The sequence below is a fragment of the Sphingobacterium sp. Lzh-3 genome (genome assembly GCF_046764375.1).
Lineage (GTDB): Bacteria > Bacteroidota > Bacteroidia > Sphingobacteriales > Sphingobacteriaceae > Sphingobacterium.
The window spans coordinates 3,630,500-3,861,185 of record NZ_CP177226.1; the positions used below are offsets into that span (position 1 = coordinate 3,630,500).

211 protein-coding genes, 4 tRNA genes and 2 riboswitches (2 of these 217 cut by a window edge) are annotated in these 230,686 nt (G+C 39.9%); of the genes, 100 read left to right on the forward strand and 115 right to left on the reverse strand.

Features of this window, described 5'->3' with window-relative positions; all coding sequences use genetic code 11:
• The 4 genes in view from ACLCDV_RS15285 to ACLCDV_RS15300 are tightly spaced (at most 16 nt apart) and all read left to right on the forward strand, a layout consistent with a single transcriptional unit that may run on beyond the window.
• Positions 1-490, forward strand: the end of a protein-coding gene (locus tag ACLCDV_RS15285; protein ID WP_411971555.1) for a methionine ABC transporter ATP-binding protein. Its footprint begins 530 nt before the window's first position; only the last 490 of its 1,020 coding nucleotides appear in the window; its start codon lies beyond the left edge, outside the window; it ends in the stop codon at positions 488-490.
• The gene (metI, locus tag ACLCDV_RS15290) at positions 483-1,136 is read left to right on the forward strand and encodes a methionine ABC transporter permease MetI (protein ID WP_120334095.1); all 654 of its coding nucleotides are present in this window, start codon (positions 483-485) and stop codon (positions 1,134-1,136) included. The genes ACLCDV_RS15285 and metI overlap by 8 nt, the downstream gene beginning before the upstream one ends.
• A 15-nt stretch (positions 1,137-1,151) precedes the next feature.
• Complete coding sequence (gene metQ / locus ACLCDV_RS15295; RefSeq protein WP_317666062.1) at positions 1,152-1,964, forward strand: methionine ABC transporter substrate-binding lipoprotein MetQ; 813 nt, start codon at positions 1,152-1,154, stop codon at positions 1,962-1,964.
• 16 nt (positions 1,965-1,980) lie between these two features.
• Complete coding sequence (locus ACLCDV_RS15300; RefSeq protein WP_411971556.1) at positions 1,981-2,361, forward strand: YchJ family protein; 381 nt, start codon at positions 1,981-1,983, stop codon at positions 2,359-2,361.
• Between the two features lie 303 nt (positions 2,362-2,664).
• Here the strand turns inward: ACLCDV_RS15300 and ACLCDV_RS15305 are convergent, their stop codons facing one another.
• Complete coding sequence (locus ACLCDV_RS15305) at positions 2,665-4,101, reverse strand: dicarboxylate/amino acid:cation symporter (RefSeq protein ID WP_317666059.1); 1,437 nt, start codon at positions 4,099-4,101, stop codon at positions 2,665-2,667.
• Between the two features lie 175 nt (positions 4,102-4,276).
• Entirely contained in the window at positions 4,277-4,627 is a 351-nt protein-coding gene (locus ACLCDV_RS15310) for a 4Fe-4S dicluster domain-containing protein (protein WP_293907453.1), read from the reverse strand.
• Between the two features lie 156 nt (positions 4,628-4,783).
• On the opposite strand from ACLCDV_RS15310, the gene ACLCDV_RS15315 reads away from it, so the two are divergent.
• The 6 genes from ACLCDV_RS15315 to ACLCDV_RS15340 all read left to right on the forward strand — a co-directional run bounded on the left by ACLCDV_RS15315 (position 4,784) and on the right by ACLCDV_RS15340 (position 9,512).
• Positions 4,784-5,797, forward strand: coding sequence for an acyl-CoA reductase (locus ACLCDV_RS15315; RefSeq protein WP_411971557.1), 1,014 nt, complete (start codon positions 4,784-4,786; stop codon positions 5,795-5,797).
• A gap of 55 nt (positions 5,798-5,852) precedes the next feature.
• Entirely contained in the window at positions 5,853-6,056 is a 204-nt protein-coding gene (locus tag ACLCDV_RS15320) for a fructose-6-phosphate aldolase (protein ID WP_070561119.1), read from the forward strand.
• Between the two features lie 5 nt (positions 6,057-6,061).
• The gene (locus ACLCDV_RS15325) at positions 6,062-6,742 is read left to right on the forward strand and encodes a cell division ATP-binding protein FtsE (RefSeq protein ID WP_286848986.1); all 681 of its coding nucleotides are present in this window, start codon (positions 6,062-6,064) and stop codon (positions 6,740-6,742) included.
• A 152-nt stretch (positions 6,743-6,894) separates the two neighbouring features.
• Positions 6,895-7,446 carry a nucleotide exchange factor GrpE gene (locus ACLCDV_RS15330; protein WP_046672893.1) on the forward strand — a complete coding sequence of 184 codons (552 nt, stop codon included), beginning with the start codon at positions 6,895-6,897 and terminating at the stop codon, positions 7,444-7,446.
• A gap of 10 nt (positions 7,447-7,456) precedes the next feature.
• Positions 7,457-8,611, forward strand: coding sequence for a molecular chaperone DnaJ (gene dnaJ / locus ACLCDV_RS15335; protein ID WP_046672894.1), 1,155 nt, complete (start codon positions 7,457-7,459; stop codon positions 8,609-8,611).
• Positions 8,612-8,924: 313 nt separating this feature from the next.
• Positions 8,925-9,512: an outer membrane beta-barrel protein gene (locus tag ACLCDV_RS15340; RefSeq protein WP_317666049.1), complete on the forward strand. Its 588-nt coding sequence runs from the start codon at positions 8,925-8,927 to the stop codon at positions 9,510-9,512.
• Positions 9,513-9,580: 68 nt separating this feature from the next.
• On the opposite strand, the gene ACLCDV_RS15345 is transcribed toward ACLCDV_RS15340, so the two are convergent.
• On the reverse strand, positions 9,581-10,354 hold the full coding sequence (locus tag ACLCDV_RS15345; RefSeq protein ID WP_411971558.1) for an NlpC/P60 family protein: 774 nt from the start codon (positions 10,352-10,354) through the stop codon (positions 9,581-9,583).
• Between the two features lie 73 nt (positions 10,355-10,427).
• On the opposite strand from ACLCDV_RS15345, the gene ACLCDV_RS15350 reads away from it, so the two are divergent.
• A complete protein-coding gene (locus ACLCDV_RS15350) occupies positions 10,428-10,901 on the forward strand; it encodes a universal stress protein (protein WP_286851427.1) in 474 nt (157 codons plus the stop codon).
• Positions 10,902-10,979: 78 nt separating this feature from the next.
• On the opposite strand, the gene ACLCDV_RS15355 is transcribed toward ACLCDV_RS15350, so the two are convergent.
• The 6 genes from ACLCDV_RS15355 to ACLCDV_RS15380 are packed head-to-tail and all read right to left on the reverse strand — an operon-like array spanning position 10,980 to position 17,207.
• Complete coding sequence (locus tag ACLCDV_RS15355) at positions 10,980-12,155, reverse strand: RsmB/NOP family class I SAM-dependent RNA methyltransferase (RefSeq protein WP_333574888.1); 1,176 nt, start codon at positions 12,153-12,155, stop codon at positions 10,980-10,982.
• 7 nt (positions 12,156-12,162) lie between these two features.
• Entirely contained in the window at positions 12,163-13,446 is a 1,284-nt protein-coding gene (locus ACLCDV_RS15360) for an ABC transporter substrate-binding protein (protein WP_411971559.1), read from the reverse strand.
• On the reverse strand, positions 13,403-14,953 hold the full coding sequence (gene guaA / locus ACLCDV_RS15365) for a glutamine-hydrolyzing GMP synthase (RefSeq protein ID WP_201668180.1): 1,551 nt from the start codon (positions 14,951-14,953) through the stop codon (positions 13,403-13,405). Before guaA ends, ACLCDV_RS15360 begins: the two co-directional genes overlap by 44 nt.
• Positions 14,954-14,995: 42 nt before the next feature.
• Positions 14,996-15,832 carry an orotidine-5'-phosphate decarboxylase gene (gene pyrF, locus ACLCDV_RS15370; protein WP_411971560.1) on the reverse strand — a complete coding sequence of 279 codons (837 nt, stop codon included), beginning with the start codon at positions 15,830-15,832 and terminating at the stop codon, positions 14,996-14,998.
• Between the two features lie 23 nt (positions 15,833-15,855).
• Positions 15,856-16,449 carry a redoxin domain-containing protein gene (locus tag ACLCDV_RS15375; protein WP_411971561.1) on the reverse strand — a complete coding sequence of 198 codons (594 nt, stop codon included), beginning with the start codon at positions 16,447-16,449 and terminating at the stop codon, positions 15,856-15,858.
• A 14-nt stretch (positions 16,450-16,463) separates the two neighbouring features.
• Positions 16,464-17,207 (reverse strand): RluA family pseudouridine synthase, encoded by a 744-nt coding sequence (locus ACLCDV_RS15380; RefSeq protein ID WP_411971562.1) that lies wholly within the window; start codon positions 17,205-17,207, stop codon positions 16,464-16,466.
• A gap of 83 nt (positions 17,208-17,290) precedes the next feature.
• Between ACLCDV_RS15380 and panB the strand changes: the two genes are divergently transcribed.
• From panB to ACLCDV_RS15410, 6 genes are all read left to right on the forward strand, one after another.
• Positions 17,291-18,106 (forward strand): 3-methyl-2-oxobutanoate hydroxymethyltransferase, encoded by an 816-nt coding sequence (panB, locus tag ACLCDV_RS15385; RefSeq protein ID WP_411971563.1) that lies wholly within the window; start codon positions 17,291-17,293, stop codon positions 18,104-18,106.
• A gap of 9 nt (positions 18,107-18,115) precedes the next feature.
• On the forward strand, positions 18,116-18,718 hold the full coding sequence (locus ACLCDV_RS15390; protein WP_411971564.1) for a hypothetical protein: 603 nt from the start codon (positions 18,116-18,118) through the stop codon (positions 18,716-18,718).
• A gap of 83 nt (positions 18,719-18,801) precedes the next feature.
• Positions 18,802-18,954, forward strand: a complete 153-nt coding sequence (locus ACLCDV_RS15395) for a 30S ribosomal protein THX (RefSeq protein WP_333574879.1) — start codon at positions 18,802-18,804, stop codon at positions 18,952-18,954.
• Positions 18,955-19,138: 184 nt separating this feature from the next.
• On the forward strand, positions 19,139-20,200 hold the full coding sequence (locus tag ACLCDV_RS15400; RefSeq protein ID WP_411971565.1) for an efflux RND transporter periplasmic adaptor subunit: 1,062 nt from the start codon (positions 19,139-19,141) through the stop codon (positions 20,198-20,200).
• Positions 20,201-20,206: 6 nt separating this feature from the next.
• Positions 20,207-23,290, forward strand: a complete 3,084-nt coding sequence (locus ACLCDV_RS15405) for an efflux RND transporter permease subunit (protein WP_317666036.1) — start codon at positions 20,207-20,209, stop codon at positions 23,288-23,290.
• 7 nt (positions 23,291-23,297) lie between these two features.
• Positions 23,298-24,599: a TolC family protein gene (locus ACLCDV_RS15410; RefSeq protein ID WP_411971566.1), complete on the forward strand. Its 1,302-nt coding sequence runs from the start codon at positions 23,298-23,300 to the stop codon at positions 24,597-24,599.
• Positions 24,600-24,718: 119 nt separating this feature from the next.
• Here the strand turns inward: ACLCDV_RS15410 and ACLCDV_RS15415 are convergent, their stop codons facing one another.
• Entirely contained in the window at positions 24,719-24,985 is a 267-nt protein-coding gene (locus ACLCDV_RS15415) for a hypothetical protein (RefSeq protein ID WP_317666033.1), read from the reverse strand.
• Between the two features lie 322 nt (positions 24,986-25,307).
• Here ACLCDV_RS15415 and ACLCDV_RS15420 point away from each other — a divergent pair, with 322 nt between their 5' ends.
• Complete coding sequence (locus tag ACLCDV_RS15420) at positions 25,308-26,033, forward strand: acyl-[acyl-carrier-protein] thioesterase (RefSeq protein WP_411971567.1); 726 nt, start codon at positions 25,308-25,310, stop codon at positions 26,031-26,033.
• A 45-nt stretch (positions 26,034-26,078) separates the two neighbouring features.
• On the opposite strand, the gene ACLCDV_RS15425 is transcribed toward ACLCDV_RS15420, so the two are convergent.
• The 16 genes from ACLCDV_RS15425 to ACLCDV_RS15500 form a co-directional block, all read right to left on the reverse strand.
• Complete coding sequence (locus ACLCDV_RS15425; RefSeq protein ID WP_411971568.1) at positions 26,079-26,708, reverse strand: gluconate 2-dehydrogenase subunit 3 family protein; 630 nt, start codon at positions 26,706-26,708, stop codon at positions 26,079-26,081.
• Positions 26,709-26,727: 19 nt separating this feature from the next.
• A complete protein-coding gene (locus ACLCDV_RS15430) occupies positions 26,728-28,161 on the reverse strand; it encodes a Gfo/Idh/MocA family protein (RefSeq protein ID WP_070561135.1) in 1,434 nt (477 codons plus the stop codon).
• A gap of 19 nt (positions 28,162-28,180) precedes the next feature.
• Entirely contained in the window at positions 28,181-29,866 is a 1,686-nt protein-coding gene (locus ACLCDV_RS15435; protein ID WP_075992888.1) for a GMC oxidoreductase, read from the reverse strand.
• Between the two features lie 42 nt (positions 29,867-29,908).
• A complete protein-coding gene (locus ACLCDV_RS15440) occupies positions 29,909-31,147 on the reverse strand; it encodes a nucleoside permease (RefSeq protein WP_411973949.1) in 1,239 nt (412 codons plus the stop codon).
• Between the two features lie 96 nt (positions 31,148-31,243).
• Complete coding sequence (locus ACLCDV_RS15445) at positions 31,244-32,167, reverse strand: hydroxypyruvate isomerase family protein (protein WP_075992889.1); 924 nt, start codon at positions 32,165-32,167, stop codon at positions 31,244-31,246.
• Between the two features lie 15 nt (positions 32,168-32,182).
• A complete protein-coding gene (locus ACLCDV_RS15450; protein ID WP_411971569.1) occupies positions 32,183-33,205 on the reverse strand; it encodes an FAD:protein FMN transferase in 1,023 nt (340 codons plus the stop codon).
• A 12-nt stretch (positions 33,206-33,217) separates the two neighbouring features.
• A complete protein-coding gene (locus ACLCDV_RS15455; RefSeq protein WP_411971570.1) occupies positions 33,218-34,531 on the reverse strand; it encodes a Gfo/Idh/MocA family oxidoreductase in 1,314 nt (437 codons plus the stop codon).
• Positions 34,532-34,558: 27 nt separating this feature from the next.
• Positions 34,559-35,527, reverse strand: a complete 969-nt coding sequence (locus ACLCDV_RS15460) for a formylglycine-generating enzyme family protein (RefSeq protein ID WP_317666022.1) — start codon at positions 35,525-35,527, stop codon at positions 34,559-34,561.
• Between the two features lie 236 nt (positions 35,528-35,763).
• Entirely contained in the window at positions 35,764-36,354 is a 591-nt protein-coding gene (locus ACLCDV_RS15465) for a hypothetical protein (RefSeq protein ID WP_075992892.1), read from the reverse strand.
• A 5-nt stretch (positions 36,355-36,359) separates the two neighbouring features.
• On the reverse strand, positions 36,360-37,103 hold the full coding sequence (locus ACLCDV_RS15470) for a hypothetical protein (RefSeq protein WP_411971571.1): 744 nt from the start codon (positions 37,101-37,103) through the stop codon (positions 36,360-36,362).
• A gap of 324 nt (positions 37,104-37,427) precedes the next feature.
• Positions 37,428-37,691, reverse strand: coding sequence for a 50S ribosomal protein L27 (rpmA, locus tag ACLCDV_RS15475; protein ID WP_046672918.1), 264 nt, complete (start codon positions 37,689-37,691; stop codon positions 37,428-37,430).
• 44 nt (positions 37,692-37,735) lie between these two features.
• Entirely contained in the window at positions 37,736-38,047 is a 312-nt protein-coding gene (gene rplU / locus ACLCDV_RS15480; RefSeq protein WP_028068281.1) for a 50S ribosomal protein L21, read from the reverse strand.
• Positions 38,048-38,206: 159 nt separating this feature from the next.
• The gene (locus ACLCDV_RS15485) at positions 38,207-40,249 is read right to left on the reverse strand and encodes a M13 family metallopeptidase (RefSeq protein WP_411971572.1); all 2,043 of its coding nucleotides are present in this window, start codon (positions 40,247-40,249) and stop codon (positions 38,207-38,209) included.
• 29 nt (positions 40,250-40,278) lie between these two features.
• Positions 40,279-41,787, reverse strand: coding sequence for a carbon-nitrogen hydrolase family protein (locus ACLCDV_RS15490; protein WP_120334070.1), 1,509 nt, complete (start codon positions 41,785-41,787; stop codon positions 40,279-40,281).
• Positions 41,788-42,216: 429 nt separating this feature from the next.
• Positions 42,217-42,558 carry a DUF3467 domain-containing protein gene (locus ACLCDV_RS15495; RefSeq protein WP_317666016.1) on the reverse strand — a complete coding sequence of 114 codons (342 nt, stop codon included), beginning with the start codon at positions 42,556-42,558 and terminating at the stop codon, positions 42,217-42,219.
• A 36-nt stretch (positions 42,559-42,594) separates the two neighbouring features.
• Complete coding sequence (locus ACLCDV_RS15500) at positions 42,595-43,713, reverse strand: M42 family metallopeptidase (protein ID WP_088161775.1); 1,119 nt, start codon at positions 43,711-43,713, stop codon at positions 42,595-42,597.
• Between the two features lie 271 nt (positions 43,714-43,984).
• On the opposite strand from ACLCDV_RS15500, the gene lgt reads away from it, so the two are divergent.
• The 3 genes from lgt to ACLCDV_RS15515 all read left to right on the forward strand — a co-directional run bounded on the left by lgt (position 43,985) and on the right by ACLCDV_RS15515 (position 46,783).
• A complete protein-coding gene (lgt, locus tag ACLCDV_RS15505) occupies positions 43,985-44,800 on the forward strand; it encodes a prolipoprotein diacylglyceryl transferase (protein WP_336835804.1) in 816 nt (271 codons plus the stop codon).
• 155 nt (positions 44,801-44,955) lie between these two features.
• Positions 44,956-46,146, forward strand: a complete 1,191-nt coding sequence (gene trpB / locus ACLCDV_RS15510) for a tryptophan synthase subunit beta (RefSeq protein WP_411971573.1) — start codon at positions 44,956-44,958, stop codon at positions 46,144-46,146.
• A 94-nt stretch (positions 46,147-46,240) separates the two neighbouring features.
• Positions 46,241-46,783, forward strand: a complete 543-nt coding sequence (locus tag ACLCDV_RS15515) for a L,D-transpeptidase family protein (RefSeq protein WP_411971574.1) — start codon at positions 46,241-46,243, stop codon at positions 46,781-46,783.
• A gap of 14 nt (positions 46,784-46,797) precedes the next feature.
• Here the strand turns inward: ACLCDV_RS15515 and ACLCDV_RS15520 are convergent, their stop codons facing one another.
• The gene (locus ACLCDV_RS15520) at positions 46,798-46,962 is read right to left on the reverse strand and encodes a hypothetical protein (protein ID WP_411971575.1); all 165 of its coding nucleotides are present in this window, start codon (positions 46,960-46,962) and stop codon (positions 46,798-46,800) included.
• 277 nt (positions 46,963-47,239) lie between these two features.
• Here ACLCDV_RS15520 and ACLCDV_RS15525 point away from each other — a divergent pair, with 277 nt between their 5' ends.
• A complete protein-coding gene (locus tag ACLCDV_RS15525) occupies positions 47,240-47,806 on the forward strand; it encodes a helix-turn-helix domain-containing protein (protein WP_120334066.1) in 567 nt (188 codons plus the stop codon).
• A gap of 166 nt (positions 47,807-47,972) precedes the next feature.
• Here ACLCDV_RS15525 and ACLCDV_RS15530 read toward each other — a convergent pair whose 3' ends face one another.
• From ACLCDV_RS15530 to ACLCDV_RS15560, 7 genes are all read right to left on the reverse strand, one after another.
• The gene (locus tag ACLCDV_RS15530) at positions 47,973-50,153 is read right to left on the reverse strand and encodes a DUF4954 family protein (protein WP_411971576.1); all 2,181 of its coding nucleotides are present in this window, start codon (positions 50,151-50,153) and stop codon (positions 47,973-47,975) included.
• 8 nt (positions 50,154-50,161) lie between these two features.
• Positions 50,162-52,003, reverse strand: coding sequence for a glutamine--fructose-6-phosphate transaminase (isomerizing) (gene glmS, locus ACLCDV_RS15535; RefSeq protein ID WP_201668914.1), 1,842 nt, complete (start codon positions 52,001-52,003; stop codon positions 50,162-50,164).
• Positions 52,004-52,153: 150 nt separating this feature from the next.
• Complete coding sequence (locus ACLCDV_RS15540) at positions 52,154-55,336, reverse strand: efflux RND transporter permease subunit (RefSeq protein WP_411971577.1); 3,183 nt, start codon at positions 55,334-55,336, stop codon at positions 52,154-52,156.
• Positions 55,337-55,400: 64 nt separating this feature from the next.
• Positions 55,401-56,456: an efflux RND transporter periplasmic adaptor subunit gene (locus tag ACLCDV_RS15545; RefSeq protein WP_411971578.1), complete on the reverse strand. Its 1,056-nt coding sequence runs from the start codon at positions 56,454-56,456 to the stop codon at positions 55,401-55,403.
• Between the two features lie 14 nt (positions 56,457-56,470).
• The gene (locus tag ACLCDV_RS15550) at positions 56,471-57,817 is read right to left on the reverse strand and encodes a TolC family protein (RefSeq protein WP_411971579.1); all 1,347 of its coding nucleotides are present in this window, start codon (positions 57,815-57,817) and stop codon (positions 56,471-56,473) included.
• A gap of 28 nt (positions 57,818-57,845) precedes the next feature.
• Positions 57,846-58,445, reverse strand: a complete 600-nt coding sequence (locus tag ACLCDV_RS15555) for a TetR/AcrR family transcriptional regulator (protein ID WP_088161779.1) — start codon at positions 58,443-58,445, stop codon at positions 57,846-57,848.
• Positions 58,446-58,614: 169 nt separating this feature from the next.
• Positions 58,615-59,286 carry an NUDIX hydrolase gene (locus tag ACLCDV_RS15560; RefSeq protein WP_075992906.1) on the reverse strand — a complete coding sequence of 224 codons (672 nt, stop codon included), beginning with the start codon at positions 59,284-59,286 and terminating at the stop codon, positions 58,615-58,617.
• 185 nt (positions 59,287-59,471) lie between these two features.
• On the opposite strand from ACLCDV_RS15560, the gene pfkA reads away from it, so the two are divergent.
• The 13 genes from pfkA (at position 59,472) to ACLCDV_RS15625 (ending at position 70,552) form a co-directional block, all read left to right on the forward strand.
• A complete protein-coding gene (gene pfkA / locus ACLCDV_RS15565) occupies positions 59,472-60,449 on the forward strand; it encodes a 6-phosphofructokinase (RefSeq protein ID WP_411973950.1) in 978 nt (325 codons plus the stop codon).
• 17 nt (positions 60,450-60,466) lie between these two features.
• Entirely contained in the window at positions 60,467-61,318 is an 852-nt protein-coding gene (locus ACLCDV_RS15570; protein ID WP_075992907.1) for a hypothetical protein, read from the forward strand.
• Positions 61,319-61,322: 4 nt separating this feature from the next.
• A complete protein-coding gene (gap, locus tag ACLCDV_RS15575; protein WP_293901653.1) occupies positions 61,323-62,321 on the forward strand; it encodes a type I glyceraldehyde-3-phosphate dehydrogenase in 999 nt (332 codons plus the stop codon).
• A 175-nt stretch (positions 62,322-62,496) separates the two neighbouring features.
• Positions 62,497-62,572 (forward strand) — tRNA-Phe (locus tag ACLCDV_RS15580).
• Between the two features lie 50 nt (positions 62,573-62,622).
• A tRNA-Gly gene (locus ACLCDV_RS15585) sits at positions 62,623-62,695 on the forward strand.
• Between the two features lie 5 nt (positions 62,696-62,700).
• A tRNA-Leu gene (locus tag ACLCDV_RS15590) sits at positions 62,701-62,785 on the forward strand.
• 190 nt (positions 62,786-62,975) lie between these two features.
• Positions 62,976-63,305, forward strand: a complete 330-nt coding sequence (locus tag ACLCDV_RS15595) for an ArsR/SmtB family transcription factor (protein ID WP_075992909.1) — start codon at positions 62,976-62,978, stop codon at positions 63,303-63,305.
• Between the two features lie 39 nt (positions 63,306-63,344).
• The gene (locus ACLCDV_RS15600; protein WP_317665994.1) at positions 63,345-63,914 is read left to right on the forward strand and encodes a DUF6428 family protein; all 570 of its coding nucleotides are present in this window, start codon (positions 63,345-63,347) and stop codon (positions 63,912-63,914) included.
• 15 nt (positions 63,915-63,929) lie between these two features.
• A complete protein-coding gene (locus ACLCDV_RS15605) occupies positions 63,930-64,349 on the forward strand; it encodes an arsenate reductase ArsC (RefSeq protein WP_075992911.1) in 420 nt (139 codons plus the stop codon).
• Between the two features lie 22 nt (positions 64,350-64,371).
• Complete coding sequence (arsB, locus tag ACLCDV_RS15610) at positions 64,372-65,445, forward strand: ACR3 family arsenite efflux transporter (RefSeq protein WP_411971580.1); 1,074 nt, start codon at positions 64,372-64,374, stop codon at positions 65,443-65,445.
• Positions 65,446-65,490: 45 nt separating this feature from the next.
• Positions 65,491-66,399 (forward strand): SMP-30/gluconolactonase/LRE family protein, encoded by a 909-nt coding sequence (locus ACLCDV_RS15615; RefSeq protein ID WP_411971581.1) that lies wholly within the window; start codon positions 65,491-65,493, stop codon positions 66,397-66,399.
• Positions 66,400-66,473: 74 nt separating this feature from the next.
• Positions 66,474-69,155, forward strand: coding sequence for a DUF6493 family protein (locus ACLCDV_RS15620; protein ID WP_411971582.1), 2,682 nt, complete (start codon positions 66,474-66,476; stop codon positions 69,153-69,155).
• Positions 69,152-70,552 (forward strand): SWIM zinc finger family protein, encoded by a 1,401-nt coding sequence (locus tag ACLCDV_RS15625; RefSeq protein ID WP_411971583.1) that lies wholly within the window; start codon positions 69,152-69,154, stop codon positions 70,550-70,552. The genes ACLCDV_RS15620 and ACLCDV_RS15625 overlap by 4 nt, the downstream gene beginning before the upstream one ends.
• Positions 70,553-70,567: 15 nt before the next feature.
• Here ACLCDV_RS15625 and ACLCDV_RS15630 read toward each other — a convergent pair whose 3' ends face one another.
• Positions 70,568-71,023 (reverse strand): hypothetical protein, encoded by a 456-nt coding sequence (locus ACLCDV_RS15630; RefSeq protein ID WP_411971584.1) that lies wholly within the window; start codon positions 71,021-71,023, stop codon positions 70,568-70,570.
• A 10-nt stretch (positions 71,024-71,033) separates the two neighbouring features.
• Positions 71,034-72,212: a C10 family peptidase gene (locus ACLCDV_RS15635; protein ID WP_411971585.1), complete on the reverse strand. Its 1,179-nt coding sequence runs from the start codon at positions 72,210-72,212 to the stop codon at positions 71,034-71,036.
• A 517-nt stretch (positions 72,213-72,729) separates the two neighbouring features.
• Here ACLCDV_RS15635 and ACLCDV_RS15640 point away from each other — a divergent pair.
• Positions 72,730-73,305: a TetR/AcrR family transcriptional regulator gene (locus ACLCDV_RS15640; RefSeq protein WP_411971586.1), complete on the forward strand. Its 576-nt coding sequence runs from the start codon at positions 72,730-72,732 to the stop codon at positions 73,303-73,305.
• Here the strand turns inward: ACLCDV_RS15640 and ACLCDV_RS15645 are convergent.
• The 3 genes from ACLCDV_RS15645 to ACLCDV_RS15655 form a co-directional block, all read right to left on the reverse strand.
• Positions 73,295-73,432, reverse strand: coding sequence for a hypothetical protein (locus ACLCDV_RS15645; RefSeq protein ID WP_411971587.1), 138 nt, complete (start codon positions 73,430-73,432; stop codon positions 73,295-73,297). The two genes, ACLCDV_RS15640 and ACLCDV_RS15645, sit on opposite strands and share 11 nt — an antisense overlap.
• 161 nt (positions 73,433-73,593) lie before the next feature.
• Positions 73,594-73,977, reverse strand: a complete 384-nt coding sequence (locus tag ACLCDV_RS15650; RefSeq protein WP_411971588.1) for an NAD(P)H-dependent oxidoreductase — start codon at positions 73,975-73,977, stop codon at positions 73,594-73,596.
• A 141-nt stretch (positions 73,978-74,118) separates the two neighbouring features.
• Positions 74,119-75,096, reverse strand: a complete 978-nt coding sequence (locus tag ACLCDV_RS15655) for a hypothetical protein (RefSeq protein WP_411971589.1) — start codon at positions 75,094-75,096, stop codon at positions 74,119-74,121.
• Between the two features lie 98 nt (positions 75,097-75,194).
• Between ACLCDV_RS15655 and ACLCDV_RS15660 the strand changes: the two genes are divergently transcribed.
• The 5 genes from ACLCDV_RS15660 to ACLCDV_RS15680 all read left to right on the forward strand — a co-directional run bounded on the left by ACLCDV_RS15660 (position 75,195) and on the right by ACLCDV_RS15680 (position 79,551).
• Positions 75,195-76,316: a hydroxymethylglutaryl-CoA reductase gene (locus tag ACLCDV_RS15660; RefSeq protein ID WP_411971590.1), complete on the forward strand. Its 1,122-nt coding sequence runs from the start codon at positions 75,195-75,197 to the stop codon at positions 76,314-76,316.
• 1 nt (position 76,317) lies between these two features.
• On the forward strand, positions 76,318-76,899 hold the full coding sequence (locus tag ACLCDV_RS15665) for a CDP-alcohol phosphatidyltransferase family protein (RefSeq protein WP_411971591.1): 582 nt from the start codon (positions 76,318-76,320) through the stop codon (positions 76,897-76,899).
• Between the two features lie 2 nt (positions 76,900-76,901).
• The gene (locus ACLCDV_RS15670) at positions 76,902-77,612 is read left to right on the forward strand and encodes a phosphatidate cytidylyltransferase (RefSeq protein ID WP_333574860.1); all 711 of its coding nucleotides are present in this window, start codon (positions 76,902-76,904) and stop codon (positions 77,610-77,612) included.
• A gap of 10 nt (positions 77,613-77,622) precedes the next feature.
• Positions 77,623-78,294 carry a phosphatidate cytidylyltransferase gene (locus tag ACLCDV_RS15675; protein WP_333574859.1) on the forward strand — a complete coding sequence of 224 codons (672 nt, stop codon included), beginning with the start codon at positions 77,623-77,625 and terminating at the stop codon, positions 78,292-78,294.
• A gap of 189 nt (positions 78,295-78,483) precedes the next feature.
• The gene (locus ACLCDV_RS15680) at positions 78,484-79,551 is read left to right on the forward strand and encodes a serine hydrolase domain-containing protein (RefSeq protein ID WP_411971592.1); all 1,068 of its coding nucleotides are present in this window, start codon (positions 78,484-78,486) and stop codon (positions 79,549-79,551) included.
• A gap of 165 nt (positions 79,552-79,716) precedes the next feature.
• Here ACLCDV_RS15680 and ACLCDV_RS15685 read toward each other — a convergent pair whose 3' ends face one another.
• Complete coding sequence (locus tag ACLCDV_RS15685; RefSeq protein ID WP_411971593.1) at positions 79,717-80,478, reverse strand: response regulator transcription factor; 762 nt, start codon at positions 80,476-80,478, stop codon at positions 79,717-79,719.
• Between the two features lie 343 nt (positions 80,479-80,821).
• Between ACLCDV_RS15685 and ACLCDV_RS15690 the strand changes: the two genes are divergently transcribed.
• A complete protein-coding gene (locus tag ACLCDV_RS15690) occupies positions 80,822-82,624 on the forward strand; it encodes an IPT/TIG domain-containing protein (RefSeq protein WP_411971594.1) in 1,803 nt (600 codons plus the stop codon).
• A 152-nt stretch (positions 82,625-82,776) separates the two neighbouring features.
• Positions 82,777-85,104 (forward strand): GAF domain-containing protein, encoded by a 2,328-nt coding sequence (locus ACLCDV_RS15695; RefSeq protein ID WP_317665965.1) that lies wholly within the window; start codon positions 82,777-82,779, stop codon positions 85,102-85,104.
• Between the two features lie 141 nt (positions 85,105-85,245).
• Here ACLCDV_RS15695 and ACLCDV_RS15700 read toward each other — a convergent pair whose 3' ends face one another.
• Positions 85,246-85,797: a dihydrofolate reductase family protein gene (locus ACLCDV_RS15700; RefSeq protein WP_411971595.1), complete on the reverse strand. Its 552-nt coding sequence runs from the start codon at positions 85,795-85,797 to the stop codon at positions 85,246-85,248.
• A gap of 246 nt (positions 85,798-86,043) precedes the next feature.
• On the opposite strand from ACLCDV_RS15700, the gene ACLCDV_RS15705 reads away from it, so the two are divergent.
• On the forward strand, positions 86,044-86,781 hold the full coding sequence (locus tag ACLCDV_RS15705; RefSeq protein WP_411971596.1) for a DUF6597 domain-containing transcriptional factor: 738 nt from the start codon (positions 86,044-86,046) through the stop codon (positions 86,779-86,781).
• Positions 86,782-86,853: 72 nt separating this feature from the next.
• Positions 86,854-87,402, forward strand: coding sequence for a dihydrofolate reductase family protein (locus ACLCDV_RS15710; protein WP_317665960.1), 549 nt, complete (start codon positions 86,854-86,856; stop codon positions 87,400-87,402).
• 160 nt (positions 87,403-87,562) lie between these two features.
• Here the strand turns inward: ACLCDV_RS15710 and ACLCDV_RS15715 are convergent, their stop codons facing one another.
• Together ACLCDV_RS15715 and ACLCDV_RS15720 are read right to left on the reverse strand one after the other, a co-directional pair.
• Entirely contained in the window at positions 87,563-87,769 is a 207-nt protein-coding gene (locus ACLCDV_RS15715; protein WP_317665958.1) for a hypothetical protein, read from the reverse strand.
• Between the two features lie 74 nt (positions 87,770-87,843).
• Positions 87,844-88,425 (reverse strand): hypothetical protein, encoded by a 582-nt coding sequence (locus ACLCDV_RS15720; protein WP_411971597.1) that lies wholly within the window; start codon positions 88,423-88,425, stop codon positions 87,844-87,846.
• Positions 88,426-88,748: 323 nt separating this feature from the next.
• Here ACLCDV_RS15720 and ACLCDV_RS15725 point away from each other — a divergent pair, with 323 nt between their 5' ends.
• A complete protein-coding gene (locus ACLCDV_RS15725; RefSeq protein ID WP_411971598.1) occupies positions 88,749-89,846 on the forward strand; it encodes a serine hydrolase domain-containing protein in 1,098 nt (365 codons plus the stop codon).
• 90 nt (positions 89,847-89,936) lie between these two features.
• Here the strand turns inward: ACLCDV_RS15725 and ACLCDV_RS15730 are convergent, their stop codons facing one another.
• From ACLCDV_RS15730 to ACLCDV_RS15755, 6 genes are all read right to left on the reverse strand, one after another.
• Positions 89,937-90,707: a hypothetical protein gene (locus ACLCDV_RS15730; RefSeq protein ID WP_411971599.1), complete on the reverse strand. Its 771-nt coding sequence runs from the start codon at positions 90,705-90,707 to the stop codon at positions 89,937-89,939.
• Between the two features lie 78 nt (positions 90,708-90,785).
• Positions 90,786-91,250, reverse strand: a complete 465-nt coding sequence (locus tag ACLCDV_RS15735) for an SRPBCC family protein (protein WP_411971600.1) — start codon at positions 91,248-91,250, stop codon at positions 90,786-90,788.
• Between the two features lie 169 nt (positions 91,251-91,419).
• On the reverse strand, positions 91,420-92,058 hold the full coding sequence (locus ACLCDV_RS15740) for a hypothetical protein (protein ID WP_317665950.1): 639 nt from the start codon (positions 92,056-92,058) through the stop codon (positions 91,420-91,422).
• A 288-nt stretch (positions 92,059-92,346) separates the two neighbouring features.
• A complete protein-coding gene (locus ACLCDV_RS15745) occupies positions 92,347-93,201 on the reverse strand; it encodes a GNAT family N-acetyltransferase (protein ID WP_411971601.1) in 855 nt (284 codons plus the stop codon).
• A gap of 124 nt (positions 93,202-93,325) precedes the next feature.
• On the reverse strand, positions 93,326-93,937 hold the full coding sequence (locus ACLCDV_RS15750; RefSeq protein WP_411971602.1) for a GrpB family protein: 612 nt from the start codon (positions 93,935-93,937) through the stop codon (positions 93,326-93,328).
• A 138-nt stretch (positions 93,938-94,075) separates the two neighbouring features.
• On the reverse strand, positions 94,076-94,966 hold the full coding sequence (locus tag ACLCDV_RS15755; RefSeq protein WP_411971603.1) for a DMT family transporter: 891 nt from the start codon (positions 94,964-94,966) through the stop codon (positions 94,076-94,078).
• Positions 94,967-95,077: 111 nt separating this feature from the next.
• Between ACLCDV_RS15755 and ACLCDV_RS15760 the strand changes: the two genes are divergently transcribed.
• Positions 95,078-96,493, forward strand: coding sequence for a PLP-dependent aminotransferase family protein (locus ACLCDV_RS15760; protein ID WP_411971604.1), 1,416 nt, complete (start codon positions 95,078-95,080; stop codon positions 96,491-96,493).
• A 63-nt stretch (positions 96,494-96,556) separates the two neighbouring features.
• On the opposite strand, the gene ACLCDV_RS15765 is transcribed toward ACLCDV_RS15760, so the two are convergent.
• Complete coding sequence (locus tag ACLCDV_RS15765; RefSeq protein ID WP_411971605.1) at positions 96,557-99,193, reverse strand: family 78 glycoside hydrolase catalytic domain; 2,637 nt, start codon at positions 99,191-99,193, stop codon at positions 96,557-96,559.
• A 160-nt stretch (positions 99,194-99,353) separates the two neighbouring features.
• A riboswitch (TPP riboswitch) is annotated at positions 99,354-99,449 on the forward strand.
• A gap of 59 nt (positions 99,450-99,508) precedes the next feature.
• On the opposite strand from ACLCDV_RS15765, the gene thiS reads away from it, so the two are divergent.
• The 8 genes from thiS (at position 99,509) to ACLCDV_RS15805 (ending at position 106,778) form a co-directional block, all read left to right on the forward strand.
• Positions 99,509-99,715 carry a sulfur carrier protein ThiS gene (thiS, locus tag ACLCDV_RS15770; protein ID WP_336838424.1) on the forward strand — a complete coding sequence of 69 codons (207 nt, stop codon included), beginning with the start codon at positions 99,509-99,511 and terminating at the stop codon, positions 99,713-99,715.
• A gap of 51 nt (positions 99,716-99,766) precedes the next feature.
• Positions 99,767-101,581 carry a phosphomethylpyrimidine synthase ThiC gene (gene thiC / locus ACLCDV_RS15775; protein WP_411971606.1) on the forward strand — a complete coding sequence of 605 codons (1,815 nt, stop codon included), beginning with the start codon at positions 99,767-99,769 and terminating at the stop codon, positions 101,579-101,581.
• Positions 101,578-102,195, forward strand: coding sequence for a thiamine phosphate synthase (locus tag ACLCDV_RS15780; protein WP_411971607.1), 618 nt, complete (start codon positions 101,578-101,580; stop codon positions 102,193-102,195). The genes thiC and ACLCDV_RS15780 overlap by 4 nt, the downstream gene beginning before the upstream one ends.
• Entirely contained in the window at positions 102,141-102,773 is a 633-nt protein-coding gene (gene thiE, locus ACLCDV_RS15785; protein ID WP_317665937.1) for a thiamine phosphate synthase, read from the forward strand. Before ACLCDV_RS15780 ends, thiE begins: the two co-directional genes overlap by 55 nt.
• Positions 102,770-103,540 carry a thiazole synthase gene (locus ACLCDV_RS15790; protein ID WP_411971608.1) on the forward strand — a complete coding sequence of 257 codons (771 nt, stop codon included), beginning with the start codon at positions 102,770-102,772 and terminating at the stop codon, positions 103,538-103,540. Before thiE ends, ACLCDV_RS15790 begins: the two co-directional genes overlap by 4 nt.
• A gap of 10 nt (positions 103,541-103,550) precedes the next feature.
• Positions 103,551-104,675, forward strand: coding sequence for a 2-iminoacetate synthase ThiH (gene thiH, locus ACLCDV_RS15795; protein ID WP_411971609.1), 1,125 nt, complete (start codon positions 103,551-103,553; stop codon positions 104,673-104,675).
• Between the two features lie 4 nt (positions 104,676-104,679).
• Positions 104,680-105,390, forward strand: coding sequence for a HesA/MoeB/ThiF family protein (locus ACLCDV_RS15800; protein ID WP_333625363.1), 711 nt, complete (start codon positions 104,680-104,682; stop codon positions 105,388-105,390).
• 146 nt (positions 105,391-105,536) lie between these two features.
• Positions 105,537-106,778, forward strand: a complete 1,242-nt coding sequence (locus tag ACLCDV_RS15805) for a YaiO family outer membrane beta-barrel protein (RefSeq protein ID WP_411971610.1) — start codon at positions 105,537-105,539, stop codon at positions 106,776-106,778.
• Here ACLCDV_RS15805 and ACLCDV_RS15810 read toward each other — a convergent pair.
• The 9 genes from ACLCDV_RS15810 to ACLCDV_RS15850 form a co-directional block, all read right to left on the reverse strand.
• Positions 106,775-110,197, reverse strand: a complete 3,423-nt coding sequence (locus tag ACLCDV_RS15810; RefSeq protein ID WP_411971611.1) for a sulfatase-like hydrolase/transferase — start codon at positions 110,195-110,197, stop codon at positions 106,775-106,777. The two genes, ACLCDV_RS15805 and ACLCDV_RS15810, sit on opposite strands and share 4 nt — an antisense overlap.
• The gene (locus ACLCDV_RS15815) at positions 110,191-111,258 is read right to left on the reverse strand and encodes a hypothetical protein (protein ID WP_411971612.1); all 1,068 of its coding nucleotides are present in this window, start codon (positions 111,256-111,258) and stop codon (positions 110,191-110,193) included. The genes ACLCDV_RS15810 and ACLCDV_RS15815 overlap by 7 nt, the downstream gene beginning before the upstream one ends.
• 9 nt (positions 111,259-111,267) lie before the next feature.
• Entirely contained in the window at positions 111,268-111,624 is a 357-nt protein-coding gene (locus ACLCDV_RS15820) for a response regulator transcription factor (protein ID WP_343566475.1), read from the reverse strand.
• A gap of 4 nt (positions 111,625-111,628) precedes the next feature.
• On the reverse strand, positions 111,629-115,549 hold the full coding sequence (locus ACLCDV_RS15825) for a response regulator (RefSeq protein ID WP_411971613.1): 3,921 nt from the start codon (positions 115,547-115,549) through the stop codon (positions 111,629-111,631).
• A gap of 321 nt (positions 115,550-115,870) precedes the next feature.
• Positions 115,871-117,025: a TIGR03364 family FAD-dependent oxidoreductase gene (locus tag ACLCDV_RS15830; RefSeq protein ID WP_411971614.1), complete on the reverse strand. Its 1,155-nt coding sequence runs from the start codon at positions 117,023-117,025 to the stop codon at positions 115,871-115,873.
• Positions 117,026-117,057: 32 nt separating this feature from the next.
• Entirely contained in the window at positions 117,058-118,398 is a 1,341-nt protein-coding gene (locus tag ACLCDV_RS15835) for a DUF5690 family protein (protein ID WP_317665922.1), read from the reverse strand.
• 184 nt (positions 118,399-118,582) lie between these two features.
• Positions 118,583-119,161 (reverse strand): XRE family transcriptional regulator, encoded by a 579-nt coding sequence (locus tag ACLCDV_RS15840; protein WP_317665920.1) that lies wholly within the window; start codon positions 119,159-119,161, stop codon positions 118,583-118,585.
• 164 nt (positions 119,162-119,325) lie between these two features.
• Entirely contained in the window at positions 119,326-120,150 is an 825-nt protein-coding gene (locus ACLCDV_RS15845; RefSeq protein WP_317665918.1) for a glycoside hydrolase family 16 protein, read from the reverse strand.
• Positions 120,151-120,286: 136 nt separating this feature from the next.
• Positions 120,287-120,772, reverse strand: coding sequence for an ester cyclase (locus ACLCDV_RS15850; protein WP_317665916.1), 486 nt, complete (start codon positions 120,770-120,772; stop codon positions 120,287-120,289).
• 365 nt (positions 120,773-121,137) lie between these two features.
• Here ACLCDV_RS15850 and ACLCDV_RS15855 point away from each other — a divergent pair, with 365 nt between their 5' ends.
• Genes ACLCDV_RS15855 through ACLCDV_RS15865 form a run of 3 tightly spaced genes read left to right on the forward strand, consistent with a single transcriptional unit; the run spans position 121,138 to position 123,058 of the window.
• Positions 121,138-122,064, forward strand: coding sequence for a ring-cleaving dioxygenase (locus tag ACLCDV_RS15855; RefSeq protein WP_411971615.1), 927 nt, complete (start codon positions 121,138-121,140; stop codon positions 122,062-122,064).
• Between the two features lie 5 nt (positions 122,065-122,069).
• On the forward strand, positions 122,070-122,402 hold the full coding sequence (locus ACLCDV_RS15860) for a GNAT family N-acetyltransferase (RefSeq protein ID WP_411973951.1): 333 nt from the start codon (positions 122,070-122,072) through the stop codon (positions 122,400-122,402).
• Between the two features lie 23 nt (positions 122,403-122,425).
• Positions 122,426-123,058 carry an alpha/beta hydrolase gene (locus tag ACLCDV_RS15865; protein ID WP_411971616.1) on the forward strand — a complete coding sequence of 211 codons (633 nt, stop codon included), beginning with the start codon at positions 122,426-122,428 and terminating at the stop codon, positions 123,056-123,058.
• Positions 123,059-123,125: 67 nt separating this feature from the next.
• Here the strand turns inward: ACLCDV_RS15865 and ACLCDV_RS15870 are convergent, their stop codons facing one another.
• Entirely contained in the window at positions 123,126-124,409 is a 1,284-nt protein-coding gene (locus tag ACLCDV_RS15870; protein WP_411971617.1) for a Gfo/Idh/MocA family protein, read from the reverse strand.
• Positions 124,410-124,984: 575 nt separating this feature from the next.
• On the opposite strand from ACLCDV_RS15870, the gene ACLCDV_RS15875 reads away from it, so the two are divergent.
• Together ACLCDV_RS15875 and ACLCDV_RS15880 are read left to right on the forward strand one after the other, a co-directional pair.
• Entirely contained in the window at positions 124,985-125,176 is a 192-nt protein-coding gene (locus ACLCDV_RS15875; RefSeq protein WP_046672944.1) for a cold-shock protein, read from the forward strand.
• Between the two features lie 187 nt (positions 125,177-125,363).
• On the forward strand, positions 125,364-126,488 hold the full coding sequence (locus ACLCDV_RS15880; protein ID WP_317665909.1) for a DEAD/DEAH box helicase: 1,125 nt from the start codon (positions 125,364-125,366) through the stop codon (positions 126,486-126,488).
• A 63-nt stretch (positions 126,489-126,551) separates the two neighbouring features.
• Here ACLCDV_RS15880 and ACLCDV_RS15885 read toward each other — a convergent pair whose 3' ends face one another.
• The 3 genes from ACLCDV_RS15885 to ACLCDV_RS15895 all read right to left on the reverse strand — a co-directional run bounded on the left by ACLCDV_RS15885 (position 126,552) and on the right by ACLCDV_RS15895 (position 130,449).
• The gene (locus ACLCDV_RS15885) at positions 126,552-128,819 is read right to left on the reverse strand and encodes a cation:proton antiporter (protein WP_411971618.1); all 2,268 of its coding nucleotides are present in this window, start codon (positions 128,817-128,819) and stop codon (positions 126,552-126,554) included.
• A 177-nt stretch (positions 128,820-128,996) separates the two neighbouring features.
• Positions 128,997-129,719 carry a LytR/AlgR family response regulator transcription factor gene (locus tag ACLCDV_RS15890; protein WP_411971619.1) on the reverse strand — a complete coding sequence of 241 codons (723 nt, stop codon included), beginning with the start codon at positions 129,717-129,719 and terminating at the stop codon, positions 128,997-128,999.
• Positions 129,709-130,449 carry a histidine kinase gene (locus ACLCDV_RS15895; RefSeq protein WP_317665903.1) on the reverse strand — a complete coding sequence of 247 codons (741 nt, stop codon included), beginning with the start codon at positions 130,447-130,449 and terminating at the stop codon, positions 129,709-129,711. The genes ACLCDV_RS15890 and ACLCDV_RS15895 overlap by 11 nt, the downstream gene beginning before the upstream one ends.
• 302 nt (positions 130,450-130,751) lie before the next feature.
• On the opposite strand from ACLCDV_RS15895, the gene ACLCDV_RS15900 reads away from it, so the two are divergent.
• Positions 130,752-130,970, forward strand: a complete 219-nt coding sequence (locus ACLCDV_RS15900) for a hypothetical protein (protein WP_046672939.1) — start codon at positions 130,752-130,754, stop codon at positions 130,968-130,970.
• Positions 130,971-131,104: 134 nt separating this feature from the next.
• On the opposite strand, the gene ACLCDV_RS15905 is transcribed toward ACLCDV_RS15900, so the two are convergent.
• Entirely contained in the window at positions 131,105-132,283 is a 1,179-nt protein-coding gene (locus ACLCDV_RS15905; RefSeq protein WP_411971620.1) for a thiolase family protein, read from the reverse strand.
• A gap of 321 nt (positions 132,284-132,604) precedes the next feature.
• On the opposite strand from ACLCDV_RS15905, the gene ACLCDV_RS15910 reads away from it, so the two are divergent.
• Together ACLCDV_RS15910 and ACLCDV_RS15915 are read left to right on the forward strand one after the other, a co-directional pair.
• A complete protein-coding gene (locus ACLCDV_RS15910) occupies positions 132,605-133,780 on the forward strand; it encodes an acyl-CoA dehydrogenase family protein (protein ID WP_411971621.1) in 1,176 nt (391 codons plus the stop codon).
• Positions 133,781-133,810: 30 nt separating this feature from the next.
• Complete coding sequence (locus ACLCDV_RS15915; protein WP_411971622.1) at positions 133,811-135,922, forward strand: 3-hydroxyacyl-CoA dehydrogenase NAD-binding domain-containing protein; 2,112 nt, start codon at positions 133,811-133,813, stop codon at positions 135,920-135,922.
• A gap of 189 nt (positions 135,923-136,111) precedes the next feature.
• Here the strand turns inward: ACLCDV_RS15915 and ACLCDV_RS15920 are convergent, their stop codons facing one another.
• The 8 genes from ACLCDV_RS15920 to ACLCDV_RS15955 all read right to left on the reverse strand — a co-directional run bounded on the left by ACLCDV_RS15920 (position 136,112) and on the right by ACLCDV_RS15955 (position 145,422).
• Positions 136,112-137,563 carry a bifunctional 2-methylcitrate dehydratase/aconitate hydratase gene (locus tag ACLCDV_RS15920; RefSeq protein WP_411971623.1) on the reverse strand — a complete coding sequence of 484 codons (1,452 nt, stop codon included), beginning with the start codon at positions 137,561-137,563 and terminating at the stop codon, positions 136,112-136,114.
• Positions 137,564-137,686: 123 nt separating this feature from the next.
• On the reverse strand, positions 137,687-138,838 hold the full coding sequence (gene prpC / locus ACLCDV_RS15925; RefSeq protein ID WP_411971624.1) for a 2-methylcitrate synthase: 1,152 nt from the start codon (positions 138,836-138,838) through the stop codon (positions 137,687-137,689).
• A gap of 10 nt (positions 138,839-138,848) precedes the next feature.
• On the reverse strand, positions 138,849-139,724 hold the full coding sequence (gene prpB, locus ACLCDV_RS15930) for a methylisocitrate lyase (RefSeq protein WP_343566461.1): 876 nt from the start codon (positions 139,722-139,724) through the stop codon (positions 138,849-138,851).
• Between the two features lie 300 nt (positions 139,725-140,024).
• Complete coding sequence (prfH, locus tag ACLCDV_RS15935) at positions 140,025-140,648, reverse strand: peptide chain release factor H (protein WP_411971625.1); 624 nt, start codon at positions 140,646-140,648, stop codon at positions 140,025-140,027.
• A gap of 4 nt (positions 140,649-140,652) precedes the next feature.
• Complete coding sequence (locus ACLCDV_RS15940; RefSeq protein WP_411971626.1) at positions 140,653-142,044, reverse strand: RtcB family protein; 1,392 nt, start codon at positions 142,042-142,044, stop codon at positions 140,653-140,655.
• A gap of 523 nt (positions 142,045-142,567) precedes the next feature.
• On the reverse strand, positions 142,568-143,881 hold the full coding sequence (locus ACLCDV_RS15945; protein WP_411971627.1) for a PDZ domain-containing protein: 1,314 nt from the start codon (positions 143,879-143,881) through the stop codon (positions 142,568-142,570).
• Positions 143,882-144,490: 609 nt separating this feature from the next.
• A tRNA-Leu gene (locus ACLCDV_RS15950) sits at positions 144,491-144,570 on the reverse strand.
• A gap of 114 nt (positions 144,571-144,684) precedes the next feature.
• Complete coding sequence (locus ACLCDV_RS15955; RefSeq protein WP_333574835.1) at positions 144,685-145,422, reverse strand: SIMPL domain-containing protein; 738 nt, start codon at positions 145,420-145,422, stop codon at positions 144,685-144,687.
• 94 nt (positions 145,423-145,516) lie between these two features.
• Between ACLCDV_RS15955 and ACLCDV_RS15960 the strand changes: the two genes are divergently transcribed.
• Positions 145,517-148,336 carry a prolyl oligopeptidase family serine peptidase gene (locus ACLCDV_RS15960; protein ID WP_411971628.1) on the forward strand — a complete coding sequence of 940 codons (2,820 nt, stop codon included), beginning with the start codon at positions 145,517-145,519 and terminating at the stop codon, positions 148,334-148,336.
• A gap of 175 nt (positions 148,337-148,511) precedes the next feature.
• Positions 148,512-150,701: a glutamine synthetase III gene (locus ACLCDV_RS15965; protein ID WP_317665878.1), complete on the forward strand. Its 2,190-nt coding sequence runs from the start codon at positions 148,512-148,514 to the stop codon at positions 150,699-150,701.
• Positions 150,702-150,807: 106 nt separating this feature from the next.
• On the opposite strand, the gene ACLCDV_RS15970 is transcribed toward ACLCDV_RS15965, so the two are convergent.
• Positions 150,808-153,258, reverse strand: a complete 2,451-nt coding sequence (locus ACLCDV_RS15970) for a TonB-dependent receptor domain-containing protein (protein WP_411971629.1) — start codon at positions 153,256-153,258, stop codon at positions 150,808-150,810.
• Between the two features lie 342 nt (positions 153,259-153,600).
• Here ACLCDV_RS15970 and ACLCDV_RS15975 point away from each other — a divergent pair, with 342 nt between their 5' ends.
• The 4 genes from ACLCDV_RS15975 (at position 153,601) to ACLCDV_RS15990 (ending at position 159,783) form a co-directional block, all read left to right on the forward strand.
• Positions 153,601-155,628, forward strand: a complete 2,028-nt coding sequence (locus tag ACLCDV_RS15975; protein WP_411971630.1) for an FUSC family membrane protein — start codon at positions 153,601-153,603, stop codon at positions 155,626-155,628.
• Positions 155,629-155,808: 180 nt separating this feature from the next.
• Positions 155,809-155,921: riboswitch (SAM riboswitch) on the forward strand.
• Positions 155,922-156,176: 255 nt separating this feature from the next.
• The gene (locus ACLCDV_RS15980; RefSeq protein WP_075993185.1) at positions 156,177-157,487 is read left to right on the forward strand and encodes an O-acetylhomoserine aminocarboxypropyltransferase/cysteine synthase family protein; all 1,311 of its coding nucleotides are present in this window, start codon (positions 156,177-156,179) and stop codon (positions 157,485-157,487) included.
• Between the two features lie 33 nt (positions 157,488-157,520).
• Entirely contained in the window at positions 157,521-158,564 is a 1,044-nt protein-coding gene (locus tag ACLCDV_RS15985) for a homoserine O-acetyltransferase family protein (RefSeq protein WP_411971631.1), read from the forward strand.
• Positions 158,565-158,601: 37 nt separating this feature from the next.
• Positions 158,602-159,783: a homoserine dehydrogenase gene (locus ACLCDV_RS15990; RefSeq protein ID WP_317665873.1), complete on the forward strand. Its 1,182-nt coding sequence runs from the start codon at positions 158,602-158,604 to the stop codon at positions 159,781-159,783.
• A gap of 65 nt (positions 159,784-159,848) precedes the next feature.
• On the opposite strand, the gene ACLCDV_RS15995 is transcribed toward ACLCDV_RS15990, so the two are convergent.
• A complete protein-coding gene (locus ACLCDV_RS15995) occupies positions 159,849-162,179 on the reverse strand; it encodes a GH92 family glycosyl hydrolase (RefSeq protein ID WP_411971632.1) in 2,331 nt (776 codons plus the stop codon).
• Positions 162,180-162,632: 453 nt separating this feature from the next.
• Here ACLCDV_RS15995 and ACLCDV_RS16000 point away from each other — a divergent pair, with 453 nt between their 5' ends.
• Positions 162,633-163,865 carry a hypothetical protein gene (locus ACLCDV_RS16000; RefSeq protein ID WP_411971633.1) on the forward strand — a complete coding sequence of 411 codons (1,233 nt, stop codon included), beginning with the start codon at positions 162,633-162,635 and terminating at the stop codon, positions 163,863-163,865.
• A 76-nt stretch (positions 163,866-163,941) separates the two neighbouring features.
• On the opposite strand, the gene ACLCDV_RS16005 is transcribed toward ACLCDV_RS16000, so the two are convergent.
• A complete protein-coding gene (locus tag ACLCDV_RS16005) occupies positions 163,942-164,679 on the reverse strand; it encodes a GntR family transcriptional regulator (RefSeq protein ID WP_232475551.1) in 738 nt (245 codons plus the stop codon).
• Between the two features lie 90 nt (positions 164,680-164,769).
• On the opposite strand from ACLCDV_RS16005, the gene ACLCDV_RS16010 reads away from it, so the two are divergent.
• From ACLCDV_RS16010 to ACLCDV_RS16020, 3 genes are read left to right on the forward strand one after another with little or no spacing between them, the layout of a single operon-like run.
• A complete protein-coding gene (locus tag ACLCDV_RS16010) occupies positions 164,770-166,107 on the forward strand; it encodes a sugar porter family MFS transporter (RefSeq protein WP_411971634.1) in 1,338 nt (445 codons plus the stop codon).
• A 53-nt stretch (positions 166,108-166,160) separates the two neighbouring features.
• The gene (locus tag ACLCDV_RS16015) at positions 166,161-167,915 is read left to right on the forward strand and encodes a class I mannose-6-phosphate isomerase (protein ID WP_411971635.1); all 1,755 of its coding nucleotides are present in this window, start codon (positions 166,161-166,163) and stop codon (positions 167,913-167,915) included.
• Positions 167,916-167,945: 30 nt separating this feature from the next.
• Complete coding sequence (locus tag ACLCDV_RS16020) at positions 167,946-169,244, forward strand: amylo-alpha-1,6-glucosidase (RefSeq protein ID WP_317665862.1); 1,299 nt, start codon at positions 167,946-167,948, stop codon at positions 169,242-169,244.
• Between the two features lie 375 nt (positions 169,245-169,619).
• Here ACLCDV_RS16020 and ACLCDV_RS16025 read toward each other — a convergent pair whose 3' ends face one another.
• The 4 genes from ACLCDV_RS16025 to ACLCDV_RS16040 form a co-directional block, all read right to left on the reverse strand.
• Positions 169,620-171,032 (reverse strand): c-type cytochrome domain-containing protein, encoded by a 1,413-nt coding sequence (locus tag ACLCDV_RS16025; RefSeq protein ID WP_411971636.1) that lies wholly within the window; start codon positions 171,030-171,032, stop codon positions 169,620-169,622.
• Entirely contained in the window at positions 171,029-171,901 is an 873-nt protein-coding gene (locus ACLCDV_RS16030) for a sugar phosphate isomerase/epimerase family protein (RefSeq protein WP_411971637.1), read from the reverse strand. Before ACLCDV_RS16030 ends, ACLCDV_RS16025 begins: the two co-directional genes overlap by 4 nt.
• Positions 171,902-171,905: 4 nt before the next feature.
• Entirely contained in the window at positions 171,906-173,405 is a 1,500-nt protein-coding gene (locus ACLCDV_RS16035) for a DUF1501 domain-containing protein (RefSeq protein WP_411971638.1), read from the reverse strand.
• A 176-nt stretch (positions 173,406-173,581) separates the two neighbouring features.
• Complete coding sequence (locus ACLCDV_RS16040) at positions 173,582-176,338, reverse strand: DUF1553 domain-containing protein (protein WP_411971639.1); 2,757 nt, start codon at positions 176,336-176,338, stop codon at positions 173,582-173,584.
• A gap of 518 nt (positions 176,339-176,856) precedes the next feature.
• Between ACLCDV_RS16040 and ACLCDV_RS16045 the strand changes: the two genes are divergently transcribed.
• Entirely contained in the window at positions 176,857-179,094 is a 2,238-nt protein-coding gene (locus ACLCDV_RS16045; protein WP_411971640.1) for a glycosyl hydrolase family 95 catalytic domain-containing protein, read from the forward strand.
• A 118-nt stretch (positions 179,095-179,212) separates the two neighbouring features.
• Here the strand turns inward: ACLCDV_RS16045 and ACLCDV_RS16050 are convergent, their stop codons facing one another.
• Entirely contained in the window at positions 179,213-179,848 is a 636-nt protein-coding gene (locus ACLCDV_RS16050; RefSeq protein ID WP_317665853.1) for an NAD(P)H-dependent oxidoreductase, read from the reverse strand.
• Between the two features lie 336 nt (positions 179,849-180,184).
• On the opposite strand from ACLCDV_RS16050, the gene map reads away from it, so the two are divergent.
• Entirely contained in the window at positions 180,185-180,946 is a 762-nt protein-coding gene (gene map / locus ACLCDV_RS16055; protein ID WP_088162047.1) for a type I methionyl aminopeptidase, read from the forward strand.
• A 704-nt stretch (positions 180,947-181,650) separates the two neighbouring features.
• On the forward strand, positions 181,651-182,436 hold the full coding sequence (locus ACLCDV_RS16060; RefSeq protein WP_317665850.1) for an alpha/beta fold hydrolase: 786 nt from the start codon (positions 181,651-181,653) through the stop codon (positions 182,434-182,436).
• 76 nt (positions 182,437-182,512) lie between these two features.
• Here ACLCDV_RS16060 and ACLCDV_RS16065 read toward each other — a convergent pair whose 3' ends face one another.
• The 7 genes from ACLCDV_RS16065 to ACLCDV_RS16095 form a co-directional block, all read right to left on the reverse strand.
• On the reverse strand, positions 182,513-183,811 hold the full coding sequence (locus tag ACLCDV_RS16065) for a deoxyribodipyrimidine photo-lyase (RefSeq protein ID WP_336837638.1): 1,299 nt from the start codon (positions 183,809-183,811) through the stop codon (positions 182,513-182,515).
• Positions 183,812-183,972: 161 nt separating this feature from the next.
• A complete protein-coding gene (locus ACLCDV_RS16070; protein WP_411971641.1) occupies positions 183,973-185,028 on the reverse strand; it encodes an NAD(P)-dependent alcohol dehydrogenase in 1,056 nt (351 codons plus the stop codon).
• A 242-nt stretch (positions 185,029-185,270) separates the two neighbouring features.
• Complete coding sequence (locus ACLCDV_RS16075) at positions 185,271-185,501, reverse strand: hypothetical protein (RefSeq protein ID WP_046674596.1); 231 nt, start codon at positions 185,499-185,501, stop codon at positions 185,271-185,273.
• Positions 185,502-185,508: 7 nt separating this feature from the next.
• On the reverse strand, positions 185,509-185,802 hold the full coding sequence (locus tag ACLCDV_RS16080) for a hypothetical protein (RefSeq protein WP_317665843.1): 294 nt from the start codon (positions 185,800-185,802) through the stop codon (positions 185,509-185,511).
• A gap of 153 nt (positions 185,803-185,955) precedes the next feature.
• The gene (locus ACLCDV_RS16085; protein ID WP_411971642.1) at positions 185,956-186,543 is read right to left on the reverse strand and encodes a TetR/AcrR family transcriptional regulator; all 588 of its coding nucleotides are present in this window, start codon (positions 186,541-186,543) and stop codon (positions 185,956-185,958) included.
• Positions 186,544-186,575: 32 nt separating this feature from the next.
• Positions 186,576-187,142, reverse strand: coding sequence for a DUF6624 domain-containing protein (locus tag ACLCDV_RS16090; protein WP_411971643.1), 567 nt, complete (start codon positions 187,140-187,142; stop codon positions 186,576-186,578).
• 118 nt (positions 187,143-187,260) lie between these two features.
• Positions 187,261-188,064: an AraC family transcriptional regulator gene (locus ACLCDV_RS16095; RefSeq protein WP_411971644.1), complete on the reverse strand. Its 804-nt coding sequence runs from the start codon at positions 188,062-188,064 to the stop codon at positions 187,261-187,263.
• Positions 188,065-188,137: 73 nt separating this feature from the next.
• Between ACLCDV_RS16095 and ACLCDV_RS16100 the strand changes: the two genes are divergently transcribed.
• Both ACLCDV_RS16100 and ACLCDV_RS16105 read left to right on the forward strand, forming a co-directional pair.
• Positions 188,138-189,193 (forward strand): SDR family oxidoreductase, encoded by a 1,056-nt coding sequence (locus ACLCDV_RS16100; RefSeq protein WP_336837644.1) that lies wholly within the window; start codon positions 188,138-188,140, stop codon positions 189,191-189,193.
• A gap of 140 nt (positions 189,194-189,333) precedes the next feature.
• The gene (locus tag ACLCDV_RS16105; RefSeq protein ID WP_411971645.1) at positions 189,334-190,017 is read left to right on the forward strand and encodes a dihydrodipicolinate reductase C-terminal domain-containing protein; all 684 of its coding nucleotides are present in this window, start codon (positions 189,334-189,336) and stop codon (positions 190,015-190,017) included.
• 738 nt (positions 190,018-190,755) lie between these two features.
• Here ACLCDV_RS16105 and ACLCDV_RS16110 read toward each other — a convergent pair.
• Together ACLCDV_RS16110 and ACLCDV_RS16115 are read right to left on the reverse strand one after the other, a co-directional pair.
• Positions 190,756-191,895, reverse strand: coding sequence for an acyltransferase family protein (locus tag ACLCDV_RS16110; RefSeq protein WP_411971646.1), 1,140 nt, complete (start codon positions 191,893-191,895; stop codon positions 190,756-190,758).
• A 105-nt stretch (positions 191,896-192,000) separates the two neighbouring features.
• Positions 192,001-192,798, reverse strand: coding sequence for a hypothetical protein (locus tag ACLCDV_RS16115; protein ID WP_317665831.1), 798 nt, complete (start codon positions 192,796-192,798; stop codon positions 192,001-192,003).
• 444 nt (positions 192,799-193,242) lie between these two features.
• Between ACLCDV_RS16115 and ACLCDV_RS16120 the strand changes: the two genes are divergently transcribed.
• Positions 193,243-194,442 (forward strand): transglutaminase-like domain-containing protein, encoded by a 1,200-nt coding sequence (locus tag ACLCDV_RS16120; RefSeq protein ID WP_411971647.1) that lies wholly within the window; start codon positions 193,243-193,245, stop codon positions 194,440-194,442.
• 232 nt (positions 194,443-194,674) lie between these two features.
• Here ACLCDV_RS16120 and ACLCDV_RS16125 read toward each other — a convergent pair whose 3' ends face one another.
• Complete coding sequence (locus tag ACLCDV_RS16125; RefSeq protein WP_333574815.1) at positions 194,675-195,121, reverse strand: GNAT family N-acetyltransferase; 447 nt, start codon at positions 195,119-195,121, stop codon at positions 194,675-194,677.
• 247 nt (positions 195,122-195,368) lie between these two features.
• Between ACLCDV_RS16125 and ACLCDV_RS16130 the strand changes: the two genes are divergently transcribed.
• The gene (locus tag ACLCDV_RS16130; RefSeq protein WP_317665827.1) at positions 195,369-195,914 is read left to right on the forward strand and encodes a hypothetical protein; all 546 of its coding nucleotides are present in this window, start codon (positions 195,369-195,371) and stop codon (positions 195,912-195,914) included.
• 111 nt (positions 195,915-196,025) lie between these two features.
• On the opposite strand, the gene ACLCDV_RS16135 is transcribed toward ACLCDV_RS16130, so the two are convergent.
• The gene (locus ACLCDV_RS16135) at positions 196,026-196,229 is read right to left on the reverse strand and encodes a hypothetical protein (protein WP_317665825.1); all 204 of its coding nucleotides are present in this window, start codon (positions 196,227-196,229) and stop codon (positions 196,026-196,028) included.
• Between the two features lie 286 nt (positions 196,230-196,515).
• Here ACLCDV_RS16135 and ACLCDV_RS16140 point away from each other — a divergent pair, with 286 nt between their 5' ends.
• Entirely contained in the window at positions 196,516-196,716 is a 201-nt protein-coding gene (locus ACLCDV_RS16140) for a YqaE/Pmp3 family membrane protein (RefSeq protein ID WP_075994862.1), read from the forward strand.
• A gap of 34 nt (positions 196,717-196,750) precedes the next feature.
• On the opposite strand, the gene ACLCDV_RS16145 is transcribed toward ACLCDV_RS16140, so the two are convergent.
• Together ACLCDV_RS16145 and ACLCDV_RS16150 are read right to left on the reverse strand one after the other, a co-directional pair.
• Positions 196,751-197,536, reverse strand: coding sequence for an alpha/beta hydrolase (locus tag ACLCDV_RS16145; RefSeq protein WP_333574814.1), 786 nt, complete (start codon positions 197,534-197,536; stop codon positions 196,751-196,753).
• A 45-nt stretch (positions 197,537-197,581) separates the two neighbouring features.
• A complete protein-coding gene (locus tag ACLCDV_RS16150) occupies positions 197,582-198,016 on the reverse strand; it encodes an SRPBCC domain-containing protein (protein WP_411971648.1) in 435 nt (144 codons plus the stop codon).
• Between the two features lie 307 nt (positions 198,017-198,323).
• On the opposite strand from ACLCDV_RS16150, the gene ACLCDV_RS16155 reads away from it, so the two are divergent.
• Positions 198,324-198,770 (forward strand): hypothetical protein, encoded by a 447-nt coding sequence (locus tag ACLCDV_RS16155; RefSeq protein WP_333574812.1) that lies wholly within the window; start codon positions 198,324-198,326, stop codon positions 198,768-198,770.
• Between the two features lie 134 nt (positions 198,771-198,904).
• Here ACLCDV_RS16155 and ACLCDV_RS16160 read toward each other — a convergent pair whose 3' ends face one another.
• From ACLCDV_RS16160 to ACLCDV_RS16185, 6 genes are all read right to left on the reverse strand, one after another.
• Positions 198,905-199,345, reverse strand: coding sequence for a hypothetical protein (locus ACLCDV_RS16160; RefSeq protein WP_333574810.1), 441 nt, complete (start codon positions 199,343-199,345; stop codon positions 198,905-198,907).
• Between the two features lie 112 nt (positions 199,346-199,457).
• Entirely contained in the window at positions 199,458-200,660 is a 1,203-nt protein-coding gene (locus ACLCDV_RS16165) for a hypothetical protein (protein WP_411971649.1), read from the reverse strand.
• 211 nt (positions 200,661-200,871) lie between these two features.
• Positions 200,872-201,366, reverse strand: a complete 495-nt coding sequence (locus ACLCDV_RS16170; RefSeq protein ID WP_411971650.1) for a hypothetical protein — start codon at positions 201,364-201,366, stop codon at positions 200,872-200,874.
• A gap of 17 nt (positions 201,367-201,383) precedes the next feature.
• Positions 201,384-201,551: a hypothetical protein gene (locus ACLCDV_RS16175; RefSeq protein WP_333574807.1), complete on the reverse strand. Its 168-nt coding sequence runs from the start codon at positions 201,549-201,551 to the stop codon at positions 201,384-201,386.
• A 10-nt stretch (positions 201,552-201,561) separates the two neighbouring features.
• The gene (locus tag ACLCDV_RS16180) at positions 201,562-202,320 is read right to left on the reverse strand and encodes a DUF1266 domain-containing protein (RefSeq protein ID WP_411971651.1); all 759 of its coding nucleotides are present in this window, start codon (positions 202,318-202,320) and stop codon (positions 201,562-201,564) included.
• 33 nt (positions 202,321-202,353) lie between these two features.
• Positions 202,354-203,001: a hypothetical protein gene (locus tag ACLCDV_RS16185; RefSeq protein ID WP_411971652.1), complete on the reverse strand. Its 648-nt coding sequence runs from the start codon at positions 202,999-203,001 to the stop codon at positions 202,354-202,356.
• A gap of 224 nt (positions 203,002-203,225) precedes the next feature.
• Here ACLCDV_RS16185 and ACLCDV_RS16190 point away from each other — a divergent pair, with 224 nt between their 5' ends.
• From ACLCDV_RS16190 to ACLCDV_RS16205, 4 genes are all read left to right on the forward strand, one after another.
• Positions 203,226-203,750: a Crp/Fnr family transcriptional regulator gene (locus ACLCDV_RS16190; RefSeq protein WP_411971653.1), complete on the forward strand. Its 525-nt coding sequence runs from the start codon at positions 203,226-203,228 to the stop codon at positions 203,748-203,750.
• Between the two features lie 51 nt (positions 203,751-203,801).
• Complete coding sequence (locus tag ACLCDV_RS16195) at positions 203,802-204,359, forward strand: DinB family protein (RefSeq protein WP_411971654.1); 558 nt, start codon at positions 203,802-203,804, stop codon at positions 204,357-204,359.
• 167 nt (positions 204,360-204,526) lie between these two features.
• Complete coding sequence (locus ACLCDV_RS16200; RefSeq protein ID WP_411971655.1) at positions 204,527-205,153, forward strand: hypothetical protein; 627 nt, start codon at positions 204,527-204,529, stop codon at positions 205,151-205,153.
• Positions 205,154-205,193: 40 nt separating this feature from the next.
• A complete protein-coding gene (locus ACLCDV_RS16205) occupies positions 205,194-205,406 on the forward strand; it encodes a hypothetical protein (RefSeq protein ID WP_411971656.1) in 213 nt (70 codons plus the stop codon).
• A 427-nt stretch (positions 205,407-205,833) separates the two neighbouring features.
• Here the strand turns inward: ACLCDV_RS16205 and arsC are convergent, their stop codons facing one another.
• Entirely contained in the window at positions 205,834-206,184 is a 351-nt protein-coding gene (gene arsC, locus ACLCDV_RS16210) for an arsenate reductase (glutaredoxin) (protein WP_317665801.1), read from the reverse strand.
• Positions 206,185-206,364: 180 nt separating this feature from the next.
• On the opposite strand from arsC, the gene ACLCDV_RS16215 reads away from it, so the two are divergent.
• The 5 genes from ACLCDV_RS16215 to ACLCDV_RS16235 all read left to right on the forward strand — a co-directional run bounded on the left by ACLCDV_RS16215 (position 206,365) and on the right by ACLCDV_RS16235 (position 210,977).
• The gene (locus ACLCDV_RS16215) at positions 206,365-207,273 is read left to right on the forward strand and encodes a helix-turn-helix transcriptional regulator (protein WP_317665799.1); all 909 of its coding nucleotides are present in this window, start codon (positions 206,365-206,367) and stop codon (positions 207,271-207,273) included.
• Positions 207,274-207,355: 82 nt separating this feature from the next.
• Positions 207,356-208,357, forward strand: coding sequence for an aldo/keto reductase (locus ACLCDV_RS16220; RefSeq protein ID WP_411971657.1), 1,002 nt, complete (start codon positions 207,356-207,358; stop codon positions 208,355-208,357).
• Between the two features lie 385 nt (positions 208,358-208,742).
• Positions 208,743-209,474, forward strand: a complete 732-nt coding sequence (locus ACLCDV_RS16225) for a DUF1080 domain-containing protein (protein ID WP_411971658.1) — start codon at positions 208,743-208,745, stop codon at positions 209,472-209,474.
• Between the two features lie 428 nt (positions 209,475-209,902).
• Positions 209,903-210,463: a hypothetical protein gene (locus ACLCDV_RS16230; RefSeq protein WP_411971659.1), complete on the forward strand. Its 561-nt coding sequence runs from the start codon at positions 209,903-209,905 to the stop codon at positions 210,461-210,463.
• 133 nt (positions 210,464-210,596) lie between these two features.
• Positions 210,597-210,977 (forward strand): hypothetical protein, encoded by a 381-nt coding sequence (locus ACLCDV_RS16235; protein WP_317665791.1) that lies wholly within the window; start codon positions 210,597-210,599, stop codon positions 210,975-210,977.
• Between the two features lie 74 nt (positions 210,978-211,051).
• On the opposite strand, the gene ACLCDV_RS16240 is transcribed toward ACLCDV_RS16235, so the two are convergent.
• The 4 genes from ACLCDV_RS16240 to ACLCDV_RS16255 all read right to left on the reverse strand — a co-directional run bounded on the left by ACLCDV_RS16240 (position 211,052) and on the right by ACLCDV_RS16255 (position 213,196).
• The gene (locus ACLCDV_RS16240; RefSeq protein WP_317665789.1) at positions 211,052-211,522 is read right to left on the reverse strand and encodes a hypothetical protein; all 471 of its coding nucleotides are present in this window, start codon (positions 211,520-211,522) and stop codon (positions 211,052-211,054) included.
• 160 nt (positions 211,523-211,682) lie between these two features.
• Positions 211,683-212,000 carry a DMT family transporter gene (locus tag ACLCDV_RS16245; RefSeq protein WP_411971660.1) on the reverse strand — a complete coding sequence of 106 codons (318 nt, stop codon included), beginning with the start codon at positions 211,998-212,000 and terminating at the stop codon, positions 211,683-211,685.
• 78 nt (positions 212,001-212,078) lie between these two features.
• Positions 212,079-212,636 (reverse strand): Crp/Fnr family transcriptional regulator, encoded by a 558-nt coding sequence (locus ACLCDV_RS16250; protein ID WP_317665786.1) that lies wholly within the window; start codon positions 212,634-212,636, stop codon positions 212,079-212,081.
• A 17-nt stretch (positions 212,637-212,653) separates the two neighbouring features.
• Positions 212,654-213,196 (reverse strand): DUF4269 domain-containing protein, encoded by a 543-nt coding sequence (locus ACLCDV_RS16255; RefSeq protein ID WP_411971661.1) that lies wholly within the window; start codon positions 213,194-213,196, stop codon positions 212,654-212,656.
• A gap of 123 nt (positions 213,197-213,319) precedes the next feature.
• On the opposite strand from ACLCDV_RS16255, the gene ACLCDV_RS16260 reads away from it, so the two are divergent.
• Positions 213,320-213,733 (forward strand): DUF1801 domain-containing protein, encoded by a 414-nt coding sequence (locus ACLCDV_RS16260; protein ID WP_411971662.1) that lies wholly within the window; start codon positions 213,320-213,322, stop codon positions 213,731-213,733.
• A gap of 1 nt (position 213,734) precedes the next feature.
• Here ACLCDV_RS16260 and ACLCDV_RS16265 read toward each other — a convergent pair whose 3' ends face one another.
• The 4 genes from ACLCDV_RS16265 to ACLCDV_RS16280 are packed head-to-tail and all read right to left on the reverse strand — an operon-like array spanning position 213,735 to position 217,029.
• Positions 213,735-214,889 carry a S41 family peptidase gene (locus tag ACLCDV_RS16265; RefSeq protein WP_411971663.1) on the reverse strand — a complete coding sequence of 385 codons (1,155 nt, stop codon included), beginning with the start codon at positions 214,887-214,889 and terminating at the stop codon, positions 213,735-213,737.
• Entirely contained in the window at positions 214,886-215,602 is a 717-nt protein-coding gene (locus ACLCDV_RS16270; protein WP_317665782.1) for an outer membrane beta-barrel protein, read from the reverse strand. Before ACLCDV_RS16270 ends, ACLCDV_RS16265 begins: the two co-directional genes overlap by 4 nt.
• A 44-nt stretch (positions 215,603-215,646) precedes the next feature.
• Positions 215,647-216,195, reverse strand: coding sequence for a hypothetical protein (locus tag ACLCDV_RS16275; RefSeq protein WP_411971664.1), 549 nt, complete (start codon positions 216,193-216,195; stop codon positions 215,647-215,649).
• 15 nt (positions 216,196-216,210) lie between these two features.
• Positions 216,211-217,029 (reverse strand): hypothetical protein, encoded by an 819-nt coding sequence (locus tag ACLCDV_RS16280; RefSeq protein WP_411971665.1) that lies wholly within the window; start codon positions 217,027-217,029, stop codon positions 216,211-216,213.
• A gap of 413 nt (positions 217,030-217,442) precedes the next feature.
• On the opposite strand from ACLCDV_RS16280, the gene ACLCDV_RS16285 reads away from it, so the two are divergent.
• Positions 217,443-218,186 (forward strand): hypothetical protein, encoded by a 744-nt coding sequence (locus ACLCDV_RS16285; RefSeq protein ID WP_411971666.1) that lies wholly within the window; start codon positions 217,443-217,445, stop codon positions 218,184-218,186.
• Positions 218,187-218,249: 63 nt separating this feature from the next.
• Positions 218,250-219,194, forward strand: coding sequence for an MBL fold metallo-hydrolase (locus ACLCDV_RS16290; RefSeq protein ID WP_411971667.1), 945 nt, complete (start codon positions 218,250-218,252; stop codon positions 219,192-219,194).
• A 42-nt stretch (positions 219,195-219,236) separates the two neighbouring features.
• Here ACLCDV_RS16290 and ACLCDV_RS16295 read toward each other — a convergent pair whose 3' ends face one another.
• Positions 219,237-219,836, reverse strand: coding sequence for a nitroreductase family protein (locus ACLCDV_RS16295; protein WP_411971668.1), 600 nt, complete (start codon positions 219,834-219,836; stop codon positions 219,237-219,239).
• Positions 219,837-219,978: 142 nt separating this feature from the next.
• Between ACLCDV_RS16295 and ACLCDV_RS16300 the strand changes: the two genes are divergently transcribed.
• The 3 genes from ACLCDV_RS16300 to ACLCDV_RS16310 all read left to right on the forward strand — a co-directional run bounded on the left by ACLCDV_RS16300 (position 219,979) and on the right by ACLCDV_RS16310 (position 222,035).
• Complete coding sequence (locus tag ACLCDV_RS16300; protein WP_333574782.1) at positions 219,979-220,275, forward strand: winged helix-turn-helix transcriptional regulator; 297 nt, start codon at positions 219,979-219,981, stop codon at positions 220,273-220,275.
• 34 nt (positions 220,276-220,309) lie between these two features.
• Entirely contained in the window at positions 220,310-220,876 is a 567-nt protein-coding gene (locus tag ACLCDV_RS16305) for a Crp/Fnr family transcriptional regulator (RefSeq protein ID WP_317665771.1), read from the forward strand.
• 73 nt (positions 220,877-220,949) lie between these two features.
• Positions 220,950-222,035, forward strand: a complete 1,086-nt coding sequence (locus ACLCDV_RS16310) for a DUF418 domain-containing protein (protein ID WP_411971669.1) — start codon at positions 220,950-220,952, stop codon at positions 222,033-222,035.
• 107 nt (positions 222,036-222,142) lie between these two features.
• Here the strand turns inward: ACLCDV_RS16310 and ACLCDV_RS16315 are convergent, their stop codons facing one another.
• Together ACLCDV_RS16315 and ACLCDV_RS16320 are read right to left on the reverse strand one after the other, a co-directional pair.
• Positions 222,143-223,051 carry an NAD(P)/FAD-dependent oxidoreductase gene (locus ACLCDV_RS16315; RefSeq protein ID WP_411971670.1) on the reverse strand — a complete coding sequence of 303 codons (909 nt, stop codon included), beginning with the start codon at positions 223,049-223,051 and terminating at the stop codon, positions 222,143-222,145.
• 10 nt (positions 223,052-223,061) lie between these two features.
• Entirely contained in the window at positions 223,062-223,670 is a 609-nt protein-coding gene (locus ACLCDV_RS16320; RefSeq protein ID WP_411971671.1) for a class I SAM-dependent methyltransferase, read from the reverse strand.
• Positions 223,671-223,934: 264 nt separating this feature from the next.
• Here ACLCDV_RS16320 and ACLCDV_RS16325 point away from each other — a divergent pair, with 264 nt between their 5' ends.
• Positions 223,935-224,591, forward strand: coding sequence for a DUF1349 domain-containing protein (locus tag ACLCDV_RS16325; protein WP_411971672.1), 657 nt, complete (start codon positions 223,935-223,937; stop codon positions 224,589-224,591).
• A gap of 51 nt (positions 224,592-224,642) precedes the next feature.
• On the opposite strand, the gene ACLCDV_RS16330 is transcribed toward ACLCDV_RS16325, so the two are convergent.
• The 4 genes from ACLCDV_RS16330 to ACLCDV_RS16345 all read right to left on the reverse strand — a co-directional run bounded on the left by ACLCDV_RS16330 (position 224,643) and on the right by ACLCDV_RS16345 (position 228,947).
• Positions 224,643-225,422, reverse strand: a complete 780-nt coding sequence (locus ACLCDV_RS16330) for a helix-turn-helix domain-containing protein (protein ID WP_411971673.1) — start codon at positions 225,420-225,422, stop codon at positions 224,643-224,645.
• Between the two features lie 35 nt (positions 225,423-225,457).
• Entirely contained in the window at positions 225,458-228,013 is a 2,556-nt protein-coding gene (locus ACLCDV_RS16335; RefSeq protein ID WP_411971674.1) for a BamA/TamA family outer membrane protein, read from the reverse strand.
• A gap of 90 nt (positions 228,014-228,103) precedes the next feature.
• A complete protein-coding gene (locus tag ACLCDV_RS16340) occupies positions 228,104-228,436 on the reverse strand; it encodes a GNAT family N-acetyltransferase (RefSeq protein ID WP_411971675.1) in 333 nt (110 codons plus the stop codon).
• A 55-nt stretch (positions 228,437-228,491) separates the two neighbouring features.
• A complete protein-coding gene (locus ACLCDV_RS16345) occupies positions 228,492-228,947 on the reverse strand; it encodes a DUF1572 family protein (RefSeq protein WP_317665761.1) in 456 nt (151 codons plus the stop codon).
• A gap of 307 nt (positions 228,948-229,254) precedes the next feature.
• On the opposite strand from ACLCDV_RS16345, the gene ACLCDV_RS16350 reads away from it, so the two are divergent.
• Positions 229,255-230,559, forward strand: coding sequence for an ATP-binding protein (locus tag ACLCDV_RS16350; protein WP_317665759.1), 1,305 nt, complete (start codon positions 229,255-229,257; stop codon positions 230,557-230,559).
• A 99-nt stretch (positions 230,560-230,658) separates the two neighbouring features.
• Positions 230,659-230,686, forward strand: partial view of a TetR/AcrR family transcriptional regulator gene (locus ACLCDV_RS16355; protein WP_046674552.1) — the 5' end (the start) only. The gene runs 572 nt beyond the window's last position; 28 of the gene's 600 nt are visible here — the first part of the coding sequence; it begins with the start codon at positions 230,659-230,661; the stop codon falls past the right edge of the window.

The window sequence follows — 230,686 nt, forward strand, 5'->3', positions numbered from 1 at the left end:
ATCCATCCTTAAACTGCTAAAAAAAATCAATAAACAGCTTGACCTTACGATATTGTTGATTACTCACGAGATGGATGTTATAAAAAGTATTTGCGATCAGGTTGCCGTATTAGACCACGGAGAATTGATTGAAACTGGTCCGGTAGAATCAATATTCGCCAACCCTCGGGAAACAACAACTAAAAACTTTATTCAGTCTTCACTTGAAGTTGAAATTCCACTAAGTTTTCAGGAACGCTTGAAAAGCACTGGAAACCCACTCGTCGAGATCTATCTCACTTCAAATGAAGAATCAATCCCATTTATTCAACATTTGGAACAACAATATCAAGTCAAAACAAATATCATTACCGCACAAATAGATTATATTGGCGAAATGAAATTTGGTGTTATATTGGCCGAACTATCGGGTGAAAAAGAAAATGTAACGCGTAGTGTATCTTTCTTGAAAGAAAAGCATTCACAAACTAAACTATTAGGCTATGTCTGATCAGGTATTTAATCTTCTGCTATCGGGTACATTAGAAACCCTAACCATGACTTTCTTATCCGGCTTCTTTGGTTTTATCCTAGGTCTACCACTCGGGATATACCTGTTCTTGACCCGAAAACATCAACTGCTCGAAAACAAAGCCATGCACCAACTTGTTTCATTGCTGGTGAATGTGTTTAGGTCTATCCCCTTTATCATACTTATTGTATGGATGATTCCGTTTACACGCAACGTGGTCGGAACATCAATCGGTATGGCCGCAGCATTGGTTCCCCTGAGTATAGGCGCTGCCCCATTTATAGCAAGACTTGTGGAAAATAGTCTTCTGGAAATTCCAAATGGCCTGATTGAAGCCTCACGAGCAATGGGTGCAAATGCACAACAGGTAATTTTCAAAGTTTTGCTTCCGGAAGCTCTCCCCTCATTAGTAAACAATGCGACAATTACCTTGATAACACTTGTTGGTTACTCTGCAATGGGCGGTGCTGTAGGTGCCGGTGGACTGGGACAGATTGGCTATCAGTATGGTTATGTCGGATATGATACTTTTATCATGAATTCTGTACTAATTTTATTAATTTTAATCGTATTCCTGCTACAGTATACAGGAGATTATATCTCAAAAAAAGTAAACCATCGTTAACATAAATTATATCATATGAAAAAATTGAACTATGCATTTGCAATCTTAGCCTTCAGTCTCGTATCGATTGTGGCATGCAATAACAGGGAAAAGAAAGAGAATATCCTCAAAGTCGGTGTTGTGTCCGGCCCAGAAAAGGAGCTTGCGGAGACGGCTAAGAAAGTTGCAAAAGAAAAGTTCAATCTTGATGTTGAGTTAGTGGCTTTCAACGACTATGTCGTACCTAACGAAGCCTTAAATCAGGGTGATATTGATGTAAATGTATTTCAACATCAGCCCTATCTCCAAGAGCAATCCAAACAACGCGGTTTCACGAAATTAACCATTGTTGGAAATACGTTTGTATTTCCCATTGTTGCCTATTCAAAGAAAATAAAAACAATTACAGAGTTACAACCCGGAGCCGTTATTGCCATTCCTAATGACCCTACCAATGGTGGACGCTCTCTTTTACTTCTCCAACGCGAGGGAATTATCGGTCTAAAAGAAAATGTTGGCATCCAACCTAAAGTAACAGATATCGTAAGCAATCCTAAACAGATTAAAATCATAGAGATGGAGGCTCCACAGTTACCTCGTGTTCTTGATGATCCACAAGTAACAATTGCCATCATCAACAATAGTTTCGCTTCTCAAGCTGGATTGGATCCCGAAAAACAAGGTTTATTCACAGAAGATAAAGAATCACCTTATGTCAATCTGATTGTCGCCCGCTCAGACAACAAAAACGATGAGAAGGTGCAACAATTCATTCAAGCCTATCAATCTCCGGAAGTAGAAGCAACCGCAAAAAAAGTCTTCAAAAATGGCGCTATTAAGGGCTGGTAAAATTTAGAACATAGAAGTGATAGAATCAGGTCAATTATGCCCTTGTGGCTCTGGCAATATCTATGGGGAATGCTGCCAGCAAATTCATCTTTTCCATGCCAAAGCAATCACCGCAGAAGCATTGATGCGCGCACGCTATAGCGCCTTTGTTCTTCAACAGATCGATTTCCTATACGATACGTTTCATCCCTCAACACGACGGTTCCAAAATAAAAAGGCAATCGGACAATGGGCGCGGGAGAATAAATGGATGCAACTCTCTATCCTTAAATCTACTCTCCACACTGTTGAGTTTGAAGCCCATTACCTGGATCCACAGATGGAAGTTCAAATTCACCATGAAAAGTCTACCTTCAAAAAACAAGATGATTTATGGTACTACGTGGACGGACGTTGATATAACATATTTCGCTTGCAAGCTATTGTAGAAGATCCCAGGTCCCCAACAACAGCTTGCAAGCACTTTTTTTCAAGACCATCACCTCCCATCCTCTCATAAGACTTAAACAAGGCATCTGGTCCTCCATCATTTCCCGCCATGGATTTGCTTTTCAGTTCTATTGGTGTTTACTGTACTAAATATGATAAATAGGCATAGCAAAATCATCAACATGAGCTAAAGACAATAAAAAAGCAGTCTTAACGAGATGTCAAGACTGCTTTTCTTCAACGAATATTCGTCAGTTATTTCTTATTTCTATTAGATTGCCTCTTCAGTATCTTCGCGGTAAGGAGCTTCTTCATCAAACTCGCCCTCCCATTTAGCGACAACAACCGTTGCAAGACAGTTTCCGATCACATTGACTGAAGTACGTGCCATATCCATCAATTCATCAATACCTAAAATTGCGGCAATAACAAATGTCGGCAAGCCGAACTGATCCGCAGTAGCAATCAAAATAATTAATGAGGCTCTCGGAACAGCTGCAACCCCCTTAGACGTAATCATCAAAGTAAAAGCTATCATCAACTGGTGTCCAAAAGACAAATGTATTCCTGCAGCTTGCGCCACAAAAATTGCCGCCAAGGATAGATAAAGGGACGTGCCATCCAAATTAAAGCTATATCCTGTCGGAATTACAAACGAAACAATCTTACGAGGTACACCAAATTTCTCCATCGCGCTCATTGCTTTCGGCAATGCCGCATCTGAGCTTGTAGTGGCAAATGCAATCGAAACAGGTTCCTTAATCGCATTAATAAAACGTTTCACAGGTATTTTTAGATAAAGTGCTACCGGAAGAAGAACCAGACATAAAAAGCACACTAAAGCAAAATACAGCGTCGCCAAAAGCATGAAAAGATTCTTTAGGATATCGACACCGAGATGCCCCACCGTGTAGGCCATAGCAGCGCCGACCCCAATCGGGGCAAAGTACATAATGATGTTCGTAAACTTAAACATCGTCTCAGACATACTCTCGGTGAAATCTACCAAAGGTTTACGCTTTTTCTCATCCACCATAGCCAATCCAATTCCGAATAAAACTGAAAATACAACAATTTGTAAAACCTGGTTATCAGCTACTGATTTGACAATATTTTCAGGAAACAGGTCACGTATAAAAGAAGTGAACTTATATACAGGATGCACATGGTCCGGAAGTGTTTTGAGGATATGTTCATCCATGCTTTCTTTTGGCACAGGGAGCTCTTCATGTGGCATATGTGCAACATCAACTCCCACACCTGCTCGAGTCAGGTTGATAGCTCCTAAACCGATAAAAATAGCACAAGTCGTTGCGCAGAAGAAATAAAGCATAGATTTCCATGCCATACGTCCCACCTGTTTCAAATCAGAATGTCCTGCAATTCCATACACAAGTGTAGCAAAGAGAATAGGGCCGACAATCGTCTTGACCAACTTGATAAAACCTTTACTTAAGGGTTGTAAGGAAATCGCCAGATTTGGAAAATCCAACCCAACAAATATCCCCATAATCATACAGGTCAGAATCCAGGTGGTCAAATTTTTCTTAAAGAGCGCATTTACAACCAAAACGGTAGCAACTATCCAACGGACAGCCATTAGAAATTCATGCGAAAAGCCTACAACATCAAATTCGTATAATACAGCAATGATACAAGCTAATGTAACTGTGATCAGGGTAATCAACCCTATTTTGGTTTTTAACATTTAAAAGATTTTAATGGTCAAAAGAACAAAAATAAAAAAATACTACGCTTTTGCAAATATTATTATTCCAAACAGCCAAGTTTCACAACAAAATATCGATTTCGTCAAAATAGAACGAAACAAAAAAGGCAGGAAAATTTCTTATCCTGCCTTATATTTTAACGGAATACTAATTTTATTCCGCGTGTAACCAAGCTTTTTTCGCTAATAGCTCATCGTTTGACTCGCGTACATCTTCGTCATCCACACAACAATCTACAGGGCATACCGCCGCACATTGAGGTTCATCGTGGAAACCTACACATTCTGTACATTTATCTGAAACAATATAATAGACCTCATTAGAGATTGCTTCCTGAGATTCGTTGGCATCTAGTGTAACACCATCGCCAAAATCAATAATCCCATCCAAAGCCGTCCCATCTGAGAATTTCCAAGTTACACCAGCATCGTATATTGCATTATTTGGGCATTCCGGTTCGCAAGCACCACAGTTAATGCATTCGTCTGTAATTTTAATCGCCATTTATAACCTCACAATTATGATAAATAAACTATTTTTGCATTATCAACATGAAACAACGTCTGATTGAACAATAAGGCTAGTTGATTCACGTTGATTAATGTTAACAGCACAAATATAATACAAATTTGTGTATTCATCTTTTAAAATTTTAATATTTTGACAAAGCAACAACGAATAAATGCATTTGTAAAATTAGGCGAGCAGCTGCAAAAGCGACCTGAAGATTTGATTCAAATCATTCAATTCGCCCAGCATAAAAATCCCTGGTACACCCCACAAAATGTTGAACGCGCACTTCAAGCTATTGCTGCCAATTTGACAATAGAAAAGCTGAATCAATGGTTGGCACCTTATCCAGATCTAAATTCAACGAAAACTGTCGGATTAATTCTTGCGGGTAATATCCCTTTGGTAGGGTTTCATGATATCCTATCTGTACTGATCAGCGGCTTTAGAGCCAAAATCAAAGTTTCATCGGACGATGCAGGTCTGACAAACTATGTGCTCCACCTGCTTACACAAATTGACCCATATTTTGATGATGCCTGTGAAATTGTCGATAAACTAAAGGATTTCGATTTGGTTATTGCAACGGGCTCCAACAATAGCGCCCGTTATTTTGATTACTATTTTGGCACCAAACCACATATTATTCGTCGCAATAGAAATAGTATTGCTGTAATCGGTGGCCAAGAATCTTCTAACCAGCTGGAATCGCTGGGACACGACATCTTTGATTATTTTGGTTTGGGCTGTCGCTCTGTATCAAAGCTATTTATTCCAAAAGATTACGCAATAACACATTTCTTCGAGGGTATTGCCGCATTTAACACCATCACCGAGCATTTTAAATACAATAACAATTACGACTACAACAAATCCATCTATCTGATCAATGGCGACAAGCATTTTGACAATGGATTTTTATTGCTCAAAGAAGATGAGCGAACCGCCTCTCCCCTTGCAGTGGTGTATTACGAAACATACGAAACGCTGGCTGAAGTTGAAAATAAACTCAAACTAGCCCAAGAAAATATCCAATGTATTGTGTCAGAAACAGCATTAAATGTGTCCTCGCCGGTATTTCATTTTGGAGAAAGCCAGTGCCCTTCATTAGATGATTATGCTGATGGAGTGAATACGTTGGACTTTTTATTTGCAAACCAATAAGCTTCCTTTAAATTCATAGTAAATAAATTGCATTAAAAATACTAACTTTGAAATCATGTATATCATTAAAGTAAAAGGTGTCGCCAAAATCCCTGATTATGTTCAATTAAGAGATGATGCCTTCACCTTGCTGGCATATTTTAGAGTCGACCGCCCAGATAAATCACTTGATAAGATTGGATTAGGAGAAAAGGCAGAATATATCATGCAACTGGTTAAAGAAATGCCTTTTGGGCAAATTAAAAAATTAGAATTTTAGCTTCCATGATTGAAAATAAAGTAATTACATTAAAAAACGTTGATATCTTCCAACAAAAACATCTGGTCTTGTCCAATGTCAATTTAAACATTGGTAAAGGAGAGTTTATTTACCTGATCGGCCAGTCCGGCAGTGGAAAAAGTAGTTTACTAAAAATCATTTACGGCGATTTATACATCGGTAATGGTGAAGGAATGATTGCAGGCTTTGACCTTAAAAAGTTGCACGAAAATGATGTCCCCTATTTGCGTAGAAAATTGGGTATTGTGTTCCAGGATTTTCATCTTTTATCCGATAGAAGCATCGAGAAAAATCTCGAATTTGCACTGAAAGCAACAGGTTGGAAAGATAAGAAAATGATCGACAACCGTATATTGGATGTACTGGAGAAAGTTGGGCTTCGTTCGAAACTTAAGAAAATGCCCCATGAACTTTCTGGTGGTGAACAACAGCGCATTGTAATTGCCCGCGCATTATTAAATAACCCCGAAATTATTCTGGCAGATGAGCCTACCGGTAACTTGGATCCTGCTACGTCAGAAGAAATCGTCTTATTATTACGTGACATTGCCAATTCCGGAACAGCTATTTTAATGGCAACACACGATTATACCATTATCCGTAATATGCCGTCACGCATCATCAAGACCGCCGATGGGGTATTACAGGACAATGTCAGTATCTAGACGGAAAACTGACATATAAAAAATGAGATTCCGACAAATTGTTAGGCTTTTTTAATAAAATCTGACAAGCTGTCGGAATTTTATTGTTTGGCAAAAACTTTGACAAACGAAGCATAGAGTAAATTTTTGAATCTAATTTTAGCATTGAAGATATGAATGAGCAAGATAATTATTACGATGAAGGTCAAGACCCAGTAGAAACAAATTCTTCTGAACAACAAGAACAGCCTGCTGATAATATAGCAGAAGAACTGTCTACTGAAGAGAAATTGGCTGCAGAATTGGCAGAGGCAAAGGATAAATACATTCGTCTTTCTGCTGAATTTGACAATTATAGAAAACGCACAAGCAAAGAACGTGTTGAATTGATTCAATCAGCTGGAAAAGATGTCATTAGCAAGCTATTACCTACACTAGATGATTTTGACAGAGCATTAACTGCCATGGAAACAGCAACAGATGTTGAATCTGTTAAAACAGGAATGGATATTGTTAACAACAAATTCAGACAAACGTTGTCGCAATTGGGGTTAAAGGAAATGGAAGCTACAGGCCAAGCCTTCGATCCTGAATTACAAGAAGCTATCACAGCAATTCCTGCACCTACAGCAGAATTAAAGAATAAAGTCGTAGACGTGATCGAAAAGGGGTACTACTTGGGTGACAAAGTGATCCGTCACGCAAAGGTAGTTATAGGTCAATAATATTAAGACGATGTCAAAAAGAGATTATTACGATATACTTGGTGTCTCGCGATCAGCGGACGAGAAGGAGATTAAATCAGCATATCGCAAATTGGCGATAAAATACCATCCGGATAAAAATCCTGGTGATCATGAAGCTGAAGAACAGTTTAAGGAAGCTGCTGAGGCATACGATATCTTGAGCAATCCACAAAAACGTCAACGTTATGACCAATTTGGCCATGCCGGTAATTCGGCAAGTGGTGGCTTTGGCGGTGGCGGCGGCATGAATATGGAAGACATATTCAGCCAATTTGGTGATATCTTTGGAGGAGGACATCCATTTGAAAGTTTCTTTGGCGGCGGTGGTGGCCAGCGTGGCGGCCGTCGGGTAGCTCGTGGAAGCAACTTACGCATAAAAGTTAAATTAACACTCGAAGAAATTGCCAAAGGCGTCGAGAAAAAGGTAAAGGTTAACAAACAAGTGGTCTGTCATTCTTGTGACGGATCTGGTGCTAAAGATAAATCTTCTTTCCATACTTGTAAAACCTGTGGGGGATCTGGATCAGTTAGAAGAGTAACAAATACCATCTTAGGACAAATGCAAACAACAAGCACTTGCCCTACTTGTAATGGCGAAGGTGTTGAAATTACGGCAAAATGTACAACTTGTAGAGGTGAAGGACTCGAACGCGGTGAGGAAACAATCGCAATCAATATTCCTGCAGGAGTAAGTGAAGGCATGCAACTTTCCATGAGTGGCAAAGGAAACGCTGCTCCGCGTGGTGGTGTTCCAGGAGATTTAATTATCCTGATCGAAGAAGTACCACACGAAAGTTTAAAACGTGACGGACTAAATGTAATCTATGATCTATACATTAATTTCGTAGATGCGACCTTAGGCACCAGCGTTGAAGTCCCTACAATAGATGGAAAAGCGAAGATCAAAATTGAGCCCGGTACACAAGGCGGTAAAATTTTACGGTTAAAAGGAAAAGGTATTCCTGAAGTCAACTCTTATCACAAAGGGGACCAACTTGTATACGTTAATATCTGGACACCAAAAGCCGTATCTAACGAAGAAAAAGAATTATTGAACAAACTGAAAGAATCGCCAAACTTTAAACCTCAACCAGGTAAAAGTGAAAAATCATTCTTCGAGCGAATCAAAGAATATTTCGATTAAAACCGGTCTTTCAAATACAAAAAAAAAGCCATTTGTCCGCTGCTGACAAATGGCTTTTTTTTGTCTTCTTACTTGAAATTGACAATTAAAAACAAAAAGTCAGACCAATATCATTATTGTTAAATAGAAACGATAAAAATAAAAATACATTAAATTTTAATCAATTGAACCACTATTATTTACAATAATGACAAAACATCTAGACAATCTAGTGACAAAAAATTAAAATAAGATTTCGATATTTGACTAACAAATTTAAAAAGTCAGGAAGTAATTACTGACACATTAAAACAAACTATTAAATAAAAAAGACATGAAAAAAGTTTTACTAACATTAACTGCCATTGCAGGTTTAACAATAGCAGCACAAGCTCAAACTGAACAAGGAAAAATTATGGTTGGTGGTCAAGTTGGCTTCCAGACTTCAAAAGTTAAAGACACAGACTTCAAAGACAACTCATTCTCTATCAATCCAACAGTTGGTTACTTTGTAAGCGACAACTTGGCAATTGGTACTGGAATTGGTTACAACTGGAGCAAAGATGAGAGTGTTATGGACTTAAGCACAAAAAGAGATGCCTTCCAAGTTTCTCCATTTGTAAGAAAATATTCTGCTAATGGTCCATTAAGATTTTTTGCACAACTATCTGTGCCAATGTCTTGGGGAAAAACTACCGTTGAAACAAATAACGTAAAAGCGGAATCAAAATTTGAGAACTATGGTGTTGAATTAGCTCCGGGTTTAGCATACTTCCCAACAAGCAAAGTTGGTATCGAGTTAAAAGTTAGAGGTTTATACTACAACTACAACAATAATAAAACAGCAGATAGATCAACAAACACATTTGGTTTAGACGCAAATTCATTAGCGCCAACTTTAGGTGTTCAGTTCCACTTCTAGTCAATAAGGCGTGTGACAATAGAAAAGGCTATAATTACTTATAGCCTTTTTTTATATATCCACCTTTATCAATTATACCGTTTAACAATCCGTAGTTTGTGTGTATAACGATTCTGTTCAGCATTAAAAATACCTTCCGTATCCATCCGATCAACACGGACTTTCGCTGAGGCATGAATAATCGTATCGCGATCCAGCATAATCCCTACATGGGTAATCCTTCCTTCGGCATTGTCAAAAAAAGCCAAATCCCCTACTTTTATTTCTGAAATAAAATCTACAGTCTGCCCCATCTCTGCCTGCTGATAAGCATCACGAGGCAAGGAAAGATCAAAACAGCTATAAATCAATTGGGAGAAACCGGAACAATCGATTCCCCATTGTGAACGCCCCCCCCATAGATAAGGAGTGTCCTTATAACTCAAAGCCAATCGCGACACTTCAGTTTCAAATTGATTTCTGGTAAACGGATTGATACTACCTTGATAGGTTAATCCCAATGGAGATAAACTGACAGTATTCTGTGCATTTAGGTAGAGCTTGGTTCCATGACAGAGCTGAAATTGTGCGGTATCCGTAACAAGGACCCCTCCCTCCCTTCCAACGATAATTGGTGTTCCGGTCAGATAATGTTGCATATCTAAGTCGTTTAGTTCCTGAAACTGCCCGTTTTGAATCCAGCCTAAATAGTCCGTTTCCAACAGACGTATTGATGTCCAATCGGCCTGTTCATCAAGGATCTCAAAAAGTTCCCCGAACAATACCTGAGAAACCATCTCACTACGGTGTGCCTGTTCTAAACGTAGCGGAACGAGCGCTAGTGTACAAATACCATATTTCATGTGCTAAACAAAACAAAATCGTCAAAAATGTGATTATATATTATATGACGAAGATAAATTAATTATAGTAGAAATGGAGAATACAAATTCAAAATTCAAAAGGATACTCGTCGCGGTTGACGACGAACCATGCTCAGAAAAGGCGATACTATATGCCAAAGAAATGGCCGCAGTATTTGAAGCTTCCATAGCACTTGTCACGGTTGTTCCCCCTACTTCTCCAGCTAGTTTTGGTGCAGATCCGCTATTAGGTCAGCAACCTATCATCGTTCCAGAAGTATCGGAAATGGAACAGGATAATGCACAAAAGTATCTTGAGAAAATAAGTCGCGAATTTACCGGCGCAGGAGAAGTATATCTTTTTAATCGAATCGGATCCATTAAAGAAGAAATTCTAGCCGCGTCCCATGAGTGGTCTGCAGATCTTATTATTATGGGCACCAATGGACGGACGGGCTTTGACCATTTCATTTCCGGCTCTGTCTCCGAGTCAGTCATTCGTAAATCTACCTGCCCTGTGCTCGTTGTTCCAAGTAAATGTGACTGATATTAAACGGTCCATATGTATAAAAAAAGGCTATTTTTTCAATGAAAAAATAGCCTTTTTGCTTTTAATATATATAAATTATTTTTTAATCAATCGCGCCACAAACATACTATCCGCTTTCTCTTCATAACCTTTCAAATAGTCCATACGTTCTATTTCAAAACCAAAATTATCTACAATGTAATTGACAACATCTTCGTTTTCTGCTTTAAAAATAGAGCAGGTTATATAAATTAAAGGCTTGCCCGCTTTAACATGCCCCACCACATTACTTGCAATATTCTTTTGTAGTGCATTGAATTCGGCAATCTTAGCGGCCCGAAATTGCCTAACCATCTCTGGTGTACGCCCCCAGGTTCCCGATCCAGTACAAGGCGCATCCAATAACACCCCATCAAATCGTTCGCTCCCAAGAATTGAAAAGGTATCCTTCGTAAGATCGAGTATTTTTTTTCGGTAATGTTTTATTCCAGCACGGTCAAAACGTTCATCGAGATTTCGGAGAATACTCATGCGAACATCAGAAACCAAAAGATTAACAGTTGGGCAAGCATCCATCAACAAGAGCGATTTGCCACCCGAAGCCGCACATGCATCCCACCAGGATTCTCTTTCAGCGGGTTCCATATAATCCAAAGTGCGCTGCGAAGACATATCCTGCACTTCTATAATTCCATCCAATGCATCAAATCGCTGCAAGGATGTTCCATTATTCAAGGCGATAGTCTGATCGCCAATCATAGAATACGGAATCTGATTGTTATCCAAAATAGCGCACACGACCTTTGTCTTCCCACGTTTCACCCGAACATATAAGTTGGGCTGGATCAATTGGCTCTCTAAAAATTGCACCAAGTCGACCTCCTTAGAAATATAATCCACGAAAGGAAAGAGGTCATTCCGATTAAAAACACCTTCAGACGTCAGGAATGCAATTTTGTCTTTCAGCGGCAGATGAAGTTTATCGCTATAGGAAGGCTCAAAAAGGGCCACCAAAGGACTTTCCTGTTCACATAGAAATTCCGCAAGCACCAACCTGCGCTGTTGGGACAACTGCGAAGCCGCCATTCCCAGACGAAAATAATTATAACATAAACGGGAGGTAGACTTCCGGTCCGAAGATCCCATTTGCTTGTTCAACTTAAAAAAAGTAGTCAGATAACGCGAAAATGGTTGATCAGCTTCAAAACCATCCATTGCCCGCTCAAAATTACGTATTTGCTGATGAACACGTCTTTCACTGAATTCAGCCATTCAAAGATTATTTTCTTTCAAATTTTTTGTTGTGATAAACCATTATACCCAAAGCTCTATTAGCATAGCCCCATTTTGGATAAAACTCAAATTTGTAATCGCTATTCAATCCCGAAAACTTATCTTGCGTCATTCGGCTAACATAATCCACGCCATATTTATGAATCAATCGACCGAAATACAATGCCGCATCATAACCTTTATATGAAAACTCAGACGGGTCCACTTTATAAGCCGATTTATAATTTCCAATAAATTTGCGGGTATCACTATCACTCTCATTCACTAAGTTGGAAGAAGTAATAGTAAGTCCATAGAAATCCATATTTTCGAAATTCTCAAAAGAAAGCTTAGCCATATTTGGATGTCCATACAACTTAAACTGGTTACCTGGATTCAAAAAGCGTTCGTCCATAGCATCCAAAAGCCCCTTTACCAAATTCTTATTGGCCGTACCAGAAATGACATGATTAGTTCCCGTCAACACAAGGCTATTGTTGAACTCGTTGACGCTCATAACAGTTTTTACTTTTGCCTGTGCATTAGCCTTTGAAATTTCGCTAACAAAATTGACTAGAAACTGTTTACTTTCATCGTCACCGGCATCGTATACCAGAATCTGATCACCCGTATAGTACTGATCAGCAACATATTTTGCCAATGTTTCCGAGTGTGTACGAATAGATGGTGTGATGGAAACCAAATTAGGTAAGCTAAACTCAGAAGCCATAGTCGCCGCCAACGGCGAAACTTGTAACACATTCTTATTTGCAAATGTTTGCCCAAAGCTTTTTATCTCACGCGGATATACCGGACCGACCACAAGTACAGCATCTTTGACATTCGCCGAAGTCCCTAAAGTCGCATTGTAAGCAACATTGTCTCGAGAATCAATTACTTGTAGATCAAATAAAGCACCCTCTTTGGCAATTTTGTCAAGGCCCAACTGAAATCCCTGATAAAAATCAAGTGCCAAGGAAGAACGCTCCACATCTTCTTTTGTAATCGTCCCCGCAATACCACTTAACTCGAATGGTAATAACAAGGCGATGCGATTATTTTTCACAGCATGGCCGTTGACATCCTGGATATCCCCCACTTTGGCAATGGTCTTATTGTTGTCAACTGCTGGTTTAGTCACAGCAGTTTGCTGTTCGCCTTGACCAGAGGAAGGCGAACGCAATACCGTGCTTTTTTTGGTTGTGCAGCTTGCAAGACATAATGCTACAAGTGCCGCAACCCATATTTTATTCCCACTCAATTGTAGCGGGCGGTTTTGAACTGATATCATATACAACTCTGTTTATTCCTTTCACATGGTTGATAATTTCATTTGAAATTTTTGCCAACAGGTCATATGGTAAATGTATCCAATCCGCAGTCATTCCATCAAGAGAACCAACTGCACGTAAGCTAACAACATGCTCGTAAGTACGCTCGTCACCCATTACGCCTACAGAACGCACTGGCAAGAAAATTGTACCAGCTTGCCATACTTTATCGTACCAGCCAGCTTCCTTCAGATTATTGATAAAGATCGCATCAGCTTCTTGTACAATACGTACACGCTCAGGTGTAATATCACCTAAAATACGAATTGCCAAACCTGGTCCAGGGAAGGGATGTCTGCCTAAAATTGCCTGATCCACTTCTAAAGCTTTTCCTACTCTTCTTACTTCATCTTTAAACAACGTTTTAAGTGGCTCTACGACTTTCAATTTCATGAAATCAGGTAAGCCACCAACGTTATGGTGCGATTTGATTGTTGCTGAAGGTCCTTTCACTGAAACCGACTCGATAATATCTGGGTAAATTGTTCCTTGTCCCAACCATTTCGCTTCAATTCCTTCAGGTAATTCCTTTTGGATTTCTTTTGCAGCTTCATCAAAAACATCAATAAATGAATTACCAATGATTTTGCGTTTCTCTTCTGGTTCAGAAACCCCAGCTAATCTACCATAAAATAAATCCTTGGCATTTATTCCTTTAATATTTAGCCCCATATTTTTGTAAGAATCCAATACTTGCTCGTACTCATCTTTACGGAGCAGACCATGATCCACGAAAATACAATGTAAATTTTTTCCGATTGCTTGGTGCAACAATACTGCTGCTACTGTTGAATCTACTCCGCCTGACAAAGCCATGATAACGTGATCGTCACCCAATTGCGCTTTCAAAGAAGATACTGTTGTTTCAACAAATGCGTCTGGTGTCCAATCCTGTGCACAACCACAAATGTTTACAACGAAGTTTTTCAATAAGATAGCCCCATCAGTACTATGTGTTACTTCCGGGTGGAATTGTATACCATAGGTACGGGTGCCTTTTACTTGATAAGCAGCAACGCGAACTTTATCCGTACTTGCTATAATATCAAAATTTGCAGGAACTTCTTTGATCGTGTCTCCATGTGACATCCATACCTGCGATTGAGTTGGTACTCCTGCCAATAATTCATTCTCACTATTGACAAACTGCAGATTTGCACGACCATATTCGCGGATTTCAGAAGGTAACACTTCACCACCTGATTTTTGAGCGATGTATTGTGCTCCGTAACAAACTCCTAAAAGTGGGAAACGATCCTGAATAGCGACAAAATCAATTTGCGGTGCATCTTCTTGTCTAACAGAATATGGACTTCCTGAAAAGATAACACCTTTTACGGAGTCATCAAAATCTGGCAATTTATTGAACGGGTGTATCTCACAATACACATTTAGTTCTCTGACACGTCTAGCGATCAACTGTGTGTATTGAGACCCGAAGTCTAGAATTATAATTTTTTCTGGCATGCTGCAAAGGTAAGTATTACGAATGAATTATTAAATGTCAAATCAGGAAATAATGCCTGCTTTTAACAGTTCTACTTCCATTTCTTTCTGTAGAATTAGGGCTTCCTCCCGTGCTCTTTCAGCGAAATCACGTCCTTTTGAAGCATAGATAATTCCCCTTGTGCTATTAACTAAAAGTCCGCAATCTTTGTTCATACCAAATTTACAGACATCTTCAAGGGAACCTCCTTGCGCCCCCACTCCTGGAACCAATAAAAAATGATCGGGTGCATGTTCCCTAATTTTGATAAATCCCTCTCCGCGTGTTGCTCCGACCACATACATCAAATTGTCAGGTGTACCCCAGGTATTGACTTTATCGATCACCTGTTCGAACAATTGCAGCCCTTCTTTGTTTTCAAAATTTTGAAAGTCCAAGCTACCCTCATTCGATGTCAAAGCAAGTACGATTGCCCATTTATCGTTAAAATCCAAAAATGGAGTCACCGAGTCCTTTCCCATATAAGGTGCGATTGTAATACTATCAAAGCCTAGACCAGACGTCTTTTCATCAAAAAATGCCATTGCATAACGTCCCGACGTATTGCCAATATCCCCCCTTTTTGCGTCAGCAATACTAAAACAATCCTTTGGTAACGCAGCCCAGGTTTTTTGAAGCGATTGCCAGCCTTTAATTCCATAACATTCATAAAATGCAATATTGGGCTTATAAGCAACACATAAATCAGCTGTTGCATCTATAATAGCCTTATTGAAGCTAAAGATCGGATCCTCATCACCTAAAAGATGCTCCGGGATTTTGGTGAGGTCTGTGTCTAATCCGACACATAAAAATGAGCGTTTCGCTTTTATTTGATGAATAAGTTCTGCTCTTGTCATGCTATAATTAGAGATCTTAAAAATTATTTATTGATTAAATCTTGAATAAATTTACCTACATCAGGGCTTGAATAATCCGCCATACCTTCATGCCGTGTTGCTACATCACCCGCTTTGTCCAATATCACCGTTGAAGGAATTGAACCCGAGAGCCATTCTTTTGGAATATCACTGTTTGGGAAACTAATCGGCAAGGTCAGCTGCTGTTCCTTCATAAAAGCCTCGGCCTTTGCTTTGCTGCCTTCTATCTCCACAATCAAAAACACTATATTTGGATTATCTTTATAGCGATCATAGAGTACATTGATCGAAGGCATTTCTGCGCGACAAGGTGCGCACCACGTTGCCCAAAAATTAATAAAAACCACTTTTCCCTTCAGATCTGCCACCTTGACTGTTTCTCCCAGCGAATTGACAAAGGAGACATGATTGAATGCATCCTCAGGAGACACTCTATCGGAATCTTTAGAAGCTGAATTAAACTCCAGTTTAGGTTTGAAAAAACCCATTTTCATTAAAAATTGCTGAAAATAACTTCTACTTGTTGGCCAGATCAAAAAACCGATGAGCAGTACAAATACAACGTTTCCGATTATCTTTTTTGTCTTCGGACTCATAGGCAATCCCGCTATTAAGAATCAAACTTATCCAACAGTTTCAACAAAGTCGCAAAATCCTTTGGATAAGGTGCCTCAAAAGCCATTTTAACTCCGTTCAATTCAAACTCAACATGTTTTGAATGTAACGCAAAACGCTTCATAATGGGCTGTTCCTCTTCATCTTTGGATAATGTATATCCTCTTTTCTTAATTTGGGACAAATACACCGGTTTACCGCGATACATAGCATCCCCCACAATAGCGGCATGTTGTGTCGCTAGGTGAATACGGATTTGGTGCATACGCCCAGTAATAGGTTTACATTCCACTAATGTATAATTCTTGTAGTATTTGATCGAATTGAAGATGGTCTCTGCTGGTTTGCCATTTGCGCGATCAATAGATACATTTTTATTGCCTTGGTTCAAGATGGGCAAATCGACAAGCAAATCCTGAAAAGTATGTGTACCGCCTATGATTGCATGATAAATCTTATTGACTTTTCTCTTTTCAAATGCAATGGAAATTGTACGGTATGTTTCTGGATTTTTTGCAATTAATAAAATACCCGAGGTCTCTTTATCCAGGCGGTGGCACACCTGTGCATCAGGATGATATTTCTTCGCCAAGCGAAGAATATTGACCTCCCCACCCTCACGTTCATCTAAAGAAGCGACAAACGGCGGTTTATTGATAACAATCAAATTTTCATCCTCATGGATGATTAATTCTGAAAATTTGGGGAATTTAAATAGACGAGTCTCATTTTGTATCATTCTGCAAAAATACAAAACACAAGGCAGAATATTGGTCAATGTATGATAAAAAGCTTACTTTTGAACACACAATATAAGTTAAGATGTCTGTAAACAAAGAAATGAAACGAGTAAGCACAGCAATGCTGCAAGCCATGAAAGAACGTCAGGAAAAGATTTCTATGCTTACAAGCTATGATTACTCCATGGCCAAAATGGTAGATCAAGCTGGTGTTGACGTTATTTTGATTGGAGATTCCGCTGCCAACGTATTTGCTGGCTACGAAACTACCTTGCCTATCACCCTTGATAATATGATCTACCATGCCGCTGCCGTTGCTAGGGGTACCGAGCGTGCCATGGTATTAGCAGATTTGCCATTTGGATCTTATCAAGGGTCGGCTAATGAGGCTTACAATGCAGCTGTACGCATGATGAAAGAATCGGGTGCACACGCATTGAAACTAGAGGGAGGACTTGAAATCATCGAAAACATCAAAAAAATCATTGCTGGAGGAATCCCTGTATGTGGACACCTGGGCTTGACTCCCCAATCCATCAATAAATTTGGAAATTTTGGTGTGCGGGCAAAAGAAGAACAGGAAGCCGCTAAATTGATAGAAGATGCACTCGCTTTGCAGGAGGCGGGCTGTTTTGCAATTGTTCTGGAAAAGATACCAGCAAAATTAGCTAAAACAGTAACCGAAAAATTGGTGATTCCAACTGTTGGTATTGGGGCCGGGCCGGATTGCGATGGACAAGTCCTTGTGATTAACGATATGCTTGGTATGAATACCGATTTCAAACCAAAATTTATGCGTCACTTCGCTAACCTGCACGAACAAATAACCACGGCAGTAGCTAACTATGTGGCCGAAGTAAAAGCAGTACAATATCCGAACGAAGACGAACAATACTAGAAGAAAAATATGCGGTTTTTGATCATTGGGCTTATTGTTCTTATTGCTTATCTGATGATACGCAAAAAATTCAGTCTATTTGGGTTTACCGAGGATATGTCCAGAAATTTAAAATCAGGGTTTCAGTTGATTGAAGCTTCAACGCCAGTCATCCAGGCAAATCTAAAGAAGAGTGTTTCCAATGCCGTAATGGGTATTATCCTTATTTTGATCACCGTATTGTTGTTCATGAAAATAAAAATTGTCTTGTTCCTGCTTCCGATTGCTTTTTTCCTGCTGGGCTATCTCTTTCTGTTCAACAACCACTTTAGTAAGCTCAAAAGCCAACAAATATGGTACAATGCAAAAACCAATGCGGTTTTTATTGAGCAGCTTAAAGGAGAAAATTATACTTTTAACATTTTTATGGACATAGAAGCCGTTCAGAAAATCGAATCAATTCAAACGACCAAAGGTTTACTATACGGCTACTACCGTATCAAGTTAAAGAACAAAATATTGGAAATCCCCTATTTAGTCGCTGAAAACAAGCCCGTCAACAATTTATTTTTCGACACGATTGACCAAAACTTCAACGTAACTATTCAAAAGCGTATTTTTCCAATCATTTAGTAATGAAGAGGTTGGACATCCCAAAAGAAAGTGTTATATTTAGGTATTCAATATAATTTGTTAAAACCAAAATATTTTACGCTATGGGAAAAGGTGACATCAAGACCAGAAGAGGAAAAATATCAAATGGCTCTTTTGGAAAAAGAAGACCACATCTATCGAAATCAGACATTAAGCCAAAAGTAAAAAATGAGGCTTCAACAGAAGTGGCACAAAAAACAAAATCAAAAAAATAGTTAACAATAAAGCTGGAAAATTATTTCTGGCTTTTTTTATTTCCAATCGTTCCAATTACCCCCATTTCGATGTCCATTTGCAGCTTTTGTCGTATTGTAAAATCCTTTTGACAACTGATATTGGCATAATATTAAACCTATATTTACCCGTTAAATGTAAAAAGTACATAAGAGACTATACCGTATGAATAAAAAATCGATCATTTACCTTCTTTTGGCTTGTGCTGTGTTTGGAGGTGGATACTTTCTGATAACTGCTAAAAAAGACAAAAATGAAGCTGATAAGCCCAATGGGAAGAAAGATATGCCAGTCCCCGCACAGGCTATCATTGCCAAATCTTCCGTCGCCGATCGATCCATTAATCTCTCGGGAAGCATTGACGCAGAAGAGCAGGTTGAAATCAGAAGTGAAGTAAGTGGTCGAATCACCAAAATCTATTTCTCCGAAGGGCAGCGCATCAAACAGGGCGAACCCTTGATCAAGATTGATGATATTGAACTTCAGGCACAATTAAGACAAGCACAAACAACAAACCAGCTGAATGCCGAAAATGAACGTCGGGCCAAACTGCTGCTGCAAAAAGGAGCAATCAGTCAGGAGGAGTTTGATATAGCCAGTGCAGCTTTAAAAACCTCCTTAGCACAGATCCAGTTGATTCAGGCACAAATATCCAAAACAACCATCCGCGCCCCTTTTAGTGGCATGATTGGACTTCGGAATATTTCCGTAGGTGCCATTGTCTCATCCAGTACCCTGATTACAAATTTAGTGAAGGACAATCTTGTCAAAATTACTTTTGCAGTTCCTGAAAAATACAGCAATATTGTTAAAATAAACATGCCCATTGAGTTCAGCGTTGCCAACGACCCAACCGTCATAAAAGCAAACATTTACGCCGTTGAACCGCAAGTATCACTTAACACCAGAACACTCACCGTCCGCGCCAGAGCAACGAACGATCAGGGCAAATTGAAAGTCGGATCCTTTGTCAATGTGATTGTGCCGATTGAAGTGGAAAACGATGCGATATCCATTCCAACAGAAGCCATTGTTCCCGTACAGGACGGGAAAAAGGTCTTTGTATTACAGCATGGCCTTGCCAAGGAAGTGAAGGTTGAAACAGGTGCGCGTACCGACAAAGACATCGTCATTCTCTCTGGCATCAGTGCCGGTGACACCGTTTTAACCACGGGCGTTCTGTCTTTAAAAGATGGAGCAAAAGTTAAGGTATCATTAGCTAACTAGTTGTACATGAATTTATCTGCAGTTTTTATTAAACGCCCTGTTTTAACTATTGTCGTCAATATTACCATCATATTATTTGGCTATATTGGTTTTAGTTTTCTGGGCGTACGCGAATACCCCTCTATTGACCCAGCGATTGTTTCCGTCAGAACAAACTATGCCGGTGCCAATCCAGATATCATTGAATCTCAGATTACCGAGCCGCTAGAAAAGGCCATAAACTCGATCGATGGTATCCGCAACATCTCTTCTTCGAGCAATCAGGGATCCAGTAATATCACCATTGAGTTTGATTTAAAAAAGAACCTTGAGGAAGCCGCAAATGATGTCCGGGATAAAGTATCCCAAGCCGTGCGAAGCCTGCCACAGGATATTGATGCCCCGCCGGTGGTATCCAAAGCCGATGCGGACTCCGATCCGATTATTACATTGACACTGCAAAGTGAGACGCGCGATAAACTTTCGCTGAGCGACTACGCCGAAAATGTGATTTCCGAAAGGTTGCAAACCATCCCCGGTGTTAGCAGCACACAGATCTATGGTCAAAAACGCTATGCCATGCGTCTGTGGCTCAACCCCGACCGTATGGCCGCCTATGGTATCACCGCTTCGGATATTCGTACGGCATTGAATAATCAAAACGTTGAATTGCCTTCTGGAAAGATTGTCGGCAACACCACTGAGCTTACCGTAAAAACAGTAGGAAATCTTTCCACACCCGAGCAATTCAATGATATCATTCTAAAAGCCGACAGCAGCCGCATCGTTAAATTCATCGACATTGGCCGGGCAGAAATAGATGCTGAAAATCTCGAAACAAAAATGGTCAGTAATGGTAAACAGCTGGTCGGTATTGCCATTATTCCGCAACCGGGAACAAATTACCTCGATATTGCCAACAATTTCTATAAAATGCTCGATCAGATCAAAGAAGATTTGCCCCAGGATATTATACTCAACATCGCTTCTGATAATACGACATTCATTAAAAAATCTGTTGAGGAAGTTGCCGAGACGCTCCTGATTTCGATCATTCTGGTCACCTTGATTATCTATTTTTTCTTCCGCGACTGGGGCATAGCCCTACGACCTCTTCTGGATATTCCCGTGTCTTTGATCGCAACATTCTTTATTATGTATATTTTTGGATTTTCCATCAATGTACTGACGCTACTCGCTATTGTACTCGCGACGGGGCTTGTCGTCGACGACGGTATTGTTGTTACCGAAAATATCTTCAAGAAAGTTGAAGAGGGAATGTCCCCTATTGAGGCTGCTCTGAAAGGATCTAAAGAAATATTCTTTGCCGTTATCTCCATTTCAATTACACTTGCAGCCGTATTCTTACCCGTTATATTTCTTCAGGGATTCGTTGGACGGCTATTCCGGGAGTTTGGTGTCGTCATCGCTTCGGCTGTATTGGTTTCCGCATTTGTTTCCCTTACCCTCACACCGATGCTCAATGCCTATCTAATCAAAGGCGGTGGACATAAGAAGACGAAATTTTACGATTGGACAGAACCCATGTTCGTCAAAATGAATAAAGGTTATGCCAATGCGCTAGAAAAATTCATGAAATTCAAATGGATAAGCTTTCCAATTCTGATCTTGTGTTTTGTGATTATTGGCATCCTTTTCTCCTCCATTAAAAAAGAAACGGCGCCCTATGACGACAGAAGCAGCATTTCTGTCAATGTGACGGGCCCTGAAGGTGCCACTTATGAATACATGGACCGATACATGCAGGAATTGGACAAATTGGTCTACGATTCCATTCCTGAGAACAAAATCAGTTTAAACATTACTTCTCCGGGTTTCGGCGCAAGCTCAGTCAACTCCGGACGTATACGGATGACACTGGTAGATCCCAGTGAACGTAAAAAGTCTCAGGATGATATTGCAAAAGAACTGACCAAATGGACAAAAAAATACGATGGTGTCCGCGTCAATGTTTCGCAAACGCCAACGATATCCATGAATCGCAGAGGTGGATTACCTGTTCAGTACATTATCCAGGCACAAAATTTTGAAAAACTTCAGGAAAAGATACCCGAATTTATGAATGAGGTCAATAGCGATCCGGCATTCTCCACAACGGACATCAACTTGAAGTTCAACAAACCCGAACTGCATGTCGAAATTGATCGTCTGAAAGCCCTCAGTCTGGGCGTTTCCGTACTTGACGTTTCGCAGTCCCTCCAATTATTACTAAGCGGTCAGCGTTTCGCTTATTTTATGCGTGATGGAAAACAATATCAGGTCATAGGCCAGGTTGAAAACGACCGTAGAGCCACACCTACGGACCTTGCGTCAATTTACGTGCGTAATAACCTCGGACAGCTTATTCAGTTAGACAACGTTGTGAGCGTTAAGGAAGAAAGCAGCCCTCCTCAACTCTACCACAATAACCGTTACATGTCGGCTACAGTTTCAGCCGGTTTGGCGCCAGGCATGAGTATGAGCGACGGAATCGCAGCAATGGATCGCATAAAAGAAAAGGTACTCGATCAGAGTTTCACCACCGACCTCAGCGGCGAATCACGTGACTTCGTTGAAAGTAGTTCCAATACACTATTTGCCTTTGGCCTTGCTTTGTTGCTAATCTACCTGATCTTAGCAGCTCAATTTGAAAGCTTCCTCGACCCATTTATCATCATCCTTACAGTACCCATGGCCGTTGCCGGAGCACTGATAAGTCTATGGTTATTTGATCAAACCTGGAATATATTCAGCCAAATTGGAACCATTATGCTTATCGGTCTCGTGACCAAAAACGGTATCTTGATTGTTGAGTTTGCCAACCAGATGCGCGAAGAGGGAATGGAAAAATTTGAGGCCATTATGCACTCTGCCGAATCACGCCTCAGACCGATCTTAATGACAAGTCTAGCCATTGCCTTGGGTGCATTACCGATTGCCATGTCACTTGGAGCTGCTTCAACGAGTAGAATTGGTATGGGGGTTGTAATCGTTGGTGGTACAATATTCTCCCTTATCCTAACCTTGTTCATTATTCCGGCGATCTATTACATGTGGTCAAGACAAAAAAAGCATAGACCTGAATTTGATAACATTAAAAGCTACGAATAATAAAGACATGAAGAGAAATTTCATCCTACTAATATTCCTTTACTCCATCATGTTTCAAGCTCGTGCACAAGAGATACTGACCTTGGAAGATGCGCTAAAAACAACGTTGAGCAATAACTTCAATATTCTTTTGGCTAAAAATGACAACAATATTGATATAGAAAATACCAGCCTAGGAAGCGCTGGTATGCTGCCAGCAGTAACAGGATCGTTCAACAGAAGCAACTCCATCCAGAACTCAAGACAGGTCAGAGCAGACGGTCAAGTACAGCAGATTTCCAATGCAAAAAACGATAACATGTCTTATGGAGTCAACCTAAACTGGACGATATTCGATGGATTGGGCATGTTCGCCCGTCGCGATCGCTTCAAAGAAATACAACGTCAAGGGGAAGCGGAGATTAAATATCAAGTGATTACCCAGCTCAGCGAAGTCATGGCAACCTACTACAATCTGGTGCAGCAAAAGCGTCTGTTAAATGCCCTGGATACAACCATCACCTTATCGAGATACCGTGTCACGCTTGCCGAAAATCGCCTGGAGATCGGAAAAGGCTCCAAGCTTGACCTTCTGAATGCAAAAGTCGATTTAAATACCGATCAGACAAACCTGCTCAGACAGCAGGAAAGCTTCAAAAATACCAAGACTTACCTCAATCAGCTGATGACGCGCGACTTGAGCCTGGATTTTCAAATTGAAGACGAAATGAAACTTGATACGGATCTTAAACTTGGTAATCTGATCGAAATTGCCGATCGACAAAATCCGCAGATTCAGCTTGCCATCATCAACAATCGGGTGGCCGAGCTCAACTTAAAAGCAGTTAAGGCCGAACGTTATCCCAAAATTGGCTTAAATAGTGGGTACAACTGGAATGAATCCCACTCCTCCCTCGGTTTCTCGACAGAAAACAAAAATAGAGGTCTTACCTACGGCGTATCGGCTTCCCTTAATATTTTCAATGGATTTCTGCAAAATAGAAACGAACGGATTGCCAAATTTCAGATTAAAGGCTCAGAGCTGCAGATACAGCAACAAAAACAAGATATCCAGGCTCAGGTCAGAACCCTATTCCAAACCTACATCACCAATATGGAGCTGGCGAATGTAGAACGGAAAAATGAGGAACTGGCAAAAGAAAATTTAAACATCACGATGGATAAATTCCGTATCGGTACCATCACAACCTTAGAAGTAAGAACAGCGCAGTTAAACTACATCAATGTAATGACACGTAGCTATACAGCACAATATGATGCGAAGGTATCTGAGATACGCTTAAAAGAGTTAACAGGCGAAACGTATTAGAAATTTCTTTTTGCAAGAGGTCCTCTTAGAAAGGAACACGATCTGATGCGCTTCTTAACAGCATCTATCATTAAAAGCGAAAGGCTCCTTAACTAAATGAGGAGCCTTTCTTTGTCTATTTAATAGTCAATCGCTATAATAGATTTTAGTGGTATTAAAACGCCACTTTTAATCTGAATATATCTATCGGTTAACGACCATACAGTGGTCTCGATACGCTTTGGTCCGGAATCTGTTTGAAAGGCAATTTCAGTCTTGGATTTAAACTCATTTCCCAACCGAAGTGCCCCTTTCAATTTATCCATAAAAGTCATCGTCTTATCTTCACTCGCCGGGATAAATTTAAATTGAGGAATTTCCTCTTTAGCTATTAGTTCTCCAACCATAATACTAGCATTTAATGTGTAAATAATTGTTTTGCGCTATACTACTCATAACGCTTTAAAGCCAATCTTATTTTATCTCTTTCTGCCATTGGCTTATTTAAATCTACCTATTCCCATGATAATAATCAATTAAATTATTGGAAACTATCATTTATTTTACAATAAAAAAACGATTGTACTTTAGACACACTGTCATGCCTGGAAGGCCGCCAGCAAGTCCGACAGGCATTTATAACGAGATATCTAAATATAGTGTCATTTCATTTTGAATTTAAAGCCCAAATCATTCATATTGCCTATTTTTGTTCAAAATAATATGTAAATGGAAAAATCTGTTTTTGAAAAAGAGTGGGAAATTTATTTCACGCAATGCTATTCAAACGGCCGCATTCGTTTCTCCGATTTATCCAATATCCTGCAGCTTACCGCGGGAGAACATGCCAATGCCGTCGGATTCGGTTTTAAAGAAATGGCCAAACATAACCAAACCTGGGTACTTAGCCGCATCCGCATAGAGATTGCACGGTTGCCCAAATGGATGGACCATGTCAAGGTAAAAACTTGGGTTCAGGAATTAGCGGGCGCACGCTCAACACGGAATTTCGAAATTACAGTGAATGGACAGATCTATGTTACCGCAACCAGTTATTGGGCTGTCATCAACACCGTGAAAAGGAGCTCTGAAGCGCTTGCAATTTCGACCGAAGATTTTACCACCTATCCTGATCGCCCGGCAACACAACAGCCATTTTCAAAATTGGATATTTCCCAGACCGTCAAAAATATTGATGAATATAGCGTCAGGCTTTCCGACCTGGATATTGTCAATCACGCCAACAATGTAAAATACCTGGACTGGTGTATGGACAGATTGCCCATTGAGCTTGTATTGACTAATCAGATTAAATCTTTAGAGATGAATTATCTGCGTGAGTTACGCTATAATGATACCGTTGAAATTAACGGTGATGCAACAAATCAGGGTTACTTTATGACGGTTACAAAACAACAACGAATCCACTTTGCTTTGGCAATAGAAACAAAATAAAAGGGAGGCTTTGGGCCTCCCTTTTATTTTGTATAGAACATCATGTTATGCAAATGCCTTATCGCCTTTTTTGTAAGGAAGGTTACCATCAAATCTTCCTGGGATCTTCACAAAACGCAAAGCTTTGGTACAACCCAGCTCTGAGTTAAAGAAACCAGTCAATGTCAACTGTTTGAACATCGTGAACCAATGTGGTGGATCGTTCTCAACATAATTGTACAATTGATTTTGTTTCTCCTTGTTCTTCTCGATGATATCTTTCTGATCTTCAGCTTGCTTTTTATTAAACTCGTTTGCTTCTTTATCCAAAGCAGCGGCAACAGCTGTTCTGTCTTCAGCAGAAAGCTCCAGGAATGGTTTTCCTTTTACCTCTTTTGCTTTATCATCCAAGCTCCCCAGACCAGTTAAAAATGCTCTTTGTTGCTTCTCCGTATAACAATCGCGAACCATGACCGGAATAAAACTTCCTACCCCTGCTTCTTTCGCACCCGGAGTTGCGGTAGCTGGTAAAATTGCTTCAGCCAAGTCACCTAATAAATCGGTTGTCTTCGCTTCAAACAAGGCTTGTACATCTTTTGTTGCTGAGCGTGTACAACCTTCCAAAAATAAATTAGCGCCGATAACGGTACCTCCTAAAATTAAGGCAACTCGTTGTAATGCTTCTCTTCTATTCATACTACTAAATATCTTAATTTTAGAAATTATATTTCATTTCCCAACCTTGTCTGTAATTACGTTTTACATACTGATTAACGTTATCAAAGTTTGTGACACGCATATTATCGTTATCCCACAACAACTTTAAGTTACGTCCAGGGTATTTGCCATCAATACGTAAATCAGCACCTCTGATCGCTAGGTTAGCCATTAATAAAGCTTCTGTCAACGGACCTGCTATTTCAAAAGGTGAACTCACTTCTTTCTTGCCGTATCCAGCTTGACAAGCTTCAACCCATTGTGCGTAGTGTCCGCCTTCTTGTCCCGGTACACGGGCATATTTCTGAGCCACTTGCTCTTTTCTTGACGTTGGCAATAAACGCGCATTCTGACCGTAGGTATCAGCAAGGATTTTCCCTTTTGTACCAACAAGTAAGATACCGTTACCACCGTCACCAAAAATTTCGTTTGGACCTAATTCATCCGGACGAGCAGGCTGAATACCACCATCCATCCAATGTAAAGTCACCGGACCATTTGTACGCGGAGTTTTAGGGAAAGTTAATGTCGCATGGCTCGATGGAGGGCAACTTTCAGGGAAATATCCGCGTTTGAACTCATCCACATACACCGATCCTACAGTCGCCTGTACATCTTGTACATAAGTCAATCCTAAAGTACTGAAAGGAACTTCCAACAAGTGACAGCCCATATCGCCCAATGCACCTGTACCGTAATCCCACCATCCACGCCAGTTGAAAGGCACCAATTTATCGACATATTCTTTATAAGGCGCTGTACCTAACCAAAGATCCCAATCCAATTCTTTTGGAACTTCAGCCTTGCCTGTAGGCCATGCAATACCTGAAGGCCATACCGGACGATCTGTCCAACAATATACCGTATGTACATCACCGATCAGACCTGCTTCGTACCATTCACGTACAAAACGTGGTCCATCATTTGATGCACCTTGATTTCCCATTTGGGTAACAACCTTATATTTCTTAGCTGCATGCGTCAATGCTCTCGCTTCCCATACATCGTGAGTCAACGGTTTTTGAACGTACACGTGTTTACCCAATTGCATAGCTGCAAGCGCTTGAATCGCATGTTGATGATCTGGAGTTGATACAGAAACGGCTTCTATACGTTTGTGCTCCTTATCCAACATCTCACGGTAGTCTTTGTAATATTTTGCTTTCGGGTAACGTTTCAACGCACCGGCAGCGCGACGATCGTCCACATCACACAAGAAAGCTAAATCTGCTTTTCCTGAATCATGAAATGCGTTGATGTCACTAAAACCTTTACCCCCTACACCAATACCTGCTACTTGTAATTTGTCACTTGGAGCTGTAAAGCCATTTCCGCCCAATACATGGCGAGGGACGATCATAAAAGCCGCAGCAGCTGTTGCCGCGCTCTTTATAAAACCTCTTCTACTCGTCTTATTTGAGTTATTTTCCATTGTTATCAATCTTTAGCTATTAGATGTTACCTTTTTTCAATTCGCTCACTGCGAAATCAACCGCGCGAGCAGTAAGCGCCATATACGTTAATGAAGGGTTGACACAACCCGCAGAAGTCATACAAGCGCCGTCCGTTACGAAAACATTCAACGCATCCCAGACCTGATTGTTACCATTTAAGACAGAAGTTTTTGGATCACGTCCCATACGCGCAGTTCCCATTTCGTGGATACCTTGACCCAGACCATATACGTTATCGTATGTATAGGTATCCTTTACGCCAATGCTTTCCAACATTTCCTTCATTTCATTTTGCATGTCACCACGCATCTTCAATTCATTATCCTTGATCTCAGCGTCAAAAGACAATACAGGTAAGCCCCATTTATCTTTTTTGCTTTTGTCAAGTGTAATTTTATTTTCGTGATATGGCAAGGTTTCCCCAAATGCGGTGAAGCCAACCGTCCAGTCGCCTGGCTCACAGATTGCATCTTTCCAAGCGCCACCTACTTCCATCTCGGCTACTGCACCAGACCAACGTCCACGACCCGCAGCACCTTGGTAGCCAAATCCGCGTACATAGTCGCGTTTTTTGGTATCACCTTCGACGTTCACAAAACGTGGTACATATAAACCTGTTGGTCTACGGCCATATACATAGCTATCCAAATAGCCATCTATTTTACCACCAGCACCACAACGGAAATGGTGATCCATCAAATTGTGGCCCAATTCACCGCTGCTACTACCAAGTCCACCTTCCCAAACATCTGTAGCCGAGTTCATCAATACCCAGGTCGAGTTCAATGCAGATGCACAAACAAAAATCACTTTAGCGAAAAACTCATAAGTTTGGTTTGTTTCAGCATCTACAATCTCAACGCCTTTTGCCTTTTTCGTGTTTTTATCGTAGATAATTTTTGTTACGATGGAAAAAGGACGTAATGTCAAGTTATTTGTCTTTTTTGCCGCAGGAAGAGTCGCCGATTGCGTACTGAAATAAGCACCAAAATTACAGCCCAACCAACATTGATTTTGATATTGACAATTTACACGGTCATGATGCGGAACAGTAATGTTTGCTGTTCTACCCATGATGAAATGACGTTGACCACCGTATTGTTTTTTCAAACGCTCAGCCAGGTCTTTTTCAACAATATTCATCGCCATTGCAGGCATGTAATCTCCATCGGGCAAAGATGGCACACCATCTCTATTTCCAGAGATACCCGCAAATTTTTCAGCATAACTATACCAAGGGGCAATATCCTTATAACGAATCGGCCAATCCACACCGTGGCCATCTTTTAAGTTAGCTTCAAAATCCAAATCGCCCAAACGATAAGATTGTCTTCCCCACATTAAAGAACGTCCACCAACATGATACCCACGGTACCAGTCAAAACGTTTTACTTCGGTATATGGACTCTCTTTTTCATTTACCCAAAAATCCAGGTTCTTCTCATTCAAAGGATAATCTCTACGCAAAACCGGATAATCTTCGATCATTTGTTGCGTACGACCGCCAGCATGAGGCCATTCCCATGGATTTTTATTTGGCGCAGTATAATCCTTGATGTGTTCAATGTTACGACCACGCTCCAGCATAATTGTTTTCAGCCCTTTCTCTGTCAATTCTTTCGCAGCCCATCCACCACTTATCCCCGAACCGATTACAATTGCGTCATAAGTATTTGTTGCCATCTCTCTTCTAATTATTTGTTTTTAAATAGTTATTTTTTCTGTTTAGTGTGCAGCATTTGTACTGTCGATCTTTTCGTCTTTGAAAAAAGCTAAAAAGATAAAAAATACAACAGCTGCGATAATAGCAGGTACAACCCAGGTATGATTCCAAAATCCTGCTAGGTCTGTTGCTTTCATTTCTTTGTATTTGTCTCCTACGTAACCCGCTACCCAAAAACCGATCAACTGTCCAACGCCATAGGTTGCCAGAGTAATCAAACCCTGTGCCGCTGATTTGTATTTAACACCGGCTTTACTATCCGTATAGATCTGTCCCGAAACAAAGAAAAAGTCATAACAGATGCCGTGCAATGCAATACCGATCAACAACATGAACGATAATTCGCCCGCATTGCCATAAGCAAATAATAGGTAACGGATCACCCAAGCCAACATACCGACTAAAATTGTTTTCTTAAAGCCAAATCTTGTAAAGAAAATTGGTAAGGCCAATAAGAACAATACTTCAGACCCCTGACCGATTGTCATTTTACCAGTAGCATTTTCCAGACCTATCTCGGAAAGAAAAGGATTTGCATTCGAATAATAAAATGCCAAAGGAATACAGATCAATACCGAAGAAATGAAAAAGATCAAGAAGTTCTTGTCTTTTAACAATTTAATCGCATCCAGACCAATGATTGATGCAAAGGATGGTTTTTCGTTTTGATCCAATTTAACCGGCGGCGTTTTAGGCAATGCAAAAGAAAATATACCCAATACTAAAGAAGCAACCCCCGATAATAAGAAAGTATTTTTTAATGCTCCTTCTGATGCTTTTGCGTCCCAAAAATAACTGATAACTAAACCAGCTACAATCCAACCAATTGTTCCCCAGATACGTATACCTGAAAACTGTTTTTCCGGATTCGTCAATTGTCGAAAAGAAACTGAACTAGTCAAAGCCAATGTTGGCATATAAAGTATCATATAGGCCAATACATATGGATAAAATGTCGACATGTCTGCAGCACCATACATCTGATACATCAATACCGCACCGACCAAGTGTAAAACACCCAAAATACGCTCCGCATTAAAATAACGGTCCGCAATCATTCCGACAATAAAGGGAGCAATAATAGCACCCAATGATTGTGTTGAAAATACATTAGCCTTTTCAAATTCTGTTGCATTCAAATTCTTGCTCAAAAAAGTACCTAATGTGACAAACCATCCCCCCCAAATAAAAAATTCGAGGAACATCATGAAGGATAGTTTAAATTTTATTGTTGATGAAATCATAAAAAAAAATGGTGTTTTACAATACTACTAATTGGTTTTACCTGCTCAATTTAAGAAATTAAATCTAATTGTCAATAGTACACTATTAAAATATTACAAAAAGCTATCGACCTCGCGATAAGCTGCCACCAAGCGATCCTCACCCTCTTTACCAGGTTTGGAAATACCATGTTCCATCCCCATGATACCTTTATATCCTTTACTATGAATGTGTTTGAATACGTTTTTATAATTGATCTCTCCTGTAGTCGGTTCTTTACGACCTGGATTATCGCCGATTTGAATATAAGCAATTTCATCCCAGCAGCGATTCATATTTGCAATTAAATCTCCCTCGGTACGTTGCATATGATAAATATCATATAAGATTTTACAGGATGGACTGTTCACAGCCTTACATAAAGCATAGGTCTCATGAGTTTGCTGCAAAAATAGATCTGGTGTATCACTTAAGGTTTCCAACACCATCACCAAACCATGTGGTTCAAAGATTTCCGCACCCTTACGCATCGCAGTAAGTATATTGCTGAACTGATTACCCCAAGGTAGTTTTCTTTCATAAAAGCCAGGTACCACAGTCAGCCATTTTGCATTGCAACGCTTGGCAGCTTCTACAGATTTCTTGCATGTTTCTACAAACTTATCTAAATACTCCTGTTTACCTGTCGCTAAAGAAGGCATCCAGTTTTGGCCACCGTCTACCACAAATACACCCATGGTCATGCCTAACTTCGCCAATAAATCACCGATCTTCTTCTGCTCATCCAATGTTCTGCCCAAATAGCCATTATCTTCTATTCCACGAAATCCCAAATCATACATATACCGAATTTCATCGAGGAAATTATCACCTGCATGATTTTTGAACATCCCCTGATGCGGGGCATAATTTAAGTTAAATGTCTTTCCTTTATCCATCGTATTTGCTGTATTTTGAGTGGTTGACGCAAAAGTCTGTCCAGCTAGTCCTGCCCCGGCGGCCAAAAGACTACCTTTAATAAAATCCGATCTCTTCATTTTATTTATAATTGATTAATTTTTAAATAATTTACCAAATCCATCCGAATAAATCGCTTCAATGGACTGATTTTTATTTTTAAAAATGACAAAAACCTCCACACCCTTCAATTTTTTGGTCTTTGTCTTAATTTGTTCGGGTTCCATGCCCATAAAATAATTATCCAGTGCATCCGCTTCCATAGCAGTCTTCGCATAGACGCTGACACTCAAGATATCGGTCATGTATGGAAAACCCGAGACAGGGTCGATATGATGACCCAATTTTTTCCCTTTGTACTTAATAAACTTTTCGAAACTGCCGGCCGTTGTCAGCGCCCCTTCTTTGAGCTGCGCAACAGCGGTCATCAATTCCTCCCCATCCGCATCATCGGGCTGAACAATACCAATAGAAAATCCCTGCCCACCTGGCGGAGTCCCCAAAGCCCTGATTTCGCCACCGACCTCTACCATATAATTGGCAATCCCCTTTCGGCCAAGATAGTCGGCCAAAACATCCACCGTATAGCCCTGGGCAATACCATTGACATCTATTTTAATCCCCTTTTTCTTTTTGATCAGCCGATTGCCGCTAACCTTCAGATAGTGCATTCCCACCAGTTCCTTCGCTTTTAGCACCGTCGCCGAATCTGGAGCGACCGGACTCTTATTCGCACCAAAGCCCCATAGGTTGACTAGTGGGGCAATAGTAATATCGAATTGACCTTTCGATAATTTATGATATTTAAAGGAAGCTTTTATCACCTTGGCCATATGACTATCCATCACGATAGACATTACCGTATCTGTATTGAACTTGGATATTCTCGAGTCCTTCCGATAAATTGACATCGACAAATCGATCGCCGTTAAAATACTGTCAACTTCCGACCGTCTAACAAGACTGTCGGAAGCGAAGTAAGTGATATGGAATTGGGTGCCCTGCGCGGGTCCCTCCAGCCGAATTTTATGGAGTTTCGTTGATGGTATTTGCGCCTGTACATCAATGCAACAAATCGTGACAAAAAATAGAAGACACAAATTCCACCTTAATCCCATCGGCCCAAAAACTTAAATATATAGGTTTGTGTTTTGACCAGGCATCGCTACAGGGTAAAAACCTTCTGCATCCGGAAGTAACTTTGGTTTAGCATCCCAAGCAAGTACGTCTGGCCCCAATTTGATGGTAGATTTCAAGGCTTCATCCCATTTGATCACCTTACCAGTATAACAAGCAATACGCCCGATAATACCGGTCAACGTACTATAAGCACCATATTCTGCATTATCAAATTTATATTCGCCCTTCGAAATTGCTGTAAACAGTTCTTTATGTTCTTGTTGATAAGGATTTGGATTGCCCTTGGCATCATGGCGATAGATCTCTTTACCTTTCCAATCGTACAATACAGCCTGTCCACCTGCAGAAAGATAAGCACGTCCTTTTGTTGCCTGGAATTGCTCGTCTACACGGTTATGTATACCCTCAAAGTGTCTACATTGACTATAAACAACACTGTTGTCAGCATAGGTTAGTTCTAATGCGAAATTATCATAGATTTCACCATACTCTTTGCCGGTACGGTGTGCTCTGCTCCCTGTACCTTGGATCGATACGGGATAAGCACCTTTCACCCAATTGGCGATATCAATATTGTGCACGTGCTGCTCAACGATATGATCGCCACACAACCAATTGAAATAATACCAGTTACGCATTTGGTACTCCATTTCAGTTTGCTCTGGTTTACGTGGGCGTACCCATACACCACCGGAGTTCCAATAAACTTGTCCAGAGGTAACTTCACCGATCGCACCTTCGTGAATACGTTTGATAGCTTCACGGTAATTGGTTTGATAACGACGTTGTAAGCCTACGACAACATTCAGTTTTTTACGTTTAGCTTCCGCAGCTGCACGCAATACCTGTTGTACACCTGGAATATCAACTGCGACAGGTTTCTCCATGAATACATGTTTACCCTGACGGATTGCTTCCTCGAAGTGTGTAGGTCTAAATCCTGGCGGCGTTGCCAAAATAACAACGTCTGCCAATTGGATTGCATCTTTATAAGCGTCAAATCCAACAAATTTGTGATTATCGCTTACATCAATCTTATCTTGCCATTTCTCTTTAAGCGTATTATATGTACTATCTAAATTATCTTTAAAGGCATCAGCCAAAGCGACAACCTTAATATTCATTCCTGAACTCAACGCATCAAAAGTAGCGCCAGTTCCGCGGCCCCCACAGCCCACTAAAGCAACTTTGATAACATCCGAACCAGCAGCATAGGCACCCGATAAAGGTAACGAGCTCAACATTGCACCACCGGCCACTACAGCAGAAGTTTTAATAAAATCTCTTCTTTCTAGATTTTCCATAACAGTTTTATATTGATTATTTTATTTTTAAAAATCTTTAATTGGTTTTTTATCATAATAAGCCATAATTTCTTCATGACTAGGCGGATTAACAGGTCTTACCAACCTCATTCCTACGAACGGTGCTTCCGGAAACCACCAGTTGCTTTTGGGCACTTGCGGATCCAATTGTTTCCATACCGGATCTGAAGCTCCACGAGCCGCCGAACGAAGATCCTCCGAGGAACTATCAAATGCACCACCCCGAACAACATGTGGATACAGGGTCGTTGGAACAACTACAGGGTTGTTCAATACTTTGCCTTTACCTTCATTGTAACTATCGGCCTTATATTGGTCATAAGTCCACTCAGCAACATTGCCATAAATATCATAAAGACCCCAAGGGTTCGGTTTCTTCTGTCCTACAATATGTGTTTTCTGTTCACCATTATCTTTAAACCAGGCATAATCTGCCAGTTGCGTTGCTTGATCGCCGAAAAAATAAGTTGTCTTTGAACCAGCTCGAGCTGCATATTCCCACTCAGCCTCTGTTGGTAAACGATAAAATACACCCGTACGGACATACAACCACTTACAGAATTGGATGGCGTTGTAATGGGTCATCGCCAAGGCCGGGTGTCCTTCTTTTCCAAAACCAAAAGTCATATCCAAATAGGGTTTTGTAGGTCGAGTAACGGCATCAATCTCTTTGGATACTTTACCATCCTTACTCTTTGCGATCTCATAATCTTTATACAGAAACGGCTCAAAGAGATCCCAGGTTACTTCATACTGCCCCATCCAAAATGGGTCCAACTTCACCTCATGTGCAGGTTTTTCATCTTCTTTCCCGCCGCTTGTAGTTCCCATTTTAAAACTACCACCAGGGATTGCTAGCATTTTGAACGTCAGATTGGTTCCTTCAATGGGTTGCTCATACGGTTCGAACGTCTTCTGAGCCATAGCGTGCAGGCCAGCAAATAATAAAACAGGAATAAAGATTCTTTTTAACATATTTAGGTTTGTAATTAGAGACTAAAATATAAAATAAGGTGTATACTTTACACTTTGACACTATAACTTTTTTATTACAGTTTAATTCTTAACATAATAGTCCATTCGTAATAACGATTTAGCACGATGCTGATTAGGATCCTCGGGGAGCTTAATTCGCCTGAAAATCAAGATCAATAAAAAAGGTTTTCCATTTTCATGGAAAACCCCGATATCTTATCACAGCATGCCTGTGTCTAAAGCAGAATCTTACGACTTACCGCTTTATCTATGGTAATATACCCCGGATAGAACACCGACTGCCCTGCGATATTGATAGAAGGTTTAACTTTTAACGTAAATATTCCCTTTTTATTCTCATCGCTTGACATTAAAAAATCCTGCAGGTCCGAATTCTTTAACAAATCATAGATATTGGTCGCTATACGCACATTGGCCACTGTAGATTCTCCGGGCTCTATTTGTAATGATTGATTCACAATCCCTTCCACAAGCTGCTGCCCGCCGTAAAGAATGATATACTGGAACTTATTAATAGAGGCTTTTTTGAGCGTCGGGTTATCAATTTTAAGTCGGATAACTGCATCCAATGGAATATCTTTCCGCAAATAGGCCAATGCCAAGCTCGGCGCGGCACCTAGGTCAATTTGATTATTCCTGATCAGTCGTTGCAATGATGTTCCGGCCAACCGAATACTATCTACCGATTCCACATCGAATTTACATTTCGCCAAATTTTCGATCTGTGCCTTTTGTCGATTCACACCACAGCCGGAAATAAACAAACCCAGCAGAACCAAACATCCAAATAAAATTTTCTTGCTCATAGCCACTATTTTCCTCCAAATTTATATAAAACTCCCAGTGTAAACAATGGGTACCCTGCTTTTAAATAGGTATTACTTTTAAAACCGAATACCATACCGTTCGTATATTGCAGCTTCCATCCTTTCCCTAACCCCATTCTTGTATAAAATACGGGTTCAATAAGCATATTATCTTCTTTCTCTGCCGGAAGACCATCAACAGCAAAATTTTTCATACGCATATTGCTCAGCCGGATGATGGTACCGTAATCGATATCATGCCGGTTGCCAAACAATTTCAGGGCATCCTTTTTCTCCGATGAAAAGTTCACCTGTACGAACACCTTGTCAAAATCCATGTCCTTCGTTTCTACAACGGCCTGTCCCATCGTCGACGAACGCTTATCAACCACACTGGTATTACCCAACCCATAGCCCCCGTAAACCTCAAATACACGATTATTCTTTCTACCAAAGCGTGTAAAATAACCTATCCCCGCCTCGCCCATCTTTTGCGCATAGTCTTTGATATTGGATCTATTATCGACATATGAACCATTGGCAATGACAGCCACATGATCAGTTACAGCTACCCCCAGGTTGGCCGATACATTGGCCTTTGTATTGATATTGCCGGAAACATAGACCTCGCCAGCTTCTGTAAACATCGGCGCTGAAGGTACATTAGGCATGTAAATCGAACTACAGGAATAAAATGAACAGGCAAATAACCCGGCACACAACCCATATCCAAACTTGTTGTATTTCATATGTAAGTATTTATTCAATCGTGCATGCATCCACCGATATTTACGAATGCTTCGCCTATTGTCTTAAAAACACCTATCCTTTATAAAAATTGTACCAAAGCGGTTACATTTAACAGAAAATAACAATTTAAAGAGCTCAAAAAGCTTAAAAAGCTCAGTACCAAGCCCGATAAATTTAGTATAATAGGTAGCAATTCCGCAGAGCCGCCAGCAATGCTGCTCCAGCATCACCTGATAGCAGGCACATCGGAACAGTAGCTACAACTATAAACAACAAAAAAAGGCATCAATTTCTTGATGCCTTTCCTATATTGTTGCAAAACCTTATGCTTGTTCTGTAGGAACTACAGATACATAAGATTTATTGTTAGCTTTTTTACGGAAAACTACTTTACCGTCTACTAAAGCGAACAATGTGTGGTCTTTACCAATACCAACGTTTGTGTCAGGATTGTGTTGTGTACCGCGTTGGCGTACGATGATGTTACCAGCGATTGCTTGTTGACCACCGAAGATTTTGATACCTAAACGCTTGCTATGTGACTCACGGCCGTTCTTAGAACTACCCGCACCTTTTTTGTGTGCCATTTCTTTATCTTAATTTAAGACTATTTGTCTGATTAAAAATTCAATTATAACGTAATACCAGTGATCTGGATTTTAGAAAATTGTTGACGGTGACCGTTTTTCTTTTTGTAGCCTTTACGACGTTTTTTCTTGAAAACGATAACTTTATCGCCTTTTAAATGAGACAAAATTTTAGCCGAAACTTTTGCACCAGCAACGCTAGGTGTACCAATGGTAAATTTACCACCGTCTTCTGCTAACAATACATTGTCAAATTCAATACTAGCGCCTTCATCTCCTTGTAAACGGTGTACAAAAAGGAACTGGTCTTTTGCAACCTTAAATTGCTGTCCTGCTATATTTACTATTGCGTACATTGTTAATTAATTAAATGTGTTATTAAATGAAGGGCAAAAGTAAACAGTTTTTATCATAATTCAAAGACAAATTTACTTTTTCGTTTCCAATTAAACTTATCAGTTGAACAGCATTGTCTTAATCCGTATTGGGACAATGCTGTTCACCCCTGTTTTCGCTTACCAAACCAAAATTCTCTTCTCAGGTGCTACATACATTTTTGCCGTAGGCTGTACATTAAATGCTTTATAGAAGGCCTCCATATTGTATACGGGACCATTTACCCGAAATTGTTCGGGGCTATGTGGATCAACTTTTAAACGTAACCGCATGCGCTCATCGCTGCTCTTTACGCGCCACACTTGGGCAAAACTCAGGAAGAAACGTTGATCTGGTGTAAAGCCATCAATTTTATCCTGCCCCTGCCCCTGTTTGGTTAATTTGAAAGCATCATAGGCAATATTTAAACCGCCGATATCCGCCAGATTTTCACCTAACGTAAGCTCACCGTTTACATGTTGATTGTCCAACAGCGTAAAGCCACCATACAACTTCGCTACCTGATTGGCGCGTTCCGTAAACTGTTTCGCATCCACTGCTGTCCACCAATCGTTCAAGTTACCGTCTTTATCATATTGACGTCCCTGATCATCAAAGCCATGTGTCATCTCGTGTCCGATAACGGCACCGATAGCGCCATAATTGATCGCGTCGTCCGCATTGGCATCAAAGAATGGGAACTGCAAGATGCCGGCCGGGAATACAATTTCATTATAGGGTGGATTGTAATAGGCATTCACCGTAGGAGTTGTCATCAGCCATTCCGCCTTGTCAACCGGTTTGCCGATTTTACCCGCCATTTCTTTATAGGCATGCTTTGCAGCAGACTGTAAATTGGCATAGTAGGTATCATTGGCAACCTCCACGTCACTGTAATCTTTCCACTTCTCCGGGTAGCCGATTTTTTTGGTAAATGCTTCCAATTTTTCAATCGCTTTCTTTTTGGTTTCAGGTGTCATCCAGTCCAATTTCTCGATACGGCTTCTATAGACTTTTTGCAAATTGTCGACCAATTCGAGCATTCGTTTTTTCGCTTCGGGTTTAAAATACTCATCCACATACAACTTTCCGACAATCTCGCCAAGGTTCTCGTCGGCCGAGCTCACCATCAGCTTCCAACGCTCCTTCTCCTGTTTCTGTCCATTTAGGGTTTTTCCGAATAATTCAAACTTTGCATCCCTGAAACCTTTGCTCAGTGCCGTCGCAGAAGCATTCGCTAAATCTGCTTTTAGTTTTGTCTTCCAACTATCTAAAGACTGTGATTTCAACAAATTATTTAGCGCAAGATAAAATTTGGGCTGCTGTACCAAAATGGTATCGGTCTTCACATCCAAACGTTGCAAAATATCTTTCCAATTGAGGTTTGGCGTTTGCTTCTGAAATTCCTGTACCGCAAATTTATGGTAGTTTTTGATGGGATCGCGCAATTCCACCGGTGTAGCATGCGATTTGGCAATTTCCGTTTCCAAGCGCAGTACTTCCTCCGCCGACTTTTGTGCATTTGCCCCTTCGCCGATCAGCCCGAATAATTTTACCAGATATGCAACATAGGCCTCCCGGATTTTCTTCGCTTTGTCATCCTGATCCAAGTAATAACTTGCTTCAGGCAGGTTGAGTCCTCCCTGGAAAAATTGCAATGCATTTTTAGTGCTGATCCGGTCATCTGCGGCCACATAAAATGTAAAAAGATCCCCATCACCCTCCTTAAATCCATCCGCAGCATAAGCGATCAATTCATCAATACTTTTCAGCCCATTGATTTTTTGAATAGCCCCTTCGATCGGTTTCGCGCCCAATTTATCAATCGTCACCGTATCCATACCACTCGCATAGAAATCGCCGGCCTTTTGCTGATCGGAACCTTTTTTGTTGTCAGACTTCGCCGCACCCTCCAAAATAGATTTCAGGTTTGCCAGGTTTTCATCAGCAAGAATATAAAATGAACCCCAGCCAGTTTCAGAAGCCGGGATCTGGGTATTTTTCATCCAGCTTCCATTTGCATATTGGAAGAAATTATCTCCTGGATTCACGGTGGTATCCATGCCTGAGACATCAAAAAAATTTGTGCGGACCTCCCGAGCAGTATCGCTTTTCTTATTTGACTGACATGACATCAGCATTAAGACCATGGATAACGTCCCCCATTTGACTTTTTGTATCATATTTTAAGAGATTAAAAGAGTATTTAAATTTACTTCAAAAGTTTCACTTCATACAAATCCTTCCTTCTATCCTTCTTGACTTTAACGGTACCGTACTCATGCAGGTCTCGCAGGGCATAAAGATCAACGTCGGCAATAAGCACCATCTCGGCATTCGGTGTCGCCTCAGCTTTAATGGCATTATTGGGAAAAGCAAAATCCGAAGGGGTAAAAACAGCGGACTGCGAATATTGTATATCCATATTATTCACACGCGGCAAATTGCCCACGGAGCCTGCAATAGCCACATAACATTCATTTTCTATCGCCCTAGCCTGCGCACAGGTACGCACCCGGATGTATCCGTTTTGGGTATCCGTCATAAAGGGCACAAATAGGATCTGCATCCCCTGATCGGCCAAAATACGGCTCAGTTCAGGAAACTCTACGTCGTAACAGATCAACAGTCCCACTTTACCACAATCGGTGTCAAACACCTTTACCTCACTTCCGCCCACCATACCATAATATTTAAATTCATTAGGGGTGATGTGAATTTTTTTAAACTCATCCAGCTTACCGTTGCGATGACAGAGGTAGGAAACATTATAGAGCTTTTTGTTTTCCATCAAAGGCATCGACCCTGCAATGATATTGACATTGTAGGAAACGGCAAACTGTTGAATGCGATCAATAATCTCTGAAGTATGCTGCGCAAGCCTCTCCATTGCCAAGCGTTCGGGAAGATCATTATACGGACTCATCAACGGCGTATTAAAGAATTCAGGAAACATAATAAAATCTGTTCCATAATCGCTCACTGTATCCACAAAAAACTCGATCTGATCATAAAATGCCTCTAGATTATCAAATAAACGCATCTGCCATTGCACCAGTCCCAAACGGATCGTCTGCTTGGTCGTCGAAATGGAGCGCGTCTCTGACTCATAATAAATATTATTCCATTCCAACAGAGTAGCGAACTCCATCGATTCAGCATCCTCGGGCAGATAGTGCTTAAGTATTTTTTTGACATGAAAATCATTCGAAAGCTGAAAGGTCAGCGTCGGATCATAGATCTCCTTACGTTTGACTTTCTCGATATAAACCCGCGGACTCATTTTATCCGCATAGTTATGGTAATTGGGAATACGCCCCCCGGCAACAATACATTTGAGGTTCATCTGTTCACATAGCTCCTTCCGTGCATCATAGAGACGGCGTCCAAGACGTAAGGCCCGATGTGCCGGATGAACAAACACTTCTATCCCGTACAGCGTATCGCCATCATTACTATGTTTGGTAAATTTACCGTCATCGATAATATCATAATAACTATCGTAAATATTATTTTTCTTTGAATTCAGGATAATCGACAAGGCACAAGCGACCACATGTCCATCAATCTCCACACATAACTGCCCTTCGGGAAATAATTCTATCAAATCCTGAATATTTTCCTTTGACCAGGTTTCGCCAACACCATCATACGCCTGTTCCATCGATTTTTTCAAATCAACATAATCCTTCTTTGTCAAGTTACGCACTTGAATATCCATATAAATCTCCTTTTTGAAATTAGTTATTTAAATTTAGTAAAAGTAAAGGCCAAGTCCAAAACTAGCAATAGGCAACAAGCGAATACTAGATGGCATCTCTATTTATATTTTAAACAGTGCTTACTCAGTGATTGTTCAGTGATTGTTCAGTGCTCGTTCAGTGCTTGCTCAGTGAAGACTGAACAAGCACCGACTTATTACTGTCTAAACATTGATTAAGAAATGATAATAGGTACTACCTGGTATGCAGATCTTTCAATTTTAATATAGATCTTGATGATCTTATACCTTAACAGGCGGTTAGGCCAATCGTCTTTTTCATACATGGACCGAATCGGAGTATCGGAATGACTTTGCTAAAATTAAGGACATAAAAAAAGCGCCAATGTTCAATTGGCGCTTCGATATCTCAATGATAGCTGCGATCAACTATGCTTGACCTTGTGGCGTTCCGAAAGGAAATGCAACTGTAGGATCACCACCTTGTTGTGGTTGTTCCGCAATACCTGCATCCATTTTAATCGGGCCATTTAATGCTTCGAAACGGTTCACGTTATCAACCAATGCACCTAACAAGCGTTTTGCATGCTCTGGAGTCAAAACGATTCTTGATTTCACTTTTGCTTTTGGCACTCCTGGCATCACACGGATAAAGTCAACCACAAATTCAGTATTAGAGTGAGTGATAATCGCAAGATTTGAGTAGATTCCTTCTGCTACTTCTTCTGTCAACTCAATGCTCAATTCGTTTTGATTTTGGTTATTTTCCATAATAATTCTAATGATAAGTTAATATATTCTTAAATTCTACTTTGTAAATGTTCTAAAATCCTGTCCGTTCTCAATATTCAGTAATGTTTCATAGATCAATCTGATCACGTTGTCAACATCTTCTTTATGTACCATCTCAACCGTTGTGTGCATATAACGGAGCGGTAAAGAAATTAATGCCGACGGTACACCACCATTACTATAGGCAAATGCATCCGTATCAGTTCCTGTAAAACGAGAGGAAGCCTGACGCTGGAAAGGAATATTATTCTTTTCAGCAACCTTAACCAACAGTTTATTCAGATTGATCTGAACCGCTGGAGCATAAGACAATACAGGGCCTTTTCCTGAAAACAGATCTCCCTGCGTGATCTTATTGATCATCGGAGTTTGTGTATCATGTGTCACATCGGTGACGATAGCGACATTCGGTTTGATACGATCTGCAATCATTTCGGCTCCACGTAAACCAATCTCTTCCTGCACCGAATTTACGATATATAATCCAAATGGCAATTTCTTTTTATTCTCTTTTAGCAAACGAGCAACCTCAGCGATCATAAAACCACCGGCACGATTGTCCATAGCCCGCCCAACATAATAACGGTCGTTGAGGATAGAGAATGTATCTTCATAAGTAATAACACAGCCCACATGTATACCCAGGGCTTCAACCTCTTCTTTGGTACTACAACCACAGTCCAAAAAGATATTTTTCAACGAAGGATTTTCTTCTTTTTCTCCCGAACGTGTATGAATTGCAGGCCAGCCAAAAACAGCTTTGACAATACCCTTTTCCGTATGGATATTCACGCGCTTAGACGGTGCTATCTGGTGATCCGAACCACCGTTACGAATCACATAGATCAGCCCATCTTTGGTAATGTAATTGACAAACCAAGAAATCTCATCCGCATGCGCCTCTATAACGACCTTATACTCCGCTTTTGGATTGATTACCCCTACAGCTGTACCGTAGTTGTCGACGAATGTATCATCGACATAAGGCTTCAAATAATCCAACCACAGTCGCTGTCCTTCCCACTCAAATCCTGTAGGAGAAGCATTATTGATATATTTTTCAAAAAATGAAAGCGAATCTTTAGTCACAACCGCGTTGTGCTTCGGCTCTTTTTTCTTGTTTTTTTCTGCCATCTTTTCCTTTTCTATTTACTTTCGTCAAAATATGAAAATTTCAATGAAATGCAAAAGTAAAAATGTTTTTTGAAATATTGTTTGCGCAATTTATTTTAGATCATAGCCCCTTATTTTAGTAAAAAGGATCAGCAAAAGACAATATTTCATTCACGATGAATCAATTAAGTTCGCAGCCCAATGATATTATATTTAAAAACAAATTGTAGGAATAAAAAATGAGATTAAAGCTTATCTTTACTCCAAAGTAATTTAAACAGCTATAAAATTTATGAATTCAATATTAAGTGCAATACATTGGAATATTGACCCGGAAATGTTCAACTTTGGCGCCTTTGCCCTTCGCTATTATGCCTTATGCTGGTTATTAGCGTTTTTTGTTTCATACGTTATCATGTTGCGTATATTCAAAAAGGAAGGCCGCACACAAGAACAGCTGGATCAGCTTTCAATTTATATTTTTCTGGGCACTTTGATCGGAGCTCGATTAGGACACTGCCTATTTTACGATTTTGACTATTACAAAGATCATATACTTGAAATATTCCTTCCATTTAAATGGGATAAAACAGGATTTCATATCACGGGCTTTGCAGGTTTGGCTTCTCACGGCGGCGCCATCGGCATTATTCTCGCGTTATATTTATTCTGCAGAAAAACAAAAACTGACTTTCTATGGCTAGCGGACCGATTGGTTGTCGTAGTACCTATTGCCGGTGCACTTATCCGTATCGGAAACTTCTTCAATTCTGAAATAATTGGTACCCCTACAGATTTACCTTGGGCTATTGTCTTCGAACGTGTCGACAATGTACCGCGCCATCCGGGACAGCTTTATGAAGCAATCGCCTATATTTTGATCTTTATTATCATCGGTTCCCTATTCAAATCGAATCCCAATCGCCAAAAAGGTCAATTATTTGGCATATTCCTAGTCTTATTATTTGGTGCACGTATGGTTTTGGAACATTTTAAAATTGACCAGGAAGCCTTCGAGCAAAGCATGGCTTTAAACATGGGTCAATTGCTGAGTATACCTTTTATTTTGGTGGGTTTATACTTTATCTTCCGGAAAACCAAAGCTTAAAACAGGGCGCAATATGCCCTTATTTGCAAATACACGATTTAACAGGCATCTTTTCTAGAAAAGATGCCTTGTTTTTTTTTCAATACCTGCAAAGATTACTATATTAGGCTTCAATAAATAATACATCCTTTTACAACAAGAAACTTAAGCCTAAAATGAGTCTAACACAAGCAGCATCTGTCGAAGCAAACGAAAAGATGCTTCAATACAATGGTCAATATGGAGCGTACGGCGGATCTTATATCCCCCCGGTACTGGAAGAGCAATTAAATAAACTGGCTGCTTTTTTCGATAGCCATGTCCAAAAAGAAGAATTTCAGAAAGAGTTTATTGCGATCTTAAAACATTATGTCGGTCGTCCCTCACCTTTATACTACGCCAAGAATTTAAGCGATTATATCGGTTCCAAAATCTATTTAAAGCGGGAAGATCTCAACCATACTGGTTCCCACAAGATAAACAACTGTATCGGTCAAATTCTTCTGGCCAAACAGATGGGAGCAACAGAGATCATTGCCGAAACTGGCGCCGGTCAACATGGTGTTGCAACAGCAACAGCGGCGGCATTGTTAAACATCCCCTGTAAAGTATTTATGGGCGAAATCGACGCCGCACGCCAGGCCCTGAACGTCAAACGTATGGAATTGTTGGGCGCCGAAGTTGTAACGACCAACTTAGGTAGCCGTACATTGAAGGATGCCGTTGATGCGGCCTTGATGTATTACGTTGAAAATCCAACATCTTATTATCTACTGGGATCGCACGTTGGCCCGCACCCCTATCCAAAAATGGTCGGCTATTTTCAAAGCGTTATCGGTAAGGAAGCACGCCAGCAGATACTTGATCAGGAAGGGCGCCTTCCGGACAGCATCTTCGCCTGTGTAGGTGGCGGATCAAATGCTATTGGCTTATTTTCGGGTTTTCTCGATGATCATGAGGTCGAAATTCATGGTGGCGAAGGCGGTGGCACCGGAACTTATCCAAAAACAGCTGCGACACTTTCTTTTGGCAAACCAACCGTATTCCAGGGAACCTTTTCGTACTGCCTTGTCGATGATGAGGGCAACCCGATTCCATCAACCTCGGTGTCTGCAGGCCTTGATTACCCGGGGATATCGCCACAACATGCCCAGCTAAAAGATAGCAATCGCGCAAACTACCACCCTGTGACAGATGCAGAAGCGATTGAAGCCTACAAACTACTTTCCCGACTGGAAGGTATTATTCCGGCCATTGAATCATCCCATGCTGTTGCCCTTGCGATGAAATTTCTAAAAGACAAAAACAAAGTCGCTATTGTGAACCTCTCGGGACGTGGCGACAAAGATGTTGACCGCGAATTCTAGGCGGCAGCATCAAAATACATGAGTAGGCCGAGTGCAGGGCCCTAGGTTAGGCACTCGGTCCAAACATTTTATTCATTAGCTAACAATCTCCGAGATGAAGCGACCAAGAAATCGTCGAATAGTTTTAAAAACAGTAATCAGCCTCCTCGTCTTACTCTGCCTGGGCCTGATAGGCTATAATCTTTATCCAGAACCAACGTTGGATCAGCATGCCAAAGTAGACAAGCTTATCGTCTATAAATCAAAAAGAACACTATTGGCTTATAGTAAGGGAAAGCTCCTAAAGTCTTACCGTATTTCATTGGGCGGCCAACCTTTGGGCGCCAAAGAATTTGAAGGCGATTTAAAAACACCCGAAGGGCTTTACACAATCAACGATAAAAATCAATATAGCAGCTATCACAAAAACCTGGGGGTCTCCTACCCAAATGAACAGGATATTGCCCACGCCAAAAGTTTAGGAAAAGATGTCGGTGGCGACATCAAGATCCACGGACTTCGAAACGGACTAGGCTTTATCGGTAAATTGCAGCGCCACATGGACTGGACTTTCGGTTGTATGGCACTTACAAACGCAGAGATTGACGAACTTTTTGATGCTGTTCCGATAGGCACAGCTATTAAAATAAATCCCTAACTGAAATAAGGACTTTACTGGAATAAAGACTTCACTAAAATAACTCTTGACTGAAACATACCCCTAACGACCTCAAGGCTAAAGCGCCGAATGGCCCGCCCATTACGCCCATTACGCCCATTACGCCCATTACGCTCATCCGCTGGCCGATCAGCCATTCCGTCCTTTTTTTTCCACACACGGTTTTCAAAATACTACAAGATAAACCCTAAATATTACAACCCCATGTCTAATAAATTATCGATTTTTGAGTTTACATTAGTAACTTGTATTTAAAATAATTCCGATGGAATATCCAATGTGATAAACACAAATACCGATGACCACATCACAGCATCCAAGAATTAAATACACCTGCATCAAATCAATAGGATATTCCATAGGATCAAAAAAGACAACATACGAAGCATTCATGAATACCATTGGATGCAGACTTAAATCAGTAATAATTGATATATGAAACTTGCAATAAAGAATATGGTATGCAATAGATGCATTATGGTTGTTGAAAATGAATTGGCTAAGCTCAATCTCCATGTTAAGCATATTTCTTTGGGCCAGGTTGAGATTGAAGAAGAGCTGACCAAAGCGGAGAGCAAGCAACTTGCCTCAAATTTTTCGGCACTTGGTTTTGAACTCATTGACGATAAAAGAACCGTCATCATCGAACAGGTAAAACATGTCGTATTGGATCTTATCCGTAATCAACATAACGATACCACCCTTAATCTTTCCGAAATCATCAGCACGAAAGTGCACCATGATTACAACTACATCTCCAATCTTTTTTCGGATGTTGAAGGCATAACTATCGAAAAATACTTCATCGGCCAGAAAATTGAATATGTCAAAGAGTTATTGGTTTACGATGAACTTACCTTGAGTGAAATTGCCTATAAACTCAATTACTCCAGTGTTGCTTATTTAAGCAATCAATTCAAAAAAGTAACCGGATTGACGCCAAGCCACTTTAAGCAAATCAAAGACAATAAGCGCAAACCACTTGATAAGATCAACGACTAAGGACCTGCGATGTGCTTCACAGCGCAGGAAGAAATCAAAGTTTCACCACTTCTTCCTATCGCAGAAAAAGAATCTACAGCGCCACATTTCGGACATTACCAACTGTCAAGACCGCTAATACGTCATTCACAAAAAAAGAAAAGGCTTCCGAGCGGAAGCCTTTCTTTTAAAATTGCCCTTTCAAATTAGCAACCCTTATCTTAAATATCTCTAATTCTTTTTGTTGTTGATTGATAAAAGAATTTTCCTCCAGTTTTCCTACCACAATATCACGTTCTTCATCATTGGCATAAACCATGTTTTTGAACTGATTATTGTAGTCTTTGGCACGGGATTTATAAATCTGTTCACCAATCCAGATCCGGTGTCCAAGCGCCTGATCCAACAAAGATACAATTTTATCTGTTGATAAAACCATACCTTCCAAATTTAAGACTTCTATTAAAGACAAGAGTGCATGTTCACGTTTATCTAAGGGGTATGCTTTACTTTTATCATGATAGAATTCATGAATATCATCCCATGAATCTATTTTTTTTGATTTGACGTCATCTAGGAAAGTTTGCAGGGCATTGCTTTCGATCAGCTGTCCACCTATATTTTCCCAGCTCGTACGCGATCTACCCGATAAGGCTCCAATAATATCCTGCAGTGACAGGCCTTCCTCTAGGGCATCCATCAGGTGCAGTACACCATAGTATTTAATAAACGAACGATATAAATGATAAGCCTCGCCAACCTTCTGAATAACAGTCGGTCTGCGTGAATTTTCGGCTCCTTGCAGCACAATTGTCTGATCTTTCAGGTCCATGTTGTTGGCAAGCAGTGCCCGGCCGGCAACAATACGTTCTTGCTTATCCTTCCCAACTGCAGTGTGGAGACTATCTGCCACAGCCAAGGCCAGCATATCCATCCCTTCGAACATCTCGTTCACCGTATCCGGTGCCAACATATCGTATTCAAAATATTGGTTTTTGAAATGTCGATTGTCTCGCGCCGCATACTTATTGGCATTCCGTACCAAAGCATACATATTGTACATAAACCAATACCCCGGAATCAAGACCAGTTGATCATGTTGTACGTCATTGCTCACTAAGGTAAAAGGCAACTTGATATCCAGTTCATGCAGAAAATCCCCTTTTACAATAAGGCAATACGACGCAAATCTGGAGTTATGTTTTAGGCTCACACAGAGACCAGGCCAAAAACCACGTCCCGCAATAATTTCACCATCCGCAGCTCTGGAGTTGTGATTGGATCCTACGGTTGCTCCAGCAGCCATATTACTTTGGCCCATCACCAATGCCGCACATAAAAACGAGTTGTTATGGTGCTGTTCATGCGCTGGAAAAATCAAGGAATTTAACACTTCACAACAGGAAATTGTCGAGTTGTCGCCCAAATAAGAGTTGATCAGACGCGCGCCATATTTCAACTGCGAATAGGATGCCAGGATAAAACGTACAGCTTTAACGCCGTAAAATATACGACAGCCATAGCCAATAATTCCATTAACAAGCTCACAGCCTTCACCGATCTGCGTATACGATTCCTGCGAGGAATTGACGGTAACATTTTTCAGCTTGCTGACCCCTTTGATATAGGCATCAGTCCCGATCTTGACATTCTTGATCGTTAACGTATTTTTGATGACGCAACGGTCGCCAATCTGGCTGTAATAACCCCGTTGACCTCCAAATTTCTGATCAGTCAGTTCTCCAAATCGCTGCTGTAAAGCATGATCATGTCGATTGCGGGTCCATAGGTACACATCTGCAGCCTGCATGCCATCAAAAGGGTAAACCGAACGGGCACCATTTTCGTTGCAGAGCTCCAGCTCGATCCGTTTTTCTGACTCTTCACCATCACGGAGAATACCATTACCGAATTTGGCTGTACTACCGGTCTCCATTTCCTTGATCTGGCTCAACAGCACTTCATTACCAACAATAAAGTAGGACAAGTACCCCACATGGTGGACAGCAATATCGTCGCCAAAGTCCGAACTGATGATCGTCGAATGATACAGACCAATGGGGAGCTGCAAATTGCGGTAATCCAGGTAACTCGGACTCAAATTGCCGATACGGACCAGACCATAGAATTTACAGTGCTGAACCTGATTCGGATCAAAGACTTCCGATACCTTAACCTTGGACCAGTCGCTGGACCAGTTTCCATTGTTAATCAACTGTTGAACCTCTGTTTCCGTCAGATCACGGTAGTCATTACGCGGGTTTTGCTGAAAGCGCAGGGTATATTCGTCCTGTCCTGCTGGAATAAACTCATCTGGGATAAATCCATAGCCCAGATGTTCCAAAGGTTTCTTCTTCAATACACTCATCGGCCTCCTTACTCTACAGTTACCGACTTCGCCAGGTTACGTGGTTTGTCCACATCCAAGCCTAGCTCTACACCAATATAATACGATAGCAGTTGCAATGGTACAACCGAAATCAATGGAGCAATGATCTCATCGGCCTCCGGAATTTCCATAAAATCATCCGATAGATTTTCTGAAACAGCATCGCCTTTGGTAACCACCGATATAATCTTTCCTTTACGCGCTTTGATCTCCTGAATATTTGAAACAATCTTCTCGTGATAAGCATCTTTTGTAGCGATAAAAACAACCGGCAAGTTCTCGTCAACCAATGCGATAGGACCATGTTTCATTTCTGCTGCAGGATAACCTTCGGCATGGATATAGGAAATTTCCTTGAGTTTAAGCGCACCTTCCAGTGCAACCGGGAAATTATACCCCCTACCCAAGAAAAGAAAGTCTCGGGCATCTTTGTACTTTTTGGCAATGGCTTTGATTTTATCAACCTGCGTATCCAAAATCCACTCGACCTTCTCAGGCACCTCGTTTAATTCCTGTGCAAGTTTTTGATAACGTTCTTCGCTGATCGAACCTCTCAAAGAAGCAATCTTTAAGGCGATCAGGTTCAATACAGTCAACTGTGCCGTAAAAGCTTTTGTACTCGCCACACCGATTTCTGGTCCAGCATGTGTATAGGCACCTGCATCCGAAAGTCGGGCGATAGAAGATCCGACAACATTGACAACACCCAATATGATAGCGCCTTGTTTTTTTGCATTTTCCAATGCAACCAATGTATCAGCCGTTTCACCACTTTGGGAAATCGCCAAGATAACATCCCCCGGATGAATAACCGGATTACGGTAGCGGAATTCCGACGCATATTCAACTTCTACATTAATACGGCATAATTCCTCAATAACATATTCTGCAATAAGTCCGGCATGCCAGCTCGTACCACAGGCAACAATCACAATGCGATTGGTATTGCTGATCTCATTCGCAAATTTTTCAATGCCACTCAATGTAATCTGATGGGATTGCAGATCCAGACGTCCACGCATGGAGTCAAAGATCGTTTGCGGTTGTTCGAAGATCTCTTTCAACATAAAGTGATCAAAGCCACCTTTTTCAATAGCCGACAACTCCAGATCCAATTTTTGGACATACGGTGTGATGCGCTCATTACCCAGATTTTTAAGGATCAACTCCTCCGGAGTGATAATGGCCAGTTCGTAGTCATTGATGTAAACAACTTCTTTGGTGTATGCTAGCATCGGGGAAGCATCTGAACCCAAAAAATGCTCATTTTTACCGATACCAATCACCAAAGGACTTCCTTTACGTGCTGCAATAATACGATCCGGATGACCTGCCTCCAATACAAGGATCACATAGGCCCCTACGACCCGTTTCAAAGCAATACGAATCGCTTCTTCTAAAGAGCATTCATTCTGCAATTGGATCTCTTCGATAAAGTTGACCAGAACCTCTGTATCGGTATCACTTTTAAATGTATAACCTTTATTGATTAATTCTGATTTTAAGGAAGCATAGTTTTCAATGATGCCATTATGAATCATCGCAATACGTCCGCTGTTGGAATAATGCGGATGTGCATTCCGATCAGAAGGTTCACCATGGGTAGCCCAACGGGTGTGGCCTATCCCTGTGGTCGACTGTAGATCTTTGCCATACACAAACTCCTCCAAGTTTGCGACTTTACCTGTTTTTTTGTAAACATCGATCTGCTCACCTTTATGCAGTGCCACTCCAGCACTGTCATAACCGCGGTATTCTAACTTTTGTAATCCGTCAATGACGATACCATACGCCTGACGATAACCTGTGTATCCTACAATTCCACACATGTATGTCTCAATTTTAAGTGTATATTTTGTTAATGCGCCGCAATGTAATAAAAAATATTTACGCAATCGATTGATTAACCTAAAATTAACACAAAAAAGGCGGTTAATGTTTTATTAGCCGCCTTTTTCTATTGCAAAATGTATTATTTTTTAGTGTTCTGCCACATCTACATGGTCATAATCTTCCTTCATCAAGGCTTCATAATTTGTTTTTTCCTTCTTGCCAAAACGACGTTGAAGACTGTCAAAAATGGAGTACACCACTGGTACAACAACCAGGGTTAAAAATAAAGAAGATAACAAACCACCGATGATAACAATCGCAAGACCTCTATTCATATCGGCACCGTCTCCAGTAGCGATTGCAATAGGAATCATACCAAATACCATGGCAATTGTCGTCATCAAAATCGGACGAAGACGTGCATGGTTGGCTGCCACCAATGCATCGTGCGTGTTATCACCAGCTTCCTTACGATGGTTGGCAAAATCAACCAGCATGATCGCATTCTTGGCCACCAGACCAATCAACATGATGATACCCAAAATCGTAAAGATATTCAAGGTCTGATTACCCAAAGCCAAGAATAACAGGGCTCCGATAAATGACAATGGAATGGAGAATAAGACCACGAATGGCGTGATAAAACTATCGTATAAAGCAACCATAACCAAATATACTAGGATAATAGATGCCAATAAGGCAATTCCCAAAGTACCAAAACCTTCGGTTTGATTTTCCATATTACCACCCCAGATAAAGACAATCCCCGGTTTACGCGGCAGTTTTTCAAACTGTGCCTGCCACTCTTGCGCTACGGTACCCATTGGTCTACCGATCGCTTGCCCCTGAATGGATACTGCCGGCGACTTGTCGCGACGTTCCAACAAAGTAGGTCCCGAGCCAAAAGTAACATTAGCGAATTGATCCAAAGAGATAGAGGCGCCCTGATTATTGATAAATTTCAGATCACGCACGTTGTCGATATTGGCACGGCCATTTTCCGCATAGCGGATATTGATATCATACTCATTATCGCCGGCTCTGTATTTGTTGTCCGTGTTTCCTGAAAATGCCGTTTGCATCGTCATACCCACAGTAGAGACATTCAATCCCAAAGACGTCATTTTATCACGGTCGATCTTCACATTGATCTCGGGGTTACCCGCTTCAGAAGTCAATTTGACACCCGCTGCTCCAGGGATCTTACGCAATTGATCTGCCGCCTTCTCCGCAAATTCCTGCGCATCTTCGACAGAAGCACCGATAATGGTCAGCTTTAGTGGTGCCTGCTCCGCTCCCATGATACCCACATTGACGGTTTTGATTTTTGCACCGATCAATTTATTTTCCAGTTCACGCTTTAATGTCGCTGAATATACCTGTGAGTTGCCTTCAAAGTTTTCTTTGTCGAGGATCACGTGGATCTCCGATTTGTAACGTGAACCCGTTGTCGAGGCCATACCATCCGAAGACTGTCCTACTGTCGTAATAATTTCTTTGACATCGGGTTTCGATTTAATATAAGCCTCCGCTTTCTGCGTCAATAAGTTGGTCTTCTCCAGGGAAGCATCTTTATCGAGTTCCAACTGGATAAAAAACTCCTTACGGTCGATACTCGGGAAGAAATCCGAACCGATATAACCTTTAGCGATCAGGATAAATGATGCAAAAAGTAAACCGATTGCTAAAAATAAAGTTGCTAGCTTGGTTTTCCAGGTTCTTAAGGCCCAAACTAACAATCCTGCCACCCAATGTGTAAAGCTGTTCAAACCGCTTTCAAAACCATGAATAATACGGCCAAAGAAAGAAGTTTTGCTCAAGTGCTCCAATTTACCGAAACGCGAGTATAACCAAGGCACTACCGTAAATGACACCAATAAGGATAATAAAGTCGAGATGATTACAGTCACACAGAATTGTGCCAGGATATTGGCCACCAAGCCCGTAGACATCGCGATCGGTAGGAACACCACCACAATAACTAAGGTGATCGCCGTTACCGTAAATCCAATTTCCGAAGCACCATCAAATGCCGCACGCACCTTGTTTTTACCCATCTCCATGTGACGGTGAATATTCTCGATAACAACGATCGCATCATCCACGAGGATACCTACCACCAGAGATAAACCTAATAAAGACATCAAGTTCAGGGTATAGCCCATTAAAAGCAAACCAATAAAGGTAGCAATCAAAGATAAAGGAATCGCCACCATTGTGATCGCCGCATTACGTAAACTCTGCAAGAAGAACAACATGATAAAGCCCACCAATGCAATGGCAATCATTAAGTCGTGGATCACGTTGTCGGCCGCATTCAATGTAAATTCTGAAGAGTCATTGGCCACCAAAATTTTAATATTCTGTGCCGCATAATCCTTCTCTACACCGCTAATTACTTTTCCGTTTTTATCGTGTACAGCAATCGTTTTCTTGACTGCTTCGGACACCGCTACCGCATTTGCATCAGACTGTTTAAAGACCTGCAATAAGATTGTATTCTGACGGTCCAGACGAGCTACTTTTTCAATCTCTTTGATACCATCCCGTACATCGGCGATATCGCGCAGATAGATCTGCACCCCTGCCGGCGTTGTGATCGGGAGGTTACGCAGCTCCTCGATCGAAGTTACTTTACCCGAAAGACGGATGGTTGTGCGGTTATCGCGGGTACTTACGTTACCTGTCGGGAAATCGAGATTGGATGCAGCTACTATTTGCTGTACCTGAGAAATTGTCAGTCCATAACCTTCAATTTTCTTCGGATCTACAGAGATCTGGATTTCACGTTCCTCACCACCGATCAGGTCTACTTTTGCAACACCATTGATCCGCGCAAAGACCGGTTGGATTTTATTATCCAAAAGATCATAGAGTTCTTTTTCCGATAAGTTGGACGTGACGGCCAAACTCATGATGGCCACATCATCCAGGGAGAATTTGGAGAGTGAAGGTGTCTTTACATCATCCGGCAAATCGTTGATAACGGCATTGATTTTCCGTTGAGCATCGGTAAGCAGGAAGTTGACATCCGCACCGTTGTTGAGGGTAATCATGACAATCGACACGCCTTCCAATGAAGTAGACTCCACCTTTTTGATACTTTCCAGGGATGAAATGGCATCCTCTATTTTTTTGGTCACCGAACTTTCAACCTCTGCAGGTGAAGCTCCCGGATAGACCGTCTGTACCGTAATGACGTTAATTTCAAATTTAGGGACCAATTCATAGCCCAATCGCGTATAAGAAAACAACCCGCCTAATGTCAGTATTATAAATAATACGATAATTATACTGGGGCGTTTTATCGATATTTCGGTAATTTTCATTCGAATAATTTATTTTTAATAGCCATGCAACCGGGGCTGCATCTGCTACTGATTACAGTATGCTCTATTTAATAATCTCTACAGGGCTTTGGTCAAATAGATTGATCTGACCCGAAACAATCACCTGATCGCCATTTTGCAAACCACCTAAGATCTCGATGTAATCACCAAAGTTTCTACCCGATTTGACATTTGTTTCGATTGCTTTACCGTTTTTCAGCACAAAGATTTTGTTGTCGCTCACACTCCCCACAAAAGCGTTACGTGGTACGATCAATGTATTGCTGGCAACACCTTCGCCGAAGATGGCCGTGCCATACATACCTGCACGCAATTGGTTCGATGCATTATTTACCTCGATTTCCACCGGAAAATTTAAACTACCGTCCGATTTAGGTGCGATAAAGGTTACTTTACCGGTAAAGCGTTGGTCTGCATACACACTCGCTGTTACATCAACAGACTGACCGATCTTTAGGGTCGCTACATTCTTTTCGTCTACATTGACACGCAATTTCAAGGTGGCAACATTCACAATATCAAAGGCTGCAGCACCGACATTCAGGTAAGTCCCCGGTTCGATTTTACGTGAATTGACGATACCCGATACCGACGTTTTTATGGTTACATCGCCAGCATTTAATTTAGACGCTTTTAAGTTATTTTTCGCATTCTCAAATTGCAATTTCACCTGGTCTAACTGTTGTTTGGTTACACCTCCCGTAGAAAAAGCACTTTCAAAGCGGTGCAGATCAGCCTGGGCATTGGTATATGCCGCTTGCGCATTCGCCACGTTCACATTCAGTTTATCACCCTCGATGATTGCCAAAGTCTGTCCCGCACTCACATGAGAACCCTCATCAACCAATACTTTCACTACCCGGCCGGCAGTTTCAGCAGAAACAGTTACCTCCTGTTTTGGCGAGAATGTACCATTTGCCGTATAGCGTAAGTCCATGGAAGAAACTTTCGCTGTATCGATACGTACGGCGATCGCTGCATTTTTCTTGGCTACTTCCGCTGTTTCGGCTTCGTTTTTCTTTTTATTCTTATTTAACACAAAAAATATTCCTGCTAGACCAGCAGCAATAATAAGTAGGGTAATAATTCCGCGTTTCATATTGTATTAGTCAATTATTCGTTAATGAGTGATTTAAGTTTTCCATTTGCTTTGATCAACTGAACTTCAGCAATCTTATAATCCAGCAAGGAAGTATTTAAATTATTTTGCGCATCTGCATAAGCGTTTTCTGCATCCAAAAGATCAGTCAATGTCGCTAGACCATTTTTATAGTTGTTGTTTGTATCTTCCAATACCGATTTCGCCAAATCCACATTTTTACGATTCGACTCGATCGTCAACAAGGAATTTTTGATCTGAACCTTTGAGTTCTCTGCAGCCATACTTAAGGCCAGTTTTGTATCAGCGATATCCACCTGCAACTTATCAATATCAATTTGTGCCTGACGGACCTTTGATTTTGTCAAGAAACCATTGAAAATAGGAATAGATAAATTCAAGCCTACACCGTTATAGCTGTTCCATTTAACCCCCTCATTTTTACTAAAAATTGGAAAAACCGGTCCCATTCCTGTGTAACCATAATTGGCAGTCAAAGATAAGGTTGGATAATATTTAGATATTTCGGCCTTTTTATTTAATTCTAGCAATTCATTTTGCTTAGCTAGCACCTGGATCTCAGTTCTATTCGAAACATCTAGTGGATCATAAACGGCATCCAGTTTTACAGTTTCAAAAGTTGAAGTAGGCATCACAATCTTTTCGGACATAGACATACCAATTACAAATTTCAATGCATTTTCCTTCAATTCCACTGCATTAATAAGCTGTTGTCTGGAAGCTTTCAAATTTGTCACAGCAACGTTTGTACGATCCAAATCAATTTTTTTCGCTAATCCATTTTTAAACAAGCCTTCGATAACATCCCTGGTTTTTGTTGTGCTCTCCAAGTTGTTATCTACCGTTTTCAATTGCAATTTGGACTGATAAACATCATAATAACTATTGGCCACCTTCTCGATCAGTTGTTCATCCGTCAATGTTTTGTTGATGACATAAAACTCACGTGTAGTCTTAGCGGCTTTCAATCCTGTAAATACCGTTTGGTTAAACAGTTGTTGATTCAAACTTATTGCATTCGAAGATTGCCATTTTTGACCAAACTCTATAAAAGTTGTTGATGATTTACCTGTTTCGGCATCTGTCATCGTAATAGCACTCTTTTGAATTTTTGGGTTAAGATTCAACGAACTCGTTAAATTCACCTGAGGCAACGCACTAGATCTGACTTCCGCGATTTTATACTCGGCATTTACGACATCGAGACCTGCCTTTTTCGCATCAGCTTTATTCTGCAAAGCAAATTTAATCGCATCACTTAAGCTCAATTGTTGCTGTGCATGACTCTGGAAAACCATCGTACCTAATAAAAGGCTGGCTAGTATTCTGATTGTTTTCATTCCTAATTTATTTGTCCTAATTTTATATCTACTTTTTATTTATACCATTAAAAAACAGCTTGGTAGCCAGCTTTTGTTTTTGCAATACTTCATCAAACCGATCCTGATTTGGAATCCCCGAAATGATATCGGAAATATTGCACATCAAGGATAAGCTCTTCATCAATTCCACATAGATTTCGGCTGTTTCATAGAGATGCTCCCCATCGATTTCACCTTTTTCGGCACCGATCTGAAGGATCTCAAACAAGGCTTTCACATCGCGGTCGTGGAGACATTGAAAAAAATCCTGCATGGAAAGTCCCTTGATCCATTCCAGATTTTCGTTCATGTGCAACATATAGTATTTACGGACGAATGCATCGCGCAGTTCCAGTATTTTCATGATCAGCTCGTAAGTGGTACCCACGTGCACAGCCACCATCTTCTCCTCCTCTTCCCTATATTCATCCGTCAAACGCACAATCACATCCCGTATAAGTGCATTCTTTTCCGAATAATAGTAGTATAAATTCGCTTTGGTAATTTTTATATCCTCCGCAATTTCATTCATTGTAGTCTTACTAAAACCGTAATGCATAAAGCGTCTTATCGCCGCATGAATGATTTGATCTTTTCTATCTTCCATTCTTCAAAAAACTCCTTTCTACTTTCTGACTTTTATCAAAAATTGTTCAAAAATATAAAAAGTAACATGTTGGGCAAAATAAATTTTGAAATTGTAATAATTTTGATATTAAACTGACAACAAAAAAGGCAAACTCTCGAGTTTGCCTTATGTTATACGAACAGATCTATTAGAATGCGACCGTGTTCTGAAAATGTTTTAAGAATTTTCGTTTATCCAGTTTATAGAGCCGTGCTGCACGATAGGCAACTCCGGTCTGCACTTCGTCAAGCTCTTTTAGAAAGCCATAATTCTGCATTTTCTTTCTAAAATTGCGTTTATCGAGTGGTTTATTCAAGATTCCCTCATACACCAGCTGTAACTGGGTGAGGGTAAATTTTTCGGGTAGCAGCTCAAAAGCAATCGGCTTATAAGCAAGGCGCCGCTGCAATCTTTCTAGACAGAGGTCCAAAATCTGCTTATGGTCAAATGCCAGTTCAGGTACATTTCGAACGGGAAACCATTTCGCCTGTTTCATATAGTTTGTAACAGGCTTGGTTTTCAATTTGGTATTATCCAGCTGCACAAGGGCGTAATAGGCCACCGTCAGAATGCGCCCCTTTGGGTGCCTTTTTAAGCCCGCAAAGGAATGCAGCTGATCCATAAATACATCTTTCAAACCTGTATTCTCATACAAAATTCGTTTTACGGCATCTTCCATCTCTTCGTCATTATCCACGAAAAAACCTGGCAATGCCCACCAATCCTTAAAAGGATATTCATTTCTTTCGGCCAAAAGAACTTTTAATTCTCCTTCGTGAAAGCCTAATATGACACAGTCAACGGTAAAATTACTATACAAAACTTCTAAATTTATTTATGTGCAATATACTGAGCTAAATTTAGCGGTTACTAATCATCGGGTTATCTGTAACAATTATACGCTTCCTAAACGTGATGCGCAAAAAAATATTGAAAAATTTATTCAAAGTGTAGAATATACACTATAAAAATCTTATATTCGTAAAACCTAAAATATAGCGTGTGATAAAAGAAATTAAAAAAATAGGTGTGTTAACGTCAGGAGGTGATGCTCCTGGTATGAATGCCTGTATTCGTGCTGTTGTTCGAACAGCATTATATAAGGGATTGCAAGTAACGGGTATTTATCAAGGATACCAAGGTCTGATCGATGCAAATTTCATAGAAATGGATACGCGTTCGGTCAGCAATATTATACAACGTGGAGGTACGATATTAAAAACAGCGCGTTGTATGGAGTTCAAGACGCCGGAAGGCCGTCGAAAAGGATATGACAACCTGATCGCTGCCGGTGTGGATGCATTGGTGGTTATTGGTGGTGACGGTACCTTTACAGGGGCTAATTTTTTCTCCAAAGAATTCGAGATACCTATTATAGGTATACCCGGTACGATAGACAACGACCTTTACGGTTCTGATTATACCATCGGTTACGATACGGCCAACAATACAGTCATTGAAGCTATTGATAAAATCAGAGATACTGCGGCTTCGCATGAACGCCTTTTCTTTGTTGAAGTGATGGGAAGAGATTCAGGCTGTATAGCTTTGAATGCAGGTATTGCCGGCGGAGCCGAAGCAATCTTACTTCCAGAGAAAGAAACTGCCATTGACGACCTCATCCGCCATTTGGAAGACGGTGCCATTAAGAAGAAATCGTCGTCTATTGTTATTGTTGCAGAGGGCGATCAAAATGGCGGTGCTTATTACGTTGCAAAAAAAGTAAAAGAAAAGTTTGATCATTACGACACGAAAGTTAGTATATTAGGGCATTTGCAACGAGGTGGTGCTCCGACGAGTTTCGACCGCGTGCTTGCGAGTAGATTGGGCTTTGCCGCTGTCAATGAATTATTAGCAGGAAATACACGAGTTACTGTTGGGCTTCGTGGTAATGAAATCAAGACAACTCCAATTGAAGAAGCAATCAGCAATAAGGAAATTAAACTTAGCCCTGATTTATTGGAAATGGCTGAGATTTTATAATCATTAATTGAACAGACATGATAGCAGTAGTATATAGTGGATCTCGATTTTCAGACTGGCGATTGGCCGATAAAGGTCGGATTACCACGGGGTTTCGCATGAACGGGATCAATCCTTATCTTCAAGATGAGCGCTCCATACTACAGCATTTGCATAAAAACACCAACCTGATCAACAACGCCGAAAAAATCAGACGGATCTATTTTTTTGGAGCAGGATCTTCGTCGAAGGAACGTAAGGATAAAATAAAGAACGTCCTCGAACGTTTTTTCGTCAATGCGCGCGTACGGGTTGATCATGATGTCATTGCTTCGGCAATTTCCACTTTCGGCGACGAAAGAGGAATCATTGGTATCATTGGGAGTGGATCAAATGCAGCTTATTATACAGGGAAAAAAATCATTGACAATAACTATGGTCTAGGTTATATTCTGGCCGATGAGGGGGCGACAAACTGGAATAGCCAGCAGTTACTCAAACATTATATGACGGATACCTTACCTGTTGATCTGCGGGACAAATTGGAAAGAGAATTTAACATCGATAAGAAAACCATTTTGGAAAGGGTGTATATTTCCCCACAACCGACAAATTTTCTGAATTCATTTACCGACTTTGTCCTCGAAAATAAAGATCATCTATTCATTAGTCAATTGGTTAAAAATGGGCTTCGCACGTTTATAAAAACCTACATCAAGCCCTTAATGAAAGAATATCCGGACAGTGACGTAAACTTTACGGGTTCAGTAGCGTTTAATTATGAGCACTTGCTTCGGGAAGTTGCCACAGACGAATTTAATATCAGTATTGGTACTGTTGTAAAAGAACCGATACATAATTTAATTAAATATTATATCAATAAAAATTAAGAATATGAAAATTGGAATTAACGGATTTGGCCGTATTGGTCGTTTAGCGTTTAGAGCGGCTATCAATCGTCCAGAAATTGAAATTGTTGGTATCAATGACTTAGTTGAACCAGATTATATGGCTTATATGTTGAAATATGATTCAACACATGGCAAATTTGACGGTTCTGTAGAAGTAAAAGACGGTAATTTGGTTGTTAACGGAAAAACTATCCGTGTTACAGCTGAGAAAGATCCTGCAAACTTGAAATGGAATGAAGTAGGTGCTGAAGTAATCATCGAATCTACAGGTTTCTTCTTGACTCAAGAGTTGGCTCAAAAACACATCGATGCAGGTGCTAAAAAAGTAGTGATGTCTGCTCCAGCGAAAGACGACACCCCTACTTTCGTAATGGGTGTAAACCACAAAGAATTGAAAGCTGATCAAAACATCGTTTCAAACGCTTCATGTACTACAAACTGTTTAGCGCCTATCGCTAAAGTATTAAACGATAAATTTGGTATCGTTGAAGGTTTGATGACAACAGTACACGCGGTTACAGCAACACAAAAAACTGTAGACGGTCCTTCAGTAAAAGACTGGAGAGGTGGTCGTGGTGCATACCAAAACATCATCCCTTCATCTACGGGTGCTGCAAAAGCAGTAGGTTTGGTTCTTCCAGAATTGAAAGGTAAATTGACAGGTATGTCATTGCGCGTTCCTACAGCAGACGTTTCAGTTGTTGACTTAACAGTACGTTTGAACAAAGGTGCTTCATATGAAGAAATCAAAACTGCCATGAAAGAAGCTTCTGAAGGCGAATTGAAAGGTATCTTAGGTTATACTGAAGACGAAGTTGTTTCTTCAGATTTCTTAGGTGATGCACGTACATCAATCTTCGATGCAAAAGCAGGAATTTCATTGAATGATAACTTCGTTAAAGTTGTATCTTGGTATGACAACGAATGGGGATATTCAAACAAAATCGTTGACTTGGTATTAGAAGTTGGTAAATTGTCTTAATCAACTCGACCAATATCCTATAAAGGGGCTATTCGTGTAGAATTGCCCCTTATTTTTTTTCCTTAAAAATCAGTAGGTTGGCGTTTAAACGCAAAAAAAAGCACTTTTAGCTTTCGTAATTCAAATAATCCGTCTATATTTGCATCATCAATAAGGCAGACAGCTAAATTGAAAAGGTGCCATAGCTCAGTTGGTAGAGCAAAGGACTGAAAATCCTTGTGTCGCTGGTTCGAATCCAGCTGGCACCACCAAAAAGGAAGAACGCAAGGTTCTGACAAATTGAAAGAATAATAATTCCAATGCGAAAATAGCTCAGTTGGTAGAGCACAACCTTGCCAAGGTTGGGGTCGCGAGTTCGAATCTCGTTTTTCGCTCACCTGCCTAGGTGGTGGAACTGGTAGACACGCAGGACTTAAAATCCTGTTCCCGTTAAGGGAGTGCGGGTTCGATTCCCGCCCTAGGTACAAAAAGAGACGCCGAGTATCGGTTGTCTCTTTTTTTTTACACCAATATAACCCTTTGCTCCAAAAGTTGATATTAGGCCATTTCGAGTTCGATTTGAGCGCAATACTTCGATTAATATCATCGTAGCATAATTTTTATGTTTCCAATTTGGGATTTTAGAAAAATTAATCGTAATATTGCAATAACATTATGGGACTTACTAAGACAGAAATATTCACAGAAGAGCAGAATCAGCTCGCCACAATGCTCAAAGCGTTGGGCCATCCTGCCCGTATTGCGATCCTTCAATCCATCATCCGTGCAAATTCGTGTATCTGTGGTGATCTGGTTGAGGAACTAGGATTGGCACAGCCAACAATTTCCCAGCACCTTAAAGAATTGAAGAATGCGGGTATTATCCAGGGCACCATTGAGGGTGTACGGGTATGCTATTGCATTGAACCGAAAGCCTGGAAATTATTGAAAACAAACCTGGCAGCTTTCTTTGACTCTTATAAAGAGAACACAAACTGTTGCTAAAAAAATTTATATCAATTAATCGTTAAATTGCAATATAACATGAACAACTCCGCATTTATCAACTGGGAAACGTTTAAAACGCAGCTCCAGCAAAACCCGAATCAAATTTTACAATTTGAATATGCAGCAGGTAAATGGGTAGATCCCTCCTACCATATCACAGAAATCAAACAGGCTCCGATCGTATCCGTCGATTGTGGTGGCGTAATGAACTCCTGGACTGAAATCATTGTCCAACTATGGGAACCAAGGGAATCAGAAGAAGGCCGTGCAATGCAAGCAAGTAAAGCGATGTCTATCGTGGATATCGTTGAAAAGAAATTACCGCTTAATCCCAATGCTATTGTAAAAATTGAATTTGGCAACTCGCAGTTCGATACACGCCAAATGTATCCGGGTAATTTTACCGTGTCCGGACAAGATTTAATCGTTAACCTTACTCCAGATTATACCCAGTGCAAAGCCATTAACCGCGGGGGAAGTTGTGGCACCACGTCAGCTGGAGAAGAATGCTGCGCCCCCGTTGCCAAAGCCGAACCTGTAAAGCTGGAAATGGTTAATCTGGCTGCTGATGGCCCAGTTTGTAAACCTGGTGGCGGCTGCTGCTAATCAAGAACTTAAAAAATGGAAAAAATATTGGTACTCTGCACCGGCAACAGTTGCCGCAGCCAAATTGCAGAAGGATTTTTAAGACATTTCGCAGGTAGCCGAGCCGAGGTTTATAGCGCCGGCATAGAAACGCATGGCGTTAACCCTAAAGCCATTCAGGTTATGGCTGAAGCCGGCATTGATATCTCATCCCATACCTCTAATCATGTCAATGAGTATGCGGCAATAGACTTTGACTATGTAATTACGGTCTGTGATAATGCCAAAGAGAGTTGTCCATATTTTCCTTCAAGGGCTAAAAAACTACATTACAATTTCCCAGACCCGGCAAAAGCTACCGGGACGGAGGAAGAAGTTATGAATGAATTCAGAAGGGTACGTGATCTTATCAAAACATACAGTGCTGAATTTGTAGCGGAAAATCTCGATAAATAAACATACCCACTAACAAAAAAATATGTCAGCCAACAACTGCGCCCCAGCACATGAAAGGAAAAAATTGAGTTTCCTCGACCGATACCTTACCTTATGGATTTTCCTGGCGATGGTAATCGGAGTATCTATTGGATTCCTTTTCCCGTCTTCGTCTGATTTTATCAATTCTTTCTCCAGCGGCACCACCAATATTCCACTTGCCATTGGCCTGATCCTGATGATGTATCCACCACTTGCCAAGGTGAAATATGAAAATATGGGCAAGGTATTTAAGGACACAAAGATACTGGGGGCTTCCCTACTCCTGAACTGGATCATAGGGCCTATTTTAATGTTTATCCTAGCTATTGTATTTCTGCGGGACTACCCCGAATATATGATCGGCCTTATTCTTATCGGGCTAGCCCGCTGCATTGCAATGGTCGTTGTATGGAATGAGCTGGCAGAAGGAAACCGCGAATATGCTGCAGGACTCATCGCCCTCAATAGCATTTTTCAGGTTTTATTGTACAGCGTCTATGCTTATATCTTTATCACCGTTCTGCCCCCAGTATTTGGGATGAAAGGTATTGATGTCAATATTTCGATCGGTCAGATTGCGGAAAGTGTCGGAATTTATTTGGGCATTCCCTTTGCAATGGGCATAATCAGCCGTTATGGCCTGATTAAGTTAAATGGAAAAGAATGGTTCCAAAGCAAATTTGTACCGCTGATCTCTCCCATCACCTTAATCGCATTATTATTTACAATTGTTGTCATGTTCAGCCTGAAAGGTGAACTGATCGTTCAGATTCCTATGGACGTTGTCAGAATTGCGATTCCTTTGGTGATCTATTTTGCCATTATGTTCCTGGTGAGCTTTTTTATCGGTAAACGAATGGGCGCAGATTATTCCAAAAATGCAGCCATTTCTTTTACAGCTTCCGGTAATAATTTTGAGTTGGCTATTGCAGTTGCTATTGGCGTCTTCAGTATCAACAGTGGCCAGGCATTTGCCGGTGTTATAGGTCCACTCGTGGAAGTGCCCGCATTGATTGCCTTGGTCAATATAGCTTTTTGGTTAAGAAAGAAATATTACAAAGGCCAGGTGGTATAGCCCAAGAAAATTATTTATTGCCAGAAAATTGATAAATTAGTTGATATGTTCCATTCAGCTCATTCTCGCAGGCACTGGCCTACACTCCTGCTGTCCGTACTCTTCTCCTTAAATGGCTTAGACCTCAGCGCACAGTTGTTTCATCAGGACAGCTTAAAATTAATAGCCCGACAGTTTGCCTTTACCGAAGGGCCGGCAGTGGACAATACCGGAGACATCTATTTTACCGACCAGCCCAATAACAAAATCTGGAAATATACCACCAAAGGGCAACTTTCGCTTTTTAAAGATTCTGCAGGCCGCGCAAATGGACTTTACTTTAACCATCAGGGTCAGCTCCTTGCCTGTGCCGACGAAAAGAACGAGATCTGGTCAATCAGCAAAGATGGTCAGGTTACCGTCCTGCTGACCGCTATCGACGGAAAGAAACTGAATGGTCCAAATGATCTTTGGGCAGACAAGAAAGGGGGCATCTACTTTACAGACCCCTTTTATCTGCGCGATTATTGGACCCGGAAAAAGCCAGAAATAGCGGGGCAGAAAGTCTACTACCTTCCTCCAGGAAAAGCGAAAAAACCCATCGTAGTAGCTGATGATGTAAGCAAGCCGAACGGCATTGTCGGCTCGCCAGATGGAAGATACCTCTATGTCGCAGATATCGAACGGAATAAAACGTATAGGTACACCATTGAATCTGACGGCAAGCTCAGCGGACAGACAGCGCTTATCGATAAAGGATCTGACGGGATGACATTGGACCATCAAGGAAATATTTACCTGACAGGCAAAGGCGTCTTTATTTATAGTCCGACCGGTCTGCAGATCGGCCATATTGAAGTAAATGAACCATGGACATCCAATGTCTGTTTTGGGGGTAAAGATCGTACGGTTTTATTTATCACCGCTTCAACAGCCATCTATAAGATCCCCATGTATACCCAGGGAGTGGATTAATACCAACGAAAGAAAAAACATTTTTTATAGGAGCTCGTCAGATTTATGATATTTTTGAATGTTTAATTAACCGTATGAATAACCTCAAACAGTATATCAGAGACAAAAATTGGGTAGAAGTACTGAACCACTGTAAAGTGCTCAATCCCGATGAACGTGCAGCCACTATAGCATATTTACATGCCTTGGATATTGATCGCGATATTTTAGCAAAGGATGACGGTAGTTTTCAAGGCCCGGCACGACTTGATTTTTATGAGAACCGTCAACAGGTCTACGCCACGCTCAATTTTGCACTTATTGCCTGTACCCGCCAATTTGAGGATATCGCTAAAATTAAACGCTTAAATGGAACTTGGCAATTGTGCCCATTGAGGTCCTACTTAAGCAATCCAACCATCGGCGTAGAACCCTTAATGGCCTTTTATCGGCTTTTTCTGCCCGACTATCTGCACAAGATCGTTAAGGTTTCACAAAAGGAACGTTTCGACGGTATTGATTTCAAGGTACTATGGGCATTTTACCAACAAGGTTGGATCACTTTTGATGAAAGCTATTTTGTTGCTCGTTTGTTGACAGTAGATACGCATGACAGAAATACAGAAGAGGAGGCCGATTTTTTATTGAAAAATCCTGCGGTAATCGACAACGTATTTCTACAATTCCACCGCTATGAAATTCCAGTACTCGACCTTTCCAAATGGGAAGCACGTACGGGATATGTCTGTAAAAAAGTGACTGAGTATTGGACCGAAGTCATACAGATCATGCAGGAGAAGGGCTATGTATTTGACCGCGCTATTATTCCAGATTTAATAGAATCCTTACTCAATAACTGGAAGAAGCCACATTTAGATTGGCATATCCGACTTTTGGGCATATTTAATACAACACAACAGGATTATCTACAGCAACAACAGCTCTTGTTTTCGCTACTGAATACCGCGAATACAAGCCTCATTAATTTTTCGGTCAGACAGATCAAGACAATCTATAAAATGGAAGGTTTTGATGAAAATGGATTTATTGATCATGTGAATACTATTTTCCCAAAGGAGAAAATAGAAAAATCACTGCTGCTGTGCTTGGATATCCTCGAACACCTGCTGAAAAAAGAAGAATATAGATCGCTTGACATTTCCGCAGATCTATCCATGCTGTTACTCCAGACTGATTCAAAAGTACAGGAAAAAGGTGCCCAGCTTTTAGTAGAACGAGCTGATCCCGAAGTCCTGAAAGATCTCGTTGAACCCCACCGAAGTAATTTAAAACTTAAGACCCTCGAAATTCTCGGCTTGGCGCAGGCGACTCCCTTCGTGGCAGATACCGCCACGGCAGACCCCGCGTTTAAAGAGTTGGCAGAACAACTGGAGCAGGTCACGATTCCTTCAACTTGGGATGCTTTGTTATTTCAGATCGGTCATTTCATCAGAACGAAGTCTGCTCTAGATTTCGACCTTTTCCTCGAAGGGCTGAATCAGTTGCAGAACGATATCCCCAACGACTACAAAAAGCAATTGAAACCCTATTGCAAACAGCTGTTCAGTCGTTTTTGGGACATTGACTACATGCGCTCTTTCGCTGATTTTATGCATTATTGGATTGGCGAAGATAGCGGCGAAAAAACTGGCCATAAAAGTGATAGTATTCCCTTTGCACAGCATAAGCTAGATTGGATGCGACAAAAACTCGCCAGCAACAACAGCTTACCATTTCTGTCGACACCGAGTCACCTCCCCTTTTACGTGCATCCCAACGTACTGATAAAACGCCTACTCGCGTATGAACAAATAAAGGTTGCCATTGAAATAGAAGATCTAATCGTCGCCTGTAACAGATTGTTATATCAACAAACAGATGAAGAGACTATTCGTCTTGTAAAGACCTTAAAGGGAAATTACGCTTCTGCGATGCAGTACTTTCTGGGAGCTACAGACCAGGTTAGGCCCACAGCAGATGTATTGGCACTCTGGGGGCAGGTAACACGGATCAAACAGCCCGATCAGGTATTTCCGGAATTTGAACATACTTCAGCTAAAAGCTATCCCGCTGTCGTAAATCCATTTGAGATCACATTCGAAATTGTCGTCGACAAAAACGAATACGCAAGCTGGCGCAGAATGTTTCTGGAACACAACTGGAATTATACCTGGTGCAGACGGGAAGAAACCAAACATTACCCACCGTTATTCTATCATACAGCACCTTTTTCGAGGACATTTCGAGAAGCCATTGCCTTTCAACTCAGCTTAACACCTCAATACATTGGTCCGCTGTTATGCCGTTATATCCCAGACACCGCTTCAGGCAATGAAGTCCCGGAAATGGAAAACTGCCTATACCCGATGCAGTTCGTGATGGATAATCGCCTGGAGGTACGCGGCAGCGGATGGCTCTATATTGCTGTTTGTTTATTGTTTGAAAAGAAGATCTCGAGAGATCTGGCGACAGAATATGTGCAGTTTGCACTTTTAAATAAAAAACAGGATCTTTCCTACCTTGCTGGTATCATCGGTAGGCTACTTGCTGCCGGATATGCACCTGTTAACAGGTTTATCGAATATTTAGATCGCCCATTTGTAGCGCAGCAGATCAAAAAGTTCCAATTCGTATGTCTGGAAAAAACCTTGGAACATCTGGATGGCGAACGTCTCCCTGTAAACAGCAAGAAATTGGTCGCTCATTATGTTGAGGTTTCGGCCAAACTTCAAAGCGAAGTAAATCAGGTATTTTTAAGTAAAGTAAAACGCAAATGAATGTAGACTTTGATTATCAGTATCAGTATCAACATACTTCTACGATCGCTATGGGGAGTAAGGATAAATCGTTCATCCTGGCACATTGTTCTGAAATCGAACAGGACAATCAGGTTCCCTGCTTCTTTCATGGCAGCATTATCAATTCATTTGTTGCTTCAAAATGTTTAAGTACACTCGGTAAAACGGTACGTTCTCATTTTGCAATTAGCCCAGATCAGCGCGTCAATATGCGCGACCCGATCGTTTCTGTCGGTAATGGCCAGCTTCATTTTGAAGCATTTTCATCCTGCAATAGTGTTTACGCGCGCATTGACGTGCTGCAAACAGGAATTGACGGGGAGTTTATTCAAGCTGGCTGTACCAATGTTGATTTTAACGATGTAACGATCCGGGCTTTCAATACCGTTGGCCGCACCGATAAATTGATTGTAGGCGTTGGTTCCAATGAGCTTAAAGTCATCGCTGCGCGCGCAGAGACTACAGAGAAAAAAGTGAGTCTACCCGATCGCTGGATTAAAGGACTGGGCAATGTCCAAGTCTACTTATCGCAAATGGAACTTGCCTTTCAATTGAACAGAATTGAAGCCTTGCAGCTCTTTAAAGCTATACCTAAAAGCGCGGTTAAGCCCGAATACTTTTTATCTAAATCGGGCGATAGCTATACTTTTTCTGCCGTTGCCAAGCCAAACAGTTTAAAAATAGGTGGCATTCATCGGCTCAATCTAATCGAAAACCTCCTTATACATGTAGACAGTGTCTCATTCTATAAACACGAAGATCAGCAAAGTACAGCGGTAGTACTTGATTTTAAAGACATACAAATGCTGTTCCTACTTTCCGAAAGCGTCTATCGCGGTTTTTCTGGTGAAAGTAAGCATATCGAAAACCTGATTGTCCAACTGCCGGAAGAATGGATCTTGGGTATCAATAATTATTTTAAAACCAATGAGATTTTTCAACCTACGCTAGTTTCCATAGAGCATAACCTTCAGCTCGGCACCATGGAAACCATGCAAGCCTCATTATCCAGTATGGGATTATTGGGTTACGATTTGTGGAGCAACAATTATTTTTACAGAAAGCTTCCCTTCAAACTTTCACGCTTAAAACGCTTTAATCCAAGGTTGCAAAATGCCGTTAAGTTGATTGATGAAGATGCTGTGCTGCTCCTGCAACATGACAAAAATGGTATTAAGGCCGAAGTAAAAGGTAGTGCGAACCTGAGCCATATTGTCGTAGGTAAAGGGAATGATCTACAATGTACCTGTACCTGGTTTACGAACAACAGGACAAATAGGGGGCTCTGCAAACACATCCTGGCGGTAAAGATGAAGCTGAGAAGCCCATCGTACAATGGGCCTTCTTGTATACTCTCCCCTGATCCATGCGATTAAACAGGTTTTATTATTCTAGGGCTGCTGTTCTAAAGAAATAATGCGCTCTCCATTTCCCACACTGATGGCAAATTGCAAATTTCTGGTTTTATTTCCTTCGTTCCTTTTCAATGATATGCTGATTGACTTACTCGTTAACTTTTCAACGACAAACCATTCCGATTCGAACTTTCTGATATTTCCCACAGCACTATCGGCACCTATTGGAGCTGCATCACGCCAACACTTGACTTTGGGTTCCTTAAACTCGGTATGTTCTCCATTGATATAAAGTCCAAATTCATCAAACCACCAGGTTACATCATTTGCAGAGCTGATTACTGTATCTACAGAAGCATTTGAAAAGATGTGCGTATTATAATCAAATTTAGGTGCTTCGTATTCTCCTTCTACTTTTTTGCAAGATGCGATAAAAGAACAAATACTTGTTATACTTAGTATTATGTAAAGAAATTTAAGAGTCTTTTTCATTTATAATTATTTATCGGTATATACAATAAAATTCCCACTCATGTGGATATGTTTTTGGGGCATCATCCGTCCAGTGCGGAGAGTTTAATACAGTTAAGAAATACCCATTTGTTGATGGCCCCCAACCATAATTAACATGTATCATATCTGTTCCATCTGAAAAGACGCGATAGCCATCAGCGAGATAAGCATGTCCTGTTCCTTTGGGTATTCCTAAAAAATCTTTTTCTGTACGAGAACCTATTAATATTATGCCGTTACTGTACGTTCTTAAAGTTTTTTTAATATCAGCCTTATTCCTGCTTATATTCATACCAAAATCACTGAACAATTTTGCTCCGTCAGATGTACGAGCACCACTACCGTCAGACGTATACTTCATATCTACTGCTACACCAATCTCTCGCATAAACCTACCTACAATATCCGCTTGATTTGGGAATAGTTCCAAAAATCCCCTATTTCGGAAATGAATTAAATCATCAAAATTTAGTGGAACGTTATTGAACATTCCGATGTGTCTTGTAACTGTAAATGCTTGTGCTACGGCTGTTGCCACACAACCTGAAGGATAATGAGAAGGTGTATAACGGTCGAAAGGATCTCCCGACTGACCCCATTGAACGGGTACTTTGGGAAGCACCTCATCAACAAGTGTTACTGGACCTTTAGTAGATCCACCATCACTCCCATCGTTTGGAAGATCAACTGGTGGAAAAATTAATGTTTCTGGTGAATTGTTATAATCAAGTGCTGAAAGTAGGAATGAAAAGATTCCGATATTCTCTTGCTTATTGTTTAGTATATTCTCGAAAGAAAAATCATTATTATCTAAAATTGCCAATACGGGCAAACATGCTTTATTCCTTGATACAATCATTCCCCCGTCTTCATTTGGAACATAATAAAGTAATGTATCACCTGTACTAGATTTTCCGTTAAAATTGACTTGAGCACCTTGTAACATACCGACTGTTAAAGCCTGAACTTTTCCTGTTGAAGAAAAAGACTTATTAGCCTTCAATGGGTTTTCAGAATGTAGAAGCTGATAATTTGATGCGAGGCTTTTCGCCTCAATAATTGTCCTGATTTCTACATTTTTCTGGTTCTCAATTACAGGAAAATCATTCTTCGAACAGCCTCCTAATAACGCCGCTATCAATGTAGCTAACACAAATAGTTTATTCATTTTGGTATTTTAATTTTAAATCAACTCATTTCAACTTAAAAAGTTAAAAGAATCAAACAGTTAGTGCATGTAGATCTATTTAGAGGGATCTACAAATTCCTCTTGTTGATGCTTTCGCGTAAACTAGATCGCTAAACAGTGCATATTTCTTGCGCAAGAAACAGTTAATTCGAAAAAGACAGCTATTACCCCAATATAGTTTCGATACTTACTAGTTAAAAGAAATCGAAAATTATTAATAAAATCTCATCGAATAGCAAATCTATTATCCTAAAATATATAAAGTGGTAACATTTGCTTTTTTATATTATTTCTTTCATATCATTTTTTTTACATCGCTTTTTTGTATTAATAACCAGAAACTTATCAACACCAAAGAAAAATGGAGTAATTAATTATAGTTTAATTAACTATATTAGAATTCACACTAATTAAATTTTGGCAAGAATAGAAAAAATGCCAGGCATCGCTTCAATGGAATCAAAAGAAAGAAAACCCTATAAAGGGCAAAAAAGAAATGTTGAGCAAAAAAAAAAAACTATTTAAAGCGGCCGTCGGACAATTAATTAAATCCAAAGGTGTCGAAAGTCTCACACTAAATAAAATTGCAACCGAAGCCTCATTAAGTAAAAATTTGATTCATCGTTATTTTGGAAACCATAAAAACCTAATCGATCAATACTGTGAAGAAACAGAGTTTTGGCTTAATAAAGCATATCCTTTACAAACGTCCACGAAAAAAGAACACGTTACGTTGTTTAAAGATTCTTTAAAGCAACAATTTCTTTCCCTGAATACCAATCCAGAAGCACGTAAGCTTATGCTGTGGGAAATCACTGAAAATAACTTGAATACCTTAAATCTAGCGAGAAAAAAGGAAGAACTTGGTGAAATTTATCTAAAAGAATCAGATAAACTATTTTCTGATACAGTTGATATCCGAGCGATCTGTGCCATTCTTGTTGCAGCAGTCAATTATCTTGGTGCTCGAGCTGCAGTTCAAGAAAGTGCATTCTGTGGAATAGTAGTGAAAGTAGAAGAAGATAGGCTATTCAATATGATCGATCTAATAATCGACTTGATCATAAAATAAACCAATTTTCCGCATTTGATTTCTCCTTCTTCCCTTGCTTCACCTGTGCCGTATTATCTTCTTTACATCTCGTTTTCGGAAGGTCAATAATCAGCCCAAATTCATCCGATATTTCGTAACTTGCCATACACCGCAGCATTTTAAAATGGACTGTTTCCAATGTTATTTTTTCAATTATCAGCACAGATGTCCCCTTTTGTAATGCTCGATCGTTTGATGGTAAATACTAAAATTTAAAAACGATGAAAGAATTTATGCTAATCTTCCGGTTAAAGGCCGGCGCTGATTTCAAGCCTTCTCCAGCACAAATGCAGGAGCGTATGAACTGGCTGGCCAGTATTGCTGCTCAGGAAAAATTGGTTGAGCAGAAATGCCGAAATTATGCATTGGCGTACTGATGACGAGCGTGTCCGCCGCATTAATTCGCTCAATTAAATCATTCGCATAAACCAATGACTCAATCGAACAGTAATCTGGCGTATCTACTGGGGTATAAAATCCCTGAATCATCTCATGGGTATACAGAGGCGGAGGTGTATCAACCAGATCCCATGTGACAACCGAGGTTGAACCGTATTTTTTTCTGATACGATCGATAATTTCTTTGCCCAAATTTGTGCTATAGGAGCTGTCTGCTCTTGCACTTGATGTAATGTGTAAAATGGTCTTCATTCGTTTTAACGATTTTACGACTTAACGACCAAGAAAAACAAAAGGGGACACTCCATTCTTCGAAATAACATCCAATCCGAACATCACTCTCGTTCCGATCACCCAACTCAACCTTAACAATGTACCAATCGCTCTCTCTTCTTACATTTCATTATCCGCACTTACCTGTGCTTTATAGCGATCAATCTTTTGGTAAACCTTGTTAAAAAACATTTTCTTGTCCCGTGTTCCGGCCGTATTTAACAACCTGGAATTTTTGAGCTGATGCTGATAGAAATTGAAGGCGTGTCGACAGCTGTCTTTATCATTGGTAATGAAATAGCCCAGCATCGTATGCGGAACGAATAATGACTTTCTGTCGTTATTTCCAACTAGAACATTATTGTTTAAAATCAATAGCTCATGGTAGTACAGCTGGTACTGGTCATTGTTTGGCACACAACTTTTCTCCAGTGAAAACAGCAGTTCTTTAAGCTGCTCACAGAGCATCTTTCCGTTTTCGGCGGTCAGTAAGCCGGCCTGGGAAAAATAGATGATCTGCTGGAGTGTACTGTTAATTGTGGTATCATTCCAGATCTCTTTCACCCGGATGGACGAATAATAATCATAAAGCTTCTGCCCCCTACTATCGATCGGTGTTTTCGACAAAAAAGATTCGAAAGACAATTCCAAACCGTCTGGACTCAATAAATTGAGCCATACATATTTTTTGAATATGGATAAAAGCCCTGTATTGATGGTATAAAAGATCGGAATATCCTTTGCCGAGTAATACAGGTAAGTCTGAAGATTCGGTTCAAACTCCGTTAACGATTTAAACGAATGCTCCAGATAATTTGACAGATCATTAAAGGACTGGATTTCCGCTGTTTTTTTTACTAGGATGTGGTCACTTTGCTGAAATAGCTTATCCAAAGAAAGTGAAAAGCGATTTGCAAGCTGCACCGTCTCTCCTATTGAAAATTTGCTCTTCATTGAAATTCTGCGGTGCGCCGCATCATAACTAATATCAAGCGCGTCTGCAATCACCTCAATAAGAGATTTCGAGGGATCAATTTTCCGCTGTATTTCCTGAATCAACTTTTCCTGATACATAAGCCAATTATTTGCGATAATCACAAAAATAAAAATTTATATTATTGTTTCCCACAATTTTAACTGCGATTATCACAATAACTTTGGAAGACGATAAACATATATTTTATTAAAAGCCAGCTATGAAAACCCTATTAAATAAACAAGAGGAATTCGCAAGCCGATTCCCGATCTTGACAGACACCCGTCTATCGCCATCACTCTTCCAGGGCAACATTGAAAACTTCATCGGCATGAGTCAAGTCCCTACAGGGGTCATCGGCCCCCTTAAAGTTCATGGCACTTCAGCCAACGGAAATTACCATATTCCCCTTGCGACAACTGAGGGTGCATTGGTTGCATCCTATCATCGCGGATCTAAAGCCTGTTTGCTCGCCGGCGGGATTACATCGATCTGTCTGCAAGAAGGAGTTCAGAGAAGCCCTGTATTCAAATTTGAGAATATCAAGGATTTAAGTCTTTTTGTTTCCTGGTTCCTCGCAGAGAAAGAAAACTTTCAGGAAATCGTCAAACGCACAAGCAGATTTGCGAAGTTAACCGATACCCGCATACAGATTGAAGGCAACCATTTAACCATATCCTTTGAATATTTCACTGCCGATGCGGCTGGCCAGAATATGGTTACCATCTGCACAGAGGCCATCTGCCGGTTTATGATTGACTCTTGTCCTATTAAGCCCAGTCACTGGTTTATTGAGGGAAACAGCTCGGGAGACAAAAAAGCGACCGCCGCGGCTTTCAATCATGTCAGGGGTAAAAAGGTAACAGCTGAAATAACATTACCGGCCAACATCGTGTCCGAAGTCCTTAAAACTTCAGCCGAGCAGATGGATCGTTATTGGCGTACGTCCACCATGGGTGTTATCCAAAGTGGAGCTATAGGTGCACAGGGGCATTATGCCAATGGATTGGCCGCTTTGTTTTTGGCAACGGGTCAGGATGTCGCCTGCGTCGCCGAAGCGGCAACGGGTATCACGCGAATGGAGCATAATAAAGACGGATCCCTCTATGCGGCCGTGACTTTACCCAATCTTATTGTCGGCACTATTGGTGGTGGAACAGCACTTCCGACCCAAAGAGAGTGCCTGGAAATGATGGACTGTTATGGCGAAGGGAAGGCCATAAAATATGCCGAAATAGCTGCAGCCCTTGCACTCGCCGGAGAATTATCTATTGCCGCGGCCCTTTCGGCAGGTCATTTTACACAGGCACATCAAAAATTAGGCAGAAAAAAATCACTATAAAATGGAAACTAAAAAAGAAAACAGATGGAATGTGCCCAATGCACTTTCGGCCTACCGTATACTGGCATTACCCTTTATCAGCTATGCCCTTTTAACAGCAGACAGGGATCTCTTTATCCTATTACTGTCCATCAACCTGATTAGCGATATCCTCGATGGATTAATCGCCAGGCTATTTAACCTTCAGACAGAATTTGGCGCCAAAATAGATTCGATCGCAGATATCGGAACATACCTCATGGCATTCATCGGCATGATAACATTGGAAAAAGGATTTGTAATGGCCTATAAAATCGAATTTATCCTACTTATTGCCCTGTGGATTGTTCCCCAGATCTATGCTCTTATCCGATTTAAACGCTTTCCCAGCTTCCATTTATGGTCCTATAAATTAACAGGCTATCTTCAGAGCATATTTATCTTTAGCTATTTTGTACTCGGATTTAACAGCTTTTATTTCCACATAATGCTAACCGTAAGTTATTTGGCCTACCTGGAAGAATTAATCCTCGTGATTATTCTCCCGAAGTTACAATCCAATCTGAAAAGTATATTCCTTATCCAATTACAAAAAAAAGCTTAATTATGTATGTATTGATGGCGAATATAGTGTTGTTATTTTTTGGTATCGGGGCATTGGTCACGGGCTATCTCAATAAGAATAGTCAAGTTGCACAAGCCAGGGAACGCTGGTTAAAACTAGGTTTTTACTTCCTGATTTTGATCCTTGTCTTTTTTTCCATTTATATGGACTATGTCAGACTTTTGGCTATTTGCATTGGAATAGTTGGTTTCTACGAAATTGTCAAGGCCCACCTATATTCAGAACGACCGCTGCTATTCTTATGTCCTGTACTGGTCCTTTATCTCGCTCTTATAGCGGCGTTTATAAACTTCGGGCATAGGGCATCGACAGAAAAGGTTTGTTTTATCTATTTTATGGTGGTAATTTTTGATGGTTTCAGCCAGCTCTGCGGTCAATTATTCGGTAAAAGGAAACTTATTCCCTCGATTAGTCCCAATAAAACTGTTGAAGGTTTAATTGGCGCTTTGGTCATTGCTACTGGTACCAGCCTTTTCCTCTTTCCATCCATCGACCTGTCCATCACGCAAACTTTAAAGACCGCCCTTTTTATTTGCATTTCCGCATTGCTGGGCGATCTATTGGCTTCGTGGTACAAACGAAGCTGTCAAATTAAAGATTACGGCACCCTCATTCCAGGGCATGGCGGAATACTGGATCGATTTGACAGCTTTATATTCAGTGGAGCTATGTACGGACTAATTTATCTTTAAAAACAAGATTATGAAAAACGATTTAGAGAACATGCTCCTGTTAGGCACCCTTTTCTTGTTGCTATTCGGACTTGCTGAACTATTGTATCAACAGTTTAAGGTCAAAGCAGAGTTTACCCGAAAACTCGTTCATGTAGGTACGGGGATAATCTGCATATCATTTCCGATTTTGATCAGCAGTCACTGGTCTGTTTTCATCCTATGCGGATTGTTCACTTTGATATTATTGCTGTCCATCAAGTTCGATTTATTGAATTCTATCCATGCAATCGACCGAAAATCTGTCGGTAGCCTGGCCTATCCTGCTGGAGTCTATCTTTGCTTTCTCGCACAGACATTGTTAGACAAAGGAGCTATTTTTTATTATTTGCCCTTGCTCACCTTGGCAATATGTGATCCGATGGCAGCATTATCTGGCAAAAAATGGCCTTATGGTGCTTACCGTCTATTTGGTGCACGAAAAACACTACTAGGATCTGCAGTGTTCTTTGTATGCGCTTTGATTACCGTCGTTGTAATTGGACACTGTATGCAAGAGCCAAGCCTGCACATGAGCGAAATCACCATGATATGTACCCTGGCTCTCGTCGTGACCATAGCCGAAGCATGTAGCAAAGACGGTTACGACAATATAAGCATTCCGGTCAGTAGCATGCTCAGTCTGTATATGCTATTTCCCTGATAGCGAACAGTCCAAAAACCTTAATTTCGTTTGCAAAGTTATTGAATACGAATTCTTTGGCTATATTTATGCTATCATTGTTAGATCTATATGAAATCAACTCCTTTAAAAGTTATTTTTTTTTTCATTCTCACAATACAATTTTGTTTCGGACAAACTTCTCAGGACTCAATTTTAAGCAGCAACCCTTTGAAAACTTCGCTGGATAGCTTAGTTCAACGGTCGGCAAAACACTATCTACTATCCCCGATTACCGTTGACCTATCAATCGGAATAATAACAGGCGATTTAGCACAGCAATACCATTTTCACCGTGGTAAGGGCAATTTGAGTCGTACCAATACCATTTTCGGTTTAGGTTCCATTGCAAAAACGTTCGTCGGCATAATGCTTGCGCAGGCCGTCATCGAAAAGAAAGTAAATCTTGATGATGATATCCGAAAATATTTGCCTGGGGATTATCCAAATTTGCAGTATAAGGGGCATCCTGTTCGACTGGTAGATCTGGCAAACCACACTTCAGCCCTACCATCGATGTCGAGAAATTATGATGATAAATATCTCGATAGCATCACCAAATTGCCCCAGAAAGCATTTCGGGAGTTTTACCGTGTTTATACCGCCGACAGCCTGTTCCGGGATATGCGCAATTTTGTGCTTGATACGGTTCCTGGCACAAAATTCCGCTACAATGGAAATGCGATGATGGTGTTGATTGCCCTATTGGAACGAGTTTATCACAAACCCTACAACGATCTGGTCACTTCATATTTAAAAGATCAACTGGGCATGAAGGATACAAAACCACAGCTCTCGGCAAAGGATGAGCAGCGGCTCATCGCCGGTCATGATGACCGAGGAAAAGTGTTGCCCTTTATTCCAGACTATGGTTACAGAGCTGCTCCCTCCATGTTTTCAACACTCGGTGATATGCTCGAGTATGCATCCGCTAATCTAAAGAACAACCATGCAGCCATCGCACTAAGCCATAAAACTACGTTTACAAGGCCCGACGGTATGCACATGGGATTGGGTTGGATGATGGATAAGGAGGAAAATGGTCTCTCCTACCTTATGCACACAGGGCGCGACGGCTGTGGCTTCACTGCACTATGCTACCTATACCCCGAAAAGAATACCGCTATTATCATCCTTGCAAACGATAGTAGCGGCCAGGACAGATTAGCTGAACTGAAGGATACACTGCTCACAAATATGCTAAAACTCCGTAATTCAAATTCGTTTCAAACGCACTAACATGACACGGACTAGGCTTACGAATAACTAATGCCGCCGTCCGGCTTGCGCATAGATTCAACCGAAGTAAAAAAGGTTGCTTATTTTTTATCGGCTTACAGAAAAACAGCTTTTAATGTCAAAATTATACGGCTAATTTTCAAATTATCATTTGTCCCGATGGGTCTACAAAAATATTTGAAACCGCATCAGTTCGTTCATATTCTTGCACTGCAGTTTTCGAAGCAAATTGCGCCGGTGAGTCTTCACCGTTTCGCAGGATATGCTCAGGATATCCGCAATATTTTTATTGGCTTTTCCCTGCAAGATCAGCGTCAGGATCACTTTCTCCTTTGCAGTAAGCAGCATATAGTTTCGAATCCCCGCTGAAAAAAAACGCCGGTTTTTGATAACCTTAAGAATATCTAGCAGATATTCCGGAACTTCCGCACTGTCCACATCGAGGGTAATCCGCCCCTTGTTCTCATTGAGCAAAGACTCGACTTTCAGTAAGGGCGGCAGGGTTTCTGTTTCGGAAATAGGTCCATTGTTCGTTAAGTTAACCCGGTCCAGCGCGGTATTTTCATGCGAAAAGAAATGGGGTCTAAAGGTCGTTTTCCCATCCACGTACATATTCATCACGCTGATGCTCGTGTAGATATCGGAACTTAAGATATGCGCAACCTTATAGTCTATACCATGCCGACAGGCAGGTATATCCAGGAAATCAAGAATCCAGTTTTGTAGTTCCGTCGGAATGATATAACTCATGGAAGAGAGATCCCAGATTACCTTTTCAGGCACTATTTTCTCAAAAATTCCCTTGTACTCTTTGATTCCTGCGATGAGCTTTTCCGCTACATTGCAGTTATCCCACTTACCCATAAAAATATCGCGATCTTCATCGTAATACATGGCTAGGCTCTCTGATCTAAAAAGGCGTTCCATAGGCCAATATTGACTTTATTAAATTTAACCATTATTTGCAATACCAACAAAATTACTTTTCCGCCATCCGCCCCTGCGGCCCGCCACGATTCGCTACGATTCGCGCCCGATGAATACCTTCAAAACCAATTGCCCCCCACAAAACAAATATAAAACATTAAAAAAACAACAGATTACAGCTATCACAACAAACTATCGATACGATTATAAATACCCACAAGTGGGTATTTCAACAGTTCATCAGGACTGGTAATTTTAATAGTCATCATTACCTACTTAACATGAAGCCATCAAAACCCGACTGTTTCCAGTCAGAAAAAGATCAACATTTAAAACTTATACCATGAATAGATTCGTTATTTTTTTTGGAATATTCATTGTTTTGGGTATCCAAGCCTGTCATAAGGATAAAGACAATCCACCGGAACAAAGTACCAAATCGAAACTCGAGGATGTACTAACAGGAATAGATTCACTGAAATCTTTTACCGCCGACTTTAAAAGCGCTTCACTTACTGAGGAAGAGCTTAGTCAGGGTATCACAGTCTTTACCCTGAGTGAGCGGATCCTTGCCGATGTGTCTGTGGCAAAGAATAACCTGCAACCTGTGACCGCGGGAGGTCAAGATCTACCCCGGCTAAGGGCAGCAAATGAAGCCAATGGATCCGATTTTAAGGATGGCTCTTCCATCAAGGACTATATTGTCAAGGGCCGCTTTTCATTAAGCGATTTAACAGCCGACAAGAAATTGACTACACTAAGCGGCAAAACCATTACCGTTCAGGTCCTCAACGGTATGGTCTACTTAAACGGGGTACAGGTATTCAATAATCCCATCAGCAACAACAGTGCATTTGCTGTATTTGCCTTATCGTCCTTTATTAACTATGGTAGTATGCTCGCGCTGGACAACCAGGCACTCGCCAAAGCAGCACCAGGCATACCTGGGGGCATCTTAACGATCTTAGGTCAGAATTTCAGCGAGAAACCGGAGCAAAACCTCGTAACACTCAACGGCAAAAATGCCCTGGTAAATGAAGCTTCAAAAAATAAGCTGGTTATCACCATTCCCGCAGAAGCCACGACGGGATTGCTGACAGTAGCTGTCAACAATAAAACGGTGAGCAGCCTGTCGGCTATCCCCGTCTTATTGCCCAATGTAAGCACAGTCAGCGGCATACAAGCTTTGGGATGTCAGCATATTCAGGGCATCGCTGTCGACAACAACAATACCCTGTACTTCACCGATCCGTCCAACCACCGCACCCTATCCTACGATGCAAATGGGCATGCCGCCATCTATCAGCCACTGAGCCCACCCGTTAAAGACATCAACGGCGACGGAATTATTGATGCCAATGATGCCGAACTTATCATCACGGATCCCTGGGCGATTACCTTGGGTAACGACGGAAAAATATATGTGGGCGGAAAAAACAACGAAATCCCCGGCATATTCCGCTTCAGCCCCAATACGCCAAAGCAAACCGAACATTGGGCCGGTAGCAGCGACTTAAATCTAGAAGGGCGCCGCTTAAATACGGGCATGAGTCCAATTGCCCTTTTAGCCGATGGCGAGACGATCCTGTATGCAAATAACTTTAGCAATCAGCAATATGTGGTCAACAGGATTGCTGGCGACAATATTATGGGCTGGTTGTATAATATCAACTTATTAAATGTAGACCCTACCTACCAGCAATCTGCCACGATGCTGGGCATGACAAAAATGAAAAACGCAAGTACCTTTTACTTTGCTGATGGTACTGGTAAACGTATATGGAAAAAAGATCAAAATGGGCTTTACCTCCTTGCCGGAGCCAATAATAACAACCATAAACCCGCCCAGGACGGTCAGGGCAATGCAGCATTATTTGGCAGTCCGATGGGTATAGCCCTGTACTCAGACCAGTATATTGTCGTCTGTGATAACGACTACAACAACCACAATTATAGTATCCGGGTTGTCAATAGCTATGGTGTAGTGACCACCATTGCTGGTGGCAACAACCCGACCAACAGCAGCAAAGACGGTATCGGCAAAGCAGCACAGTTTAATGGCGTCAATGCCATTGCAGTCGATAAGGACAATATGCTCTACGTGGCATCTGATGACGGATCTATACGAAAAATTCAGTTCAAATAGGGTATCCAAAATAAGGGTACCCATAAAACCGGCCTTCCCGAAACCCGAAGCGCGACGTTTTTATCCGTCCGCTTTGGGTTTTCTTTTCGCAGATTATTTTATATTTTTGTACATCTTCCAGCAATAATCTAATTTATTCGGGAACAACCATTATGCAGTTTAACTTCGCCTTTGATTCCAGTCCGTTTAAAACCCTGATCGCTTTTCATAAGATTATACCATCCTTTGAAGCAGCGGCCCTATCGCCGGTTGGCTTTCAGGCCAGCTATGCCCGATCGCTGCTGGAAGAAATCAGCAAATACCCCGAACTTATCGATGGGGTCGAAAAAGCAGAAGACCTGCTGCGCTATGAGCCTATTATCAAGGTGCTGCTGGCCGACCTGTTCCCAAGCTCACTGACACATAATGAGATTAAGGCCATTACCATTCCCTTCCATCTCTATACGTTCAACCATACCGCAAGACTGGAAAAAATATTAGCGGATGCCGGCGATCACTATGAATTTAGCCTTCGTGATATCTCGCCCGATACCTATTATATTCTCAATTGCTGCGTTATCATCAGCCAGTATTATGGCTTTAAGGTGGATGCCATGGATGCCCCCCTCTTTTTGGATATTCCAGACAAGGATAATATCATCCATCATTACCGCGTCCTTTTCAATGCCGATTTTATCGATGTCCTTCCGACAGAACGGGCGCTCGAACTTTCGGAAGAAGATATTATCGAACTGATCGACAACTTTTCGGATATTGCCCTATGGAAGTCCAAATTCCCCGAGCAGAGCTGGATCCTGAAAGGATTTTCCATTATGACGCTTTTTGATGCCACTATTGAAAATGCGGTATCCAGCTTCAAGAGCAATCTGCTGCGCGAAAAAAGTGCTGTCCAACTTGCAGAAATAGAAAGCATTTTCCGGTCGATTTATAAAATAAATGATCTGCGCATCGGATTGACCTCCTTTGAAAAGGTCAGGAACGAGTACAACTTACGGATTGTCGAAAAACAGCTGTACAGTCATCTGCTTTACGACTCGACGATCGAGGAATGTGAAAACATGCTCTGCAGCGAGACCTTGGAAAACCTGCTCACCAAGGACGAATATTTTGTTGTACCGGATATTGACAAGCTGCCGTTGGATGATCCAAAGCAGGCCTATTTTATCAACAAACTCAAGCAGCAACAAGTAAAGAGCTTTATTTTTGTTCCCCTGGTCGAAGGCGACAAAGTGCTGGGTCTACTGGAAATGTCCTCGTCCAAGGTTCGGGAACTCAATTCGGTCAATGCCAACAAGCTCAACTTCATCTTGCCCTTTATCAAGGATAAAGTCTCGAAAGCCTTTGCAGAAACAGAAAATCAGATCGAAGCGGTGATCCAAAAGGAATATACCGCTATACACCCGAGTGTCAAATGGCGATTTCAGGAAGAAGCCATGCATTTCCTCAACGACCGCGCCTTTGGAAAAGACTATGCCCTGCAGGAAATTGTCTTTGACCATGTTTATCCGCTCTATGGGCAGATCGACGTACAGGGCTCCTCAGAATCCCGCAATCAGGCCATCCGCCAAGATCTGATCAATCAGAGCAAGGAACTGATCGCATTGTTCACGGCGGTCAACCAAACGCAGCGATTACCGCTCTTTGAGCAGAAGGTCTTCGACCTGGAAAGAAACCTGACGACGCTGCAGCAAGCGCTGCTGACCGATACGGAACAGCTTATGCTCGATTATTTTAACCAGGATATTCACCCTATTTTGGAGAATTTCAGGAAAAACAACAAAAATAGCGTCGCCACCGAAGCCATCGACAGCTATTTTGAGCGGATCAACCTCTCTATCGGCGGTTTTTATGAGGCCCGACAGGATTATGACAACTCCATCACGCTGATCAACAAAAGGCTGGTGGCGATCCTCGACGAAAAGCAGGTGGAAGCCCAAGAATACTTTCCTCATTATTACGAGCGCTACAAGACAGATGGTATCGAGCACAACATGTATATCGGGGCCTCCATCGCTCCCGACAAAAATTTTGACCTCTATTACTTAAGGAATTTACGTTTATGGCAATTGCAGGTCATGTGTGAGATGGAAAGTCAGTTTAGGCAGCTGCAGCCCGAGTTACCACATCAGCTGGAGGTAACCTCCCTGATCCTAGTCTTCGCTACTCCCATTTCCATCCGTTTCCGCATGGACGAGAAACAGTTCGATATCGATGGATCCTACAATGTACGCTACGAGATTGCTAAGAAACGAATTGACAAAGCCAAGATCAAGGGTTCTACAGAGCGCATTACCCAAAAAGGCAAATTGGTCATTGTCTATTCCAATGTACACGAAGAGGCTGAATACCTCAGCTATATCAACCTATTGCAGCACAAAGGGCTAATAGACAGCGAAATAGAACACTTTGAGGTAGAAGATCTTCAGGGATTGGTCGGATTGAAAGCGATCCGCGTTAGGTTTAAGTTTGGAGATACATAGCCGTTTCCTTTACAAGTAAGCCCAATTCAAGCGATTTCTTTTCCTCCAACAGAACCCGGTCATCGATCAGTTTTGTTGTGTGCAACCAATAGATAGACGACATAGAATTGTCAGGTGCTGGGCGATAATCTTATAGTCTAATTAAGGATGGATGGGTCGATAGTATAACAGGACAGAACCATTAGTAAAAACCTTAGTTTTTACCAGCTTAAAAATAATCCTATCATCTATTTCTTCAAATAATGGCAACCCTCGTCCAACAACAATGGGATAAATGCACAATTGAAATTCGTCGATTAAGTTAAGATTCAGGAGCTGTATAATTAAACTTCGACTCCCTACCAAAATATTACTACCGGATTGCAGTTTAAGCTTCAATATCTCATCTTCAAGTGCTCCATTGGCCAACTTTGCACTTTCCCATTCTATGTTTTTTAGGCTATTTGAAAAAACGAGTTTTGGAATTTTATCGATAGCCGACGCAAAGTCATCCATTGATTTCTCTCCTACAGGAGTTTTCACAAAAGAACGCCAATATTCCATTAGCTGGTAGGTAATTCGACCATATAGAATGACATCTCCACCATTTAAAAGATCCGTATAATGCGTATGTATTTCCGCATCGGGAATACCAGCTGTATGATCACAAAACCCGTCAAGTGTCATATTGAATGCTGCAATTACTTTTCTCATATCCTTATCGTAAGATTATTACCACAATAAATTTAAAATTTAAAATACAAAATGGGCTTCCCCTAAGACAAGAAATAAGAATAAGTAATTATTTAAATCCTATTCCATCAAACTTTATGGTTTTAAATTTTTAATTTTAATAAACTTAATATAAACAGCTTGAGACGATAAACATCATTCGGCTTTTACTAATTGAATTTTACGATAGCATGTATGCTCAACTAGAGCACAAGGTGGCAAGTAAAAATGGAATATACAAAAATCAAACCTTACAAAGAACTGGAACCCTTTATTCATTTCTATTGGGAACTAAAAGGAAGTAATGAGTTGGGTCGGCAATGTGAACGAGTCTTCCCCGATGGTTGTGTGGGTTTAATCATGAATGTGGGAGATAGCTGTGTAACTGACAACGGTTCCGTTTCCATGGAATTTGGTAAAACTTATGTAGTTGGCGCCATGACGTCATATAAAGATAGCTTCATCGAAAGTGAAACTCACTTACTGGGCGTTTGCTTCAAACCCGCAGCTTTCGCTAATTTCTATAAATATGAACCGCAAAAAGTATTGATTAATGATACAATTGAATTTGAAAAATCCAATTCCTTTGAGCTTGATAAAGTGCTTCTTAACCCAATCGATTATTTTAACCGACTGTATTCGGATAAAATAGTAAACAAGACCAACTTACTACAAGGAGTTCTCAATGATATAAATTCAACGCATGGGCAAATTGGTATATCTGCTCTGTCGAAGCGTAATTTCACAACCGTTAGACAACTTGAAAGGAGCTTCAAGAAGCATATTGGTTTGTCACCGAAAGAATATTCGAATATTATCCGTTTTCAACGGGCATTAAGTATCATCAAAAATTCAGATGAAAATAAGAGTTTATCAGATATTGCCTTTGAATGTGGCTACTATGACCATGCACACCTCAGCAATGAAATTAAGAGAAATACAGGGATGGCACCATCACAAATTTAAAATTGTCGTATTTTTCCAAAGTTCGATATTTATCCACAGCTAATTTTGTATAAAACTTTAAATTGAATACAAATGCGAAAAATATCACTTTTCATTGCAATGAGTTTAGATGGTTATATTGCAAAACCCAATGACGATCTCAGTTTTTTAGGGCTTGTAGAAAAGGAGGGCGAGGATTACGGCTATTCAGAGTTTATAGATACCATTGATACCTTAATTGTTGGTAGAAAGACTTATGAATATGTCCTTAAAAATGTTGGCTCATCCCATTATGACAATGGACAACGGGATGTATATGTAATAACAAGAACAGAAAGGCCCAATGTAGGCAGAACGATTTTCTATACCGGAGATTTGGTCAAATTGCTTACAAAACTAAAGTCCCGGCAAGGAAAAGATATTTACTGTGATGGCGGAGCCGAGATAATCAATGAATTGCTGAAGAATGATTTAATAGACGAGTTGATAATTTCGATTGTACCAGTTTTACTGGGCGATGGAACAAGACTGTTCAATGAAGGGAGACCCGAACAAACACTTAAACTTACGACAGCAAAGGCATTTGAAACAGGACTAACCCAATTACACTACATCAAAAAACTCCAGCAAGAGGAGATTTAGTGGAATGCGCCAATTATCAAATACATTTGCCAATAAAGGCAGCTGTCACTATACGTTAGGGTGATTACCATGAAGAGGGGCACAAAGCAAAGCAGCTGCCCCTCTGATAATCTAATAAGACTTAAAAGTCACCGCCCTTCTATTAAAGCACCGACTATCCTCATACTACTTTTACAAATTCACCTTTGAAATCGAAAATAAGCGCATCTCCCCCCCTAATATCGATTCTATACGAATTACAATCTTTTTCAATAAACTCAATCAGGCTCCCGGGATGATTTTTCATAATAAAAGTCAAAATGTTGCGTCTGATATCCTGTGAAGCAAGTTTTCCATCCGTTCCGGCTACTAAATTCCAATTGACCATATGATTTAAGCTTTAAAATGTTATAAAAATCTAAACTTAAACATCAATATGGGAAAGAAATGGGAAAGCTATACTTATTTCCCCAACCTAAATCCAACCGTGATCCCACCAACCGGTGTAAATTCGCTTTGGCTATCGTAAAAACTCACACCCGGCCCAATACCAACATTCATCATAAAACGCTCACCATAAGTTCGCTGGATACCCCACAACGCTCCTAGCGTTAAAGTAAAATCAGCGACATACACATTATCACTCTTCAATATAGAAGGACCAGCAGCTCCAACCACGCCTGCAATATAATTGCCCGAATTATGTGCTATTTTTTTCCCTTTCTGAAGCCTTTTATTTAAATTATAATAATGTCGCACTTGCATATCGACCGTTGGGCGAAATGCATATCCCCACTCAGAATCTTCATGATGATAATCGTTAATCGTTATCGATGTTTGACTGTATAATACAGCCCCTGATAGAGGCCCTGAAAAGCGCAATGTTGTCTTATTTCCAATCCCCATTTCGTAAGACAAATTAGTAAGGATGTTATAAGCAAATTGATGATCCTCAACTTTGGCTTCAGATACTGTATTCGTTTGCGCAAAAGACACAGAGCTCAAAGCTGCCATCATAAGAATGGTAAGATAATTTCTTCTCATAAATAATTAATAATTTGATGCCGCAAAGATATTAAAATAAGTAATATCTAAAAACGCTACCCCCATTGCTATTTCTTAAGATATTTAACCGCAAAACAAAACATAAAAACGGGTTCCGTTCATTAAATGTTCCTTGGGTATAATTTTTATATTTAATTATAAGGATTATTATTTTAATTCTTATTTTCACAAAGTCAATAGATTTCAAAATCCGTTTCCGAGAAATTGTATCACCTACAGCTTTGCATTATTCATAGTAAAGTAGACTTGCAAGTATTCAGACAATTTTTGTATCCAGGTGCATAATGTTTAGAAAAAAATATATGAAAAAAATAGTGTTGTTAAACTCTTTGTTTATTCCATTGATTGGATTTGGTCAATTACAGACAGTTTTTAAGCATAAAGTAGATTCTATCTATGATAAAAACAAGGATGCTATCGGTATTATTGTTCATGTAGAAGCACCGAAAAAAAATATTTCATGGAGTTATGCAAAAGGAATAACAAACAAGAGCACAAACAAAACCTTAGAACATCAACAACCTGTTTTAATTGCAAGCAATACAAAACCATATGTGGCTGCGGCAATTTTAAGATTAGTTGAAAAAGGTGAATTTACTTTAGATCAACCGATTGTAAGTCTATTATCGAAAAAAACACGCCATTTATTCGAAAATGATGGTTATAATCTGGAGATAATTACAATAAAGCACCTGCTTTCACATACCTCGGGCATCCAGGATTACGTTGATGAAGATTATTTTGAACTCGTTAATCAGCATCCCAAATATAAATGGAAAAAAGAAGAGCAGATCAAAAGATCCATCGATATCGGCAGCCCTCAGCCTGTCGGAGAAAAATTTAGTTATGCAGATATCAATTATTTACTCCTTACCGAAATTATTGAGCAAAAGACAAACCTACCATTTTATGCAGCTGTTCGGCAACTACTTAGATTCAAAGAATTAAATCTGACGAGGACATGGTTCATAAACTTAGAAAACGATCCCGAAAATACCCTACCACTTGCCCATCAATATGCGGACAAGTACAATTGGGATTCATACACGATTGATCCATCTTGGGATCTATATGGAGGTGGTGGAATCGCTTCAACCGCCAAAGAGACTGCCCTGTTTTTTCAATATGTATTTGATGGGAAAATCATTCAGGATAAACAGCTACTTGAAGCAATGCATACCTACGTTTTGCCTCCAGATAAATCTAAATATTGTTTGGGAATTTATCACTTCGATCTGGGATTCAACGCCTACTATCATGGCGGTTGGTGGGGAACAGATGTGATCTATTCGCCGGAGTCTGATGCAACGATCGCTGTCTTTACACTGCAAAAAGAATTTCAGCACCTTATCAATCCATTTATCGGAAAAGAATTTCAAAAACTATTAATTGCGGAATAAAAAATAAAATAGTAAGCAGCTTCGCTACATTACTATGAAAGCTTAAAATACGATTGCCGAACCACTACCATGTAAGGGATTAAGGAACGACTAGGCAGGCTGTCGCTTACGATACTGCATATAGTATACAATTACATTTAGCAAAACAATAAAGGCTGCCATTACAGCCGCTGTATACACCGTGTTATTGACCGATTTATTAGCAACTGCAATAGCTATTAATGCCCATACAGCCACAAGTCCAAATACCGGCATTTGAGCCTGCCAGATCATCAATAAATGAATGATTAATGCAATTGCAAACATGATAATAGCCCACATGGTAGCTGATAATCCAAAACCGTCCCAGCCTATCTTCGTAAGATAGGCTGCAATATTGGCAATCAAAGCGACAGAAATCCACCCCGCATAAAGTTGAAAAGGGATTTTAAGAAATATACACTTGCTGTGTGTAGCAAGAAACGCAATAGCTTGTGTATGATGAATTATCTTTAATAGCGACACAAAAAGTAAGACCATCAATAAAATAGTTAAAAAGGTATAGTCATACAACCAGGTCATGACCCATAAACTATTTGCTAGACAAGAAATCAAGAACCACCATCCTACTTTTAAAACTACTTTTTCTTTTTCATTTGTCTGTCTGACAAAAGGACCAAAATAAACGACAAATCCAAACAACCCTAAATAAATAAGACCCCATATGGAAAAGGCATATCCCGCGGGTGTAAATAAATTTTGATATTTAGCAGAAACCGTTGCCATGGTCTCCCCATTAAAAATTCCCATATTGGATAGGTAATTAATGATCACCGTGATGACCAAAGCAACTCCATTGATTATTTGATAAATTTTCTTCATTGTATACAGCATAAAATATGTTGAAAAGCTCATCTGACTTTCTTCTCAGCGGTCATGTGAACTGCAATAGAATAGCTATCACTTGGTTTGATTAAATAATTTTTCTAAAACCTGATAACGGTAATCGAAGATTCGCTCCAACTTCTTTTTAACGAAAACTGTATGCGCAATTTTGCCTAGAATCCCGAAAGGCAATTCATAATCAACCCTGTCTTTCATGAGCACCCCTTTTTCATTTGGAATAAATTCATGAAAATGATTCCAATAGGCATAAGGTCCTTTTAGCTGAAAATCAGTAAAACTTTTATCCTTTTCCACCTGCGTTATTTTGGTCTTCCACTTCAGCGGGATCCGAAGAATTGGAGATACCAAATAATCAATGATCATTCCTTCAGAAATTTCTTGCCGACGAAAGTCTGAGACGACAACAAACCCCATATCTTTTGGTGTAATTTCTGAAAGATTCATGGGTGAAGAAAAAAACGCCCATGCGGTATCCAAATCGCAGGTCAATTGCTGTTCTCTATACAATGTGTACCTCATTTGATTTAAGCTAACTTTATTGTTTGCCAATATAACAATATTAACACAATTTAGTTTACTTTTAAACCATAAAATACATTTTAGGAACTAAATAGGCGGCATAAAGAATATTTTTACACAAATAAACACTTAAATTGAAGATAGCTTTAAAGCTACTTTTTATCAATGGCTATTTAGCAGCAATATCCTTTTCCAATGCTTTCACGAGCGACTTCGTATAACTTTTAGAAAAATCTTCTAAACTGGAAGGGTTGATCGTTTCTGACTGCACACTCCAAAGCAATTGCTCGGAGCTAACATCATATAGATTGCTTTCCAGATAGTACATTTTATCCGTGGTATAATATCCCGGATCGTATGCTATTGGGTACCAATGCGAGTAATAGCTCCAAAAATTACCATACCATCCAAACCTCGGATAAGGCATATAAGGTCCACTTCCCGGTACATATCGGGTTTCACTGGTTTTATCGATCAGAGTAACAGTGAAAATAGCATCCGCATTCAGACTGTGTACTGCTTTCATCACTAAATCTTTGTTTTGACTTTCGTCTTTGGTAAACGTCCGTTTAAAAACATCACTGCTTTTAATAGCCTTGTAGCCATGCATGGAAGCTGCTTCTGCTAAATTGGATTCAATGACTTCCTTTGCTTTAGCATGGTTTGTCATCGCAATAATGAATATTGTTTGGTATTGTTTTGGGGGCAGATCTTTATTTTTATAGACATCTGTTATCCTTGTCGAGGTACTACAAGCCAGCAATAGAAAGCTTGTGACAATTGCGGTTAAAAATGACTTCGATTTCATATGTTTTAAAAATTAGTGTCGTATAAATTGTAGAAGAGCGTCTTTTCCGAGGGATGGTAAAATTACAACAGTAAATGGATCTATAATAAACAGTCTAATAGCACATACTTTCCTTTTACTAAACAACAAGTTTACAACCACATTTGTTTTCACAATTATTGATCGTAAATGAAATACTTTAATTCTTAATTGATATTACCGGGAAATATACTTGGAGAGCGCTGCATATATCATGAGCGTGATAGCTTCTAAATCTTTCGGTTGATGGACCTTGCATTCGTGTGGATGCTAATCCATTATCTTGAACATTTCAATCTGGTTGATCGTGTTGACCAGCCCTTGTCTTTGTAAAAATAGCCGCAAGTTACTGGCTTTTTCATCAACGTTAGTGATTTGTACTTTTGCGCTGGACACATGCGCTTTCAGTTCGGATAAAAGCTGTGTTGCAATACCTTTCCGCCTATGCTGCTTTGCTACCGCAATTTGGTAGATTCGCTTATTAGACAAATTGAACAAAATATATCCCACCAAATCCGAGCCAATAAACGCCCCCAACCCTTTAAGCTGAATTAATTCAATACGCCCAATTCTATTTTGCCAGCTGGGTTTAACGTCCCAGAAAGACTGCAAAATATCCCAAGAAAAGTCATGGATAGACTGTATATGGATAGGCTGTATTCGGCCAGATAAGGCCCCCGCATTTAAATCAAGTTCTCCCCCAAAGCACAGTAATTTACGGCCTTTAACAAAGCCATTTTTTTCATATGCCCGAATAGCAGGCAGATTACTCTCGATGACTTCCAATAATAATTTCTTCACATGATGCGCTTTGAAGTATGGCTGCATAAATCTATACATTTCAACGACTAATCCCCTGCCTCTATATGCGGGCAAAACGCCTGTACCAGCATTGTAGATAACTTTACTGCCTCCGATTTCGCGCATGCCATGCAAGATAAATGCTATCAGTTGTATCCCGTCAAAAACGCCAACTGACCAGTCCATTAAAATATCCTCACCTCTGATCTTTAACTCCAATAGCGATGCGTCTAACTGAAATGGTACAATATAGTCGGCAAAAGCTCCATTAATTGCAGTTAATAAGTCAGCCCTATCCAGCGCTGTCAATTTCCGTATCTCCATCCCTTATTTTTTAGGACTATTAAATTTATTTATGCCTGAACAAAGAGTTCTCATGCTATCCTCTATTAAATTTTTCATTAGGTCAAAAGTTAGTACCAATTTAATCCGAAAGGTTCCCATTGTCCTACGGTTCCATTGTTCCGTGACCCTTTTTGTACCATTCCACAGCTTTTGCTTCATGCTCTTTCAAAAATTCATCTTTCGCATCATTATAGTCGTTCCCATCTTTCCATTGCTGTAGTACCAACTTTTCTTTGATCGCCTGATACTGATCTCTTACTTCTTCATGTACACGCAGATAATCGCGAAACGCTATATGGCGCAACCAGTGTTCTGATTGCAAGGGTATGCTGTGAATATGCGCTATCCGTAGCGAATGATCATGCAATCGTGCTGGAATTTCATCGTCGGGTGCAATGTGCGCTGGCAACCCCATTACTTCAGGCCGATCAATTAGGGCGACAAAAAATCGTCTGTAAGGCATCTCCTCATTATATTTTTCATAATATACATAGCATTTACCCTGCAACAGGAACGGAATGCGATCAAGGTCATTTTCTTCCTCAAGACCGATCAATATATCAATGATTGGTTTGGCAGACAATCCCTCAACGGCCGTACTGCCTATGTGATCTACCCTCGACCTTATAGGTTTCAACAATGCAAGAAGTTCATGTTGAATGCTGTCAAAATTCGCTTTCCATATCGGATTATAAGGTTCAAACGGTAAAATCATACGCTATTGTCTTTGTCAACATAAGATAATAGACATCATTCGATCAAATACGCCTCGAACGATGCCCTAAAAGTTAAAGTTAATAACTTTATGATTTTCCGAAAGAAGCTATAAACCAGTTCTCTTTTTCTAATGCATTTATTGGGCAAATTTCTTCGTGGCTACGACACAGAGGATAACACCAACTGTTACAGCAAGCATGCCGGCACTGACTTGTTCATGAAGAAGCCAGGCTGCTAAGGCCAAACCAAAGAATGGCTGTAATAACTGTAACTGTCCGATGGTCGCCGTGCCACCTTGGGCGAGTCCTTTATACCAAAAAACAAAACCAATAAACATACTGAACAAGGAAACATAGGCTAAACTAGCCCAAGCCCCTATAGGTACTGCATCAAACGACGATGGAAGATAGATAAAAGTAAGTGGCAACATCAGCGGCAGCGACAAAACCAGGGCCCAGGAAATGACCTGCCAACCACCCAGTGTCTTGGTCAATTTAGCGCCTTCAGCATAGCCCAAACCACAGAGAATGACCGATAAAATCATTAAAACGTCACCTAAAGGTGAGGCTGTTAGTCCTTGTGCCAGCGCATAGCCGATCACCAGTAGGCTCCCTAAAGCAGAGAACAGCCAAAAGATTGGCTTCGGACGTTCGCCACCGCGTATAATACCAAATACGGCTGTCGATACGGGCAAAATACCGATAAAAACGATGGAGTGCGCAGAGGTGATATGCTGCAAGGCCAAAGCACTCAGTAAGGGAAATCCAACGACACATCCTATTGCAACGATGCATAGCGAACCCAATTGTTTTCTTTCTGGGCGTTTTTCCTTAAAAACCATCAATGTTACCAGTGCCAATATACCTGCAATTGAAGCTCTAGCCAATGTCACAAGTACGGGGTCAAATGCTAAAACCGCCATTCGTGTTGCCGGCAACGAACCACTAAATAATACCACCCCAATAAAACCGTTTAACCAACCGCTTGCGGTATTTTCTTGTAATTTACTTATACTTAATTCTGCCATGTTTCAACCTTTTACACAAAGTTCGTCCATTATAAGAACTAAGCACAGTCACAGTTTTTGATAATTCAATGGACACAGTTACCTTTGAAGACGGACATTAATCCTTATTTTATGAAAAAAGATTATTTGTATAATGAAATAGCAGACAATATTGCCAATAAGATTAATTCAGGTGTCTTAAAAGCTGGCGAGAAACTACCTTCAGTGAGAAATCTTAGTGCTGAACACGGTATAAGTATAAATACTGCGAAAAGGATATTTCTAGCGCTGGAAGGACGTTCACTTATACGGTCCAAACCTCAGTCCGGCTACTTTGTTAGTCCTCCAAACTATTTGCAGCTTCCTTTGGCCGCAGCCAGTCAACCTATTCCAATCGCTAATAACCGAGAACCAGATCAATTAATGAATAAGGTTTATTCTACCATGGGTCGCCAGGATTTAACCTTATTTTCGATCGGTGTTCCTTCGGGAAATCTCCTGCCTACCGCAAAATTGAAAAAAGAAATCGTTCTCGCTACACAGGAGCTCAGCGATGGTGGCACAGCATATGAGCCCTTGCAGGGCAATATAAAATTACGTCGTATGGTAGCTGTACGTTCATTGGCCTGGGGTGGAAATCTTAACGAAGATGAGGTCGTTACCACCAACGGCTGTATGAATGCTCTGGTTTTATGTCTGATGGCCTTAACCAAACCTGGAGATACACTGGCCCTTGAAAGCCCCTGCTATCCGGGTATCCTACAACTTGCCGTTAGCCTGGGACTTCAGGTACTGGAAATAGCCACGGACCCCATTACGGGAATAGACATTGAAGCCCTCAAAAAGCTATTGCCCGAAATCAAAGTCTGTTTACTGGTCCCCAATTTTAACACCCCTTTGGGCTATTGTATGCCGGATGAGAACAAGCGGGAAATTGTATCACTGTTAGCAAAACATCATATTCCGCTGATCGAAGATGACACCTACGGCGACCTCCATTTTGGCACCCAACGTCCCAAATGCTGCAAATCTTTCGACCTCGATGGCAATGTACTCTGGTGCGGGTCAGTTTCAAAGACATTGGCTCCGGGCTTCCGTGTCGGATGGGTTGCCCCTGGAAAATATAAGGAACAGATTATCAAACTAAAACTAATCCATTCCCTATCATCTACAACCATTATCAACGAGGCGGTGGGAAATTTTCTTTTAACAGGAAAATATGAAAACCACCTGCGTAAACTCCGTAGATCGTTATCAGAAAACTACCAGCAGTATGCCGCTATTATCGCGGAACATTTTCCGGAAGGCACTAAAATCAGCCGCCCACAAGGTGGGCTTGCGCTGTGGGTTGAGTTTCCAAAACACATCGATACAGGCATGCTATACAACTATGCGCTTAAACTACAGATCAGCATTTCACCGGGGCGGATTTTCACCTTGCAGGATCAATTTCACCATTGCATGCGGCTCTGTATTGGCTTGCCCTGGAGCAATGAACTCGCCTTAAAATTAAAACAGCTTGGTAAACTCGCAAAAGCGCTCCAATAGGTTATAACATAAAAGAATAAAACCAACAGTCAAGACAACGAAACAAGAGGTCGCAGCCTATGCTTACTTGAGTTCCAGCTCCAGCCTGTGTTTACCGGCCTCCAATTGGACGATATCGCTACTTCTAACATTATCCGGTGGATAAAATGTTGCCGTCGCATTTGCCGGTATTTGGATATTATATACGATCATTTTATCCTTTAACTTCCATTCGGAAACAATTTTACCGTAGGGTGAATCGTAAGAAATAGAAGATTCTTTCAGTTCTTGGGGGAAGATAGGTTTTAAGAGCACATGTTTAAATCCAGGTTGTTTAGGATCTGGCAGAATCCCGCCGATAGATTTAAAAAACCAACCACCGATTTCGCCAAACATCATGTGGTTGTCTGAAATATCTCGTGTTGCTTTTAAATCCCAGTTCTCCAACAATGTGGTCGCTCCATTTACAATCCACCATCCCCAAGACGGGTAGGTATCTTGTACCGCGACTTTATAGGCTGTCGTTGCATAACCGTTCTCTTTCAACGCATTCAATAATGCTTTGGCACCCAATACGCCTACATCCAAATGAAAGTTAGTCTCTTCCACTTTCTTATTCAGGTTGGCTGCAACACGAGCTTTCATCTCGTCTGGTACAACACCCCAATAAAGTGGTACACTCAGTTCGGTCTGCGTTCCATTGCTATAAACACCCTTGGAAGCATCTAAAAATTTAGCGTTGATGGCCGTCTTAATTTTTCTGCTCAGCAGTTCATATTTTTGTTGATCTGCTGTGTAACCAAACAATTTGGCAGCAGCAGCCAAGATGCTCGCATCTACATAAAAATAAACAGATGAGGTCAACTCCAGATTGGACTGTGACTTCACCGGTACCCAGTCTCCACGCCCAAACGTTGTCAACCCAGATGGGCTGATTCCGTCTACATAATCGACATAGCGTTTGATATTTAGGTAGCATACTTCTAATGCATGTGGATCTCCATAAAACTGATAGATCTGCCACGGAATGATGGCAATGGTGCTTGTCCAATCCAAACCATTTGCGGTACCATAGCCCCATCCCCCAGTTGGAATAATATCGGGTAAGACACCATTCTCCTGTTGTTCATCACGATGATCCGCCATCCATTTTTCATAAACTGTTATCCCATCAAAATTGTATAAAGCTGTTTCAATCGCAAGGTGCCCATCCCCTGTCCAGCCGTTCTTTTCCCGTTGCGGACAGTCTGTAGGATAGCCCATCAAATTGGACAAGTAGGCATTGTTAGTCGCTTTCCATAGTTTGTTAACCAAGGCTGATGATGTCTTGAGCTGTCCAATAACAGGCACATCACTATGCATAAAATAGGCGGTCAAAGCCGAACTATCCAATGCAATGGCGGCACTGCTGCTAACTTCGACATAACGAAACCCTTTGTAACCGAACTTGGCCATAAACTCATCATCGCGGCCACTTAAGGTCAATATATCGGTCTGAAAGGGCTCCTTTTCCTTATCGCCCCGATAATATACATCAATATTGGACTGATCAAGATGCCCATCGGCCTGCAATCGCTCACCATGCTTGATACGCAGAATAGTACCCGCAGCTCCTTTCACTTTAACTTTTGTAATCCCCGCCATATTCTGGCCCATATCGAACACATAGGTACGTTGGTCTATCTTTGTCACTGATTTTGGCTTATAGGACTTCACGAGCCGAATCGGAACCAGCTGTTGGGACACGATATGTGCTGATGGCGCATTTCTATACTGAACAACCTGCCAAGCCGAATCATCGTATTTTGGTTTATCCCAGTTGGGTATTTCCAGTCTTGCATCGTAATGCTCACCAGTGTAAATATTATTATAGGTGATTGGCCCCGAAGCAGTCTTCCACTGCTTATCCGAAACAATGGTTTCCGTCGTTCCATCTGTATAAACGATTTTCAGTTCTAAACAGAAGGTTGGCCGGGCCCGCCATGGTGCTTTATCAAAGTTCCAAACAGCCAATGGTTGGTGATTATACCAGCCGTTCCCCAAAACAACGCCAATGGCGTTCTCTCCTTTTTGAAGCTGTTGGGTTACGTCCGTCACGACGTACAACGTACGTCGGTCAAATCGGGTGTACATGGGATCCAGACGATGGTCGCCAACGCGCTGGCCATTAATGGAAAGTTCATATAATCCTGCTGCGGCAATATACGCGCGGGCAGATTTTATCTGCTTATTTGCCTTAAATTCGGTTCTAAAATAAGGCGTTTCCCGCGCATGAATATCCTTATTGTCGCTGATCCACTTTCCTTTCCAAAGGTTTTGTCCCATCATGCCCGTTTCAAAAGACGCTACTGCCGAACGTGTTGATACACCATCCTTATCCCATACTTTAACCGTCCAGAAGTACTTGGTCTGTGGCTTTAACTGTGCGCCGTTATAGGGCACTAACATAGCCGAGCTGAACTGTTTGCCACTATCCCAGTTATCTTTGGTCTCTCGCAGCAGTGCCAGCGAATCTTGCCCTAAAAAGATCTGATAAGCCTGTTGTACCGCACCTTTACGTTGATCATCAAGTCGCCAGCTAAGTCTTGGGTGGATTGCATCGATACCCAATGGATTGACCAAATGTTCGCATGTCAGCTGCACGGCGCTGCAGTTGTTTTTAGGTTGGGCATAAGTGTTGCTAGCGATACACAACAGTGCTGTCAATAAAATCTTACGCATTGAAAGATACTATTCTTGGTGGTTATTAAATTGTTTTAGCTGATTCAAAAAACTAATATATCAATTATTTCCCACATATTGACCTGCACTGTCCTGTGCAATAAACCCAAGTCTGCAAAATAAAATTCTTGCAACTTTCATAAAAATAACCTTATCTTAGTCGCAACTTTAGGGGTGTCTGCTCGTGCAGGCTGAGATTTTACCCTTAGAACCTGATCCGGATCATACTGGCGTAGGGAAAAGTGAGCTGTCTACAAGGTGCATTGCTGTGCCTTTGTGTAGCCATTCCTAAAGTTTTACCAAAAAAATTAAGGAATGGAACTTACAATAAACCATCAGATTCGATTTTTCGACCCCACACTTACTTCATTGGAAGGCTTGTTGCTTTTGGAATTATCCGGCCAAACTCAGGGCGTGGCTGTAGCTATTAACAACAAAGTCATACCCAAAAAGGACTGGGCTACGACACCACTAAAACCGCACGATCAGATTATTTTAATCACCGCGTCCCAGGGCGGATAGCTATTCCCCAAAAATCAATCGAACCGAGTAATTCACCCCAATAAGAAAAAAATGACAGCTGAAAAAATTACGCAATCGCCCTTTCCAAATGCAAAGAAAATTTTTGTATCCGGAAAACTATTTCCTATTCAAGTCGCTATGCGTCAAATCTCCTTGAGTCCAACCAAATTAACGAATGGAGAAGTAGAAATTAATCCCCCGGTAACAGTCTATGATACTTCTGGACCATATACCGATGACACCGTCCATATCGATATCCGAAAAGGCCTCCCGCGCCTTCGCGAACAGTGGATATTAGATCGTCAGGATGTCATACAGCTGCCTGGCACCAGCTCTGAATATGGACAAAAACGCCTTTCTGATCCAACGTTGGATGAACTCCGATTCGCGTATAGCCATAAACCGAAAGTAGCCTCTCCCGGTAGTAATGTTACTCAATTACATTATGCAAAGCAAGGCATCATTACCCCAGAAATGGAGTACGTTGCTATCCGTGAAAACCAACGTATCGAGCAGCTCACGACCAGTACCCCCGGAATGGATCATCAGCATAAAGGACAGAATTTTGGTGCCAGAACACATGATAAAGCAATTACACCAAAATTTGTCCGTGAGGAAATCGCTGCCGGAAGAGCAATCATCCCCAATAATATCAATCACCCTGAAAGTGAACCCATGATTATCGGGCGCAACTTTCTTGTTAAAATTAATGCCAATATTGGCAATAGTGCTGTAAGCTCAAGTATAGAGGAAGAAGTTGAGAAAGCAGTATGGGCCTGTCGTTGGGGAGCCGATACCATCATGGACCTATCCACTGGCAAAAATATTCACGAAACCCGCGAATGGATTATCCGTAACTCGCCCGTTCCAATCGGTACAGTACCGATCTATCAGGCGCTCGAAAAAGTGAAGGGGGTGGCCGAGGACCTTACCTGGGAAATATTCAAAGATACCTTGATTGAACAGGCCGAACAGGGTGTTTCTTACTTTACCATACACGCTGGTGTACTGCTTCGTTATATCCATCTCACCGCGTCTCGAGTAACGGGAATTGTCTCCAGAGGAGGGTCTATCATGGCCAAATGGTGTCTTTTCCACCACAAAGAGAACTTTCTCTATACCCATTTTGAGGAGATCTGTGAGATTATGAAGCGATATGATGTTGCTTTTTCACTTGGCGATGGTCTCCGTCCAGGAGCCATTGCAGATGCAAACGATGCTGCTCAATTTGCGGAGCTAGAAACACTGGGCGAGCTCACCAAGATCGCCTGGAAACACGATGTTCAGGTGATGATCGAAGGTCCGGGCCATGTTCCTATGCAATTGATCAAAGAGAATATGGACAAGCAATTGGCTTGTTGTGACGAAGCACCATTTTATACCTTGGGACCCTTAACAACTGATATTGCTCCAGGTTATGACCACATCACATCAGCCATTGGAGCTGCGATGATCGGTTGGTATGGATGTGCGATGCTTTGCTATGTGACCCCAAAAGAACATCTGGGCTTACCAAATAAAAAAGACGTTAAAGACGGTGTAATCACCTATAAACTAGCTGCCCATGCGGCCGATTTGGCCAAAGGACATCCAGGTGCACAATACCGTGATAATGCCTTGAGTAAAGCGAGATTTGAATTTAGATGGGAAGATCAATTCAACCTTTCCCTGGATCCAGATACAGCGCGTGAATATCATGACGAAACGTTGCCTGCGGATGCGGCCAAAGTGGCTCACTTCTGCTCCATGTGCGGTCCCAAATTTTGCTCGATGAAAATTACGCAGGAAATCAGAGATAGTGCCGCACAAGGAATGCGGGAAAAATCGCAGGAATTCATCGCACAAGGAAAAGAGATTTATTTATGATCATCGCTTTGACAGCAGCAGAAACGATCCCTTCTGAAAAAGGGATTATAGATGCTTTGTTCAAAGAAGGACTTGATATCCTGCATTTGCGCAAGTATCATTTTACGGACCTACAAATGTCCAGGTACGTTGAATCTATAGATTCAACGTACCTGGACAGATTGGTCCTACATTCCCACCCTCACCTATCGGCTGAGCTCGGAATCGCACGTATTCATATGAACGAAAAGAATAGAAAGGATAGATCAACAAATCAAATGCTGCCGACAACAATCTGTTCGACATCTGTGCATGATATCGATCAATTCAATAGCCTTGATGAATGTTGGGCCTACGCTTTTCTAAGTCCATTATTTCCGAGCATCTCAAAAGTCGGGTATGGAGTGTATAATGCAAGGTTGGATCAGCTCCCGTCACGCTCCAACTTTACTGTTGGTCTCATCGGTCTTGGAGGGATAAACCAAGACAACTGCCTTATTCCGATGCAGCAAGGCGCAGATGGAATTGCCTTATATGGTACTTTATGGAAGCACCCTGATCCAGTTCAAAATTTTATAGCATGCAAACAAAAACTATGGAAAAACTCCAATATATATCGCAGGGACAAACATTAACTGAACAAAAAAATAACATACTGAAAGCGCTGGATGCGGGGGCCAAATGGATACAGATCCGATGGAAGGAAGCCGATGAAAAGAGCCGCTACACGCTTGCAGAACAGATCAAGCAAACCTGTTCCGAATTTGGTGCCAGCTGTATCATCAATGACCATCCTTCACTTGCAGCAGCGGTAGACGCTGATGGCGTACATTTGGGATTGGATGACTGCAGCGTCACAGCTGCCCGGCACCTATTGGGTGCAGGAAAAATAATCGGCGGTACTGCCAATAGCTTTGCGGATGTAAAACGTAGAATAAGTGAAAACTGTGACTATATCGGACTCGGACCATTCAACTATACCACAACAAAACAAAAACTAAGTCCCCTATTGGGGATTGCAGGATATGAGAACATCATCCAACAAGTCCGCCTAGCAGGCTTGCCCCCTATTCCAATATTCGCAATTGGCGGTATAAGCCAACTTGAAGATATCCAACAGCTATTAGAAATTGGAGTTTACGGTGTAGCACTCTCCGGAATCGTAACCAAGACTCCAAACATTGTTTCATCCATCAATAAAATTTTATTATGAGCAACCTACATATAGCCGACCGCGTATTTGAATCCAGATTATTTCTGGGCACGGGCAAATTCGGTAATCTCACAGAAATGAGCGATGCCATTGTGGCTTCGGCCTCCCAATTGGTCACTGTTGCCCTCAAACGAATCGACCAGACCAACGCAGACGACAGTCTCATCAGTGCGCTCGATCTGGCGGCAATCCATTTGCTTCCCAATACTTCGGGAGCACGAACTGCTGAAGAAGCTGTGCTCGCAGCCCAACTTGCACGGGAGGCATTGGAAACCAACTGGGTAAAGCTGGAAATTCATCCCGACCCCCGTTATTTACTGCCCGATCCTATTGAAACCCTGCGTGCAACTGAATCGCTGGCCAAACTGGGTTTCGTTGTCATGCCCTATATTCACGCAGATCCAGTACTTTGTAAAAGATTGGAAAATGCAGGTACAGCAGTTGTTATGCCTTTAGGTGCTCCTATTGGTAGTAATAAAGGGCTTCGCACACTGGACTTTCTCGAAATTATTATTGAGGAGAGTAATGTCCCTGTGGTTATAGATGCTGGGATCGGAGCTCCATCCGATGCTGCCAAAGCCATGGAAATCGGAGCGGATGCAGTCTTGGTCAATACGGCAATTGCGGTCTCAAATAATCCGATACGTATGGCCGAAGCATTCAAAGAGGCCGTTATCGCTGGACGAAAGGCTTATGAGGCCGGTTTAGGAAAGATCGGATCACAAGCAGTCGGTTCGAGTCCCTTAACTTCATTTTTATTTGATTGATGATTCATTTATGACAGATTTCAAAACGATACTCGATGAATACTCCTGGAATGACGTCCACACGCAGATTTATGACGCTACCAATCAGGATGTACAACATGCGTTAGAAAAAGACCATTTAACGCTCGCTGACTTTAGGGCGCTCATCTCACCGGCTGCAGCACCGTATCTGGAACAAATGGCACAAAAAACACAACAAATCACGCAACGTCGCTTCGGTAAAACCATACAGCTCTATGCCCCTCTTTACCTGAGCAATGAGTGCCAAAACATCTGTACATATTGCGGTTTTAGCATGGACAATAAAATTAAACGCAAAACCCTCAGCAACACCGAACTATTACTAGAGGCGATGGCACTTAAATCCATGGGAATCAACCACATTTTACTTGTTAGCGGAGAAGCCAACAAAACGGTCGAGATCAATTATTTCCTAAACGCTATTCACCTTTTAAAACCTCATTTTTCACAGATATCCATTGAGGTACAGCCGCTGGAAGAATCCGAGTACCGACTACTACAGACCGCAGGGGTATATGCAATTTTGGTCTATCAGGAAACCTACCATCGGGAAGTTTACAAACAATATCATCCGAAAGGAAAGAAGTCCAATTTTGACTATCGTTTAGATACGCCTGACCGTATAGGCCGGGCCGGAATCCATAAAATCGGTCTGGGGGTATTACTTGGGCTAGAGGACTGGCGGGTGGACAGCTTTTTCACCGCGGCACACATTGCCTATTTACAAAAACAATATTGGCAGACACGTTATTCCATTTCCTTTCCACGCTTACGACCAGCCGCAGGTTCTGTTGAGCCAAATTTTCATTTGGCAGACCGCGATCTACTGCAGCTGATCTGCGCATATCGTCTGTGGAATGAAAATTTGGAAATCTCCATTTCTACCAGAGAGAACGAAACCTTCAGGGATCATATCATACCTATTGGTGTAACCACCATGAGTGCAGCTTCAAAAACCAATCCTGGAGGCTATGTTGTCGATCCCCAAGCTTTGGAACAATTTGAAGTAAGTGATGAAAGAAATATGGAAACAATAAAAAATCAAATCCGAAAAATGGGCTATTCTCCAGTGATGAAAGACTGGGAAAGTAATTACGCGGGTATTGTACGTTAAATACATGAAAAAAGATAACATTTTTGATCGCTATAGCAGACAGATTTTTATCGAAGAGATTGGCGTTGCCGGACAACGGAAGATTATGGATGCCAAGGTATTGGTCGTCGGTGCAGGCGGACTCGGGAGCCCTGTCGTTCAATATTTAGCCGCGGCCGGTATAGGCAAACTTGGGCTGGTTGATTTTGACCGGGTTGAAATCCACAATCTTAATAGACAGATCATTCATTCCGAAAATAATATAAACCAAGCAAAAACAGAAAGTGCCGCAGCCTATATACGACAGCACAATAGCACAATTGATTTTGAACCCTTTCAGGTAAAAATAGATGCTGACAACGCGCTAGCAATGCTCGCTCCCTATCATATTATTGTCGATTGCTGTGATAACTTTACGACGCGATACCTGCTTAATCAGACCTGCCTACAACTCGATAAACCTTTGGTATACGGCAGCATCTATGGTTTTGAAGGGCAGCTGGCTGTCTTTAACTATCAGGGTAGTAAAAACCTGTTGGATATCTTTCCAACGCCCCCCGATCCGGAGCAGGTTCCAAATTGCGATAAAAATGGTGTGCTGGGCCCCTTGCCCGGTATTATCGGCAGCATGATGGCGATGCAGGTACTTAAAATAGTAACCGGATTACCCGTAGATAGCAACCAGTTAACGGTTGTTGACACATTTCATTGGCGTTTTTCGAAACTCCTATTCTAAGGATGATTTCGGAAGACGTCCCACAAAATGAGATCGAACGCTTTAAAAGAGCTCAAAAATTTATTTTAAAACAACTAGTGACAAACAAAATTTCCTAATTTTAGTTTATATATTAGCAAGCTTAAATGTCAAATTTACGATCTGGAATGAAAAAAGTAATTTATCCATTACTCTCCCTCTCTTTATTACCCTTATTTTCTATCGCGCAAGAGACGAAACTCACCGCTGATGATCTCTTTGTAAAAGCACGAAAGGTAGCTTTTGATTCAAAAGATTATCCGCAAGCCATTCAATTATCTAAACAGGCCCTACTTCAAGCACCAGATTACACAGATATTAGCATTTTTCTCGGACGCCTTTATACCTGGTCGGATAAGATTGATTCGGCACGAACCATCTTTACAGAACTGGATAAAAAGAATACAAGTGATGAAGATTTCTTTTTGGCCTACGCCTCATTGGAATACTGGAATGATCAGACCGACAAAGCGATTGCAATTACGGACAAAGGGCTTAGTATACATCCGCAGTCTCAGGATCTACTGCTGTTAAAAGGCAAAATAAGTTATGGCAATGATCATTATGAGGCTGCCGAAAAGGCAATTAATAGTTTATTGGCAATAAATCCTAAAAATACGGAAGCAAGAGCGCTGGCAAAAAATATTGAAGAATATACGGCTAAAAATGCAATCGGTCTAACGTACAATTTTGTCTACTTTGACAAACAGTTTGATCATAATTGGCACATTGTTGGATTAAGTTATAAACGGGCAACACCAATAGGATCCTTTATTTTCAGAACGAACTATGCGAATAAATTTGCAGAAAATGGCGTCCAATTTGAGATGGAGGCTTATCCGCGGCTTTCAAAGATATTCTACCTATATGTCGGTGCTGGATATTCCAATAATGTGGGCATTTTTGCGAAATATAGAACTGGTGTGTCTCTCTATGCCAATCTTCCGAATAGCTTTGAGGGAGAAATCGGATATCGTCAGCTTTATTTTAGTGACAACATCTGGATGTACACGGCTTCAGTCGGAAAATATTACCAAAACTTCTGGTTCAATCTGAGGACTTACCTTACACCGGGCGAAAAGAATATTTCCCAATCCTATACCGGAACAGTCCGCTATTACACGAAGGGAGCAAACGATTACTTCGGATTTAGCGCCGGAACGGGTCTAAGCCCAGAGGAAAACCGAAATAATCTATTGGACAACGCTTCCTATAAATTAAAAACATTCAAAGTAGGTGCCGAGTATAATTTCTCCGTTAAGCAAAGTAACCTATTTTCAATTTCGGGCACCTATTATAACCAAGAATTCAGGCCAAAAGAAAGAGGAAATCAATTGGACATCATCCTTGGTTATATTCGAAAATTCTAGTTCTTCTTTGTTCGACTAAAGTAATTTGTATAAACACTATCCGGAAGAAGTCGCTTTTGCGTATAAAAAAGTTTGTTCTTGCGCTTAAATAATTCAAAGCGCTTGGACAATTCTTCTTTCGCATTATTCGCGGCAGCATCTTCATTGAGCACACCATCCAGTTTATACAGTTGGCCATCGGAAAGATGGTAACTGCCTTTCACAAAATCAATCAATTGATTTTTACTCTGCATCATGGCTATACCATCACCCTGTGCCGAAGCGCCCTTATCGAGCCCCTGACCGATCCATGTAACCTGGGTAGGCGTTTTAAGCCCAAAATTCTCGCGATAGTAGGCCAATATAGAAGGCGCGACATCAAAATGGCTAACAAAATTATGAAAAGTCTTTGGCCCTTTTAAAAGTGGTGAATAAATCAACAAGGGAACATGATAACGATCGATTTTGCTTTGTAAGGGTATCTCAGGCATCGCGTGGTCTCCAGTTATGACAAAAATAGTATTTGCAAAATCTGGTCTCTTTTTATATTCTTTAAAGAACTGCTCCATCGCGTCATCCAAATTCAGTACCGAAACAAGTTGGGTACGGTTTTCCAAAGCCCACTTTTTTTGTTCCGGTGTAAGGTTCAATGTTGCTATACGTTGATCAAACACTTGTTCATAATGAGCCGCATTATTGATCAAAAACGGATTGTGGGTTGATAGCGTCAAAAGCACATGGAAATAAGGGTGTTCCTGTACTTTCTGTACTTCAAGGAGTTTGCCAAAGACAGCCTGATCTTCATATCCCCAGCTCTCCCCTCCCTTTTCGGGCAATTTTTTATAAGGAGGTCCGAATGCCGCTTGGTCTATGAGCATATCTATTTTATTATAATCCATGAACTTTTTCATGAAATCAAAATTAGAATGACCACCATAGAAAAATCCAGTATTGAATCCATTGCTCTTCAGAATATTAAAGAGATTGAAGTTATCTGGCAAGGTGTCTTGTTCCAGGAATCCATGTGTCGCAAAAGGCAACGAACCTGTTATGGTCGGCAAAACGGAAAATGTCCGACCCGAAGAACTCATATTATTATCCCAATACAAAGACTGTTGCTTCAATGTACCTATAAAAGGTGTAAAGTTGCCAATATAACCATTTTCAGCACTATAGGCATGTCCTAAGCCCTCGATAACAAGAATGACCAAATTGGGTACTTTCGCTGTTTTTTGCATGTATGTCCCCAGGAAATCTTTCGTGTCCTCTTTTTTCAAAAAAGGAAATTTAGTATCTAACACTTTTGCATCATCGTCGTCTTTACTGAACATCGCGAGCATCCCTGGGTGCTCATCCACGTAATTGGATAAATTGGAGTCGAAAAAATAACGCCATTTACTCCGGCTTGCATTGGCTACGAATTCATCTTTTTCGGCGCGACCTCCCAAAAGCGAAGCCGAGGAGATGAAAAACGATATGATCCCCAAAGATAACAGTGCAATACTAGCATAGGACCTTTTGAATGTCTGCTTATTGGCAATCCAAAGGGGGACCCAAGCGATTACAATCAATAATAAAAGCAAGGCAATATTGGTAAAACTCAACATACCGCTAGCCTCCAAAATTTGCTTCATCTCTTCCGAACTGTAATAGAACATATCAGCTCCAAGCAAATTTCTCGATTCGCCAAAATACAGAAACAAGATGAATTGCATAACGACAATAAACGAGAACGATATGACCATCAGAAGTCTCGCCCAAAAACTGCTTAGGAATTGAAGCAATAAATACCCTATTCCCAAACAGGTCAAGGCTTGAAAGATGAACAGGATGTTATCCAAAAACAGGTATTTACCGGCATGTGACTCCGAAAGCTGAGCAAATCGACGACCGTACCACCACCATTCTACACCAACGGATAACATATACAGCGCAAAGACCACCAACATAACAGGCCCTAAGCTCTGCAACGACAGATTTAATCGCTGACCGAGGTATTTCCAAACCGACTCGTTCGCATCTTTTTGTTGAAAGCCTTGTCGCGTCATTTCTCCCCAGCCATGCTGCTTCCGAAAGTAATCAACAACCCCCTGTACCCCAGCTTTAACAACAATGGGATGAAAGTATAAAGGTTCTAGTATCGCCGTAGTAATTAGCGTGGAGAGATCTCGTTTCTTAGAATAAACCTGATGGCTAACAAGATCAACCAAGATTGCATAGATCGAATACAAAATTCCGGAAGCAATCACCAATGCAAATAGCGCAAAGAAAAATGGCCAGTTGATGATTCCCAGAATAAAGAAAATTATAAAAACTATATAGCCGGTAAATTCGACAATGGGCCCCAAGAATTCAAAGAAAAACCAATAAGGCATACTGACCATACCAAAACGGCCATATTTCGGATTGAACATGAGTTTCCGATGTTTCCATAAGGTTTCCATGGTACCCCGCATCCAACGATTACGCTGTTTACGTAATACTTCTTTTGACTCGGGTACTTCAGTCCAACACAATGGATCAGGAATGTTGACCACCTCGTAGGCTTGCTTTTGCTCCTCCATATAACGGCGCATACGAACAACAAGCTCCATATCTTCTCCCACCGTATTTCGGTCATACCCTCCACAAGCCAATACGATCTCCCGGTCAAAAGCGCCAAATGCACCGGAAATAAGAATTAAACCCGAAGCCCTTGACCAAGCCATTCGACCTAAAATAAAAGCACGGATGTACTCTAAAGCCTGCGTACGCCCCAACCATGATTTTGGAAGATTAACGTCCACGACAGAACCGTTCACGACATTACAGTTATTTGCCAGGCGTATAACTCCGCCGCAAGCAATAACGCGTTTGTCGGTCTGTTCCAAAAATGGTTTTGCTAATTTTAGAATAGCATCCTGTTCCAAAATACAATCTACATCAATACAGACGATATAATCTCCAGAAGAAATATTAACGCCGACATTGAGGGCATCAGCCTTACCACCATTTTCCTTGTCAACGACAATCAGTTTCTTAAATGCTGGATTTTTGCTCTTATAGATTCCCCTTATATCCTTGGTCTCAATATTTCCCTGAACAAAAAAAGAGGTTGGTTCGAGTTCATAAGAGGCGATCAATTTCAAAATTGAGTCGTCTTTACTACCATCATTAACGATGATAATTTCCAGATTATGATAATATAGCGACAATAAAGAACGTACATTTTCAACGATGGTCATCCCCTCGTTGTAGGCTGGAGCAATCAGACTGAATGTAGGCGCGTTGGGGTTGGTCGCGATAATACTATAATCCGTAAACGTATTATTGTGTTTGTAACGAAACACCGCTCCATAAGCGTATAGCCCTATCCAAGTATAGATAATGAATACTGCTGCCGAATAAAGCAAAAATAACCAAACTATAATTTCGTATACGATATGGGAAAACTCTAACATTTTTTCTCTTGCAATGCGTGTTTAATAATTTGTGTAAGTTCGTCGTATGTATCTTCACGTTGTGAAATTTCGCGGAGATACTGTTCTTCTCCAAGCACAACGAGTACTTCTGCGGCAGAAATTTTAATTGACACCGGGGTCTGATTCCACAGCTGATCTTTCAAAAAATGCTCACTTTCTCTACTTTTGGCAATTTTCATCGCTTTAAGGATTTCAATCTGGACTTCGATGGGTTGCAGATCAAAATTTTGTATAAATTGCTGAATTGTCCCACTGTTCTCAATGGCCTGCAATGTTCGTATGGCTTGTATACGAACCTTCGTAGATAGATGATCCAATAGGTTAAAAACTTCCATATAAAAAGTCATCAATCTAAATTTTCGGATCAAGCGCAATGTAAATATGACAACAGAATCATTTGAACTCTTAAGCCAGGTATCCACATGTAACTCCGAAAGTTCGGGTATTTCATGAATAGAAAACAATAAACGTAATTGTTGCCAGTCGGATAAGGGGCGATCAAAATGATCCAAAAAACCAAGTCCCTCATACCCTTTAAAAGTTACGATTGCGTATTGTGCTTCTTGATATACCGCAGTGCGGGAATCATTAAGCTTGGCTGTTATCTCAGGAATTGCTGATTCGACATTCATCGCAGCAAGCTCCTGAACCCCACCGGCAACCAAATAAGCTTTTCTATGCCGAAGCTTTCGCCAAGCTTCATCCTCCAATTTAAAATCTTGAAACAACCTATTGATCGATTGTTTAGCCCCACCAGAAAATTTTCTATCAGAGTCAACTAATACATCCAAAAAAAGAGCTCGAAAAGAAGGTTCTTTCAAATACTCTGCAAACTGCAGGTCTCGATCGCTATTCTCATCGCCACCAACAATAGTCTCCATAATTTTGTACTCGATGATCTGTCGCCACGATTGCCTATTATGAAGGATTCTATAGCTATAGAAGCTGTATCCCAGTACCGTGATAATCAGCAATAGTACTAAAATCAATACGATAACAATCGCCAAAATAAGCTCATGTAGCTCGATATTGTGATGCATAATTTAGTTTTATTTATTTATTAGGCGTTTTATCCTAAGAACCAGTTCGTTTGGACTAAACGGCTTAACCATAAAATCAGATGCGCCTAGATCAAATGCATCGACCACGACCTCCTCTTGGCCCATGCTCGATAATACGATGACCGGGATTTTCTTTCCAATAGTCTTTATTGCTGAAAGAATTTCAATACCGGAAGCAAAAGGCATCATAATATCCGTTACAACCAAATCCAAATCCAGCTCATTAATTTTCTCGATGGCTTCACGACCATTTCTGGTCAGCACCACTTCGTGTCCTTCTTTTACTAATTTGTGTTCAACAGTACGTAGTATCAATTCGTCGTCTTCCGCTATTAAAATCAACATATCATTATTTATTTAAGATTTTTCCAATTAATTCCAATCCTATATCCATTTCCTGTTCTATTGCCACAAAAGCGATCGCAAGCTCTGTTTCAATCGTTGGACTGGTCTCCAAGTCTTTCGTCATTTGGGCTAGCTTGATCAGTCCGGCTGTCGATGAAGTTCCCCGCAATTTATGAAGGAGCTCTTTGATGCGTACAATATCGTTTGTATCTATTGCCTCCTTTAACTGCTTTCTAGACCCCGTGATTTCCCGGACGACCAAATCCAGAAAAAAGGTTAAAAATGCGGGATCATCACCGGCCTGTTCTTCCAGGCGCTGCATATCCAAATGCTCATCCAAATCCTCCAGATCCGAAGCTTCGGCAGCACTAGGTTTTACCGATAACATCGCCTTTTCCAGGGCCTTGAACAAATCCTGTTGTCGAATAGGTTTAGCAAGAAAGTCCGACATCCCCGCATCGAGACAGCGTTCCTTTTCGCCAGAAATATTACCTGCAGTAACACCGATAATAGGTGTTTCAGCATAAGCTGCCATTTGCCGGATCTGTTTGGTTGCTTCGATCCCATCGACCTCGGGCATCTGAACATCCATCAAAATAAAATCAAATTGTTTTTCTTTGCAAGCTTGAACGGCTTGTGCTCCATCAGAAACTTCGGTTAAATGTGCTCCAGGCATTATGCTTGCCATCATGCGTAAATTAAGGGCCATATTAACGGCATTGTCGTCTGCCAACAGCACCTGAACGTCTTGACCGTACGAATCCGATGATAACGATAAGTTTGCATTCGCCTTTAATTGCACGGCATCCTCCCTATTTTGTTGTATCGCCCTTCTTAAAGTCGAATACAGTTCCTCAGATTTAATCGGCTTAAGTAGACAAAATGACCGCTCCTCCTGTCTAAATGCTGAAATTACCTCATGCTCTTCCGACGAAGTGTGCAACACGATCAAAGGGATACCTTCTTCCTGTTTTTTAAAGAGTTCTTTGATTTTTTCTATCGTTTCGAGTCCCGATAAGATCGGCATATGGTAGTCCATTAAAATAACATCGAAACGTTCCCCTTTCATCAGCAACTGTAAGGCTTCCATGCCGTTTTCTGCGAGGACAGATTCGACGTTCTTATAGGCCAGCATATGCTGCAGGATAATCCGATTATTGGCGTTGTCATCGACAACGAGAACACGATTTAAAGGTAAAGCTGAATCTTCATCCTCCATTTCTTCACATCGAACCTCGATATCAAAATAGAAGGTCGATCCGACACCCGGTTCGCTTTCCAGATTCAATTTACTTCCCATGTATTTCAAGAGGTTGTTAGAGATTGTCAAACCGAGCCCCGTGCCGCCGTATCGTTTACTTACCGAGCTATCTTCTTGCGTAAAGGCATCAAAGATGCGTTGTTGTTTCTCTGGCGGAATTCCTATTCCGGTATCTCTAACCGCGAAACGTAAGGTTAATTTATTCTCATCATTGCGAAGTTTACTGATCTTAAATTCGATTTCGCCTTTTTCCGTAAACTTAACGGCGTTACCTAACAAATTCACCAACACTTGCTTAATACGTGCCTCATCAATCCAAACGAAAGCTGGCAGTCCCTGCTCAATATTCAAAAGCAGTTCGACTTCTTTTCGTTGTGCCTGATAGAGAACAACATTAATAACCTGATTGGCTACATCATATACGTTATACTTATCGACAAATAGTTCGAGTTTACCCGATTCAATTTTTGAAAAGTCTAAAATGTCATTAATAATATTGAGTAAGCTATTTCCAGATTCATTGATATAGCCGAGGTATTGGACCTGTGTATCATTTAATGGTGTTTTTAACAACAAATCGGAGAATCCGATCACACCGTTTAAAGGAGTTCGAATTTCGTGACTCATATTGGCAAGGAATTCGGACTTTGCTCTACTCGCCAGATCGGCCAGTTCCTTTGCCAACTTTAATTCATCATTTATTTTTACCGATTCCGTGATATTTTGTGTAAAAATAATGATCCCGCCTATACTTCCATCCGCAAGATGCCAAGGTCTTACCTCCCAATTGAAATGTTGCGCTTCTGCAAGTCCACCAGCCTGTATGACCTCATCCGTATTCTTATAAGGTATTCCCTCCAGTGCATCAAGGTAGATTTTTTTTCGATTTTCCGGGATATTTGGAAAAAGTTCAAAAAAGTTACTATTTGGCGGCAAACTTACCCCTTCGTGAAAATCTTCCAGCCATTGATTACTGACCGAAATATAGTTAAAGTCTCGGTCAAACATAGCAACCGAAGCAGGAACATAATCCACAAACGCACGTAACATCGATTCTTTACGTTCCAGCTCCAAGAATAGCGATTTACTTTGATCGATATCTTGAATAATTCCAAAAACACGCTTACACACATCGTTTTCAAATTCGGGAATACCCTTTACGCGTACCCAAATTGATTCGCCATTTTGCTTTAATAGACGCAATTCGGTATCGTAAGGTGTTCTTGATGTAATGGCATCTTCAAAAATTCCACGCAAAATAACTTGGCTTTCCGGCTCATAAAATCCGATTGCATGTTCAAAATCAGGTGTAAAATCGGGAGCCACACCATGAATTAGCTTCGTAGAGTCGGACCAATAGACCTTGTTTTCGGCTAAGTTGACCTCCCATCCGCCAACCTGAGCGACAGCATTGGTCTGCTCCAGGATTTGTTTGGTATGCAAAAGATCATTTTCAAGCCGCAGTCGATCCGTCATATTCAAGGCCGTACTGACAACATAAGAACGTCCATTTTCATCCGTTTCCAACATATTGTGGTATAGCCAAGAAATGTCTTCTCCATCTTTTGTTTGGAGAACCATCATTCCGGAATCCTCTTTATTGCTGGCAATGCGCTTGAGATATTCTTCAACCAGACCCACATGGTGAGACGGAACCAATTTCTTGAGATTAAGTCCTTTTACCTCTTCTTTGGCATACCGCAACATCTCTCTTCCTTTTTCATTGACGGATAGAATATTACCGTCCAAATCATGCATACTCATGAGGCCAATCGCATTTTCAAAAAAACTACGAAATCTACGTTCGGAATTCTCCAACTTGAGTTTTTCTTCGCGTTCTTTTGTTACGTTTCTGCCAAAGGCCAGAATATCATGGTTTATCGGATCATATTTGAAATGCCATTCAATTTCGACAACTTGACCATTTTCTGTTTTAGTCCTACTTGTAGATTGAACGCCGTACTTTGTTTCCTCAACTCGACCTAAGTCCGACGCTAACTCCCTTTCAGTGTCTCCCAATAATGTAAAAATAGATTTGCCTAAACTATTCGATCTGGACAATCCCAAGACTTTACTAAATGCAGGGTTAACTTCTTTTACCTTTCGTTTCTCATCCAATACACAAATAATATTGTTCGTCAAGTGAAAAATTTCGGAGAAATAACCAGCCTGTACTTTTCGTTTTTTTCCCAATAATATTTTGGTCACCGCCTTACCTAGCTCCTCCAACGAGTCTTTTTGCTTATCCGAAAGCTTTTTCGGATGGAAATCAATGACACAGATTGTTCCAAGAGCATCGCCATCATCATCCAAAAGAGGAACTCCGGCATAAAAACGGATATTTCCTTCGCGAATCAATGGATTGGAAGACGAGCGTGGATCTTCAAAAGTATCTTCAATAACAAGGACCTCCTTGCTCATTATGGTGTACTGACAGACCGTATTCTTCCTTTCAACGGTATCCAGCTCCATCCCAACACAACTTTGAATACGTTGTGTTTCTTCTTCCATCATGGCAATTAAAGCTGCAGGGCAATCTGTAATCAGACAGGCTGCCTGCGCAAAAACATCCAGCTCAGGGTCTTTCCCGAGTCCCATTAACTCATAGGACTTTAATTTTTCTATCCTTCTTAACTCATTTTCAGGAAAAACATTATTTGCCATTCACTTCTAATATTTAGATCTGGTTTATTGTGACCGTGAAGTTAATAAAAACATTGTTTAACGCCTAAACAATAAGGAAATATTGATCAGATAATGTTTTATAAAGAACAAACAACTGGTCAATTAGTTGATGCAATAAAAAGATTTACCAGAGATCCTTTTTATAATTTAGTTATTTACTAATTGAATTTTATAAAGCTTGACCTTATTAAGAAAGACAACTGTACGTTTTAGGAAGTCTGTACAAACTGATCAAATAAATAGCTTAAAAACGAAATAGCCCCGCTAGATGTGGTAGCGGGGCTATTTAATAGGGTTAAATTAAAAAAGTTTTTCAATACTCTGCTCGGCATAGCCAGCACTTGCGGTCATTCCCTTCCCTCCAATACCGGTTCTAACATGTATTCTTGGGCTAACGTCGATTTCAAGAATATGATCTTTGTGCTGCGAATAATAACCTGCCCAGGAAGATGAAATCCAGCTACGCTCCATTGGCAGGATACGGTTGGCTTCCGCAATCATCAATTCATTGATATAGGAACTTACGGAGAAGCCCAGTTCATCCAGTCTGTTGCCCGCTGCATATTCATGCGAATCACCAATAATAATACTACCATCCGTGGCCTGTTTAAATAGGATATGAATTCCATAATTGCGTAGCTCCTGATAGTGATCAGGCATTGGAATTGTCTGAAACGACGGGCAATATTCTTCAAAACTCTCGTATCGACGAATGGTCAACCCAGTTAAGATATTCCCGGGAAGATGAATATGAGCCAAAGGCTTTGTACGCATCATTTGCAGCTTGCTAATTTCAAGCCCGCTATTATCAAACAAGGAACGATATAAAATTTTAAACTCGTATCCATTGCAGATAAGCAATTTTTTCCCTTCAAAGTTTTCTAGCGTACTGCTCGTGACAACAACAGCATCATTTTTATCCTCGCAGGCCACAATTGTCGTATCGTATTTCAACGTATAGTCCACAAACTTATTTTGCATATAAATATGCAGCTGTCTAATCATTAACTCGGGTTCTACACTGAGTTCCTGCGGAAAAAAGATAGCCTCTTTAACATAATCAGCATTCATTACGGGATATTTCAATAAAACCTCTTCCTTTGACCAAAGTTCATGATCATATCCTTTTCCCTGATAGTGCTTAGACAGCTCGTGAAGCACCTGAACTTCATCACTATCCGAAGCAATATAGATGCTGCCGTTATTTCTAACAGATATATCCATCTCCCGCTGAATGGATTGATATATTTCAAGTCCTCGTACACCATAATCAAACCATTCTCCGGCCATCCCCGATGGCACTACCTGTCCGAAATTACGAACAGTAGATCCCACGGGGAAATTATCTTTTTCGAGTTGGAGCACGCGTAATCCCATTTGTAACGCATGATAGGCATGAAAGGTCCCTAAAATCCCGCCCCCAACAATAATTAAATCATATGTATTTGTTTTCATCTTTATAAATAGAATATCATAAAAAAGTATAGTTAACTAATTTGCACTTCTCCTTTTGTGGTATGCCAAGGGGCCAACAATTCATCATCACTTCCTTTCATCTGTTCTTTTTTTCGAATAAAATAGAGTAGAGAGAAGATACCCAAAATAGCGCCGATAATAGAGGCTAAAAAGACCAATTGAATAAAGTAATTTCCCCAAGTAACAGAATTTGGCATAAATTCTTTGTTTACCAATATCAGAAAACTACCCAAATAACCGATTGAGTCAGCCATATACATAACAAAACCAATATTACTTTTCATACGATATGTTGCGATCATTCGCTCAAAAAATATGGCATTGTAAGGAATGTATGCCATATACAAGCCCAAACCGACAAGCAACATCCAACTTAAACCGTCAATCCATTGTTTCGTAAACAAATAGGTAGAAATACCTGCAGTCAGAAAACCTATAATGATCATATAGTGGATCAACTTAAATGCTTTAAGATTATTTTTAACCATGATTAGACAACTTACCAGCAGCAGTACAATCAAGGAGATAGTCCCATCAACTTTTGCAAAAATGCCCGCCCCTTTCACATGTAACATCTGCCAGATTTCAACCTCAAAATTATCGCGTACATCACGTAAAATAGTAAGCATGGTGTAAACGATAATAGTCAAAACGATACCCGGCATAAAGGTTTTAAAAAAGTGTTTTCGCATTTTACTATCCATCGCAATGCGCTCCGTCCGTAGCTTCTTGTCCTCTTCTGTTGGCCCTGGAGCATTTTCCAATATCCATACACACAAAACAAAGGGTAGAAAAAAAAGTAAACCTGTCAAAAATGGCATCCAAAACTCATCAATATGAAAAGAAGACATCAACCACCGCCCAACCGTTTTTATCAGTCCTGACGCGAAAATCAAGCTCACAGACATCACTGCCCCCATAATCTCTGTAAACCGCCTTCCTTCTAAATAACTAAATACCAAGCCCCAAACCATTCCCAATGGAAAACCATTGATAAAAAGAAAGACAACATTCCAAGGTCTCGGACAAACTGCAAATGCCAAAAGCCCTATCCATGAAATACAAATCAAACCGATTAAATACCGCCCTCTATTTCGCTGTTTACTTTCAGAGATAAATTTAATGCCATAAAACTTGGACAACAAATACCCCAGCATTTGAATGACCACCATACAGACTTTATAATCGACACCAAAAATAGTATCATCTGCAAAAGCAGATGCCGTAAATGACTTTCTAAATGAATACATACTCGTGTAACATAAAAATGCTGTTACAGCCAAAACAATAGCCACAGATTTCTCATCCAGTCTATTTATGCGTCTTTTTATTCGTTGGTTTAACTCCATCATTTAAACTTGTTAACAGACCTCATTGTCCGCAATCAAAAGTAAATTTTGGAAATTAACACAAGACTAAACTTTTGTTAAGTATTTATAAACAAATATAAGCATCCCTTTGCGATACGAAAAGTATAAAATAAAAAAAGCATCACTGAATGATTCAATGATGCTCTGACAATTAACATGTTGTCCTCTATTTCTTATTTTCAAAAAAGTATACAATTAGCATGACGGCCTTTTCACTTCCAACATTACGCGGTGTATGTGACAATCGCCCATTAAAAAAGATCGAATCGCCCTCTTCTAAGCTAATTATTTGATCATTGAAGATGTACTCAACCTGTCCGCTAATGATATATTTATATTCATAAGCTTCGGTCTCAACCATTGGTCGCTGTGCATCTGGAAGCAACTCCAAAAGAACAATGTCCATGGTCGAACTATCCATCGCAGATGTAAAAATCCTTTTATAATGGAAACCAATCGCCGACTCTTTTTCAAACGGACTATAAGTATCTTTTTTCCGAACGACCACTGGGCCTGAATCCAATTCAGAATTAAAATCTTTAAAAAACTCATTAAGATCAATATTCAGTGCATTGATGATATTAATCAATACGAGTAAGGAGGGTATTGTTCTGTTATTTTCAATCTGCGAAATAAGTCCCTTGCTTACCCCCGCTCTATCAGCAACTTCCTGTATGGTAATTCCTTTTTCTTTTCGAATTTCCTTAATCTTATTGCTAATCTTGAATATCGTATTATCTTCCATAATTTGGCCAAAAGTAAACATTTTTCCTATGTCGTGTATATTAAGTTTTTATCACTTAATCATAGGTCATCTATAAATGGTAATTTTTCATTGTTATCAGAAAACTGCAGTTCAATAGTCGGCGATCATTTTCATCTTTTACCCTTCCGAGAATTGGTGGAGCACTATTGGTAAACTTTAACCCAGTCGACACGCATCTCAACGGGCAGCTGGTCTTGATTTACCTCACCAACCCAGCTCCCGCCCAACTGTTGATCAATCAATAGATAAAAGGGTTGATCATAAGGCCACTGAGTGGGGTCTACTCCATTAACCCTTGGATAAGTAAAGGTATCAACTCCATTCACCTGAAATACAATACGATCGGGATACCAGCTTATACCATATGTATTGTACTCCTCTGATTTGATCGAAGCGGTACCAAAATGTTTAGGATTCTCCTTTTGCCCCAGATCTAAGGTATAGTATGAATGTGTTGTCTGGTAAATGATATGATCAAAATTAAGATGTTCCATAATATCGATTTCGCCGTTTCTCGGATACTTCCCATACTTATCTAACTCCGCCAGCATCCACATGGCAGGCCATGCCCCTTTTGCACTTCCAAGTTTAGCTCGGATTTCTATGCGTCCGTACTGAAAAGCAAACTTTCCCTTACTCCATATCCCACCTGTCAAAAATGGTCTTGAATCTCTATTTTTGTCTGTATTTTTAATTCCTTTAAGAATCAACTCTCCATTTTCCCATCCAAAACAGGCGTCATCTGTACTCATGTGTCGATTCCAGTCGGCTCCGCCTGCTGGAATCCGGGACCATTTACTACTGTCTAGCTTAGGGGAATTAAAGTGCTCTTCCCATACCAGCTTCCATTCCTTAATCTCTCGATCTTTCTTTTGCACATATACATAAGGATGATCTTTGGGACTATAATGAACACTACATGCAGAAAACAACAGATAAAAACAACTTAGGCCTAAGACTCTTTTCATGATTAAAATTAATGGTTTGCTCAGAAAAATGATTTAGGTCTAAATGTATATATAATTTACCATACCTGACAGCTTCCCGAACAATTAAGAGGGACTAAAACGCAACGGAAAAAGGAAATGTAATTTTTTACTATCCTTAAAACATAGGATGTGCGTTTGCTGCATTTTTAGGAACATCTTGCTGTGCATCCCAATGCTCCACAATTTTACCTTTTTCTAGCCTGAAGATATCAATAGTTGATTTAAGACGACCATCTGGATTCTTATTCTTTAGGTGTATGAAGACCAAATCTCCATCCGAAGCAATGTGTTGCACATCAATCTTCGTTTTAGGCTGCCCTTCAAACCATTTCGCCGCAGCGAGCTTAAATGCTGCTGCTCCATCCGCAACAGAGGGATTATGTTGGATATATCCGGGAGAAATGTACTTATCAACTGCAGAAACATCCTTATCACCAAACATTTGCTGATAAAAATCTAAAACGATTCTTTTATTCTCTTTGTTTTCGTCAAGTTGTTTTTGTGCAGCCTCCTTTGATTCATTTGTCTGTGGCTGCTGACAGCCCAGCGTTAGCAATAAAACAGAGAAAGTCATGACCTTAACTATTGTTCTATTTTTCATCTTTTAATCTATTTTTAATTGAAGTCTTCGATTCCCACCTCACATTAGTACAATCCAATTTACCGAAATTATACCATATATAAGGCTTTTATCTGAGTTCATTTACACTATTAAATATTGGCATGATAATTGGATTTACTGTTAATAGTATAATATTCAGAATATACATTTCATAAATTTAGGTTAATAATTGGTTAGGTTAAACACCTGAAGTCCCCAACTTCAGGTGTTTTTTTATATATTTTCGAAAATCACTATTCCCTAAAAAACAAAATTGCCATTATTGCTTTTATTAATCTAGTTCAATAAAATTCCCTGTTGGTCGGCGTAACTTTACATTAGTTAAGAAAATAAAATTATCAGATATGGAAAATAAAATATTAGGGTTACACCACATTACTGCGATAGCAGACAATGCAAAGCGAAATCTCGATTTTTACACGAAAGTATTGGGTGTACGCCTTGTCAAAAAAACTGTTAATTTCGACGACCCCGGCACATACCACTTCTACTTCGGCAATGAACAGGGCGAACCAGGAACGATCCTCACTTTTTTCCCCTGGGAAGGTATCGGAAAAGGTACCGCAGGAGCAGGAATGGCGACTCATATTGGCTATGCTGTACCTCAAGGGAGTTTGGATTTTTGGAAAAAACGCTTAGTGGAACATCAGATTAGTTTACAGGAAAGTGAAATTTTTGGAGAGAAGCTAATTTCATTTAATGATCCCGATGGATTGCAGCTTCAGTTTATTGAAACGAAAGATGATAGAAAAGCATGGACAACGACTGACATCAATGGCGAACATGCACTAAAAGGCTTCCATAATATCACGCTTTCTTTAAAAGAAGCAGATCCGACGCTAAAAGTATTGACCGATATTTTGGGTTATTCGCTCCAACAACAGCATGATAATCGTTATAGGTTAACAACGGATAGCATTGATACGGCTAACATTGTTGACATAATAGCGGATAAAAATCTGCCATACGGCAAAAATGCAGCCGGTACAAATCATCATGTCGCATTTCGGGTAAAGGACGACAATGTTTTGATGGAGTATCGTGAAAAGGTACTTTCAGCAGGGTTAGATATCACACCAAAAATAGATCGAGATTACTTTTTCTCACTCTATTTTCGTGAACCTGGTGGTGTCTTATTTGAAATCGCCACGGACAATCCCGGATTTACGGTAGACGAACCGCTATCCAGCTTAGGATCGGCACTCAAATTGCCAAAGCAATATGAAAGCTACCGTTCGCAGATTGAACAGACATTGCCAAAAATCGATTAATTAAAATATATAAACATCATTATACAAACAAGGAAGTTATGGAAAGAACTGAAATTGTATTAGACAAAAATCAACGTGGAGAGCTTCAATTATTCTCCGATGAACGCAAAGCAGGTTTAATGAGTATCGCTATCATTGACGGTAATCTCGTTGTTTACCATACAGAGGTGGACGAAGCCTATGAGGGAAGAGGATTTGCAAAAATACTGCTCGAGAAATTGGTAGCTCATGCGCGCGAAAACAACATGAAAATTGTTCCATTATGCCCTTATGTAAATGCGCAGTTTCATCGTCATCCAGAACTATATCAAGACGTTTGGTTTAAAAAAACGGTATAAATTACCCTACATGAAAGGATAAAATGAGTCATTCAATAAATATTAAAACAGCTGGTAAAAATTTAGAACAGGCAGAAAAAGCCATTGTGATGATCCATGGTCGTGGGGGGAGTGCAGAAGACATCCTTGGCATGTCATCCTATCTTCATGTCGATAATTTTGCACTACTTGCACCGCAGGCAAAAAATCACACTTGGTATCCCTATTCTTTTATTGCTCCCGTACAAGAGAACGAACCCTGGTTGAGTTCCGCAATTGATCTGATCGATCATACGGTTAAACTAGCTTTAAAGAGTGGGATACTCGCCGAAAACATCTATTTTTTTGGATTTTCTCAGGGTGCCTGTTTAACACTAGAATACCTTGCACGGCATGCGCAGCGCTATGGTGGGGCTATAGCAATTATAGGTGGGGTAATCGGTGAAGAAATTAACAGGGATAATTACATGGGGGACTTTGCACAAACGCCTATTTTTATTGGCACGAGCGATCCCGATTTCCATGTTCCTCTTGAGCGGGTTGAAGCTACGGTATCCATCTTAGCACAAATGAATGCCAATGTAAAGCTCATGGTATATCAAGACGCGGGACACACCATCAATCGCGAAGAGATCGATCTCGCAAACGAATTCGTTCTTCAAGGAATAATGAAATAATCCATTGGTAAACCGTGATCCATTGGTTGTTGATTATAATGATTAATCAACAACCAATTTTAAGGCATTATACTTTTGGGTATTTATAGCCGTTATGATAAACCGAAGCTAAGTATTTATTTGCTTTCTGATCGGTGAAATGCTGTTTATCTTTATCCCAGTAGAGTTTTTGTCCAGTCCTGAATGCAATATTTCCGAGCTGGGAAAATATGGCAATATGCGCCCCCACTTCAATTGGTGCATGCAGTACTTCTGGATTACGTTGGCGAATTGCTGCTACAAAATTTTCCATATGTTTGTCCAGTCCATTATCTAAAGAAGGTTGGATAGTGACCGCTTCCATCCTCCCTTTTTCTGGAATAACCTCCCAGCCCGACCTGTTCAAGACCAGCGTACCATTGTTACCAATAAATGCGACGCCATGATTACGGCTATAAGGTCCGAGATCAATTCCTTTGGCATGTTCCCATTGGATATTGAAGCCATCAAACTCGTACACAGCAGTCATCGTATCAGGTGTTTGTCCAGCATCGTCCGGGAACGCAAACTTACCTCCAGAGGCCATAATAGATTTTGGATCGGAAACCTTCATCCCAAGTAACGCATAATCCAACATATGAACGCCCCAATCTGTCATCAAACCTCCAGCATAGTCCCAAAACCATCGAAAATTAAAATGGAATCGATTCGAATTAAATGGTCTTTTTTGTGCCGGACCTAGCCATTCCGTATAATGTACACCTGCGGGAACCGGTTCATCGGGCACGATGGGAATAGCACTTTTCCACCCTTGATAAGACCAAGCTTTTACCAATCTTATTTTGCCCAATTTACCGGAATGAACAAAATCAATGGCGTCCTTAAAATGTTGCTGACTTCTTTGCCATTGCCCGACTTGAACAATAGCCTTATTCTTTTTTGCTGTCTGAACCATTAATTGACATTCAACAATGGAGTTACCGATGGGCTTTTCGACATATACATGCTTTCCAGCATTTACGGCATCGACCATTTGCAGGCAATGCCAATGATCGGGTGTGGCAATGATGACCGCGTCCACAATCGAGCTATTGAGCATCTTCTTATAATCTACAAACGTTTCGACCTGTATATTTCTTTTTTGAAGTTCTTCAGCTCTTTTTTTAAGAATATTTTCATCCACATCACAAAGAGCAGTACACACCAAACCATCATTCTTTAACAATGCATTCAAATCAGACCAGCCCATACCATTTACACCAATTAATCCAACCCGGATGGATTGATTTAAAAAGTTTGAACCTTTAGCATTAAAAAAAAATGATGATGCCGCTAAAACAGTAGACGTTTTGATAAAATCTTTTCTATTCATTGGATATTGGTTTAAGTTTTGTTTTTACTGGATATCATCTAAATTCTCAATACGAATAGAATACATACGCTTGGATGAATACCCTAAATAAGAACTGCTTTCTTAATTATTAAAAACAAATTGCTTCGATGAAAATACAAAAATGAATTTAGGTGCTCGCAAAAAGCATTGTAAAATATATATAGACAAACCTAGCTTAACCCTATGAAAAAAACGAAAAAAATGGTCGAGTTAGAATCACTCGACCATACATCTACCTATGAAAAACATGCCCTTGGGAGGGGCGGTTGAAGTTAATACTAATTTCACTAAGAACAAACATTTAGAAAAAATATTTATCTAAATAATTAATAATACCATTAATAACAACATCATGAGTTGACCATGTTACATTGCTTGGCGAGATCGTGTTTTATTATACATTTTTGTTCGATAAATTCCTCCTTCTAACGCTGTTTCAATCAATATCCCGTTCAAAAAAACGCTCAGTTACACACCACATTTTACAATTCATTAAAAAAAAATAAAAGATTAATCATTTATTATGCCTACCTTGTCGCACTTAATTAAAAATAATGAATACAGGTAAAATTAAATTTTTCAATGAAACTAAAGGTTTTGGTTTTATTACACCAGAGGATGGTAGTGCAGATGTTTTCGTACACGTTTCTGCGCTTAAAAATCAAGTATCTGAAGGCGACGTTGTTACTTATGATGTAGAAAGAACTCCAAAGGGGATCAGCGCTACAAATGTAAAATTGGCGTAATCCAAAAAATACACTTTCTTGTTAATGGGGTAATTCTTAATGACTTATCCCATTTCTTTTTCCTATTCTTCCTTTACAATTTTTCAGCAATCTTTTACTTTTCCGTTGAAGACTTTTAGTTTTCAAATAAAAAGCATAAAAAGGATTCTCAGAGGTTTTATTTAAGACAAATTCGAACATACCATTTATGGAATTTAAACAACTCGGTTTAATAGCTCCGCTTTTAAAAGCAATAACAGAAACAGGATACACACACCCTACTGCAATTCAACAAAAAGCCATTCCAATTGTATTGCAAGGCAACGATCTTATCGGTTGTGCACAAACGGGAACCGGAAAAACGGCCGCCTTTGCACTTCCGCTTTTACAACGTCTTGAAGAAACTAAGACACCTGGTAAACTCGTGCCGATTAGGGCTTTGATCCTTACACCAACGCGTGAACTGGCCATTCAAATTGGAGACAATATCAACTTATACCGAAAATATCTAAAACTAAACTATTGTACTATTTTCGGTGGCGTAAGCCAAGAAAAGCAAGTTAAAGAAATTAAAAAAGGTGTTGATATTCTTGTTGCTACCCCAGGCCGGTTACTGGATTTAATGAATCAAAAAATAGTTTCTCTAGATAAAATCGAGATCTTGATATTGGACGAGGCGGACAATATGTTGGACATGGGCTTTATTCATGATATCAAAAAGATCCTGACCAAAATTCCTTCAAAAAGACAGACCTTATTCTTCTCGGCAACGATGCCACCCAATATCCGTAAATTTGCACATGGCATATTACACAAGCCTTTTGAGGTTGACGTCACCCCGGTAAGCTCAACAGCCGAGAAAGTAAATCAATCTGTATTTTTTGTTGAAAAGAAGGAAAAGATCAAATTATTGACGAGCCTCTTAAAAAAGCTGAAGCATGAGCGCACCATTGTCTTCTCCAGAACAAAACATGGTGCCGATAAGATCGTTAAGCTGCTTGCAAAAAATGGCTTGAGAGCAGCAGCCATTCACGGAAATAAATCGCAAAATGCAAGACAAAAAGCTTTAGGTGAATTTAAGGACAGTCATCTGAAAATTTTGATCGCTACCGATATTGCGGCTAGAGGAATTGATATCGAACAACTACCGCTTGTCATCAACTATGATCTCCCAAATGTACCGGAAACCTATGTCCATCGCATTGGTAGAACAGGAAGAGCTGGTCAGGAAGGAAAAGCTATTTCTTTTTGCGATGTAGAAGAAAGACCGTATTTGGCTGATATCGAAAAATTGATCGGACTAAAAATCAAGATAGAAAAGATCAATAAATAGATCTTGATAACACCTTAAGTAAAAGCCCCTAGATTATTGATTTAGGGGCTTTTTACGTTTTATTTATGGTTTGCGATCCGCCATCAACAGTGTAGATGGCGTGAAAGGAAGCCAATGTACTTTTTTATTGACAATTTTGTTCCAGCTAGGCAGGCTGATCAACATTAAGTCCTGGTCCTGCCAGGTATCACTGTTTAACTCTTTTTCCGTTATTGTAAGGTGGTTTGGAACAAGCTGTTCCAATTGCCTCAATTTCTCCTTGAAGCTTTCATTGGTTTTCAGCACTTGATTGAGATCCCAAACTATGATCTGAGCATCTGAATGCTGAATCAGACGTTTTATCATTTCACACAGAAATTCATCATTTTTTAAGACGACGGGAACAATCACTCGCTTCGCCTTCACAAAGTCTTTATCAATCAAAATCCCTACCATCGCGTTCACTTTGGCATTGATCTGTTGATTTCTATCAAATGTCATAAAAGGAGATTCGGCATTTGTAACCGTATGGAATAACTTTTCGGGATTCACAATCCGGGTAGTAAAATCTAAAAAACGTCCCAGTAAGCTTCCTTCATAAATTGATTCACTAACTCCCAACAGTAATAAGTCCTGATTGCGTTCGTTGGAAGTTTGAACAATCTCACTGTCGATATCACTGGAGATTTTAAAGACTGTCTGAATAGGTTGCTCGAGCTGCTGTGCTACCTGCTTGATTTCACGGAAACTATCCAACTCCTGAGTTTCCACTTCGTAATGATGTAATTCGTTGGCAGGTTCAATATGTAAAGCTGTAATTTCAGCATTCTTTTTTGATTTTAAGGTTAATGCATCAGCCAGATACAACAGTGAAATCCCGGTATTACTTTTCGCAAAAGACAATAGAATCTTAAATTTTGATTTATCCTGGAGATCTTCCTGTAATAAACTCTTCTTTGGTCGATAAAGAAAATTGATGAGATCTAAGGATGGCCCTGTCATAAAGGTGGTCACTAAGGCCATAACGACCATCATCGAAAATAATTCAGCACTTAAAACGCCAAGATCGTATCCAATATTGAGGACGATAAGTTCCATCAACCCCCGCGTATTCATTAACGCGCCGATACTCAAACTATCTTTCCAGCTTTGACCGACAAAACGCGCCGCCAATGTACTACCGGCAAATTTCCCAATAACCGCGACCAAAATAATACCAACGGTAATCATCCATAACTGAGGATCATTAAGTAGACCGATCTGCGTACGCAGTCCAGTATAGACAAAAAATAAAGGCAACAACAACAAAGTAGAGACATCTTCGATTTTTTCGATGAATGCTGTTCGGAATCGACTTCCTTCGGGCATGATTGCTCCCGCCATAAATGCACCAAAAAGCGCATGGATACCGATTACTTCGGTTGCATAAGCAGACAATAACAGCACAATAAAGAAAATAGCAACAACAGGTTTACTCAAAGCTTCCTTACTCCCTTTTACCTCTCCAACGCGCATCAAAAATGGGCGCACGATCTTAATCATAATGAGCACATAAGCAACAGCAAGCCCTATTGTATACAACGCACTGGCGAAATCACCGGCTTTGACGATTGCAATTACGACAGCGAGTATACACCAAGCCGTAATATCGTCTGCAGCCGCGCAGGTAATCGCCATTGCACCTAGCTTACTTTTTTGCAATCCTCTTTCCTGTATAATTCTGGCAAGGACAGGAAATGCGGTGATACTCATGGAAATACCAATAAACAAGCTATAGGATAGAAACTCTACATTTGTAGGTGGATGGAATAGGTATAAAAAATAAGCCAATGAAATTCCCAACGTAAATGGGATCACAATGCTTGCATGAGAAATGACAACAGCATCATGCGCTTTATTTCGCAGCACATTCAGATCCAGCTCCATTCCAATGATAAACATAAATAATATCAGCCCAATTTGACTCAAAAACTGCAAATTACTAAGCGACTCTACAGGAAAAAGTGTATGCGAAAATTCCGGAAAATAGAGCCCCAGCAATGATGGTCCCAATATGATACCGGCGAGCATCTCTCCGATTACCACAGGCTGCTTAATCTTAATGCAAATCCAGCCCATAATACGTGCCGCGATAATGATCGTCACGATTTGAGCCAATAATATCGCTAACGGATGCTGCAGACTATGGAATAAAGTTGATGTAAAATCCTTCCAGGCACCTTGACTTGTTTTCTCCCCTCGCAGAAGCTCTGGAGCTTCCAGCAGTGCCCCCAAATGAATCACCCAATACATTACGGCAAGTAATGTACCAACCAAAATTACGTAGAAAATTGTATTCCTATATTTCCTCATCTCCAATAGCAATTAAAATAAATATAATGACAATAGCATACTAAGTCCCCGACCAATACTCAATAAATAAGGGGAGATAAAATACAGTCTCAACAAAAATATAATTCTGTTGCAGTTTTAATGCCTTTCAGCAGGTAGGTCTACGAAAATATGTAATGAACCAAATGAATTTTGTAATCAACTGAATTTCTCGAAAAACATTTTCTTGTACGATTCGCCCAAATTAAAAAGAAGGGGTAGATCTTGGTCGTCCGACAAAGTGCTTGTAATTTCATCCGCGGAGAAAAATTTGACGATCTTGGTTGCAATGACTTCTTTTTTATTGATACGGATAAAATCGTGTTCAGGCAAGATCTCCATCAGCTTATCAAAGCTTATATTTTTCAATAAAATAAATGAACCATCTGCCAAATAAACTGTTTTATCGCGGCTGTCTACTTCAGCTATTTGCACATAGTTAATCTGTTCAAAATACAATACTGTTTTTCCTTTATTTGTATTAAATTGCGCAAACGGGACAGTTTCAGCTCGCTTGCTGATTAGTTGCTCCACCTTCATAATGGCCTGCTGAAGACGTTGCAGGGATATTGGTTTACGCATGTAATCTACAGCATTAATATCAAAAGCATCGCTCGCATATTGTTTATATGCGGTAGAAAACACGATAGGAAAATCCTTGAGTTCTCTGGCTACATCAAATCCATTAAATTCCGGCATTTCAATATCCAGAATACAAAAATCAAAACTTAGTGAACGATATTCTCTCAACAATGCTGCTGGTTCATTAAAGGTTTTCACCACCTCTACCCTTGGAATTTGCTCACAGAGCATTTTCAAGAACCTCAAGCTTGGTATTTCATCATCCAGAAGAATACATTTCAAATTTCTTTCAATCCGCATACAATCTGATTTGAAGGTTGGCAGTATAGACATCGTTTTCTACAAACCGCCGCAGTTGATGTCTACCGGGATAGTACAACATGAGCCGCTCTTCCAAAGTTTTGCTGCCTATTCCACTTTTGGCCTTTTGTAGGGGTGAACGTTTTGAAATTCGATTGCTTACAATGAGCTCCAGCAAACCATTCTTAAAGGTCAGCATGATAGAAATAAAAGAATCAGGGCCATGGAAATCTGCATGTTTAAATGCGTTTTCAATTAAATCCACAGACATCAAAGGAACCAATGAAGGTGTATTCAACAAGGAACTATTTAGTTCATCAATGTCAAATTTAACGCGGATATCAAATAAGGGGCTCAGTTTTACTTTATTTATCTCAATAAGATTACGTGCAAATTCAATTTCAGCCTTCGGTGAAACAAGTTCATCTTCACTTTCGTATAAAACGTAGTCTAATACCATGGCCAATTTGTCCATCGTATAATAGGTTTGATAAGCATGCGAAAGTATTCCGTTCAACGAATTTTTAAGCAAATGCGGATTTAATTGAGCCCGATGAAAATGTTCTATCTTTTGATTGTCCATACGATTAAAAAGCTCTTTTTGTTGTCTATTTTCTACCTCAAGTTTCCGGTATTTTTGTCTTAAGAAGAGGTACAAAGCCAATATTACAGCAACAATAGTCAGCAATAACAGAATGATTATATTCGAGATCTCAGTCGTCATGTTCATCCAAACTTAGTTAAAATTTTATTATGAACGAAAAAGCAGCTTCAGAAAACCCGACTGACCAAACCATTTATTCGTTTGCGATAAAATGAAATTTGAGTGTCCCTGGACTAAATACACGACTGTGAAATTCCCATCTATTTATTACAAAAATTAACAGTTTCATTACAATTTAGTCACTTTAAAACATTAATTTCAGATTATTATCCCTATATTGAAACTATTGTAATTAGCCGATCAAATGATTGTCTACGCTATTTTGGTTAAACCCGCCTGATTTTTAATCAGGCCTAATATGAAACACTATGGAAAAGCTCATTTTCGAAACTAATGCACAACACCCCAGTCTTGTAGACAAAATTAAACAAGCTGTTGAAAAACTGAATGGCATCCACGAATGGAAAATCGACTTGGATTCTATTTATAATCTGTTAACCATAGAAGGCATTCGACTCAACCCAACGGAAATCGAATCAGAACTGGCGCTCCATGGAGTCGAGGCAAGCCGTCTATATGAGGAGTAGAAATACAACCTTGTATAGCAAATAAAATAAGTTTCCTGGAAGCTATGTGGTTAAAAACACCCGAATTCAAACCGAATTCAATAAGCGTGAGCTTCTTCCAGATAAAATTAAAGCAATCTTATCTGGAAGAAGCATCAAATCTTTTTAATAATCATTGCCGAGGCACCACCGCCACCATTACAAATCGCTGCCAGTCCTACTGATCCCCCCTCCTGTCTTAAAATGCTGCTGAGTGTTACAACAATTCTAGCGCCCGAACATCCCAATGGGTGCCCCAAAGATACCGCTCCTCCATAAACATTTACTTTGTTCATGGGTAAACCTAAAATTTGTGCATTCACCAAAGCCACCACGGAAAAAGCTTCATTATATTCAAAATAATCAATGTCTTCTAGTGTCAATCCCGCTTTTTTTAACACCTTTTCTGTGGCTACACTCGGTGTAGTCGTAAACCATTCCGGAGCCTGTTCAGCATCAGCATAAGCAATAATCTCTGCTAAGGGGACAAGTCCAAGTTCTTCCAATTTCTCGCCAGACATGAGCAGCACCGCAGCAGCTCCATCACTTATTGTCGATGCGTTTGCGGCAGTTACAGTCCCCTCTTTTTTAAAGGCAGGCTTAAGCTCGGGTATCTTATCAAAATTGACCCGCGAAAACTCTTCGTCCCGCGAAACGACGACGTCTCCTTTACGACTTTGTATCGTTATAGGTTGAACCTCGTTTAAAAACTTATTTTTTTGCCACGCGTCTAGGCTTCTTTTATAGGAACTTATCGCATAAGCATCCTGTGCTTCACGGCCAATATGATATTTCTCGGCACACAACTCTGCAAATATTCCCATTGCATCATTCGAATAAGCATCGCTCAAACCATCACGTTGTAAACCATCAACCAGATTCTGGGCTCCAAATTTGGCTCCCCAACGCATACTATTCGTATAATATGGCACCCTACTCATGCTCTCCATCCCACCAGCAATCACTATATCAGCATCTCCCAATAGAATACTTTGTGCAGCAACAGCTATTGCTTTCATTCCACTAGCACATACTTTATTAAGGGTAGTTGCAGCGGTATGATCCGACAAACCTGCTAACCGCGCTACCTGTCGGGCAGGCGCTTGTCCCAAATCAGCTTGCAAAACAGCACCAATAATAATCTCATCCACTATATCGCGGGAAATACCCGCCTCATCAACTACAGCCCCAACAACCTGGGCCGCGAGACTTGGCGCCGAAATAGATGACAAGGCACCCCCAAAACTTCCAATTGGTGTGCGTTTCGCTGCAACGATAAATACACTCTTTGACATGATATAAAAAGTTTATAATTGTTCTGCTAAAATTTTGAAGGCCTATCGCTAGCATATTCCCCAACAACCCTTCCTCATCTTAAAGATAAAAAATATAACAGATAACCCACAACAAGTCGGTTTTATTTTTTTCATCAAAACAGAATAAATAGAAAAAAAATAGCGCAAAAACTTCCCTACTTAACCAATTGAACGAAAAATAAAGAATAAAAATTTGCAAAAAGCCAAGGCTTTTCGTTAAATTCGTTTAGATAAAATCCTACTAGACGGTCATTCAAAAGACCGCCTTACATAAGATAACCAAAAGCAAGATAAACGATTATGCAGACAATCAAGTTTACAGCTGAACATCAGATTTTTCGCGATACACTTCGTACATTTATTCGAAAAGAAATTACACCCTACGTAGATGATTGGGAAAAACGGGGCGAGATCGACCGAAATGTGTGGAAGAAAATGGGTGATATGGGATTGATGGGACTCAATTACCCAGAAGTGTATGGTGGACTAGACCTCGATTTTTATTATTCCTTAATACTCTGCGAAGAATTATCCTATTGTTTTTCTGGAGGATTTACCATTTCGGCGCTTGTCATTCAGTTTATGTCGGCTCCGTACCTACTGAAATATGGATCAGAAGATCTGAAAGTGCGCTACCTTAAACCAGTTATTGCCGGTGATATGGTCAGTGCTGTTGCTATTACTGAACCCGGGGCTGGTTCTGACGTAAAGCAAATCAAAACAACAGCTGTCCGGGATGGTGATTTTTATATTGTCAACGGATCTAAAACATTTATTACCAACGGTTATTATGGCGATTTCTTTATTACAGCAGTCAAAACTGCTTCTGACCAGGGAACAAAGGGTATAAGCTTATTACTTATTGACAGAAATGCAACTGGAGTCTCGTCAAGCAAAATCAATAAATTAGGCTGGCACGCCTCTGACACTGCGGAGCTAGGGTTTAATAACGTACGAGTCCCTATTTCTCATCTCATCGGCTTAGAGGGAGAAGGATTTCGCTATTTAATGGATGGACTTCAATTGGAAAGGCTTACCGCAGCTATTCATAGTCTCGCTACCGCAGAATCGGCATTTCAGTATACACTTGATTATATCGCACAACGTGAAGCCTTTGGAAAAAAAATCCAGGAATTTCAAACAATACGGCACCGAATCGCACAAATGGCAGCAGATATCGCTACCACGAAAGCCTTTGTCTACCATTGTTGTGATCTCCAGGACCTAGACGAATATGCTGTCCAAGAATGTTCCATAGCGAAGCTACAAGCAAGTGAGCTCGCCGTCAATGTTGTAAACCAATGTCTCCAATTATTTGGTGGTTATGGGTTTACAGAAGATTATAAAATCGCACGTTTATATCGCGATGTCCGTGTCGGCACAATCATCGGGGGAACCTCAGAAATCATGCTTGAAATTATCGCGAAAATGACAATAGATCATGTGACTTATCAATCAGGAAAGTCCAAACAATAGAAAGCTTTTTAAAAATTATCACCAAGTACAATGGATGAAAATAAATCTTATATGACCCACACGCTCTTTCGTGTAGAACAGGATAATCATCACATCATTACAATCCATCCTATATCGACAGCAGCTCCCGAGCAGTTGGATATTATAGACTATCTCACGCAATTTGTTGATTTGGTTACGTTCATTCTCGAACGGGAAGATACCATAGGTGTCGTATACAGCTGCCCGATTCAAGACAAAAAAATCGAATATACCCAATTATTTGAGCAGTTTTCTTCAAGCCGCTCAAGACCTTCGGACTTACACAAGCTTACATCAAAAGTATTGCATTGGGAAACGTTTAAAAAACCCATTGTTTCTCTCATTACAGACAATTGTACAGCTATTGCCCTAGCGACCATGCTATGGTCTAATTGTCGTATCGCCTCCGAAAAACTTCAGTTTGGCTTTCCGGAGAGTAAGTATGGTTTGTTTACAGCTTTTGGTACAACGATCTATTTACCAGCATTGATAGGTACTGAAAATGCCCTAAATCTGCTGACACAAAGCAAACTTCTGAGCAGTGAAGAAGCCCATAAACTTGGCTTAATCAATGAATTGACGCAGAATCCCAGCGATAGCCTATCACTAGCAATAAACTGGATACTTAATCTACCCAGTACCAATGCTGGCCATCACACAGAACAAATGGACGAATTGACGCCCGAGGCAATTCTCACCATCCAAAAAAAAGCACGCGGTTTATACCCCGGTACAAACGCAGTTATTGAATTATTACAAAGAAGATTATTATGTACACCGTTTGACGCCGCCGAAAAGGAAGCAAATTTATACCTGCAAGTCTTAAATCGCCCCGAGCCACTCAGCATGGTCCGTACACTTCATTACGCTGTCCAATTAGCAAAATCACCCAACAGTATAAAACATATTGGGGACTATAGCCCCAAAAAAATAGGCATACTGGGCGCCGGAATGATGGGCTCGGGGATTGCTTATGAGGCCGCCAGAGCAGGAATAGAAGTTGCTTTAAAAGACGTTACACTTCCCCAAGCCGAACGGGGCAAAGCTTATTCTAGCCAGGTTTGTGAAAAATTACTGGCTTTAGGGGCCATGACCCCATCACAACGGGAGCAATTGCTTGCACGCATAAAACCAACTGACCAAGTCGATGACCTTTATGGATCTGACTGCATTATTGAAGCTGTATTTGAAGATTTTCATCTAAAGGCTGAGGTGACAAAAGAAAGCCTACCCTATTTAAACGAAAATGGCTTTTTCGCTACAAATACCACTTCATTACCTATTACTGAGCTTGCTAAAGCAACCAACGATCCTGAAAATTTTATAGGGATGCATTTCTTTTCCCCTGTTGACCGCATGCCCCTTGTCGAAATCATCTGCGGTAAACAAACTGAGCAAAAAACCTTAGAGAAAGCACTTACCACAGCTTTACGCCTCAATAAAATTCCAATAGTCGTGCAGGATGGTCCGGGCTTTTTCACCTCGCGTATTTTCTTCAATTATTTACTCGAAGGTATTACAATGGTACTGGAAGGCATCTCACCGACACTGGTCGAAGAGGAAGCGATGGCTGCAGGATTTGCCGTGGGCCCATTGGCAGTATTGGATGAGATATCATTGGAATTGATGCTCCATGTTTATGATCAACTCCCACAACTTCATGCCAGCCAAAAGCGCGCTTACAATTACCTCAAAGATATGGTTGATCAAGGGAGAAAAGGAAAAAAATCAAGCGCCGGATTCTACGATTATGACATTGAAACCAAAAAGAAAACCATTTGGAAAACCCCTGTAATTACAGCTGCAAAAGAAAATGTAACACCTTCAATCATCCGGAAACGGTTGTTGCATGTCATGGCATTGGACAGCTATCGGTGTCTCGCAGAAGGCGTACTCAATCAACCCATCGATGGCGATATTGGTTCTATTTTAGGTGTAGGGTATGCATCCTATACAGGTGGCGTATTTGGACATATCGACCGCACAACGCTTCCTATTTTCATTGCGGAATGCGAAGACTTTCAGGCCAAAGGTGAGCAATGGGAAATACCAGAATCTTTAAGAGAACTGGCAAAAAAGAATTTCAGATTTTATAGTGGTTTTGACTCAAATTGGCGATAGATTAGCCAATCTATGTTCTTTCGTCTAAAGAAGCGTGCATGAGCTGTTTAAGTGCATTAAAGTATCAGGTAATCATAAAAACAAAAGGTTGCAACCTCAAAAAGAATATTTGGTGTAGTTAACGCTGTAATAGAAACGAAAGCAGGGGTGACAAACAAATAGTTTGATCACCCCGTCCTCTCCATATCATTAGCGCACAAACAAATCCATCAGCTGTGAAAAATCCTGTTCGATAAAAGTATCGTAGTCCAAAGTAGCTCTAAGTATTTCCTTTTGCTGTTTTTCAGAAAATACCCGAGCAAGATTTGTTTTGTATTTTTCGATTAATTTAGGGATTCCCTCCGCCCTACGCCTAGGATGGCCTATCGGGTATTCAACGACCAATTCAGGCAATATTGTGCCGTCAATCAGTTCAATTGTTAAAGCATTTGATATGGCACGTTTCTGTGGGTCGTGATAGTCAGCAGTGAATTGAGCATCTTCCACGCAGGAGATCTTATCGCGCAGTGCATCAATTCTTGGATCCGAAGCGATATGGTTTTCATAGTCATCAGCCGTCAAACGGCCGAAGATCAACGGAACAGCCACCATGTATTGGATACAATGATCACGGTCTGCAGGGTTATGTAAAGGTCCCTTTTTATCAATAATCCGGATAGCAGCTTCATGTGTACGAATGGTTACACGGGCGATATCTGAACTGCTTTTTCCAAATTCTTTCAGTTGTTGATGAAGTTGCATAGCAGCTTCCGCTGCTGTCTGTGCATGGAATTCTGCGGGAAATGAAATTTTGAAAAGAATATTTTCCATCACATAAGATCCATATCCCCGCTGAAACTTAAATGGATTTCCGTTAAAAGACACATCATAAAATCCCCAAACTGGTGCTGTCAAAACAGATGGATAGCCCATTTCTCCAGTTTTTGCGATCAAGGCCAATCGGACAGCACGCGAAGTTGCATCGCCGGCTGCCCAAGATTTTCGGCTACCGGTATTTGGTGCATGCCGGTAAGTGCGTAAAGCTTGCCCATCGACAAAAGCCAAAGAAACCGCGTTGAGCAGCTCTTCTCTTGTGAGGCCAATGAGCCTACCCACGACCGCTGTTGAAGCCACCTTCACCAAAATAACATGGTCTAGCCCCACTTTATTAAACGAGTTTTCAAGCGCTAAAACACCTTGTATCTCATGAGCCATAATCATCGCCTCGAGTACCGTCCTAGCCTTCAGCGGTTTTTGACCATTCGCAATATTCGTTCGGCTCAACCAGTCTGCCACAGCTAAAATTCCCCCCAGATTGTCGGATGGATGGCCCCATTCTGCTGCCAGCCAGGTATCATTAAAATCTAACCATCGAACAATCGTGCCGATATTGAATGCTGCCTGAACGGGATCCAATTGAAAATCTGTACCCGGCACCCGGGCACCGTTCGGCACAATGGTCCCGGCCACAACTGGCCCCAACAATTTAGTACAGGCAGGATAGGTTAATGCTTCCAAGCCGCAGCCTATTGTGTCAAGAAAGCAGTAAAACGCCGTATTCCAAGCGACCTTTTCCTCAATTTTATAATTTAGGACATAGTCCACAATGTCCACTAAAACCTGATCCGGTTGTGGTCTTTCATTTGATATTGCTGAACTCATTCGTGTATTTCGTATAAGACTCTCGTTCTATTTATTAATATAATTCGTTTTTTCCTGCGCTAAATTCTTCCTTAAAGCCCCCTGTTCAGAAAGCACCTTTTAACGCCTTTTCCCGATCCAAATTTACCGTTCGGAAAGAGGTACAAACGGTCTGTCCTCAGGACCAACATAGTTTGCACTTGGCCGGATAATTTTTCCATCCTGACGCTGTTCGAAAACATGCGCTGACCAGCCAGTAATACGCGAGAGAACAAATAATGGCGTAAACATCTCCGTTGGAATGCCCATAATATGATAGGCCACGGCAGAGTACCAGTCCAGGTTCGGAAACATTTTCTTTTCCTCCCACATGACTTTTTCTAACCGCTCAGCGATCAGGTAGAGCGTCATGTCGCCCGCTTCTTCCGACAGCTCTTTTGCCACTTGTTTTATCACTTGATTTCTTGGATCCGAGATTGTGTATACAGGATGGCCAAAACCAATAATGACTTCTTTGTTTGCCAATCGCTTCCGGATATCCGCTTCCGCCTCATCAGCATTTGCATAACGACTCTGAATTTCGAAAGCGACCTCATTGGCTCCGCCATGCTTAGGCCCCCGTAGCGCACCTATTGCCCCTGCTATACAGGAATACATATCTGATCCTGTACCGGCAATTACCCGTGCGGTGAATGTAGATGCATTAAACTCATGTTCAGCATATAAATTGAGTGAAATCTGCATCGCTCTTACCCAAGAAGACGATGGCGATTTTCCGTGTAGCAGATGCAAAAAATGACCGCCCAAGGTTGCATCTGCTGTCTCTACCTGCACCTCACGTCCATGCTGACTAAAATGATACCAGTATAACAGTGCTGAGGCCATCGAAGCCATCAGGCGAGTTGCAATGTCACGGGCACCAGCAACGGGATGACTGTCTTTCTCGGGCGAAACACTGCCGAAAAAAGAAACATAAGTCCGTAAAACATCCATGGCATGTGCCGTCGATGGCAATTGCTTGAGGACCTGTTGAACAGTTATAGGCAGGCCACGTTGACTGATCAGCTGACTTTGATAATTGACGAGCTGGGCCTGTGTTGGTAGACTTCCATAAATAAGTAAATAAGCGACCTCTTCAAAACTTGCCTGATTTGCCAGATCCAAAATATCATAGCCCCTATAATGCAGATCATTACCACTTTTTCCGACAGTGCTCAAAGCCGTATTACCAGCTGCTACGCCAGAGAGTGCTACACTTTTTTTGGGCTTAAAACCTGTGCTGTTTGTCTCTTCCATCTGAATATAATTATTTGTTAAACAATTGATCCAATCGATTTTCATAGGCATAATAATCGATACTTCTGTATAACTCTTCTCTCGTCTGCATGTCGTTGATCACATTAAGCTGCCCACCGTCCTCCCGAATGTGACGATAAACAGTTGTAGCCGCTTTATTAGCTGCGCGGAAAGCAGAGAGTGGATAAAGAACAATAGAAACATCGGCCTGACGTAGTTCATTCAGGCTAAACAACGGTGTTTGTCCAAATTCGGTGATATTCGCCAAAATAGGAAGGCCAGTTGCCGCACTAAATTGAACGTATTGCTCCAAATGATGTACTGCTTCAGCAAAAATAAAGTCCGCTCCAGCTTCTTTATAAGCCACCGCTCTTTCCAAAGCAAGTTCAAGGCCTTCAGAAGCAAGTGCATCTGTACGTGCACCAATGGCAAAATGCTCATCCGTTCGTGCATCCACCGCCGCCTTTAGGCGGTCAACCATTTCAGATCGAGAAACGAGCTCTTTCCCAGGCCGGTGACCACAACGTTTAGCCCCCACCTGATCCTCCATGTGAACTGCCGCTGCGCCCACTTTAATTAAAGACTTTATTGTACGTGCCACATTGAATGCCGAAGGACCGAAGCCAGTATCAATATCCACCAGCAAAGGAAGTTTACACACATTTGTAATGCGATCCACATCAATCAAAACATCCTGAAGTGTTGTAATCCCAAGATCTGGAATTCCCAGTGAACCTGCTGCAACACCACCTCCAGAAAGATAAATAGCTTTAAAACCAGCCTGTTCAGCCAAAAGCGCATGATTAGCATTAATCGCTCCAACAATTTGTAATGGTTTTTCATTCTTGATCGCTTCCTTAAAAAGGAAGCCAGGGGATTTTATCATAATATCGAATTTGAAATTCCAAGCCCTATAGCTTTCTCTTGATACATGCTACAGCGACTACTTAAGTTTACTTAGTCTGAAGAACTCCTTTTTAGACCCTTCCTCTTAAAGATAGGAATTATCAACGCAATAAAGCAAATTATTTTCTACACCAAAGGTAAATCACAGAAGAAAATACGGCTAAAAAACAAAACCAGCATACCCCCTAATTCAAGGGGCCTTGAACTTATGGTTCAAAGCCCCTATCAAAACCCAATTGATTTCATGGATTGTCAATTGGGATCCAATGCTCAAGAAATATTATTTTTCGACAAAATTACGTCCAACAAAGACCCGTTTCGCCTGTCCTCGAGTCACCTCGATTTGGTTTTTCCATTTTTGTTCTTTGGCCGTATTTAACTCAACGCTTTCCAAATCCCGCAGACGTGCAGCCAAGCGCAGCATTGCGATCTCTTTATTCTGCAATTGCGATCTCGTATCCATCACCTGAACACTTATCCCTGTCGGAGCATGCGTCGCTCTAACGCCAGAACTTACTTTATTGACATGCTGTCCACCTGCACCGCTACTTCGCATCGTTTGGAAATATACATCCTTCACATCCAACACCTTTTCCTTTTCAAACGGATGATACGTTTTAACTTCAACAAACCAATTCTTCCGTTTGTGCAAAGGACGAAAAGGGCTTTTACACACCCAACAGATTGTACCAATCCAATGATCAATCAATTGATCCATATCTTTTCCGCTCAATCTGACAATTAACGAACAAGGAAGTCCATCAACTTCTTCTGTTTTTATTTCCGTAACTTCAACTCCTACTCTACTCCCTTCAAAAGAGATTCTGTCGACTACCAACCTAACGGCCATATTACATTCCTTAGGACCTCGTCCCGAAGAAATTTGTAAATACCTTTGTTTCATTACCTTATTTGTCCATACGTACAATCTTCGGACTGAACGTTCCGAGAACAGTTACCAACTCCTGCTGTAATTTCATCACCCGATGAATATCTTTATACGCACGTGGTGATTCATCCAACGCGCCGCCGATCAATTCCACACCATGTGCTTCCAGATCTTTCAGCATAGCGCTTTTTGTCAAATTATTTTTGCAGGCAGATCTCGACATGACACGCCCAGCTCCATGGGATGCAGACTCTAAACTTAAGGGGTTTCCCGTTCCCTCAACAATGAACCCTGGTGCTGTCATCGAGCCGGGAATCACCCCCAGCACGCCCTTGCCTGCAGGTGTTGCTCCCTTCCGATGAACAATGCATTCCTCCCCATTCACGAATTCCTTCCATGCGAAATTATGATGGTTTTCGATCGTTACCACAGGATTACCGCCAAGTGCTTTAGCCAGACGTCGGTGGATGTCCGCATGACAGGCCTGGGCATACTCTCCAGCCAAATTCATTGCCATCCAGTATTCTTGTCCTTCTTGGCTTGCTAAATCCAACCAGGCCAAATGTTGGACATGACGTGGTAATGGACATTGTTGCGCCGCAAGGCTTGTGTAATGCTTAGCGATATTCGCCCCCAAACCTCGAGAGCCGCTATGGGATAAAATCCCCAGGTACTGTCCTGGATTTATCCCCCATTCCTCCCGCACCGTTTGAAGCTCAACAATGCCCAATTCGACAAAGTGATTCCCGCTACCAGAAGTCCCAAATTGCCTGTAAGCTTTACCCAACAGGGATTTTAATAGTGGGATTTCCTGAAATTCAGTTCTACTGAAAACAACATGGTCATGCTTATCACGATGTGTGTCATTTAAACCAAATTTGGTATTTTCCTTCAATATATTTTTCAGTTGGAACTCCCTCCCTTTGAAATAACTGCCTGGTAAGTCGAATATCGACAGGCTCATCCGACAACCAATATCTACGCCTACACCATAGGGTATAACGGCATTTTCTGTGGCCAGGACCCCGCCGATGGGAAGTCCATAACCTGTATGTGCATCCGGCATCAGTGCACCTTGTCTTGAAATAGGCAATCTCAGTGCATCATACAACTGTCTTTTTGCCTGCTCATCAATTTCATTTTCACCAAATATGCTAAATGGAGCACAATGTGAATGAAGCGCCTGCATGCGTACTTCAACAGGTTTAACAAGTCCTTCAGAGACTTTACCCCATATTTTATGCCCCATAAATCGCTCTGGAGCTTCTATCAACTCAGCAAGTTCAAGAAGAATGGTTTCCTTCTTTTCCTTCTTCCGATATCTTGTGATCAGCCCTAAAGCTGTATTAACTATATTATTTTGTGGAAAACCTATTTTTACGAGATCTTTTCCAGCTAATTTACTTCCCATTTTTATAAAAAATATAAATAATTGGCCATCAATTTCTTTTTGGAAATTGGCTGCCTTTTTGAAAAAATTTCGGGAATGTTCTTTTGGGATTACGATTCTATTAAGCATTTTTTCTTAATGCACAGTCAATTACTCCTAAAGAGTCGAACGCACCTGTTTTTCAAAAACGCTGCAGCCCTGAAGAGATTTGATTGTCTAAATAGAAACGAAAATCCGGAAAATTAAAAAGCCCGAATGAACTTCGGCTTTTTCATCTGTATAAATTGGTGTTTTCAAAAGAAGTAAAGCGACCTGATTATTCACTCCAGCGGATTGAACAAACACGATGCGCTCCTATTTTGAAGAGTATCTTAAATAGGACGAAAAGCACGAAGATTGCTTTCGGCAAATCCATTTGCCTTAAAAGCTTGCTGTGTTATTATTCTAGCGACCAACATATCTTCTCGTGTTTAAATTATTAAAATAGTATTATCAAGCGCAAATATAAGTAAGTTCAGTTTAAAATAGAAAAATGTGCTAAAATTTAATCCGAGTTAAATGGCAGTGGATCTTTTAACACAAATTTAAAGTCAAGTATATTTCCATCCCTTGTCACACGAAAGCGCATATCCTTGCCCTCTTCTGATTTAAAAAGATTATGAATCGATTCCAGGGAAAATGAAGATGCAGATCGACCGTTGATCTTCACAACTTTATCTCCCGGCAGTAGTCCTGCGATTGCTGCAGGTGAACCATCACGAACAGTCGCAACTTTGTACATATTTCGAAGTACAAAGCGATACTGCACGCTATTACCCATTCTTACCTCGGTACCGCCATCCTTTTGCAGAACGACAGGTATTTCTTCTTTTTCGTATTTAATACCATCATGGATAATTTCCAGTCCACTCATATTCAGATAATAAAAGCGATCAAAATCTTTATTCTTGTGAAGATATATCGACTTGTTGGGATAATCGAATACGACCTTGAATCGGCGTAACAACTCGTTTCCAATGGAACCTATTCTTTCGCTCACAAATGTTGCATGCTGTAACGAGCTCAATTCGGGATAGGCTACCAGGGGATAGTTCATTGTAAACGGCCCAAGTTCGAGTGATCGGATTCGATTTCTTTTTCCATAAATCTCACCGTTAAAACCCTGCCCTATGTAGTCATCAATAAATGGAGGCTTAATATCAAAATTGTTTAGCTTTGAAGGAATAAGCATTAAGGCATCGCTATTTCCCATATCGATCAATACACGACCATCAATAGCCATATCTCCCTGTTTAAAAGCAACCGAAGTATAGGGACGACTATTTAAAATATCCAGCGGCAAACGCTGCATCTTCTCGAGGCCCTTAGGTAAGTTACCCTTAGGATATAAGGTGATGCGATGTTTTTGAAAATCCATTTCTATCATTTGGTTTTCAAAAAAACGACTTCCCATAATTCCATTCACTTCCACTCCTATCCTTGTAGAAATATCAATATGCGCATTTTGAAGAATATAGATCGGTTGGTCTAAATCTTCATATACCCCAGCAATATTCACCTGATTATGTATGGATAGATAACCATCCAGGCCCTCGTCCCTACCCAATCCCTGAAATTTATTAACAAAAACAACACTATCAATTGACTTTAATGTTTCCCCAAATATCATGGTTTCTTTAACCCCCGTATCCAACAGGAAGTTCATCATATATCCATTCACCTGCACAGGTACAATGACCAGATTATGTACGAAAAGAAAAGGAATTTTAACATTCTTTTTTCCGTTTAAGACAAACCCCACTTGCCCCCTAGTAATGAAAAAACACAACAGTGCCAGCGATAAAAAAACTGTTTTCATCCAAGTTTATATTTGGTATTTCCAATTTAAACAAGAAAATTCAGATTAAAGAAAGTTTATAAAAAAAAGCCCATCTTATTGCCAATTCGACAGTAGTTAATTTATCTTTCTTATCTACAAGTCTGGTTCAAGATTATACCTTCGTTACCGTTTCTGTGCTATTTTATTGCTGTTTTATTGCTGTTTTATCGTTAAAATACCAAAGAATAAACAAAGAAACACCAAAGAAACGGCAAACGAATACCGAAGAAGGTCTAATGAAAGTAGCTACAATAAGCGAAGAAACACCAAAGAACAAGCAATAGCAGCAGCAACCTAGAATCAAATAGTGACCAAATTAGATCTTAAGACAGTACTTATTCAGTGCTTGCTCAGTGCTCGTTCAGTGATTGTTCAGTGATCATTCAGTACAAATTGAATAAGCACTGACTGATCACTGTCTAAAGATTGATCGAAAATTGTTACTACGTATAAGTTGATGTTAGGATGTATCTGTTTTAGTACCTACCTTGATCAGTTATAATCCGGAACTTGTGGCAATCTTCAGGTCAGACACCACATAAACGTACAAAAAAAAGCCTCTTTACTGTAAGTAAAGAGGCTTTTTAGTACCCGGAGCCGGAGTCGAACCGGCACGGTTTCCCACTGGTGTTTGAGACCAGCGCGTCTACCAATTCCGCCATCCGGGCATATCCGTTTGGGATGATGCAAAAGTAGGTTTTTTATTGAAAAGGAGAAAACTTTTTGAACAAATTTTCAATGAAAAACAATATAGAACTGAAATTCAGTCGAATAATTTTTCATTAGTCACTCAAAAAACTTGCTTTAACCGTGATATTAGCTGTTTTTTTTCTCGAGCTTGTATTAAATGCACCGCCAGAAGAGTACTCTTCGTTGTCGTTTTGTCCTGTTATCTGAAAAATTCCGAGATCGGCCTTTACCAGATTACCTAATCTGGCATTCGATTCCTTTGCAATATTGTCTGCACGTTGATGTGCATTTTTTGAAGCCTGTGAAATAAGTTCCAATTTCAGATCCTCTAGCTTAGAGTAATAATAATTGGGGGTGCTGGAGCTAAGTTCTATCCCTTTGGAAATTAATGTCGATATTTCTCGTGAGGCATTGTCTACTTTATTTAAGTCTTTTGATTCGACACTTACGGCCTGCGATAAGGTATAACCGGAAAAAGTATTATAACCATTCCCCTTTCCATCTGTATGATATTCGAAATCTTTGGCAATATTAACGGCCTCGAAACGGATCTCGTCGGCTTTAACCCCCTGTTGCACTAAAAAATCCCGCACCAAATCACGATCCGTAGCCAATTGTGCTGAAGCGGCACTCAATTCATAATTCTTTCGGCTAAAAGTAGCACTCCATTTGACTAGATCGGATTCGAAATCTTTTTTGGCATTACCATTAACAGTGATTGTCTGCGTCGATTTAAACTTATAGCGATAAGCTGTACCTAATATCCAGGTACCAAGCAAGAGCACAGCGCCCATTACAATCGAAATAATAACAGCGGATGATGATTTCATAACCAGTTTTTTATGTTTACGTAACAATGAATATACCAAAAAATCGAAGTTTATTTATTTTTTATGAATAAATTGCGACAAAAAGGTTTAAAATATGAATAAGAAAAGTATCTGTATTCCATTTTGTTTTCTGGCAGCATTCGCTGCCCATGCACAAAAGAAACCATTGGATCATACGGTATATGATAGTTGGCAAAGCGTATCATCGCCCTATATCAGTAAATCGGGAAAATTTGTCCTGTTTCAGGTCGTCCCACAAGAAGGCGATAATCAGCTTTTTCTCAAAACCAAAGAAAACAAAGAACTCATTCAAATTCCCCGCGGATATAATGGAAAACTGACAGATACCGAAAACCATCTGCTAAGTTTGGTCAAAGCGCCATTTGCCGTAACCCGCGAAGCCAAAATCAAAAAGAAGAAAGCGGAAGAACTCCCAAAAGATTCATTGGCGATCTACAATTTAACGACTTCATCCCTTGTCAAATTTGCGCAGGTAAAATCTTACAAAATTGCCGATCAAAACAACAATTTCGTTTCTTTTCTTTTTGACAAGGAAATAAATGAAAAATCTGATCCAAAAACGGCCACTGATGCCCCATCAGCAAAGAAAAGCAGCGATAAAAAGAAAAAAACAGTTGCAACATTGGCTCTATATGATTTGAATTCCGGTGATTCGGTACAATTTTCATCCGTAGACCAATACGAATGGAATAAAAACGGATCAAAAATTGTTTTTTCAAAAAAAACAGAGTCTAAAGATAGCCTGTCAAAAGATTCCGGAGTCTACCTCTACGAAATAGCAACTAAAAAGCTCAAAAAAATATCAAATGGGAAAGGCAATTATAAAAATTTCAAATTTGATGAATCAGGCAATCAGCTCGCTTACCTAGGGGATCTCTCCAATGAAAAGGCATTGCTGAAAAATTATAATTTATATTACTATACAAATGGTATCGATACAGCCCAATACCTCGCAACAAAAACCAGCAATGGTATACCTAAAAACTGGGCTGTTAGTGGGGATGGTGATATCCGTTTCAGCAAAAATGGAGAGAAGTTATTTTTCGGCATAGCACCAATACCGCGTGTCAAAGACACCACTTTGGTTGATTTTGAACATGCTAAAGTAGACGTTTGGAACTGGCAAGACGATTATTTACAGCCCATGCAGTTGGTCAATTTAAAGAAAGACCTTGCAAGAAACTTCTTAGCGGTTACTTACCCCAAATACAACCGTAACATTATACCCCTGACGGACCAAACATTTAACTCCACCGCACTTACACCGGACGGAAATGAAGAGTATATCTTAGCGCGCACTGATTTTGGCAAGCGCATCGCAAGTCAATGGGAAGGCAGTACAAGAGACGACATCTATCTGGTTTCGACAAAAACAGGAAATAAAGAGTTAATCCTTTCAAACTTTTCGGGAAATGCAATCTTAAGTCCTGACGCAAAATACATCGTATATTTCGACCAAGATAAAGGAAGCTGGAATTCCTATCAGGTTAGTTCAAAGAAAAAGACAGTGCTAAATGACGGCATACCGGCGTCCTTTGCCGATGAGGAAAATGATATGCCTACCTCCGCGAAAGGATACGGAATGGCCGCATGGAGTCCAGACTTTAAAGGCATTTATGTCAATTCGAGATATGATATCTGGTATTTTAATTTGGACGGTTCCAGCAAATCCATCTTGACCAACGGCTATGGAGCTGCATCACAAACAACTTTTCGCTACTTGCCTTTAAAAAGAGAAGAAGATCGCGAACAAGCCACAACACTTGACTATAAAAAGGGTGGTTTTCTAACTTCTTTTGACAATAAAACCAAAGAGTCTGGTTTCTACCAGTTCAAGGGACAGCATAACGATCCAAAAAGTCTTTTGGTAGCGGCAAAAACTTTCAAGAATATCAGCTCATCAGCAGATCAACAGACGATACTGTACAGTAAAGAGGATTATATAAATTCGCCGAATATCTACACCAATACCATCAAGTTCAAAGACGAATTACAGTTATCCAATATTAATCAGCAACAGGCTAATTACAATTGGGGTACAGCGGAGCTTGTTCACTGGACAACCCCTGAAGGAAATCAGGCAGAGGGAATTCTTTATAAACCAGAAAATTTTGATCCTGCAAAAAAATATCCGATTATAGCTTACTTCTATGAAAAGCTTTCCGATGGATTATATACGTATCAACCTCCTGCCCCTACACCATCACGTTTGAACATCCCCTATTTTGTAAGCAACGAATACCTTGTATTTGCACCAAATATAAGCTACAAAACAGGGCACCCGGGTAAATCAGCTGAAGAATATATCAATTCCGGAATGAGATACCTCGCTCAGAATGCCTGGGTTGATAGCACGAAGATGGGGATACAGGGGCAAAGTTGGGGCGGCTATCAAGTTGCTCACCTCATTACGCGGACCAATATGTATGCTGCAGCGTGGACTGGCGCTCCTGTTGTCAACATGACCTCTGCCTATGGCGGAATACGCTGGCAGACCGGTATGTCGCGCCAATTCCAATACGAACATACACAAAGCCGCATCGGAAAAACCCTATGGGAAGCTCCGGAACTGTATATCGAAAATTCACCTTTATTCCATTTAGATAAAGTTAAAACTCCTGTTGTCATTATGGCCAATGACAATGACGGGGCCGTGCCATGGTATCAAGGTATTGAAATGTTTACTGCATTGCGCCGATTGAACAAACCCGTATGGATGCTAAATTATAATGGGGATGAACATAACCTCATGCTGCGGCAAAACCGCAAGGATATACAAATTCGCGAGCAGCAGTTCTTCGATCATTTCCTAAAAGGTGCCCCCGCTCCTGCCTGGATGAAGAAAGGAGTACCTGCCACCGAAAAAGGTATAGACTGGGGATTCGAATTATAACACAAAACAATAAAAAAGGTGTGATTTATACAAATCACACCTTTTTTATTAGCCAAAAAACATAATTTTTGAATTATTTCACAAAAAACATCAAAAAAAATTTCAGTTTTCAATAAAAACACAATATTTTTGAAAAACAAAATCAACAAAACTGTAATTTAACTACAAAATACAAATGTCGAACCTAAGATTCAAAGCAGTAGAAGCAGCAGGCTCACGCCAAATTGCTTCATTTGAAAAAGTTGAAACTAAAAAAGCAACTGACATCTACGGAAAGAATGTTTTTTCCGTAAACAAAATGAAAGACTACCTTCCTAAAAATTCATACAAGGAGTTAGTTGCATCCATTGAAGAGGGACAGATTATTTCAAGAGATTTGGCTGAACACATTTCACAGGCCATGAAAACTTGGGCACTTAACCACGGCGTTTCTCATTACACACACTGGTTTCAACCGCTGACAGGTTCGACTGCTGAAAAACATGATGCTTTTTTTGAGCCAGACGAAAACGGTGAAGCCATTGAAAAGTTTACAGCTGACGCACTGGTTCAACAAGAGCCCGATGCATCTTCTTTCCCAAATGGTGGTATCCGTAATACGTTCGAAGCTAGAGGTTATACAGCTTGGGATCCATCTTCCCCTGCATTCATTTACGAAACAGGCGCTGGTAAAACATTATGTATCCCAACGGTTTTTGTTTCCTATACGGGTGAATCATTAGACTATAAAGCTCCTTTATTGAAAGCGATCAACGCTGTAGATAAAGCTGCTACAGATGTCGCTCAATATTTTGATAAATCGGTCACTAAAGTAAACGCTTCTCTTGGTATTGAACAGGAATATTTCTTGGTTGACCTTTCCTTATATAATGCTCGTCCAGATCTTCAGTTAACTGGCCGTACCTTATTTGGCCACATGTCGGCAAAAGGCCAACAATTGGAAGACCACTATTTTGGTGCAATTCCAGAGCGCGTATTAGCTTACATGGTGGATTTGGAAAATGAAGCGTTAAAATTAGGTATTCCTTTAAAGACTCGTCACAACGAAGTTGCACCTTCTCAATTTGAATGTGCTCCAATGTACGAAGAAATCAACCTGGCTATCGATCACAACCAATTGTTGATGAATCTCATGGAACAAGTTGCTTTAAGACACAACTTCAAAGTATTGTTGCATGAAAAACCATACTCCGGTGTCAACGGATCTGGTAAACACAACAACTGGTCTTTAATCACAAATACCGGTGTAAATTTATTATCTCCTGGAAAAACGCCTAAAAACAATTTGATGTTCTTGACTTTCTTTGTCAATACCATTAAAGCTGTTTATGAATATGCTGATTTAATGCGCGCTTCTATTGCTAGTGCAAGTAACGATCACCGTCTAGGTGCAAATGAGGCTCCGCCAGCAATTATTTCAATTTTCTTAGGTTCTCAATTGGATGAGCTTTTAGAAGAAGTTGAATCTGCTCGTGTTGCTAAAAAAGTAAAAGCAGAGGCAAACTTATGGCATGGTATTCCTAAGGTTCCTGAATTAAAATTGGACAATACAGACCGGAACCGTACTTCGCCATTTGCTTTTACAGGTAACAAGTTTGAGTTCCGCGCTGTTGGTTCTTCTGCAAACTCGGCTCTACCGATGACCGTGTTGAATGCAATCGTTGCAGCGCAATTGATCGAGTTCAAAACAGAAGTAGACAAACAAATCAAAAAAGGCACCAAAAAAGATCTTGCGATCTTAAATGTTGTCCGCAAATACATCAAAGATTCAAAAGCTATCCGCTTTGAAGGCAATGGATATAGCGAAGAATGGGAAAAAGAAGCTGAAGCACGTGGTCTTTCTAACATCAAATCTACACCTAAAGCATTAGATGTTTATGTAAAAGAAGAATCTTTAGCTTTATTTGAATCATTAGGTATTTATACCAAACGTGAATCAGAAGCTCGCCACGAAATCTTGCTTGAAAACTTCTATAAAAAATTACAGATTGAGGCGCGCGTCATTGAAGAAATGGTTAACAACCAAATTGCTCCTGCATGTTTCATTTATCAAAACGAATTGATTGAAAACGTCAAAGGATTAAAAGACCTTGGTCTAGCACAGGCAGCATTCAGCTCTCAATTGAACTTTGTAGAACGTATTTCGACACACGTAAATACCATCTTGGAGCAAGCTGAAGCAATGCGTCAAGAACGTAAAAAAGCAAATCAAATTGATGACGTACGCGAAAAATCAATCGCTTACGATGAATCGGTTAAACCGTATTTCGATGTGATCCGTTATCATGTCAACAAATTGGAGAAAATTGTTGATGACAAAAAATGGCCTCTTCCAAAATTGAGAGAGATCTTATTTTTAAGTTAAGATAACTTCCCTAAAACACAAAGAGCCTGCGATATCCCAGGCTCTTTGTGTTTTAGGGAAACGTTCGCTATCTCTCGCTCCTTATCTCCCCTCACAACAGTAGCTCCTATTTTTTTAACCGATTATCTTCCTCATTATTACCAGCCTTCTTATTGACTGACTTAATATTCATATTACCAAAACGATAAGAAACTGACAATCGGATAACCCGACTATCATATCCATTGCGGATACGATAGTATCCATTTTCCTGATAACTCGACAATCTGCGCTGACCTCTTGTATTCAACACATCATTTACAGCCAGCTTCACATTCAATTTTTTGTCAAGAAATGTTTTTCCGGCACCAAGATCGATACCATAGTAAGACTGAAAACTAAATACCCCATAAACTGCCGGCGAAAAATAATTAGCTGTCAGCTCCAGGTTTGTTGTTTCCCCAATTCGAATATCATGATTGGAACTTACCTGGAACGATAACTTTTCCAATTGGCGTTGCGCTCCGGACTGCTCATCAAAACTAAACTTATTATAAAAAGCGCTGGCATTGTTAGAAATACTCCACCATTTAAAAAGCTTAACTGGTATATTGACATTCATGTTGTAATAATCAAAATAAGCCAGGTTTCGGTCTGTCTGTGCAATAGCTTTGGTCTCCGAATTGCTTTCTATGACCTGAGTGATGGCATCGTTGGTCCTCTTGTAGCCCAAACTCAATAAATAGCGTTCTTTAAAAGTATAATTTACTTCATACGAATTAGTATATTGTGGATTTAAATAAGGGTTGCCATACTGATACGTGTATTGATCCAAATAATACACAAAGGGATTCAATGACCCATAATCAGGGCGGTCAATACGTCTGCTATAACTCGCTCCAAGCTTGTGATTATCATTAATCTGTTGCTGTACAAATATGGATGGAAAAAAATCGGTATAGGTCCGTTTTGTTTGTTGCCCTAGCGTCACCGAATTTCCCATGGAGCTCGTATTTTCAACACGCAGTCCAGTTTGTACGGAAAACTTTCCGAACGATTTATTTAGGCTGAAATAAGCTGCAGCTATATTTTCATTATACAAAAACTGATTACTTTGACCATTATTTTGCACAAACTCGCCTTGCTGATCCTGATCTTCATACAACAAATTATTATCTGTTTTTACGCGGCTATATTTTAAGCCCGCCTCAAGTTTCGTCGTTTTATTAAAAGGATGCACAAAATCAGTTTTAAAAACTAATATGTTTGTCTTAGAAAGCATATCATTTCGGAAAATATTCGGTGATTTAAATTCCTCCCAATTTGCGTCCAGAAAACGGTTTCCAACGGTGCTATTGTCATTATTTTTCGAATATGAATAATCCCCGTTAACGGTCAATTCAGTCCCTAAAGTATCAAATGTCTTTTTGTAGTTAAGATTATAAGTGAGGTAATGGTATTTAAAATCTGACAAATTGCTTCCTAATACAATCGAATCAAGCTTACCTTTTTGAGAGGCGATCAGATTACTTCCCTCGCGTGTTGAATGTCCATTACTTACGTTACCGTTAACCACAAATCCAATGATCTCCTGTTTTCCCAGGTTAAAATCTGCCGCAAATTTGAAATTATGGCCTCGATAGCGGAATTTCGAATAAGAATCCGAATTGAAAAAAGTCGTTCCATTTTTGGTATCTACAGCCCTATCGATATCTAAATCATTAAAGCCTAAGGTATTTGCGTAGTTATAGGAAGAGAATAAGTTCACCCAATTGTTGCGATGGTTTATTAGAAAACCACCATCCGCCTTTGTATATTTACCCTGCCCTAAATTGAGGTTTAAACTAACATTACTTCCAAATTGCGTATTCTTCTTTGTCTTAATATTAATAATCCCTGCATTCCCAGCCGCATCGTATTTTGCGGGTGGATTGGTGAGCACCTCGATTGACGCTATTGCATTTGAAGCCGTATTTTCCAATAATCGCGATACTTCATCCGCAGAAAGATAGGTCGGCTTACCATCAATCATGATAATCACATTACTTTTTCCACGCAAATTGATCTTTTTGTTGTCTAAAGTTACCCCTGGAACCTTTTGCAAGAGTTCCAATGCGTTATTCCCTGTCGCCAAAATACTGTTTTCCACATTGAGGACAACTTTATCGAGATGACTCTCAATCAATGGTTTCTTTCCGACCACCTGTGCCTCACTCAGCACTTTAGTCTCCATCTGTAAACGAATCGTATCCAGCACCTTGAGATCGCCCGCACTCAGCGCCATTTCCCCTGAACGATAAATAGCGTAACCCACCGTGGACACCTGTAGGCTGTATTTCCCTTCCGGTATCGCAGACAACATAATTTCTCCATTTTCGTTGGATAATGTTCCTTTTAACAAGATATCATTGGGCTTACGAAACAGTGAAATATTTGCAGCCGCAATAGGCTGATTATCTTGTCCAACAACGACTGTACGTAATCTCCCTCCGTCAGATTGTGCAGAGACAGTCCTACCCATAGAAAACAGGAATAAAACAAGTGAAAATAAGAGCAAATTAATTTTTTGTGGTTTCATAATGTAATTTCTTTAGGCTATCGATTAGATAGTCAACTTCATAATAATGACAACAAACCTCGTGTATTCATTACACGTAGACCAGTAGAAATAGATCGATCGTCCAATTTACTCGGTAGACAACCCAATAACATCGGTAAACCATATCCCTCACTGATCGATGTTAAAGCCGGTAAATTATCCCAGCTAATCTTGAATCTCCAAAAAGCACAGCGCAAGAGAAGCACATCGAATCAAAATAAAAATTCAAAAAATAAACAAAAATCAAAACAGATAAATTGTATACAAAAAATATTAAGCATAATATTTGTATTTTTGCACAGAAAATTAGCAAACTGATTGATGAACACTGTATCCTTGAAGAAAAGACTCTACCGTATTTATATCCTAATGATACGATTTATGCAAGGCGAGCATTCTGGAGACGCTTTACGTAATGTTTTCATCAGTATCATCCCAAGTTTAGCTCTCTACTTATTGGGAGCGCAAGCGAGCACGGCAATTGGAATCGGTGTCGGATCGTTGTTAACAACACTCACAGATCCTCCTGGAAACAGAAAAGATAAACTTTCTTCGGCTCTTGTCTGCATCCCCACCTTCTTTGTTGCCTCATTGTTTACAGCGATTGTATTTCCATATCATTGGCCCTTGGTGATATTGCTAGCGGCGGCGGGTTTTATCTGTACGTTATACGGTATTTTTGGAGCTCGTTATGCTGCAATTGGAAACATGACATTGATTCTCATGAGTTTTGTGATCGGAATGGCCCCACAACAGCCCTTTGCTGTTAGTTTACAGATTACAACAGGATCCATTATATATTACTTTTTTAGCCTTTTACAGGCCTATATACAACCTTATCGCTCGCTAAAACATGCGATGGCCAATGGTTTTCATGGATTGTCCCAATTTCTATTGATACGATCCCAGTCTTACGATCCCGATATTCCTTTGAATATAACGTACAGTCGCGTAGGCAAAATTCATGGCCAGATCAGCGAACAACAGGAACAAATCAGGTCCCTTCTTTTTCGAGAAAAAAAAATCATAAGTCAACAGTGGCATAAAAGCAATTATTGGCTCAGTCAAGTTTATGGGTTAATTGACCTCCATGAGTTAATTATTGCACTCGATCACGACTATGATGCGATTCGCAAAAACCTTGCAGATACGGGCAGCCTCCCTTTAATTCGTCAAACAATCAAATTATTAGCTTTAGAAATTGATAGCTTTTCACAACCTAACAAGAGGTTTCGGTATGCACATCAATTATATCATAATAACTTTAAAATTAATGCCCTCTTACAGGATTTAAAAGAAATTCAAGAAGAGCAGGCCTGTCAAGCAAAAAGTATATTATGTTCGATCATAAGCAACATCGAAGCAATTATTGATGTACTCAACCGAATTCAGGTGGCTTTTTATCAAAATCAGGAAATCCAGGATAAGATTGACAGCAGTGAGTACCAACAATTTATCAATCGACCTTTGCGCAATCTCGCTGATCTAAAAAGTAAACTCCATCTGAATAACCCGCTTTTTCGATTTGCCGTTCGGATGGCTCTTCTTTTTGGAACAGGCGCATTGATCGGTATTTTGTTTCTGGATTTTAAATATACCTATTGGATCTTATTGACGATCGCTATTGTTGCCAGACCAGCATTTTCAATGACAAAAAAGCGTAATATAGAGCGTATTGTAGGCACATTCTCGGGTATAATAGTTGGCATATTCTGCTTAATTGCTATTCATTTTCTCCCGGCTCTTCTTACCATAGCTGCATTAGGTCTTTTCGGATTCTTTTTATTCAATCGATCTAATTACATGGTCAGTGTCATCTTTATTACCTTGGGAATTGTGATTGCGCTCAATTTGTTTGAAGGCAATATCAATCTCATTTTAGGCAGCCGAATGCTTTTTACACTTATTGGAGCATTCTTGGCTATAGCAGGTTATTTCTTGATACCTGTACGCCAGAGCACTGGCATGGTTCAGCTGGCAAAAGAGGTATCTCTTTACAACGAACATTATTTCCAGATCATCAATAACCGTCTGTCGGACGAAAGACAAAGTTCCTTTGATATACGACTGGCTCGCAAAAAAGCACAGACTGCCATGGCCCTGTTTTCGGACGCTATCAATGAAATGAAAAAAGAACCCGAGCATAAATGGATGGATTGGTCACATATCCACCATTTTCAGGCACTCTCTTATCAGGTCAACTCCCATTTGGTGGGTCTTTCGCTATCGTTAAACAAAAAGACGAATCACCACCTGACGTATGATATCCATAGTAGAATTGATGCACTTAAACCTCTTTTAACAGATTTAAATCAAATTGCAGAACGGATCAACTTAAAGAAATCATAATACCCGATTGGCAGTTACTTATCTAGTTTCATGGGACAATATGTGATCCGATCGGTATGTTATTCAAAATTCCTTTAACTAAAAAATAGCTTTTCTTTTGCTTTAATAAAAAAAGAATTTATATTTGTATCGTCTTCGAAAGAAGATTCTAATCAACACCTCCCTTAATCAGTAGGTCTTGATTTATAAAGAAGTGGCGAGAGACTGGCTCAATGACCCACTGGCAACCTTCAATTTGTTTGAAAAGGTGCCAATTCCTGTCCAAAACAATATCGTTTTGGAGCATATAAATAACATAAGACAATGATTATTAAACTACTGAAGTCCATTAAAAATTCAGGTTCAACACAAGTGAGCCGCACGATAAGCGAAAGTGTAAGCCATCATACCACTGTATTGATGCGAATGCGTATGCATATGCACTTCCACGCTTGTTAAAAATCATTTCCTTTTTCTTGGATAAAGATTTAACAGACCCTTCAAGGAGGTGTGTATGCTTCTCTTTTTACTTAGCAATTTCTTTTTGAACCCTTAAAATCTGATATATTATGTCTTCAAACAAAAATTTAAAATTCGAAACTCTTCAGGTTCACGCTGGCCAAGTCGCTGACCCTACTACGGGATCTAGAGCAGTTCCTATATATCAAACAACATCTTTTGTATTTGAAAATGCCGAACACGGCGCAAACTTATTTGCATTAAAGCAGTTCGGCAATATTTATACACGGATTATGAATCCTACTACGGATGTTTTCGAACAACGTATTGCGGCACTGGAAGGTGGAGTCGCGGCTGTTGCTGTTGCATCTGGCCAGGCGGCACAGTTTATTGCATTAAATAATATCTTGGAAAGTGGTGACAATTTTGTTGCCGGATCCAACTTATACGGCGGTACATTCAACCAGTTTAAAGTTTCTTTTAAACGCCTGGGCATCGAAGCTCGATTTGCAACGGACGCCGAGGCAGATAAAATTGAAGCCCTCATTGATGATAAAACAAAGGCCATCTATGTTGAAACAATTGGAAACCCAAGTTTCAATATTCCAGACTTTGAGAAAATTGCTGCAGTAGCGAAAAAATATGACCTACCGTTAATCGTCGATAATACTTTTGGCGCTGGAGGTTATTTATTTAAACCTTTGGAGTATGGTGCAAATGTGGTGGTTGAATCGGCTACTAAATGGATCGGTGGACATGGTACAAGCATTGGCGGTGTCATCGTCGACGGCGGAAACTATAATTGGGGCAACGGAAAATACCCGCAATTTTCCGAACCATCTGAAGGCTATCATGGCTTAGTTTTTTCCGAAGTTTTCGGTGAAGGCGGACCGTTTGGAAATATCCAATTTGCCATTCGGGCACGTGTGGAAGGGCTTCGGGATTTCGGACCAGCACTCTCCCCTTTCAATTCATTCTTATTATTACAAGGACTTGAAACCCTATCTTTGCGGGTACAACGCCATGTAGACAACACTTTAGAGGTAGCTAAATGGCTTGAGGCGCATCCACAGGTAGAAAAAGTAAATTATCCGGGCTTAAAAAGCTCTCCGAGTTTCGCTAACGCACAAAAATACCTTAAAAATGGCTATGGAGCAGTGCTTTCTTTTCAGCTCAAAGGTGACGCAGCACAAAAGGCCAATAGCTTTATCGACAGCTTAGAATTAATCAGTCACCTGGCCAATGTTGGTGATACGAAGTCATTGATTATCCATCCGGCAGCGACTACTCACCAACAATTGAGTGATGAAGATCAGGCAAATGCTGGAGTGTTCAAAGGTTTATTACGTCTTTCTGTAGGAATAGAACATATTGATGACATCAAAGCTGATTTACAACAAGCTTTTGATAAAATTAAATAATCAGATTTTTTCGGCTTAAAACGTAAACGTAAAATGAGTAAGCATATTTATCTGCACCCGGAGCCTTTTGTATTTGAAAATGGAAGAGAGCTTACTGATTTACAAATCAGTTATGAAACATTTGGCAAACCCAACGCAGATCGCAGTAATGTGATCTGGGTTTGCCATGCACTAACGGCCAATGCGGATGTACTGGATTGGTGGTCAGGTCTTTTTGGAACAGGTGAATTGTTTGATTCAAACGATTATTATATTATCTGCGCCAATGTCATCGGATCAGCATATAATAGCAGTAATCCGCTATCTATAAACCCAGCTACTGGACAACCTTACTACTTATCTTTTCCTGAATTTACAGTAAGGGATTTGGTCAAAGCCCATCAATCTCTTGCAGACCACCTGGATATCAAACAAATAGAGATCCTTATTGGGGGCTCATTGGGCGGTCAACAAGCATTGGAATGGGCCGTATCGCACAGTATAGCCATCAACCATCTAATCGTCGTTGGAACAAATGCCGTCCATTCACCATGGGGTATTGCATTCAATGAAAGTCAACGTCTTGCCATTACAACTGATCGAACCTTTTACGCCAATCATCCCGATGGCGGAGCTAAGGGTTTAAAAGTTGCACGCGCTATGGCACTGTTGTCTTACCGCAACTATACAACGTATGCCAACACACAAAAGGAGGATGATAAAGAAAAACTCGATCATTATAAAGCATCCTCCTATCAAAACTATCAGGGTGAAAAATTGGTGAAACGCTATAATGCGTACAGCTATTACTTCCTAACCAAAGCAATGGACAGCCATAATTTGGGTCGTGGAAGACGATCTATCGAATCCGCTTTAGCGAGCATCGACTGCCCAACTTTAGTGCTGAGCGTCAATACAGATTTGTTGTTTCCTCCACAAGAGCAACAATTTATCGCTCAACATATTCCCAATGCCCACTACCAGGAGATTGAATCTACCTATGGTCACGATGGATTTTTGATCGAAACAAAAAAACTCACTAAAATTATCAGCAGCTTTCTGCAGGAGCAAAAAGTGTACATCAACGAATTAGTATAAGAGAATAAAATACATATAAGAGAATTTAAGAAGAGATATGAGTAATAAATTAACAATAGGGATGTTTGGGTTTGGTGTTGTAGGCCAAGGTCTTTACGATATCATCAAAACTAAAAATCTTAATCTGGAGATCAAGAAATTTGTCATTAAAAACGGTGATAAAAAACGCTCGCTACCAGCAGATCTATTTTCTACCGACGCGGAGACAATTTTAGGTGACCCAGACATTAATACTGTTGTCGAACTGATAGATGATGCCGAAGCAGCCTATCAACTAACTGTTCGTGCCTTGAAATCAGGTAAAAATGTGGTATCTGCCAATAAAAAAATGATTGCCAGCCATTTGGAAGAGCTAGTTGATATTCAACATGAATATGGCACCAGTTTATTGTACGAAGGTGCAGTTTGCGGAAGTATTCCCATTATACGGAATTTAGAAGAGTACTATGACAATGAATTACTTCATTCTGTCAGCGGTATTTTTAATGGATCGTCCAACTATATTTTATCTAAAGTTTTCAATGAAAACCAGCAATATACAGATGCTTTAAAGAAAGCGCAAGAACTTGGTTTTGCTGAGACAGATCCCACCCTTGATGTCGGTGGGTTTGACCCAAAATTTAAAGTATGTATTGTTGCTTCCCATGCGTACGGGATCTATGTCAAACCAGACGATGTCTTTAATATTGGTATAGACAAATTGGGACAGCAAGATATTCGTTTTGCTAAAGAAAAGAACCTCAAGATCAAATTGATACCAACAGCGAAAGAGATCGACGGCAATAAAGTTGTACTTTACGTATTACCACGCCTAGTAGGCAAAGACAGCATGCTTTATAATGTAGAAAATGAGAACAATGGTGTATTGGTAAAAGCAGCCTTTGCAGACGAACAATTTTTCTATGGTAAAGGAGCCGGTGGCCACCCGACGGGCTCTGCTGTGCTATCGGATATCGCTGCCCTTCGCTATGGATACCGCTATGAATACAAAAAACATTTGGAATCCAGCACATTAAATTATAGCCAAGATTATTTAATTAAGGTTTATTTGAGATACACCGATGATGCACTGATTGAAAAGTTAAATTTCGGTGAAATCACAGAACGATATTACGCACCAGATTTCAAATATGTCATAGGACATATTAATCTTCAACAAATCGCAGCTCACAAAGCCGATTTGGATCAAGAAGGCAATTTTATTGCTGAAATCGCGTAGGCAATCAACAAACCAACCTACCTTGAAAATAGCCCCGAATGGGGCTATTTTTTTATTGCTTAAATTTAGTTGCCTTTCAACTTGAGGTCTAAAATCCCGCCTTCTACCAGACGTTCAAAAGGCAGCTGCCAACCTTTCCACAGGCGGTTATTCAACCGAACCTGATCAATAATATAACTATTGGCCTGCTCCTTCTTCACCTGAATGATAAATTTATTTTTTCTTAATTTCTCCGGCAATTGTATCGTTACCCGATCAAAAAGTGGCGCGCCAATCTGAAGTGCGGGCTTCTCGGTGGTGAGACTTCGTACGTCGAATAGGCCGATACTCGACAAGACATACCATGCGCCAAGCTGTCCTTGGTCTTCGTCTTGTCCGTAGCCATAACCGTGTATTGCATCATTACCATAAAACTCATTGCAAATTGCCCGTACCCATTTCTGACTTAAATCAGGTCTACCAGAAAAATAGAACAGCCAAGAGATATGCAGGTTCGGTTGATTACCATGATTATAAAGACTTTCAATCCCTGCGAAAGCGTCAATTTGTGTACCACCTCCAAACACATTCTTCTGCGACACCGTAAAAATACTATCCAACCGCTGATTAAACAGATCCTTTCCAACCAGTTTAACCAATTCCTGTGGGACATGCGGAACATAGAAGGTATACTGCCAAGCATTTCCCTCCTGAAATCCACGCCATGGTTCATAAGGGTTAAAGTTTGAAATAAACCGCCCAGTACTATCCTTTGGTCGCATAAACTTCGTTGTGGTATCGTACAGATTACGCCATCCATCGGATAATCCCTGAAATTTAATGTAGTCTTTTTGGTGCCCCAATGATTTTGCAAATTGTGCGGCTGCACCGGCAGAAAAAGCATATTCCAAGGTATGCGAAGCACCAAAAGGAGATCCATTGGTCATTAATTCGGGACTGCCATTATCATCTTTTATATACGGAGAATAACCTTTACGGACAAAAACGCCCACATCTAACTTCCCCGCTCCAGGCAGACGGTCTTTCCCTTCCAATTCATTTTTGCGCACCGCAGCATAGGCAAGATTCACATCATAGTCACGAATACCCACATTATACGCCGCTGCAATTGCCAAACCTGTAAAATTAGTCCCTACACCCGAAACGTATTTACTGTTGGCAATACCGTCTCCTAGCCAACCTGCATCGCGATAGACCAACAATTGACTCTGAATCCAGTCGTTGTAATAGTCCGGATAAGCAATGGACCATAACTGTGTCAAATTCCAAAATGCACCCCAGATCGCATCGGTATTATAATGATGATGAATAGGTTGCCCCTGTTTATTTAGAGCAATCTGCCCTACCGAGCCATCATTTTTGGGATATGCACCATTGACGTCGCTTGAAAGCCCACGACCCAGTAAAGCATGATACAATCCAGTATAAAATTTAATGCGGTCGTCCACTTTCCCCCCTTCCACCAAAATTCTTCCCAGTTCACTATTCCAGGTTTGCAAGGCATTTTTCTTTGCAGTATCAAACGACATATCCTTTGCTTCTTTAAGCAAATTCAGTTGTGCATTTTCCACAGATGTATAAGACAAGCCGGTCTTGACTTCGATAGATTCCCCTACTTGGGTATCAAATTTCAGGAACACGCCGGCCCCCTTTCCTTTTATACGGCTATGTTGATCGAAAGTCGTGGAATCGCTAAATGTTCCAAAAGATTTAGGCTGTTTGTTTATCTCCGCGAAGAAAAACATCTTAACATGAGCACCCTGCTGATATTTTTGTACGTATACAGGATTGGTAACCACATATCCCCAGACGTGCTGTTTGTCATAATTCACTTCAGCATCAACGACAGGGCCACTTTCCCCCATAACATGGCCAATATCGAAAATAAGGTTGGCTTGTTCCGTTTTTGGGAAAGTATACCGATGAAAACCGACGCGCTTGGTTGCAGTGAGCTCCGCAAGTATATTATAATCTTTTAACTTGACGCGGTAATAGCCAGAAGTAGCAAACTCATCTTTCTTATCGAAAGCAGAACGATAGCCGCTTTGTGGACAATCAAGTTGACCAGGAGTTGTCTTCAATTTTCCAACGGACGGTGCAAATACCACTCCGCCTACCTGGAATTCGTGAAAATTAGCGAATCCTTCTATTGACCCATGCCTATCATCGTACCCCACAGCTTCCCAGCCTGACTTGTTCCCATAGCTTCCATTTGTGCTCGGCGCTAGCTTAGCCATTCCAAAAGGTACTGCTGCTGGTGTATAAAAGAAATACCGGCTATGAACGGATCCAATATTAGGTTTTACAAAAACGGTTAAATCTGTTTTCTGCTGTGCAAAAACAGCCGTCGTACTTACAAATAAACTACAAAAATAATAAATGATACGCTTTACCATTGTTTTCAATTAGGTTCTACAGCAAACTTACAAAAAAATATAGTATGTATAAACATGAGCTCTATTTTCTTACGCGATTTAACTACGGGAAAGGCCTCACTATAATGCCTAAATTTGTAAAATTTTAAATACTAACCAAATAAAACGTTATTAAAGCTTAAATACTGACATTTTTCCATAACTTTGATTGTACATACATACTAAAATATAACCAGTAAATAAATTCAAAAAAAATACTAATCAGACGGCTGATCTTCGATCAAACCCCTGAAGTAGATGAAAATTAACCCTGAAATAGATACAAATTATTGACAGATACACTTGTCAAGCCTAATTAATTACAATAAAACCACAATGAAAAAAAACACCCCATTTTTTAGTCTAATACTTCTGTTACTCGGACCCCAACTATCAGCACAACAAATAAAACCCGACAGTATAACTCAACTTAAGTTGGCAAAAAGCATTCTAGCGGATCAAAACTTAAAATATGTCGACAGCCTTGCCCGAGAGGTCATCAAAGAAGGTTTCAATGCGGGAAGTGGCTACTCACAGATTTGGGCCAGGGACCTCAATACATTTATTGAAACCGCCTTGGAAGAGCGGTCCCAAGCGGACATTAGAGGGGCCATTTTAGTATTCTTTCAGATGCAACAGCCCAATGGTGAAATGGTAGACGGCTATGTCCTTAAAAAGGATTTTACCTGGCACGATGATACACCTTATTATTCAGAAAATGCGCCCGGCCATGTTGGATTTAAAAATACAGTAGAAACAGACCAGGAAACCTCACTCATCCAACTGCTTGGTAAATATATCCTGAAAACAAAGGATTACAGTATCCTGGAGGAGTCTATCGGTGGAATTTCCGTCAAAGATCGAATCCAACTCATGTTGGATTATTTGAAAAGAGAACGATTCAACCACAAGTATCAATTGCTTTGGGGTGCGATGACCGCAGATTGGGGAGATGTACAACCCAACGATAGCTTTGGTTGTGACTGGAATGAGCTCTCCAATGAGGCGATCGATATTTATGACAACGCGATGTTTATTATTGCTTTGCAGACATTAATTGATATTCAGCCCAACGCTCCGAAGGTGACAGAATGGAAGGGATTAAAAAAGAGTCTCGAAACAAACAGCAGACGTCATCTATGGGATAAGAAAAAACAAAAATTCATCCCTCATCTCTACCCTAAAACATCCCCTATCCCAAAAGGATTTGATGAAAATACGATTCATTATCATGGAGGCACCGCCATCGCGATAGAAGCCGGGTTACTTTCCGCTTCAGAAATAAAAACAGTCAATACGCAAATGCTGGAAAACGTCCGGTTATCGGGCATGCCGAGTATTGGATTGACCTTATACCCGACCTATCCGGTTGGATTTTTCATCGGAGGAATGGCTCAGCCTTACCAATACCAAAATGGTGGTGACTGGACTTGGTTTGGCGGACGGATGATCCAGCAACTCGTATTAAACGGCTTTTATCAAGAAGCCTATGCAGAACTTCAACCGATGATCGATCGCGTTGTGAAAAACAAAGGATTTTACGAATGGTATGGTCAAAATAACGTCCCTAGCGGATCAGGGAAATTCAAAGGTTCAGCAGGAGTGCTCAGTAAAGCAATAGCGCTCCTAGAAAGCTGGGCAGAAACTACCGTAGAAAAGAATCATTAAAAGAAAAGAATAAATAAATGAACTATTCACTCATCCTGTCGTCCTTTTTGAATGGATAATAGGATGAGTGAATTACTTAATAATCTCTTCTGCTTTCAACAGTATAGGTAAAACTTTCCGCACGGTAGAACCCTAAATTATATTCAATTGGCTTTCCAGATTGGTCAAATACAAACCGCTTGCGGGACAAAATAGGATCACCGATATTAATCTCCAATTTATCCGCTATAAATTTATTTGCAGCCATTGCATCCAACTCTTCCTGAGAAAGATCTGCAACGACGTGATAATCTGCTTCTAAGATTTCATATAGAGGTCTCTTAAAATCTTCATCGCCGTTTAAACCTATACGCGGATGGAAATAAGAGATAAAATAAACAAATGGGTCATCTTTCTTTCCTCTCAGACGTTCTAGTTTTAACAGCTTCTGATCCTCATCTACATTAAAAAACTTCGAAACAGCTTTATCCGGAACTACCCAGCTGACGTGAAGTTCAAAATTTTTCACCTCAATCCCACGATTTTTCATCTCTTGTGAGAAACTCAACCAATTTTTGGATTTTGAACTGAATTTAGAACTAGCCACCTTCGTTCCTATCCCCTTCTTTCTAATGAGCAGCTCCTCATATACCAGTTTATTGATCGCTAAACGCAAAGTAGAACGGGAAATTGCCAATCTTTTTGCTAATTCAATTTCATTGGGTAATAATTTCCCCTCTATATATTCAGGCTGCTTAATTAATTCGCGTAACAAATTCTCAGCTTGTATATGCAGCGGAACAGGACTTTTATGATCTATTTTTAAATTCATCATTTGGATTGCTTGTGCTAAAATAAGATTTTTTGCATAATTAAAAAAATAGATATATGTTTGTATGTATATACATATTAATATAAACCGCAGATGTCAAAGAAATTTATCATCATTTTATGTATCGTTTCACTTGGAGGACTCCTTTTCGGTTTCGATATGGCTGTAATTGCAGGTGCTTTGCCGTTAGTGAAGCAATTTTTCGGACTATCTCCTGCTCAAGAGGGCGTTTTCGTCAGTTCAGCCTTGCTAGGCTGTATTGTTGGTGTATTTTTCACAGGACCATTAACAGATAAATACGGCCGAAAACCCGCCTTTATTACTGCGGCCCTGCTTTTTTTATTCTCAGCAATTGGCTGTGGATTCAGTCCTTCTTACAGCATATTGATTGCGAGTAGAAGCATTGGGGGCCTGGGCGTTGGAATAGCCTCAATTGTTGTGCCCTTATATCTTGCGGAAATATCGCCAAGCAAATTTAGAGGAAGATCAGTAACCTGTTACCAGCTCGCTATTACATTCGGTATCCTATTTGCCTATATCAGCAACTACCTGATTCTTGAATATAGTTCGGCCCAGCAAAATGAACTGTGGCGAACTATGTTTTTAGTTGGTGCAATACCAGCTTTATTGTTATGTATCGGTGTTTACTTTATTCCTGAAAGTCCACGTTGGCTTTCTAAAAATGGACGAAATACTGAAGTTGCAGCGATCAGTGTCGCATTAGGGCTATCGGATATACAAGAGGTCAGCCATGTTTCCTCGAAAGGAAATCTACGTGATCTGTTCTCTCCCATTTATCGCAAGGCTTTTTTATTGGGCTTATTCCTCCCTTTATTTTCACAGCTCAGTGGAATCAACGCAATTGTTTATTATGGTCCGAGCATATTGCTTGAATCCGGTATTTCATTAAACAACTCCTATCATGCCCAGTTATTCTTTGGAGCTGCCAATGTGCTATTTACTTTCTTTGCAATCTGGAAGGTTGATAATTGGGGGAGACGTCCCTTATATCTTTTGGGAACTGTAGGTGCTACAGTGAGTTTGCTGGTTACTGGTTATCTTTTTAATCAAGGTCAAGTCAATAATATCGCATTGATTATCGCGATACTTTCATTCTTATTTTTCTTTGCTTTTTCCATTGGCCCACTAAAATTTGTCGTCGCAGCCGAAATCTTCCCAAATGCCATCCGGGCTCGTGCCATGGGTATCAGTATTATGGTGATGTGGATTTCCGATGCGATCGTGGGACAGCTAACGCCCATTCTTCTCGCTTCCTGGGGCGCCCGCTATACGTTCTGGTTGTTTGCATTTTTCTGTGCCATCGCATTCCTTGTTGTACTGGGATTCCTTCCGGAAACGAAGGGCAAACCTTTGGAGGAGATCGAAAAATTCTGGATTGAAAAACACAACAAAAAATCAACAAGCAAGTAAGCAAAGGCTATTTATTCCAACATCATTCATTTGCAATAAAAAATTACATCAATATGTATTCTAATACTCAAACAAAACCTTTTCAGTACGAAATCGCGCCAACGTTTCCAGTTCAAGGATCCTTATCAAATTCTTACCAAGATCTTGTTGCACATCTCATTACACATAATATACATAGCATTGATGGTTTTGTAGGTGTTAACTGGGACACAATCATCCCCAACCTGAAGCAGGAATTTGAAAAACAGGGTGTAGCCGCACGATTTATTGCGATGGATTCTGCTTTAAAATCGGAATCAGCCATCCAGGATATTGTCTCTCCCTACCTAGGCGGCAACGACCCATTGTTCGGAAAAAAGACCGGTATTCAGCTCATTGAATACTTTGATACCGAAAAACTAGCGGATTTTCAATCAATACTGGCGAGCTCCGATTCAAAACAAGTTGAGTATACCGTCTTTTATGGTCCTGGAGCATCATTAGTCGATACGTCTAGTCAGCTGATGTATATTGATCTGCCCAAAAATGTGCTTATTCAACGCATGCGTGGGGGCACAGCTTTAAATTTAGGCTCTTCAACACAAACCAATCAAAAGGAAACCTACAAACGTTACTATTTTGTCGACTGGGAAATATTGAATAGACATAAAAGGTCCATCCTGTCCCGTGTCGAAATTCTTGCCGATCAACAATCGTCCCACACCTTACCATGGATTACGGGGAAGGATCTACGCGATACATTGCAAACCATGTCTCAAAATTACTTCCGCGTACGACCAACTTTTGAACCCGGAGTATGGGGTGGACAGTGGATGAAAGAGCACCTTACAGGCATCGATCAGGATGTCAAAAACTATGCGTGGTCCTTCGAAATGATTGTCCCCGAAAATGGTATTTTGCTCGAAGCAGATGGACATATACTCGAAATTTCATTCGATCAATTGATGTTTCAAGAAAGTGCCAATGTACTCGGTCATGCACAGCAACGTTTCGATGTTGAATTTCCAATACGCTTCAATTTCCTGGATACCTTTGATGGCGGCAACCTATCCATTCAATGCCACCCTAGTCCAGCTTATGCAAAAGCAGAATTTGGAGAAAACTTCACACAGGACGAATCATATTATATCGTTGATAGAAAAGAGGACGCACAAGTGTATCTGGGCTTTCAGCAAACAATTGATGCCGGCAAATTTCGCTCCGCTTTAGAAGAGAGCTTCCAAAGCGGAATAGCTATGGATATCGAGCAATACGTTCAAAAATTCGAATCCAAGAAACACCAGTTATATTTGATTCCACATGGTACCGTACATTCTTCCGGCGTGAATAATCTCGTACTCGAAATCAGTGCGACACCTTATAATTATACCTTTAAAATGTACGACTGGGTGCGTCCCGATTTAGATGGGAAACCACGTCCATTAAATATTGATAGAGCATTCGCTAACCTCAATTTTAGCCGGAAAGGTGATGTCGTAAAAAACACACTGCTAGCTCAGCCCAGTGAAAAAGTCCTTGATGCGCAAACAACAAGAATACATTTGCCAACGCATGAAGATCATTTCTACGATGTTTTTAGATACGAATTCGATCAGGATGTTTCGATTGAAACGCAGGGACAGTGTCATATCATGATGCTTGTCGAGGGCGAGGCAATTGAGCTGACGACAGCAAATGGCATGAAGAGGGTCTTCCATTATGCCGAGACTTTTGCCGTTCCTGCTGCTGCTGGGTCCTATACATTGCGTAATTTAGGAAACGGTAAGGCAAAGGTTATCCAATCTTTTGTCAAAGAATCCAAATGTTAATTAAACCATTTATTATAAACAAACAGCACAATGAGAACTATATTTTTTGCATTATCTTCATCGCTCCTATTACTGTCCTGCCAACATGCTGGCGGTAAAGTTTCTACGAACAATTTACAAGACAGCATCCAAAAAGATAGCAGCTTCCATATTGTCAAAGATATGGCTACGAACATCATCAAAAGCGGATTCAATGCGGGGGATGGATACAGTGAGGTATGGATTAGAGACTACAATACATTTATCACCTTAGCAACAAAAGTACATCCCCATGAACAGATCAAAGATCAATTGGCTTTGTTCTTTAAACTACAAGGTTCTGATGGTAATATTGCCGATGGTTTTGTCAAAAAGTCCAGCTTAAAAAATGGCGTATCGGACTATTACACAATCACCAGCACCTTGGCTCCTGATTATGCTGCACATAAAAACACCGTTGAAACAGACCAGGAATCCTCTTTAATTCAAGCGGTACATAAATATATCGTTGCAACTAAAGACAAGGCTTTTCTCAATGAAAAAATTGGTGATGCAACTGTAAAGGATCGCATGGAACATGCTTTGCAATTTTTATTGGACAAACGTTATAATGATACTTATGGTTTACTTTGGGGCGCAACCACGGTTGATTGGGGCGACGTTCAACCCGAGCATGACTGGGGTGTCCATCTCGATGAAAATTCGCATATTGCTTTGGACATCTACGACAATGCGATGTTTTTGATCGCCCTTGATAACTACATGGATCTACTTCCTGAGAAAAAAGAAAAATGGGGAAAAATCAGAGCTTCCGTAGCAAGTAATACGATGAAACACCTTTGGGATGAAAAGAACCAGAAGTTTATTCCCCATATTTATATCAAAGGCTCTCCATTTGCGGCTGATTTTGATGAAAATCAAATCTATTATCATGGTGGAACAGCTATCGCTATTGAAGCGAATTTGCTCAGCAAAGAGCAAATAAAAGTTTCATTGGATAAAATGATTAAAAATGTAAAAGACGCTGGTGCGGCAACAATTGGACTTACCGTGTACCCAACTTATCCTGCAGGTTCATTTAAAAACAAAGGCATGTATCCGTATGGTTATCAAAATGGTGGGGACTGGACCTGGTTCGGTGGGCGTATGATTCAGCAGCTCGTTAAAAATGGTTTTCAACAGGAAGCTTATGAACAGATACAGCCGATGCTTGCCCGTGTTATCAAAAATAAAGGTTTTTATGAATGGTACACAAAAGATAATAAACCAGAAGGTTCAGGAACTTTTAGAGGTGAAGCAGGTGTGCTTTACGATGCTATCGAATTACTAGAACATGCTGGCACGAAATAAAAACAGCTTATCGCGATGTAAAAAGAGAAGCAGGAAATTTGCAGTGCCTCCAAAAAGTTAGACACTTTCTGGGGGCATTTTTTCTGAAAGTGTCTAATCTTATTGGCCAGAAAGAACCTTCAGTTTGCTTTCATTGCTGTTGGTGTCTACGAAGTCATGAAGGTTTTATTTGAAATCGTCACCTTAGCATTCCTATTTTATATTACGCTAAAACCTTTTCCGCATTCTCCTTTGTATAGTCGTTTCCTATCCGCTAAAATATCCTGTTTATTTTCCTTAAATTACTTGTCCTTCTCGCTCAATCGTTAAATTGTACAAGAGCATTCCATTTGGATCGCGGATTTTCATCGTGTAGTCAACAGGTCCAATAACAGCTTAAAACCTAATTGTATCGGTTTCAATAAAAGGCAAACTATAATTACCGGTATCTGCCTTAATCTTAGCATTCAACTGCTTTATTGCGGCGACTTCCTGATTTACCGTCTTATAAAGATAGACGTTCTTTAAACTCGGAAGCTCGTTCAGTTTTGATAGACCTTTTGATGTAATTTTTGTGCCTGTCAGATTCAAATACGTTAATTTTGACAGGCCTTTCAGCTGGCTCAATCCAGCATCGGAAATTTTTGTATTTTCCAAATGCAGACGGGAAAGAATGGGCATTGCCGAAAATGTTGAAAAAGCAAGATCTGTAACAGCCGTATTTCCTAATTTCAGCTGTACAATATTATCCTTAATGGCTAACAATTCCTGTAGGTCCTTATCATTAAATTGAGGATAATTAATCGCATTAACCAACACAAAGTTATTATCTCTTGCAACTTGGATGATCTTAATACCCTTAGCCTGCCAAGCATCAACTTTATCTTTTGGCAAAGCTGGTGCTGCTGGTAGATCAGCATACAATACAGCAGACTCCTCTTTTTCCCCTGTTTCCAATTTTTTCAACAAATGAGCTATTTCTTCTGTTTGTGGTATTTCATGCACTTTTTTATCAAAATTGGCTCCTTGGTCAATCCACCAGGCAATCAGTTTTATCTGATCAGCGGTTATCGGTGTACGACCTTTAGGTGGCATACGTTTCTTATGTCCCTCGGGCAACACCAATCGGGCATATAATTCACTCTTTTTCGAATCATTTGCATTTAGTACTGTGCCGTTCTCTCCTCCTTTTAACAAATTCTCTTTTGTATCCAGTGCCAGCCCCCCTTCCTGCTTTCTTTGCCCGTGGCAGCTTTGACAACGCTGTTTTAGAATAGGTTGAATAATTCCCTTATAGGCTTCTGCTTCCTGCGCATTTTGAACGATAAGAACCTCCTCTTTAGCCTCTTCCGCTTTAAACAGCTTTTTAAGTGCTACTGGCATAACTTCCACAAAGTAACCCTTTCCATGTGTCAGTGTTCCACCGTAGTGTCCAGTCACCCCAATTAAGAGCACCAGGATAAAAAAAAGCCAAAAGCGAAATGCACCATGAGATTCTTTACGATAAAGAAACCAAAGCAATAAACTACTGATAGCCACGGCAATTCCCAGCCATTTGTGATAGCTCAGGACATCCTCCTCATAACCTCCATTTCGTGAAAGCAGATATCCCGATAAAGCAGCTACTATAGCTGCGATAGTCCCTAGGAATAAGGAGAGCTTAATAGCAGGCAAATACATATCACCGCCTTTAAACTGAGTCCTAATTGCCATAACAAAAGCCAACAATAATATGCCGATCGGTAAATGGACCAAAAGCGGGTGAAATCGTCCCAAAAAGCCCAATAATTCATCAAAGAAAACTATCATTCTTTATATCTGTCTTTGAGTAAATGCAACATATAAACATTGATTGACCATTGATCGGCCACCGGTTGTTGTGTAAATGGTAATGTGGGTAAATAACCCGCTGGACCAAACTCGGTCGTTATGGTCAATACCTTCACCCCATTTTCCTTGTGCTTAGCAACAACTTTATCCCACCAGGTCAAATGTTGTGCAACGATACTCTTCCATTCAGGAGCCGCGGGGTCATTGACTTGTGGTCCTTCAGGATGCCCAATTCGTGCATGAATGTGTTCCGTTCTGGAAAGCGCTTTTGTTACAGCATCCGTCTGATCAGAAAGCATTGATTCGTGCACATTGCACCAATGCGAGATATCCAACGCAAGTTGTAAGGTCGGAATCTTCTCTAAATATTCTTTTGTCACATGAGCTGCAAAACTAAATCTTCCGCGATGAGTCTCATGATAAACGGGGATGTGGTACTTATTTTTAGCAGCATCGGCAAGCTCAATCAATGTTTTATTCTGCTCAAACGAGTAATAATCTTTACCTGTATGGCAATTGATATAATCGGGTTTCAGCTGTGCTGCTTCATCCAAATTATGCTTAAAACTTTGTTTATATTCCTCGTAAGTTCCGCCCGATCCGCCTGAAAGCAATCCTAAACTCAATCCATATTTATGTAATGCCTCGATCATCTCTTTCCGCTCATTTGGACTACCGGGTAACCAGGATTCAACACCATCGTAACCAGCATTTTTCACCCGGAGACAGAATGTATCCCAAGAATCGCTATTTCCCCAATTGGTGCAATAATATTTGATGTGTAACTGCTGGGCAGTCATGGATAGAAAACTGCTCATAAATAAAATTAATACTAGAAATTGTTTCATGTTTTTAAATTATAGCTTGAATAAGTTCACCCTCCACATCTGTCAATCGGAATGGCCTTCCTTGAAAATCGTATGTAAATTTCTCATGATCAAAACCCAAAAGGTGGAGCATGGTCGCATGGACATCGTGTACAGAACTGCGCCCTTCTACCCCAGCGAACCCAATATCATCGGTTTGACCGTAACTTATACCATTACGAACTCCCCCGCCTGCCATCCAGATGGTATAGGCGTCGGTATGATGATCGCGTCCCAGGAATGGCATATCGCTGTTGTCCCTATTTTCTTGCATCGGTGTGCGTCCAAATTCCCCGCCCCACACAACTAGTGTTTCTTCCAGCAAACCACGTTGTTTGAGATCCATAATCAATGCTGTCATTGGTCGATCTATCTCCCGGCATTTATTTCTAAAGCCAAGATCAATCGAATCTGCGGGATTTGTACCGTGACTGTCCCAACCCCAATCAAATAACTGCACGAATCGTACCCCCTGTTCTACAAGTTTCCGAGCCAAAAGGCAATTATTGGCAAACGATTCTTTACCCGGCTCAGTTCCATACAATTCGTGAATATATGCAGGTTCATTATTGATGTCCATCACTTCAGGAACTGCAACCTGCATTTTATAAGCCATCTCATATTGTGCAATCCGCGACAAGGTTTCTGGGTCTTTAAAGGTATCGTATTCTGTTTTGTTGACATTATTTATGGCATCAATCAAATCACGCTTCATATCCCTTCCCATCCCTTCAGGATCGGCAATATACAATACGGGATCACCCTTTGAACGACATTGAACGCCTTGGTATACGGACGGTAAAAATCCACTTCCCCAGACACTTTTTCCTGCATCCGGTGTTTTACCTCCCGATGTTAACACAACAAATCCGGGTAAATTGCTATTTTCAGATCCTAGACCGTAAGTTACCCATGAACCAATGCTTGGCCGGCCGAGACGGGCACTTCCCGTATGCATAAACAATTGCGCTGGACCGTGATTGAACTGATCGGTATGCACGGCCTTCAGAAAACTCACTTCATCAACAACTTTACTAAAGTGAGGCAAATGATCTGACACCCAAGCCCCACTTGCTCCATATTGTTTAAAAGTAGCCTGTGGCCCTAACATTTTTGGAATCCCACGAATAAAGGCAAATTTCTTTCCTGCGAGCAGGGATTCCGGGCAAGGTTGATTATGTAATTTCTGCAATGCAGGCTTGTAATCAAATAACTCCAATTGCGACGGAGCGCCGGCCATATGCAGATAAATTACGCTTTTAGCCTTACCTGGGAAATGAGGAGGCTTGGGTACCAGCGGATTGAGTGCATTCAGATCCAACTTTTCTGATGATTTTGACTGTCCCCATCCATTACAACTCGTCAACAAACTCCCTAAAGCAATACCTCCGATACCTGCCACACAGTCCTTTAAAAAATGTCTCCTTGTGACAGCCTGCAATTCAAATTGTTGCGCTTCTTTTATTAGCTTATTTAGATCTTTCATCTGACTATCATTACGTATGAACGGTCTGTGTCACTAAATTTTTAGTCCGCAGCTTTAGCTCATTTCGGTTTATATTCTTATTATTTCATAGGCCTTATCCTTCTTAACAAGAGACTTCGTTTTCATACGAAAAGCCCTTATCCAGAAGTTTCAGTCCATATTTATTATTTCATTATTTATGATTTCGTTAAAAACTCGTCCAGATTCAACACTGCATTGGCAACAAGCATGTAGGCAGCTTTTGAAGGCAGGACCTTTACATTGCTTTTTGCTAAATCTTCATTCAAAAATTTGGCTGCTGAATCAGGCTTTTTGCTGAAATCAATCAACGCTTTTTGATAAAGATGTTCCAGCTCTTTGAGTTTCTTTTCATCGGCATCCTTCAACATTGCACGTTTATAACCGACACGAATACTATTTCTAAGATTTCCATTTCCCTCCTTTTCCATAATAGCCCCCAGATGTTTAGCTGCTTCGAGATAAACAGGATCGTTTAATGTGGCGAGCGCTTGTAGCGGTGTATTGGTACGGATTCGGTCGACCAAACAAACCTCCCGACTAGAAGCATCGAAAGAAACAAAGGAAGGATAAGGACTCGTACGCTTTAAAAACGTATAGATGCCCCTTCGGTATTGATCTTCTCCAGCACTTTTCACCCAGGACTCACCGCTGTATACAGTCATCCATACCCCATCCGGTTGGTATGGCATTACACTTGGTCCATACATTTTATTGCTGAGCAATCCACTCACGGCTAATGCCTGATCACGAATCTGTTCGGCAGATAACCTAAAACGAGGTCCCCTTGCCAAATAATAATTCTGTGGATCCTTTTCAAAATTGGAATTGTTCAGGCTAGAGGACTGCTTATAAGTTCCGGATAATACCATCTCGCGGATCAATTTTTTAATACTCCACTTTTTGGTATTCATCAGATCTAGGGCAAGATAATCTAATAATTCTCGGTGAATCGGCGGAATACTCTGTGTGCCCATATCTCCCAATGGTTCAACTAGTCCCCGACCAAATAGTTGAGCCCATACGCGATTAACTAAAGTTCGCGCTGTCAATGGGTTTTCCTTGCTGACAATCCACTGCGCAAACCCCAAACGATTGCGTTGAGCCCCCTTAGGGAAACTATTCAATGATGCCGGAACTGTAGGCTGCACTTCCGCACCTAGCGACAGGCGGTTACCACGTATAAATACATTTGTCTTACGATGCATGTCTTTGGGATTTTCAATCATGATTGGTACTCCCTCAGGTTGCATGTTGACCAACTGGAGAAAAGTCTTTTGAAAATTCATATTATCCAGTGACTTTTCATGTGGAAAGTTCTCGCGAAATGCAAACCATTCAATCATGCAGATCGGCTGTCCATGAGCGACAGATGGATTCTTGAAAACCAGATATAAGTCATGTATACCACGAGTCGCACTTATGGGAGACTGAATAACCTGTCTTCCATTCGTACTCGGTAAATCAATAACGGCAAGTATTGGTCCGCTAGGTTTATCCAAGTGAATTTCCAATTTTCCACCTACTGCACCTGTCCAGAAATTCATGAAGAATTGCTGTTTATTATCCAGGTTTATTGTCCTTAATCGAGCCGATCCTCCAGTTCTAACCCCCAACCATTTCGTATCATAAAGCGCGCCATCTACTATTTGGTCGCTGTAATGCGCATGGACTTTGGGCTCAAGGGTGTGAAGGAACAGATCTGTTGATTTTACCAAGCTTGCATTTCCTGTCGTCGACAACCACCTCTTTATACTGTCAATTCGTTTTTCATCCTGTGCGGTGTAAAAACGCAGTTTAGGATGATCACCTTGAGTATCTTCATCTCTGGTGTTGTTAAAAAAAGCTAACGATTTATAATACTCTTCAAATTTAAACGGATCATAGGTGTGACTATGACATTGCACGCATTCAAAGGTCGTACTCAACCATACCTGATAAGTTGTATTTAAACGATCCAAAACCGCAGCCATCCGAAATTCCTCGCTATCGGTCCCGCCTTCATCATTATTCATGGTATTGCGATGGAAGGCGGTTGCAATAAGTTGATCCTTGGTTGGTTCCGGGAGCAAATCCCCGGCAAGCTGTTCTATCGTAAATTCATCATAAGGCATATCCTGGTTTAAGGCCTTGATGACCCAATCCCGATAAGTCCATATCGTGCGCGAGCCATCCTTTTCGTAGCCCTTCGTATCGGCATATCGCGCCATATCCAACCACCAACTCGCCCACTTTTCGCCATATTTCTGAGAAGCCAGCAGACTATCTACCCGCCGGCTATAAGCATCATCACGCTGGTCTGCTTCAAAGGCTTGAATCTCTGCCAACGAGGGTGGGATACCAATTAGATCCAAATACACTCTTCGGAGCAACAATGCTTTATCGGCTTCATCTGCAAAGGACAATTTCTTCTCCTTCATCTTATCCAAAACAAAAAAATCAATCGTATTGTTCACCCCTTTGGGCTTTACACCAAATATACTGAGCAACGAAAAAGGTTTAGGGACCTCCGTTTCCTTAGGTGTTGTATAGGCCCAATGCTCTCCCCACTTAGCTCCTTCATCGATCCATCTTTTGAGTATATCAATTTCATCGTCATTCAGTTTAGGGGCATTGTAAGGCATACGCAATTCAGGATCATCGGAAATCAGTCTCTTTACCAGTTCACTGTGTTCCCCATCGCCACGAATAATTGCTGATTTGCCCGACTCAGCTTTGGCGAATGCCTCATTTTCAAAAAGAAAACTTAAGCCACCATTTTTCTTAACCCCACCATGGCATGTGATACAATGTTTATTCAAAATCGGTTTAACATCAGCGCTAAAATCAACTGGCTCTTTTTTTCCAAAAGTCAAAATGCTTGTGCCAATAAGCACAAGCGCCAATAATATTAGCACCAAAATCTTTTTTTTCATAGCCTTGGGATATCTCTATTCTGTATTATTTTAGGTTTATGCACTAAACGAAATGAATAATGATTGTTTTCTTCGTTAAGTGGAGTCGAAACTATTCCATAAATGTGCTCGTTTCGAGTAGGATAAAATTAGAGAACAACACTGGATTATACTAAAACTAGATTAACAGAAACATAAACAATATTACCCCTTGCCCTTGCCAGATTTGCTGTCGACTATTGAGCCACCTATTCAAAAGGTTGATTTAAGACAGCATAACGTACTTTCTTTGGTTAAACTGCAGACAATACAACATCATTTTTGCAACATATTCCTTCGAATCATAAAGTATAACAATTTCGATACGAATTAACTTATTTAGTTTTCAGCACTTCATACAATCACCGTTAAAACTGCTTTTAACGTGGTTTTAACAGGTTCAAGGCCATCGAATAGATAAAATAGTATGCAAAAAAGTAACAATAGTGTCAGTATCTCCCCTTCCAGAGTTTTAAATTTACAAGCAAACCTTTTAAATTATGAAATATCTTTATTTAATACTCTTCTGTTCGTTCACAGTGTTCTCTTTCGGTCAACCGACACCGGACAACAACCTCCATTTCGATCAGTTGGCTTCGCGGTGGGATGAAGCCATTCCGTTGGGAAATGGTCAATTGGGTGCATTGATTTGGAAAAAAAATAATACGATTCGATTTTCACTTGATCGCGCAGATCTATGGGATGAAAGAAAGGCCTTTGCAATAGAAAAACACAATTTCAATTGGGTCCAACAACAAATAAAAAACAACAGCTATGGTATTGTACAGGAGTGGGGAGACGCTCCTTACGATAGATCCCCCTATCCCACCAAGCTTCCAGCAGCGTCACTGTTCTTTGACTTAGCGAAATTTGGCCCTGTCGTTTCGAACGTACTTGACCTGGAACAGGCCACCAATATTCTTAAATTCAAAGATGGTCGGATATTAAGAACCTTCATACACGCCTATAAACCCTTTGGCTATTTTGAAATTACAGGAAACAATGTGAGTGAACTTGTCCCTCAATTAATTCCCCATCAATATGAAAATAGTGCAAACAAAGATGAAAACAAAAGCGTTGTTGAAGGTCAAGATTTAGCAAGATTAGGATATCAGCAAGGAAATATAACCAGAACCAGCAATTACGAAGTGTTGCACCAAAAAACTTATGACAATCATTTTTTTGAAGTTGTATTGAGATGGGAAAAAATATCAGCTAAAAAACTGATTGGATATTGGACAATCGTCAACGATCAAAGGGCAAACCCTTCTGAACTTTCCCTCAAAAAATACACCGAAGAAAAAGCAAGCCATTTGCACTGGTGGTCAAACTATTGGTCCAAATCAAGTATAACTATTCCTGAAAAAAATCTTGAAAAGCAATATTATCTTGATATGTACAAGCTAGGTGCTGTCGCAAGAGAGGGTGCTCCAGCAATTACGCTTCAGGCCGTCTGGACGGCAGATAATGGTGGCCTCCCTCCTTGGAAAGGAGACTTTCACAATGACCTTAACACCCAATTGAGCTATTGGCCAGCCTATTCGGGGAATAGATTGGCCGAAGCCAAAAGCTATACAGATTGGCTCTGGAAGATCCGTAAAAAGAATAGTGACTTTACAAAGCAATATTTCGGTGTCGATGGGCTGAATGTACCCGGTGTCCTTACTTTAAATGGAGACCCTATGGGTGGTTGGATTCAGTATTCTCTTTCTCCAACAATTGGTGCATGGGCGGCCCAACATTTTTATTGGCAATGGAAATATAGTATGGATAAAACCTTTCTAAGAGAACAAGCCTATCCCTATATCGTTGCGTCTGCGACTTACCTTAAGAATATAACCACATTAAAAAATGGACTCCGTTACCTGCCTTTGAGCAGCAGTCCCGAATACAACGATAATAGTGTGTCAGCATGGTTTGACAATTGGACCAATTTCGACCTTAGCTTAGCGCATTTTCTTTTCCAGGCTGCAAGTGAGGTGAGCACAGCCATGGGAAAACCGCAAGAAGCGCAGGGTTGGTTAAAATGTAAGACCCAACTACCTCATTATGCGACGGATGAAACCGGACTACAAGTTGCTGCAAATCTTCCAATGAAACATTCCCATCGTCATATGTCTCCCTATATGGCAATTTATCCATTGGATTTATTAGACATCAATAATCCGCAGGAAAAAGAGCTCATCGAAAGTTCCCTAGATCATATTGAAAAGCTGGGTACACGGGCGTGGGTCGGTTATTCCTTTGCATGGATGGCTTGTTTGCACGCGCGGGCTAAACAAGGAAAGGAAGCCGTTAGCAATCTTCAAAAATTTGCACAGAACTTTTGTTCTACCAATTCCTTTCATCTGAACGGTGACCAGAAAGGTGGGCAATATTCAGACTTTACATATCGACCATTTACGTTGGAAGGTAACTTTGCATTTGCACAGGGAATACACGAATTGCTCATTCAGAGCAAGAATAACTATGTAGAAATCTTTCCAGCCTTACCTGCTGAATGGACAACAGCATCTTTCAAAAATTTAAGGACGATGGGCGGATTTATCGTAAGCGCTGAAAAAAAAGGAGATAAAATCGTTACGCTGAAAATAACTGCGACCGAAGAGGGTACCTTTCGAATTTTTGAACCCAAAACGCTCATGCATGTCAGCACGAAAAAGACCTTACAGAAAGATAACAGCATACAATATGTGAAACTAAAAAAGGGGCAAACAGTAAACTTATGTAGTGTCTAAAGACGGAAGCTATCTAAGTCGGACTGTCGACAAAAAAAAGCGTTTCAACCAAGTGTTGAAACGCTTTTTTTTCACTGAAAACCTGTATCGATTTTTCAGGACTAATCAGTTCTGCAATTTATGCGAGCTCAATCAAAAATTCCTCTTTCGGAAGTCTAAATTTTTTCAGCTTCAGCAACCAATCTTGTTCTTCCATCCGATAGCCTAAAGGAAGCATAACTGCACTCTTCAATCCCAGTTTATCTAAACCAAGAAGTTCATCCAATTCGGCATTTGAAAAACCCTCCATAGGGGTTGCATCAACGCCTAATTCAGCTGCCTGAGCGATTGCCAAACCAAAAGCAATATAGGCTTGTTTAGCCGCATGGGCTGCTTGTTGCTCAACGGATAGGCTTGATAACTGTGCTTTCAATCTATTTTTATACTCGTCAGTGGTGTCTAAAGGTAAACCTCTCAAGGCATTCATCTTGTCGAAGGTACTATCAATACGTTCGTCCGTATAGCTATCCCATCCTGCGAAAACCAATAAATGTGAGCTATCAGCAACAATTTGTTGGCCCCAAGCCACAGGTACAATTTTTTCTTTTAATTCCTGATTCGTAATCACAATCACACGGAACTGTTGAAGTCCAGACGAGCTCGGAGCCATACGTGCTGCCTCCAAAATCTTATCCAAATCTTCCTGAGCGACCTTTTTTGTAGGGTCGTATTTTTTTGTGGCATAACGCCATTCTAGGGTATCTAATAAAGCCATTTTATTCTAATTTAAATGATCAATAGCAACATCATAAAGTTTTGTAAAGATACATAAAAAAATAAATGTCTAAACATTAAAATAAAAGACTAAAACAATAAAAACTAGGACAAAAACACAATGGCTTTCAACATTTGTTACTAGACTTTTAACGCCCAAACAAAGTATATTTACTTCTAATCACAAGCAAATGTCTATTTTATTCAAATTTATTAAGACCTTTGTACTGGTTTATATCCGATTAAAACAAAATGACCTTCAATCATTTGTTTCGGGTGGTTATAAATAACTAAATAAAAAACAGAGCTCACCTGCTCCACAATAAAAACATCAGCGATGTCTATAACGAATGAAACAGAGCTAACAGGCATACAAAAAGCGAGCGATGCCGTTGCCATCACCTTAAAAGCTATGATAGCACATGCTCAAGTGGGTATGTCCACGAAAGAGCTTGACGAATACGGAGCCGAAATATTAAAAAGTATGGGTGCAAATTCTGCTCCTGCTCTTACCTATGGTTTCCCAGGCTACACCTGTATCAGTATAAACAACGAGTTTTGCCACGGAATACCTACTGCGGAAAGACTATTGCAAGAAGGTGATTTGATCAATATCGATGTATCTGCCGAACTGGATGGATATTGGGCCGATAATGGTTGTTCCTTTGTCATAGGAAAGGACATATTTCAACACGAAAAATTGGTAAAAGCATCAAAAGAAATTCTTCAAAAGGCAATCAATAATATTCGTGGTGGTGTGAAAATAGCCGATATTGGGCATCTCATAGAAACTGAAGCGAAAAAAAGAGGTTATAAAGTCATCAAGAACCTTGGCGGACATGGTGTAGGAAAAAGTCTGCACGAGGAACCCGATGAATTGCTTAACTATAAAAATCGCTTCGACCAACGAAGATTTCGAAAAAATACCGTTGTTGCTATTGAAACCTTTATTTCAACGACCTCCACATACGCGACTGAACTCAACGATGGCTGGACAATGGTTGGAGACAAAGGTGGATTCATGGCACAACATGAACATACAATTCTCATTACTGATGGCGCTCCTGTTATATTAACGGCACAGAATGCAATTTACTAAGCAGTCATAAGAAGGCACCTATAGGTCTTTTCGAACAAGTTATTGAACGCTATCGAAAAGACCTGTTTTCTTCAAAACAAAACTTCAAGCTTGCGGCGGAGTGTATAGTCCCTTCATCTCAGAACTAGAGGTTGTAAAAAAATTAAGGGGCCTCTCATAACGAGAAAACCCCCAAATAATATATTTTTATGGCTAAATAATTTTTACCAATACCAAAGACTAATCTTACTGGATAAATGGCTACAGCAGTAAAAGTAGCGTATTCTTCCCAACAAAAAAGTGATGAAAATCACTTTTACCAAAAATTTTATTCCCATTTTCAAAATTCAGCTTCTTTCTTAACATGCTCTCCAACGCATCTATTCTCTGTTAACTGTTTTGATAACTATTTTGAGAGACAGCAAACATTGGAAAGACTTTTACTATCCAAACATGTGTCATCCATCCCTTACTTCTTGCTTAGTTGTCTTAATAAACATTGGGATTGCTCATCTATTTTATGAATTAAGTTTACACAAAATTAAGGACGGCGATGAACTACCAATAAATCACCAAATGCTACCATTTTGATAAGAGCGACAAGATGGGAATAAGTGGGATTTATATAAATGTTTTACATAATTTCGATCAAAAAATCACCAACAAAAGCTAACTTCGCTACATATACACGTCACAGTGAGGTTAAAATTGCAATAATAGATAGCATGACATTGAAAGAATTACAACACAGCAAAATATATGGCGCAGAAAACGGTGGCACTCCATTAATTGTCCTGCATGGGCTTTTTGGTATGGCAGACAACTGGGGATCCTTTGGTCGCAGTTTCGGAGAGAAAAGACAGGTACATTTACTCGATCTTCGTAATCACGGACGAAGTTTCCATAGTGAAGATATGTCGGTGGAAGTTATGGTAGAAGATCTGCTGGCCTATATAACATCCATTGGAGCAGATAAAGTACTCCTATTGGGCCATTCTTTGGGCGGAAAAGTAGCGATGCAATTTGCTATTGATCATCCCGGAAAAATTGAAAAACTGATCATCGCTGATATAGCCCCTAAAGCTTATCCTCCACATCACGAGGATATCTTCGATGCGCTATCTGCTGTAGATATCACAACACTGGAAAACAGGAAAGATGTACAAGTAAAGATTGAACACTATTTGAGTGATCCGGGAGTGATCCAATTTTTATTAAAAAATGTATATATCAGAGAAGATCGGAAATTAGATTGGCGCTTTAATCTGGATGTTTTAAAAAATAAATATACGGAGTTCATCACTGTCGGGGTAAAATCAGGAATATTCAACGGTCCCACATTATTTCTACCTGGAGAGAAATCAAGATATATATTACCTGAGGATAAAATTAAGATCAGGGAACAATTTCCAAATGCCGTGTTTAAGACAATTCCCAATGCCGGTCACTGGGTTCAAGCCGAAAATCCACAGGCATTTGACGCATTTGTTGCCGAGTTTTTAGATCAATAAAAATTAGCTACATGGAATGTCCACTCCTATCTATTGGTTCTTACCACCTTTCGTTAGGAGTAGACATTCAATACTATTATTTCAACGCCTTTGCGTAGGTCTTTATCGCACGATCACGGGCAAACTGATGGTCAACAATAGGCTCACAATAGTCTGAAGTGTCTAATTCAGGAACCCATTGTTTTATATATTCCTGATTTTTATCGAACTTCTCAGCCTGAAGCGTCGGATTAAAAACCCTAAAGTACGGGGCTGCGTCACAACCACTACCAGCGGCCCACTGCCAGTTACCATTGTTGGCCGACAGATCATAATCATTTAGCTTTTGTGCAAAGTAGGCCTCTCCCCATCTCCAGTCGATCAAAAGGTGCTTACAAAGAAAACTGGCTACGACCATTCGTACGCGATTGTGCATATAACCCGAACTATTCAATTGGCGCATACCCGCATCTACCAAAGGATATCCAGTGTCTCCATTGCACCATTGCTGGAATTCTACCTCGTCATTGCGCCATTGTATGTCATCGTATTGCTTTCTAAAAGACTCCGTAACAACATGCGGATAATGGTAGAGTATCTGCATAAAAAATTCACGCCAGATCAATTCAGACAACCAGGTCGCATTGTGTTTTAAAGCAAAACTAACACATCGACGAACACTGATTGTTCCAAAGCGAAGTGCGATCCCCAATTTGGTTGTGCCCATTAATGCCGGATAATCGCGGGTGGTATCATAATGGTCAATAATCGTCGCATTCAGCTCTGGTTCTTCAAAAATAAGGTCAGTCTCCAGAAACCCCAAATCCGCCAAAGAAATAATCTGCTGATGGTTTTGCTGAAAGAAAAATCCCGTTGTGTAGGTATAGGAAAGATGGTCCTCAGGACGTAATTTCTCCCGCCATTTTTTTGCATACGGCGTATAAACCGTATAGGGTGTTCCATCGTTCTTTAAAATATCTCCTTTATCGAAAATAACCTGATCTTTCACAGCTTTGAAAGGAATTCCCATAGCTGTACAAAGCTCGAAAATCTCTTTGTCCCGTCGAATTGCTTTCGGTTCATAATCCCGATTACAATAGATTCCCTGCACATCAAATTTTTCAATCAGCTCCCTGAAGATAGTAATAGGTTTACCGTAGAACGTATTCAAAGTTGCACCGCTTTCTCCGAGTATGGTATTGATACGGATTAAAGCCTGATGGATGTAATGAAGACGTCGATCTTTTTTATCCTCCAATTGCATTAGAATATCCTCGTCAAATATGAATATAGGTAATACAGGATAGCCCGAAGCTAAGGCGCGAGTAAGCCCAGCATTATCATTCAGACGTAGATCCCGACGAAACCAAAACACAATAATTTTATCTTTTTCCATAAAAACGACTAATAGTTGAATTCACTACCCCATGTTAACAATTTTAAAGGGCAAAAGGTTAGCTCGATAATCTAGGTGTAAAATACCTATATAAACAAACTGAACCATCAAAGGTACTCGAAATTCCCCTTGATGGTCCAGCATTGAATAATTTTATTGCGTTAGTTTTTCAAACTCGCCATGTCAATAACAAACCTGTATTTAACATCGCTTTTCAATAGTCTATCATAAGCATGATTGATATCCTGCATTTTAATCAGCTCTATATCGGAGATAATATTGTGTTTGCCACAAAAATCAAGCATCTCCTGTGTTTCGGCTATCCCTCCGATCATAGAACCTGAAAAACTCTTACGTGTTGGAATCAGACTAAAAGGAGCCACAGGAAGTGGATGTTCCGGAGCGCCAACAAGAGTCAAGGAACCATCTCGTTTCAATAAACTTAAATAGGCATTGATGTCATGTTGTGCCGAAACACAGTCCAAAATGAAATGTAATGTTCCTGCATGTTCCTTCATTTGTTCTACATCAGTTGACAAGATCACTTCGTCAGCACCCAAACGTTTGGCGTCATCAACTTTAGAAGCAGACGTTGTAATGACAACGACCTGCGCTCCCATTGCTTTCGCAATTTTGACTCCCATGTGTCCCAAGCCACCGATACCCGCTATACCGACTTTTTTTCCTGGTCCCACATTCCAATGCCTCAAAGGTGAATAAGTGGTAATTCCAGCACATAATAGAGGTGCTGTTGCTGCGAGATCCAAATTTTCAGGAATGTGCAGCACAAAATCCTGATCTACTACAACACGTTCAGAATAACCACCAAATGTCTGTTTATTAAGGTGCTTATCGTGTCCGTTGTATGTTTGGATATTTCCATTTTCACAATATTGTTCCAGCCCTTCCTTACAACTTTCACATTCGCGACAACTATCGACCATACAGCCTACACCGGCCAAATCGCCAACTTTAAACTTGGTTACAGCGGATCCAACTTTAGTAATTCGCCCCACAATTTCATGACCGGGTACATTCGGATAAACGGTTCCGCCCCATTCATTTCGCGCTGTATGTAAATCCGAATGGCAAACTCCACAAAATAAGATATCAATCTCGACATCTTTCTCCGTCACTTCACGGCGTTCAATATCCATCTGTTTTAGATCAGCCGTTGGTGCGCTTGTTCCAAAAGCTCTAATTGAAAATGTACTCATACTTGATAAAATTGTTGTTTTCTGTTTTAAATAAATGCATAAAATTCCTACGATACAACACAGATTCCATCCACACGATAAAATTAACCAATGGATGTAAAAAATGTTTTGAAGGAACGATATCAAAAGTAAAAAGTAACTTTCAGAATGATTTTGCTATAAAGCTCAAATTGATATTTCTTTACGGCTCATCGCATCATGCCTGAACATCTCTAATAGGCTAGCTTTGTAAACCGGAAAACCTAATCAGTATCCTCGACCTGTACAAATTGCATTGCCAAGCCCTGCTTCTGGCATATATTCAGAATAGAAAATTCAAGTCGGGTACTAATCCGCAGAACAAGCAAAAATTGCTGGTCATCCAACAATAAATCAATATTTTTTATCTCCGGGAAACTTTGATAGAGAAAATGATAAATCTCGCTGGCTTTCCACTTCAGCTTACGAGATAGCGAATAAACAACTTTATACATATTTAGATTATTTCAAAATTTTAACGGCAATTTGTTGTAAGTGGTGGTTCAAAAAACGCATCTGTTTCAGTTCCTCAAAATCTCGGGCTAGTCGAACCTTTTTATTTTCATTTTCCAGCGCAAGAGCTAGGCTATCCAAGCGCTCCACATCGTTGTGTATTAATAAATAACAATCAATATCTGGATCCAACAACCCCATCATTTCAGGGCGGATTGTTTCCTCTGTCTCCACCATAACCAAAACGCATCTTTCTGATGCAAAGCTATCCACCGACTTTCCTACTTTCGCATTTAACACCATAGTTGTAATCCTGTTTATTGTCTGTATAAAAAGAATCGACCAATCAAAATAGACATATTTTGTATTTTTGTCGAAACAAGCTTCAAAAAAAAGAACAATAAATATACATCCTTACTGTTCAAAATAGTTACTTCGCGCTACACTGCCGAATTGTTAGCGCAATCCCTTAACACATATACTTGTCAACCAGGAAAGCCTAGCTTCAAAATCTGGAAAACGATCAAAAAGTAAAACTTCCTGCTCAAAGCAACGTGATGTTGTCACTAACATTTCAGATAAAAACAGGATATCCTTTTCCTCTAAGGCCTGAATTTCTTTTTTCCTAACGGCTAATTCAATCATTTCACGAATCAACTTAATCTCGTCGTCCAGCATGTAACGTGTTTTAGAAACCATCAAGGCTGGATCGGATTTCATATCTTCGAACGCGAGATGAAAACGTTTCGTAATTAAATTAATCTGACGTAGTTTTGCTTGTAAAAAACCGACTAAATTATCTTCCAGTGAAGCGTCCCTGTTATAAGTTCTACGCGCGACCTCAAACACTTGCTGACATAGGTACTCCGCAATCGCATCAAAGACATCCATTTTACTGTTAAAATAGTAATATAACGTGCTCCGACCCTTTCCACAAGCTTTTGAAATATCCTGCATAGAAACCCTTGCAAATCCATATGTTTCAAACACTTTCATGGATGATAAGATAATTTCCTCCTTAATATTTTCTTGTTGACCCGTCATTACTCGACAAATCTACAAAAAATGTCGAAAAATCAATTCACCCAGCCAACTTTTTTTCGCCACTCATTGTAAGTGTCATTCTCCTGATCCAGTAATTGAATTCGTTCCACATGTTCAATTTTATTCATTTCTATAGGATTAAGGGGTAAAAGATTCATACTGCTCCTCAAGCTGTTTATTGCACTTTTATCTTCCACGGGATAAATACTGCCACTGCTGCTTAACTGTGTCCCATAACGTTGCGGCTTACTTTTGAAAACCTGAATTCGATCGTGCAAATAAGCCAGATTTGCGCGATTGATGTCCATAATATTATCAAGAAGCAACTGATAACAATCTTGCATAAATTGAGGTTCTCCTATCGCATGCTGAACAATCAGCCAAGCTGAATTGCTAGCCGCTTCGCCGACTTTTGAAATAGTTGGATAACCTATTTCGGCAATGATTTCACGTAGTCTTTCTGCATTCCTTTGGTGAATTGTTTCCATCTCCGCATGATATCCACCATGAAGCTCTCCCCACTGTAATAACTTTTCCCGCATTGATTCGTCGTCCTGCGCTAATCGGATAATCTCTTCCGCAATATTTCTATATAACATCTCAATTTTCTAAAATCTTTACTACGTATTTTACTTCTCTAAATCCTTTCCGCCTGGGCCGGTAACCCATTATATTCATAAGCTATTAATCTCAACAACTTCTTTCGACGGGAATAGACTACGCTTTATGTATAATCTTAGTCAGGTGACTTACATCGGTCAGCCCAAATTCAGCAGCAATTTCCTTTAAGGTAACTCTTCCTACTGCTATTCGTTGACGTATCAAGGTACTGCGGTAGTTTTGAATATAGTCCCGTAAGGTAATCCCTGCCTGACGTTTAAAGTAAATACCAAGATAATCGTTGGCAATATTAAAGTGCTCCGCCATCATTTTTATCCGCAGACAGTTGGGATCGTAAATATTTTTATGAATATAGCAAAACATAGCCTGCAGATCGCGGCTTTTGGTACTACTACTATGCAATTCAGGCATATTTCGCTGCAGAACATGTGCAATGCTGAATAATTGCAACCAAATAAGCTCCTGATTTCCGATTTGATCTTTCTTTAATAAAAGGAGTATATCAAAGATCTGTTCTATTACCAGCTTATCTTCCCCCGCTAATTGAAACCCCATCTGATGGGTTTCTCTACTTTTTATGATATATTCCAGCTGTTGTATTGCGGGCGTAGCACCCGAAGTGTCACGACCAAGGTAGGCGTCGGTAAATTTAAGATAAACAAAATGTGTGAGTTGTTCGATTTCAAAATAATGCTGATCATCTGGCCCAAGCAGAAAGATTGCTCCTGCCCCGTAAGGAAATGAATGTCCATTAACGATATGTCGTCCTGAACCCGCCCGAATAAAAATGAACTCGTAATGATTATGATTATGCTCGGGATGGTTCCATTCGAGCATCTTAAATCCTGAAATAAGCACCGGTTCAAACTGACGATAACGTTTCATTTCAGAAATATACATAATTATGTTGGATTTTTACATTAAACCCCACCAGGCTTCCAACTAACTTTGGCCTTATAAATAATAGATAAAGATGAAGACTAGAAAAAACACCGCTTTAGTTGTGGGCGCCAATGGCGTCATAGGCAACAATCTCATAGACTACCTTGAAAAGACGGAAGAATGGGAAATTATAGGTTTATCACGACGAACAAATGATGATCGGAATAAGGTTCGTTTTATCGCTGTAGATTTATTAGATATAGCCGATTGTATCAAAAAACTAGGCAACTTGGATTCAGTGACTCATATTTACTATGTTGCATATCAGGATAGGCCGACCTGGGCTGAGCTGGTAGAGCCCAATATGAGAATGCTAAGCAATGTTTTGACTGTGGTGGAACCAATAGCAGGTAATCTTCAACACATCAGCTTAATGCAGGGGTATAAAGTATACGGTGCTCACCTGGGTCCTTTCAAGACGCCGGCCAAAGAATCAGATGCCGGACATATGCCACCTGAATTCAATACCAGCCAACAGCAATACCTCGAACAACTGCAACAAGGCAAGAAATGGACTTGGTCGGCGATCCGTCCGTCAGTTGTTGGTGGAACGGCTCCCAATAATCCGATGAATCTAGCGTTGCTCATTGCTGTATATGCTTCTATCTCAAAAGAACTCGGTATTCCGCTTCGGTTTCCAGGAAAAATTGGCGCTTTTCAGACATTGATGGAAATGACCGATTCAACACTATTAGCCAAAGCAACGGTATGGGCCTCGACCAATCCACAAGCGGCCAATCAAGCCTTCAACATTAACAATGGCGATCTCTTCCGCTGGAAGGAACTATGGCCCAAATTAGCAGCCTATTTTGATATGAAAAGTGCTGACCCGATCCCGCTATCACTCGAAACAATGATGGCAGATAAGGAACCTGTATGGCAAAAATTAAAAGAAGAGCATGCATTAAGCTATAACTATGCGCAGGTTTCAGCTTGGCCTTTCGGCGACTTTGTCTTTTCTTGGGATTATGATTTTTTTGCCGACGGCACAAAGGCAAGACGGCTCGGTTTCCATGAATTTATCGATACTGAACAAATGTTTTATCAGCTCTTTGACGAAATGCGTGAAAAAAGAATAATTCCATAATAGCAAAGATTAAATTTTACCGTCTATTTTTGTAACTTACCTAGATCAAGCACAACCTTTACTTCATTACAAATTCATCCGGTATCATTTTATTGATTCATAGTCAGAAGGATAGCGGATATTTTGAAAAAACAAGCAATATGAATACAAAAAAAGCCTTTGTAGTAGGATCAGGAAAACTTGCAAACGCAATACTGGAAGCCGATTATTCCATTCCCAATGTAGAAATTTCACCTTGGCAACCATCCATTACAACGACATCTCCATCTATTGTTATACATGCCGGATCGGGCCGGGAGTTACAGGATTGTCTTGATTTTTGTGCACGTACAGATTCGGTATTAATTGAACTGTCGACGGGGCTAGAGACCGAAAAGCTTGAGACTGCTTTTCCACTTGTCATTTGCCCGAATACCTCCGTACTTTTGCTAAAAACGCTCCATATGCTTCAACAATTTGGTCATAATTTCAAAGACTATGAAATATCTATTATAGAGTCTCATCAGGCCTCCAAGAATACTGAACCAGGTACAGCTTATCATATCGCCAACTCTTTACAGGTCGCTCATGAGCGTGTTGTCTCCATTCGCGATGCGAAAACGCAAGCTTATAAAATAAATATTCCCGTTGCCTACTTAGAAAAGCATGCCTACCATCAGATTGTGATCAAAGATAAAAATGATGAAATTAAAATTGAGACCAAGGTCCTCGGACATGATTCTTATTCAAATGGTGTCAAAAAAATCCTTGAAGCATGTGTCAAGAATAAATTAGCCAATAGAAGGCATACGGTGTTGGATTTGGTCGCTATGGGGCTACTTTAGTTAAAACTTTCAATTTAGATAGTAGGTTTCTATAAGAGGAGTAAAAGAAAATCCATTTGGTTTTCTTCGCAGCCACAACAATTTATAAAATGGGATTTGGGGCCAATTTTTTCATTGTTTTTATTTTTCTACCACTGCTGGTAATTTTAATGTTATGCGGAATTTTCACAGAAAGACGCTTCTTTGGTTACGCAATTTTATCTCTCATCGGCGGCGCATTTCTACTTTTTTCTTTGTCTCAACTTTTTCAATGGATCGCTAGCCCAAAAATCTTAAAAAAAGAAGATTATTATGGGACTTATCACATAAAACGTGACCTATTCCCAGGAAAACAAACTGACTGGCAATACGATAGGTACAATTTTGTCATAAAGGATAACGATTCGATTTATTTCAACGTCGTAAGTGCAGGTAAAGTATCCAAAGTTTACAAGGGCAAGATCGAAACAGTTAGTCCTTATGAATCCGCACGCTTAAAGCTGTGGATGGACTCTCCCACTCATCATATTCTTGAATCAGATCCAACGGTGTACCGAAGTCCTTTAGGCTTCTATTTGGTATTTTATTCGTCGAAATATAACAACGTTTTTTTTGAAAAAGACTGACATTCATGCGTTATTTAACATGACAAGATTTTCTCTGTGTACAGGTTACTGCCCTATGTAATATGCACAAAAAAACACCATAAATTGGTGTTTTTTTTATTTTATAATACATATAGGATTAGTTTGCCGACTGCTATTTCCCTTTTGATCTTAGAAATCGTTGTGACAAATATCGCCGTACGGGTATATCGTATAACTTCAAACAGCCGTATGCAAGCACTATACTTCCGATCACAACAGCTGCTGCTCCCGGCAGAGATTCTTCAAAACTCAGATTTTCATTCTTGACCCAAGCATAGTATAGATAAATAAAGGGATAATGTACCATATACAAAGGATAGGATATATCGCCTAAAAACTTGCAAAGCCAACTTGTAATACCGCTTTCTCCCTTGCCAGATGCTCCTAAAATAACAAGCAAAGGGAAAACAACAACACAACACAATGTATCGTACAGACCATTCATCCATAAATGCTCAGCTCCGCCAATGCGCGGCATAGCCAAAAGAGGTACTAAGATCAAACTACAAATCCAAAATGCCCCCTTGATCTGTAAAGATTTAAATATCCTCGATAGCAACAGGCCCGCTGTAAAAGAAAATAAAAGACGAAGTGAACCTGCCGTAAATTCTGTTCCTGTGAGTGAAAAACCAGCACATATATCTCCCAAGGGTCCCAATATCGCAAATGCAGCCAAACCTATTCCGAATAAAATAACGAGTCCGGCTAATGCTTTGGTCGAAAATCTTCGAATGACCAATGCATACAAGATATTACCGATGTATTCAAAAAACAACGACCAGCTTGGTCCATTTAATGGAAACATCTCCCCAAGCCCTCTCACTTCATGCCCCGGAATCGCAGGAATTAACAAAGCATTCAATAGGGTTGCGATTGCCAGCGAAGAAAATGTCACTTTTGTCACATCCCAAACAGAACAACCCTGAAAATAGAACAAAACTGCTCCAATGATCGCTCCCATAACAACCATCGGATGTAAACGTATTATTCTTCGTTTTATAAATTCTTTTGTTGTCATCGTCTTCCAGCGATCATCATAAGCATAGCCCACGACAAATCCTGAAAGGATAAAGAAAAAGTCGACCGCCAAATAACCATGATTAATTCGCTGATCTAAATGGCTCGTTGCAAAGGCTTCAAAAATATGAAAGCAAACGACGGTAATAGCTGCGACCCCTCGTAACCCATCAAGTACAGCATAATGTGGTTTGGTATCTGCATAAGCGGAAGTCGGTACTTGAGTATCTGACATAAAAATAAAACGATTTGATTGATTTTTTTACAAGGAAGTAAATATAAACAAATTCGCTTATGCAGGTTTGTAACAAGTTTGCAGGTTACCCATTATCTACATCTGTCATTTGATAATGGGGATATAATCCGGTAAGTAAACCTGCTCTTTTTGCATATTTTGGATGTAAATTTTAGAATAAATTTCCAAACGGATATCGGTGATGTCTGTAGTCGTCGGCTTATCGTCTTCATCTTCTCCAAATGAAAAAATCTGTTCTTCCCTTCTATTTTTTTTATGCAAAAAATAGTAAAAGTCTTTATTTTCCCAACCTTTTATACCACTTCCCGCATCATCTTGAAGCATCAATTTTGTAAACGTCTTCTGTAGATAGTTGTAAATATTTTGAAAATCATCTTTATTTTTTGAAGACTTCAGTGCATATAGATAAGTAAATTCACCATTTTTATCCTCTGCCACAGTCAAGGCTGGAAAAGAGACTCCGGATAATATCGCTACGGTATCCTTTTCTTCATTATAAGAAACAGTTGTATAACGATAACCGAAATCTTTAACTGGCTTTAATTTCCGTGTTCCCCAAGCTGCGGTAGACTCGATATAAAATAACGTTGGCAGGCTCCCTTCTGAATTAAAAATAGCAAGCGTATCCTTTTTAAATATGGCGGTTTCAAAGACTTCTTTCAACTCTTTCTTATCCATACTTTTAACGTCCGCATGCAGCAACTCTTCGCTCCTTTTTATTTTGGGGCCATAAAATTTGGATGCATTAAAGGTTCTATCCAATTTTTCAAGGATCACCCGATCCGGATTTTGCGATTGACAGGAATACAGCATACCAGATAAAAGGATCAGACAGCATACACTATAATATAGAAAATGAAACGGCTTCATCGGAATTGTCATTCAAATTATTTTTTGGGTTACGATCTTTACTTTGCCGTAAAGATCTTCAAACTAAAATAAATTTGTATTCATTTGCAAATGAAATTGTGCGGGATTAACACCTTTTGACTTTTTAGAAGTGCAGCGCAATCCAAAAGTACATCGTTGTACTTCGTTCGCGTTGGGTCCACGTTGAGTCCACCTTAATAAAGGGCTGTCACTCCAAAAGAATGTCGGATTCATCTCGGATTCACAGGGACTGTGATACGGCTCTGTCCCAATGCAGGTAGCTATCGGGCTAGAACAGAGGCTCATTGGCTGTCAAAGAAGAAATTATGTAAATTGGGCTTCTAAGTTACGAGCCAGACTATAAAACGTATTTTTGCATATAAAAATCAATTATCTATGTTTGAAATATACAAATCGTATTAATTTAAATAGATAAAGAACAAGCAAGCGTATATTATGTTCAAAAAGGTATTTTCTTTAGTTTTCTGCTGTTTATCTACAGCCATTTTTTTCAAAGCATCTGCACAAGATTTCAAGCTTTCCTCTTTACCAGGTCAGTATCAAAAACCGGTCAAAAATGCACTAAAAGCTGCCGGCACGAATCGTAATGAACTGGAAAAAGTACTAGAGAAACTGCCCAAAGAAATGCGTGAAGGCGCGGCTTTTCTCATAGCTTATATGCCTAAGAATGATTTAACGACGATTAAGAGTGATCATCTTATCCATAATATTGAAAAGGCTTACCAGGCAAAATCAACATTTTCCTGGGCTAAGGAAATTCCAGATTCTATTTTTCTAAATGAGGTATTGCCCTATCGTGTATTTTCTGAAGATCTAGACGACTGGCGTGGTGATTTCTACGATCGTTTCTCAAAATATGTAACAAATAGCAAAACGATAAAAGATGCCATTGTAGCCATAAATAAGAATATCAGAGATGAAGTAAAAGTCGATTACAATACCCAACGAAAAAAAGCAGATCAAAATCCATCTGAATCGATAAGCCAAGGGATGGCATCTTGTACCGGATTATCCATTTTACTGATCGATGCATTGCGATCAGTAGGTATACCGGCCCGGATTGCAGGTACACCAAACTGGCATGACAATCGTGGTAACCACAGTTGGGTCGAGGTATGGATGAATGGTAAATGGTATTTTACTGAATATTATCCGGACAAAGAACTAAATTACAGCTGGTTTTTGGCCGACGCAGGGAAAGCCGATCCGAATAGCAAGGAACATTCCATTTATGCGGCTTCCTACAAACCGGCCGCTACCTCATTCCCAGCATGGAGCGAAACAGAAGTATATGCAGATAATGTTTCCCAGCGCTATATTGATCTATTCAATCAGCAATATAGCCAACAATTGAACGACAAATCTTACACCCGTCTAAACGTAACCATGTATCTCAGTAACGATCAATGTCAACCGGAAGGCAGAACAAAATGCAATGTGGATATCTTTCAAGGAAATGATCAAATTGGCGGTGGTTCGACCGCAACTAAACTGCAGGATGCGAATGATTATTTAACATTTATCGTGAAAAAAAACCAATCTTATACCTTGAGGTACAACAATAAAAATGGGCCTACCGAAAAGAGAGTAACTGTAAAAGATGAGCCTTTAAATGTGATATTATACTTCAATTAATATAGATTATTATTTCGTACGTTATCATCCCCAACCAAAGTTCCAGCAACCTGAAAACCAATTAGCATTAAATTATGAAAAATATTTTTGACAAAACAGTGAGTGATGAAGTGATAGCACGGATTCAAAATCTTAATCCAGATAGAAATTCGCAGTGGGCACACTGAATTGATGAATCCAAGTAGCCAACCGGATCGCCAGGCGTAGAAGTGCCCTGGCGATCCAGTTAAGGTTATCGCCACCAATGATAATAGTTATGCATGCCGTCGTATTCAAATCCACACCTCGGATAAAGACTATTACCGATAACATTTGTTTTCTCAGTCTCAAGCATCAGACCACAAGCTCCAGTCTCTTCACACCAGGCTTTACTACGATCGATAAGCCGAACCGAAAGACCTTTACTCCGATGATCAGGATGCACAAATAGATCACTCAACAACCACTGTCGCTGCAATTTAGTATAATGAAACAATTTATAAAGCTGAACAAAACCAACAGCTTGTTCGCCCTGAATTGCCAAAAAGATTTCTGACTCTCCGTACAAAAATCGCTCCCTCAAAAATTCTTTGGCTTTTTCCAAATCCGATTCCTGTCTGTAGAAAATTCGATAAAGATTGAATAACGCCGCTGCTTGATCAAGATCCTCAAGACTTGCCTTTCTAATGTTATAATTCATTTCATTAAATAGTTTGATTTATAGTGCAAATGTATCGCAACTCTTTCGTATCGACCTCATCCAGATCGCAGATGTGCAGTGGTCCAATCTTCGGTAACATGGATTTCGACGCGACCAATAAACAAGTTCATAATAATTTCAAAAACAGACTTCATGCCTTTATAACAATAGTTATCGAATTATAAATGCTTTTGAACGAATTGTAAGTCTTCTATACGGTCAATTTATAAGGCCCCTATATTTAGATATGAAAAGGAGAAAATTAGCAGCCACAGACAGTGAAACCTTTATAAATTATTACCTACCCAATTGGCGATCCATTATCATCGGTAGTATCTTGATTTTAATGGGGATATCTACATGTTTCATCGGTTATCATCCGAATGATTCATTTAAAGAGAATTTCAGTGCCATGGTACTTGACTTTAAAGACGTATTTCGCTTTTTAGTTTCATTATTTATGCTGTTACTCCACTTATCTTTTATTATCGGCGGCTTCCTTCTTCTAAAGAGCAACATGAAGGTCATCCGAGCCCGGACAGATAAAAAAGGATTGTATTTTAAACGGATTAAAAAGAAGACCGGGAGTATGTGGGCTTTAGCAGATTTGGATGCGCTGGTATTCGTGCCCTACATTCAAATCGTTAATATCCGTATTATTGAAAGCAATTGGTTGGGGCCTAGACTTGAGCTTGAGACTTTTCAAGGTAGAGAAATCCTTACCATGTTGAACGTATTAAGCCGAAAACAAAAAGAGCAAATTTGCCAAACCGTGAAAGAATATGGCATTTAATGGAGACGTGGTCTGCCCTCTCCCGTTTAAACAAGTAAAGCTTACTAAAATCAGAAAAAACTGATTCTAGTAAACTTTTACTTTGAATTACTTATTCCTATAATGTTATAATCAATCGTTGAGTAACAATTGATCAACATATTCTCTGATCTCTTGTGGTAACATAAGATAAACCGATGTTTTCAGGTTTTCTTTACTCGGTACCCCATCGATGAAAATATTCTTAAAACCTTCATTGAGCCATTTCCCCTCATCCTCTAGATATCCACGATATTTGCTGTCTAAATTTTCAATAACACTATTGTTGTTTCCCATGTTTTCCGTCATTTATTCTATGTAATCTGCATCTAAAATATTCGACAGGGGAACATCAACATTGGTGCCACACCTCCTCAAAATTTTAAAAATCATCCGTCGGAAGGCATATTTTAAGTTTTCTTAACATTTCCCTATTCTAGCAACGAAAAAACCATTACACATTAAATATCAATACATTACAAACAGACAAAAAATAATTTAATTTGCTTTAGTTGATATTATTCGCGATTTTTAATGGTGAATACCGTACTTTTGTATTTTAATGTTTATAACCCTATTATTTATGATATTAATAGCAGTCTTACTTCCTTGGTTATCGTTTTTCTTACGCGGTAAGATTCTAAGTGGCATTCTCTGTTTGATCCTACAGATGACTATACTGGGTTGGATACCCGCAGCCATTTGGGCGGTTGCATCTCGTGTTGACGGAAAAAACGAACAGCGCATACGTAAGATGGAACGTAATATGCGTAATTATCGATAAACCTTGGGCGCGAGCTTATTCGATTGAACAGTGATCAATTGGGTGCCAAAAAATGCTGTATTTGTCCTAGTGTAAAATCGATCAGTTGGTCATTTACATCGCCATTAAAATCAGCCATCATATAGTTCCCATGATTAGCCGGTAAAATAAGCAGTCGAGCATGAGGAATCTGCTGTTGCATGGCAGCTAGATGTGTCGTTTTTACAACATCTTGGTCTCCACCTATCAAAAATACCGGGCAGGTCAAAAGGCTTAAGGATTCCGTTTCGAAGTCTTTAAAGTTTATCATGCGCTGGCTATCTTTTTCATACATATTTCGAAATTTCTCTGGATCTGGGTTCAGCTTCATAAAATTTTCTTTGAGAAAAGGCGGTATATCGTTGATCGTTGAAGCTTCCATACTTTCAAAAAAACCATCTAAAAGCCCCTCTCTTTTGGTATTTCCCGATGCAGCAATCAGCTTTTCCACCTTGTCCGGATACATCGTCGCAAATTTCAAAAGTGTTGTCGCTCCATTGCTAAAACCGAAAAATGACGCTTTTTCGATAGAAAAGAAGTCAAGAACAGCCGAAATATCTTTCGCATCCTGCTCGAAGGTTTCGGGAGTGGTTCTGTGTTCGGATCTTCCATGATTTTGCAGGTCTATCACAATCAACTGGTACTGATCATGCAATCTTTTTACTGTCTCTTCAAAATCAGTGTAGCCAGAGGAACCTCCGCCATGAATCAATACTAAAGGCTTTCCTGTGCCGAATATTTCGTAGTAAAGTTTTATTCCATTTGCAGGTGCATAACCGCTTTTCGATTCTATTTCACGCATAATTTATCCTATAAAGTCTATATTTCTGTCAGTAGCAACACGCTTCTACAGCGATTTGTTTTCTATAAATTTTTTAAAACTTAACAAGACCCCATCGGTAAAAGACTGTTGTAGTTCCAAAGGTGTAAATGTATCAGGCTCGAAAGTTTCCCGGATAATCGTATTGTTATCAATAGCCTGAAATTCAACAACACAGGTTCTCCCTCCACTCATACTTCCAATGTATTCCATCAAAATAATCTCATCGTAAACGCCTACATAATCAAATCCCTCCCGGCTATTTTTTTGCTCCATTCTAAAATTAAACATCCCGCCTTCCCTAAAGTCAATATGAACAGCAGGACAGTGCCAATCGTCAAATGGAATATTCCATTGCATAATTGCATCAGCATCATTCCAGTATTTCCAAACATGGGCTAGTGGCTTTTCAACTAAAATAACCGAAACCAAATTTTTGACAGGACGATCTTTACGTTTCATACGATGTTTTTAAATGATAAGAATACTTTTGTCTATCTACACTGGCTTAAAATCATTCCGTTCAATATATTGAGATAAATGATTGCATCGAGCGGCACCACAATATTAATAAACTATACAGAAATTCGACTTGTCCTATGACAATATTGATTTAAGCTACACACATTTTTCTGCTATACAGCGGGGCTTCACTCTATATTTAAGAAAAGGACGAAAGCCTACCGTAATAAGTCGATTAATGAATAAACAGAAGACTATGGTATATTTATTGTATGAACATGAGAGAACATATAAAAAACCGATTCAAATGAGAAAATTAGCATTTATAGTCATGAGCCTTGTTACTTTTACAGCCTGTAACAATGCTCCCAAGAACAGCGAATCAAAAGAAACAACTGATCAAAGCAAGGAAGCAACTCCATCGATCGGCGGCAGCAAGGATGAGCACGGTTGTTTAGTCGCGGCGGGACAAACTTGGAGTGAGATCAAACAAGGATGTATCCAGGTCTTTAATGTTGGCTTACGCCTGAATCCAACGGAGAAAGAAGAAGGGAAAGCTGTCATTAGTGCCTTTGTTGTCCTTAGCGAGGATAAATCAAAGGTAGAATTATTTTTACCTGATGACAGTAAAAAAACCATTATCCTGGATAAAGTCGAAAACGACATTTACCAAAAGGATAACTATAAATATGATGCTAAAAAATCAGCTCTTTACGTGGATAATACGATTAAGTACACAGGTGATGTTGAGTAGCCTAGAAAGAAGATCTCGTTTTAATCCTATACTAGCAGAAGGGCTGCTGTAATAAATTTCTGAATGCGACAATAGTTATTCTGAATCCATTTCACTCGGAATAACTATTGTTCTATTCTATTATTTCAAGTGCACTATTGAACTATTGGCACAATTTGCACTACATATGGCCCTGAGTAATGATTCCCCACCATTTTATTCTCATTCACAGTAATATGATATTGGCCAACATCTTTAAATCTATAGGCAAGTTCTTTGCCAAAGGGGCCATCAGCCGAACCATTGGGCAGAAAAAGCTGACTAATTCGTACATTTGCTGTATCCCTGGGAGTTTTTATTTTGATAAGAACCGAATCCGCCTGATGGACTGAAATAAAAATAGTATCCGTTTTCCCTGATACCATATTCATTTCCTTAGATCTTCCACCACCAAAAAAAGTTACGTTAGAAGGTAATTCTTCTGCCTTGCGCTTAGATTCATTTGTACTGGATTGTGTTGGACTTTGGGGGAATTGACAAGCTCCGTAAAAAAAAACTATCAACACATTCATGATCAATAATCGTAATTTACCCATAACGTTTTACTTAAGATAACAAAAGCAATTAGATTACAGTTTTAGCCATTTTTCTTTTTCTATATATCCAACCGTTGAAATTGGATTCTTTACAACCCTACCGCTTTATCGGTTATCTTGCCCTATGAACGCCCTCCAGCATTTCAGTAATACACTGCATGAATAATTCATTGCCTTTCACGGGGTCGTAAATGAACCCATGGCCACCAGCCTTCAGTGTCCGAAGATGCCAAGCCGATGATTTTCGGCTAGCGTAGACAGCACTGACCTTCGCTATTGGATAGATTGTATCGTCAGCCGTGTGAAAAGAATATATTGGTCTATCGCTGTGTAACCGTTCCCAATCGATCGGCTCAATAACGAGTTCACAATCGGCAGATAATGTGAAGAAGGCACTAAATGGTGTATTACTTTGGGCGGCAAACCAATAAACGGCTGTACCACCATTAGACATTCCACCAAGGTAAATTTCTTTGCTATCCAGTGAATAGTTAAGTTTGACTTCTTCGGTAATTGCTAACACCTGTTGAAAGGCAGGACGTTGTCGTACCCAACCGTACGATTTTTTTCCAAAGGGATAAATTACAACAAATCCCAAACGATCTGCCAATTTAAAAATCGGCTCGTCCGCTACACTTGGGTCCGCGAACTGGAACTCAGTGACACTTGAGACGCCACCATGTAAGTAGACGATAGCTCTTACGTTGTTTTTATCTTTAAGCTTCGCAGGTAGATAGACCAAATAGGGTACAAGACTATCGCCCATTTGATTCCAATATAAAGCAAAACCTGATTTGACCACCTCACCTGCCCCCCTTGAACTATTGTGTTGAATCTTTTTTAACCACTCACGTTTAGCCTCAGCTTGTTGCTTTTTCAACTGAGCTACCTTTAATGATAGCCGATCCAATTGATTTTGATAGGCACTTTGTTGTTTTAAATTTTGAAATTCCTCGGCCGATGAAAAATACCGGTACTCATCATCAGTTATTCCAAGTCCCAGCTTAATTCCTTCCTCAAACCACGCTATTGCCAAGTCCACACTGTCTACATTAGCCGCTGCCACCATCGCATTCGCATAATCGTATTTACCCACCGAATCTTTCTGTATAAAAGCAGCTTTAAAATCGTTTAGAGCGGCCTGGTAACGCTTATCCTTCAAATTTTTCCCCGCACTTTCCATTAATAGTGAATAGGATGACATTTTAACCAAATGCATCTTCGCTTGTGGAATCTGAGACTGAGACCTCCCAATTGCAATTACGAAACAAAACACAAACACAAGGGAACCAGCCTTAATTAACGTACTCATCATCTGAAAGTCTTTATAAAATCTCAATTATAAAAATTAAATATCGAACCAAAGTAATCTAATTAGATCTCGAACACGAATTGTTCAAACGTCTTAAATATAGATGGCAATACGGACTTCTCTTAATCTATTTCGGTGAAACAAAGAAAATCATCGGTGAATAATCATCGGATGGGGATAAGCGAAGGCACACCCAGTTTCCTAATTCATAAAATTACATCGTCCACAAACTCCATTTTGATTTGATTGCATGTGGATTTAATTCTCGTATTTTTTGATAAAAAACATAGAAATTTCTATTCCAGAGGGAATAGTTATGCGTAAAACTGAAAATGGACTGTCCCTTACTATCCAATTGAACGACAACTTGCCAGATATAGTGATTATTAATTTGAGTCGATGTCCTACGAAGTTCAATAATATCCACTAACCTAAAGGATCTACCTGCCCCGTCTTTTCGAGCGACAGCATAAAAATAATTTTCATCAAAAAAATAATCTTCTTCACTTAACAGATTATCTTCTATACCAAATAGAAAGGGTCGTGACGACAGTTTTCTTAATTTATCTGTTTCAAAATGATCATTCATCTCATAGCTTTTTTTAACACCGTATAAATAATTTTCAGCTACATTTTTCTTATAGACTTCTGTCAACACGACAACGATCAACACACAACTGATAACCAAAACAATGCCTTTAGAATTCATTTATTTCGCAAAAAAAATTAACTGACACAAATCAGATAGAACATAGGAATTTCCCCTTCATCTTTCTCGATAGCATCCAATCCTTCGAGATAGCTATGGTCTCGGAGTTCTTTCTGAGCGATTTGTTGTTCCAATTGATAGCGCAAATCCAAAGCCGTAAAATGTAGTGGATGTGAAGGCCACATGAGATAACACTCAGACGGAATGATTACCATTCCACCATGCGACATTATTCCAGGGACTTCCTTTCTTTTCTTTAAGATATCCAATATACCTTTTCAAGTAAGATTTCCCAATTTTACTATTTAACCCAACATGATCTTCTCCTTCCATAAATTGATCGGAAAATAGCAACCAATCACTAAAATGCTTTTTCGCATATACTGACAACTTTTTGAGAACATCTAATGCCACAGGTTTTGATAGATATCCAACGTCCGTTGCGGATGTCGTAATATGACTTGCTACAGCAACAACAAAGGCATTTACCCCTACTTTGGAGATATCCCAAACGGCTGTATCGATCTTGCTGTTTTTTCCTTCCAATGCGGTCCCTGTCTTTTCTATTCCAAGTAATGTAAAATATGAACTCAACAATTCAAGACAGCTGTCTGTATCTATTATACCAAAATCTCTTTTTAACAATTTGATAAAATCACTTCTATATTGATCAATTTTGGGATAATTTCCAAATTGATATAAGTGAATCGGATAACTTCCATCATCTCCCGTACTTCCGAATACCGTAAACCAGTCCCCAAAAACAATGACTCTAAATGCAGCTCCTAATGCATTACCAAACTGTTCTTCATAAGGAATATCCAGAAGTATATTGTTATCATTTGCTAAACTCCCCGCCCTTTTTTCCTCTTCGGCTTTCAAAGTAAGTTCATCTTTGGCTTCATGCACACCTTCCTTTGCCGTATTCAATAATTCTCTTAAAAATTTAAACATAACGGTATTGATATTAACTACTTAAAAGAAATCTTACTTACTATATTTTTCCACAAGCGCATAATCATAAGGGATTCTCATGGACAAGTCGCGTGCTTGCCAAATATCTCCTTCAGACGCCTGGTAAAAATCATAGGCATTTTTCAGGAAATTTTCACCGTTTGGAGCCTCCACCCAACTTTTCTTCGCTCGATTGTAAAGTAAAATCATACAACTCACGCAACGATAATTACCTGCTGTTTTTGGGTTTTCAAAACAAGTTCCAACTTTAATATTAATCTTCAGATTGATTATCACATCGGTCAGTTTACGATTCGTGAGATGAATTAATGCGATTTGTGCATCCTCATGATCCGGTGGTAACTTCGCTATTACTAATTGTCCAAAATCTGACTTTCTAATTTTTTCGATTTCTAAAGCCCTAAATTCTGGCGATATGCGATTTGTATCAACCGGGTATAGATCATCTTCTACAGCTGCCACTTCAGTCGTCGTTACTTCGGTAGACCCAGCGGCAAGTAGCTGTTTATTGTGTTCATAATTTTCCCAATCTGCTGTATCGTAGGTAACCCACTGCTGTATCTTATAGAGCAAGGTTTCCCTCTTATTGACTTTGATAAAAAATGCTGCTATTAAAAATGAAACCAGCAAAATGGACAGGATAACGAAGACTCTTTTCAAACTAAAATTATTTAATGAAGTATTTAAATCTGTAAAATCGTGAAAACAAATTCCATGTTTTCATTTAATACCGTAAATCTGCACATAATTATTCAACCGGTAAATCTGGAACCCATATTAGGTCAAAACTTGGCGATATTTGTAGCTCAATAATCAATATTTGAAAACAGCAATACAATCGCTAATTTCGAAGACCTTTAATGATTCAATTAAATCCAACGTGTATGCATAAGCTGTTCGATCTCATATCACCTCGCATCTTTAAAAAGGAAATTTCTTTTAGGAGGAACGAATACATCAAAATGAATGGTTCGATTGATTCAAAAATTTATTTCATAAAAAAAGGCAGCATCAAAATTTCTATTTTTCAGGAAGATCATGAACAGATTATTCGCTTTGGATATGATGGAGATCTCATTGTAGCTATGGATTCTTTTATTCATGGTAGCTACTCGGATTATGCAATTCAGGCAATAAAGAAAACAGATATGCTAATCGCCGGGAAGGAAGATTTTATGAATTTTATCTATTCCACTTCAGAAAACACAAAATTATATATCACTATATTGGAACAGTTGGTGTTACAGCAGCTTGAAAGAGAACGAGATCTATTGCTGAAATCCCCAAAAAACAGGTATGAAAGACTCATTAAACGAAATTCTAGATTGTTTCAACTAATTCCGAATAAGTATATCGCCAATTATCTTAGAATGAGTCCCGAAACTTTATCAAGAATCAGTAAATCTTGAGTTAAATCAATTTTTTTCCAATTTATTTTCGAGTATTTTATCAAAAAAAAGATGAAATGTAAATCATTAGAACTACTTGATCAACTGGAAAAGCAGGTACATGAACAGATGTCATTTGTCAATTCCCTAGAAGCCCTTTCTCAGGAGACATTACATAAAAGACCTCATGAAGGGTCCTGGAATATCCTCGAATGCATACAGCACCTGAATCTGTACGGAAGTTTCTATTTACCTGAAATCACAAAAAGAATATCCGAAAGCAATCTTGGCTACAATGTTGATTTCAAAAGCGGTTTTTTAGGAAATTATTTTGCTAATTCTATTTTACCAAGTGATAAGAAAAAAAAGATGAAAACTTTTCGAAAAATGGATCCCAGAAATCTTATGCAGAGCACCGAACCGATTCCAGTTTTTTTAGAACAGCAAAATAGACTCCTTCATCTACTCGGTAAGGCAAGGTCGAAAGATCTAACCAAAATTCGTATTAGGCTATCTTTTAGCAGCTGGATACAGCTCCGTTTAGGAGATATATTTCGCTTTATTATTCATCATAATACCAGACACATTGTACAAATAAAGAATATCTTGTCGTTAACTACAACACATTAAAATAGGGACCTAAAGAATCCTACAGCATATACACCAAAAGCATTTGGGCTTACCGACAAATAATATTGACTAACCGAGGCAACCCCCATATTGACCGAATAATCGTACCATGATACAGATTATGTATTTATTTTAGACAGCATCAGATAACCAATAAAATAAAAAAAATGCATAGAATTTTAGGAATATGGATCGTCTTCTTGATTTGCTTTACTCAAAATAGTTTTGGACAAGTAAAAGATTCAAACTATTTTCTCGAAAAAGATAATACTAAGGTACCTCCGCAGGCCAACATTTTACCGCTACAAAATTTCAACTTCCACGTCAAACCCTATCAGGCTTTAGGAACCAAAGTAGTCGTAGACTCATTATCGGTCGGAGCAGATAATTATATTATTTACACATTTAGCGTAACCAAATCTCCTCATGACAAGGAATATTATTCTTTCTGCAATATTGTCGTTAAATTAACCCCGCAGGAATCTATGATGACTTTAGCTCAAACGAATAAAATTTACGCTGGAAATGTCTCAAGAAACCACCCCGACTATTTTGGCCAGGGCACCTTAATACGGGATGATTATCGTATTGATTTTATCGCATTTACGCAAGAAAACCATGATATTAGCGTAATTAACACTAAAATCTACAACCTTTCAAAAGGTAGAACCATATTGTTGGAACATGATACTTTCCACCAATTTATGCTCAATGATTATCAATTTTCGGACATTGGACTACAATCAACCGATGGCCTCAAAGAACATATTGCAGCGCTAATAAATAAACGGTAAATGCAAAAATTCATCCTTTCATTTGAGCTTTAAAATAAATATGAAAACCTGGACGATCATGCTATTCTTTGTTTCCATTATGGTCATACAAACGTATGCACAGGAGATGACCAATATTAAAGGTATACGAACATTCTATTGGGTAAAGGGGTTGGAAAAAAGAAAAGCCAACGAGCCAATCGTCATCTTTGAAAGTGGCATCGGCATGAGCGGAAACAATTTTTTAAAGAATATGCCGATTTACAGCTGCTAAAAAATGTCCCTGTTACCGTTTTCATCGCCTACAATCGACCTATCGAGCGGTATGAAAAAGAAATGAACAGTAAATTGGGAATAAATGATAGATTTTGGTTTGATGCCTATGATCAGCTTCGAATCAAACATTATGCAAATCTAATCAAACAAAACAACAATTGTGAACTGATTCTTTTACCAGGATACAGCCATGGGATACACCAACAAGACCCTGATAAAGTCGGTGTAAGCATAAATAGCCTCTTTAAAAGAATAACCCACTAAATCATGTCGATTAAAATAATATCATAGGAGATATCTTTAACCGTTCAAAAAAAAGCCAAAATTAGTGATTAGAAAAAAAATTTAAGTACCTCCAACACGGCTGCAGCTATATTCAAAAAATGTTTCATACAATTGAAAACACAACAATCAAGCCAGCATCATCACTTAGCATCAATGAGTGCTAAAACTTTTTCAATAGGTCGACCAATTACTGCTGCACCGTCCTTTACAACGATAGGGCGCTCAATCAAGATCGGATACGCCAGCATCACATCGATCCATTGCTCATCTGTCAAGTAAAGATTTTGGAATTTTTCCTGAAAGACCGATTCACCTTTTCGGATAAGTTCCAAAGGTTTTAAAGCAAGTTGACCCAATAATTCAATCAATTGGTTTCTCGTCGGAACATCATTTAAATACTCCTGTACTTCTATATCCACAGCATGATGCTGTAGCAACTCCAATGCATTACAACTCTTACTACAATTTTTATTATGATAAATTTTAATCATGGTCGCAATATGTAAAGGATATCCTTGTAATAAAAAATCAATTATTGGATACCCTCAAAAATAGTAACAAAATCACAAACGATTCAAATAAAAGTGCGTTATATAAAAAACGGGATTGCATTTTTGAGAAACTGATCCATTGATGACGTAGGATTGTTTCTCTTTTTTTAATTTAGTAGTATGAAATCAGCCGAAAGTGTAACAGATTTTTACAAACGACAACCAGGTTTAACTCATCTGGATTTGCCATTAAATAATACGGGAATTGGGCATTTCAATGTTTTTAGCAGAGAATCTTGTACCGTTGTATCTCCATATAATCGTCGTGATTTTTATAAAACCTCCCTTATCATAGGCCGTGGAAAACTATATTACGCAGATAAGTGGATACAAATCGATAGACCTGCCATGTTATTTGCGAACCCGGTTGTTCCATATGCTTGGGAACCCGAATCCTCAGAACAATCCGGATGGTATTGTGTATTTACAGAGGAATTTATACAGCATAGTGAACGGATAGAAAGTCTAAAAGACTCTCCCCTGTTCAAAATAGGCAGCAACCCGATTTATTTTCCAGATGAAACACAATTAGCAGAAATTTCAACCATCTTCCAAAAGATGATGGTTGAAATGAACTCGAGCTATATCCATAAAGACGATATGTTGCGAAGTTATCTACATCTTCTCATTCATGAAACGATGAAATCAAGTCCAGCAGCGAGTTTTGGATCTTATACCAATGCATCAACCAGGGTATCAGGACTATTTCTTGAGCTATTAGAAAGACAATTTCCAATCAATACCCTTCAGCTTAGCCTGCAGTTGAAAAGCCCCGCAGATTATGCGCATGCGCTTTCGGTTCATATCAATCACCTCAACAGGTCGGTAAAAGAAACAACAGGCAAAACCACCAGTGCACATATTGCTAACCGAGTGGCCCAAGAAGCCAAAGCTTTGTTGTTGCATACCAATTGGAATGTATCGGATATTGCCTACAGTCTAGGATTTGAATATCCATCCTATTTTACCAATTTCTTCAAAAAGCAAACCGGGATGTCTCCAAACCAAGTCCGAAGCAGTACTGTTTGAATTGTATAACAATCTGTTTGATTGTCTTAACTCGCTTCGTTTGTTCCATATGTATTTTTGTATTGAACAAAATGTAATCATTATGAAATATAGAAATCTTGGAACAACAAATGAAAAACTCTCTGCGATTGGGTTAGGTTGTATGGGAATGAGCTTTGCTTACGGACCTACGGACGAAAAAGAGAGTATTGCGACATTGGAACGAGCATTGGACCTCGGCATTAATTTTTGGGATACCGCGGATATGTACGGCAACGGTGCCAATGAGGAACTTATTTCAAAGGTGCTTGTTCCCAACCGTGACAAAGTTTTTATTGCAACAAAATTTGGGTTTCGCTTTAAAGATGAAATAGCAGGTCCAAGTGGTACGGCAAACACCTATTTTGATGGCTCGCCCGAATGGATAAAACTAGCGGTGGAAAAAAGTTTAAAACGCCTTAGAATCGATACGATAGACCTTTATTATGCACACCGCGTAGATCCCAATATTCCGATCGAAGAGACCGTAGGCGCTATGGCAGAATTGGTTAAAGAAGGAAAAGTAAGGTATTTGGGCTTAAGCGAAGCATCTCCCGCCTCAATCATTAAAGCAAATGCGGTACACCCTATAACTGCCTTACAGAGTGAGTATTCGCTCCTTACACGTGATGTAGAAAAAGAAATCTTACAGACCGTACGGCAATTGGGGATAAGTTTAATTCCCTACGCGCCTCTAGCGCGTGGATTATTTTCCAATTCTTTAAATTTAGACGATCTTGCTTCGGACGACTTTAGAAGAACCCTCCCTCGTAATCAAGGTGAACATGCATTGAACAATGCACATTTAGTCGCCGACTTCTCCCTACTGGCAAAAGATAAAAACTGTAGTCCTATACAACTCGCTTTAGCGTGGGTGCTGGCACAGGGAAATGACATCATTCCTATTCCTGGAACTAAAAAAAGAAAATACCTGGAGGAAAATGTTGGTGCCCTTGATGTACAATTATCGAATGATGATTTAAAAAAAATAGATGAAATACTTCATAAATACCCCAATATCGGAGCACGATACAGTGAAGGTGCTATGGCTTTAGTCAACCATTAATCCATTTTTGAGATTATGAGTGGCTTGCCGCCGCCACTTATAATCTCTAATATTGTTCTCTTCTCATCCGTCCTTGTTACGCTGTCATGATGTGCTGTATGAACAGAGACGAACACCAAGTCCTGTTCCACTTTTTTTGAACGGAAAAACAGGCAAATGACGCCCAAATATTTAATCCGGACATTTAAGCTCGTAAATAGGCGAACCTCAGTATAAGTATAGTCACTGGTATTGTGTAACAAATTTGCAAAGGAACACGAAATTGTCGCCGAAAGTTCACATTAAAAATTATTTTAGAGGATATTTATTAATTGGGCATACTTGATTCACAAGGGAATCTAATCAAATAAAACCCTACTAAAGAAACACTTATACAAATTAAACAATGATAAACTTAAACCTTTTCAAAAAAATCATCTTATCGGTCTTTATGGGCTGTGTTTTACTGTCCTGTCAAAATGAAAAAAGCAGTCCGAATACATTAACGGAAGAAGAGCAAAGTAATGGCTGGCAACTCTTATTTGATGGTACCACACTCAACAATTGGCATACCTACAATAATAGTAAAAATGCTCCTACAGCCTGGGTTGTAAAAAATGGGACTATTTACTGTGATCCAAACAGTGAAAGCCAAAAATATGACTTGGTATCGGACAAAGAGTATAAAAATTATGAGTTTAAGTTTGAATGGAAGCTCGAAAAAGAGGGAAATAGCGGTGTTTTTGTCAATGTACAGGAAAGACCGGATATCAATGCGACCTACCATTCTGGACCAGAATACCAACTATTGGCAGATTCTCATCCTGATTTTGATAAACCTCTAAAGCGTTCAGGTTGTCTTTATACATTTCTACCGCAGCAAAACTTTGTCAATATTAAAGCACAGGATGATTGGAATGAATCGAGTATTATTCAAAAAGACGGAAAGGTAACGTTCTACCTGAATGGTAAAATCACCGCTGAAATGGATTTTAATTCAGACAAATGGAAAGATTTGGTAAAACATAGTAATTTCAAAGACTATCCAGAGTTTGGTAAACATATCAGTGGGAAACTAGCACTACAGGATTGGTCGAGAGGTGTTTCATTTAGAAACCTAAAAATAAAGTCCTTGTAACAAAAAAGATCCTTAGCTTGCGCTAAGGATCTTTTTTGTTACAAGGACTTTAACTCTTATGATCTCAGCCCGGTCGTCTGGCTTTAACCCTCCTATTATCTTCCTGTCCCGCTTTCATTCCCCGCCTTTCATCCACTGTCTTTCATCCGCTGTCTTTCATCCACTGTCTTTGCCAATGAAATCCGTCAGGAATTAAACTATCCCATCGCTAGACATTTAGTCCTTGATAAAAGTGTCTGTACCTTGATTTGAAAAAAACATCTTATACAGCCCAAAAACTCCACAAGACTTTAGCAGGCTAAAAGAATTTAAAATCAAAATACGATATAAAAAAGAAATAAAATACTATATAAAATAACTTGTAGCGAATTAAATTTTAAAAACGTTACCTAAAGTAAGTCACATAAAATCCTGACTTAACTATATTAATGAAGAAAATTATATTCATCGTCCTAGTCTCCTTGATTTCGTTGGCAGGATATGGGCAAGAAAACATGCAAAAAAAATCAGCAATTCGAGTGGGTTATGGACTTGTTCCGGTCCAAGAGATCGGCACAATGCTCGGCGAGGGAATATTTATGGGTTTACTCGGACGAGAAGTAGAACATTCCAGCGGAACTGGCACATTTACTGCCGGGTATTCACGTAATTTAGACAAAAGACTGTCTATAGGCATCGACGGATTTTATGGTAAAAATACGGTTTCTTACAAAGATGATCTTGGGGATTCAAAATGGAATGTTTTTGGGGGACTTTTGAATATGCAATATAGCTATTTGAATAAAACTAAACTTAAACTATATGGAAAAGGAGGTTTGGGCTATGCAAAATTTAACAATAGACAAAAAGAAGATAGAGCGAGCTTCGGTGCGCTATCCTATCAATTTACGCCGATAGCCATTCGTTACGGTAATAAAATAGGTATCTATGGCGAATTTGGTTTCGGCTACCTCGGGATTGCAAATGTCGGGATATCCTTCAAATTGTAAACTATTCAATCTTGGTGCTTCAATAACAGTTAAAACAATACAAATAAAAATCATTATGTTAGAACTTACAATATCAGTACTTGCTGTAGCACTCGCTGCAAGCAGTTGTTCAACAACATTAAATACGAAAAAAATGAGTACGAATACAATTGGTCTTTCCGTAAAAATTCAATCAACAAATGCTATTGCAGTTAAAAATCCAACGGGCAAGATTCGTCTGTATGCAGTTTCGGCCCAGATAGCAGATGTACCAGCTACAATGATTCTGGAAAAGAGTTTTACAGCGAACCAAATACCTTTTGATCTCAAACTCGATTTACCTAAAAATCACCTTAAGCGCATCCAGCCTAAAGTCAGTGACGCTGAGCCCATAAAATACTACGTAACATTAGATTGGGATTCCAACGGAGACGGTGAAAAGGGAAAAGGAGATATTGCGATTGACTTCAACAAAAAGTTTCCTACCGTGATCCTTGGACAAGAAAATGAAATTTTTGTGGTAGAATCCAAATAATAAAAAAGTGTCCCAAGAGGTATTCGTCAGAGACGAGATAGCTCTTGGGAAATAACACATCAATTAGCAGTAAACTACCGCCAGTCAATTCTTGTATCTATCCAAAAACAATCTCTATTCCGCCGAAATAAGTCGTCCGGTCTTTGGTGATTGTAGATAAGTTCTTCCAAGGCGTTAAAATTATAGCGAAACATGTCTTCATCTTTTGATTGAATGGGGCGCAGAATTGAATCTTCATCATCGATAAAAATGTCGGATTCAAAAATATTGATTCGATGTGTATTCACCCATGCAATAGCCATCTCCTTACTCATGCGCTCCAATGCTTTGGTCGCTTCCTGAAATTGTTTCATTTCCCAGGGAAGATCTTCGGGATAATGTGAGGCAATATAATCTTGATAAGCTTTTATATCACCTTCACGGAGACATTCGTTGCGAAGCAACAGCCTTGTTGTATCCCGAGCAAAGCTAATATACTCCGGTCGCATAAATAGGCCGTACCTTTTACTATACAATTCTATTTTTTCAGCTAGTTCTTGCCTCATAATTTAATTGCGCAGCAAAAATCATCCCAACATACTCACTTCTAAGGAGTTTAGACTAAAAAAAATAGATTTTATATATTTTTAACAATCCAATTGAAGAAAATTGAGCGCACATTCTATTTTTTTATGTACACTGAGATAAATAACATTTCCTGTATTTTTAAAAAATCTTTAAGCCAATAATTCCTGCGACGATTAATGTTGCAGACAGGAGTCTAAATACATTGGCCGAATCTCCGAAAAAAAAGATTCCGACCATTAATGTGCCCACTGCCCCTAAACCTGTCCATAGGGCATATGCTGTACCTATAGGAATAGTTTTTTGAGCATAAAATAATAATCCGCCACTAATGCTCATAGAGACAATAGCGAATAGAATCCAACCAAATTTATTGGAATCTGGCTGTTGAGCCATTTTTAATCCGAGCGGCCAGCCAATTTCAAAAATGCCAGCAATAACCAATGCAATCCAATTCATTTTCAATAGTTTAAATTTCTAAAGCAAAGATAATCGCTATATAAGGGGCATTTTTTGACTTATATCAAAATCGTATACTTATCGTCGTATCCGGCTAAGCGTTTCCTGTGTAATTCCTAAATATGATGCAATATGGCCAAGATTAATTCTATTTAACAAGTTGGGCTGTAAGCGGATGAGAGATTGATATCGTTCTACTGCAGATTCGGTATGCAGGGACATAATCCGTTCTTCAAGAATAATACAAACCTCCTCAGCAATCTTTCGGCCTATAAGATTTAGTTCAGGATAAATCCGATACAATTCATTCAAATCGTCCACAGAAATTGCATAGATCTCGGAGTCTTCCAAAAACTGAATATTTTCAAAAGAGGGCTTTTCAGTATAAACGGGCAAAATCGATCCAAAAATCTGGTTTTCCTCACCAAACCAACTGTTCATTTCACGTCCATTTTTAAAGAAATAAGCACGAATCAGTCCTGTACGCAAAACAAAATAGCTTGATAAATGCTGCCCCTCCCTCAAAAAATGCTCACCCTTTTTCTTAAAAAAATAACGAGTCCTATTTTCTACCGCTTTCTCAATTGTTTCATTGAGATAGCCATATTTTTTAAATTGTTCAATTAGGGGATTCATACTATTTTAGATTAAAATCATTCATAGTTTATCGAATTATCTGCTGGATTATACTTTAGAAGTTCTGTATATGCATCGCCTTCAATTCCCAATAGCTGACAAAATGCAGGCTCAGTTTTTACCCCGCTCCTTTTGAGCTGTCTGACCTGCTCAGCGAATTCTTCACCCCTCAATTGAATGATTTCATGCTCTTTAAGCATATGTAAATATCCATTATGAATTTCAGTTGCTTTATCCGTTGCATAAATTTCAAAAAGCTGCTCTTCAATCGAGAAGCTGCACACGATTACACGACCGCCAGCCCGCTGTAACCGAAAATGTGCATGCTGCGAAAAATTAAGAGACAACTTTTCTTCAAGCGCATCAAAATCATCTACACAAAGAATAATGTCTACATCACTCCCATCAACATCTATCTGAATCGGTATCGTACCAACCACAATCGGACTGTAGTCCTCAAGACGGTTAATAATCTGATAATCCATCAGTAACCGATAGGCTTTTTTCTGCACTTCATTTCCACTATTCAAATAGTCTATATTTCTAAAATTTATGGTCATAAGCAAATTGATAATTCGATCGCATAAAATAGGTCTGAATATACTAAACAACAAAAGAAAATGGTAACTATATCCTATAAAAAAGGATAAGTCTCGTATCTTTATTTGCAACACATCATTCATATGCAGGAGATCCAACATTTCTATCTGAACCAGAAAGAACCAAATAAAAGCTGTCTTTTAGCATTAAGACATATTATCCTTCAACAGGATGCGGATGTGAGTGAAACCATAAAGTACGGCATGCCTTGCTTTTGCTATAGAAAAAAAGCATTCTGTTACCTATGGACCGACAAACGGACTACATTTCCGTACCTACTGATGGTTGAAGGTAAACATTTGGACCAGGTACAGCTGGAAGCAGGTCAGTGTCTTCGGATGAAAACATTGCCTATTGATCCACAGGAAGATCTTCCGATAAATACGATCGGAGATATTTTAATTGCGCCGAATAGTCTATGCAGAAACCTACTATCACGAAGCAAAAAGATAGGTTTAACGAAACCTAGATCTAAATACATTAAATTTTTACACTAAACTATCTACCTAAAACGGAAATAGCATACTCCAATTGTATATCAATATTGTCTGTAATTTTTTCACTACTAAAAGGGATTGACACATCGGGAGGAAACCCTACACCTTCGAATATGCGCCCATCAATATATTTGAACGCTGCCGAAGAAGTATAAACAGTTAAATAGCCCGGCACTTTAAATGTTCCCGCTTGAAACAGATTAGTTGCTCCAATAGGTCCAGTAGCGCCCCAGCTGGTCTCTCCAATTATCTTTACATTAGGCAAAAGACGGAGAGACAACATTATTAATTCAGCGGTGGAAACTGTGAATCTATCTGCGAGTATAATGATCGGAAGTAATTTACGTTTTTCTTTTTTTCCAGCAGGTATGACAGCTTTAATCCAAGGACTATAATCAAGCATTCCATTACTCCTCTTATATTTGCTAAAACCGATAGTTAATTCAGACTGAACAAAATGATTTAAAAAAAATTTTAAATCAGCCAAATCTCCCCCAAAGTTGTATCGTAAGTCAATAATCAGCCCCTTATATTGATTCAAATAGATCCTTTCGAAGAACTTGTCTAAAATAAGTTTGACATTTCCTTCTGAGTTTGAGTAAAAGGATCTTTCTAAGGAAAATTGATTACAGTGAAAATATATAATGTTTTTATCAATAGTTGCTAATACAACCTCTTGTGATTGATTATTGATCTTTGTTAATTCGTCTATACCCTGTAAATAATCTGCATCAAAATACTTTTTATCTAATGTTGAATAGTCAAATGGCAATCTAAAATCGCTTGCCTTTGCCTTTTTATCTGAAGCTGGAAATATAATTGCTCCTCCAAGAATACTATCTTCGAACACAATTTGGAAATGAGAATCTATCAATCCTTTAGTTATTTCTCTAAAATAATCTGCAGATAGAGATATATCATCTGCGTGGTTTATATTTAGATTTCGAAATAGTGGTTTATATTTATTATAAGCCATATTCCAATTTGTGGTATCAATATCCCAATAGATATAATGCGTCCTCATTCCACACCAAAAAGCTTCAAAAATTTCGTCAAAATTTCTTGGTTGTTTTACTATATTAGGATTATCATTATATTCGGAAGTCTTGCATCCAATTAAGCTTATTAAAAATAAGAAACAGTTAGAAATTTTCATTTAATATTTATAAAACATTTTACACCGAGAGAAGTTACTAATGTCTTATTGACTTTTCTTTTTTGATTTAATAAGATTCCTCTTTCTTGCCCTGTCAGAGATCCCAAATAATCAACACCTAATTTTATAATTATATTTCTACACACAAAAAATCCAATACCAGTACCAAGTACCGTTCCAAATTCGCTCCTCTTGTCTCTCATCATATTAAACTGATATTCGTCTTGATAATTCACTAAACGATAGTATTCAATTTGATCTTCATTTTTCGATACGTCTATACTAAAAATATCTGGGACAACACCCATGACATAACCATTCATCCAATATCCAATATATGCTCCTCCCGATAATAAAAAATAATATTTGTTTCCCAAGGGAATGTCAAACTGCATTTTTAATGGTAATATAAAATAATTATTGTTAAATTTAGTCGTATATTCATACGGCTCACCACTAACTAAAGAGTATTTTTTTTGAGCATAAATTAAAGACAACGAAATTGAAATTTTTTCTTTTAAATACATTTCAGCATCGATACTATACGCAAAACCGTGTCCTGGAGCAACCTTCTTTATAAAATATTTGTTAAAATTATTAATCATATAATTTCTAGTATATCCTGAGCTTAAACCCAAAAATATTTGCGATTTTGATGATGTTGCTACTAGAGTACCTAAAAAAATCAATAAAATATTTCTGGGTTTGCACATGAAATCTGAATAGAGAATATAACAGAATAACTAACTTTTTATATCTACAAGCCCTGAGATGGTAAAAATGTTTTTACTAAAGTAGCTTTAGCCCCCCCATTATTTGGCACCACGTCAAATGATACTCGGACGTATATAGGCGGTGGATATCCAGCTTTACCTAACCCACTCATAACATCGGCCCAATAACTAAATTTAGCTGGGTTGCTCGCAGATGGGTTACGATAAACTATATACCGCTGTTTTCCAACTTCTTCAACTCCACCTTGTCCTATACCAAATACATTCGTATAAAATTGATCACTATGTACTAATAAGTCAGTATTAATGTTTTTGATTGTAGCACCTGTGGAAGTAGAGTTAATTATTGCAGGATTCCAAGTTATATTAACAGCATCTGAATCAAACCAAACTTTTGCATCTGAATACGTTTCCATGCCCATACTTCCACTTCTTGGATCCTCTGATTCTATAGTTACAAAGTTTTGATTGATTCTAACTGTAGGTTTACTATTTACATTAAACACTCCGAGCACTTGATTATATTTTGGAGAGGCGCCATCACCAGTTTGACTATTATATTGTCCCGGCAATTTTAATTTCAGATCTTAGATAGTTCCATTGTTGACCATTGTACCGTCCAACTTAATATCTGTATTTAGAGTCAAATTTAGCGAAGTTCCTCCATTAGATCCTCCAAGAATAGCATTCAAAAATCCTTTAACAACTCCAGAAGCAGCATTGTTAATTGCGTTAGTATATGGACGACTTCCAATAAGGCCGTCAAAAGCCTCAACAAAATTAATCCCTCCAGTAAATGTTGTTACACCACCTATTAGTAAAGCCCCGAAGTTAATTCCTCCGCTTGGCGTCCCAGGAATAGACTTAACGGTACCAGTCTGCGTACCGTTAATGGTAACACCTGTTACATTACTCCATTGGGATGTAAATTGTAAACCGTATCCTGGGAAAGATTTTGCTTGCTGACTTATTGTTGGATCATAGGCCATCTCATATTGAAACACTAACCAAGTACCTCCAGCGGAAGAAATTTGTTGATTTAAAACTTGTTGAAACTTCGGAAGATTATATGTCGGGTCAATTTTCTCTTGTGTATTAAAGTTCAACATTGGAGAAGTTGCGCCTGCTCCATAAATCCCCAAACCATGAACAACATGAGAGGTTGCAATCGTACTAGCTGGTTGCCACACGTAGAATCTTAAAAGTCCTCTATATACATTATACAATGAAAAAAAGTATGTATAATTTACATCATTTAGCACAATAGAAGGAGAGAAAGTATTATAAACAAGCTTCCATCCATCAGCTTTCTTATAATCACCAACCAAATTTGGGTCAATCGCTGTAGTACCGGAATTCCAGGGTAACGGTAATGGATTTGTACCACTGCTTGGCTTATAAGGCACATAGGTACTTGCCTCCCAATCGAAATCGTAAGCTGAAATTGGACCGGCTTTAGTTTTGTTATTCGTCGAAACAATTTGTGTATTCGACTTTTCTTTTTTACAACTAACACATCCAAATAAAGCTAAACAAAAATAAACTTACAGTAAGCATTATAATTTTTCATAATTTCAACATTTAAGATTATATCATAAAATAAATAATATTTAAACGAAAAATAAAGGAGATTATATTAATAAAATATTAAATTTAAGTAAACAAACTTTATATTAATTTATACATAAACTTTTTATAAAGTAAAAACAATCTCAAAAAAGCACATCTTTCCTATTAAAAAATATTATTTTCATATAAAAAAGAATTCAAAGGTGGTTTCTTTGCAAATATCGGTTATACCTATACGGATTCAAGATCGGTGAACGATGGAGGATCTATTGCACAGTCGATGTGGCGTGATCGTTATGTTTCGGGCAATCCAAATAGTGCTGATCTTTCTTATTCGACTTATCTGGTTAAAAATAGATTTATTGCCAACTTCTCTTACCGTAAAGAATACCTGGATCATTTAGGAACGACATTCTCCTTATTTTATCAACTGCAGGATGGGCCTCGTTACTCCTATACCTATGGCGGTGACCTGAATTATGATGGTTTGTCGGGCAATGACTTGATTTATATCCCGAATAGTAAAGCTGAAATTGCTCTTGTTGGCGACAATGCGCAAGACACTCGGACAGCTGATCAACTATGGTCTCAATTGAACGGATACATTAATCAGGACAATTACCTCAATGCACACAGAGGCCGATACGCGAAACGTAACGCATTGGTAGGAAAAATGATCGGAACACTGGATATTCGTATCGCGCAAGATGTGTTTTTAAATACCAGCGGAAAGAAACATCAATTGCAGATTACTTTTGATGTATTTAATTTTGGTAATATGATTAACAAAAGCTGGGGAGTTGCCCAATTTGCCAACAAAGCAAACGGTATCTTAAATTACAAAGGATTGAATGCGCAGGGACAACCGACATTCTCATTCCCTTATTTAGATGCAACAAATCAGATTCCTTTAACCAACACTTTCTCGAACAGTGTGGATGAAACTTCACGCTGGAGAATTCAGCTGGGTGTACGTTACCGATTCAACCAATAAACAAAAAATAGTGTAAATTTGAACCCATCCTATAACAAAGGATGGGTTTTTAGTTTAATAATCATGAAAAAACTAGCGCTTTCCATTTTTACATTTCTTGTGACCATGGCCTGTCAGGCACAGCATTTTGACCTTGTCCCGCTGGGCATATATGGTGGCGAACAAGAAGACAATCTTTCTGCTTATTTAGTAGGAACTCCAAAAGACACGGCCTTCCTCTGCCTCGATGCCGGAACTATAAATACAGGTATCAGAAAAGCCATTGCATTGAAAAGTCTACATGGGTCGGTCGAAACAATTTTACATAACCAAATAAAGGGATATTTTATTTCCCATGGACATCTCGATCATTTATCGGGTCTTATTATTAATTCTCCTGCCGATAGCAAAAAGAACATTTTTGCTATTGATCCCGTCCTTCAAATTCTACAAAATCATTATTTTATAACGGATACCTGGATCAATTTTGGGGATCAGGGCCAAAAACCCATACTAGGAAAGTATCATTACAACAGTTTACAAGAGGGGCTGGAAACGCAAGTACCAAATACGACATTATCTTTGACGGCATACGAGCTTAGCCATGTAAATCCATATAAAAGTAGTGCTGCTCTCGTCCACTACGACAACCACTATCTTCTTTACCTTGGTGATACCGGTGCCGATCGGGTGGAAAAATCCGATCAACTAGATAAGCTCTGGAATAACATTGCCCCACTGATCAAAAACAAACAATTAAACAGTATATTGATTGAAGTCTCCTTTCCAAATAATCAACCGGAAAATTTACTCTTTGGTCACCTAACCCCCAATTTGTTGCTAGAAGAACTGCTAAAGCTCAAAGAAAAAACGGGACTGAAAAACTTGGAAGGGCTCAGCATTGTGGTCACACACCGAAAACCAACTGGTAAAAACCCTGAAATCATTAAAAACGAATTGCTCAAGAATAATCCACTTAAAGTAAATTATATTTTCCCCGAACAGGGCAAAAAGATAAGTTTAAACTAATGTAAAAACGATGAAACCGATAGTGGTTTCATCGTTTTTTACTTAGAACTCTTCAATTATATCTGCAATTGTCAAGCGTGATTTTGCGGTAATGGCAGGCTGATTTGCATCCTCCACATGTCGATAGCCAATAGCAACTGCAAACAGCGTCTGATAGCCATCGAGTTCCAGTATTTCATCGTAGACGGAATTTTCAATTCCTTCCATTGGAGTTGCGTCAATATGATTTGCAGCACAGGCTGCAAGAAAAAATCCCAAAGAGAGATACACCTGTTGCTTCATCCAGGATTGAACATGGACCTCCCCTTTCGACCGCAAAAATTGCTTATAGTAATTAATCGATCCCTCTGGAAGCGTCTTTGCGATTTGCTCTTCAAAGCGATCTACATCGGTAAGTGCACTAAAGACAACCAGATGGCTTGCCTCATTTATCTTCTGTGCGTTCCAATACGATGCCGCAGCGAGTTTTTGTTTCATGTCCCCAGAAGAAACAAAGAAAAACTTCCATGGCTGGCTATTGATGGAAGATGGACTCAATCGGATTATTTCCTTTAATTCAGCGATTTTCTCCTCCGGAATTAGCGCTTCTGAATTATACTTTTTCGTTGTGTAACGTTGCTTTGCAGTTTCTAAAAAAGCCATAACATACAAGATTAAATTAACTATATTTTTTATAGTTGCAAACTTAAATATAGTGTTATATATTTGCAATAACGGTCAAACTTGATAGTAACAGATGTATTTGATAGACAACAAACAATATCCATGCAGTACCAGCCTGACTATGAAATACATAGGCGGCAAGTGGAAGGCAGTAATTTTGATTCATTTAATTGAAAAAAAACGCTATAATGAGCTGAGAAAAGAATGCGCCTTAATTACAGAGCGTACATTAAGCTTACAATTAAAGGAACTTGAGGCTGATGGTTTAGTAAAACGTACAGTACATACCGACAAAGCTCCTTTGAAAGTAGATTACGAACTGACAGAATTCGGAAAAACACTTATTCCACTACTCGAGTCGATCGCTGAGTGGGGAAGAGAAACGGCAGGTCGGACCGAACGGATTCAACAAATGTAACTTCAGCAACTTTCGATCACTCAAATCAGCTATAATGAATGAGCATCTAAAAAAAATCAATGCTTTAATTGACGGTTTTGATGCGGAAACAAACTCAGCATTACAGGCCATTTCCAAAACCAAAAAATACAAAAAGGGCGAATTTCTTTTATATCAAGGTGAGGTCTGCAAGTCTAGCTTTTGGATAGAGGAAGGTATTACGAGGAAATACTATATGAATGAGAAAAAAGAAGTAACGACTGAGCTACTTTTTAAACATGATCTCGCAGTCGCCTTTAGCAGTTATGTTTCGAATCAGCCTAGCAGGGAGTTTATTCAGGCAATTACAGACGTTACTGTCTCGTGTATGGATAAACACGCTTTTCAGTATCTCAAAATAAATCATCCTCAACTCATTCAACTCGATCTTTTAATGACAGAATACTATACAATGTGGTTAGAAAAGCGTCTATTTGAATTTCACACCCTCAGCGCCATGGAAAAGTATAAGCTACTCCTTAAGGAACAGCCAGATTTCATACGCCATATACCGCTTACCTATATAGCTTCTTATCTGGGAATTTCCCTGGAAACATTAAGCAGGGTCCGTACAAAAATCTAATTATTTGATTTAAGTCAAATGCCAAACCAGTACATCTTTCAAAATTTGCAGTACATTTTGAAAATCAACTATCATGGCAGAAAAAATCAGATTTATAGGATTTGATATCCTGAGAGCTTACGCAATCTTTGGGATGTATATCGTCAATTTTAATCTCGTTCTTGGAAATCCACAACATACCAGTTGGCTAGGCCAGTTTCTCACGCTCTTTAGCGGTAATTCGAGTACAATATTTGTTGTCTTATCAGGCATGGGACTTACTTTGCGAACAGAAAAATCTATTTACGCGTCTCCGCAAGAACAAGTTAAACTAAAGACTATTGTGCAGAAAAAAGCAGGTTTTCTATTTGTTCTCGGATTATTATTATCTATTTGGTGGCCTGCAGATATCCTTCACTTTTATGGATTTTACATGTTTATCGCCTCCTTCTTGCTATTCGTTGATAAACAATACTACATATATGGAGCAGTTTTCTTCACGATCATTTTTCATCTTTTGCTCATTTTAATTCCTTATGAAACTGGATGGAATTTTGATACACTATCTTATACCGACAATTGGAGCCTAAAGGGGTTTATCAGAAACTCTTTATATAATGGCTGGAATTCTATTTTTCCGTGGATGTCTTATTTCATGATCGGTATGTACCTGGGTAAACTGGACTGGACCAGCGCCATCGTTCAAAAAAAACTGTTTCTCATAGGATTGGTATTATACCTTGTAGTACAAGTTGCACAATGTATCCCTCAAAACCTCATTGGCATGGCAGCCTACTCGTTTCTAAACGCGGATTATCTTCCTCCGGTACTTCCATTTTTAGTCAGTACAATAGGTTTTAGCCTGCTACTTATTAGCAGCTTCATGTACATTAGCCGCTTTATTACTCCCAATACATTTGTCAACTGTCTCGCGAAAACTGGCCAGATGACATTAACGCATTATATATCCCATTTAACATTAGGCATCCTATTATTTTCTTTTTTGGCTAGCAAGGGGGTGTTTAATCAAGTAATCGACCAGCAAGCAACCTTATCACCAGGGATGATTCTCTTCCTATCATCTACCTATTTTATCGGCAGCTATTATTTCAGCAAAATTTGGACAAAAAAATTTAAGAACGGTCCATTTGAATTTCTTTTAAGACAAGCATCGAACTAGGGACACGTTTAAAGACAGCATTTACACATCAGGAAGTTTTTGTGATATAAACTTCCTGATGAATTAACAAAATGCGATCACAGCCGGAAAACAGATCAATGCGGCCACTAAAAAACCTCGTCGACAAGTTCTTTATTAACCATTGCTCCAGCTAGATTTCCTGTAGCAACAGCATTCGCCACCGAACGCATCATACTAGAATTATCTCCACAGGCAAAAACTCCTGCAAGTGAAGTTTTTTGAAAATTATCTATTTTAATATGCCCCTGTTCCGTTATTTCACAACCTAAGGCGGCAGGAATAGCCGAATGTTGCCTAAAAGGGATGGCTGCATAAACAGCATCGAAGGCAAGTTCACGACCGTCTTTTAATTGTACCTGCTGAACCCATCCATTCTTGTGCTGGATTTTACTTATTTCTTCTTCAATGATCGAAATACCGTGTAACTTCAGTTTTGCTTTCTGCTTAACATCAAAACTAGCCTTACCCAAAGTCAATAGCGTTAAGTCGGACGACAGATTGTGAACCAAACCTGCAAGGTGAAGAGCTCTTTCACCATTGGCCATAATAGCAGTTTTTCCTTTTCGAAATTCATAACCGTGACAATATGGGCAATGGATAACCGAAATTCCCCAACAGGCTGAAAATCCCTGTATACTAGGCATAATATCTTCCACACCAGTCGCAAAAATGAGCTTTTTAGCCTGAAAGACGTCCCCATTTTCGGTGGTTATTTCATACCCTGTAGCTGTCTTCGTGCCGCTCACAGCAAGCCCTTTCTGGAACTTAACACTCGGGTAGTTCAGAACTTCTTCCCTTGCTTTTTTCGCTATACTGAGCGGCTTTTCACCGTCATGCGTGATGAAATTATGGGAGTGCGGCGTCTGTCGATTACATGGCAGCCCACTATCGATAATCAACACATTCCGCAAGGAACGTCCCAATGCCATCGCTGCAGAGAGCCCCGCATAACTTCCCCCAACAATAATTACCTCATAGCTTCTATCATCCTTCATATATACATTATTAAATATTAATCCTTTTCTGACAAATGATGAAGTAGAATGGAAAATTTTCCTCCACTTCCCTAATTTCCATTAATCCATAGGGATCGAATTCGGCATGAATGGAATCAACATCGTAAAAGAACATATGTACTCCACCAAACATTGCAAATCGATCAGTGCCTATGGCCTCCCCCTTTCCGTAGATGCTTGCTTGCTTTGATACGGTCGTAAAAATCATATAACCTCCTTCAGCTAATTGGTCAAAACAATGCTGGATTAACGCATTACGTTCTTCAGCATCCAATAAATGAATAAGCCCGTAACAAAATACACCGTCATATATATCCTGATCAAAAGGCATTTCATTAACTGAACCATGATGGATAACCGTATCTGCCCCAAAGGATTTCCGGGCGAGCTCTATTGCCGTTTTCGAGATCTCAATGCCTGTAATTTTTATTCCATTTTCCAAAAAAGGGCGACCGTTGCGACCGTAGCCGAACCCAGGAATCAGTATATTTTTGATGTTGTGCTCCCAAAAAAAGCCTACTGCAAAAATTGTAGACTTTGCGGCTTCATCCCCCCACATTTCTTGCTTCTCTATAAAATTACGTTCCCAAAATTCCATACTACTGGTGCTTATATTGTTTAAAATTGAAATCGATCCTGTTAGCTATACCAATTCGGTACTACAATGGATTAAAAGTCTACTCAGCGAAGATAGTATTTTTCACTATTGCAACTATGTAGCAAAAAGACTCAATGCAATTAAATTGCAAATAAATTACAATAGGATGAATTATTGAAATCATGGTTATTTATCAGTATTGAAAACCTGCGCTAGGCTTAAATATCTTTGCTGATGAAAATGAATATCATCAAAAAACAAAACATGAAAACTATAAAGACATTTTTAGCCGCTTCATTATTTCCATTGCTTACGATACAGGCCAGCGCACAAAAGTTGGATAAGATGCTTTGGTTTAACGAACCAACAGAATGGAACATTAAAGACAATTCGCTGTCGATGTTCGTTACGCCTAAAAGCGATTATTGGCGTATCTCTCATTATGGATTTACAGTGGATGACGCCCCCTTTTTCTATACGCTACGCGGGGGAGAGTTTGAGGTCAAGGCAAAGATCTCTGCGAACTATCAAACCCGGTTCGATCAAGCAGGTATTATGCTGCGCATTGATCATGAAAACTATATAAAAGCAGGAATCGAATTTGTCGACGGAAAATACAATTTAAGTACGGTCGTTACGCATAAAACAAGTGATTGGAGCATTGTTCCGATCGATAAGGAAATCCCCTACATCTGGATCAAGGCGATACGTCGATTAGATGCTGTAGAATTTTTCTATTCCTTTGATGACAAGCAGTATATCATGATGAGAAATGCCTGGCTACAGGATAATCACCCTGTTATGGTCGGTCTAATGGCAGCTTCACCAGACGGCAATGGCTTTCAGGCCAAATTTGATTATTTTACGATCAAACACCTTGCAGACCAATGTCGAAGCAAATGGCTGAAAGAGAATAATTGAAACTAAAAATACCGACGCCCGCCTAAGACAGTCGCATAGACGGGCGTTATCTTAAGTCAGTATGTCCTGCTGCATCTTGTTAAACACACTCACTGCTTCATATGAATTTCGCACGCGAAGCTTTTGGAGTATATTTTGCCGATGCCGATTAACTGTATTTATGCTCAGGCCTAGTTTTTCGGCAATTCGCTTGCTAATCATCCCCTCCTTGATACAGCTTAAAATTTCTTTCTCTCGTGTACTAATTGAAGTTTTCGCACCATAACCATCCAAGTGATGGACTACGCCTGTTACCTGATTGAGGATATAATTTCGGAGATTGACTGATGTTTCAGTTTCTGGTAATAGGGTATAACAGCATAAAGCCAACTGTGGGAATTCCGGTCCTGGGGTGTCCAAGTAAAAAATTTGATGGGACAGCTGCATGATTTGCCCCTCTCGCCCTTCGACCCGCAGGATGCTGTTTGCTTGATAATTGAATCGCTCCTTCAGATCCATTTTTTTGACCAAGTCGAGAAATTGAAGCTCCAAAGCATGCTTGATGGCCAAATCATCGGGGTAAACACGTTCGAGAAGAAAATCTTCCCAAATTCCATTTATCTCCATTTTCTTTTCACCTGCAGGAAGATAAAGTCGCTCAGCAATTGTTCCGATATAGGTATAACTCCAGTTCGCTGTCAGGTCACTCAGTACGGCTATACCATTATGAATGTCGGCAAAAGTTTTTGCGTAACTCTTATAGTGTTTTAGCACAGATAAATCAATGCTGCTATTTCGTAGTCTACGCTCCGAAAAATTCTTATCTAATTTTTTTTTGATCTCCGATTTCATTTCATTTCACACTTAAAAAGCTTCACTTTAGGCCTTTAAAAAGAAAGTCCAACGCGAAGATAAGGCAAGGTTGCTTCTTTACTAAAACCGACTACCCCCTGAATCGTGAGCAGGTCTCCAGGCATAAAATAAATTCCACCGCCATACCCCATATGCCAGTCATTGGAATTTTCATGACTCATCCAAACCCTTCCGACATCATAAAAACCAATTGCCCCGACTGTTCCAGGAACGATATAAGAAGAGTAGCTAAATAATTTTAATCGCATGTCAAAATTATTATATAGCGCTGTTTTCCCAGTGAACCGTCGGGAATTATACCCTCTTAAGCTCATTTCACCTCCAATTTGCGCATGCTGATAAAAATAGGGATCTCCCCATACCGCATCAAATCCCAGACGGTTTGCGAAAGTAATGTAGTTATCGGCAACCGTTTTATAAAAACTCATGGAATGCTGCAATTTTGTATAGTTGCGGCCCTCCCCTCCAATTTCAGCATTCCAGCCAAGCCTGGTATGTACATGTACTCCAGATTTAGGATTGGCCATATTATCACGTGTATCATAATCTATCCCGCCAGTAAGCCCAGTGAAGAAATTACTTCCATAGATAGGTTCCGATGGATATCTTTGATGGAATTCCTCAAAATAACGTCCAACATTATTCGATTCTTTACTCGTATAATATTCGGAAGAAGATCCATAGAACACCTTGAATTTAGGCGCTAGGTACTTTTCCAAAAAAATGTCACCGCTCACAAGGTCAAATCGATTTCGGTAATACGAAATGCGCTTTGAATCCGATTTATCGAAAATAGTATTGTTTCCATATCCAAAGAAATTACTCAGGTTTTTGGGACCAAGGGACGAAAGATGAATATAAAGATCATGCCCTGCAATGAGATCTTTATAATTCCCTTTGTAGTCAAAGATAAATGATTCGCGACCGGTCAAATAACTGCCAAGAAACTGATGCCGATAAGCATAAGGCTTCTTTCTGAACCCCTGGTTCTCGATCATATACCCCAGTCCAAAAATAAGTCCACGATCAACCCCATAATCTAGGTTAAAAACGACCCCTTTACGATCATAGATAAAATTTTCATAGTCAAACTTATGGACAGCGCTGTCTTTGCTCAACTTCAGATGAATAGCATCATCAACCTGCATAGCACCCCGCTCCTGATTTTTACCATCATAGATATAAACTTTGTTGCCATTGGCAAATTTATCAGTTGTACGATATAGATTCTGCCCATCCCCCCCAATTAGCCGGATCTTTATGGGCGATTTGCCCGATCCATGTAACTTATATTCATCAGTGCCCGATATGCCGTATATACGAACTTCTCTGGTCTGATCAGGTACAAAGGTGCGTTTTAGCAGTTTTCGCCCTTCGGTACCATCTTTTTTCTTGTTGTGGATATTGACAGTGACCGAGCCATCCTTATTGTAATCGACATCCACAAATTCAGATTTGGCGGACAATGGTAGTTCAACGACACGCGCAAGAAATCGATAGTAGGTCAGTCCGCTTTCCATCAGCTCGTCTCTTCTTGAACGAATATTTGTTTCCAATTCATTCGCACTCATTTTCACAATTGTATCAGGCATCGTTAACATCGCTTGATGAATCAACGAATCCGTCAGTGTTTTCTGAACAAACTGTATTTCGTCAATCCATTCATCCTCTGTAAGATGAGTGAGAAAAAAATGGTCAAAAGTACTCGCATTAAAATTCCAATGGGGCACATTTCGGATATGTGGACTAAAGGGTTGCAAATGAGCCTTCAGCCATTGATAGGAAAGTAATGTGGGGAATACGCCCGAAGTTTTATAATATACCTTATCCCGATCCCTTGGGACGGGAGTATAGATCTTTTTACCTTTTTCCTTTTCGGGATCCCAACGCCAATTATCCTGATGACGATCCCAGTCCCCAAGCGTAAAGTCGAGCATCCGCGCACGTAGTGTGAGCTTCTGATCAATTTGCGTATCGTTGTCTTCCAATACTTTACGCATTACTTTTGCGCTATTATCTGTTTTTTGATCCTCAAAAGGGGTGCGCGCCTCAAACATATAGGCCCTATTTTTAAATACCTCACGATACTCGCCAAACCTAGGGTCATCTCCTACAAAAACCAGTTCTGGCGAAGCTGAAGGAATACCTAAGGCTTTATTAAATGGCGGAACGGTCAATGCACCAAAGGGATGATGTATCGAAATCTGATCTTGTACGATATCTTTTGCGAATGTCTTTCGAAGGCTTTCCGGAAGACTCCGTTCGGGGTATTTCTGAATAGACCTAAGAACCCACTCCCTACCCATAGAATCTACCAGTCGAAGTGACTGTGTCTGCATGCCACCACCCAACTTAACAATCTGAAGCCCGCCTCGCTCTGTAGCGAGATCCATCACACGCATCTTAACAGGCGTATTATATAATTTACGATAACTATCTCCAAGCCAAAATCGATGCAGTAACCCCACTCGGTCATATTCAGGTGCGATCACCGTGGTAATACTGTCCATACGTTGTGCATGCGAACTAAAAACACAGCAACAGGCAATTAATGTAAAGATTCTTCTCATTTTATCTAAGTCGGGTCTTCGAGAAATCAACAGTCGATACAGGTAGAATGTTTGATGGTCTCGATATCTAATTGGGCTAAAGTTCACCTTTTAAAGCAAAGAATCAAAAACTTTCTGCTCCTTTTTTAGTATAAAACCGCTATTTTGATAAAACTTATGGCTCTCGGTCCGAATGCTATTGCATCTGGCACGCAAACGGTAACAATCGATAGACCTAGACCAATCGGATGCCGCATGCAATAAAAATCGGCCTAGCCCCCGACCTCGATATTCTTCATCGACAACCAAGCCAATGATTTCTACATAAACACCAGTCTCCAGACTGATGACCTGATGAAGTTGAATATCGGCTGGATAACCCAGCTGTTCGGTCAAGGTTGCGAGCTCCGCAGCATCAGATAACACCGCTTTTCTTACATCCATACTATAAATTTGTTTCCTATGTTTTAGAATAAGAATAGGTTTACCAATACATTAACTATACCTCAGGTTGATCCAGCAGTCGCCGGTGATAGTTTATTTGGCCAAGGTGATAAGTTAGGTGGGTGGTCAGATGAACCAGCAAATACTGCGTTGTTGTTTTTTCCTCAAACACGAGTATGGGATATATCTCAAGAAGATTCTCCTCTGACAACAGATCCAGAGAACGTGTAACCACATCAATCGTATCATCTATCTGATCTATTAATCGTGTTCGAGGAATGTCTTTTAACGAAAACTCGGCCGCTCGATCTCTGATATACCCCGTCTTGCCTATTTCAGCACCAATATATGTTTGAAGATTTCCGATCAGGTGTAAACATAGATTGCCCGCTGAATTGGAAATATTACGTTCAATAAGCCATATATTTTCCTCTTGTTTGTACAATGAAATTTCATCACGCAGTCGGTTTAAGTCCCGTTGGAAAAGGCTTTTTAAAGTTTCTATAAGCATAGACTAAATTTAGGAATATTTTCTACCAAAAAAGCAACTTCGATATCAACACATCAACTTTAGCCGTCAATGGCCATATGTATACGAATCAAGAAGTATACATTTCCACATGATATTATGTAATTTTAAACTACTTAAAGCCCAATTACCATGAAGATAGTTTTCGATCTTATTATCTATTTTGGACTTGCTTATTTTTTCATATTTTTAATCAAGAGATCTAAAAAATAGTGTACATTGAAATGGAATTAATCGACCAAATTATTTCCATCTTTTTTACAAGTTTTAAGCTAAACCGTCTTTTACGATGAAGAGGAGCACAAAAATAACCAACCAAAGTATCGAATCTGCAGGACTTCCCAAAGACCCTAAACATGCCATTGCTGAATATATCTGGAATGGATTTGATGCAAAAGCCACACAGATCGAACTCTCCATAGACAGTAATGAATTAGGCTATATAAATCGTATAAGCATACAGGACAATGGCGAAGGCATATCCCTAGAAACGCTTTCTTCCTCATTTGGAAACTTTTTGGATTCTATAAAAAAGAACAGCCTCAAACGCAGCTCCTATACAAGAGGAAAAAAGGGAAAGGGCCGATTTTCGTTCTCGCTTTTTGCAACACGTGCAATTTGGAATACTGTTTTTCAGAAGGATGAATATTTCTCAAACTACCGAATTCAAATCGATCGCGAAAGTAAAGAGCAATACGATATCAGTGAAAGCACACCAGTAGGACATAAAAGGACGGGGACGCAAGTTACACTTGAAGGAATTTTTGGACTTAATGCTACATTTTTTGAAAGTGATGACTTTAACAATTTCCTCGCACAAGAATTCGGTTGGTTTCTCTACTTGAATAAAGATAGGAATTATGCCATACGCGTCAATGGAAGGCTGTTGGTTTATGATCATTTAATCCAGGAAACTGATCAACTATCGTGGACTGGCTATAGCCCCGACCAGGATACGTCCTATAGTTTCACCATCAATTACATTCGCTGGAACCAGCAAATTGGTGATCGATATTATTATTATTTTCTTAATAGTGATAAAAAGGAAATTGCCAAAGTACTTAGCAGTTTCAATAATAACGCGATCAATTTCCACCACTCCGTCTATGTGGAATCTACTTTCTTTGATCATTTCGAACGACAAGATATCCTCCTATCTACAGAAGATAATCTTTTCTCGGGGAAAGCCAAACAAGTTATTTATCGAAATTTACTTGCCGAGTTACGTGATTTACTCGATAGAAAACAAAAAAAATATGTACTAGAGCACGCTGTCGCGGTAAAATTAACAGATCTTGAAAGAAAGGGCCTACTACCCGCATACAACAACTCGGAAAAGGATAAAAAAAGAAAAACCCTATTGTTAGCATTAGTACAGGAATTATATATTGTAGATCCACGCATTTTCTTCGGCATTAAGACAGACCTTATCCGCACCTATCTCGGTTTCATCGACCTGTTATTGCAGTCGGAAAAAAGCACGGAAATCCTCCCTATCATCGAACAGGCACTTCCGCTAACTGACAAAGAAAAGAATCGCATAAAACAGATTATAACCCGCACTGCAAACGATGACCACGCTTCTTCCGTTTAGAAAAAATAATACATTTTTATTTAATGACTTTTAGATGTCAATAAATAAAATTAAAAGTATCACTTTTGCTTAACACTGTTAAATTATTTACGCATTAGCATGGGTAGTAAAGAACGTATACAACGGC

What these genes read in the sequence shown, in the direction of transcription:
- ACLCDV_RS15380 (WP_411971562.1), bottom strand. Translation starts at nt 17,207, where the DNA reads ATGATACAAAATGAGACTCGTCTATTTAAATTCCCCAAATTTTCAGAA.
- ACLCDV_RS16240 (WP_317665789.1), bottom strand. Translation starts at nt 211,522, where the DNA reads ATGAGGCAAGAACTAGCTGAAAAAATAGAATTGTATAGTAAAAGGTAC.
- ACLCDV_RS15780 (WP_411971607.1), top strand. Translation starts at nt 101,578, where the DNA reads ATGATCATCGCTTTGACAGCAGCAGAAACGATCCCTTCTGAAAAAGGG.
- ACLCDV_RS16350 (WP_317665759.1), top strand. Translation starts at nt 229,255, where the DNA reads ATGAAGAGGAGCACAAAAATAACCAACCAAAGTATCGAATCTGCAGGA.
- ACLCDV_RS15715 (WP_317665958.1), bottom strand. Translation starts at nt 87,769, where the DNA reads ATGGTCAATTGGAATTTAGTAGCCGGAACGGATGGAAAACTTGCTTCA.
- ACLCDV_RS16050 (WP_317665853.1), bottom strand. Translation starts at nt 179,848, where the DNA reads ATGGCTTTATTAGATACCCTAGAATGGCGTTATGCCACAAAAAAATAC.
- ACLCDV_RS15400 (WP_411971565.1), top strand. Translation starts at nt 19,139, where the DNA reads ATGAATAAAAAATCGATCATTTACCTTCTTTTGGCTTGTGCTGTGTTT.
- dnaJ (WP_046672894.1), top strand. Translation starts at nt 7,457, where the DNA reads ATGTCAAAAAGAGATTATTACGATATACTTGGTGTCTCGCGATCAGCG.
- ACLCDV_RS16095 (WP_411971644.1), bottom strand. Translation starts at nt 188,064, where the DNA reads ATGTATATTTCTGAAATGAAACGTTATCGTCAGTTTGAACCGGTGCTT.
- ACLCDV_RS15615 (WP_411971581.1), top strand. Translation starts at nt 65,491, where the DNA reads ATGTTCCATTCAGCTCATTCTCGCAGGCACTGGCCTACACTCCTGCTG.
- ACLCDV_RS16190 (WP_411971653.1), top strand. Translation starts at nt 203,226, where the DNA reads ATGCATAAGCTGTTCGATCTCATATCACCTCGCATCTTTAAAAAGGAA.
- rpmA (WP_046672918.1), bottom strand. Translation starts at nt 37,691, where the DNA reads ATGGCACACAAAAAAGGTGCGGGTAGTTCTAAGAACGGCCGTGAGTCA.
- ACLCDV_RS16195 (WP_411971654.1), top strand. Translation starts at nt 203,802, where the DNA reads ATGAAATGTAAATCATTAGAACTACTTGATCAACTGGAAAAGCAGGTA.
- ACLCDV_RS15710 (WP_317665960.1), top strand. Translation starts at nt 86,854, where the DNA reads ATGCGAAAAATATCACTTTTCATTGCAATGAGTTTAGATGGTTATATT.
- ACLCDV_RS15530 (WP_411971576.1), bottom strand. Translation starts at nt 50,153, where the DNA reads ATGAGTGTATTGAAGAAGAAACCTTTGGAACATCTGGGCTATGGATTT.
- ACLCDV_RS16300 (WP_333574782.1), top strand. Translation starts at nt 219,979, where the DNA reads ATGAAATACATAGGCGGCAAGTGGAAGGCAGTAATTTTGATTCATTTA.
- ACLCDV_RS15420 (WP_411971567.1), top strand. Translation starts at nt 25,308, where the DNA reads ATGGAAAAATCTGTTTTTGAAAAAGAGTGGGAAATTTATTTCACGCAA.
- ACLCDV_RS15570 (WP_075992907.1), top strand. Translation starts at nt 60,467, where the DNA reads ATGATAGCAGTAGTATATAGTGGATCTCGATTTTCAGACTGGCGATTG.
- ACLCDV_RS15985 (WP_411971631.1), top strand. Translation starts at nt 157,521, where the DNA reads ATGAGTAAGCATATTTATCTGCACCCGGAGCCTTTTGTATTTGAAAAT.
- ACLCDV_RS16310 (WP_411971669.1), top strand. Translation starts at nt 220,950, where the DNA reads ATGGCAGAAAAAATCAGATTTATAGGATTTGATATCCTGAGAGCTTAC.
- ACLCDV_RS15955 (WP_333574835.1), bottom strand. Translation starts at nt 145,422, where the DNA reads ATGAAATCATCATCCGCTGTTATTATTTCGATTGTAATGGGCGCTGTG.
- ACLCDV_RS16010 (WP_411971634.1), top strand. Translation starts at nt 164,770, where the DNA reads ATGTCAAAGAAATTTATCATCATTTTATGTATCGTTTCACTTGGAGGA.
- ACLCDV_RS15345 (WP_411971558.1), bottom strand. Translation starts at nt 10,354, where the DNA reads ATGAAATATGGTATTTGTACACTAGCGCTCGTTCCGCTACGTTTAGAA.
- ACLCDV_RS15595 (WP_075992909.1), top strand. Translation starts at nt 62,976, where the DNA reads ATGGGACTTACTAAGACAGAAATATTCACAGAAGAGCAGAATCAGCTC.
- ACLCDV_RS15405 (WP_317666036.1), top strand. Translation starts at nt 20,207, where the DNA reads ATGAATTTATCTGCAGTTTTTATTAAACGCCCTGTTTTAACTATTGTC.
- ACLCDV_RS15425 (WP_411971568.1), bottom strand. Translation starts at nt 26,708, where the DNA reads ATGAATAGAAGAGAAGCATTACAACGAGTTGCCTTAATTTTAGGAGGT.
- ACLCDV_RS16070 (WP_411971641.1), bottom strand. Translation starts at nt 185,028, where the DNA reads ATGAGTACATTTTCAATTAGAGCTTTTGGAACAAGCGCACCAACGGCT.
- ACLCDV_RS16080 (WP_317665843.1), bottom strand. Translation starts at nt 185,802, where the DNA reads ATGGTGTTAAATGCGAAAGTAGGAAAGTCGGTGGATAGCTTTGCATCA.
- ACLCDV_RS15515 (WP_411971574.1), top strand. Translation starts at nt 46,241, where the DNA reads ATGAAGCGACCAAGAAATCGTCGAATAGTTTTAAAAACAGTAATCAGC.
- ACLCDV_RS15650 (WP_411971588.1), bottom strand. Translation starts at nt 73,977, where the DNA reads ATGAAGACCATTTTACACATTACATCAAGTGCAAGAGCAGACAGCTCC.
- ACLCDV_RS15740 (WP_317665950.1), bottom strand. Translation starts at nt 92,058, where the DNA reads ATGAAATCGAAGTCATTTTTAACCGCAATTGTCACAAGCTTTCTATTG.
- ACLCDV_RS16085 (WP_411971642.1), bottom strand. Translation starts at nt 186,543, where the DNA reads ATGACGGGTCAACAAGAAAATATTAAGGAGGAAATTATCTTATCATCC.
- thiC (WP_411971606.1), top strand. Translation starts at nt 99,767, where the DNA reads ATGACAGCTGAAAAAATTACGCAATCGCCCTTTCCAAATGCAAAGAAA.
- ACLCDV_RS15830 (WP_411971614.1), bottom strand. Translation starts at nt 117,025, where the DNA reads ATGAAAACAAATACATATGATTTAATTATTGTTGGGGGCGGGATTTTA.
- arsB (WP_411971580.1), top strand. Translation starts at nt 64,372, where the DNA reads ATGTCAGCCAACAACTGCGCCCCAGCACATGAAAGGAAAAAATTGAGT.
- ACLCDV_RS15720 (WP_411971597.1), bottom strand. Translation starts at nt 88,425, where the DNA reads ATGAGAAGAAATTATCTTACCATTCTTATGATGGCAGCTTTGAGCTCT.
- guaA (WP_201668180.1), bottom strand. Translation starts at nt 14,953, where the DNA reads ATGCCAGAAAAAATTATAATTCTAGACTTCGGGTCTCAATACACACAG.
- ACLCDV_RS15755 (WP_411971603.1), bottom strand. Translation starts at nt 94,966, where the DNA reads ATGGCAGAATTAAGTATAAGTAAATTACAAGAAAATACCGCAAGCGGT.
- ACLCDV_RS16235 (WP_317665791.1), top strand. Translation starts at nt 210,597, where the DNA reads ATGAGTACGAATACAATTGGTCTTTCCGTAAAAATTCAATCAACAAAT.
- ACLCDV_RS15880 (WP_317665909.1), top strand. Translation starts at nt 125,364, where the DNA reads ATGGAATTTAAACAACTCGGTTTAATAGCTCCGCTTTTAAAAGCAATA.
- ACLCDV_RS15690 (WP_411971594.1), top strand. Translation starts at nt 80,822, where the DNA reads ATGAATAGATTCGTTATTTTTTTTGGAATATTCATTGTTTTGGGTATC.
- ACLCDV_RS16320 (WP_411971671.1), bottom strand. Translation starts at nt 223,670, where the DNA reads ATGGAATTTTGGGAACGTAATTTTATAGAGAAGCAAGAAATGTGGGGG.
- gap (WP_293901653.1), top strand. Translation starts at nt 61,323, where the DNA reads ATGAAAATTGGAATTAACGGATTTGGCCGTATTGGTCGTTTAGCGTTT.
- arsC (WP_317665801.1), bottom strand. Translation starts at nt 206,184, where the DNA reads ATGATTAAAATTTATCATAATAAAAATTGTAGTAAGAGTTGTAATGCA.
- ACLCDV_RS16335 (WP_411971674.1), bottom strand. Translation starts at nt 228,013, where the DNA reads ATGAGAAGAATCTTTACATTAATTGCCTGTTGCTGTGTTTTTAGTTCG.
- ACLCDV_RS15895 (WP_317665903.1), bottom strand. Translation starts at nt 130,449, where the DNA reads ATGAACATGACGACTGAGATCTCGAATATAATCATTCTGTTATTGCTG.
- ACLCDV_RS15750 (WP_411971602.1), bottom strand. Translation starts at nt 93,937, where the DNA reads ATGATTTTACCGTTTGAACCTTATAATCCGATATGGAAAGCGAATTTT.
- ACLCDV_RS16315 (WP_411971670.1), bottom strand. Translation starts at nt 223,051, where the DNA reads ATGAAGGATGATAGAAGCTATGAGGTAATTATTGTTGGGGGAAGTTAT.
- pyrF (WP_411971560.1), bottom strand. Translation starts at nt 15,832, where the DNA reads ATGACAAGAGCAGAACTTATTCATCAAATAAAAGCGAAACGCTCATTT.
- ACLCDV_RS16250 (WP_317665786.1), bottom strand. Translation starts at nt 212,636, where the DNA reads ATGAATCCCCTAATTGAACAATTTAAAAAATATGGCTATCTCAATGAA.
- ACLCDV_RS16330 (WP_411971673.1), bottom strand. Translation starts at nt 225,422, where the DNA reads ATGAAATCGGAGATCAAAAAAAAATTAGATAAGAATTTTTCGGAGCGT.
- ACLCDV_RS16200 (WP_411971655.1), top strand. Translation starts at nt 204,527, where the DNA reads ATGCATAGAATTTTAGGAATATGGATCGTCTTCTTGATTTGCTTTACT.
- ACLCDV_RS15330 (WP_046672893.1), top strand. Translation starts at nt 6,895, where the DNA reads ATGAATGAGCAAGATAATTATTACGATGAAGGTCAAGACCCAGTAGAA.
- ACLCDV_RS15730 (WP_411971599.1), bottom strand. Translation starts at nt 90,707, where the DNA reads ATGAAGAAAATTTATCAAATAATCAATGGAGTTGCTTTGGTCATCACG.
- ACLCDV_RS16150 (WP_411971648.1), bottom strand. Translation starts at nt 198,016, where the DNA reads ATGAAACGTAAAGATCGTCCTGTCAAAAATTTGGTTTCGGTTATTTTA.
- ACLCDV_RS16130 (WP_317665827.1), top strand. Translation starts at nt 195,369, where the DNA reads ATGAAAAGGAGAAAATTAGCAGCCACAGACAGTGAAACCTTTATAAAT.
- ACLCDV_RS16270 (WP_317665782.1), bottom strand. Translation starts at nt 215,602, where the DNA reads ATGTGCAAACCCAGAAATATTTTATTGATTTTTTTAGGTACTCTAGTA.
- ACLCDV_RS16170 (WP_411971650.1), bottom strand. Translation starts at nt 201,366, where the DNA reads ATGAATTCTAAAGGCATTGTTTTGGTTATCAGTTGTGTGTTGATCGTT.
- ACLCDV_RS16045 (WP_411971640.1), top strand. Translation starts at nt 176,857, where the DNA reads ATGAAATATCTTTATTTAATACTCTTCTGTTCGTTCACAGTGTTCTCT.
- ACLCDV_RS15915 (WP_411971622.1), top strand. Translation starts at nt 133,811, where the DNA reads ATGGATGAAAATAAATCTTATATGACCCACACGCTCTTTCGTGTAGAA.
- ACLCDV_RS15945 (WP_411971627.1), bottom strand. Translation starts at nt 143,881, where the DNA reads ATGAAAACAGTTTTTTTATCGCTGGCACTGTTGTGTTTTTTCATTACT.
- ACLCDV_RS15460 (WP_317666022.1), bottom strand. Translation starts at nt 35,527, where the DNA reads ATGTTAAAAAGAATCTTTATTCCTGTTTTATTATTTGCTGGCCTGCAC.
- ACLCDV_RS16230 (WP_411971659.1), top strand. Translation starts at nt 209,903, where the DNA reads ATGAAGAAAATTATATTCATCGTCCTAGTCTCCTTGATTTCGTTGGCA.
- ACLCDV_RS16090 (WP_411971643.1), bottom strand. Translation starts at nt 187,142, where the DNA reads ATGTTATATAGAAATATTGCGGAAGAGATTATCCGATTAGCGCAGGAC.
- ACLCDV_RS15445 (WP_075992889.1), bottom strand. Translation starts at nt 32,167, where the DNA reads ATGAAGAGATCGGATTTTATTAAAGGTAGTCTTTTGGCCGCCGGGGCA.
- ACLCDV_RS15900 (WP_046672939.1), top strand. Translation starts at nt 130,752, where the DNA reads ATGGAAAAGCTCATTTTCGAAACTAATGCACAACACCCCAGTCTTGTA.
- ACLCDV_RS15790 (WP_411971608.1), top strand. Translation starts at nt 102,770, where the DNA reads ATGAGCAACCTACATATAGCCGACCGCGTATTTGAATCCAGATTATTT.
- ACLCDV_RS15850 (WP_317665916.1), bottom strand. Translation starts at nt 120,772, where the DNA reads ATGAAAAATAGAACAATAGTTAAGGTCATGACTTTCTCTGTTTTATTG.
- ACLCDV_RS15410 (WP_411971566.1), top strand. Translation starts at nt 23,298, where the DNA reads ATGAAGAGAAATTTCATCCTACTAATATTCCTTTACTCCATCATGTTT.
- thiH (WP_411971609.1), top strand. Translation starts at nt 103,551, where the DNA reads ATGACAGATTTCAAAACGATACTCGATGAATACTCCTGGAATGACGTC.
- ACLCDV_RS15865 (WP_411971616.1), top strand. Translation starts at nt 122,426, where the DNA reads ATGAGTCATTCAATAAATATTAAAACAGCTGGTAAAAATTTAGAACAG.
- ACLCDV_RS15965 (WP_317665878.1), top strand. Translation starts at nt 148,512, where the DNA reads ATGTCGAACCTAAGATTCAAAGCAGTAGAAGCAGCAGGCTCACGCCAA.
- ACLCDV_RS15700 (WP_411971595.1), bottom strand. Translation starts at nt 85,797, where the DNA reads ATGAGAAAAGTAATTGCAGCATTCAATATGACACTTGACGGGTTTTGT.
- ACLCDV_RS15605 (WP_075992911.1), top strand. Translation starts at nt 63,930, where the DNA reads ATGGAAAAAATATTGGTACTCTGCACCGGCAACAGTTGCCGCAGCCAA.
- ACLCDV_RS15910 (WP_411971621.1), top strand. Translation starts at nt 132,605, where the DNA reads ATGCAGACAATCAAGTTTACAGCTGAACATCAGATTTTTCGCGATACA.
- ACLCDV_RS15355 (WP_333574888.1), bottom strand. Translation starts at nt 12,155, where the DNA reads ATGGCTGAATTCAGTGAAAGACGTGTTCATCAGCAAATACGTAATTTT.
- ACLCDV_RS15760 (WP_411971604.1), top strand. Translation starts at nt 95,078, where the DNA reads ATGAAAAAAGATTATTTGTATAATGAAATAGCAGACAATATTGCCAAT.
- ACLCDV_RS15540 (WP_411971577.1), bottom strand. Translation starts at nt 55,336, where the DNA reads ATGAAAATTACCGAAATATCGATAAAACGCCCCAGTATAATTATCGTA.
- ACLCDV_RS15490 (WP_120334070.1), bottom strand. Translation starts at nt 41,787, where the DNA reads ATGGATATTCAAGTGCGTAACTTGACAAAGAAGGATTATGTTGATTTG.
- ACLCDV_RS16110 (WP_411971646.1), bottom strand. Translation starts at nt 191,895, where the DNA reads ATGTCAGATACTCAAGTACCGACTTCCGCTTATGCAGATACCAAACCA.
- metI (WP_120334095.1), top strand. Translation starts at nt 483, where the DNA reads ATGTCTGATCAGGTATTTAATCTTCTGCTATCGGGTACATTAGAAACC.
- ACLCDV_RS16180 (WP_411971651.1), bottom strand. Translation starts at nt 202,320, where the DNA reads ATGTTTAAATTTTTAAGAGAATTATTGAATACGGCAAAGGAAGGTGTG.
- ACLCDV_RS16290 (WP_411971667.1), top strand. Translation starts at nt 218,250, where the DNA reads ATGAAAAAACTAGCGCTTTCCATTTTTACATTTCTTGTGACCATGGCC.
- ACLCDV_RS16160 (WP_333574810.1), bottom strand. Translation starts at nt 199,345, where the DNA reads ATGGGTAAATTACGATTATTGATCATGAATGTGTTGATAGTTTTTTTT.
- ACLCDV_RS16295 (WP_411971668.1), bottom strand. Translation starts at nt 219,836, where the DNA reads ATGGCTTTTTTAGAAACTGCAAAGCAACGTTACACAACGAAAAAGTAT.
- ACLCDV_RS15810 (WP_411971611.1), bottom strand. Translation starts at nt 110,197, where the DNA reads ATGTTAGAGTTTTCCCATATCGTATACGAAATTATAGTTTGGTTATTT.
- ACLCDV_RS15630 (WP_411971584.1), bottom strand. Translation starts at nt 71,023, where the DNA reads ATGAAAAAGACTCTTAAATTTCTTTACATAATACTAAGTATAACAAGT.
- ACLCDV_RS15695 (WP_317665965.1), top strand. Translation starts at nt 82,777, where the DNA reads ATGCAGTTTAACTTCGCCTTTGATTCCAGTCCGTTTAAAACCCTGATC.
- ACLCDV_RS15990 (WP_317665873.1), top strand. Translation starts at nt 158,602, where the DNA reads ATGAGTAATAAATTAACAATAGGGATGTTTGGGTTTGGTGTTGTAGGC.
- ACLCDV_RS15350 (WP_286851427.1), top strand. Translation starts at nt 10,428, where the DNA reads ATGGAGAATACAAATTCAAAATTCAAAAGGATACTCGTCGCGGTTGAC.
- ACLCDV_RS15470 (WP_411971571.1), bottom strand. Translation starts at nt 37,103, where the DNA reads ATGAAATACAACAAGTTTGGATATGGGTTGTGTGCCGGGTTATTTGCC.
- ACLCDV_RS16340 (WP_411971675.1), bottom strand. Translation starts at nt 228,436, where the DNA reads ATGGATGTAAGAAAAGCGGTGTTATCTGATGCTGCGGAGCTCGCAACC.
- ACLCDV_RS15800 (WP_333625363.1), top strand. Translation starts at nt 104,680, where the DNA reads ATGAAAAAAGATAACATTTTTGATCGCTATAGCAGACAGATTTTTATC.
- ACLCDV_RS15975 (WP_411971630.1), top strand. Translation starts at nt 153,601, where the DNA reads ATGAACACTGTATCCTTGAAGAAAAGACTCTACCGTATTTATATCCTA.
- ACLCDV_RS15765 (WP_411971605.1), bottom strand. Translation starts at nt 99,193, where the DNA reads ATGCGTAAGATTTTATTGACAGCACTGTTGTGTATCGCTAGCAACACT.
- ACLCDV_RS15815 (WP_411971612.1), bottom strand. Translation starts at nt 111,258, where the DNA reads ATGCATCACAATATCGAGCTACATGAGCTTATTTTGGCGATTGTTATC.
- ACLCDV_RS15885 (WP_411971618.1), bottom strand. Translation starts at nt 128,819, where the DNA reads ATGAGGAAATATAGGAATACAATTTTCTACGTAATTTTGGTTGGTACA.
- ACLCDV_RS15640 (WP_411971586.1), top strand. Translation starts at nt 72,730, where the DNA reads ATGTTGAGCAAAAAAAAAAAACTATTTAAAGCGGCCGTCGGACAATTA.
- ACLCDV_RS15645 (WP_411971587.1), bottom strand. Translation starts at nt 73,432, where the DNA reads ATGGCAAGTTACGAAATATCGGATGAATTTGGGCTGATTATTGACCTT.
- ACLCDV_RS15805 (WP_411971610.1), top strand. Translation starts at nt 105,537, where the DNA reads ATGAAAAAAGTAATTTATCCATTACTCTCCCTCTCTTTATTACCCTTA.
- ACLCDV_RS15555 (WP_088161779.1), bottom strand. Translation starts at nt 58,445, where the DNA reads ATGGAAGATAGAAAAGATCAAATCATTCATGCGGCGATAAGACGCTTT.
- ACLCDV_RS15375 (WP_411971561.1), bottom strand. Translation starts at nt 16,449, where the DNA reads ATGAGTCCGAAGACAAAAAAGATAATCGGAAACGTTGTATTTGTACTG.
- ACLCDV_RS15960 (WP_411971628.1), top strand. Translation starts at nt 145,517, where the DNA reads ATGAATAAGAAAAGTATCTGTATTCCATTTTGTTTTCTGGCAGCATTC.
- trpB (WP_411971573.1), top strand. Translation starts at nt 44,956, where the DNA reads ATGAGTCTAACACAAGCAGCATCTGTCGAAGCAAACGAAAAGATGCTT.
- ACLCDV_RS16135 (WP_317665825.1), bottom strand. Translation starts at nt 196,229, where the DNA reads ATGGGAAACAACAATAGTGTTATTGAAAATTTAGACAGCAAATATCGT.
- ACLCDV_RS16305 (WP_317665771.1), top strand. Translation starts at nt 220,310, where the DNA reads ATGAATGAGCATCTAAAAAAAATCAATGCTTTAATTGACGGTTTTGAT.
- ACLCDV_RS16030 (WP_411971637.1), bottom strand. Translation starts at nt 171,901, where the DNA reads ATGAAACAATTTCTAGTATTAATTTTATTTATGAGCAGTTTTCTATCC.
- ACLCDV_RS16145 (WP_333574814.1), bottom strand. Translation starts at nt 197,536, where the DNA reads ATGCGTGAAATAGAATCGAAAAGCGGTTATGCACCTGCAAATGGAATA.
- metQ (WP_317666062.1), top strand. Translation starts at nt 1,152, where the DNA reads ATGAAAAAATTGAACTATGCATTTGCAATCTTAGCCTTCAGTCTCGTA.
- ACLCDV_RS15395 (WP_333574879.1), top strand. Translation starts at nt 18,802, where the DNA reads ATGGGAAAAGGTGACATCAAGACCAGAAGAGGAAAAATATCAAATGGC.
- ACLCDV_RS16040 (WP_411971639.1), bottom strand. Translation starts at nt 176,338, where the DNA reads ATGAAAAAAAAGATTTTGGTGCTAATATTATTGGCGCTTGTGCTTATT.
- rplU (WP_028068281.1), bottom strand. Translation starts at nt 38,047, where the DNA reads ATGTACGCAATAGTAAATATAGCAGGACAGCAATTTAAGGTTGCAAAA.
- thiS (WP_336838424.1), top strand. Translation starts at nt 99,509, where the DNA reads ATGGAACTTACAATAAACCATCAGATTCGATTTTTCGACCCCACACTT.
- map (WP_088162047.1), top strand. Translation starts at nt 180,185, where the DNA reads ATGTCTATAACGAATGAAACAGAGCTAACAGGCATACAAAAAGCGAGC.
- ACLCDV_RS15430 (WP_070561135.1), bottom strand. Translation starts at nt 28,161, where the DNA reads ATGGAAAATAACTCAAATAAGACGAGTAGAAGAGGTTTTATAAAGAGC.
- ACLCDV_RS16265 (WP_411971663.1), bottom strand. Translation starts at nt 214,889, where the DNA reads ATGAAAATTTCTAACTGTTTCTTATTTTTAATAAGCTTAATTGGATGC.
- panB (WP_411971563.1), top strand. Translation starts at nt 17,291, where the DNA reads ATGTCTGTAAACAAAGAAATGAAACGAGTAAGCACAGCAATGCTGCAA.
- ACLCDV_RS15840 (WP_317665920.1), bottom strand. Translation starts at nt 119,161, where the DNA reads ATGGAAGATAATACGATATTCAAGATTAGCAATAAGATTAAGGAAATT.
- ACLCDV_RS15940 (WP_411971626.1), bottom strand. Translation starts at nt 142,044, where the DNA reads ATGGGAAGTAAATTAGCTGGAAAAGATCTCGTAAAAATAGGTTTTCCA.
- ACLCDV_RS15545 (WP_411971578.1), bottom strand. Translation starts at nt 56,456, where the DNA reads ATGAAACGCGGAATTATTACCCTACTTATTATTGCTGCTGGTCTAGCA.
- ACLCDV_RS15705 (WP_411971596.1), top strand. Translation starts at nt 86,044, where the DNA reads ATGGAATATACAAAAATCAAACCTTACAAAGAACTGGAACCCTTTATT.
- ACLCDV_RS16165 (WP_411971649.1), bottom strand. Translation starts at nt 200,660, where the DNA reads ATGATGAGTACGTTAATTAAGGCTGGTTCCCTTGTGTTTGTGTTTTGT.
- lgt (WP_336835804.1), top strand. Translation starts at nt 43,985, where the DNA reads ATGAATTCAATATTAAGTGCAATACATTGGAATATTGACCCGGAAATG.
- ACLCDV_RS15890 (WP_411971619.1), bottom strand. Translation starts at nt 129,719, where the DNA reads ATGCGGATTGAAAGAAATTTGAAATGTATTCTTCTGGATGATGAAATA.
- ACLCDV_RS15675 (WP_333574859.1), top strand. Translation starts at nt 77,623, where the DNA reads ATGAAAAACGATTTAGAGAACATGCTCCTGTTAGGCACCCTTTTCTTG.
- ACLCDV_RS15340 (WP_317666049.1), top strand. Translation starts at nt 8,925, where the DNA reads ATGAAAAAAGTTTTACTAACATTAACTGCCATTGCAGGTTTAACAATA.
- ACLCDV_RS15820 (WP_343566475.1), bottom strand. Translation starts at nt 111,624, where the DNA reads ATGTTGATTTTAATAGCGGAAGACGACGAATTGATACTACGTACTGTT.
- ACLCDV_RS15685 (WP_411971593.1), bottom strand. Translation starts at nt 80,478, where the DNA reads ATGGAACGCCTTTTTAGATCAGAGAGCCTAGCCATGTATTACGATGAA.
- ACLCDV_RS15525 (WP_120334066.1), top strand. Translation starts at nt 47,240, where the DNA reads ATGAAACTTGCAATAAAGAATATGGTATGCAATAGATGCATTATGGTT.
- ACLCDV_RS15670 (WP_333574860.1), top strand. Translation starts at nt 76,902, where the DNA reads ATGTATGTATTGATGGCGAATATAGTGTTGTTATTTTTTGGTATCGGG.
- prfH (WP_411971625.1), bottom strand. Translation starts at nt 140,648, where the DNA reads ATGAAACAAAGGTATTTACAAATTTCTTCGGGACGAGGTCCTAAGGAA.
- ACLCDV_RS16115 (WP_317665831.1), bottom strand. Translation starts at nt 192,798, where the DNA reads ATGACAATTCCGATGAAGCCGTTTCATTTTCTATATTATAGTGTATGC.
- prpC (WP_411971624.1), bottom strand. Translation starts at nt 138,838, where the DNA reads ATGGAAGAGACAAACAGCACAGGTTTTAAGCCCAAAAAAAGTGTAGCA.
- ACLCDV_RS15550 (WP_411971579.1), bottom strand. Translation starts at nt 57,817, where the DNA reads ATGAAAACAATCAGAATACTAGCCAGCCTTTTATTAGGTACGATGGTT.
- ACLCDV_RS16005 (WP_232475551.1), bottom strand. Translation starts at nt 164,679, where the DNA reads ATGATGAATTTAAAAATAGATCATAAAAGTCCTGTTCCGCTGCATATA.
- ACLCDV_RS15360 (WP_411971559.1), bottom strand. Translation starts at nt 13,446, where the DNA reads ATGATATCAGTTCAAAACCGCCCGCTACAATTGAGTGGGAATAAAATA.
- ACLCDV_RS16175 (WP_333574807.1), bottom strand. Translation starts at nt 201,551, where the DNA reads ATGTGGCCTTCACATCCACTACATTTTACGGCTTTGGATTTGCGCTAT.
- ACLCDV_RS15390 (WP_411971564.1), top strand. Translation starts at nt 18,116, where the DNA reads ATGCGGTTTTTGATCATTGGGCTTATTGTTCTTATTGCTTATCTGATG.
- ACLCDV_RS16215 (WP_317665799.1), top strand. Translation starts at nt 206,365, where the DNA reads ATGAAATCAGCCGAAAGTGTAACAGATTTTTACAAACGACAACCAGGT.
- ACLCDV_RS15320 (WP_070561119.1), top strand. Translation starts at nt 5,853, where the DNA reads ATGTATATCATTAAAGTAAAAGGTGTCGCCAAAATCCCTGATTATGTT.
- ACLCDV_RS15920 (WP_411971623.1), bottom strand. Translation starts at nt 137,563, where the DNA reads ATGAGTTCAGCAATATCAAATGAAAGACCACAACCGGATCAGGTTTTA.
- ACLCDV_RS15635 (WP_411971585.1), bottom strand. Translation starts at nt 72,212, where the DNA reads ATGAATAAACTATTTGTGTTAGCTACATTGATAGCGGCGTTATTAGGA.
- ACLCDV_RS15660 (WP_411971590.1), top strand. Translation starts at nt 75,195, where the DNA reads ATGAAAACCCTATTAAATAAACAAGAGGAATTCGCAAGCCGATTCCCG.
- ACLCDV_RS15415 (WP_317666033.1), bottom strand. Translation starts at nt 24,985, where the DNA reads ATGGTTGGAGAACTAATAGCTAAAGAGGAAATTCCTCAATTTAAATTT.
- ACLCDV_RS15875 (WP_046672944.1), top strand. Translation starts at nt 124,985, where the DNA reads ATGAATACAGGTAAAATTAAATTTTTCAATGAAACTAAAGGTTTTGGT.
- ACLCDV_RS15450 (WP_411971569.1), bottom strand. Translation starts at nt 33,205, where the DNA reads ATGGGATTAAGGTGGAATTTGTGTCTTCTATTTTTTGTCACGATTTGT.
- ACLCDV_RS15625 (WP_411971583.1), top strand. Translation starts at nt 69,152, where the DNA reads ATGAATGTAGACTTTGATTATCAGTATCAGTATCAACATACTTCTACG.
- glmS (WP_201668914.1), bottom strand. Translation starts at nt 52,003, where the DNA reads ATGTGTGGAATTGTAGGATACACAGGTTATCGTCAGGCGTATGGTATC.
- ACLCDV_RS15855 (WP_411971615.1), top strand. Translation starts at nt 121,138, where the DNA reads ATGGAAAATAAAATATTAGGGTTACACCACATTACTGCGATAGCAGAC.
- ACLCDV_RS16105 (WP_411971645.1), top strand. Translation starts at nt 189,334, where the DNA reads ATGAATACAAAAAAAGCCTTTGTAGTAGGATCAGGAAAACTTGCAAAC.
- ACLCDV_RS16255 (WP_411971661.1), bottom strand. Translation starts at nt 213,196, where the DNA reads ATGACCATAAATTTTAGAAATATAGACTATTTGAATAGTGGAAATGAA.
- ACLCDV_RS16260 (WP_411971662.1), top strand. Translation starts at nt 213,320, where the DNA reads ATGCAGGAGATCCAACATTTCTATCTGAACCAGAAAGAACCAAATAAA.
- ACLCDV_RS16020 (WP_317665862.1), top strand. Translation starts at nt 167,946, where the DNA reads ATGAGAACTATATTTTTTGCATTATCTTCATCGCTCCTATTACTGTCC.
- ACLCDV_RS15455 (WP_411971570.1), bottom strand. Translation starts at nt 34,531, where the DNA reads ATGGAAAATCTAGAAAGAAGAGATTTTATTAAAACTTCTGCTGTAGTG.
- ACLCDV_RS16125 (WP_333574815.1), bottom strand. Translation starts at nt 195,121, where the DNA reads ATGAATTATAACATTAGAAAGGCAAGTCTTGAGGATCTTGATCAAGCA.
- ACLCDV_RS15970 (WP_411971629.1), bottom strand. Translation starts at nt 153,258, where the DNA reads ATGAAACCACAAAAAATTAATTTGCTCTTATTTTCACTTGTTTTATTC.
- ACLCDV_RS15725 (WP_411971598.1), top strand. Translation starts at nt 88,749, where the DNA reads ATGAAAAAAATAGTGTTGTTAAACTCTTTGTTTATTCCATTGATTGGA.
- ACLCDV_RS16220 (WP_411971657.1), top strand. Translation starts at nt 207,356, where the DNA reads ATGAAATATAGAAATCTTGGAACAACAAATGAAAAACTCTCTGCGATT.
- ACLCDV_RS16100 (WP_336837644.1), top strand. Translation starts at nt 188,138, where the DNA reads ATGAAGACTAGAAAAAACACCGCTTTAGTTGTGGGCGCCAATGGCGTC.
- ACLCDV_RS15495 (WP_317666016.1), bottom strand. Translation starts at nt 42,558, where the DNA reads ATGGAAAATAACCAAAATCAAAACGAATTGAGCATTGAGTTGACAGAA.
- ACLCDV_RS15465 (WP_075992892.1), bottom strand. Translation starts at nt 36,354, where the DNA reads ATGAGCAAGAAAATTTTATTTGGATGTTTGGTTCTGCTGGGTTTGTTT.
- ACLCDV_RS16015 (WP_411971635.1), top strand. Translation starts at nt 166,161, where the DNA reads ATGTATTCTAATACTCAAACAAAACCTTTTCAGTACGAAATCGCGCCA.
- ACLCDV_RS16205 (WP_411971656.1), top strand. Translation starts at nt 205,194, where the DNA reads ATGAAAACCTGGACGATCATGCTATTCTTTGTTTCCATTATGGTCATA.
- ACLCDV_RS15995 (WP_411971632.1), bottom strand. Translation starts at nt 162,179, where the DNA reads ATGGTAAAGCGTATCATTTATTATTTTTGTAGTTTATTTGTAAGTACG.
- ACLCDV_RS15905 (WP_411971620.1), bottom strand. Translation starts at nt 132,283, where the DNA reads ATGTCAAAGAGTGTATTTATCGTTGCAGCGAAACGCACACCAATTGGA.
- ACLCDV_RS16065 (WP_336837638.1), bottom strand. Translation starts at nt 183,811, where the DNA reads ATGGAAAAAGATAAAATTATTGTGTTTTGGTTTCGTCGGGATCTACGT.
- ACLCDV_RS15825 (WP_411971613.1), bottom strand. Translation starts at nt 115,549, where the DNA reads ATGGCAAATAATGTTTTTCCTGAAAATGAGTTAAGAAGGATAGAAAAA.
- ACLCDV_RS16345 (WP_317665761.1), bottom strand. Translation starts at nt 228,947, where the DNA reads ATGCTTATAGAAACTTTAAAAAGCCTTTTCCAACGGGACTTAAACCGA.
- ACLCDV_RS15310 (WP_293907453.1), bottom strand. Translation starts at nt 4,627, where the DNA reads ATGGCGATTAAAATTACAGACGAATGCATTAACTGTGGTGCTTGCGAA.
- ACLCDV_RS16140 (WP_075994862.1), top strand. Translation starts at nt 196,516, where the DNA reads ATGATATTAATAGCAGTCTTACTTCCTTGGTTATCGTTTTTCTTACGC.
- ACLCDV_RS15620 (WP_411971582.1), top strand. Translation starts at nt 66,474, where the DNA reads ATGAATAACCTCAAACAGTATATCAGAGACAAAAATTGGGTAGAAGTA.
- ACLCDV_RS15600 (WP_317665994.1), top strand. Translation starts at nt 63,345, where the DNA reads ATGAACAACTCCGCATTTATCAACTGGGAAACGTTTAAAACGCAGCTC.
- ACLCDV_RS15325 (WP_286848986.1), top strand. Translation starts at nt 6,062, where the DNA reads ATGATTGAAAATAAAGTAATTACATTAAAAAACGTTGATATCTTCCAA.
- ACLCDV_RS15835 (WP_317665922.1), bottom strand. Translation starts at nt 118,398, where the DNA reads ATGATGGAGTTAAACCAACGAATAAAAAGACGCATAAATAGACTGGAT.
- ACLCDV_RS16325 (WP_411971672.1), top strand. Translation starts at nt 223,935, where the DNA reads ATGAAAACTATAAAGACATTTTTAGCCGCTTCATTATTTCCATTGCTT.
- ACLCDV_RS16035 (WP_411971638.1), bottom strand. Translation starts at nt 173,405, where the DNA reads ATGAAAGATCTAAATAAGCTAATAAAAGAAGCGCAACAATTTGAATTG.
- ACLCDV_RS16155 (WP_333574812.1), top strand. Translation starts at nt 198,324, where the DNA reads ATGAGAAAATTAGCATTTATAGTCATGAGCCTTGTTACTTTTACAGCC.
- ACLCDV_RS15845 (WP_317665918.1), bottom strand. Translation starts at nt 120,150, where the DNA reads ATGAAAAGAGTCTTAGGCCTAAGTTGTTTTTATCTGTTGTTTTCTGCA.
- thiE (WP_317665937.1), top strand. Translation starts at nt 102,141, where the DNA reads ATGCAAACAAAAACTATGGAAAAACTCCAATATATATCGCAGGGACAA.
- ACLCDV_RS15435 (WP_075992888.1), bottom strand. Translation starts at nt 29,866, where the DNA reads ATGGCAACAAATACTTATGACGCAATTGTAATCGGTTCGGGGATAAGT.
- ACLCDV_RS15485 (WP_411971572.1), bottom strand. Translation starts at nt 40,249, where the DNA reads ATGATACAAAAAGTCAAATGGGGGACGTTATCCATGGTCTTAATGCTG.
- ACLCDV_RS16225 (WP_411971658.1), top strand. Translation starts at nt 208,743, where the DNA reads ATGATAAACTTAAACCTTTTCAAAAAAATCATCTTATCGGTCTTTATG.
- ACLCDV_RS16120 (WP_411971647.1), top strand. Translation starts at nt 193,243, where the DNA reads ATGTTCAAAAAGGTATTTTCTTTAGTTTTCTGCTGTTTATCTACAGCC.
- ACLCDV_RS15980 (WP_075993185.1), top strand. Translation starts at nt 156,177, where the DNA reads ATGTCTTCAAACAAAAATTTAAAATTCGAAACTCTTCAGGTTCACGCT.
- ACLCDV_RS16025 (WP_411971636.1), bottom strand. Translation starts at nt 171,032, where the DNA reads ATGATAGTTTTCTTTGATGAATTATTGGGCTTTTTGGGACGATTTCAC.
- ACLCDV_RS15870 (WP_411971617.1), bottom strand. Translation starts at nt 124,409, where the DNA reads ATGAATAGAAAAGATTTTATCAAAACGTCTACTGTTTTAGCGGCATCA.
- ACLCDV_RS16075 (WP_046674596.1), bottom strand. Translation starts at nt 185,501, where the DNA reads ATGTATAAAGTTGTTTATTCGCTATCTCGTAAGCTGAAGTGGAAAGCC.
- ACLCDV_RS15735 (WP_411971600.1), bottom strand. Translation starts at nt 91,250, where the DNA reads ATGAGGTACACATTGTATAGAGAACAGCAATTGACCTGCGATTTGGAT.
- ACLCDV_RS16060 (WP_317665850.1), top strand. Translation starts at nt 181,651, where the DNA reads ATGACATTGAAAGAATTACAACACAGCAAAATATATGGCGCAGAAAAC.
- ACLCDV_RS15500 (WP_088161775.1), bottom strand. Translation starts at nt 43,713, where the DNA reads ATGGCAGAAAAAAACAAGAAAAAAGAGCCGAAGCACAACGCGGTTGTG.
- ACLCDV_RS15745 (WP_411971601.1), bottom strand. Translation starts at nt 93,201, where the DNA reads ATGGAGATACGGAAATTGACAGCGCTGGATAGGGCTGACTTATTAACT.
- ACLCDV_RS15305 (WP_317666059.1), bottom strand. Translation starts at nt 4,101, where the DNA reads ATGTTAAAAACCAAAATAGGGTTGATTACCCTGATCACAGTTACATTA.
- ACLCDV_RS15665 (WP_411971591.1), top strand. Translation starts at nt 76,318, where the DNA reads ATGGAAACTAAAAAAGAAAACAGATGGAATGTGCCCAATGCACTTTCG.
- ACLCDV_RS16245 (WP_411971660.1), bottom strand. Translation starts at nt 212,000, where the DNA reads ATGAATTGGATTGCATTGGTTATTGCTGGCATTTTTGAAATTGGCTGG.
- prpB (WP_343566461.1), bottom strand. Translation starts at nt 139,724, where the DNA reads ATGATAAAATCCCCTGGCTTCCTTTTTAAGGAAGCGATCAAGAATGAA.